Annotated in this window: 178 protein-coding genes, 1 pseudogene and 1 riboswitch (1 of these 180 only partly in view); of the genes and pseudogenes, 93 read left to right on the forward strand and 86 right to left on the reverse strand. The window is 71.8% G+C overall.

Features of this window, described 5'->3' with window-relative positions; translation table 11 throughout:
• Positions 1–54 carry the 3' portion of an NUDIX hydrolase gene (locus AB0J69_RS02665; RefSeq protein ID WP_364112082.1) on the forward strand. 405 nt of this gene lie to the left of the window's left edge, so 54 of the gene's 459 nt are visible here — the last part of the coding sequence; its start codon lies beyond the left edge, outside the window; the stop codon is at positions 52–54.
• A gap of 96 nt (positions 55–150) precedes the next feature.
• Here the strand turns inward: AB0J69_RS02665 and AB0J69_RS02670 are convergent, their stop codons facing one another.
• Complete coding sequence (locus AB0J69_RS02670) at positions 151–909, reverse strand: trypsin-like serine protease (protein ID WP_364112084.1); 759 nt, start codon at positions 907–909, stop codon at positions 151–153.
• A gap of 131 nt (positions 910–1,040) precedes the next feature.
• Between AB0J69_RS02670 and AB0J69_RS02675 the strand changes: the two genes are divergently transcribed.
• A complete protein-coding gene (locus AB0J69_RS02675; RefSeq protein ID WP_364112086.1) occupies positions 1,041–2,294 on the forward strand; it encodes a hypothetical protein in 1,254 nt (417 codons plus the stop codon).
• A 101-nt stretch (positions 2,295–2,395) separates the two neighbouring features.
• On the opposite strand, the gene AB0J69_RS02680 is transcribed toward AB0J69_RS02675, so the two are convergent.
• On the reverse strand, positions 2,396–3,295 hold the full coding sequence (locus tag AB0J69_RS02680) for a TIGR03620 family F420-dependent LLM class oxidoreductase (protein WP_364112088.1): 900 nt from the start codon (positions 3,293–3,295) through the stop codon (positions 2,396–2,398).
• 100 nt (positions 3,296–3,395) lie between these two features.
• Entirely contained in the window at positions 3,396–3,803 is a 408-nt protein-coding gene (gene arfB, locus AB0J69_RS02685) for an alternative ribosome rescue aminoacyl-tRNA hydrolase ArfB (RefSeq protein WP_364112436.1), read from the reverse strand.
• A gap of 179 nt (positions 3,804–3,982) precedes the next feature.
• On the opposite strand from arfB, the gene AB0J69_RS02690 reads away from it, so the two are divergent.
• From AB0J69_RS02690 to AB0J69_RS02700, 3 genes are all read left to right on the forward strand, one after another.
• Positions 3,983–4,816 (forward strand): hypothetical protein, encoded by an 834-nt coding sequence (locus AB0J69_RS02690; protein ID WP_364112090.1) that lies wholly within the window; start codon positions 3,983–3,985, stop codon positions 4,814–4,816.
• The gene (locus AB0J69_RS02695) at positions 4,813–5,406 is read left to right on the forward strand and encodes an HAD family phosphatase (protein WP_364112092.1); all 594 of its coding nucleotides are present in this window, start codon (positions 4,813–4,815) and stop codon (positions 5,404–5,406) included. The genes AB0J69_RS02690 and AB0J69_RS02695 overlap by 4 nt, the downstream gene beginning before the upstream one ends.
• A gap of 99 nt (positions 5,407–5,505) precedes the next feature.
• Positions 5,506–7,062: an alkaline phosphatase D family protein gene (locus AB0J69_RS02700; protein WP_364112094.1), complete on the forward strand. Its 1,557-nt coding sequence runs from the start codon at positions 5,506–5,508 to the stop codon at positions 7,060–7,062.
• A 390-nt stretch (positions 7,063–7,452) separates the two neighbouring features.
• Here AB0J69_RS02700 and AB0J69_RS02705 read toward each other — a convergent pair whose 3' ends face one another.
• Entirely contained in the window at positions 7,453–9,267 is a 1,815-nt protein-coding gene (locus AB0J69_RS02705; RefSeq protein ID WP_364112096.1) for an efflux RND transporter periplasmic adaptor subunit, read from the reverse strand.
• Between the two features lie 146 nt (positions 9,268–9,413).
• On the opposite strand from AB0J69_RS02705, the gene AB0J69_RS02710 reads away from it, so the two are divergent.
• The 6 genes from AB0J69_RS02710 to AB0J69_RS02735 are packed head-to-tail and all read left to right on the forward strand — an operon-like array spanning position 9,414 to position 15,362.
• Entirely contained in the window at positions 9,414–10,601 is a 1,188-nt protein-coding gene (locus AB0J69_RS02710) for a biotin/lipoyl-binding protein (RefSeq protein WP_364112098.1), read from the forward strand.
• Entirely contained in the window at positions 10,598–11,380 is a 783-nt protein-coding gene (locus AB0J69_RS02715; protein WP_364112100.1) for an ABC transporter ATP-binding protein, read from the forward strand. Before AB0J69_RS02710 ends, AB0J69_RS02715 begins: the two co-directional genes overlap by 4 nt.
• Positions 11,377–12,633 (forward strand): ABC transporter permease, encoded by a 1,257-nt coding sequence (locus tag AB0J69_RS02720; protein WP_364112102.1) that lies wholly within the window; start codon positions 11,377–11,379, stop codon positions 12,631–12,633. The genes AB0J69_RS02715 and AB0J69_RS02720 overlap by 4 nt, the downstream gene beginning before the upstream one ends.
• Before the next feature lie 10 nt (positions 12,634–12,643).
• Positions 12,644–13,198 (forward strand): hypothetical protein, encoded by a 555-nt coding sequence (locus tag AB0J69_RS02725; RefSeq protein ID WP_364112104.1) that lies wholly within the window; start codon positions 12,644–12,646, stop codon positions 13,196–13,198.
• On the forward strand, positions 13,195–13,887 hold the full coding sequence (locus tag AB0J69_RS02730) for a response regulator transcription factor (RefSeq protein WP_364112106.1): 693 nt from the start codon (positions 13,195–13,197) through the stop codon (positions 13,885–13,887). Before AB0J69_RS02725 ends, AB0J69_RS02730 begins: the two co-directional genes overlap by 4 nt.
• Positions 13,884–15,362 carry a HAMP domain-containing sensor histidine kinase gene (locus AB0J69_RS02735; protein ID WP_364112108.1) on the forward strand — a complete coding sequence of 493 codons (1,479 nt, stop codon included), beginning with the start codon at positions 13,884–13,886 and terminating at the stop codon, positions 15,360–15,362. Before AB0J69_RS02730 ends, AB0J69_RS02735 begins: the two co-directional genes overlap by 4 nt.
• Here AB0J69_RS02735 and AB0J69_RS02740 read toward each other — a convergent pair.
• Positions 15,347–16,735 carry an FG-GAP and VCBS repeat-containing protein gene (locus AB0J69_RS02740; protein ID WP_364112110.1) on the reverse strand — a complete coding sequence of 463 codons (1,389 nt, stop codon included), beginning with the start codon at positions 16,733–16,735 and terminating at the stop codon, positions 15,347–15,349. The genes AB0J69_RS02735 and AB0J69_RS02740 overlap by 16 nt on opposite strands.
• 146 nt (positions 16,736–16,881) lie before the next feature.
• Here AB0J69_RS02740 and AB0J69_RS02745 point away from each other — a divergent pair, with 146 nt between their 5' ends.
• Entirely contained in the window at positions 16,882–18,111 is a 1,230-nt protein-coding gene (locus tag AB0J69_RS02745; protein ID WP_364112112.1) for a cytochrome P450, read from the forward strand.
• Here AB0J69_RS02745 and AB0J69_RS02750 read toward each other — a convergent pair.
• Entirely contained in the window at positions 18,108–19,532 is a 1,425-nt protein-coding gene (locus AB0J69_RS02750) for an MFS transporter (protein ID WP_364112114.1), read from the reverse strand. The two genes, AB0J69_RS02745 and AB0J69_RS02750, sit on opposite strands and share 4 nt — an antisense overlap.
• 45 nt (positions 19,533–19,577) lie before the next feature.
• A complete protein-coding gene (locus AB0J69_RS02755) occupies positions 19,578–20,174 on the reverse strand; it encodes a TetR/AcrR family transcriptional regulator (RefSeq protein ID WP_364112116.1) in 597 nt (198 codons plus the stop codon).
• A 97-nt stretch (positions 20,175–20,271) separates the two neighbouring features.
• Between AB0J69_RS02755 and AB0J69_RS02760 the strand changes: the two genes are divergently transcribed.
• The 6 genes from AB0J69_RS02760 (at position 20,272) to AB0J69_RS02785 (ending at position 28,887) form a co-directional block, all read left to right on the forward strand.
• A complete protein-coding gene (locus AB0J69_RS02760; protein WP_364112118.1) occupies positions 20,272–21,312 on the forward strand; it encodes a LacI family DNA-binding transcriptional regulator in 1,041 nt (346 codons plus the stop codon).
• 196 nt (positions 21,313–21,508) lie between these two features.
• Positions 21,509–22,867 (forward strand): extracellular solute-binding protein, encoded by a 1,359-nt coding sequence (locus AB0J69_RS02765; protein WP_364112120.1) that lies wholly within the window; start codon positions 21,509–21,511, stop codon positions 22,865–22,867.
• Positions 22,864–23,760, forward strand: a complete 897-nt coding sequence (locus tag AB0J69_RS02770; RefSeq protein ID WP_364112122.1) for a sugar ABC transporter permease — start codon at positions 22,864–22,866, stop codon at positions 23,758–23,760. The genes AB0J69_RS02765 and AB0J69_RS02770 overlap by 4 nt, the downstream gene beginning before the upstream one ends.
• A 1-nt stretch (position 23,761) precedes the next feature.
• Complete coding sequence (locus tag AB0J69_RS02775) at positions 23,762–24,721, forward strand: carbohydrate ABC transporter permease (RefSeq protein ID WP_364112124.1); 960 nt, start codon at positions 23,762–23,764, stop codon at positions 24,719–24,721.
• A 21-nt stretch (positions 24,722–24,742) separates the two neighbouring features.
• Positions 24,743–27,193, forward strand: a complete 2,451-nt coding sequence (locus AB0J69_RS02780; RefSeq protein WP_364112126.1) for a glycosyl hydrolase family 28-related protein — start codon at positions 24,743–24,745, stop codon at positions 27,191–27,193.
• Positions 27,194–27,249: 56 nt separating this feature from the next.
• The gene (locus tag AB0J69_RS02785; RefSeq protein WP_364112438.1) at positions 27,250–28,887 is read left to right on the forward strand and encodes a glycoside hydrolase family 13 protein; all 1,638 of its coding nucleotides are present in this window, start codon (positions 27,250–27,252) and stop codon (positions 28,885–28,887) included.
• Here the strand turns inward: AB0J69_RS02785 and AB0J69_RS02790 are convergent.
• Positions 28,871–29,521 carry a biliverdin-producing heme oxygenase gene (locus AB0J69_RS02790; protein WP_364112128.1) on the reverse strand — a complete coding sequence of 217 codons (651 nt, stop codon included), beginning with the start codon at positions 29,519–29,521 and terminating at the stop codon, positions 28,871–28,873. The genes AB0J69_RS02785 and AB0J69_RS02790 overlap by 17 nt on opposite strands.
• Positions 29,522–29,694: 173 nt before the next feature.
• On the opposite strand from AB0J69_RS02790, the gene AB0J69_RS02795 reads away from it, so the two are divergent.
• Positions 29,695–30,585, forward strand: coding sequence for an ATP-binding protein (locus tag AB0J69_RS02795; protein ID WP_364112130.1), 891 nt, complete (start codon positions 29,695–29,697; stop codon positions 30,583–30,585).
• A gap of 99 nt (positions 30,586–30,684) precedes the next feature.
• Here AB0J69_RS02795 and AB0J69_RS02800 read toward each other — a convergent pair whose 3' ends face one another.
• Entirely contained in the window at positions 30,685–31,680 is a 996-nt protein-coding gene (locus AB0J69_RS02800) for an oligopeptide/dipeptide ABC transporter ATP-binding protein (RefSeq protein ID WP_364112132.1), read from the reverse strand.
• Positions 31,664–32,665, reverse strand: a complete 1,002-nt coding sequence (locus AB0J69_RS02805; RefSeq protein ID WP_364112134.1) for an ABC transporter ATP-binding protein — start codon at positions 32,663–32,665, stop codon at positions 31,664–31,666. Before AB0J69_RS02805 ends, AB0J69_RS02800 begins: the two co-directional genes overlap by 17 nt.
• Before the next feature lie 129 nt (positions 32,666–32,794).
• Between AB0J69_RS02805 and AB0J69_RS02810 the strand changes: the two genes are divergently transcribed.
• From AB0J69_RS02810 to AB0J69_RS02840, 7 genes are read left to right on the forward strand one after another with little or no spacing between them, the layout of a single operon-like run.
• A complete protein-coding gene (locus tag AB0J69_RS02810) occupies positions 32,795–34,003 on the forward strand; it encodes a membrane dipeptidase (RefSeq protein WP_364112136.1) in 1,209 nt (402 codons plus the stop codon).
• Positions 34,003–35,592 (forward strand): ABC transporter substrate-binding protein, encoded by a 1,590-nt coding sequence (locus AB0J69_RS02815; protein ID WP_364112138.1) that lies wholly within the window; start codon positions 34,003–34,005, stop codon positions 35,590–35,592. The genes AB0J69_RS02810 and AB0J69_RS02815 overlap by 1 nt, the downstream gene beginning before the upstream one ends.
• Before the next feature lie 5 nt (positions 35,593–35,597).
• Positions 35,598–36,551, forward strand: a complete 954-nt coding sequence (locus AB0J69_RS02820; protein ID WP_364112140.1) for an ABC transporter permease — start codon at positions 35,598–35,600, stop codon at positions 36,549–36,551.
• Complete coding sequence (locus AB0J69_RS02825; protein WP_364112142.1) at positions 36,548–37,402, forward strand: ABC transporter permease; 855 nt, start codon at positions 36,548–36,550, stop codon at positions 37,400–37,402. Before AB0J69_RS02820 ends, AB0J69_RS02825 begins: the two co-directional genes overlap by 4 nt.
• Positions 37,399–38,568, forward strand: coding sequence for a Xaa-Pro peptidase family protein (locus tag AB0J69_RS02830; RefSeq protein WP_364112144.1), 1,170 nt, complete (start codon positions 37,399–37,401; stop codon positions 38,566–38,568). The genes AB0J69_RS02825 and AB0J69_RS02830 overlap by 4 nt, the downstream gene beginning before the upstream one ends.
• Positions 38,569–38,580: 12 nt before the next feature.
• The gene (locus AB0J69_RS02835; protein WP_364112146.1) at positions 38,581–39,432 is read left to right on the forward strand and encodes an alpha/beta hydrolase; all 852 of its coding nucleotides are present in this window, start codon (positions 38,581–38,583) and stop codon (positions 39,430–39,432) included.
• Positions 39,433–39,451: 19 nt separating this feature from the next.
• Positions 39,452–40,444, forward strand: coding sequence for an Lrp/AsnC family transcriptional regulator (locus AB0J69_RS02840; RefSeq protein WP_364112148.1), 993 nt, complete (start codon positions 39,452–39,454; stop codon positions 40,442–40,444).
• A gap of 4 nt (positions 40,445–40,448) precedes the next feature.
• Here the strand turns inward: AB0J69_RS02840 and AB0J69_RS02845 are convergent, their stop codons facing one another.
• The 5 genes from AB0J69_RS02845 to AB0J69_RS02865 form a co-directional block, all read right to left on the reverse strand.
• The gene (locus AB0J69_RS02845) at positions 40,449–42,566 is read right to left on the reverse strand and encodes a hypothetical protein (RefSeq protein WP_364112150.1); all 2,118 of its coding nucleotides are present in this window, start codon (positions 42,564–42,566) and stop codon (positions 40,449–40,451) included.
• A 184-nt stretch (positions 42,567–42,750) separates the two neighbouring features.
• The gene (locus AB0J69_RS02850) at positions 42,751–44,112 is read right to left on the reverse strand and encodes a phenylacetate--CoA ligase family protein (protein WP_364112152.1); all 1,362 of its coding nucleotides are present in this window, start codon (positions 44,110–44,112) and stop codon (positions 42,751–42,753) included.
• 249 nt (positions 44,113–44,361) lie between these two features.
• Positions 44,362–45,018 carry a response regulator transcription factor gene (locus tag AB0J69_RS02855; RefSeq protein WP_364112154.1) on the reverse strand — a complete coding sequence of 219 codons (657 nt, stop codon included), beginning with the start codon at positions 45,016–45,018 and terminating at the stop codon, positions 44,362–44,364.
• Positions 45,015–46,313 (reverse strand): sensor histidine kinase, encoded by a 1,299-nt coding sequence (locus AB0J69_RS02860; protein ID WP_364112156.1) that lies wholly within the window; start codon positions 46,311–46,313, stop codon positions 45,015–45,017. Before AB0J69_RS02860 ends, AB0J69_RS02855 begins: the two co-directional genes overlap by 4 nt.
• Positions 46,310–46,561: a hypothetical protein gene (locus AB0J69_RS02865; RefSeq protein ID WP_364112158.1), complete on the reverse strand. Its 252-nt coding sequence runs from the start codon at positions 46,559–46,561 to the stop codon at positions 46,310–46,312. Before AB0J69_RS02865 ends, AB0J69_RS02860 begins: the two co-directional genes overlap by 4 nt.
• Before the next feature lie 254 nt (positions 46,562–46,815).
• On the opposite strand from AB0J69_RS02865, the gene lon reads away from it, so the two are divergent.
• The 8 genes from lon (at position 46,816) to AB0J69_RS02905 (ending at position 56,136) form a co-directional block, all read left to right on the forward strand.
• Entirely contained in the window at positions 46,816–49,179 is a 2,364-nt protein-coding gene (gene lon, locus AB0J69_RS02870; protein WP_364112160.1) for an endopeptidase La, read from the forward strand.
• Positions 49,180–49,778: 599 nt separating this feature from the next.
• On the forward strand, positions 49,779–50,741 hold the full coding sequence (locus AB0J69_RS02875) for an ATP-binding cassette domain-containing protein (protein WP_364112162.1): 963 nt from the start codon (positions 49,779–49,781) through the stop codon (positions 50,739–50,741).
• Positions 50,738–51,394, forward strand: coding sequence for a methionine ABC transporter permease (locus AB0J69_RS02880; RefSeq protein ID WP_364112164.1), 657 nt, complete (start codon positions 50,738–50,740; stop codon positions 51,392–51,394). The genes AB0J69_RS02875 and AB0J69_RS02880 overlap by 4 nt, the downstream gene beginning before the upstream one ends.
• 8 nt (positions 51,395–51,402) lie before the next feature.
• Entirely contained in the window at positions 51,403–52,236 is an 834-nt protein-coding gene (locus AB0J69_RS02885; RefSeq protein ID WP_364112166.1) for a MetQ/NlpA family ABC transporter substrate-binding protein, read from the forward strand.
• Between the two features lie 147 nt (positions 52,237–52,383).
• Positions 52,384–52,959: a hypothetical protein gene (locus AB0J69_RS02890; RefSeq protein ID WP_364112168.1), complete on the forward strand. Its 576-nt coding sequence runs from the start codon at positions 52,384–52,386 to the stop codon at positions 52,957–52,959.
• A 100-nt stretch (positions 52,960–53,059) separates the two neighbouring features.
• The gene (locus AB0J69_RS02895) at positions 53,060–54,595 is read left to right on the forward strand and encodes an AMP-binding protein (protein WP_364112170.1); all 1,536 of its coding nucleotides are present in this window, start codon (positions 53,060–53,062) and stop codon (positions 54,593–54,595) included.
• Positions 54,596–55,500: 905 nt separating this feature from the next.
• A complete protein-coding gene (locus AB0J69_RS02900) occupies positions 55,501–55,713 on the forward strand; it encodes a hypothetical protein (RefSeq protein WP_364112172.1) in 213 nt (70 codons plus the stop codon).
• Between the two features lie 123 nt (positions 55,714–55,836).
• A complete protein-coding gene (locus AB0J69_RS02905) occupies positions 55,837–56,136 on the forward strand; it encodes a hypothetical protein (RefSeq protein ID WP_364112174.1) in 300 nt (99 codons plus the stop codon).
• 99 nt (positions 56,137–56,235) lie between these two features.
• On the opposite strand, the gene AB0J69_RS02910 is transcribed toward AB0J69_RS02905, so the two are convergent.
• A complete protein-coding gene (locus tag AB0J69_RS02910; RefSeq protein WP_364112176.1) occupies positions 56,236–56,505 on the reverse strand; it encodes a hypothetical protein in 270 nt (89 codons plus the stop codon).
• Positions 56,506–56,770: 265 nt separating this feature from the next.
• On the opposite strand from AB0J69_RS02910, the gene AB0J69_RS02915 reads away from it, so the two are divergent.
• A complete protein-coding gene (locus AB0J69_RS02915) occupies positions 56,771–58,006 on the forward strand; it encodes a trypsin-like peptidase domain-containing protein (RefSeq protein WP_364112178.1) in 1,236 nt (411 codons plus the stop codon).
• A 91-nt stretch (positions 58,007–58,097) separates the two neighbouring features.
• Here AB0J69_RS02915 and AB0J69_RS02920 read toward each other — a convergent pair whose 3' ends face one another.
• From AB0J69_RS02920 to AB0J69_RS02955, 8 genes are all read right to left on the reverse strand, one after another.
• Positions 58,098–58,838, reverse strand: a complete 741-nt coding sequence (locus AB0J69_RS02920) for an ABC transporter permease (RefSeq protein WP_364112180.1) — start codon at positions 58,836–58,838, stop codon at positions 58,098–58,100.
• Positions 58,831–59,712 (reverse strand): ABC transporter ATP-binding protein, encoded by an 882-nt coding sequence (locus AB0J69_RS02925; RefSeq protein WP_364112182.1) that lies wholly within the window; start codon positions 59,710–59,712, stop codon positions 58,831–58,833. The genes AB0J69_RS02920 and AB0J69_RS02925 overlap by 8 nt, the downstream gene beginning before the upstream one ends.
• The gene (locus AB0J69_RS02930; RefSeq protein ID WP_364112184.1) at positions 59,712–60,032 is read right to left on the reverse strand and encodes a transcriptional regulator; all 321 of its coding nucleotides are present in this window, start codon (positions 60,030–60,032) and stop codon (positions 59,712–59,714) included. Before AB0J69_RS02930 ends, AB0J69_RS02925 begins: the two co-directional genes overlap by 1 nt.
• Positions 60,029–60,643 carry a hypothetical protein gene (locus AB0J69_RS02935; protein ID WP_364112186.1) on the reverse strand — a complete coding sequence of 205 codons (615 nt, stop codon included), beginning with the start codon at positions 60,641–60,643 and terminating at the stop codon, positions 60,029–60,031. Before AB0J69_RS02935 ends, AB0J69_RS02930 begins: the two co-directional genes overlap by 4 nt.
• A gap of 83 nt (positions 60,644–60,726) precedes the next feature.
• Positions 60,727–62,412, reverse strand: a complete 1,686-nt coding sequence (cydC, locus tag AB0J69_RS02940) for a thiol reductant ABC exporter subunit CydC (protein ID WP_364112188.1) — start codon at positions 62,410–62,412, stop codon at positions 60,727–60,729.
• Positions 62,409–64,370 (reverse strand): thiol reductant ABC exporter subunit CydD, encoded by a 1,962-nt coding sequence (cydD, locus tag AB0J69_RS02945; protein ID WP_364112190.1) that lies wholly within the window; start codon positions 64,368–64,370, stop codon positions 62,409–62,411. The genes cydC and cydD overlap by 4 nt, the downstream gene beginning before the upstream one ends.
• Positions 64,371–64,376: 6 nt before the next feature.
• Positions 64,377–65,141, reverse strand: a complete 765-nt coding sequence (locus tag AB0J69_RS02950; RefSeq protein WP_364112192.1) for a cytochrome d ubiquinol oxidase subunit II — start codon at positions 65,139–65,141, stop codon at positions 64,377–64,379.
• A gap of 24 nt (positions 65,142–65,165) precedes the next feature.
• Positions 65,166–66,335 carry a cytochrome ubiquinol oxidase subunit I gene (locus tag AB0J69_RS02955; protein WP_364112194.1) on the reverse strand — a complete coding sequence of 390 codons (1,170 nt, stop codon included), beginning with the start codon at positions 66,333–66,335 and terminating at the stop codon, positions 65,166–65,168.
• An 87-nt stretch (positions 66,336–66,422) separates the two neighbouring features.
• Here AB0J69_RS02955 and AB0J69_RS02960 point away from each other — a divergent pair, with 87 nt between their 5' ends.
• Complete coding sequence (locus AB0J69_RS02960) at positions 66,423–66,758, forward strand: helix-turn-helix transcriptional regulator (RefSeq protein WP_364112196.1); 336 nt, start codon at positions 66,423–66,425, stop codon at positions 66,756–66,758.
• Here the strand turns inward: AB0J69_RS02960 and AB0J69_RS02965 are convergent.
• Entirely contained in the window at positions 66,748–67,422 is a 675-nt protein-coding gene (locus tag AB0J69_RS02965) for a permease prefix domain 1-containing protein (RefSeq protein ID WP_364112198.1), read from the reverse strand. The two genes, AB0J69_RS02960 and AB0J69_RS02965, sit on opposite strands and share 11 nt — an antisense overlap.
• 105 nt (positions 67,423–67,527) lie before the next feature.
• On the opposite strand from AB0J69_RS02965, the gene AB0J69_RS02970 reads away from it, so the two are divergent.
• From AB0J69_RS02970 to AB0J69_RS02980, 3 genes are read left to right on the forward strand one after another with little or no spacing between them, the layout of a single operon-like run.
• Positions 67,528–67,881: a VOC family protein gene (locus AB0J69_RS02970; RefSeq protein WP_364112200.1), complete on the forward strand. Its 354-nt coding sequence runs from the start codon at positions 67,528–67,530 to the stop codon at positions 67,879–67,881.
• Positions 67,878–68,219, forward strand: a complete 342-nt coding sequence (locus AB0J69_RS02975) for a metalloregulator ArsR/SmtB family transcription factor (RefSeq protein ID WP_364112202.1) — start codon at positions 67,878–67,880, stop codon at positions 68,217–68,219. The genes AB0J69_RS02970 and AB0J69_RS02975 overlap by 4 nt, the downstream gene beginning before the upstream one ends.
• Complete coding sequence (locus AB0J69_RS02980; protein WP_364112204.1) at positions 68,197–68,643, forward strand: SRPBCC domain-containing protein; 447 nt, start codon at positions 68,197–68,199, stop codon at positions 68,641–68,643. Before AB0J69_RS02975 ends, AB0J69_RS02980 begins: the two co-directional genes overlap by 23 nt.
• Before the next feature lie 226 nt (positions 68,644–68,869).
• Here AB0J69_RS02980 and AB0J69_RS02985 read toward each other — a convergent pair whose 3' ends face one another.
• Positions 68,870–70,234, reverse strand: coding sequence for a pentapeptide repeat-containing protein (locus AB0J69_RS02985; protein ID WP_364112206.1), 1,365 nt, complete (start codon positions 70,232–70,234; stop codon positions 68,870–68,872).
• Between the two features lie 362 nt (positions 70,235–70,596).
• Here AB0J69_RS02985 and AB0J69_RS02990 point away from each other — a divergent pair, with 362 nt between their 5' ends.
• Positions 70,597–70,971 carry a thioredoxin domain-containing protein gene (locus AB0J69_RS02990; protein ID WP_364112208.1) on the forward strand — a complete coding sequence of 125 codons (375 nt, stop codon included), beginning with the start codon at positions 70,597–70,599 and terminating at the stop codon, positions 70,969–70,971.
• Between the two features lie 69 nt (positions 70,972–71,040).
• Here AB0J69_RS02990 and AB0J69_RS02995 read toward each other — a convergent pair whose 3' ends face one another.
• The 3 genes from AB0J69_RS02995 to AB0J69_RS03005 all read right to left on the reverse strand — a co-directional run bounded on the left by AB0J69_RS02995 (position 71,041) and on the right by AB0J69_RS03005 (position 74,584).
• On the reverse strand, positions 71,041–71,850 hold the full coding sequence (locus tag AB0J69_RS02995) for an SAM-dependent methyltransferase (protein ID WP_364112210.1): 810 nt from the start codon (positions 71,848–71,850) through the stop codon (positions 71,041–71,043).
• 108 nt (positions 71,851–71,958) lie between these two features.
• Positions 71,959–73,296, reverse strand: coding sequence for a class II 3-deoxy-7-phosphoheptulonate synthase (locus tag AB0J69_RS03000; protein ID WP_364112212.1), 1,338 nt, complete (start codon positions 73,294–73,296; stop codon positions 71,959–71,961).
• Positions 73,297–73,387: 91 nt separating this feature from the next.
• Positions 73,388–74,584, reverse strand: a complete 1,197-nt coding sequence (locus tag AB0J69_RS03005) for an FAD-dependent oxidoreductase (protein ID WP_364112214.1) — start codon at positions 74,582–74,584, stop codon at positions 73,388–73,390.
• Positions 74,585–74,704: 120 nt separating this feature from the next.
• Between AB0J69_RS03005 and AB0J69_RS03010 the strand changes: the two genes are divergently transcribed.
• A complete protein-coding gene (locus AB0J69_RS03010; RefSeq protein ID WP_364112216.1) occupies positions 74,705–75,751 on the forward strand; it encodes an anti-sigma factor in 1,047 nt (348 codons plus the stop codon).
• Positions 75,752–75,798: 47 nt separating this feature from the next.
• A complete protein-coding gene (locus AB0J69_RS03015) occupies positions 75,799–78,027 on the forward strand; it encodes a M64 family metallopeptidase (protein ID WP_364112218.1) in 2,229 nt (742 codons plus the stop codon).
• Here the strand turns inward: AB0J69_RS03015 and AB0J69_RS03020 are convergent.
• From AB0J69_RS03020 to AB0J69_RS03045, 6 genes are all read right to left on the reverse strand, one after another.
• The gene (locus AB0J69_RS03020; RefSeq protein ID WP_364112220.1) at positions 77,971–78,966 is read right to left on the reverse strand and encodes an aminoglycoside phosphotransferase family protein; all 996 of its coding nucleotides are present in this window, start codon (positions 78,964–78,966) and stop codon (positions 77,971–77,973) included. The two genes, AB0J69_RS03015 and AB0J69_RS03020, sit on opposite strands and share 57 nt — an antisense overlap.
• Before the next feature lie 74 nt (positions 78,967–79,040).
• Positions 79,041–80,039: a LacI family DNA-binding transcriptional regulator gene (locus tag AB0J69_RS03025; protein WP_364112222.1), complete on the reverse strand. Its 999-nt coding sequence runs from the start codon at positions 80,037–80,039 to the stop codon at positions 79,041–79,043.
• Positions 80,020–81,429, reverse strand: a complete 1,410-nt coding sequence (locus AB0J69_RS03030) for a GH1 family beta-glucosidase (protein ID WP_364112224.1) — start codon at positions 81,427–81,429, stop codon at positions 80,020–80,022. Before AB0J69_RS03030 ends, AB0J69_RS03025 begins: the two co-directional genes overlap by 20 nt.
• Complete coding sequence (locus AB0J69_RS03035) at positions 81,426–82,256, reverse strand: carbohydrate ABC transporter permease (protein ID WP_364112226.1); 831 nt, start codon at positions 82,254–82,256, stop codon at positions 81,426–81,428. The genes AB0J69_RS03030 and AB0J69_RS03035 overlap by 4 nt, the downstream gene beginning before the upstream one ends.
• Positions 82,253–83,128 (reverse strand): sugar ABC transporter permease, encoded by an 876-nt coding sequence (locus tag AB0J69_RS03040; protein WP_364112228.1) that lies wholly within the window; start codon positions 83,126–83,128, stop codon positions 82,253–82,255. The genes AB0J69_RS03035 and AB0J69_RS03040 overlap by 4 nt, the downstream gene beginning before the upstream one ends.
• Positions 83,129–83,266: 138 nt before the next feature.
• Positions 83,267–84,604, reverse strand: a complete 1,338-nt coding sequence (locus AB0J69_RS03045; protein WP_364112230.1) for an extracellular solute-binding protein — start codon at positions 84,602–84,604, stop codon at positions 83,267–83,269.
• Between the two features lie 356 nt (positions 84,605–84,960).
• Between AB0J69_RS03045 and AB0J69_RS03050 the strand changes: the two are divergent.
• Positions 84,961–85,338: pseudogene (locus AB0J69_RS03050) on the forward strand (MFS transporter); the annotation flags it as partial.
• A 115-nt stretch (positions 85,339–85,453) separates the two neighbouring features.
• Positions 85,454–85,585, forward strand: a complete 132-nt coding sequence (locus AB0J69_RS03055) for a hypothetical protein (protein WP_364112446.1) — start codon at positions 85,454–85,456, stop codon at positions 85,583–85,585.
• A 24-nt stretch (positions 85,586–85,609) separates the two neighbouring features.
• On the opposite strand, the gene AB0J69_RS03060 is transcribed toward AB0J69_RS03055, so the two are convergent.
• From AB0J69_RS03060 to AB0J69_RS03080, 5 genes are all read right to left on the reverse strand, one after another.
• Positions 85,610–86,452, reverse strand: a complete 843-nt coding sequence (locus tag AB0J69_RS03060; RefSeq protein WP_364112232.1) for a PHP domain-containing protein — start codon at positions 86,450–86,452, stop codon at positions 85,610–85,612.
• A gap of 34 nt (positions 86,453–86,486) precedes the next feature.
• Positions 86,487–86,936 carry a GNAT family N-acetyltransferase gene (locus AB0J69_RS03065; protein ID WP_364112234.1) on the reverse strand — a complete coding sequence of 150 codons (450 nt, stop codon included), beginning with the start codon at positions 86,934–86,936 and terminating at the stop codon, positions 86,487–86,489.
• A gap of 8 nt (positions 86,937–86,944) precedes the next feature.
• Positions 86,945–88,195 (reverse strand): RNA polymerase sigma factor, encoded by a 1,251-nt coding sequence (locus AB0J69_RS03070; RefSeq protein WP_364112236.1) that lies wholly within the window; start codon positions 88,193–88,195, stop codon positions 86,945–86,947.
• A 55-nt stretch (positions 88,196–88,250) separates the two neighbouring features.
• Positions 88,251–88,682, reverse strand: coding sequence for a YciI family protein (locus AB0J69_RS03075; protein WP_364112440.1), 432 nt, complete (start codon positions 88,680–88,682; stop codon positions 88,251–88,253).
• A 206-nt stretch (positions 88,683–88,888) separates the two neighbouring features.
• Complete coding sequence (locus AB0J69_RS03080) at positions 88,889–89,752, reverse strand: LysR family transcriptional regulator (protein ID WP_364112238.1); 864 nt, start codon at positions 89,750–89,752, stop codon at positions 88,889–88,891.
• 58 nt (positions 89,753–89,810) lie between these two features.
• Between AB0J69_RS03080 and AB0J69_RS03085 the strand changes: the two genes are divergently transcribed.
• The 3 genes from AB0J69_RS03085 (at position 89,811) to AB0J69_RS03095 (ending at position 94,358) form a co-directional block, all read left to right on the forward strand.
• Positions 89,811–90,629 (forward strand): alpha/beta hydrolase, encoded by an 819-nt coding sequence (locus AB0J69_RS03085; protein ID WP_364112240.1) that lies wholly within the window; start codon positions 89,811–89,813, stop codon positions 90,627–90,629.
• Between the two features lie 100 nt (positions 90,630–90,729).
• Complete coding sequence (locus tag AB0J69_RS03090) at positions 90,730–92,427, forward strand: ABC transporter ATP-binding protein (protein ID WP_364112242.1); 1,698 nt, start codon at positions 90,730–90,732, stop codon at positions 92,425–92,427.
• On the forward strand, positions 92,424–94,358 hold the full coding sequence (locus AB0J69_RS03095) for an ABC transporter ATP-binding protein (protein WP_364112244.1): 1,935 nt from the start codon (positions 92,424–92,426) through the stop codon (positions 94,356–94,358). The genes AB0J69_RS03090 and AB0J69_RS03095 overlap by 4 nt, the downstream gene beginning before the upstream one ends.
• Before the next feature lie 225 nt (positions 94,359–94,583).
• Here AB0J69_RS03095 and AB0J69_RS03100 read toward each other — a convergent pair whose 3' ends face one another.
• From AB0J69_RS03100 to AB0J69_RS03110, 3 genes are all read right to left on the reverse strand, one after another.
• Positions 94,584–95,288: a CHAP domain-containing protein gene (locus AB0J69_RS03100; protein ID WP_364112246.1), complete on the reverse strand. Its 705-nt coding sequence runs from the start codon at positions 95,286–95,288 to the stop codon at positions 94,584–94,586.
• A 12-nt stretch (positions 95,289–95,300) separates the two neighbouring features.
• A riboswitch (cyclic di-AMP (ydaO/yuaA leader) is annotated at positions 95,301–95,438 on the reverse strand.
• A gap of 117 nt (positions 95,439–95,555) precedes the next feature.
• Positions 95,556–96,509, reverse strand: a complete 954-nt coding sequence (locus AB0J69_RS03105; RefSeq protein WP_364112248.1) for a Gfo/Idh/MocA family oxidoreductase — start codon at positions 96,507–96,509, stop codon at positions 95,556–95,558.
• A 90-nt stretch (positions 96,510–96,599) separates the two neighbouring features.
• Positions 96,600–97,421: an aldo/keto reductase gene (locus AB0J69_RS03110; protein ID WP_364112250.1), complete on the reverse strand. Its 822-nt coding sequence runs from the start codon at positions 97,419–97,421 to the stop codon at positions 96,600–96,602.
• Positions 97,422–97,519: 98 nt separating this feature from the next.
• Between AB0J69_RS03110 and AB0J69_RS03115 the strand changes: the two genes are divergently transcribed.
• Entirely contained in the window at positions 97,520–98,464 is a 945-nt protein-coding gene (locus tag AB0J69_RS03115) for a hypothetical protein (protein ID WP_364112252.1), read from the forward strand.
• Positions 98,461–99,627 carry a DUF6716 putative glycosyltransferase gene (locus AB0J69_RS03120; protein ID WP_364112254.1) on the forward strand — a complete coding sequence of 389 codons (1,167 nt, stop codon included), beginning with the start codon at positions 98,461–98,463 and terminating at the stop codon, positions 99,625–99,627. Before AB0J69_RS03115 ends, AB0J69_RS03120 begins: the two co-directional genes overlap by 4 nt.
• On the opposite strand, the gene AB0J69_RS03125 is transcribed toward AB0J69_RS03120, so the two are convergent.
• The 5 genes from AB0J69_RS03125 to AB0J69_RS03145 all read right to left on the reverse strand — a co-directional run bounded on the left by AB0J69_RS03125 (position 99,611) and on the right by AB0J69_RS03145 (position 106,157).
• Positions 99,611–100,846: a polysialyltransferase family glycosyltransferase gene (locus tag AB0J69_RS03125; protein WP_364112256.1), complete on the reverse strand. Its 1,236-nt coding sequence runs from the start codon at positions 100,844–100,846 to the stop codon at positions 99,611–99,613. The two genes, AB0J69_RS03120 and AB0J69_RS03125, sit on opposite strands and share 17 nt — an antisense overlap.
• Positions 100,847–101,827, reverse strand: coding sequence for a glycosyltransferase family 2 protein (locus tag AB0J69_RS03130; RefSeq protein ID WP_364112258.1), 981 nt, complete (start codon positions 101,825–101,827; stop codon positions 100,847–100,849). It lies immediately after the preceding gene.
• A gap of 25 nt (positions 101,828–101,852) precedes the next feature.
• Positions 101,853–103,898: an N-acetylneuraminate synthase family protein gene (locus tag AB0J69_RS03135; protein ID WP_364112260.1), complete on the reverse strand. Its 2,046-nt coding sequence runs from the start codon at positions 103,896–103,898 to the stop codon at positions 101,853–101,855.
• Between the two features lie 73 nt (positions 103,899–103,971).
• Entirely contained in the window at positions 103,972–104,679 is a 708-nt protein-coding gene (locus AB0J69_RS03140; RefSeq protein ID WP_364112262.1) for a response regulator, read from the reverse strand.
• Positions 104,676–106,157, reverse strand: coding sequence for a sensor histidine kinase (locus tag AB0J69_RS03145; protein ID WP_364112264.1), 1,482 nt, complete (start codon positions 106,155–106,157; stop codon positions 104,676–104,678). The genes AB0J69_RS03140 and AB0J69_RS03145 overlap by 4 nt, the downstream gene beginning before the upstream one ends.
• Positions 106,158–106,266: 109 nt before the next feature.
• Between AB0J69_RS03145 and AB0J69_RS03150 the strand changes: the two genes are divergently transcribed.
• Positions 106,267–107,622 (forward strand): cation:dicarboxylase symporter family transporter, encoded by a 1,356-nt coding sequence (locus tag AB0J69_RS03150; RefSeq protein WP_364112266.1) that lies wholly within the window; start codon positions 106,267–106,269, stop codon positions 107,620–107,622.
• A 404-nt stretch (positions 107,623–108,026) separates the two neighbouring features.
• Here AB0J69_RS03150 and AB0J69_RS03155 read toward each other — a convergent pair whose 3' ends face one another.
• Complete coding sequence (locus AB0J69_RS03155; protein WP_364112268.1) at positions 108,027–109,466, reverse strand: HAMP domain-containing sensor histidine kinase; 1,440 nt, start codon at positions 109,464–109,466, stop codon at positions 108,027–108,029.
• A gap of 75 nt (positions 109,467–109,541) precedes the next feature.
• Positions 109,542–111,035, reverse strand: coding sequence for a glycoside hydrolase family 13 protein (locus tag AB0J69_RS03160; RefSeq protein WP_364112270.1), 1,494 nt, complete (start codon positions 111,033–111,035; stop codon positions 109,542–109,544).
• Between the two features lie 294 nt (positions 111,036–111,329).
• On the opposite strand from AB0J69_RS03160, the gene AB0J69_RS03165 reads away from it, so the two are divergent.
• The 7 genes from AB0J69_RS03165 (at position 111,330) to AB0J69_RS03195 (ending at position 118,953) form a co-directional block, all read left to right on the forward strand.
• Positions 111,330–112,601 (forward strand): maltose ABC transporter substrate-binding protein, encoded by a 1,272-nt coding sequence (locus AB0J69_RS03165; RefSeq protein ID WP_364112272.1) that lies wholly within the window; start codon positions 111,330–111,332, stop codon positions 112,599–112,601.
• Between the two features lie 4 nt (positions 112,602–112,605).
• Positions 112,606–114,189, forward strand: a complete 1,584-nt coding sequence (locus tag AB0J69_RS03170) for an ABC transporter permease subunit (protein ID WP_364112274.1) — start codon at positions 112,606–112,608, stop codon at positions 114,187–114,189.
• Between the two features lie 2 nt (positions 114,190–114,191).
• Positions 114,192–115,025 (forward strand): sugar ABC transporter permease, encoded by an 834-nt coding sequence (locus AB0J69_RS03175; protein WP_364112442.1) that lies wholly within the window; start codon positions 114,192–114,194, stop codon positions 115,023–115,025.
• A gap of 4 nt (positions 115,026–115,029) precedes the next feature.
• Positions 115,030–116,811, forward strand: coding sequence for a glycoside hydrolase family 13 protein (locus AB0J69_RS03180; protein ID WP_364112276.1), 1,782 nt, complete (start codon positions 115,030–115,032; stop codon positions 116,809–116,811).
• 81 nt (positions 116,812–116,892) lie between these two features.
• Positions 116,893–118,131, forward strand: coding sequence for a right-handed parallel beta-helix repeat-containing protein (locus tag AB0J69_RS03185; RefSeq protein ID WP_364112278.1), 1,239 nt, complete (start codon positions 116,893–116,895; stop codon positions 118,129–118,131).
• Between the two features lie 21 nt (positions 118,132–118,152).
• Entirely contained in the window at positions 118,153–118,464 is a 312-nt protein-coding gene (locus AB0J69_RS03190) for a hypothetical protein (protein WP_364112280.1), read from the forward strand.
• 93 nt (positions 118,465–118,557) lie between these two features.
• Positions 118,558–118,953, forward strand: coding sequence for a VOC family protein (locus tag AB0J69_RS03195; protein WP_364112282.1), 396 nt, complete (start codon positions 118,558–118,560; stop codon positions 118,951–118,953).
• Here the strand turns inward: AB0J69_RS03195 and AB0J69_RS03200 are convergent.
• The 3 genes from AB0J69_RS03200 to AB0J69_RS03210 form a co-directional block, all read right to left on the reverse strand.
• Positions 118,940–119,638 carry an SDR family oxidoreductase gene (locus tag AB0J69_RS03200; RefSeq protein ID WP_364112284.1) on the reverse strand — a complete coding sequence of 233 codons (699 nt, stop codon included), beginning with the start codon at positions 119,636–119,638 and terminating at the stop codon, positions 118,940–118,942. The two genes, AB0J69_RS03195 and AB0J69_RS03200, sit on opposite strands and share 14 nt — an antisense overlap.
• On the reverse strand, positions 119,635–120,795 hold the full coding sequence (locus tag AB0J69_RS03205; protein ID WP_364112286.1) for a thiolase family protein: 1,161 nt from the start codon (positions 120,793–120,795) through the stop codon (positions 119,635–119,637). Before AB0J69_RS03205 ends, AB0J69_RS03200 begins: the two co-directional genes overlap by 4 nt.
• A gap of 68 nt (positions 120,796–120,863) precedes the next feature.
• The gene (locus tag AB0J69_RS03210) at positions 120,864–121,427 is read right to left on the reverse strand and encodes a TetR/AcrR family transcriptional regulator C-terminal domain-containing protein (RefSeq protein WP_364112288.1); all 564 of its coding nucleotides are present in this window, start codon (positions 121,425–121,427) and stop codon (positions 120,864–120,866) included.
• 53 nt (positions 121,428–121,480) lie between these two features.
• Here AB0J69_RS03210 and AB0J69_RS03215 point away from each other — a divergent pair, with 53 nt between their 5' ends.
• From AB0J69_RS03215 to AB0J69_RS03230, 4 genes are all read left to right on the forward strand, one after another.
• Positions 121,481–124,603 carry a cytochrome P450 gene (locus AB0J69_RS03215; protein WP_364112290.1) on the forward strand — a complete coding sequence of 1,041 codons (3,123 nt, stop codon included), beginning with the start codon at positions 121,481–121,483 and terminating at the stop codon, positions 124,601–124,603.
• Positions 124,604–124,797: 194 nt separating this feature from the next.
• Positions 124,798–125,412, forward strand: a complete 615-nt coding sequence (locus AB0J69_RS03220) for an ACT domain-containing protein (protein ID WP_364112292.1) — start codon at positions 124,798–124,800, stop codon at positions 125,410–125,412.
• A 61-nt stretch (positions 125,413–125,473) separates the two neighbouring features.
• Entirely contained in the window at positions 125,474–125,986 is a 513-nt protein-coding gene (locus AB0J69_RS03225; RefSeq protein ID WP_364112294.1) for a MaoC family dehydratase, read from the forward strand.
• A gap of 13 nt (positions 125,987–125,999) precedes the next feature.
• Positions 126,000–127,163, forward strand: a complete 1,164-nt coding sequence (locus AB0J69_RS03230) for an acyl-CoA dehydrogenase family protein (RefSeq protein WP_364112296.1) — start codon at positions 126,000–126,002, stop codon at positions 127,161–127,163.
• A gap of 11 nt (positions 127,164–127,174) precedes the next feature.
• Here the strand turns inward: AB0J69_RS03230 and AB0J69_RS03235 are convergent, their stop codons facing one another.
• Complete coding sequence (locus tag AB0J69_RS03235; protein WP_364112298.1) at positions 127,175–127,528, reverse strand: metalloregulator ArsR/SmtB family transcription factor; 354 nt, start codon at positions 127,526–127,528, stop codon at positions 127,175–127,177.
• A 49-nt stretch (positions 127,529–127,577) separates the two neighbouring features.
• Between AB0J69_RS03235 and AB0J69_RS03240 the strand changes: the two genes are divergently transcribed.
• The 4 genes from AB0J69_RS03240 to AB0J69_RS03255 all read left to right on the forward strand — a co-directional run bounded on the left by AB0J69_RS03240 (position 127,578) and on the right by AB0J69_RS03255 (position 132,624).
• Entirely contained in the window at positions 127,578–128,681 is a 1,104-nt protein-coding gene (locus AB0J69_RS03240; protein WP_364112300.1) for a cation diffusion facilitator family transporter, read from the forward strand.
• Between the two features lie 232 nt (positions 128,682–128,913).
• Entirely contained in the window at positions 128,914–130,233 is a 1,320-nt protein-coding gene (locus AB0J69_RS03245) for an acyltransferase (RefSeq protein ID WP_364112302.1), read from the forward strand.
• A 426-nt stretch (positions 130,234–130,659) separates the two neighbouring features.
• Positions 130,660–131,850 carry a hypothetical protein gene (locus tag AB0J69_RS03250; protein WP_364112304.1) on the forward strand — a complete coding sequence of 397 codons (1,191 nt, stop codon included), beginning with the start codon at positions 130,660–130,662 and terminating at the stop codon, positions 131,848–131,850.
• A gap of 126 nt (positions 131,851–131,976) precedes the next feature.
• On the forward strand, positions 131,977–132,624 hold the full coding sequence (locus AB0J69_RS03255) for a Uma2 family endonuclease (RefSeq protein ID WP_364112306.1): 648 nt from the start codon (positions 131,977–131,979) through the stop codon (positions 132,622–132,624).
• Here AB0J69_RS03255 and AB0J69_RS03260 read toward each other — a convergent pair.
• Both AB0J69_RS03260 and AB0J69_RS03265 read right to left on the reverse strand, forming a co-directional pair.
• Positions 132,621–133,244: an NAD(P)H-dependent oxidoreductase gene (locus AB0J69_RS03260; RefSeq protein ID WP_364112308.1), complete on the reverse strand. Its 624-nt coding sequence runs from the start codon at positions 133,242–133,244 to the stop codon at positions 132,621–132,623. The genes AB0J69_RS03255 and AB0J69_RS03260 overlap by 4 nt on opposite strands.
• 140 nt (positions 133,245–133,384) lie before the next feature.
• The gene (locus AB0J69_RS03265) at positions 133,385–134,677 is read right to left on the reverse strand and encodes an ATP-binding cassette domain-containing protein (RefSeq protein ID WP_364112310.1); all 1,293 of its coding nucleotides are present in this window, start codon (positions 134,675–134,677) and stop codon (positions 133,385–133,387) included.
• Between the two features lie 235 nt (positions 134,678–134,912).
• On the opposite strand from AB0J69_RS03265, the gene AB0J69_RS03270 reads away from it, so the two are divergent.
• Genes AB0J69_RS03270 through AB0J69_RS03280 form a run of 3 tightly spaced genes read left to right on the forward strand, consistent with a single transcriptional unit; the run spans position 134,913 to position 138,297 of the window.
• A complete protein-coding gene (locus tag AB0J69_RS03270; protein WP_364112312.1) occupies positions 134,913–136,406 on the forward strand; it encodes a glycoside hydrolase family 13 protein in 1,494 nt (497 codons plus the stop codon).
• Positions 136,403–137,428, forward strand: a complete 1,026-nt coding sequence (locus AB0J69_RS03275; protein ID WP_364112314.1) for a LacI family DNA-binding transcriptional regulator — start codon at positions 136,403–136,405, stop codon at positions 137,426–137,428. Before AB0J69_RS03270 ends, AB0J69_RS03275 begins: the two co-directional genes overlap by 4 nt.
• Positions 137,425–138,297, forward strand: coding sequence for a PfkB family carbohydrate kinase (locus AB0J69_RS03280; RefSeq protein WP_364112316.1), 873 nt, complete (start codon positions 137,425–137,427; stop codon positions 138,295–138,297). Before AB0J69_RS03275 ends, AB0J69_RS03280 begins: the two co-directional genes overlap by 4 nt.
• 5 nt (positions 138,298–138,302) lie before the next feature.
• Here the strand turns inward: AB0J69_RS03280 and AB0J69_RS03285 are convergent, their stop codons facing one another.
• Positions 138,303–139,514 carry an MFS transporter gene (locus tag AB0J69_RS03285; RefSeq protein WP_364112318.1) on the reverse strand — a complete coding sequence of 404 codons (1,212 nt, stop codon included), beginning with the start codon at positions 139,512–139,514 and terminating at the stop codon, positions 138,303–138,305.
• 140 nt (positions 139,515–139,654) lie between these two features.
• On the opposite strand from AB0J69_RS03285, the gene AB0J69_RS03290 reads away from it, so the two are divergent.
• The 4 genes from AB0J69_RS03290 to AB0J69_RS03305 all read left to right on the forward strand — a co-directional run bounded on the left by AB0J69_RS03290 (position 139,655) and on the right by AB0J69_RS03305 (position 143,267).
• Entirely contained in the window at positions 139,655–140,581 is a 927-nt protein-coding gene (locus AB0J69_RS03290) for a sugar kinase (RefSeq protein WP_364112320.1), read from the forward strand.
• Positions 140,582–140,604: 23 nt separating this feature from the next.
• Positions 140,605–141,225, forward strand: coding sequence for a bifunctional 4-hydroxy-2-oxoglutarate aldolase/2-dehydro-3-deoxy-phosphogluconate aldolase (locus tag AB0J69_RS03295; protein WP_364112322.1), 621 nt, complete (start codon positions 140,605–140,607; stop codon positions 141,223–141,225).
• A 5-nt stretch (positions 141,226–141,230) separates the two neighbouring features.
• Entirely contained in the window at positions 141,231–141,950 is a 720-nt protein-coding gene (locus AB0J69_RS03300) for an FCD domain-containing protein (RefSeq protein ID WP_364112324.1), read from the forward strand.
• A gap of 411 nt (positions 141,951–142,361) precedes the next feature.
• Entirely contained in the window at positions 142,362–143,267 is a 906-nt protein-coding gene (locus AB0J69_RS03305) for a D-isomer specific 2-hydroxyacid dehydrogenase family protein (RefSeq protein WP_364112326.1), read from the forward strand.
• A gap of 47 nt (positions 143,268–143,314) precedes the next feature.
• On the opposite strand, the gene AB0J69_RS03310 is transcribed toward AB0J69_RS03305, so the two are convergent.
• The 7 genes from AB0J69_RS03310 to AB0J69_RS03340 all read right to left on the reverse strand — a co-directional run bounded on the left by AB0J69_RS03310 (position 143,315) and on the right by AB0J69_RS03340 (position 152,074).
• A complete protein-coding gene (locus tag AB0J69_RS03310) occupies positions 143,315–145,300 on the reverse strand; it encodes a protein kinase (RefSeq protein WP_364112328.1) in 1,986 nt (661 codons plus the stop codon).
• A gap of 100 nt (positions 145,301–145,400) precedes the next feature.
• A complete protein-coding gene (locus AB0J69_RS03315) occupies positions 145,401–146,540 on the reverse strand; it encodes a cytochrome P450 (RefSeq protein ID WP_364112330.1) in 1,140 nt (379 codons plus the stop codon).
• A 155-nt stretch (positions 146,541–146,695) separates the two neighbouring features.
• Entirely contained in the window at positions 146,696–147,496 is an 801-nt protein-coding gene (locus AB0J69_RS03320; protein ID WP_364112332.1) for an IclR family transcriptional regulator, read from the reverse strand.
• Between the two features lie 97 nt (positions 147,497–147,593).
• Positions 147,594–148,367 carry an XdhC family protein gene (locus tag AB0J69_RS03325; RefSeq protein ID WP_364112334.1) on the reverse strand — a complete coding sequence of 258 codons (774 nt, stop codon included), beginning with the start codon at positions 148,365–148,367 and terminating at the stop codon, positions 147,594–147,596.
• Positions 148,364–150,712 carry an aerobic carbon-monoxide dehydrogenase large subunit gene (locus AB0J69_RS03330; RefSeq protein ID WP_364112336.1) on the reverse strand — a complete coding sequence of 783 codons (2,349 nt, stop codon included), beginning with the start codon at positions 150,710–150,712 and terminating at the stop codon, positions 148,364–148,366. Before AB0J69_RS03330 ends, AB0J69_RS03325 begins: the two co-directional genes overlap by 4 nt.
• Entirely contained in the window at positions 150,709–151,209 is a 501-nt protein-coding gene (locus tag AB0J69_RS03335) for a (2Fe-2S)-binding protein (protein ID WP_364112338.1), read from the reverse strand. Before AB0J69_RS03335 ends, AB0J69_RS03330 begins: the two co-directional genes overlap by 4 nt.
• 1 nt (position 151,210) lies before the next feature.
• The gene (locus AB0J69_RS03340; RefSeq protein WP_364112340.1) at positions 151,211–152,074 is read right to left on the reverse strand and encodes a xanthine dehydrogenase family protein subunit M; all 864 of its coding nucleotides are present in this window, start codon (positions 152,072–152,074) and stop codon (positions 151,211–151,213) included.
• An 85-nt stretch (positions 152,075–152,159) separates the two neighbouring features.
• Between AB0J69_RS03340 and AB0J69_RS03345 the strand changes: the two genes are divergently transcribed.
• On the forward strand, positions 152,160–153,068 hold the full coding sequence (locus AB0J69_RS03345) for a LysR family transcriptional regulator (RefSeq protein ID WP_364112342.1): 909 nt from the start codon (positions 152,160–152,162) through the stop codon (positions 153,066–153,068).
• 179 nt (positions 153,069–153,247) lie between these two features.
• Here the strand turns inward: AB0J69_RS03345 and eda are convergent, their stop codons facing one another.
• From eda to zwf, 4 genes are all read right to left on the reverse strand, one after another.
• Positions 153,248–153,859: a bifunctional 4-hydroxy-2-oxoglutarate aldolase/2-dehydro-3-deoxy-phosphogluconate aldolase gene (eda, locus tag AB0J69_RS03350; RefSeq protein WP_364112344.1), complete on the reverse strand. Its 612-nt coding sequence runs from the start codon at positions 153,857–153,859 to the stop codon at positions 153,248–153,250.
• A gap of 63 nt (positions 153,860–153,922) precedes the next feature.
• Entirely contained in the window at positions 153,923–154,888 is a 966-nt protein-coding gene (gene glk, locus AB0J69_RS03355; RefSeq protein WP_364112346.1) for a glucokinase, read from the reverse strand.
• A 75-nt stretch (positions 154,889–154,963) separates the two neighbouring features.
• On the reverse strand, positions 154,964–156,907 hold the full coding sequence (gene edd / locus AB0J69_RS03360) for a phosphogluconate dehydratase (protein ID WP_364112348.1): 1,944 nt from the start codon (positions 156,905–156,907) through the stop codon (positions 154,964–154,966).
• A complete protein-coding gene (gene zwf, locus AB0J69_RS03365) occupies positions 156,904–158,379 on the reverse strand; it encodes a glucose-6-phosphate dehydrogenase (RefSeq protein ID WP_364112350.1) in 1,476 nt (491 codons plus the stop codon). The genes edd and zwf overlap by 4 nt, the downstream gene beginning before the upstream one ends.
• Before the next feature lie 142 nt (positions 158,380–158,521).
• On the opposite strand from zwf, the gene AB0J69_RS03370 reads away from it, so the two are divergent.
• Complete coding sequence (locus tag AB0J69_RS03370; RefSeq protein ID WP_364112352.1) at positions 158,522–159,733, forward strand: ROK family transcriptional regulator; 1,212 nt, start codon at positions 158,522–158,524, stop codon at positions 159,731–159,733.
• Between the two features lie 40 nt (positions 159,734–159,773).
• Here AB0J69_RS03370 and AB0J69_RS03375 read toward each other — a convergent pair whose 3' ends face one another.
• Positions 159,774–161,348: an ATP-binding cassette domain-containing protein gene (locus AB0J69_RS03375; RefSeq protein ID WP_364112354.1), complete on the reverse strand. Its 1,575-nt coding sequence runs from the start codon at positions 161,346–161,348 to the stop codon at positions 159,774–159,776.
• Between the two features lie 75 nt (positions 161,349–161,423).
• On the opposite strand from AB0J69_RS03375, the gene AB0J69_RS03380 reads away from it, so the two are divergent.
• Complete coding sequence (locus tag AB0J69_RS03380; protein WP_364112356.1) at positions 161,424–162,176, forward strand: TetR/AcrR family transcriptional regulator; 753 nt, start codon at positions 161,424–161,426, stop codon at positions 162,174–162,176.
• Between the two features lie 214 nt (positions 162,177–162,390).
• Here AB0J69_RS03380 and AB0J69_RS03385 read toward each other — a convergent pair whose 3' ends face one another.
• The 4 genes from AB0J69_RS03385 to AB0J69_RS03400 all read right to left on the reverse strand — a co-directional run bounded on the left by AB0J69_RS03385 (position 162,391) and on the right by AB0J69_RS03400 (position 167,497).
• Positions 162,391–163,872 (reverse strand): MFS transporter, encoded by a 1,482-nt coding sequence (locus AB0J69_RS03385; protein ID WP_364112358.1) that lies wholly within the window; start codon positions 163,870–163,872, stop codon positions 162,391–162,393.
• Positions 163,873–163,983: 111 nt separating this feature from the next.
• Positions 163,984–166,143 (reverse strand): bifunctional polysaccharide deacetylase/glycosyltransferase family 2 protein, encoded by a 2,160-nt coding sequence (locus AB0J69_RS03390; protein ID WP_364112360.1) that lies wholly within the window; start codon positions 166,141–166,143, stop codon positions 163,984–163,986.
• On the reverse strand, positions 166,140–166,682 hold the full coding sequence (locus AB0J69_RS03395) for a hypothetical protein (RefSeq protein ID WP_364112362.1): 543 nt from the start codon (positions 166,680–166,682) through the stop codon (positions 166,140–166,142). The genes AB0J69_RS03390 and AB0J69_RS03395 overlap by 4 nt, the downstream gene beginning before the upstream one ends.
• A gap of 113 nt (positions 166,683–166,795) precedes the next feature.
• Positions 166,796–167,497 carry a DUF2470 domain-containing protein gene (locus AB0J69_RS03400; RefSeq protein ID WP_364112364.1) on the reverse strand — a complete coding sequence of 234 codons (702 nt, stop codon included), beginning with the start codon at positions 167,495–167,497 and terminating at the stop codon, positions 166,796–166,798.
• A 75-nt stretch (positions 167,498–167,572) separates the two neighbouring features.
• Here AB0J69_RS03400 and rpsD point away from each other — a divergent pair, with 75 nt between their 5' ends.
• Positions 167,573–168,187, forward strand: coding sequence for a 30S ribosomal protein S4 (gene rpsD, locus AB0J69_RS03405; protein WP_364112444.1), 615 nt, complete (start codon positions 167,573–167,575; stop codon positions 168,185–168,187).
• A gap of 75 nt (positions 168,188–168,262) precedes the next feature.
• Here rpsD and AB0J69_RS03410 read toward each other — a convergent pair whose 3' ends face one another.
• Positions 168,263–169,048, reverse strand: coding sequence for an ion transporter (locus tag AB0J69_RS03410; RefSeq protein WP_364112366.1), 786 nt, complete (start codon positions 169,046–169,048; stop codon positions 168,263–168,265).
• Positions 169,049–169,163: 115 nt separating this feature from the next.
• Here AB0J69_RS03410 and AB0J69_RS03415 point away from each other — a divergent pair, with 115 nt between their 5' ends.
• A complete protein-coding gene (locus AB0J69_RS03415) occupies positions 169,164–169,484 on the forward strand; it encodes a DUF4190 domain-containing protein (RefSeq protein ID WP_364112370.1) in 321 nt (106 codons plus the stop codon).
• Here AB0J69_RS03415 and AB0J69_RS03420 read toward each other — a convergent pair.
• Entirely contained in the window at positions 169,392–170,117 is a 726-nt protein-coding gene (locus tag AB0J69_RS03420) for a TetR/AcrR family transcriptional regulator (RefSeq protein WP_364112372.1), read from the reverse strand. The two genes, AB0J69_RS03415 and AB0J69_RS03420, sit on opposite strands and share 93 nt — an antisense overlap.
• Before the next feature lie 66 nt (positions 170,118–170,183).
• On the opposite strand from AB0J69_RS03420, the gene AB0J69_RS03425 reads away from it, so the two are divergent.
• Positions 170,184–170,939 (forward strand): ATP-binding cassette domain-containing protein, encoded by a 756-nt coding sequence (locus tag AB0J69_RS03425; RefSeq protein WP_364112374.1) that lies wholly within the window; start codon positions 170,184–170,186, stop codon positions 170,937–170,939.
• On the forward strand, positions 170,939–171,664 hold the full coding sequence (locus tag AB0J69_RS03430) for an ABC transporter permease (protein WP_364112376.1): 726 nt from the start codon (positions 170,939–170,941) through the stop codon (positions 171,662–171,664). The genes AB0J69_RS03425 and AB0J69_RS03430 overlap by 1 nt, the downstream gene beginning before the upstream one ends.
• 43 nt (positions 171,665–171,707) lie before the next feature.
• Here AB0J69_RS03430 and AB0J69_RS03435 read toward each other — a convergent pair whose 3' ends face one another.
• Complete coding sequence (locus tag AB0J69_RS03435; protein ID WP_364112378.1) at positions 171,708–173,066, reverse strand: S8 family serine peptidase; 1,359 nt, start codon at positions 173,064–173,066, stop codon at positions 171,708–171,710.
• Between the two features lie 185 nt (positions 173,067–173,251).
• On the opposite strand from AB0J69_RS03435, the gene AB0J69_RS03440 reads away from it, so the two are divergent.
• The 3 genes from AB0J69_RS03440 (at position 173,252) to AB0J69_RS03450 (ending at position 178,130) form a co-directional block, all read left to right on the forward strand.
• On the forward strand, positions 173,252–175,291 hold the full coding sequence (locus AB0J69_RS03440) for a spermidine synthase (RefSeq protein WP_364112380.1): 2,040 nt from the start codon (positions 173,252–173,254) through the stop codon (positions 175,289–175,291).
• A gap of 245 nt (positions 175,292–175,536) precedes the next feature.
• On the forward strand, positions 175,537–176,877 hold the full coding sequence (locus AB0J69_RS03445) for a hypothetical protein (protein WP_364112382.1): 1,341 nt from the start codon (positions 175,537–175,539) through the stop codon (positions 176,875–176,877).
• A 53-nt stretch (positions 176,878–176,930) separates the two neighbouring features.
• The gene (locus AB0J69_RS03450; protein ID WP_364112384.1) at positions 176,931–178,130 is read left to right on the forward strand and encodes a cytochrome P450; all 1,200 of its coding nucleotides are present in this window, start codon (positions 176,931–176,933) and stop codon (positions 178,128–178,130) included.
• Between the two features lie 30 nt (positions 178,131–178,160).
• On the opposite strand, the gene AB0J69_RS03455 is transcribed toward AB0J69_RS03450, so the two are convergent.
• Both AB0J69_RS03455 and AB0J69_RS03460 read right to left on the reverse strand, forming a co-directional pair.
• A complete protein-coding gene (locus tag AB0J69_RS03455; protein WP_364112386.1) occupies positions 178,161–179,753 on the reverse strand; it encodes an LCP family protein in 1,593 nt (530 codons plus the stop codon).
• Positions 179,754–179,885: 132 nt separating this feature from the next.
• On the reverse strand, positions 179,886–180,896 hold the full coding sequence (locus AB0J69_RS03460) for a neutral zinc metallopeptidase (protein WP_364112388.1): 1,011 nt from the start codon (positions 180,894–180,896) through the stop codon (positions 179,886–179,888).
• A 618-nt stretch (positions 180,897–181,514) separates the two neighbouring features.
• Here AB0J69_RS03460 and AB0J69_RS03465 point away from each other — a divergent pair.
• Positions 181,515–182,384, forward strand: coding sequence for a LysR family transcriptional regulator (locus AB0J69_RS03465; protein ID WP_364112390.1), 870 nt, complete (start codon positions 181,515–181,517; stop codon positions 182,382–182,384).
• A 140-nt stretch (positions 182,385–182,524) separates the two neighbouring features.
• Here the strand turns inward: AB0J69_RS03465 and AB0J69_RS03470 are convergent, their stop codons facing one another.
• From AB0J69_RS03470 to AB0J69_RS03480, 3 genes are all read right to left on the reverse strand, one after another.
• Complete coding sequence (locus AB0J69_RS03470) at positions 182,525–183,652, reverse strand: ScyD/ScyE family protein (RefSeq protein ID WP_364112392.1); 1,128 nt, start codon at positions 183,650–183,652, stop codon at positions 182,525–182,527.
• Between the two features lie 85 nt (positions 183,653–183,737).
• Complete coding sequence (locus AB0J69_RS03475) at positions 183,738–185,084, reverse strand: ATP-binding protein (protein ID WP_364112394.1); 1,347 nt, start codon at positions 185,082–185,084, stop codon at positions 183,738–183,740.
• Positions 185,077–185,751: a response regulator transcription factor gene (locus tag AB0J69_RS03480; protein ID WP_364112396.1), complete on the reverse strand. Its 675-nt coding sequence runs from the start codon at positions 185,749–185,751 to the stop codon at positions 185,077–185,079. Before AB0J69_RS03480 ends, AB0J69_RS03475 begins: the two co-directional genes overlap by 8 nt.
• A gap of 127 nt (positions 185,752–185,878) precedes the next feature.
• Between AB0J69_RS03480 and AB0J69_RS03485 the strand changes: the two genes are divergently transcribed.
• Genes AB0J69_RS03485 through AB0J69_RS03495 form a run of 3 tightly spaced genes read left to right on the forward strand, consistent with a single transcriptional unit; the run spans position 185,879 to position 188,974 of the window.
• Positions 185,879–187,045, forward strand: a complete 1,167-nt coding sequence (locus AB0J69_RS03485) for a DUF2092 domain-containing protein (protein ID WP_364112398.1) — start codon at positions 185,879–185,881, stop codon at positions 187,043–187,045.
• Positions 187,042–188,016: an ABC transporter ATP-binding protein gene (locus AB0J69_RS03490; RefSeq protein ID WP_364112400.1), complete on the forward strand. Its 975-nt coding sequence runs from the start codon at positions 187,042–187,044 to the stop codon at positions 188,014–188,016. Before AB0J69_RS03485 ends, AB0J69_RS03490 begins: the two co-directional genes overlap by 4 nt.
• A complete protein-coding gene (locus AB0J69_RS03495) occupies positions 188,003–188,974 on the forward strand; it encodes an ABC transporter permease (RefSeq protein ID WP_364112402.1) in 972 nt (323 codons plus the stop codon). The genes AB0J69_RS03490 and AB0J69_RS03495 overlap by 14 nt, the downstream gene beginning before the upstream one ends.
• Before the next feature lie 256 nt (positions 188,975–189,230).
• Here AB0J69_RS03495 and AB0J69_RS03500 read toward each other — a convergent pair whose 3' ends face one another.
• Both AB0J69_RS03500 and AB0J69_RS03505 read right to left on the reverse strand, forming a co-directional pair.
• Entirely contained in the window at positions 189,231–189,965 is a 735-nt protein-coding gene (locus tag AB0J69_RS03500; RefSeq protein ID WP_364112404.1) for a YcnI family protein, read from the reverse strand.
• A 51-nt stretch (positions 189,966–190,016) separates the two neighbouring features.
• A complete protein-coding gene (locus AB0J69_RS03505; RefSeq protein WP_364112406.1) occupies positions 190,017–190,553 on the reverse strand; it encodes an MFS transporter in 537 nt (178 codons plus the stop codon).
• Between the two features lie 147 nt (positions 190,554–190,700).
• Here AB0J69_RS03505 and AB0J69_RS03510 point away from each other — a divergent pair, with 147 nt between their 5' ends.
• Complete coding sequence (locus AB0J69_RS03510) at positions 190,701–191,156, forward strand: hypothetical protein (RefSeq protein WP_364112408.1); 456 nt, start codon at positions 190,701–190,703, stop codon at positions 191,154–191,156.
• A gap of 110 nt (positions 191,157–191,266) precedes the next feature.
• Here the strand turns inward: AB0J69_RS03510 and AB0J69_RS03515 are convergent, their stop codons facing one another.
• Genes AB0J69_RS03515 through AB0J69_RS03525 form a run of 3 tightly spaced genes read right to left on the reverse strand, consistent with a single transcriptional unit; the run spans position 191,267 to position 193,495 of the window.
• Positions 191,267–192,016 carry an ATP-binding cassette domain-containing protein gene (locus tag AB0J69_RS03515; RefSeq protein WP_364112410.1) on the reverse strand — a complete coding sequence of 250 codons (750 nt, stop codon included), beginning with the start codon at positions 192,014–192,016 and terminating at the stop codon, positions 191,267–191,269.
• Between the two features lie 2 nt (positions 192,017–192,018).
• On the reverse strand, positions 192,019–192,807 hold the full coding sequence (locus tag AB0J69_RS03520; RefSeq protein WP_364112412.1) for an ABC-2 family transporter protein: 789 nt from the start codon (positions 192,805–192,807) through the stop codon (positions 192,019–192,021).
• Positions 192,800–193,495 (reverse strand): ABC-2 family transporter protein, encoded by a 696-nt coding sequence (locus AB0J69_RS03525; protein WP_364112414.1) that lies wholly within the window; start codon positions 193,493–193,495, stop codon positions 192,800–192,802. The genes AB0J69_RS03520 and AB0J69_RS03525 overlap by 8 nt, the downstream gene beginning before the upstream one ends.
• A gap of 413 nt (positions 193,496–193,908) precedes the next feature.
• Here AB0J69_RS03525 and AB0J69_RS03530 point away from each other — a divergent pair, with 413 nt between their 5' ends.
• The 6 genes from AB0J69_RS03530 to AB0J69_RS03555 all read left to right on the forward strand — a co-directional run bounded on the left by AB0J69_RS03530 (position 193,909) and on the right by AB0J69_RS03555 (position 205,268).
• Entirely contained in the window at positions 193,909–194,886 is a 978-nt protein-coding gene (locus AB0J69_RS03530) for an alpha/beta hydrolase (RefSeq protein WP_364112416.1), read from the forward strand.
• 95 nt (positions 194,887–194,981) lie between these two features.
• Positions 194,982–195,818: a siderophore-interacting protein gene (locus tag AB0J69_RS03535; protein WP_364112418.1), complete on the forward strand. Its 837-nt coding sequence runs from the start codon at positions 194,982–194,984 to the stop codon at positions 195,816–195,818.
• A 502-nt stretch (positions 195,819–196,320) separates the two neighbouring features.
• The gene (locus AB0J69_RS03540; RefSeq protein WP_364112420.1) at positions 196,321–197,835 is read left to right on the forward strand and encodes a serine/threonine-protein kinase; all 1,515 of its coding nucleotides are present in this window, start codon (positions 196,321–196,323) and stop codon (positions 197,833–197,835) included.
• Between the two features lie 256 nt (positions 197,836–198,091).
• Positions 198,092–198,331: a zinc-binding dehydrogenase gene (locus AB0J69_RS03545; RefSeq protein ID WP_364112422.1), complete on the forward strand. Its 240-nt coding sequence runs from the start codon at positions 198,092–198,094 to the stop codon at positions 198,329–198,331.
• 106 nt (positions 198,332–198,437) lie between these two features.
• Positions 198,438–199,301 (forward strand): hypothetical protein, encoded by an 864-nt coding sequence (locus AB0J69_RS03550; protein ID WP_364112424.1) that lies wholly within the window; start codon positions 198,438–198,440, stop codon positions 199,299–199,301.
• Between the two features lie 345 nt (positions 199,302–199,646).
• The gene (locus tag AB0J69_RS03555) at positions 199,647–205,268 is read left to right on the forward strand and encodes a biotin carboxylase N-terminal domain-containing protein (protein WP_364112426.1); all 5,622 of its coding nucleotides are present in this window, start codon (positions 199,647–199,649) and stop codon (positions 205,266–205,268) included.
• Positions 205,269–205,362: the final 94 nt, after the last annotated feature.

Here is a 205,362-nt window from a genome sequence, read left to right on the forward strand (position 1 = left end):
GCCAACATCACCGCCCTGCCCCACCTCATCCGCCCTGCCCCTCATCCGCCATGACCCGCCCGCAACGGAGCCGGCCCCGCCCCTCGCGTGACCGCCTCGTGGGCGGACCGTGCGAAGAGCGGGGCCGGTGGGGAGCGGTGGACGTGGCCGTCAGCGGGTGGCCGCCGGCAGCGTGACGTACTTGCCCAGGAAGCGGCGGGCCGTCGGCGTGTCCAGGCGGTAGTCGTAGTTGACCTGCTTGCAGGCGTCGTCGGCGCCGCTGACCGACGTGGCGACCAGGAGGTGCGAGGTGGGGCCGCCCATGAAGTTCGGGCCGCCGGAGTCGCCGAAGCAGGTGCTGCCGTCGCCCTTGGCCTTCGGCATCAGGTCCAGCCACTTGCCGGACAGGTCGTCGAAGGAGATGGGCGCCTGGTGGCGGGTGTCGGTGTAGCGGTAGCTGTACTGGTGGGCGCTCTTCTTGGTCGAGTTCCTGGTCGAGGAGACCGAGCCGTACCCGACCGAGGTGAACCGCGTCGCCTTCATCTTGCCAGCGGCCTCCATCCGGTCGAGCAGGCCGGGCTCGGGCAGCTGCGCGGGCACGATGCCCTTGACGGGCGTGTCGAAGACCACGACGGCCATGTCGTGCAGCTCCGAGGAGTCCTTGTAGCGCGGGTCCGGTACGTAACGTCCGGTGTAGAGCGTGTCTCCCGGTTCGTAGCTGGCGTCGAAGGACACGTGGGCACGCTTCTGGCCGGGCTCCCCGCAGTGGGCGGCGGTGAGGAAGACCGTGGGCGAGACCAGCGTGCCGGTGCAGTAGCTCCAGGTGCCGTCCGGGTTGGGCCGCTCGTCGATGAGCGCGCCTACCTCGGGGTGTGCGTTCGCATCGGCGGAGCCGTTGGTGATGGCGGACGCGGGGGTGGTAGCAGCCACCGCCCATCCGGCGATAATCACGACAAAGGCGACAAAACGCATTGGAAAAGGTTATGTTCTCCCAGGTCAAAAGGGGTAATTCTCGGCAAAAGATCTACCGACCCGTCCATTCTGGCGAAATCGGAGGCATCATGACGACCGACGCGAAGCCCCACACCGGCGGACTGCCGTACGCGCCCGGGGCCGTCCTCTCCGGCACGGAGGCCCACCTGCGCAAACTGGCCGTGGCCTGGGAGCACATCCGGCACCGCGAGGCGGCCGGCCTCCCGCTGCACAACGTGAGCGGGCTGGAGCGCGGGCTGCCGCTCCCCGAGGTGGACCGGTGGCTCCTGGACGACGAATGGGCCGGCGCTCTGTACTCCGAGCGCGTCCGGGAGCTCGGGCTGGCCCACCTGGGCGGCGACGCGGGCACGCACGACATCGCCGTCGCCAACCGGTTGACGGCTGCCCTGTTCGCGGCCTTCCAGGTGACGGTGCGCCCCGGGTCGACCGTGGTGGGCGTCTCGGCCACGTACAGCCATCCCGCGGTCGTGCGGGGCGTGCGGGACGCGGGCGGCCTCTTCGTGGACACCATCGGGGTGGACGCCTTCGAGCGGGCGTTGGCCGAGCACCCCGACGTCTCGGTGGTGGCGCTGACCCGGCTCGCCGTCAGCTACGAGGCGCTCGCCGAGGAGGACCTGCGGCGCGTGGTCGCCCTGGCGCACGAGCGCGGCGCGACGGTCGTGGTCGACGACGCCGGTGGCGCCCGCGTGGGGCCCGCCGTGCTCGGCCAGCCCCGGACGCTGGAGTTCGGCGCCGACCTCGGCGCGACCGGCCTGGACAAGTACGGGGTCAGCGGGCCCCGGGTGGGCCTGCTCGGCGGCCGGGCGGACCTGGTCGCCCGCGTCCGGGCCAGAACCTTCGAGCTGGGCAGCGAATGCCGTCCGGTGCTCTACCCGGCCGTCGTCCGGACCCTGGAGGCGTACCGGCCGGAACGCGTCCGCGACCTGATCGCCTCGACCCGCCTGGTCGGGGCGGCGCTGCGGGCCCGGCTCGGAGCCGATCTGGTGCAGGAGACGCCGTTCATCACCCGCCTGCCTGGCGAGGCCATCGCCGCCGAGCTCGCCCGCCGGGGCGGCCCCGGCGCGCCGGACCTGGCGGCCATCGACGCCACCGCCCTGCTCGCGATGGTGCTGCTGCGCGACCACGGCCTGCTCACCGTGCACTTCGCCGGCATGCCGCCGGGCACCTCCGCCCTGCTGATCAAGTTCCTGCCCGCCGAGACCGTCGCCGCCGTGGGCGGCCCCGCGGCCTTCGCCGAGACCGTCGACGGGTCCCTGGGGCGGGCCGCCGCCGTCGCCGCGGAAGGCGAGGGAGCGGTGCGCCGGCTGCTGCTCGGCACCTGAGGCGGCGCGCTCGGGCAGGGCGGTCGGGCAGGGCGGTCGGGCAGGGTGCTCGGGCGGCGTGCTCGGGCGGCGCGGTCAGGCAGGGCGCTCGGGCGGGGCGGTCAGGTGGAGCGGTCAGTGGGGCGGGGGAGGAGCGCGTCGGCGAGCAGGCGCCAGTAGGGCATCGCGGAGCCGCCCGGCTCGATCCCGACCACCTGCACCGCGACGTGGTCGGCGCCGGCGGCGACGTGGGTGCGCAGCTTCCCGACGATGGTCTCCGGGTCGCCCCAGAACACGAAGTCGTCGACCAGTCGGTCCGCGCCGCCGCCCGCGATCTCCTCCTCCGAGTAGCCCAGCCGGCGGAACTTCGCCACGTTGTACGGGCTCGCCAGGTAGGGCGCCAGATGCTCGCGCGCCGTCGCCCGCGCCCTGCCGGGGTCGGACTCGAACAGCACCGCGTGCTCGACGCCCAGGAACGCGTTCGGCCCCAGGATCTCCCGCGCCTGCGCGGTGTGCGCCACGTTGACGTGGTAGGTCTGGGCGCCGGCCGCGCGGTCGCGGGCCAGCTCGAGCATCCTGGGCCCGTACGCGGCCAGGATGCGGCGCATCGGCGCCCTCGGGGCCGGGTTCACCGTCTCGGCCGAGTCGAGTTCGTCCAGGTAGGCGGTCATGGCCGCCAGGGGCTTGGTCCCCGGCCGCTGCTCCCCGCCGAACCCCAGCCCGAGCACGTGCCGGCCGGGGTAGGCGTCGGCCAGCAGGAGCGCGGCGCCGTACGTCCACCGGGCCCCGCGCGACCAGATCTGCGCGATGCCGTTGACGACGTTGATGCGCTCGGTGCACGAGAGGAGATAGCCGGCGTGCGTGAGCGCCTCGCGGCCGAGCAACTCGGGCATCCAGAACGCCCGCCAGCCCAGCTCCTCCAGCTCCTGGATCGACTCGCGCATCCACGTGGCCGGCCGGCGCTCGAAGTCGAAGGTGTAGATCCCGAACGTCCCGAGATCCATGCCGTCAATGCCACCCATCGGGTTCCCCTTACACGTCAGGCCCACAAGTCGCATCAATATATCGCATAATGTCGATATGAATGCCCGGCCGGACGGTACGGCGGGCCGTCCGGCCGGGTCAGGGGTCGCGGCGCAGGCGCTTGAGGTCGGAGCGCTGCTTCTTGGTGGCGATGCGGCGCTCGACGGCGCCGCGGCTGGGCTTGGTCTTGCGGCGGTGCTTCGGCGGCGGGGCCATGGCCTCGCGCAGGCGCTGCGCCAGGCGGTGCCGGGCGGCCTCCCGGTTGCGCAGCTGGGAGCGGTATTCGGAGGCGGCGATCGTGATCGTGCCGGAGCCGAGGCGCTCCAGGGCGCGCTCCTTGAGCGGGGGCGGCAGCGCGGTGCTCGCGGCGACGTCGAAGGTCAGCTCCACGCGGCTGTCCGTGGTGTTGACGCCCTGGCCGCCCGGGCCGGACGAACGGGAGAAACGCCAGACGAGCTCGGCGTCGGGGATGACGACCGAGTCGTTGACGACCAGCGGGCCGGGCATGCGCGGGGCTCCCGTTCTCAAACGTGCGTTCCTTTACACCTGTCACCGTATCCGGCTGCCCCGTACCGCCCGCAATGGCATTTTCCCCGCACCGGACGGCCGATCCGGCCGCTTGACGGTCGGCCGCAAGCGGCGTATGCCAATATCGCGCGAGAGGATCACGGGGTTGGGGAGGCGCGGTGGCCGTCATCGTCGGCGTGCACGGGATCGGCAAGTACAACTACTACCTCCAGGCCGGCCGGTCCGCGGCCGGCGCGGCGGAGGTCATGCGGCGCAAATGGGACCGCTACCTGCACGCGGCGCTCGGGGGCGAGGCGCGGGCGTACTTCGCCGAGATCGCCTACTTCTCCCACCTCCTGCACGACGGGGAGGACGACGACGGGCCCGGCACGGGCCGGACGAAGGCCTCCGCCGCCCTGGAGCGCCAGGCCCAGGAGGTCCTCATCGGCTGGGCCCGGAACCTGGGCGTGGGCGAGCACGTCACGGGAGCGCTCAAGTCGTTCACCGGCTGGCTGCTGAACCGGCTGGACACCCGCTCGGCGGCGTTCGCCAAGCTCTTCGCGCCCGAAGTGGCCGCCTACCTCACCGACCAGGCCAGGCGCGAGAAGTCCAGGCAGGCTGTGGCGGAGGTCATCAGGAGGCACCGGCCGCAGGTCGTCATCGCCCACTCGCTGGGCAGCGTGGTCGCGTACGAGGCCCTGTGGGCGAACCCCGACCTCCAGGTCGACCTGCTGATCACCCTCGGCAGCCCCCTGGGCATGCGCAACGTCGTCTTCGAGCGCCTCCTGCCCGCCCCCGTCAACGGCCGCGGCGAGCGGCCCCGCGGCGTCGGACGCTGGGTGAACATCGCCGACAAGGACGACATCGCCGCCATCCCGCCCGCCCTGGCCGCCAGCTTCACCGGGGTCGACGTCGAAGAGCTGGTCAACATCGACTGGATCGACTTCCACACCGTCGAGAAATACCTGGGCTGCCCGGCGCTGGACCCGCATCTGCGACCATTCCTGGCATGACGTGGATTGTTTTCGACTACGGCGGTGTCCTCTCCCTGCCCCAGCCCGAGTCCGACGCCGACGCCATGGCGCGGGCCGTGGGCGCCGAGCCCGAGGAGTTCAAGCGGGGCTACTGGGAGCACCGGCTGGAGTTCGACGGGGGCGGTCTGACGCCGTTCACGTACTGGTCGGCGGTGCTGGGCCGGGCCGTCACCCACTCCGAGGTCGCGCGGCTGGTCGCCATGGACGTCGCGAGCTGGGCCCACCCCAACGAGGACACGGTCGCGCTGCTCGGTGAGCTGATCGAGGGCGGCCGCGACGTGGCGCTGCTGTCCAACGCGCCCGTCTGCGTCGGCGACGGCCTCGACGAGCTGCCCTGGATCGCCGCGATCGGGCACCGCTTCTACAGCGGCAGGATGGGGCTGGTCAAACCCGACAGGGAGATCTACGACGAGATGGCGCGCGGGCTCGGCACCGACCCGTCCGAGATCGTCTTCATCGACGACCGCCAGGAGAACGTGGAGGGCGCCCAGCGCGCGGGCATGACCGGCGTACGCTTCACCGACGCGGTCACGCTCCGCGCGGAACTGCCGGGGACGGTCGCCCGCTGACCCGCAGGGGGCCGGAAGTCGCAGGACGACCGGTGTTGTTCACCCGCGCTTGACTCCACTGTCACGGCTGAGTCAGCGCAGGTGGACATACCTGTGAACGTGGACCGCAGAGCCTTCCTGACAGCGGCGACAGCCGGCCTCCTCCTCCCGCAGCCCGCCGCCCCGGCGGCGGCCGCCTCATCGTCCAGAACCCTCAGATCCGACCCCTTCACGCTGGGCGTGGCCTCCGGCGACCCCTCCGCCGACGGCTTCGTCCTGTGGACCAGGCTGGCCGTCGAACCGCTCGGCGGCGACGGCCGCGGCGGCATGCCCTCCCAGGACGTGGAGGTGGACTGGCAGGTCGCCACGGACGAGCGCTTCGCCAAGGTCGTCAAGTCCGGCACCGCCACCGCCCGGGCGCGCGACGCCCACAGCGTGCACGTCGAGCTGAAGGGGCTGGAGCCGGGGCGCGACTACTTCTACCGGTTCAGGAGCCAGGGCCGCCTGTCACCGGCCGGCCGGACCAGGACGACGCCGACGGGGGAGACGCCGCTCAACTTCGCGGTCGCCGCGTGCGCGCACTACGAGCACGGCTACTACACCGCCTACCGCCGCCTGGCCGAGCAGGAGCCGGACCTGGTGGTGTTCCTCGGTGACTACATGTACGAGTACGGCCCCAGCGGCTACACCGCGCTGGCCGGCCGCGTACGCACCCACACGCCCGGCAAGTGCCAGACCCTCGCCGACTACCGCCTGCGGCACGCCCAGTACAAGAGCGACCCCGACCTGCAGGCCGCGCACGCGGTGGCGCCGTGGCTGGTGGCCTTCGACGACCACGAGGTGGAGAACAACTGGGCCGGGCCCGTCTCCAGCACCGGGGCGGCGGGGTTCGAGCGGCGGCGGGCCGAGGCGTTCAGGGCGTACTACGAGAACATGCCGCTGCGCCGCGCCAGCCTCCAGGGGGCGGTGCTCCGGGTGAACCGGCGGGTCTCCTGGGGCACGCTGGCCCGCTTCCACCTGCTGGACACGCGGCAGTTCCGCGACGACCAGGCATGCCTGGACGGGGTGCGGGCCGGGTGCGACGACCGGCTGGCGGACAAGCGCACGCTGCTCGGGGCCGACCAGTGGCGCTGGCTGGAGAGCGGCCTGAACGGCTCCACCACCCGCTGGAACCTGCTCGGGCAGCAGATCATGATGGCGCACCGCGACTACAAGGTCGGACCGGGGCGCGAGGTGAACCTGGACTCGTGGGACGGCTACGCGGCCGAGCGGACGCGCCTGCTCGGGTCCCTGGCCCGTACGCCGAACCCCGTGGTGCTGACCGGCGACGCGCACATGCACCACCTGGCCGAGCTCAAGACCGACTTCGACGACCCGGACTCCCCGGTGGTGGCCAGGGAGCTGGTGGCCTCGTCGATCGCGAGCGACGGCGACGGGTACCGGGACCGGACGTGGATCTCCGAGGCGCTGCAGGAGAACCCGCACATCTCCTACATCGACCAGCGGCGCGGCTACCTGGTGGCCCGGCTGACCCGCGACGAGCTGGCGGTGGACTTCCGGACGCTGGACTACATCTCCCGCAAGGGCGCCCGCGCCAAGACCGCCCACAGCCTCACGATCCCGGCCGTCACGGGGGCGGCGGCCGCCGGCCGGGCCGCGGCCCCCCGCGTCGGCTGAACGACCGTCCGGACGCCCCGCGGGCCCGGCGCGGGGCGGACCGTCCGGCGCGCTCAGGGTCCGGCGCCGGCATGACCGTCCGGCGCGCCCGGGGTCCGGTGCGGGGAGGACCGTCCGGGCGTCGGGCTCGGCGCGTGTTGAGCGGCCGTCCTGGCGTCGCTGGGGCCTGGCGCGGGCTGGGCGGGAGGCTGCGCGGCGCGCGGCTGTTCGCTGAACGTTGGCTGGGAGCCGGCTGAGGATCCGCTCAACCGGCCGCCGGCCGTTTCACCCGGCCATTCCGCCCGCGACAGGGGGAAGACCCGGCCGGACTCCGGAGTGGCAGGTTCGCCGGAGTCCGGCCGGGAGTGACCGGCCCGGGCGGGCGGGTGGTTTCCGTCCGGACCGGTCGGCTCATGCGCCGGGCCAGGCCCCGTCCGGGAACTCGCCCGACGTGCCGCCCGACATGACCACCTGGTCGCTCTCGCCCAGGCCCGAGGTGACCTCCACGTACTGGTCGCCGCGCACCCCGGTTCGCACCACCTTCGCCGAGTCCCGGCCGCCGGAGCGTACGGTGACCACCTGGGTGCCGTCCGACCGGCTGCGCACCGCCGCGGCGGGCACGTACAGCGCGTTCCTGGCCTCGTCCGTGGTGACCGTCACCGAGGCGGTCTGGCCGAGCATCAGCCCGGCAGGCGGCTCGTCGAAGGCGAGGGTGACCGAGTAGCGGACGAGCCGGCCGTCCACCGTCGCGGTCGGCGCGATCGCCGTCACCGTGCCCCCGTACCGCTCGCCGCTCCGGGTGGCCAGGGTGATCTGCGCCTTCTGGCCGAGCTTGAGCCGGTTCACGTCGGACTCGGTGACCATGGCCTGGACCTGCAGCTCGTTCAGGTCGCCGAGGCTGATGAACGTGCCGGTGCCCGCCGTGTCACCGGTCCCGCCGCCGACCGACAGGACCGTGCCCGCCGCCGGGGCCACGATCCGGGTGGCCCGTACGGCGTCGGCGGCCTCCTCGACGGCGGCCTCGGCGCGGTCCACGTTCGCGGCGGCCTGCTCCTCGCTGACCCCGCCCGTGGCCCCCGTCCCTGCCGGTTGCCCCGTCCCTGCCGGTTGCCCCGTCCCTGCCGGTTGCCCGGTGCCGGTGCTTCCGCTCCGGGCGCAGGAACCCTGGGAGGTGCGGTCGCCGCCGGTGCTGGGCCCGGTCGAGGGCTTGCCGCCGCCCGTGGGCTTGCCGCTCGCCGACGGTTTCGCGGTGGCGGACGGCTTGGCGGTGGTCGAGGGTTTGCCGGTGGTGGATGGTGTGCCGGTGGGGTACGGGGCGGCGGTGGCGGAGGGGTGGCCGCCGGACTGCTCGTTCCCGCCGGTCCCGCCGGTGCCGCCCGTCGGGGTCGCGGTGACGGTCGTGGTGACCCTGGCCGTCACGGTGGCTGTCACGGTGGCCGTCACCGTGGCGGTCGCGGTGACCGTCACCGTGGTCTGGGGCTGGGGATCGGTGGGGCCGGACGTCGGCGTGGTGGTCGGGGGCGGGGTGGGGCCGGGTGTCGGGCTCGTGTCCGGCTTCCCGCCAGCAGGGCCGGGCGGGCCGAAGGCGCCGCCTGCGTCCGCACCGCCCGTCGCGCGAGCGGCCGGAGCACCGGTGCCCGTGCGCGCGGAGGCGCCGGTCCCGGAGCCGGCCGGGACGCCGCTCACCGCGACGGCGGGCGCGGTCGTGCCGCCTGGAGCGGGGGCTGTGCCGGTCGGACTTCCGGAGGGAGCGGGGGTGGCCCGGCCGGACGGGGCCGGACTTGCGCCGGTCGCCGGGGTCGAGGCACCGGGCGTCGCGCCGCCCGGTACGCACGACGAGGGGGTCCCGCCCCCGGTGTCCGTCGAACCCGATGACGCCTCCTCCAGCGCCTCCTCGGCGGCCGCCAGGTCGGCCTTGGCCGCCGCGTACGCCTCCCGCGCCGCCCGCCCGTCGATCCTGGCCAGGACCTGGCCCCGCTTCACCTTGGCCCCGACCTTCACGTACACCTTGGTCAGCGTCCCGGAGGAGCCGAAGGCCAGGTCCCTGCGCGAGCCGTCCACGGTGTTGCCCGCCGCGCTGACCGAGGCCGTGACCGGCCCGCGCTGGGCGGCGGCCAGCCGTACCTGGACGGTGGGCGGGGCGTCGTCGCGCAGCGCCAGTGCCAGGCCGGACCCGGCCACGAGCACGGCCAGGGCGAGCCCGCCCAGCGCGAAAGTCGGTCTCATGGCGGCCCATCCTGGCCGAGCAGGATCGCGGCAGGCTGTGAGGACCCTCAGAGTTACCTGACAACCCGCCCGGCCGGCCGGGTTGTCAGCGAACGTTCAGCTTGCTCGCGGCTGCGGCGCAGCCTGGTGTGCAAGGGTCACCGCTCGTGAAGGTGTCGATCAGGCGCAGAGCGCTGATAACCAACGGGGCGCTCACGGTGCTCCTGCTGGGCGGCGCCGGGCTCGCCTACGCGCAGCTCGGCACGGGACAGGCCGCGGGGGAGACCACCGTGCGCACGGTGACCGCGGGCCGCGGCTCCGTGACCGCCGCGGTGTCCGCCTCGGGCGCGGTCGAGAGCTCCCGGTCCAGGGCGCTGTCGTTCGGGACGAGCGGGACCGTGGAGAAGGTCTACGTCAAGGCCGGGGACAAGGTCGCCAAGGGCGATCTCCTGGCCCGGCTGGACGACGACGCCGCCCAGGAGAGCCTGTCGGCGGCCAAGGCCACGTACGAGAGCGCCCTCGACGACGGCACGGACACGGCCCAGCTCTACGCCGCCTACATCAAGGCCCGCAACGCCTACCGGGAGGCGCAGCGCACGGTCGCGGCCACCGTGCTGAAGGCGCCGTTCAAGGGCACGATCACGGCCGTGAACGGCTCGGTCGGCGGCCCCGCCTCGGGTTCGGGATCCAGCGGCGGGCAGGGCTCCACCGGGACCACGGGCTCCACAGGGGGCACGGGGTCGACTGGGGGCACGGGGTCGACGGGCGGCACGGGCTCCACCGCGAGCTCCGGCTCCGGCTCCGGCGGCTTCATCGAGCTCGCCGACACCACCAGGCTCCAGCTCGTCGGCACCTTCACCGAGTCGGACGTCGGCAAGCTCAAGCAGGGCCAGGAGGCCACGGTCACGTTCGACGCGCTGCCGGGCGTGACGGCCACGGGTGAGGTCACCCAGATCGAGCCGGTCGCCTCCACCAGCAACAACGTCGTGCAGTACCCGGTCACGGTCACCTTCACGAAGGTCCCGAACGAGGTCAGGCTGGGCCAGACCGCCACCGTCGAGGTCGTGGTGGGCCAGGCCGGGAACGTCGTCACCGTCCCCTCCACGGCGGTCTCCACCAGCGGCGGCCAGACCACGGTCACCCTGCTCAAGGACGGCCGCCAGACCAGGACCCCGGTGGAGGTCGGCGTGCGGGGCACCACGCTCACGGAGATCAGGTCGGGCGTGGCCGAGGGCGACCAGATCGTGCCCCCGTCCACCACCACGACCGGCACCACGGGCAACGGCGGCGGCCAGCGGCAGTTCGGCGGGGGCGGGTTCCCCGGCGGCGGCATGCCGGGCGGAGGCGCGCGATGACGACCGCGGAACCGCGGGTCGTGCGGCCCGTGCCCGTCCTGCGCGTGCGGGACCTCGTCAAGGAGTACGGCGAGGGCGACGCCAAGGTACGCGCCCTGCGCGGCATCAGTCTGGACGTCGAGCGGGGGGACTACGTCGCCATCATGGGCGCCTCCGGCTCCGGCAAGTCCACGCTCATGAACATCCTGGGCTGCCTCGACGTCCCGACCTCAGGCACGTACCTCATCGACGGAGCCGACGTGGGCCGGCTGAACGAGCACCAGCTCGCCATCCTGCGCAACCGACGGGTCGGCTTCGTCTTCCAGTCGTTCAACCTGATCCCGCGCATGAGCGCGCTGGCCAACGTCGAGCTGCCGCTCGTGTACGGCGGCGTCGGCCTGGCCGAGCGGCGCGAGCGGGCGCTGGCCGCGCTGGAGCAGGTCGGGCTGACCGACCGGGTGCACCACGAGCCGAACCAGCTCTCCGGCGGCCAGCAGCAGCGCGTGGCCGTGGCCAGGGCGCTGGTCACCGCGCCCGCCCTGCTGCTGGCCGACGAGCCGACCGGCAACCTCGACACCGCCTCCACCGGCGACGTCCTGGAGATCATGGACCGGCTCAGCGCGTCCGGCCGCACGATCGTGCTGATCACGCACGAGGACGACGTGGCCGCGCACGCCAAGCGGGTGATCAGGCTGGTGGACGGCGAGATCGTCGAGGACCGCCGCCGGGCGCCGGTGGACGGCCCGCCGCCGCGCACGCCCGAGAAGGACCCCGAGAGAGACGGCGTGGCCACCCGGTGAACCAGATCGAGATCCTCCGCTTCGCCCTGCGCGGCCTGCTGGCCAACAAGATGCGCAGCGCGCTGACCACGCTCGGCATCCTCATCGGCGTGGCCGCGGTCATCATGCTGGTGGCCGTCGGCGAGGGCTCCTCGCAGAGCATCCAGCAGAACATCCAGCGGCTCGGCGCCAACACGCTCACCATCTCTCCGTCCTTCTCGGGCGGCGGTGGCGGCGGCATGCGCGTGCCGGCCGGCGGCGGCGGTGGCGGCAACACCGGGCCGCGTACCCAGGCCAGGGACCTCAGCCTGGCCGACGCCAAGGCGCTGACCGACAGGACGCTCGCCCCGTCGGTCAAGAGCGTCTCGCCGGTCGTGAACGCCTCCTCCACCACGGCCGCGTACGGCGCCGCCAGCCACGCGATCTCGCAGTTCGTCGGCACGTACCCGAGCTATTTCGAGGCCGTCAACAAGCCCGTCGCCCAGGGCACGTACTTCTTCAACGACGACGTGCTGGCCGCCAGGAAGGTCGTGGTGCTCGGCCGGACCGTGGTGGCGGAGCTGTTCGGCACCGTCGATCCGATCGGCAAGCAGATCAGCGTGTCCGGGGTGCCGTTCACGGTGGTCGGCGTGCTGAAGGAGGCCGGGTCCACCGGCATGCAGGACGCCGACGACGTGGCCGTCGCGCCGCTGCCGGCCGTGCAGCAGAGCCTGAGCGGGTTCGGCTCGCTCGGCCAGATCGTCGTGCAGGCGACCGGGGCCGAGGCCACCACGGCGGCCCAGGCCGAGGTCACGGCTATCCTCAACCAACGACACGGCATCACGAACAACAACCCCGACTACCGCGTACTCAACCAGGCCACGTTGCAGGAGACCGTCAGTGCGGCCACCGGCACCTTCACCGTGCTGCTGGGCGCCGTCGCCGCGATCTCGCTGCTGGTGGGCGGCATCGGCATCACGAACATCATGCTGGTGACGGTCACCGAGCGCACCCGCGAGATCGGCATCCGCAAGGCCATCGGCGCGCCCAGGGGAGCGATCCTGGGCCAGTTCCTGATGGAGGCCACGTTGCTGAGCCTGGTCGGGGGGCTGTCCGGGGTGCTGGTGGCGTTCGTGGGGACCAGGTTCACCGTCGCCGGCATCGAGCCGGTCCTCGTGCCGTCGTCGGTCGTGCTGGCGCTGGGCGTCTCGCTGGGGATCGGGCTGTTCTTCGGCAGTTATCCCGCCAACAGGGCGGCCAAGCTCAGGCCGATCCAGGCCTTGCGCCACGAGTAAGGAGAAGGACATGGACAAGCTGGACTCCTCGCCGTTCCCCGACGACCTGCGGGAGGAGCTCGCCGTCCAGCCCGTCAAGGGCACCTCGAAGGTCACGCTGGCGCTGGGCGCCGGGGTCGTGCTGGTGGCCGGGATCCTCCTCGGCATGCGGGCGCAGAGCATGTTCGGCACCGGCGCTGCGCCCCCGCAGGCCGCCGCGGGCGCGCAGCGCGCCCTGGGCGGCGGGTACGGCCGGCTGCCCGGCGGGGGACAGCTGCCCGGCGGGGGACAGCAGCCCGGGGGTGGGCAGCAGCCGGGCGGCGGGCAGCGGATGGGCGGCGGAACCGTCGGCACGGTCGAGAAGGTCGAGGGCGGCAAGGTCTACGTCAAGACCACGGACGGCGCCACCGTCACGGTCAACGTCACCGACCAGACCTCCGTGCAGATCTCCAAGGCGGGCAAGGTCGCCGACCTCGAGGCCGGCAGCACGATCGTGGTGCGCGGCCGGCCGGGCGCCGACGGCGCGGTCACCGCCGCCTCGATCACCCAGGGCGGCCAGGGATTCCAGGGAGGCGGCCCGCGATGAGCGAACCCGAGGCCAGGCTGCTGGTGGTCGACGACGAACCCAACATCAGGGAGCTGTTCTCGGCCAGCCTGCGCATGGCCGGGTTCGAGGTGCTGACCGCGGCCGACGGCAAGGAGGCCCTGCGGGTGGCCGAGGAGAGCACGCCGGACCTGGTGATGCTCGACGTGATGCTGCCCGACCTCGACGGCCTGGCGGTCGCGGGAAGGCTGCGGTCCCGCGGCCGCCGGGTCCCGGTGCTGTTCGTGACCGCCAAGGACACGCCGGAGGACCGGCTCGCCGGGCTGGGGCTCGGCGAGGACTACGTGACCAAGCCGTTCAGCCTGGAGGAGGTCATCGCCCGGATCCGGGCCGTGCTGCGCAGGACCCGGCGCGGCGCGCCCCCGCCGAACCGGCTGCAGGTGGCCGACCTGGAGCTGGACGAGGAGAGCCACGAGGTCTGGCGCGACGGCGTCCCCGTACGGCTGTCGCCGACGGAGTTCCGGCTGCTGCGGTACTTCATGCTCAACGTGGGCCGGGTGCTGTCGAAGACGCAGATCCTCGACCACGTCTGGAACGGCGACTGGCGCACCGACGTCGGGCTCGTCGAGTCGTACGTCTCCTACCTGCGCCGCAAGGTGGACACCGGCGAGCGCAAATACCTGCACACGCTGCGCGGGGTGGGCTACATCCTGCGCCCGCCCCGCATATGAGAGAGCTCAGGAAACAGCTGTCCAGGGCGCCGCTCTGGCTGCGGCTGGTCTCGGCCACCCTCCTGCTGGTCACCCTCGCCATCACGCTGACCGGCCTGTTCGCCGTGCGGCTGCTGCGCGGCTATCTCGTCGAGCGCGTCGACCAGCAGCTCCGCGCGGCCACCATGCCGTGGCGCGACGCGCCCCCGCCGCCGGACCCGCGCCCGGACGCGCGGCCGCAGCGCTTCTTCGGCCTGTTCCACGGCGTGATCCTGGACTCGGGCGGCGTGCTGGTCAGGACCATCAGCGAGTCGACCGAGGAGCACCGCCCCGACCTGCCCCGGCTGACCCTGGCCGACGTCATCGAGCTCAGGGGGCGCCCCTTCACGGTGGACTCGCGCGAGGCGGGCGGCCCGAGCTGGCGGGTCGTCGCGGTGCCGGGGCGGCTGGGCGAGAGCCGGGTGATGGCCATCAGCCTGGGCGACGTGGACGGCACGGTCTCCCAGCTCGGCCTGATCGTCGCGGTCGGCGGCGGGGGCACGCTGGTGGTGCTCGGTTTCGCCTGCTACTGGCTCGTACGCCGGAGCCTGCGCCCGCTGCGCCAGATCGCGCACACCGCGAACGACATCGCCGACGGCGACCTGTCGCGCCGCGTGCCCCTCTGGGCCGGCACCACCGAGGTCGGCAAGCTGGGCCGCTCGCTCAACACCATGCTCGCCCGGATCGAGGTGGCCGTGCGCGAGCGGGAGGCGGCCGCCGAGTCCGCCCGCGAGTCCGCCACGGCCGCCCGGCGGTCGGAGGAGCTGATGCGCAGGTTCATGGCCGACGCCTCGCACGAGCTGCGCACGCCGCTGACCTCGATCAGGGGGTTCGCGGAGCTGTACCGGCTGGGGGAGGAGAAGGACCTGGCCGAGGCCGTACGCCTGCTGAGCCGCATCGAGGGGCAGGCCGCCCGGATGGGGCTGCTGGTGGAGGACATGCTGCTGCTGGCCCGGCTCGACCAGCGGCGTGAGCTGGCGATGCGGCCCGTGGACCTGCTCAGCCTGGCGGCCACGGTGGTGATCGACGCCCAGACGCTGGCGCCCGACCGGAGGATCGAGCTGGTGCGGCTGTTCGGCGGCGACGGCGACGTGATCGTGACCGGCGACGAGACCCGGCTGGGCCAGGTGCTCAACAACCTCGTGACCAACGCGCTCACCCACACCCCGGCCGGCACCCCGTTCCAGGTGCGGGTGGGTATCGACGGCGACCAGGCCGTCGTGGAGGTGGCCGACGAGGGGCCCGGATTCCCGGCGGAGGTGGCCGAGCGGGTGTTCGAGCGGTTCTACCGGGCCGATCCGGCGCGCAGCACGGGCGGGTCGGGGCTGGGGCTGTCGATCGCGGCCACGCTGGTGGAGGCGCACGGCGGCATCGTGCTGGCGGAGAGCGAGCCCGGCAAGGGCGCCCTGTTCCGGGTGATCCTGCCCGTCGGGGACGAGGGTCAGCCGAAGGTGTAGCCGTACAGGCCGGTGCCCTTGCTGAGCTGGCGGACCTTGCCCAGCTTGAGGCGGGACTCCCGCCGGCCGGGCGCGTACATGACGAGTCCCTGATCCGGCGCCGCCACGACGAGCCCGTACACCGGGGGCCGCTTGGCCAGCGATCGATAGCGCTCCCAGCCCGGCAGTGCGGTCACCGAGGCCCCGAAGTCCTGCCCCTTCCCCTTCACCAGCAGGTTCCCCACCCGGGTCAGCCCGCCCGACGAGCGCCCCTGGAGCACCTGGACGGCCTTCTCACCGGGCACGCCGACGGCCAGCTCGTCGTTGCCGTCGCCGTTGAAGTCCCCGGCGGCCAGCGAGGCCCCGAACCGGTCGTAGTAGCGCGGCCTGCCGTCCAGCGAGTTCTGCGACCAGGCCTCGGTCCTGTCGGTGCGCAGGCCGGCCCGGGAGCCGTAGAGCACGTCCACGGTGCCGTCGCCGTAGTCCATGGCCCGCTGGTTCTCGCTGATCCCCTCGCCGGGCACGCCGATGGCCAGGTCGGACCGGCCGTCGCCGTTGAAGTCCCCGGTGGCCAGCGAGGCCCCGAAGTTGTCCCACTTCTCCGAGGCACCCTTGATCCCCGGAGTGCTCTGCGTGAGCAGCCGGGCCCGCTTCCCGCGTACGTCGATGACGGTCACCGAGCCCTGCCCGTCCACCTTCACGCTGTCCGCGGGCGCTCCCACGGCCAGCTCGTCGCGCCCGTCCCCGTCGAAGTCGCCGGTCGCCAGCGAGGCGCCCCACTGGTCGGTGACGCTCGCCGCCTGACGCACCCACGGCGTCTTCTGCGTGATCTGGTACGGCTTGCGGCCCTTCATCCAGTACACGGTCACCGCACCGCCCGACCGGTGGCTCGGCGCCCCGACCGCCAGCTCGTCCCGGCCGTCCCCGTCGAGGTCCCCCGCCGCCAGCGAGGCCCCGAACCGGTCGCTGGACGGCTTGGCCAGCGCCAGCTCCTTTCCGGCGACCAGCCCTTCCGGGGACCCGTCGAAGATCTGCACGACCCCGTTCCCGTCGCCCCCCGGCACCCGCTTCCCGGCGAACTCCTCCGACACCCCCACGGCCAGGTCGGCGCACCGGTCCCCGTTGAAGTCGCCGACGGCCAGCGCCGAGCCGAACGAGTCGCCGGGCTCGGCGCCGTCCTGGGTGAGCCTGGCCTTCCTGCCGGAGCCGTACATGACGGTCACGGAACCGGCCCTGGAGGCGTCGTAGGGGGCGGCCACGGCGAGGTCGGGACGGCCGTCGGCGTCGAAGTCGAGGGGGTGCCCGCCGCACGCGCGGACGGTGGCGGACCCGATTGCGGGTGTCGTACCGGAAGCGAGGGGGAGAACCAGGCAGGCAGCCAGCAGAACCTTCATACCGGAAGTAATGACCAGGCAGGTCGAACCGGGTCTGAACGGCACGAGAACGGGCCAGGAGGGCGGGATGCACATCACTCTCCCCCTCGGCGGGACAGGGGCTCCGGGCGGCCGCTGAACGCGGCGGAACGTGCCAGGATAGATGGGTGGACATCGACCTCGCGGATCTGGATTTCTGGCGCAAACCCCTCAAAGAGCGGAATGAGGCGTTCGCCCGGCTCCGGCAATTGGAGCTTCCGGTGTTCTTCCCTGAGAAGAAGGTGCCCCTCCTCCGCTCGGGCAAGGGCTTCTACGCCCTCGTACGACACGCGGACGTGGTCGAGGCCAGCCGCAACGCCAAGATCTTCTCCAGCGAGCCGGCCGTCACCAACCCGGAGCCGCCCGGCTGGGTGAAGCAGGTGTTCGGCGAGTCGATGGTCAACATGGACGACCCGCGCCACGCCCGCCTGCGCCGGATCGTCACCCGCTCGTTCAGCCCGAAGATGCTGGCCGGCCTGCAGAGCGACATCGAGGCCGCGTGCGCGCGCATCGTGGACGACGTCGTCGAGGCCGGGCCGCGCGACTTCGTCACCCAGGTGGCCGCCCGGCTGCCCATCCACGTCATCTGCGACATGCTCGACATCCCGCAGGAGCTGCGGGAGAAGGTCCACCAGCACGTCGACATCTCCACCGCATACACCGGCGTGCGCCCCAGCCTGGCCCGCAGCGTCCAGATGGCCGGCCAGAACATGCTGGCCCTGCTCGCCCTGCAGCGCATGGTGATCAAGCTCGGCCACGAGCGCGTCGCCGACCCCAAGGGCGATCTGGTCTCCCTGCTGGTCAACGCCAACCCCGACGGCGAGAAGCTGACCGACAAGGAGCTCGGCTCGTTCTTCTCCCTGCTGCTGGTGGCCGGCAACGAGACGGCCCGCAACACGATGGCCCACGGCATCCGGCTGCTCACCGAGAACCCGGCGCAGCGCGAGCTGCTGATGAGCGACTTCGACGCGCACATCAACGGCGCGATCGAGGAGATGGTCCGCTACGTGTCGCCCATCATGCAGTTCCGGCGCACGGTCACCGAGGACTACTCGCTGCGCGGCCTGGAGCTGAAGCAGGGCGACAAGGTCGTGCTGTTCTACGGCTCCGCCAACCGTGACGAGTCGGTCTTCCCCGACGCCGACACGTTCGACATCACCCGCGACACCAAGCCCCACGTCGGCTTCGGCGGCCCCGGGCCGCACTTCTGCCTGGGCGCCAACCTGGCCAGGCAGGAGACGCGCACGATGTTCCGCGAGCTGCTGACCCGGCTGCCCGGCATCCGCTCGGTCGGCGAGCCCGAGCTGCTCCTGTCGAACTTCGACAACAGCGTCCGCAGCCAGGCGTTCACGTTCTAGCCGCCGCTCTCCCTGTCGTCGTCGACGGCCAGGACGTTCGTCCTGATCGTGAAGAACGTGATCAGCGCCGCCACCACCATCATCCCGGCGCTGAGCAGCATGGCCATCCGGAACCCGGCGTCGAACACCGGCGGGTTCTCGAACGCGTCGCCCACCAGCCCGACCAGCGGCGGCACGGCGGCCACGGCCAGCAGGCTGCCGGTGCGCGCCACCGCGTTGTTCACCCCGCTGGCCGTGCCGGCGTAGCGCTCGTCGGCGGTGGCCAGCACGGTCGCGGTCAGCGGCGCGACGGCCGCCGACAGGCCGAGCCCGAAGACGAACACCGCCGGCAGCACCAGGAGCAGGTAGGACGCGCCGAACCCGATCATGCTCATGAGCAGGAACCCGCCGGCCGCCACCAGGATCCCGATCGTCATGGGCCAGCGCGGGCCCACCCGCTTGGCCACGTCGCCGGCCCGGGCCGACAGCAGCATCATCAGGATCGTCGTCGGCAACATCGACAGCCCGGCGGCGATGGGGGAGAACCCGGAAACCACCTGGAGCTGCACCACCAGCAGGAAGAACACCACTCCCATGGCCGCGTACATGATCAGCGTCACCACGTTCACCGCCGTGAACACGTGGTCGCGGAACATCCCGACCGGCACCAGCGCGTCGGGTGACCTGCGGATCTGGACCACCACGAACGCGACGCCCAACGCCACCCCGGCCAGCAGCGGCGCCGGGGCGCCCTTCTCGATCAGGCCGTAGGTGATGCCGGCCAGCGCCAGCGCCGCCAGCACCGACCCGAGCACGTCGAACCGCCCGGCCGCCCGCTCGTCCTTGCTCTCCGGCACGTGCCGCAGCGTGACGAACACGATGAGCGCCGCGAACGGCAGGTTGATCAGGAACGCCCACCGCCACCCGGCTGTCTGCACCAGCCACCCGCCCAGCAGCGGGCCGATGGCGCTGGCCACGCCGCCGAGCCCCGACCACATCCCGACGGCCCTGGGGCGGTCGTGGCGCACAAACGACGCCTGGATGATCGCCAGCGAGCCCGGCGTCAGCAGCGCGCCGCCGATCCCCTGCAGGGCACGCGCCGCGATGAGGAACTCGATGTTCGGTGACAGCCCGCACAGCGCCGAGGCCACCGCGAACCAGACGGTCCCGATGAGGAAGAGCCTGCGGCGGCCGTAGCGGTCGCCGAGGGAGCCGCCCAGCAGGATCAGCCCGGCCAGGGTGAGCGTGTAGGCGTTGATCGTCCACTGCAGGCCGTCCATGCGGGCGTCGAGCTCCCGCCCGAGGAACGGCAGCGCCACGTTCACCACGGTGCTGTCGAGCAGCGCCAGCCCGGAACCGAGCACGGTCGCCAGCAGGATCCAGCGGCCGCGTGCCGACTTGAGCTCGACATGATCGTGGAGCTCTCCCGGGTGGTATGTCATGGAACGATCCTCCCACCCGCCATCGGTGGTACGTCCCCCGGGTATCTACGCGTTGGCCAAGGCCCGCAGCACGAACTCCGAAACCAGCTCCCCGGCGTGCTCCACCGTCACGTCGCCACTGATCAGCGGCACCCGCTCGGCCCCGATGACGGCGAGGACCATCCGCGCCGTGGCCGCCACGTCGAGCACCCGGAAGTCGCCGGCGTCGATGCCGCTCTCCAGGATCTCCACCAGGATCCGCTGCATGGGCGCGACGTGCTCGGCCAGCCGCTGGTAGGCGTCGGGCCCCAGCGCCGCGCTGAGGTCGGCGGCGCCCGGATGGGGGTGGGCGAGCAGCCCCGCGAGCTGCAGCCGCACGAACACCCGCAACCGGTCGGCGGGGGAGGCCCCGGCGGGCAGCTCCCGCTCGTAGCTGTCGATGAAGTATTGGGTGACGCGCTCGGTGAAGGCCAGAAGCAGGGCCGCCTTGTCGGGGAAGTAGTTGTAGAGCACCGTGCGGGTGATCCCGGCCTCGCCGGCCACGTCGGTCATGGAGATGGCGTCGATGCCCTGCACTCGCGACAGGCGCGAGACGGCCTGGAGGATCCGGTCGCGCGTCTGGGCGCGGTGCTCGCCGATGGTGGCGGCCGAGATGCGGGGCATACGCCCATCGTAGGCCGGACTGGGCGCCAGGTCATGGCTGTCGATTTTTTGCGCGACTCATTTCCATTCTTGCAATCATCCTTGTAACATCGGCTCCATGCCGAGACGACTCTCCGATGTGGCCGCCTTCGCCGGGGTGAGCGTGGCCACCGTCAGCCGGGTGCTGCACGACAAGCCCGGCATCGCCCAGGCCACGCGCGACTCCGTGCTCACCGCGCTCGACGTCTTCGGCTACGAGCGCCCGCAGAAGCTGCGCAACGAGCGGGCGCCGCTCATCGGGCTCGTCCTGCCCGAGCTGCAGAACCCGATCTTCCCCGCCATGGCCGAGCTGGTCGTCACCGAGCTGATCAGGCACAACCTGCTGCCCGTCCTGTGCACCCGCACCGCCGACGGGCTGCCCGAGGCGCACTACGTCGAGATGCTGCTCGCGCAGAACGTGGGCGGCATCGTCTTCATCGGCAGCAGCTACGCCGACGCCGGAGCCGCGCAGGTCAAGGTGCTGCGCGCGCGCAAGCTGCCGATCGTGCTGATCAACGCCGCCGACGAGAACCTCGACGTCCCCCGGGTGTGCGTGGACGACGGGGTCGCCGTGCGGCAGGCGCTGGGCCACCTGCGGGCCCTCGGGCACGAGCGGATCGGGCTGATCCTCGGCCCGGTCGGGCACGTGCCGTCCGCGCGCAAGCTCGCCGCCTACGCGGCGCACGCCGAGGAGCACGCCGAGGAGCAGGGTGGGAAGCAGGGTGGGAAGCAGGGCGGCCTGGGGTGGCGCGCGCTCGTGGCTCACACGATCTTCTCCATGGAAGGCGGCGCCACCGCCGCTATGCGGCTGGTCGGTGAGGGGGCCACCGCCCTGGTGTGCGCCAGCGACGCGCTCGCGCTCGGCGCCATCAGGGCCGTGCGCAAGCTGGGCCTCAAGGTGCCGGCCGACGTGTCGGTGGTCGGGTTCGACGACTCCAGCCTGATGAGTCTGACCGACCCGCCCCTGACCACCGTGCGCCAGCCCATCGCGGCCATGGGCGGCGCGGCGGTCGCCGCCCTGATGTCGCAGATCAACGGCCATGTGGTGCCTGTCGACGAGGTGTTGTTCGATCCGGAGCTGATCGTGCGGGGCTCCACGGGGATGTGCCCCGCCCCCTAGCCGGACGGGATGTTAGTAAATTTCATATCACAGCAAGATTCTTGCGTCACGCTCTGGACATCCGACATGTGCGGTCCTACGGTTCTGGGCAACACCTCGGCGCTCGAAAACCCCACACGACGCGGTGCGCACGCACCGCCGGCGATCCGGGCTGCCCAGGTCCAGGTGTTTCCACCCACGGAAGGGATCGCTAGTGATGAAGCGCGGCAGGGCCCTCGGGCTGTCTCTGGCCGTCTGCGCGACGACGCTGGCCTCCGCGGCCTGCGGCGGCCAGGGGGTCGAGCCCGAAGCGTCCGCGGGCGGCCCCGTGACCATCACGGTCAACGGCCTGCCCCCGGCGACCGACGAGTACAACCGGGCCGTGTTCGAGGAGAACGTCAAGGCGTTCGAGGCCAGGTTCCCCGGCTACCGGATCGACGCCAAGGAGGGTTTCATGGACCCTCAGACGTTCAACGCCAAGATCGCCGGCGGCCAGCTCGAGGACGTCTTCTACGTCTACCTCACCGACGCCCAGAACCTCATCGCCAAGCGGCAGGTCTCCGACGTCGCGCCCTACCTGGCGGAGTTCCCGGTCACCAAGGACTACAAGCCGGGCCTGATGCAGGTCTTCTCGGACGGGCGCGGCAAGGTGTACGGGCTGCCCGACGACAACTACTCCCTGGGCCTGCTCTACAACCGCAAGCTGTACGAGAAGGCCGGCCTCGACCCCGGCAAGCCCCCGCTCACCTGGGCCGAGGTCCGCGAGAACGCCAAGAGGCTGGCCGCGCTCGGAGACGGCGTCGTCGGCTACGGCGACTACAGCAAGTCCAACACCGGCGGCTGGCACTTCACCGCCGAGCTCTACTCCCTCGGCGGCGACGTCGCGGTCAAGGACGCGGCGACCGGAGCCTGGAAGGCGGCCTTCAACGACGACAAGGGCCGCCAGGTGCTGCAGCAGCTCAAGGACATGCGCTGGACCGACGACACGATGGGCAAGCGCCAGCTCCTGGAGTACGACGACCTGGTCAAGCTCATGGCCGCGGGCAAGCTCGGCCAGATGGTGGGCTCCACCGGCGACCTGACCAACACCGTCACCCGGTTCAAGGCCACGTACGACGACTACGGCATGGGCCCGATCCCCGGCGGGCTGGGCACGCTCGGCGGCGGCTCCGGCTACATGTTCAAGGCCGGCCTCAGCGCCGAGAAGATCAGGGCCGGGCTGGCCTGGCTGACGTTCAAGAAGAACCCCGACCGCATCGCCGCCGACAACGAGAAGGCCGCCGCCAAGGGCCTGCCCGTCGGCCTGCCCGAGCCGAACGTGTGGACCGGCGCCTCGGAGCGGAAGCAGCTCGACGCGACGAAGAAGCACGCCAACATCCCCACGGAGAACTTCGCCCCGTTCGCCGAGGCCCTCGGCCGCGTCCCGGTCAAGCTGGAGCCGCCGAACGCCCAGCAGGTCTACGCCGCGCTCGACACCGCCATGCAGCAGGTCCTCACCAACCGCGACGCCGACCCGGCGCGGCTGCTGGCCGACGCCGAGAAGCAGGTCAACCAGATCCTGGCCACGGTCAGGTGACGGCCGTCACCCGGCGCCGTGCCCGGCCGGGCCGCAAGGTCGCCGACAACCTGCACGCCTGGGCGTTCCTGGCGGCCGGCGTCGCATGCTTCGCCCTGTTCTCGTGGTACCCCCTGGTCAGGGGCATCGTCCTGGCCTTCCAGCAGGTCAACTTCGTCACCGACGCGATCTGGGTCGGCTGGGACAACTTCCGCGCCCTGTTCGCCGACCCGCTGTTCTTCACGGCCTGGGGCAACACGCTGGAGTTCACGGGGCTGGCGCTGCTGTTCGGGTACGCGGTGCCGTTCGTGGTGGCCGTCGTGGTCAACGAGTTCCGGCACCTCAAGGGGTTCTTCAGGATCGCGGTCTACATGCCGGTCATGCTGCCGCCGATCGTCAGCGTGCTGCTCTGGCAGTACTTCTACGACCCCGGCAACGGCCTGTTCAACTCGATCCTGACCGGGCTGGGCCTGCCCGGCTCCGACTGGACGCAGTCCCCGAAGCTGGCCATGATCTCCCTGGTCCTCGTCTCGACCTGGGCCAACATGGGCGGGGCCACGATCATGTACCTGGCCGGCCTGGCCACCATCCCGAGCGAGCTGTACGAGGCCGCCGAGCTCGACGGCGCGAGCGTCCGGCAGCGGATCCGGCACGTCGTCCTGCCGCAGATGCGCTTCATCCTGCTGGTCCTGCTCCTGCTGCAGATCGTGGCCACCATGCAGGTCTTCATCGAGCCGTACCAGCTCACCGGCACCACCAACCCGGACACGATCACGGTCATGGTGCTCGTCTACCGCTACGCCTTCACCGTCAACAACGACTTCGGGCTGGCGGCCTCGATGAGCGTGCTGCTGTTCGTGGTGCTGGGCGCGTTCTCGGCCGCGTACCTGCGCCTGACCCGCGACAAGGACTGAGATGACCCTCACCACCGCGCGCCCGGCCCCCGCCGCGGCGCCGCCCGCCCGCGCGAAGGCCCGGCGGGTACGGCGCGAGCCGGCCGCCAGGACGCTGATCTCCGAGGCCGACCTGAACCGCGGCCACCGCCGGATCGTCTACTGGACCGTGCTGGCGGGCCTGGCCGTGCTGTTCGTGCTGATCTTCCTCTTCCCCCTGTACTGGATGGTCACCGGCGCGATGAAGGCGCCCGCCGAGCTGGCAGAGCCGGTGCCCACGCTGGTGCCGCGCGAGTGGCACCCCGAGACGTTCGCCACCGCGTGGGAGCGGCTGGACCTGGGCCGGTTCCTGCTCAACACCACCTTCTACACGGCCGGCGTCTGGCTGTTCACGCTGGTGGTGGACGTGGCGGCGGCGTACGCGCTGTCCCGGCTGCGCCCGGTGCTCGGCAAGCTGGTGCTGGGCCTCATCCTGGCCAGCCTCATGCTGCCGGCCGACGCGCTGCTGGTGCCGAAATACCTGGCCGTCGTGGACGTGCCGATCCTCGGCGTCAACCTCGTCGACTCGCCCTGGGCGCTCTGGCTGCCCGCCGCGGCCAACGCGTTCAACATCTACGTGCTCAAGCGGTTCTTCGACCGGATCCCGGGCGAGCTGCTGGAGGCGGCGGCCATCGACGGCGCCGGCCGCTTCCGGATGTTGTGGAGCATCGTGCTGCCGCTGTCGCGGCCGGTGCTGTCCGTCGTGTCGATCTTCGCGATCATCGGGGCCTGGAAGGACTTCCTCTGGCCGCTGCTGGTGCTGCGCGACCCACAGGCGCAGACGCTCAGCGTGGCGCTGAGCCGGCTGGCGTTCACCGGGTTCGTGCCGCAGAACGAGATGTTCGCCGCGCTCGCGATCGCGTCCTTTCCCGTGATCATCATCTTCATGATCTTCCAGCGCGGCATCCTCAGCGGCCTGTCGGCCGGCGCCCTCAAGGGCTGATCTCGTAGGCAAGGAGCTCGCATGTTACGCAGACTGTCCGTTTCCGTGGTCCTCGCACTCGCCGTCCTCACCGTTCCCGCGCGGGCGGCCACCACCACCTACCAGGCCGAGTCGGCGGCGCTGTCCGGCGGCGCGGCCGTCAGCACCGAGCACGGCGGCTACACCGGCAGCGGTTTCGTGGCCGGCTACACCGACGGCAACAAGGGCAGGGCGGCCACGACCTTCACCGTCTCGGCCCCGGCCGACGGCGCGGCGACGGTCAGCCTGCGCTACGCCAACGGCACCACGGCCACGATGTCCCTGTCCGTCTACGTCAACGGCACGAAGATCCGCCAGACCTCGCTGCCCGCCGTCGGCCCCTGGAACGCCTGGGGCACCAAGGACGAGACCCTCCCGCTCAGGGCCGGCTCGAACACCATCGCCTACCGCTTCGACAGCACGGACCTGGGCAACGTCAACCTGGACAGCATCACGGTCGCCGATCCGGTGGCGGCGCTGCCGTACGAGATGGAGACCGCGTTCCTGGCCGGCGGCGCGGGCGTGGCGACCTCGATCGGCGGTTACGCCGGCACCGGCTACGCCACCGGCTTCACGACCCCCGGCGCCCGCGCGATCCGCACCCTGACCATGCCCGCCGCCGGACCCGCCGCCACCACCCTCAGGTACGCCAACCCCACCGGCACCGCCAGAACGCTCACCGCGTACGCGAACGGGCTGAAGGCCGGCCGCATCACCCTCCCCGCCGGCGCCGGCTGGCTCACCGTCACCCACACGCTGACCCTGCGCGCCGGCCTCAACCTGATCGGTTACCAGTACGACAGCGGCGACACCGGCGGCGTCGCGCTCGACGGCCTCACCGTCGCCGGCGCCGGCACGCTTGAGACCCGCGGCGCCACCGTCCCCTACACCGAGTACGAGGCCGAGCACGGCACCACCAATGCCACCGTCATCGGCCCCGACCGCACGTACCTCACCCAGGCCGCCGAGTCGTCCGGCCGCCGCGCCGTCAAGCTGGCCTCGACCGGCGAGTACGTCCAGTTCACGCTGACCAGGCCGGCGAACTCGATCGTCGTGCGGCACATCGTCCCCGACAACGCGGCCGGGACCGGCACCACCGCGCCCCTGGCCCTCTACGCGAACGGCACCAAGCTCCAGGACCTCACCCTCAGCTCCACCTACAGCTGGGTCTACGGTGCCTACCCGTACGGCAACGACCCCGCCGGCGGGAACCCCCACCACTTCTACGACGAGGCCCGCGCGCGCATCCCCGCCCAGCCCGCAGGCACGGTGCTGAAGCTGCAGAAGGACGCCTCCTCCAGCGCCGCCTACTACGTGATCGACCTCATCGACACCGAGCAGGTCGCCGCGGCGCTCACCATGCCCGCCGACCACCTGCCCGTCACCTCCTACGGCGCGGTCGCCGACGACTCCGGCGACGACACCGCCGCCATCGGCAACGCCGTCGCCGCCGCCCGCGCGCAGGGCAGGGGCGTGTGGATCCCGGCCGGCACGTTCGTCATCAGCGCGCGCGTCAACGTGGCCGGGGTGAGCGTGCGCGGCGCCGGCCAGTGGCACACCACCCTGCGCGGCACGAACGGCAAGGGCGGCTTCTTCGCCACCGGCTCCGGCGTGCAGATCGCCGACCTGACCATCGCCGGCGACGTCCGCTACCGCGACGACGCCGCGTTCGACACCGGCATCGAGGGCAACTTCGGCACCGGCTCGCTGGTGCACAACGTCTGGATGGAGCACGTCAAGGTCGGCATGTGGGTCGACTCGGGCACCGACGGGCTGTACGTCGCCGGCGTACGCATCCGCGACACGTTCGCCGACGGCGTCAACCTGCACGCCGACGTCCGCAACACCCGCTTCGACCAGAGCGTCGTGCGCAACACCGGGGACGACGGGCTGGCCATGTTCTCGCAAGGGGCACCGGTCACGAACTGCGCGTTCACCTTCAACACGGTCACGCTGCCGATGCTGGCCAACGCCGTCGGCGTCTACGGCGGCTCGGGCAACCGGGTCGAGGACAACCTGCTGTCCGACACCGTGACCGGCTCCGCTGGCATCGCGATCAGCACCCGCTTCTCGCCGGTGCCGTTCAGCGGCACGACCTCGGTCCGGCGCAACACGCTCACCAGGACCGGCGGGTACGAGCCCAACTGGGGCGCCCAGCTCGGCGCCCTGTGGATCTACGCGGACACCGCCGACATCACCGCGCCCGTCGTGGTCCAGGACGTCGCCGTCAACGACAGCCTCCACCAGGGGCTGCTGCTGAGCTGGCAGAAGACCATCGCCAACCTCACGCTCGACCGGGTCACCATCTCCGGGGCCGGCACGTACGGCATCGAGGCGAACGCGGCCGGCAGCGCCACGGCGACCGGCGTCAAGGTCACCGGGGCCACGTCCGGCGGCCTGAACAACCTGACCGGCTACACCTTCGTCCGAGGTCAGGGCAACACCGGCTGGTAGCGGCGGCACGTCCGCGCACCGTTCAACGACACTCAGAGATCAGGAGTCACGTGTCCATGCCCCTCACCCCGTCCGCCTGGTGGCGCACTGCCGCGATCTACCAGATCTACGTGCGCAGCTTCGCCGACGGCGACGGAGACGGCGTCGGCGACCTCGCCGGAATCCGGCGGCGCCTGCCGTACCTGCGCGACCTGGGCGTGGACGCCCTCTGGCTCACGCCGTGGTACGTCTCGCCCATGGCCGACGCCGGGTACGACATCGCCGACTACCGGGACATCGACCCCCTCTTCGGCACGCTCGCCGACGCCGAGCGGCTCATCGAGGACGTGCACGCGCACGGCCTGCGCCTCCTCGTCGACCTGGTCCCGAACCACTGCTCCGCCCGGCACCCGTGGTTCGAGGCGGCGCTGGCCGGCGGGGCGGCCAGGGAGCGGTTCTGGTTCCGGCCGGGGCGGGGGCGGGACGGGGAGCTGCCGCCGAACGACTGGCAGTCGTACTTCGGCGGGCCGGCCTGGACGCGGGTGGCGGACGGGCAGTGGTACCTGCACATGTTCGCCCCCGAGCAGCCCGACCTGAACTGGGAGCACCCGGAGGTGCGCGCGGAGTTCACCGACATCCTGCGGTTCTGGCTGGACCGCGGGGTGGACGGGTTCCGGGTGGACGTGGCGCACGGGCTGGTCAAGAAGGACGGGCTGCCGGACGTCGGGGCCGATCCCGACCCGGTGGACCTGCCGTACCAGGACTGTGACGGCGTGCACGAGATCTACCGGTCGTGGCGGCGCGTCACCGACGCCTACGACGGCGAGCGGGTCTTCGTCGGCGAGGTGTGGCTGCCCACGCCCGCCCAGTTCGCCCGCTACCTGCGGCCCGGCGAGCTGCACTCGGCCTTCAACTTCGAGTTCCTCTGCGGCGCGTGGGAGGCCGGCGCCGTCCACGACGTGATCACCGCCACCCTCGACACCCACGAGGCCGTCGGCGCCCCGCCCACCTGGGTGCTGTCCAACCACGACACCATCCGCCACGTCACCCGCTACGGCCGGGCCGAGACCGCCTTCGACATGGGCGACAAGCGGCACGGCGCGCCCAGCGACCTGGAGCTGGGCGTGCGCCGGGCCAGGGCGGCGGCCCTGCTCACGCTGGCGCTGCCCGGCGGCGTGTACGTCTACCAGGGCGACGAGCTCGGGCTGGCCGAGGTGGAGGACCTGCCGGAGGAGCTGCTGCAGGACCCGACCTGGGAACGCTCCAACCGTACCGACCGGGGCCGGGACGGTTGCCGGGTGCCGCTGCCGTGGTCGGGGGAGGAGCCGCCGTTCGGCTTCTCGCCCCCGGGCGCCGCCGCCGGGCCGTGGCTGCCGCAGCCGCCGGCCTGGAAGGACCTGACCGCCGAGGCCCAGTCCGCCGACCCGCACTCGATGCTCTCCCTCTACCGCGCCGCCCTGGCGCTGCGGCGGGACCTGCTCGTCCCGCTGCCGCAGACGCTGACGTGGCTGGACACGGAGCCGGGGGTGCTGGCCTTCGCGCGGGCGGGCGGCGCGTTCGCGTGCGTGGTCAACTTCACGGCCACGCCCGTACGGCTGCCCGCCCACTCCGAGGTCCTGCTCGCCGGCGCGCCCGTCATGGACGGCCTGCTCGGGCCGGACGGGTGCGCCTGGGTGCGGCTCCTGCCCCGGGCGACGGTCAGGCGGCGGCCTTGACCACGTGCCTCAGCTCGGCCAGGACCTCCGCGTTGAGCTGGTAGGCCAGCCGGACCTCGCCGATCATCCGCTGCTGCTCGCGCTCGCCGAGCTCCAGACCGAGCACGTCGAGGCGCGAGCGGTATTCGTTCTTGAAGCGCGGCAGGCTGCCCAGCTCGTCGAAGATGTAGAAGTCGACGCCCCCGCCCCTGGCGTAACCGTAGATCTTCTGCAGCTCCATGCGGATGAACTGGCCGCCCGACAGGTCGCCGAGGTAGCGGGTGTAGTGGTGGGCCACGTAGCCGCCGGGCCAGTCGGCCACCTGGTGGATGCGGGCCATCAGGGTGCGGGTGGACTTGGACGGCGCGATCCGGTCGCGCCAGCCGGGGCCGTAGATCGTGGCGAGGTCGCGCTCCAGCGCCGGCTCCCGGTAGAGCTCCGGGAACACGAACCGGCCGGCCACCGGGTGGTCGCTCAGCTCTCGTGACACGCCGTCGAGGGCGGTGTACGCGAAGTAGTGCTGGGCGACCATCTCGCCGTATTCGTGCTCGCTCAACCGCCCGGCCATCAGCGCTGAGAGATATCCCTCGGACTCGGCCGACTCGTGGTCGGCCCAGGTGGCATTCCTCAGGGTCTCGGAGAACGACGTGGTCACGGCCCACCTTTGCTCGTGCTGGCGTTTCATGACGAAGTGTCACAAACGTCGGCGTCCGGCGTCAAGCTGATGACGACACCATGTCATCAAAGCTTGCCTTCCCTCTCACGTACCCAGGAACGGAGAAGCCAAGAGCCCTCGAGCTCGCCCGGCGACCGCCGTACGGTATGCGTATGGGCTGGGTGCGTGCGGAGGAGGCCGGCGCGGTCGGCGCGGTGCGCCGGAAGGCCGTCGCCCTGGCCGAGGCGGCCGGCTTCGACCAGCTGCTCGTCAGCCGACTGGCGGTGGCCGTCAGCGAGGCCGTGTCCAACCTGGTCAAGCACGCCAGGGAGGGCGCCGCGCTGGTGCGGCCGCATCCCGAGGCGCCCGCCACGGTGGAGCTCATCGCCCTGGACCGCGGGCCGGGCATGGCGGACGTGGCCCGCGCGCTGCGCGACGGCTACTCCACCTCCGGGACGCTGGGCATCGGCCTGGGCGCCATCTCCCGCAGCGCCTCCGGCTACGACGTGCACTCCCTGCCCGGCAAGGGCACCGTGCTGGCGATGTACTTCACCGCCGGCCGGACGGCCCGCCCGCCGCTGCGGGCCAGCGGCGTGACCCGGGCGGGCGGCGACGGGTTCGCCGTCCACCGGGCCGGCCCGGTCACGACCGTGCTGGTCTGCGACGCGGCCGCTCGCCTGCTTCCCGAGGTGGGCGGGCAGGAGCCGCAGGCGGTGGTGGCGCGGCTGGGCGCCGCGACGGCCGGCGCCGGGATCGCGGTCGCCCGCGTCGAACCGGGCCGTGTGTCCTTCGCCGGGCTCGGCGACGTCTCCGGCTGGGTCGTGCACGGCGGGCGGCGGCAGGGGCTGACGCCCCGGGACGGCGCGCGGGCGTACGCGCTGCCCGCCCACGCCACCGTGGTCCTGCACACCGGCGGGCTGGCCGGCCGCTGGGACCCCGCGGCCCTGCCCGGCCTGTTCACCCGCACCCCGGCGGTGATCGCCGCCGCGCTCATGCGCGAGGCGGACGGCAGGGGGGACGACGTGTGCGTGGTGACGGTCCGGCCGGGCCGGGACGGCGCCTGAGTGGCACCCAGGTCGTGTGCCTCAGGCGGTGCGCTCGGGCGGTGCGTTCAGGCGGTGCGCTCGGGCGGTGCGTTCAGGCGGTGCGCTCGGGCGGTGCGTTCAGGCGGTGCGCTCCGCGTAGTGGCAGGCGGCGTAGTGGTCGCCGACCGCTTCCAGCGCCGGCTCCACCTCGGAGCACCGGTCGGTGGCCTTCCAGCAGCGCGTGTGGAAACGGCACCCGGGCGGCGGCGCCACCGGGCTCGGCGGGTCGCCGGCCAGCATGATGCGCGAGCGCCCCCGCAGCCGCGGCTTCGGCACCGGCGCGGCCGACAGCAGTGCCATCGTGTACGGATGCGCCGGCGCCCCGTACACCCCGGCCGCCGGCCCCAGCTCCGCCACCCGCCCCAGGTACATCACCCCCACCCGGTGCGAGACGTGCCGGACCACGGCCAGGTCGTGCGCGATGAACACCAGCGCCACCCCGAGCGTCCGCTGCAGCTCCGCGAACAGGTTGACCACCTGCGCCTGCACCGACATGTCCAGCGCCGACACCGGCTCGTCGCACACGATCACGTCGGGCTCCGTGGCCAGGGCCCTGGCGATCCCGACACGCTGCCGCTGCCCGCCGGAGAACTCGTGCGGGAACCGGTGCATCCGGTCCGGCGACAGGCCCACCAGCTCCAGCAGCTCTCCGACCCGGTCCCGCATGGCCCGGGCGTCCCGCGCCAGCCGGTGCACGCGCAGCGGCTCGGCCACGATGTCGTGCACGGTCATGCGCGGGTTGAGCGAGGTGAGCGGGTCCTGGAAGACCATCTGGACGCGGCGCCGGATGTCGCGCGGCACGCCGCCGCCGGAAAGGCCGCGGCCGAAGAACGGGCGGCCGCGGAAGGCGACCTCGCCCTCGTCGGGGCGTTCGAGGCCGACGAGCATCCGGGCCAGGGTGGACTTACCGCAGCCGGACTCGCCGACGATGCCGAGCGTCTCCCCGGGGTACAGCTCCAGGTCCACGCCGGCCACCGCGCGCACGGCCCCGCCCCGGGAGAGCAGGCCGCCGCGGTAGGTCTTGTGCAGGTTCGAGGCTGTCAACACCGGCTCGTGGTCAGGCGAGGGCGCCATCGAGCATCTCCTCCGAGTGGTGGCAGGCGGCGTACCGGTCGATCCCGGTACGCAGGACGGTCAGCGGTGGCCTGGTGGTGCCGCACACCTCGCTCGCCCGGTCGCAGCGCGGCGCGAACGAGCACCCGGGCGGCGTCTCGGCCGGGCTCGGCGGGGCGCCGGGGATGGCGCGCAGCTCCGAGGCCGGGCTGTCCAGGTCGGGGATGGCGGCCAGCAGGGCCGCGGTGTACGGGTGCGCGGGCAGGTCGTACAGCTCGCCGACCTCCCCGCTCTCCACGATCCGCCCCGCGTACATCACCGCCACCCGGTCGCTGACCTCGGCCGCCACCCCGAGATCGTGCGTGATCAGCAGCACGGCGGTGCCCAGCTCGCGCCGCAGCCGGTCGATGAGCTCCAGGATCTGCGCCTGCACGGTCACGTCGAGCGCGGTCGTCGGCTCGTCGGCGATGATCAGGTCCGGTTCGAGCGCCACGGCCATGGCCACCAGGATCCGCTGCCGCATCCCGCCGGAGAACTGGTGCGGGTAGTCGTCGATCCGCTTGGCCGGGGCCGGGATGCCCACCAGGCCCAGCATCTCGATCGAGCGTGCCCTGGCCTGCTTGCGCGACAGGCCGAGGTGCACCCGGTACAGCTCGCCGATCTGGTCGCCGATGCTGAGCACCGGGTTCAGGGCCGACAGCGCGTCCTGGAAGACGAGCGTCATCTCGCTGCCGCGCAGGGCCCGCCGCTCCTCGGCGCTCATGGCGAGCAGGTCCCGCCCGCCGAGCCGGGCGGCCTCGCAGCCCACCCGGACGTTCGGCTGGTCGAGCAGGCCCATGACGGCCTTGGCGGTGACGGATTTGCCCGAGCCGGACTCGCCGAGCAGCGCGAGCGTCTGGCCGCGTTCGATGGTCAGGTCCACCCCGCGCACGGCCGGGATCTCGCGCCCGTGGGCGGTGAACGTGACGTGCAGGCCGCGTAGCTCCAGGACCGGTGGTTCGCTCACCGCACCCCCTTCTCGATTGTGACGAAAGCTGGCGTAGAGATTGGCTTGGCTGCCGGAAAACAACTTCAATATTGTCTTTCGCGCCCGATCCTGGCAAACTTCCCGCAATTGGACAAGAGGGGTTACCAGATGCTGGAAGCTGCGAAGAGCTACAAGGGCTACCGTTCCTACGAGTACCTGGAGGCAGGTGTCGACTACCGCCGGTTCGACCTGGCGCCGGAGCTCGGCCGGGTCCCGGCGTACGCGGGGCCCGAGCTCACCTCCGAGCAGAGCGGGCGCGTACGCCGCCTGCTCACCGACAGCCTGGTCGTCTCGCTGCACGACCACCCGTCCGTCTTCCCCGACGACATCAGCGAGACCGTCGACTACAACCGCACCGCCCGCCACCACACCGGTTACGAGGGCCTGGCCCGCTCCGGCATGACGGTCGTCTTCGACAACCTCATGGACGGCACCTGCTGCATCACCAGCCAGGCCGGCTGGAAGTGGAACGACGTGGTGGCCGACATCGGCATGCGCCTGTCGGACCTCGCCCACCAGGACTTCCTCATCAAGGTCGAGCGCCTGGCCGACGTGCACCAGGCGCACGCGAGCGGCCGCATCGGCCTCGTGCTCGCGCTGGAGGCGGCCACGATGATCGAGAACGAGGTCGACCGGATCGACATGCTGTACGGCTTCGGCGTGCGCCAGATGGGCATCGCCTACAGCGAGGCCAACACGCTGGGCAGCGGCCTGAAGGAGCGTGGCGACGGCGGGCTGACCCTGTTCGGCGAGAAGGCCGTGCGCCGCATGAACAAGCTGGGCATCGCCATCGACGTCTCCCACTCCGGCGACCAGACCTCGCTCGACACCATCCGCCACTCGACCAGGCCGATCCTCATCACTCACGCGGGCGCCCGCTCGGTCTGGCCGACGAACCGGATGAAGCCGGACTCGGTCATCAAGGCCGCGGCCGAGCGCGGCGGCGTGATCGGCCTGGAGGCGGCCCCGCACACCACCCTGTCGCCCGACCACCCCAGGCACAGCCTGGAGTCGGTGATGGACCACTTCACCTACTGCGTGGACCTGGTCGGCATCGACCACGTGGCCTTCGGCCCGGACACGCTGTTCGGCGACCACGTCGGGCTGCACGACACCTTCGCCGAGCACCTGTCGCTCAACGAGGCGCACGCCGGCGTCGGCTACGAGAAGGTGCCCTACGTGGACGGCCTGGAGAACCCGGCCGAGTGCTTCTGGAACATCATCGCCTGGCTCGTCACCCACGGGTACTCCGACGACGAGATCACCAAGGTCGTGGGCGGCAACGTCATGCGCGTACTGGAAGAGGTCTGGATCTGATGAGACGTGCGGCTCTCCTCACCGCGCTGGCCGTCGCGCTTACGGCCTGCGCCCCCAGCGTCCCCGGCCAGTCCGGCTCGACCGGCTCGACCGGCTCCCAGGACGGCTCGCAGGCGCCGGCCTCGGCCGACCGGCTGACCATCGGCACGACCGCCGACGTGGTCAACTACAACCCCCTGGTCGGCAACAGCCGGACGGACTCGTGGGTCACCAACCTCATGTACCCGCACCTGACCCAGATGGACGGGACCGGCAAGCGCATCCCGTACCTGGCGACCGAGTGGTCGTACGCCGAGGACGGCAAGACGGCCACGGTCAAGCTGCGCGACGACATGAAGTGGTCCGACGGCAAGCCGGTGACCGCCGACGACGTCGTGTTCTCGATCACGGCCGTGCAGAAGGAGAAGTTCGGCGTGGTGGCCGGGCTCATCACGGCGCTGGACGAGGCCGAGGCCGTCTCGCCGACCGAGGTGCGGTTCAAGCTGAGCCGCCCCGACGGGACGTTCCTCGACAACGTGGGCTTCTGGCTGCCCGTCGTGCCCAAGCACGTCTTCGAGAAGGCGCCGAGCGTGCAGAAGTTCGCCAACGACAAGGACTGGGTCAGCGCCGGGCCGTTCAAGCTGACCAAGGTCGAGCGCGGCCAGCGCTACATCATGGAGCGGGTGGACGACTTCGGCCCCGGCACGCCGGCGGTCAAGGAGATCGTGTTCCGCGTCTTCCCCGACGTCAACACCGAAGTCCTGGCGCTGCGCAACGGCGAGATCGACCTGATCGGGAACGTGCTGCCGCCCGCCACCGCGACCGACCTGAAGAACGATCCGAAGGTCAAGCTGCAGCAGATCCCGTCGCTGGGCTGGGCGCACCTGCAGTACAACACCAAGCGCAAGCCGCTGGACGACGTACGCGTCCGCCAGGCCCTGGCGCACGCCGTGGACTACGAGGCCATCAGGAACATCGCGCTCAAGGGCTTCGCCAAGTCCTCCAACTCCAGCGTCCTGACGCCGTCGCTGCCCGCCTGGACGGACCCGGCGTCGAAGGAGTTCGTCTTCGACCCCGAGCAGTCCAAGAGGCTGCTGGCCGAGGCCGGGGCGTCGAACCTCAGCCTGAGCATGATCTACGACCAGGCCGACCCGAACATCGCCCGCTGGGCCCCCATGGTCCGCGACTCGGCGAAGAAGGCCGGGATCACGATCAAGCTGCAGGGCCTGGAGCGCAACACGTACCTGGACAAGACCCTGAAGCGGGACTTCGACATCTACGCCGGATCGTGGGCGGTCATGGACAACCCGCCCGCCAACCTGGGGCTGGCCTTCAAGACCGGCGGGTTCATCAACTACGCCCAGGTCAGCGACCCCAAGCTGGACGAGCTGATCGACCGGGCGCAGCGGGCGCTCACCACGGAGGAGGCCAAGGCGCCGATCCAGGAGGCCGCGCGGATCATCCATGACCAGGTCTACGACAACGTCCTGTACGTGGAGACGTTCAACATCGCGTACTCCACGAAGTGGACCGGGTTCCAGCCGATGCCGAGCGAGCTGCTGTCCGTCCTGAACCCGCTCTCCCTCGCCTCGGCGAAGCCGGCGGGCTGATCGCCATGCGGTTCATCGGCCTCCGGCTGGCCCGCGGCCTGCTCACCCTGTGGTTCGCGGTCACGGTGACGTTCTTCCTGGTCCGCCTGCTGCCCGGCGACCCGGTGCTGGCCGTGGCCGACCCGAACATGACCGAGGAGCTGCGCCAGAAGCTGCTGGCCGACTTCGGCCTGGACAAGCCCCTGGCCGCCCAGTACGTCGACTACCTCGGCCAGCTCCTGCAGGGCAACCTCGGCATGTCGTTCCGCCAGTCGATCCCCGTGACGACTGTGCTCATGGAGCGGCTGCCGTGGACGCTGATCCTGACGATGTCGGCCATGGCGGTGACGATCGTGCTGGGCATCCCGCTCGGCGTGCTCGCCGCCACCAGGGCCAAGGGGTGGGTGGACCGCGTCATCCAGCTCACCGGCGTCACCGCGCAGTCGCTGTTCGTGCCGAGCGTCGGGATCTTCCTCATGTACGTCCTGGGGGTCTGGCTGGGCTGGTTCCCCATCGGCGGGGCGGTCGACCTCGACGCCACCGGCTTCGGCGCGACGCTCAGCATGCTGCACCACCTGGTGCTGCCCTGCCTGTCACTGGTCCTCATCCAGCTCGGCGGCTACGTGCTGACGATGCGGACCACGCTCATCGACGCGCTCGGCGAGGACTACGTCTCGCTGGCCAAGGCGAAGGGCGTGCGCCCGGGGGCGGTCGTGTGGAAGCACGCCCTGCGCAACGCGCTGCTGCCGACCACCACGATCGCCGGGCTCCAGCTCGGCACCCTGGTGGGCGGCGCGGTGCTGACCGAGACGATCTACGCCTACCCGGGCATCGGCCGCGCCATCTACGAGGCGGTGGGCCAGCTCGACTTCCCTGTCCTGCAGGGCGCGTTCGTGCTGCTCGCGGCCGCCGTCGTGGTGGCCAACCTGATCACCGACGTGGCCTACGGAATCCTCGACCCCAGGGTGCGTACCTCATGACGGCAGTCGCTGTGGAGCTCACGCCGCGCCGGAGGACCTGGGCCTCCTTCCGCCGCAACCCCCTCGGCGTGGCCAGCGGGATCCTGCTGATCCTGCTGGCCCTGGTCGCGATCTTCGCGCCGCTCATCGCGCCCTTCCCCGAGGGGTACGGCGCCGACACCTCGCAGCCGCCCTCGGCCGCGCACTGGTTCGGCACCGACGACATCGGCCAGGACGTCTTCGCCCAGGTCATCTGGGGCGCCCGGGTCAGCATGGCGGTCGGCGTCAGCGCCTCCGTGCTGGCCATCGTCATCGGCCTGCTCATCGGCGTCAGCGCCGCCTACTTCCGGCGCCTGGACACGCCGCTCGGCGTGCTGGTGGACCTGTCGCTGTCGCTGCCCGTGCTGCCGCTGATGATCCTGGTGGCGGCGCTGGCCGGGCCCAGCGTGCGCACGCTGGCCGTGGTCATCGCGCTGTTCAGCTGGCCCGAGGTGGCCCGCGTGGTCCGCTCGCAGGCGCTGTCGATCGTGCCCATGCCGTTCGTGTCGGCGGCCAAGGTGGTCGGCGGCTCGTCGTTGTGGATCGTGCGCAAGCACCTGCTGCCCGGCGTGGTGCCCGTCGTCGGCGTGTCGGTGGTGCTCACCACCTCCCGCGCCGTGCTGGCCGAGGCCGGGCTGTCCTTCCTCGGCCTGGGCGATCCGAACAGCTGGTCCTGGGGCACGATCCTGCACAAGGCGCAGCAGTCGGGCGCGCTCGCCTCCGCCTGGTGGACCACGCTGTTCCCGTCGCTGGCCATCCTGCTGCTGGTCCTGTCCACGACCCTGCTGTCCGTCGCCTACAACGACGCTCGCAACCACAGGAACGACACATGACCTTCTCCCAGAGGCTGCCCGACACCTTCTACGCGGGTGCGCTCGACCGGGTCCGGGCTCTCATGGCCGCCGAGGGGCTGTCGGCGCTGCTGCTCGACGACCCGCTCGACGTCGCCTACCTCACCGGCTTCCACCACTTCCCGAACGAGCGGCCGGTCGCCTGCTGGCTGCCGCTCGACGGCGACCCGGTGCTGCTGGTGCCCGACCTGGAGCGGGAGTACGCCCAGGACCAGCGGGCCCGGGCCGAGATCGTGGCCTACCCGGAGTTCCCCGGGATCAGGTCGCCGTTCGCGGTGCTCGCCGGGCACGTACGCGTCCCCGGCACGGCCGGGTACGCGCCCTCCATCAGCGTCGCCCGTACGCGGGCGCTGGCCGAGGCGTTCCCCGCGACCCGATGGAGCGCCTGCGACGCGGTCGGCCGGGTGCGGCTGCGCAAGCAGCCCGAGGAGATCGCGCTGCACGAGGAGGCCGCCCGCATCGCCGACCAGATGATCGAGGCCGGCGTCGAGCTGGTCAGGGCGGCCGTCGAGGCGGGCGGCGAGCTGCCCGCCGAGACGGAGCTGGCCGCGCACGTCATCTCGTACGGCTCCCGCCTCATGCACGCCGGGCACGAGGACGCCGTCGTGGTCCCCATGCTCACCGGCGGCCTGGTCTACGGCGGGCCCAACTCGGCCCAGCCGCACCGCCTGCCCGGCGGCGACCGGCTGCGGGCGGGGGAGACGTTCATGCTGTCGCTGGGCTGCGCGGTCGGCGGCAGGTTCGTGGAGAGCGAGCGCACGTTCGTCATCGGCGAGCCCAGCTCGCGGCAGGCCCGCTACTACGAGGCCGTCCGGGAGGCGCAGGAGGTCGGCACCGAGGCGCTGGTCCCCGGCGTCACCTGCGAGGAGGCCAACCGCCGCTGCCTGGAGGTGATCGAGGAGGCCGGGCTCGCCGAGCACATCCGCCACCGGCAGGGCCACGGCATCGGGCTCGGCTTCCACGAGCCGCCCTGGCTGTCGGACGGCGACGCGACGGAGCTGGCCCCCGGCATGATCCTGTCCAGCGAGCCCGGCGTGTACGTGCCGGGCCACGCCGGCTACCGCATCTCCGACACCGTCCTGGTCACCGAGTCGGGGCCGCGCCGGCTGACGGCGTACCCGCGCGAGCTCACCGACGTCATCATCTGAAAGGGACCCGTTTTGTTCGTCGACATCAACGACAACCCACTGAACGTCGAGATCCTCGGCGAGGGCGAGAACGTGATCATCGCCCACCACGGCGCGCCGGGTCTCGGCTCGCTCGCCGAGCCCAGGAGCAGCTTCGGCCGGCTCGCCGACGCGTACAAGGTGGTCGTCTTCGACGCCAGGGGCTCCGGGGCCAGCGGCCTGACCGGCCCGTTCACGCACGAGCAGTGGGTGGCCGACGTCGAGGGCCTGCGCCAGTGGCTCGGGGCCGAGCGGGTGGTGATCGCCGGCGGCTCGTACGGCGGCTTCATCGCCATGGAGTACGCCGCCCGCCACCCGGACCGGGTGAGCGCCGTGGTGCTGCGCGACACCTCCGCCGACAACGCCAACCAGGAGCTGGCCACGCGCAACGCCGCGGCCTCCGCCCGGGTGCGGATCGACCGGGACAAGCTCGACCGGATCATGTCCGGCACCGTGCGCGACGACGACGACCTGCGCGACTGCTGGCGCGAGATCCTGCCCCTCTACGACCACGACTACGACCCGGCCGCGGTGGAGCGGCGGGTGGCCGCCACCCCCTACCACTACGAGACGCACAACTACGCCTTCGCCGTGAACCAGCCGAACTACGACATCAAGCACCTCCTGCCCGGCATCGAAGCCCCCACCCTGGTGACCGTCGGGCGGCACGACTGGATCACGCCTCCCGAGTGCAGCGAGCTGATCGCCCGCCTCATCCCGCGCGCCGAGCTGCGGATCTTCGAGAAGTCGGGGCACTCGCCGCAGGTCGAGGAGGCCGAGCTGTGGGAGGCAACCGTCCGCGAGTTCCTCGGCACCGCGCTGGGCGAGGTGCGAGCACGGGCCTGATCGCGCGATGATGCCCCCGATGGAAGATCTCGACGAACTGGACCGCAAGATCCTCGCCGCGCTCCACGTGAACGGCCGGGCCAGCTGGACCGACATCGCTCAGCTGCTCGGCATCTCCACCACCACGGTGGCGCGCCGGGCCCAGCACCTGATCGGCGCGGGCCTGGCCCGGGTGGCGGTGCTGCCGCACCTGGAGCACGAGGGGCCCGTCCACGTGTTCATGGTGCGGCTGACCTGCGCGCCCGGCAGCCAGCTCAGGGTCGCGGGACTGCTGGCCAGGAACCCCGACATCCGCTACGTCACCATCGTCACCGGCGGGTACGACATCGTGTTCGAGCTGGTCGCGCCCAAGCACCGCGACCTGTACTCGATGCTGGTCGACTTCGTCCACTCCGTGCCCGGAGCCCAGCAGAGCAACGCCGACCTGGTGCTGCACACGTACAAGGTCAGCTACGACTGGAGCGTTCCGGTGCTGGGAGATCGGGCGGCGCCGTTCGCGCTGCGGCGGCCCGCGCATATGTGCGAGCGCGGGCACCTCGACGACGTCGACCGGGAGGTGCTCGCGGCGATGCGCGAGGACGGCCGGGCCAGCTTCCAGTCCGTCGGCCGCCGCCTGGGCATCAGCGAGAGCACGGCCCGGCGGCGGCTGGAGGCCATGCTGGAGCGCGGCTGCGCCACGATCACCACGTTCATCCCGGCCGCCGCGCTCGGCTACGAGGCGGAGATCCTGTTCTGGCTGTCGGTCGAGCCCAGCATGCAGGACAGCGTGGCCGAGCGGCTGTCGAACGAGCGCGGCGTGCGGATGATCGCCTCCATGCTGGGGCAGGCGTCGCTGATCTGCGAGGTGATCGTGCCGACCACGGCCGACCTGCACCACTTCACCTCCCGCACGCTGGCCTCCGTCCCGGGGATCCAGTCGTGGACGGCGGGCGTGCAGGTGCTGACCGTCAAGCGCGGCTTCCTCATGGTGCCCTGGGCCGAGGACCGGATCGCGGCGGCCCTGGCCGGTTGACCGCTCACAGGGGCGGGAGCGGCAGGCCGCTCGTGTCCAGCTCGAACGAGCCCCGGGCCAGGGCGAGCCGGCGGCCACCGCCGTCGGACGCCTCCGGCAGGAGCTCGACCGGCAGCGTGAAGCCGCGCCTCCGGGACGCCAGGCGGGGCCACTCGTGCACCTCCTCGATCGACCCCCCGCCCTGCTTCCTGAGCTCCGCGACGAGGGCCCGCTCGGCGGCGTCGCCCCACGTGTCCGGGGTGCCGGCGAACGCCGCCGGGTCCTCCTTGGCGGCCGCCTCGTGGACGCCGCGCAGGACGGGCCCCGCCCGGCCGCCCGACACCATGTTGGCCGGGGCCCTGATGTGCCAGCGGTAGACCAGCGCCATGCCGCGCTCGGAGGTGACCACGTCCTTGACGCGGGCCGGGCGGGGCCCGTCCGGCGACGGCACCGTCCACGTGGGCGGGCCGGCGGGCGCGTCCCAGGGGGTCTCGCCGATGTCGCGGATCCGCAGCCGCGCCATGGGCCACATCGCGCGGCGGAAGCCGTCCACGGTACGGGCGGCCATCTGGAAGCGGTAGAACCAGTGCCAGCCGCGGAACATGTCGTACTCCTCGACCGTGGCCAGCGGGCGCCACCCGCCGCCTTCCTGAGGGACCGCGGGCCGGGAGGTGTACTTGCGCTGGTTCTCGTCGAACAGCGCCGCGCCGTTCCCGCCCCAGGCGAGGGCGACGTCGATCCCGAAACGCCCGACGGCCTCCGCGAACGCGACGCGGTCGGCGGCCTTGAGGTAGGCGAGGAAGCCCGGCAGCTCGGCCTCGCCGACGGCGGCCCCCGGTGCGGGGCCCGCCGCCAGTCCCGCCGTCCAGTGGCACGGCCCCAGCGAGACGAACGCCCGGTCGTAGGCGTTGAGGCCGTCGAAGTAGCCGACCGCCTCGACCTCGCTCACCGCGCGCACCACCTTGTACGTGCTGAGGGGCGCGCGGTCGGCCGCGTCGAGCACCTCCCGCAACGTGGGCCCCCGTCCGTCTCCGCCCTCGCTCCCGTCGTGTTCGGGGACGGGCAGGAGGTGCTCGGGCAACATCTCGCCCTCCGGCCGCCACGTGTGCCCGAACTCCGGCCAGGACCGGGGCCCCTGCCAGTCCGGCGGGACGTCCGGGGGCGGGGTGCCGAGGACCCGCCAGTCGCCGGCCACGTCCAGCTCCGGGTGCGCGGGGGCGACGGGCGGGCGGGCGGGGCGCGGCCAGGTCCGGGTCAGGTCGCGGACGTAGAAGCGCGGTCCGTTCGCGGTGACCTCGCGTCCCCAGACGTTGCCCGCCCAGACGTCGCCCGCCTCGACGCTGCCTGCCCCGACATTGCCTGCCCCGTTGTCGCTCGCCTCGACGTTGCTCGCCTCGACGTTGCCTGCCCGGGCACCGGTCACCCGGTGCAGGCGGTCCGGCTGGTTGTCGCGCAGGTCCCACGCCTCCACGACGACCGGGCAGCGCCGCCGCCGGTGCTTCCAGCGGCGCAGCACGAACCGGGTCCACGGGTTCACCACGCCGGTGATCGGCTCCGCGTACCGCTCGTAGAAGCGGGCGGGCACCGGGATGAGCCGGTCCGACCAGCGGATCAGCTCGACATCGGCGCCCGCGGCGTGAGCGACGGTAACCGTGTCCTGCACGCCGCGCGTCACCCCGAACCCGTCGGCGGTGACGCCGCCGACTTCGAGGATCTCGCCGTCCACGCGTACCCGGAACGGCGGGGCGGCGGGGAACGCGGAGCGGGGCCCGGCCTTGAGCACGGGGGAGTCGGCCGCCATCCCCTCGGTGAGCGTCGCCCGGCCGGGCTCGCGCTCGGTGGCGGAGTCGGGCAGCGAGGCGTAGCGCTGGAACTCCATGACCGCCAGCCACGTGGCCGTGGTGAAGGTGGTCGCATCCGGCGGGGCCAGCAGGAAACCCAGCTCGCGCAGGTCCCGATGCAGGTCACGGATGTGCGTGGTGCCCGTCAGCTCCGGCCGCTCCTGGCCGCCGTACCGGGCGGGCGCTTCGGGGGCCGGGTCCCGGTCGCCGGGCCGCAGGTCGTACTCGCCGTACAGGCCGGACGTGGGCCGGATGAGGGCCGCCAGCAGCCAGGCGAGCATCTGGTCGAGGTCTTCCAGCATGAGCCGTCACCTGCCATGGATCGTCGTGGCACTGCCTCCTCGACGGTAGGCCCGCCCGTGCCCTGGCCGCCCCAGGGAGCGCACTAGGGAAACCTCTGGGCGTCCGAGCCACACAGCGTCGGCCCGTCTCCTCCCATCCGGGACCGTCGGCGTCCGCGATAGAGCGGGATGGGCGGAAACGGGGTCAGCGGGTGTAACGGTGCTTGGCCCCCGGTGGGAAGTACTCGGGGTCGCCGGCCTCCCGGAGCCGGATGAACGGCATCTGCTGCTGCTTGGGGACATAAGCCGCGAACTCGCTGTTGAGCCGCAGGAGCTGGGCATGAATGGACGCGCCCACCGCCTGGGCGACCTCGTCGGTCGGCTTCTCGCCGGGCATCAGCTCCACCGTCACCGTCAGGTGCCGATCCCGGCGCTCGTCCTCGGCCACCTCCACCACGAACCTGCCGGTCACCGCCCCGCTCACCTCCGGCTGCTCCAGGCCGACCGCGATGTTCTCCGGGTAGACGTTCGCGCCGTAGTAGGACACGGTGAAGTGGCTGCGGCCGAAGACGTACACGAACGGGCGCTCGGGGCCCCGGGCGCGCGGCTCGAAGCCGCGCTCGCGGACGAAGCTCAGCAGGTCCCGGTACGGGAGGACACCGCCCTCGTCGGCGATGTGGTAGCGGATGAGCGGGACGCCGTTGTCGCCCGAGAACAGCAGCGTGCCCTCGTGCTCCTCGAAGAAGCGGACCCCGGGGTCGTACTGGACGAGGGTCGGCAGCCGCGACTCGCCGAACAGGTCCCTGGCCGTGCGCGGGCGGCCGGCCAGGAAGCGGCGCAGCTCGACCGACAGCGGGGTCTCGTTGCCAAGGACGCCGGCGTCGGCGGTGCCGTACAGGGAGGCGATGCCGCGTACGGGGTCGGCGATCCCGGCCCGCTCGGCGACCAGCGCGCGCCACTCCTCGCTGAACACCTCGCCCGCCGTGACCAGCTTGACGTTCCAGTCCGCCCAGGGCAGGTCCTCGGTGTCGATGACGTTCTTCAGGAACGGCGGGTAGCCCAGCAGCACGACCTGGTCGAAGTGCGGGGCCAGCTCGGGGAGCACCCGCAGGATCTCCCGCCGGTCGGTGCCCGGGGCGACCACGGTGATCGGGTAACCGCGTTCGGCCAGGTGGCGGCAGCAGGCGACGGTGAACAGGCCGCCCACCCAGGTGCCGAGGGCGAAGCAGACCACGGCCAGGGTGCGGCGCTCGCCGGCGTCGAAGGAGTCCCTGAAGACCTCCTCGAAGCGGTCGGCGATCACCCGCTCGTCGCCGACCGAGCGCGGCCAGAACGACGGCACCCCGGTGGACCCCGAGGAGACGGCGATCATGTCCCCGATCACACCGTCCCTGCACAGATCGGGGAGGGGGTGGCGGCTGGTGTAGTTCTCCTTGGTGGTCATGGGCAGGCTCGCGAAGTCGGCCAGGGTCACGATCTTCGACGGCTCCACGCCGTGCTCCGCGAGGAACCTGCCGTAGGCGGGGACGGTGGCCGCCACCTGATGGAAGAGCTCAACCGGGTCCATCCGCCGACTGTACGACGAGGGGACAGGGAGCGGAACGCTCATATGATCGTTATCTGTAACGAAACGAACGAAAGTGATGACCTGTGAATTCACGGGGGTGACTCACCACATGAGGATGGGCCTGACCGCCACCGGGCTGATCCTTGCGGCGGTGGCGCAAGGGGCAGCTTCGGTCAACACGATCTTGATCTTGCTCCTCATCGCGTTCGGCCCGCCCCGCCTCACCTGCCCCGCCTCACCTGCCCCGCCTCACTCGCCTGGCCGCACCAGCCCGCTCTCGTACGCGAACACGATCGCCTGGGCCCGGTCGCGCAGCCCGAGCTTCATCAGCACCCGCCCCACGTGCGTCTTGACCGTCTGTTCGGCCACGAACAGCTTCCCGGCGATCTCCTGGTTGGACAGCGCCTGGGCGACCAGCGTGAGCACCTCGGTCTCCCGCTCGGTCAGCTCCTCCACCCGCCTCCCGGTCGCCGGCCGGGGCGTCCCGAGCCGGGCGAACTCCGTGATCAGCCGCTTGGTGATCGCCGGGGCGATGAGCGCCTCCCCGGCCGCGACCACGCGTACGGCCTCGGCGAGCTGCGCCGCCGACGCGTCCTTCAGCAGGAACCCGCTCGCCCCCGCCCGCAACGCCTCGTAGACGTAGTCGTCGAGGTCGAACGTCGTCAGGATGAGCACCCTCGTCGAATCCTGGCGCGCCAGCAGCTCCCTGGTCGCCTCCAGGCCGTTCATGACCGGCATCCGCACGTCCATGAGCACGACGTCCGGCCGCAGCTCGGCGGCCCGCTCCACGGCCTCCCGCCCGTCGGCCGCCTCTCCGACGACCTCGATGTCCGGCTGGCCGCTCAGGAACACGGTGAACCCCGTGCGCACCATCCCCTGGTCATCGGCGATCAGAACCCGTATCAAGCGCTCTCCCTCTCCGCGATCGGCAACGTCGCGCGTACCTCGAACCCTCCGCTGGGAAGGGGCCCGGCGTCGAGCGTGCCACCGAGCAACGCCGCCCGCTCCCGCATGCCCACCAGCCCCTGCCCCGCCCCGCGCCCGGACCTCTCCCCTGGGGCGGTGCCCGGCCCGTTGGTGATGCGCAGCCGCAGCTCGCCGCCCTTGCGGGCGACGTCCACCGCCACCGTGGCGCCGGGCGCGTGCCGCATCGCGTTGGACAGCGACTCCTGCACGATCCGGTACGCCGACAGCTGCACGGCCGGCGGCAGCCCGTCGAGCGTGCCGCTCCGCTTGACCAGCACGGCCAGACCGGCCGCACGTGCGTTGGCGACCAGCTCCTCCACCCGGTCGAGCCCAGGTTGTGGCGCGGTGTCGGTACGGCCCTCCTGGTCGCGCAGGACGCCGAGCACCTGACGCAGCTCCGCAATGGCCTCCAGCGACAGCCCCCGGATCTCGGCCAGCCCCGCCTCCAGCTGCGCCGGATCGCCCGCCGCCTTGAGCGGCACCGCCTCCGCCTGGATCGCGATCACCGACATGTGGTGCGCGACCACGTCGTGCAGCTCGCGCGCGATGCGGGCCCGCTCCTCCAGCACGGCCTGCGCGCTCTCGGCCTGCCGGGTGCGCTGCTCCTCCTTCACCAGCTTCGCCGTGGCGGTGCGCCGGACGCGGACGTTGTAGCCGAACAGCACCGCGACCGACACGATGACGGCGATGAGCGGCATCGAGTTGGGATGGATCATCCAGGCGGCGAGCACCGTGATCACCCAGACGCCCACGGAGATCCGCCGCTCGCAGCGGACGGCTACGGAATAGAGCACCATCAGGTAGGTGATGATCGCCGATACGGGATAGGGCGGATCGCCCTGGACCAGCGTGATGTCGACCCACACGACGACCGGCATCCCGGCGATCGCCACCCGCCAGGCGGCCAGCGGCCACCGGTGGCGCAGCGCCATGGGGAGAGAGACACCGATCGCGGTCAGGTAGGCGAAGAGCTCGGACACCGGTCCGGGCGCCTTCCCGCCGAGCGCGAGCGTCCGGGCGGCCTCGGTGTTCCAGTCGAGCACCATGGAGAGGGTGAGCCCGTAGAGGACGATCGCCAGGACGAGATCGGCGGCCTGGACCAGGTTGTAGGTCCGGAACGGCACCAGGATGCCGAGCAGGCGCGGCACCGGATAGGTCAGCCGGGGCGTGGCGGCCGGCGGATCGGCGTCCCCCTGGAACAGCGCCAGCCCGAACGGCCGCACGACCGCCGTCACCGCCCGCCGCACCCGCCCGCCCGATTCCGCCTGGCCCCCGGCCCCATCGCCGCGTCCGCCCGGCTCGATCCGGTCTGCAGCCCCATCGTCACGGCCCTCGACGTCAGGCCGGCCCCCGGCCCCATCGTCACGACCTTCGACGTCAGGCCGGTCCCCGCCCCAATCACCCCGGCCCCCGGTGTCGGGACGGTCGCGGGCCCCATCGCCAGGACCGCCCGCGTCAGGCCGGTCCTCGGCCCGATCGCCACGATGGCCCCTTCCCGCGCTCCGCAGGCGGCCGTGCGCGAGCGCCTGGCCGAGTTCGCGCACGCGCCGGACGAGAATCACCCGGTCAAGCTTAGGAGCCGCCCCGGCGGGAGGCGTCACACCCAGGTTTGATTCTTCCTCACCCTCAGGTATCGCTTACATGATTACGATCGCCCTGAGCGAACATCAGCAATGAAGGGAACAGCACCAGGCTCCGATGAGTTGAGCCGGTATAACTCAACCCTTTGGAGTTCGCATGAGTGAGAGCTTGATCCTCCCGGTCCTGCCGCTGGACGACGAGGTCGTCCTGCCGGGAATGGTGGTTCCGCTGGACCTGTCCGACTCCGAGGTGCGCGCTGCCATAGAGGCGGCCCGTGCATCCGGTGGCAACAAGCCACGGGTCCTCCTCGTTCCCCGGATTGACGGTCGTTACGGCGCGATCGGCGTCCAGGCCGTGATCGAGCAGGTCGGGAGGCTCCCGGGCGGTGAGCCGGCGGCCGTGGTGCGTGGCGTGAACCGCGTGCGCGTGGGCACCGGCACGACCGGACCGGGCGCCGCGCTGTGGGTCGAGGCCGACACGATCGACACCGTCGCGGCCGGCGAGCGCGCCCATGAGCTGGCCAAGGAATACAAGGCGCTGGCCACCACCATCCTGCAGAAGCGCGGCGCCTGGCAGGTGGTCGACCAGGTCAACCAGATCGACGACCCCTCGGTGCTGGCCGACAGCTCCGGCTACACCCCGTGGCTGACCACGGCGCAGAAGGTCGAGCTGCTCGAGGCCGCCGACCCGGCCGAGCGGCTGGCCAAGCTGATCGAGTGGTCCCGCGAGCACCTCGCCGAGCTCGACGTCGCCGAGACGATCCGCAAGGACGTCCAGGAGGGCATGGAGAAGCAGCAGCGCGAGTTCCTGCTGCGCCAGCAGCTCGCCGCCGTGCGCAAGGAGCTCAAGGAGCTCAACGGCGACTCCACGGAGACCGAGGAAGAGGACTACCGGGCCCGGGTGGAGGCCGCCGACCTGCCGGAGAAGGTGCGCGAGGCCGCCCTCAAGGAGGTCGACAAGCTGGAGCGGACCCCCGACCAGTCCCCTGAGATCGGCTGGATCCGCACCTGGCTCGACACCGTGCTCGACATCCCGTGGAACGAGCGCACCGAGGACAACTACGACATCACCGGCGCCAGGGCCGTGCTCGACGCCGACCACACCGGCCTCGACGACGTCAAGGACCGCATCATCGAGCACCTGGCCGTGCGCAAGCGCCGCCAGGAGAAGGGTCTCGGCGTGGTGGGCGGCCGCCGCAGCGGCGCCGTGCTGGCCCTGGCCGGCCCTCCCGGAGTCGGCAAGACCTCGCTGGGCGAGTCAGTGGCCCGCGCGATGGGCCGCAAGTTCGTCCGCGTCGCGCTCGGCGGCGTACGCGACGAGGCCGAGATCCGCGGCCACCGGCGCACCTACGTCGGCGCGCTGCCCGGCCGCGTCGTGCGCGCCATCCGCGAGGCCGGCTCGATGAACCCGGTCGTCCTGCTCGACGAGGTCGACAAGGTCGGCGCCGACTACCGCGGCGACCCCACGGCCGCCCTGCTGGAGGTGCTCGACCCGGCGCAGAACCACACGTTCCGCGACCACTACCTCGAGGTCGAGCTCGACCTGTCCGACGTGCTGTTCCTGGCCACGGCCAACGTCCTGGAGGCCATCCCCGGGCCGCTGCTCGACCGGATGGAGGTCGTCACGCTCGACGGCTACACCGAGGACGAGAAGGTCGCGATCGCCCGCGACCACCTGTTGCCCCGGCAGCTGGAGCTGGCCGGGCTGACCGCCGAGGAGGTCACGGTCGAGGACGCGGCGCTGCGCAGGCTGGCCGCCGAATACACCCGTGAGGCCGGCGTCCGCTCGCTGGAGCGCTCGGTCGCCAGGATCCTGCGCAAGGTCACGGCCAGGGACGAGCTGCCCGTCACCGTGCGGGAGGACGACCTGGTCGACTACATCGGGCGGCCCAGGTTCGTGCCGGAGTCGTCGCTGCCCGAGGCCAAGCAGCGCACCTCGGTGCCGGGCGTGGCCACCGGCCTGGCGGTCACCGGGGCGGGCGGCGACGTGCTCTACGTGGAGGCGTCGCTGGCCGACCCGGAGACGGGCGAGACGGGGCTCACGCTCACCGGCCAGCTCGGCGACGTGATGAAGGAGTCGGCCCGGATCGCGCTGTCCTACCTGCGCTCGCACGGCGCGGAGCTGGAGCTGCCGGTCACCGCGCTGAAGGACCGCTCGGTGCACGTGCACTTCCCGGCGGGCGCCGTGCCGAAGGACGGGCCGTCGGCCGGTGTGACGCTGACGACGGCGCTGGCCTCGCTGCTGTCCGGGCGGCTGGTCCGCGGTGACGTGGCCATGACCGGCGAGATCTCGCTGACCGGGCGGGTGCTGCCGATCGGCGGCGTTAAGCAGAAGCTGCTGGCCGCGCACCGGGCGGGCATCACCACGGTCCTCATCCCGGCCCGCAACGAGCCGGACCTGGACGACGTGCCCGAGGAGGTGCGCAAGGAGCTGACCATCCACCCGGTCAGCGACGTGCGCGAGGTCCTGGACATCGCGCTCGCCCCGGCTCAGGTCGCCTCGTCCACCGTGGCGGCCTGACTCGCGAGACCACTGCCCCGCCGCACCCGGCCTCCTGGGGTGCGGCGGGGCAGTCGCCTGTCCGCCCGCACCCCCCGGGACCGCCGGGACCGCCGAGGCTGCCGAGACCGCCGGGATCCTCGGGACCGCCGGGACCGCCGGGATCGCCTGCACGCACTCCCTGCACCGCCCGCCCTCCGGGTGCGGCGCGGTCTGCGAGAGGTCGCCAAGGGCCGCCGCGGGGACGGCCTCCGGATGGCGTAGCGCGAGGCCGCCTGGCTGACCTGCGGCGGAGCGTGACGCGGATCACGAAACAGACGGGGAATACAGGGATCTCACCACGTCGTTAGCAACGGCGTGAACGAGGCATACGTGACCGACCGCGGCGCCCCCAGGGACGCGGCGTGTCGCTGCATGCGTATGGGGCGAATGCCGGCCCGTTAGAGCACTCCGTCCGCCCGTTCTCCTCGAAGGTCGTCATGATCACACCTGGTTTCGTGCTGCGCAGGCTGAGCCACCTGCCGTTCCACCCGGGCACCCGCTGACCCCGAGCCCTCTCTTCCGGTGATGTACGTTCCCGCGGCCCCGCTGGCGGCCGCGCTCAGTCGTGGGGATTTTCCGTGATCCAGGCTTCAGGCCTGCGCAAGCAGTACGGCACCACCGTCGCCCTCGACGGCGTCGACCTGCACGTGCGCGAAGGCGAGATCTACGGCGTGCTCGGTCAGAGCGGCGCCGGCAAGAGCACCCTCCTGCGCTGCGTCAACCTGCTCGAACGCCCCACCGCGGGCACCGTCACCGTCGCGGGCCAGGACCTGACGGCACTCGGCAGCGGCGAGCTGAACCGCGCCCGCCAGCGCATCGGCATGATCCACCAGCACTTCGCCCTGCTCTCCTCCCGCACGGTCGCCGGGAACGTCGCCTTCCCCCTGGAGGTCATGGGCGTGCCCAGGGCCGAGCGCGAGCGCCGCGTCGCCGAGCTGCTCGAACTGGTCGGCCTGGACGGGCGCGGCAAGGACCGCCCCCACCAGCTCTCCGGCGGCCAGAAGCAGCGCGTCGGCATCGCCAGGGCGCTGGCCGGCAACCCGGCCGTGCTGCTGTCCGACGAGGCCACCTCGGCGCTCGACCCGGCCACCACGCAGTCGATCCTCGCGCTGCTCAAGCGCCTCAACGCCGAGCTCGGCCTGACGATCCTGCTCATCACCCACGAGATGAACGTCGTCAAGAGCGTCTGCGACTCGGTCGCCATCATGTCCCGCGGCCGCATCGAGGAGTCGGGCGTCATCGCCGACCTCATCAGGACCCCCGGATCCCGCCTGACCAGGGAGATCTTCCCGCTGCCCGAGCCCGCGCCCGCCGGGTCCGTGACGCTCACGTTCACGGGCGACCCCCGGCAGCCGGTGGTGTCGGAGGTGGTCAGGAAGTTCGACGTGGACCTCAGCATCCTGGGCGGCTCCATCGAGGAGCTGGCCGGGGGCTCGGTCGGCCGCCTGCGGGTCGCGCTCGACGGCGCCGACTCGGCCGCCGCGCTGGCGTACCTGCGGGACTCCGGACTGATCGTCGAAGTGGCTGGGGAGGCCGCGTGACCTGGGAAGAGATGCTGCCGCTGCTGTGGCCCGCCACGCTGGAGACGGCGCAGATGGTCGGCTGGTCCACGCTGTTCACCGCGCTGCTCGGGCTGCCGCTGGGCGTGGCGCTCGTGGCGTTCGACCGGGGCGGGCTGCGGCCGGCGCCGGCGTTCAAGTCGGCGCTCGGATTCGTGGTCAACGTCGGGCGGTCGCTGCCGTTCATCGTGCTGATGATCGCGATCATCCCGTTCACCAGGCTGGTGGTCGGGACCACCATCGGGACCGCCGCGTTCGTGGTGCCGCTGACCGTGGGCGCGGTGCCGTTCTTCGCCCGGCTGGTCGAGACGGCGCTGCGCGAGGTCGGCGCGGACGTCGTGCAGGCGGCCCAGGCCATGGGCGCGAGCCGGACCACGATCGTGCGCAAGGTCCTGCTGCCCGAGGCGCTGCCCGGCCTGGTGGCGGGCCTGACCGTGACCGTGGTCGCGCTCATCGGCTACTCCGCGATGGCCGGCACGCTCGGCGGCGGCGGCCTGGGCGACCTCGCCGTCCGGTACGGCTACCAGCGCTTCGAGACGCTGCTCATGATCGTGACGGTCGTGCTGCTGCTCGTCATCGTGCAACTCCTGCAGAGCCTGGGCGACTGGGTCGCTCGGCGCCTATCGCATAAGTAAGGAAAATCATGAAAATTCACCGCCTTGTGGGTGCCGTCGCGCTGGCTCTGTCGCTCGCCGCATGCGGTACGTCGCAGTCGGCGACGGAGGCGGGCACCAAGACCGCCGAGTCGGCCGACACCGTGCTGAAGATCGGCGCCAGCCCCGTGCCGCACGCCGAGATCCTGAACTTCGTCAAGCAGAACCTGGCCCCGGCCGCCGGGCTGAAGCTGGAGATCGTGGAGTTCACCGACTACGTCCAGCCCAACGTGCAGCTCGACGAGGGCCAGCTCACGGCCAACTTCTTCCAGCACAAGCCGTACCTCGACGACTTCAACGCCACCAAGGGCACCAAGCTGAGCTTCGTCGCGCCGGTCCACCTGGAGCCGCTGGGCCTGTACTCCAAGAAGATCACGAACGTCTCGGCGCTGGCCAGTGGCGCGACCGTGGCCCTGCCGAACGACGCCACGAACCTGGGCCGCGCGCTCAAGCTGCTCGCCGACAACGGCGTGATCACGCTCAAGGCCGGCGCCGGCACCGCCGCCACCGAGCGCGACGTGACCGGGAACCCGAAGAACCTGCAGTTCAAGCCGCTGGAGGCGGCGCAGCTCCCGCGCTCGCTGGAGGACGTCGACGCTGCGGTGATCAACGGCAACTACGCCATCGAGGCCGGGCTCAAGCCCGCCACGCAGGCCCTGGTGCTGGAGAAGACCGCGGGCAACCCGTACGTCAACGGCCTCGTCGTCCCGGCCGGCCACGAGAAGGACGCGAACATCGTGACCCTCGGCAAGCTCCTTCAGGACCAGAAGGTCAAGGACTTCATCCAGCAGAAGTACGAGGGCTCGGTCATTCCCGCGGAATGATTTCGAGAACGCCAGGGGAAAGATCGGGAATATCGCCTTGTCGATCCTTTTATGGCGTCAAGCGAATTGAAAGCGGCGCGCAATGCGGCGGGCGTACCAAGACAGGGTCAGCACAACCTCTCCCGAGGAGGCCCTGAAGTGCGATTCGTGTCACGAATCATGCTGGGTGTCACGGCCGCCGCATTGGTGGCGATAGGCGCTCCGGTCGCCGCGAACGCGACGACCACTTCCGCAACAACCGCCACATCCGCCTATGTCGTCGACTGGGGATCCTATTTCTCCGGCGACCACAAGGCCAAGGCCGGCGGGCATGTGGCCATCGAGAAGAAGCGCTTCAAGCACTGGTCCTGGAAGTGGGAGCCGGTCAAGAAGTGGGTCTGCAAGAAAGATCACAAGGGCGAGCGCCACTGCAAGTGGGTCGTCAAGAAGGTCAAGAAGTGGACGTGGGAGTGGCGGTTCAACCACTTCTACACCGTTCACAGCACGCTCACCAACTACAAGTGGTGGGGCAAGAAGAAGTGCGCGTGGGAGACGTTCAAGGTCGTGAACAAGGACGGCTCCTCGTACTTCAAGAGCTTCTCCTTCTGCGGGAAGCACTCGGCGCACTTCTCCTTCTCCGGTAAGAACGCCGCCCACATCTACGTGGACGTGAGCAGGGGCGACCGGCACCGCCCGGCCGGCTACCACTCCGGCTGGAAGGACGTCTACCACGCGGCTGCCTGACCGCCCATGAGCCGCGGCCTCAACGGCGAGGCCGCGGCTCTCGGCGTGCCGGGAAACGGGTTCTGGCGCGGCGGGCGATCAACCGAATAGTGTTCTGTTCATGTATCCGGGAGCCATCGCAGCAGTCACCCCAGACAAGCCCGCTGTGATCATGGCGGGCTCCGGGCAGGTCGTCACCTACCGCGAGCTGGACGAGGAGTCGAACCGGCTGGCCCACCTGTTCCGCGCGGCCGGGCTGCGGCCGGGTGACCACATCGCCTTCATGCTCGCCAACCACCCCCTCTTCCTGGCCGTCGCCTGGGCGGCGCACCGCTCGGGCCTGTACTACACGCCGATCAGCTCACGGCTGCAGACCGACGAGCTGGCCTACATCGTCAACAACTGCGGCGCCCGCGTGTTCCTCTCGAGCGCGGACCTGGCCGGCGTCGCCACCTCCGTCACCGCCACCACGCCGGACGTCGAGCTGCGGCTCATGCTGGACGGCGTGGCCGAGGGCTTCGAGTCGTACGAGGAGGCGGTGGCCAAGCAGCCGGTCACCCCGATCGAGGACGAGTGCATGGGCATGGACATGCTCTACTCCTCGGGCACCACGGGCCGGCCCAAAGGCGTCAAGCTGGCCTCCACGCACGGCCCGCTCGACGAGCCCGGCATGCTGCTGCAGCTCATCAAGGGCCTGTTCGCGCCGTCGGAGGACAGCGTCTACCTGTCGCCCGCGCCGCTCTACCACGCCGCGCCGCTGCGCTACAGCCTGACGTTCCAGCGGCTCGGGGCCACGGTCGTGGTGATGGAGCGCTTCGACCCGGAGCAGTACCTGGCGCTGGTGGAGCGGTACAAGGTGACGCACTCGCAGGTCGTCCCCACGATGTTCATCAAGATGCTCAAGCTGCCCGAAGAAACCCGGACAAAATACGATCTTTCTTCCCTCCAGTACGCCATCCACGCCGCCGCCCCCTGCCCCGTCCCCGTCAAGGAGCAGATGATCGGCTGGTGGGGCCCGATCGTCCACGAGTACTACGCGGGCACCGAGGGCAACGGCTTCCTCTACGTCGGCCCCCAGGACTGGCTCCAGCACAAGGGCACGGTCGGCCGCTCGCTGCTCGGCGTCGTGCACATCTGCGACGAGGACGGCAACGACCTGCCGCCGGGCGAGCACGGCACGATCTACTTCGAGAACGGCGGCCGCTTCGAGTACCACGGCGACCCCGCCAAGACCCGCTCCTCCCAGGACCCCCTCGGCCGGGGCTGGACCACGCTGGGGGACATCGGCTACCTGGACGAGGAGGGCTTCCTCTACCTCACCGACCGCCGCTCGTACATGATCATCTCCGGCGGGGTGAACATCTACCCGCAGGAGGCCGAGAACGTGCTGTCGGTGCACCCGAAGGTGGCCGACGTGGCGGTGTTCGGGGTGCCGGACGAGGAGATGGGGGAGCAGGTCAAGGCCGTGGTCGAGCCGGTGTCCATGGACGAGGCGGGGCCGGGTCTGGAGGCGGAGCTGATCGCGTACTGCCGGGAGCACCTGGCCCACTACAAGTGCCCCAAGACGGTGGACTTCCGGCCCGAGCTGCCCCGCCATCCGACAGGCAAGCTCTACAAGCGGCTGCTGAGGGACGAGTACTGGCCCGCGGAAAAGTAGAACCCTGCATCGTGTCCGACCGATATTCCCAGGCGCCGTGGCGTCTCCATACGCTCCCGAAACCATGACCGCACGAGCGCGCGGCGGCCGGGGCTGCCTCCTGTGAGGACCAGGGCGAGGGGGATCTTGGACACGGGAGCTCCATGGGGCTCGGGAACATGAAAAAGCTCAGCCATGAAGGCTGGGACGATGGGCCCCAGAGCTGCCCTTCCTAGGGCCGGATCGGCATGAGATGATCTCCGGCGTGACACGCTTCAGATCGGCCGTGAACTGGTACGGGCAGCAGGTCAGTGTTCGCCCTGTCGCTACGTTGACCACCAGCGGTGTGGTTTCGGGGGGTGCCTGCTCATCGTCGGAGTCGTGTTCTCCTTGGCGGTGGGCGATGACCCGATTCCGTGGGATTGGTACGCCAAGGTAGCGGCCGTCCAGGCAGCGCTCTGGTTGGGGACGGGGTTGCTTATTCGGGGCCGCGGCTAGGCGAGGGCAGCCATCCAGCAGCCCTCGCCCCACACGCCGTCGTCGGTGAGCGCGAACTCGCGGCAGAGTTTCCGGCACAGGCGTTGGTGGCGAGCACTGCACGACGGGCCACGCCTGCCGTCCGTTGTTCTCGGCCTCGATGCCGATCGAGCTGCCACCCCGCCTCTCGTCTTCCACCGGGCCACCTCGACGACGGGGAGGCCGGTCCGCTTGGTGACGGTGGCCCGCCCGGTCAACCAGGGCATGTCACCCTCCCCTGGTGGCGATGAACGAGATGACCTCGCCGCGGACGCCGTCCACGCGGTCGGTGGCCAGGAGCTGGTCGTGGATCTCCCGGGCTCCGATGACGATGGGACCGAGCGGGTCGAGCTGGATCGCCAGCGCTCCGTTCGTAGGCGCGGCGTGCGCCGTTTGGGCAGAATCAGGTCATGAAGCGCCAGGAGATTGACCGAAGCCGGTTGAAGGTGACGAGCCGGCACCAGATCGCCCAGTTACGCGCCCAGCGGGCCCGGGAGCGGCAACTGCGTGAGGTGCGCAAGATGGTTCGCCTGCACAGGAACGTGCGCACTGCCGCGGTCGTGACAGGCGTGACGGCGACGCTGGTGGCGGGGTTGCTGCGCGCGTGGGGCGTACTCCCGTAGCGGGCCGCCCGCGCTCCCTTCGCCGACGCACAGCGCATCCCGGGGACGACGGCTGGAGTCGATACGCGGGCGGCCACGATCATGGGAGTGGCAGGTCAAGGACAGTTGTTGGATAATGAGCGGGTGACGTCCGACTTAGTGTGGGTGCTGCTGTCGCTGGCTGTCCTGAACGTCGCCCTAGGCACCTACACCGTGATCACCGGTCATCCGCCGGCATGGTTTCCCCAGCTGGGAAAACACCGCCTCGGCCGCATCAGCGGATGGGCGAATCTCCTGATCGCCGCGTTCATCCCGCTGAGCGTGATAGCCGTGACCGGCGATCTCCCCATAGGACTTGAGCGGGCGTTGACGGCAGCTCAACTGATCTGCTGCCTCGGAGCGGCAGCGCTGTGGATCGCCGACGCTGCCCGCCGGCGCGCCTGAATCTCCGGCCGCTGCATCAGAAGCCGACAGATCGTGGTGGACCGGTCGTGCATCCCGTGGTGGAGGCGAAGCGCCGCCTCCGCGCGGGCACCCCACGATTCAGGTGTCGATGATGCCGGTGGTGCGCAGGGTGGCCAGGAGCCCGTGGTCGCGTTGGCGTGCGACAGGAAGATCGCCTGCGGCCACGTGATTCTGCGCCCACGTCCGGGCGTAGGTCGCGGGGGCGTTGGCAAGGTTCACGGCTCGGGCGCCGACTGCAGCGCCCTGGGCGGGAATCTGTTCGAAGTAGGCGACGCAGCACCCGGCGACGCGAAGGTACATCGTGATGGTGCTGCCGCCTTCCTGGCCGACCGGAGCGCGAGCTTCCACGAGTCGATGAGCGACGCCAGCGGGACACCTGCCCGGGCGGGGATGGCGGCATTTCGCTCAAGCTCTGCCGGGCAGATTGAACGGGCGATCACCCATGTGCAAACCATTCGAAGATCTTTTAAGGTCCTGCGGAGATGGTGACGTTCCTCCGACCAGCAGTAATAAGCCGTGTGTGAGTCGTCTCAGACAGTACAGATCACCGGCTTAACCAGCTCTTACGCGACTCTTGACACCCTTGAATCATCGGGATTTGAGGAGATGACAGATGAACGCGAACGAGCCTCGCGAGCAGGGCACCGGTGGGTGGAGCCAGTTCGGCGCCACCCCGCCGGCCGCCGGGGGCTTTCCCCGGCGGGACACGATCGCCATGGAGGTGCCTCCGCCTCCGCCTCCCGCGCCGCCCAAGAAGCTGCGCTTCACCGTAGGTCAGAAGGCCATCGCCGGGCTCGCCCTGGCCGCCATGGCGGTCGGCGGCGGAGCCGTGGGGGCCGTCGTCGCCACCTCGTTCCAGCCCGAGACGGTCGCCAGCAGTAACACCGGCGCCCCCAGCCCCGTCTTCAAGTCTGCTTCGGCGCAGCTCACGGTCGCCGAGGTAGCGGCGAAGGTGCAGCCCTCCGTCGTGATGATCCAGGGGCAGACGGGAGAGGGCTCCGGCGTGGTGCTGTCGGAGGACGGGCTCATCCTCACCAACAACCACGTGGCCGTGGGCGCGGGGCAGGGCGGGCAGATGACCGTCAAGTTCAGCGACGGCAAGACCGCCAAGGCCACCGTCGTCGGCACCGACCCCGCCACCGACCTCGCCGTCATCAGGGCGGAGGACGTCTCGGGGCTGACCAAGGCCACGCTCGGCGACAGCGACCAGCTCAAGGTCGGCGACGCCGTGCTCGCCATCGGCAGCCCGCTCGGCCTCGACGGATCCGTCACGGCGGGCATCGTCAGCGCCCTTGACCGCACGCTCAACCTCGGCAACGACCAGCGTCAGCAGATCCCGCCCGGCTGGGGCCAGGAGCAGCAGAGCCAGGCCGCGCCCACCACGATCGGCGGCGCCATCCAGACCGACGCCTCGATCAACCCGGGCAACTCCGGTGGCGCGCTGGTGAACGCCGCGGGCGAGCTCATCGGCATCAACACCGCGATCGCCTCGGACGCCGCGGGCGGCGGCGTCGGCTTCGCCATCCCGGTCAACACCGCCAAGCAGGTCTCCGAGCAGCTCATCAGCAGCGGCAAGGTCAGCCACGCCTTCCTCGGCGTGAGCGTCACCGACGCGACGGGCGACGTCCCCGGCGCCCTCGTCAGGCAGGTCACCGACGGGAGCCCCGCCGAGAAGGCCGGGCTGCAGCAGGGCGACCTGATCACGAGGATCGGCGACAAGGCGGTTGACGGAGGCGATACGGTTGTCGGGCAGGTCAGAGGTTTCAAACCAGGGCAACAGGTCAAGATCACTTATATGAGGGACGGCGCGACCAGCGAGGTCACCGTCACTCTCGCGGAGAACAAATAACAGGACCCCCTCATGGACGGGTGTGCCGTCGAGATCGCTGCGGACTCGGCGGCACACCCCCCCAATCCAGACCCATCCGGTGTCGGGAGGGTCAGGAGAAGCGCCGGCCCTCGTCGCGGCGATAGGCCCAGGCGGCCCCCGCCGCCGCGACCACGGTCCACACGGCCAGCGCCACCAGCGCCACCGGGTCCGGCGTGGTGCCCGCGGTGATCGCCCACAGCAGCTCCGCCACGCCTCTGGTCGGCACGTACGGCGAGACGACCGCGATGAAGTCCGGCAGCATCGCCGGGGGCAGCAACAGCCCGCCCACGATGGCCATCGGGAAGAACAGGGCCTGCGACATCGCGATCGCGCCCTTGGCCGTCATCACGAAGCCGATGAACAGGGCCATCAGCATGAACGGGACGACCCCCACGACCAGCACGCCCAGCCCCAGCAGCAGCCGCACCGGCGTGGTCGTCGCCTCGGTGAGGAACACCGCGACCAGCAGCACCGGCACCACCGACACCAGTGTGACGGCGAGCGTGGCCAGGATCCGGCCGGTGAAGCGGGGGAGCGGACCGGCGGGGAGCGTGCGCAGGTACGGGTTCCACGGCTGCTCGCGGTCCTGGGCCACGGTGATGCTCAGCCCGATGAGGGCCCCGGCCATCGCGCCGAAGAACATCAGCGAGCCCGTCGCCATGGTGGCCGGCCGGGGATCGCCACCCGCCAGCGGCACCACGAACGCCACCATCGAGATGGCCGGGAACAGCGCGCCGGCCAGCAGGCCGATGGGCACCCTGAGCTGTTCCAGCAGGAGATAACGCGTGTGCGCGGCGACCAGGCTAGACATGCTCTGTCTCCTTCGAGGTGAGGGCGAGGAAGGCCTCCTCCAGGGTGGTCGGCCTGACCTCCAGGCCGGAGAACGGCGTGCCGCTCCGTACGAGCTCGACGACCAGCCGGTCGGGGTCGGTGGTCACCAGGTCGACCCGGCCGTCGTGGCGCTCCGTGCCGATCACGCCGGGCAGCTCCGGCAGTTCCGCGGCGACCAGCGAGACGCGGCGCACGCCCACGAGGTCGCGTACGGCGCGCACCGTGTCGTCGGCCAGCACGCGGCCCTGGCCGACCACCACCACCCGCTCGGCCAGCGCCTCGATCTCCTCCAGGTAGTGGCTGGTCAGCAGCACCGTGCCGCCGTCCTCGTGGAACGACCTGATGCCCGCCCACAACGAGCGGCGCGCCTCGACGTCCAGGCCGGTCGTCGGCTCGTCGAGGAACACCAGCCGCGGCCTGCCCGCGAACGCCAGCGCCACGGCCAGCCGCCGCTTCTGCCCGCCGGACAGCCCGCCGACCTGCCGACAGGCCAGATCGAGCAGTCCGAAGCGGGCCAGCAGCTCGCCCCTGTCCGCCCTGTCGGGGAAGTGCGCCGACACGAAGTCGACGACCTCCCCGACGCGCAGCGTCTCCGGCAGCCCCGTCTCCTGCGGCGTCATGCCGATCCCGCGCCGAACGACCGGGTCCTGGGGCGAGCCGCCGAACAGCTCGACGGTGCCGGAGGTCGGCCGGCGCAGCCCCACGAACAGGTTGATCAGGGTGGACTTGCCCGCGCCGTTGGGGCCGAGCAGGCCGACCAGCTCGCCGGCCCGGATGTCGAGCGAGACGCGGTCGAGGGCCAGCACGTCGCCGTAGCGGCGGGTGGCCTCGATCGCCCGGGCGAGGACCGTCATCACATGCCTCCAGCGTTGTCGAGCAGGGCGCGGATCGCCTTGGTGTAGTCCTCGAAGGCCAGCCGGCCGCGCTTGGTGAGCGCCACGTATGTGACGGGGGTGCGGCCCTTGTGGGTCTTGTTGATCCGGACGTATCCGGCCTCTTCCAGCTTGGTCAGGTGCACCGACAGGTTCCCGGCGGTCATGCCCAGCAGCTCCTTCATCGAGTTGAAGGCCATCTCGTCCCCGTCGCCGAGGACGTTGAGCGAGGCGACCACGCGCAGCCGCGCCTGCGCGTGGATCACCGGGTCGAGCTCGGGCAACGCCTTGTCCGCCGTCACAGGCAGCGCCTCAGCCACAGCCCCGCGACCATGAAACCGCCGCCCAGCAGCACGGCCGCCAGGAGCGCGTGCCAGCCGGCGCCGAGCAGCACGCCCAGTGCGTCGACGCCGGCGGTCCAGGCGCCGACGAAGAACATCGGCCAGTTGAGCCAGACCGCGCCGCCGGCCATGTAGAGGACGGCCACCACCATGAGCGCGCTGCCTCCCCACAGCAGGCCGCTCTCATGGTCCGGCAGCAGCGGGCCCATCCGGGCGGCGATGACCGACATGAGCAGCATCCCGGCGAACCACGCGTAGCCGTACATCATGCCCCTGGCGGCCGAGTCGCCGCGGACCAGCATGTTCATCCGCACGATCCCGTACGCGGCCACCGCCCCCGCGACGAGCTGGGCGCCCATCAGCACGGCCACGGCCTGCATCTGCGTGATGGGCGCGTAGGACTGCCCGTACAGCCCGTAGTGCAGGAACAGCGCGCCGAAGCCGAGCAGCCAGGCGGCGCCCCATGGGACGTAGAGCAGCAGCGGATCGCCGTAGAGGCGTTTGACCGTGGCCACGCTCTGCTCGTCGATGATGCGGAGCGTCTCCTCGGGACTGCGCTCTTCGTCCACCATGCAAACTCCTCGGAATGACAAACTGGTTTGCATCGTAAACCTGATGGCGCCGCCAACTCAATCCCCGGACGGGGCCGGGAGGGTTACCGCCGGGTGAGGACCTCGGACTCCCACAGGTCGCGGTAGTAGCCGGGCACGGAGACGAGCTCGTCGTGCCGCCCCCGCTGGACGGCCCGGCCCTCCTCCAGCACGACCACCTCGTCGACCAGCTCCAGCCCCTTGAGGCGGTGCGTGACGAGCAGCGTCGTGCGGTCCCTGGTCACGTCGAGCAGGTCGCTCATCAGCCGGTCGGCCGTCTCCTCGTCGAGCGCCTCGGCGGGCTCGTCGAGCAGGAGCACCGGCGGGTCGTACAGGAGCGCCCTGGCCAGCGCCAGCCGCTGCAACTGGCCGCCGGACACGGTCCTGCCGTCCTCGCCCAGCTCGGCGTCCCACCCGGTCCGCTCGACCCACTCGTCGAGCCTGGCGTCGCGCACGGCCCGCCGCAGCCTCTCGTCGTCGGCGCCGGGGCCGGCCAGGCGCAGGTTGTCGCGGAGGCTGGCGCGGAAGATGTAGGGATCCTGGGTGAGGCCGGTCATCAGCGCGCGTACGTCGTCGCCGGACAGGTCCCGCAGGTCGGCGCCGTTGACCCTGATGCCGCCGGACTCGGGCTCGACCAGGCGCATGAGCGCCGCCAGCAGGGTGCTCTTTCCGGCCCCGCTGGGACCGACGATCGCGACCCGCTTGCCGGGGGTGAGCCGCAGCGACACGCCGTCGAGGGCGGGGCGGGCGGCGTCGGAGGCGGCGTGGCGGACCACGAGGTCGTCGATCTCGACGGTCAGCGGGGCCTCGGGGCGGGGCGCGGGCGCGGCGGGCTCGGTGACCGCCGGGGTGGCCGAGCGCACCTCGCGCAGCCGCCCGAGCGCGGCCATGATGCCCGCCATCCGCTCGCCCGCCGCCGCCAGCGGCAGCACCGGCTCGAAGGCGACCAGCGAGGTCAGCGCGAGCACGGCCGTGCCCACCGAATCAGCCCCCGCCGCCTGGGCGAGCAGGACGACGGCCGCCACGGTAAGCCCCTGCACGAGGGTGCCGCCGGCCAGCGCGGCCGCGTGCACGCGGGCCTGGCGGCGCTCCAGCGCGGCCAGCGACTCGTCGGCCGACAGGGCCTTGCTCAGGGCCTCGCCGTCGGCGCCGTACGCGGCCAGGTCGGCGGAGCCGTGCACCAGGTCGGCCACCCGGCCCGCCAGCGCCGCCCGCGCGGGGGCGATCCTGGCCGACCAGCGGCGGGCCGCGGCGGCCGTACCGGCGGGCAGCAGCACCCCGGCCACCACCAGCCCCGCCACCAGCACCAGCGCCGCCACCGGCAGGATCGTGAGCCCGATCACGACGGCGGCCAGCCCCGCGATCGCCGCCGCGGCGGCCGGCAGGAGGCAGCGGACGAGCAGGTCCTGTACGGCCTCGGTGTCGTCCACCATGCGGCTCAGCAGGTCGGCGCCGCCGTGGCGGGGCTGCTGGGGCGGGATGAGGGCCTGGTAGAGCCGCTCCCGGGTGCCGGCCTGGGCACGCAGGGCGACGTCGTGGCCGGTGAGGCGCTCGGCGTACCGGAAGACGCCCTTGCCGGTGGCGAACGCCCTGGTGGCCACGATCGCCACGCTGAGGGCGGCCAGGGGCGGCTGCTCGGCGGCCCGGGTGATCAGCCAGGCCGCGGCGGCGATCAGCCCCAGCCCGGCCAGGTCGGCCGCCGCCCCCGCCAGCACGGCCCAGCCGAGCCGCGTGCCCATACGCCGGTTCACCGCCCGCTCCCCTCACGCCGCGCCTCAGCCCGCTCCTGTCCCCGCCGATCGCCTCCGGCGCGCGGAGGCGGATCGACGCCACCCGCCGCGTCGGCCGCGGGCGCCGGGCCGTCGTGCGCGAGCCCGCCGTGCGCCGGGCCGTCGTGCACCGGGGCCGCGCCCGCGTCGGCGATCCGCGCTTCGGCGGAGGCCGGGCGAGAGGCGGCGGCTGGTCGGGCGGCCGGTTGGGCGGCCGATCGCGGCGCCGGCCGGGTGGCCGAATGAGCGGTCGGTCGGGCGTCGGCACCAGCCGGCCGGGTGGCGGGGGACCGGGTGGTGTCGGAGGTGATGCGGCCCTCGTGGACGCGGATGACGCGGTCGGCGAGGTCGATCATGGCGGGCCTGTGGGCCACGATGACGGCCGTGCGGTCCCGGGCCAGGTCCGAGGTGGCCGCGACCACCGCCGCCTCGCTACGCCCGTCCAGCCGCGCCGTGGGCTCGTCAAGGAGCAGCGCCGTGGCGTCGGCCCGGCAGAAGGCGCGCGCCAGCGCGATCCGCTGCCGCTGCCCCGCCGAGAAGTTGGTCCCCCGCTCGCCCACCACCGTGTCGAACCCCTGGGGCAGCGCCGCCACGAAGTCCACGTGGGCCGCCGCGGCCGCCCGGCGGACCTCCTCCAGGGACGCCGCGGGCGCCCCGAGCCGGATGTTGTCGGCCACCGACGCCGCGAACAGGTGCGGCCGCTGCGCCACGAACGCCAGCCGCGCCCGCCAGCTCGCCAGGTCGAGGTCCCGCAGGTCCGTGCCGTCGACCAGGACCCGCCCCGCGGACGGCTCGACAAAGCCGAGGATGAGGTGGAGCAGCGTGCTCTTGCCCCCGCCGCTCTCGCCCACCAGGGCGACCCGCTCGCGCGGGCCGATGGAGAGCGAGACGTTCTCCAGCGCGGGGGTGTCCCGGCCCGGATAGCGTACGGTCACGTTCTCGAGGCGGATCTCCGGAGCCCCGGCGCCGGGGGTCTCCCGGCGCCCCTCGCGCTCCCGCGGCTCCTCCGCCGACCGGTCCAGTACGGCGAAGGCCGCGTCGGCGGCGGCCACCCCCTCCATCGAGGCGTGGAAGCGCGTCCCCATCGCCCGCAGCGGCAGGTACGCCTCCGGCGCCAGCAACAGCACCAGCAGCGCCGTCGTCAGATCCAGCGACCCCCCGAGCAGCCGCAGCCCGATCGGCACCGCCACCAGCGCCAGCGACAGCGACGCGCACAGCTCCAGCACCAGCGACGACAGGAACGCCACCCGCAACGTCCGCATGGTGGCGCCGCGGTGGGCGTCGGCGATCTGCTCGATGACCGTGGCCTGGTAGCGGGCCCGCCCGAACGCCCGCAGCGTGGGCAGGCCGCGCACCACGTCCAGGAAGTGGCCGCCGAGCCGTGACAGCGCCAGGAACTGCCGTTCGGTGACGGCCTTCGTCGTCATCCCGACCAGCGCGCCGAAGACGGGGATCAGCGGCAGCGTGACGAGCACGATCACCGCGCTCGCGAGGTCGGCCGCGAACAGCCGGATCAGCACGGCCAGCGGCACCACCGCGGCCACCGCGATCGACGGCAGGTAGCCGGTCAGGTAGGCGTCGAGCCGGTCCAGGCCGCGCCCCGCCAGCGTGACGAGCTCGCCGGAGCGGTGCGCGGCGAGCCGGCCGGGGCCCAGCTCGCGCAGCCGTTCCAGCAGCCGGTACCGCAGGGCGGACTTCACGCCCGTCGCGGTCCGCCCGGCGAAGACGCCCTGGGTCCAGGCCAGCAGCGCCCGTACGCCGACCACCGCCGCCAGCAGCGCCAGCGCGGCAGCGGTGAACCGGCCGGACAGCACCCCGGCCAGCAGCTCGGCCTGGACCAGCACGAGCAGCCCGGCCAGCAGCGCGGCGGCCATGGTGACACCGAGGTGGCGGCGGACCGAGCGCTCGGCCCGCATGAGTGCGAGGAGATCCTTGTGCACGTTCCCTCAGAAGAACGACGGGAGCCGGGGGACGTCCTTCCCTGGGCGGAAAGTGCGCCACACCCATACTTGCGCGCCCAGCATGATGGGTGCGAACGGCAGCACCATGACACTGAGCACATTCAACGTAGCCGGGGGCGCGCTGTGCTCCAGCAGGTACGGCATCGCGCCCGCGAGCACCCCCACCGCGGGCAGCGCGGCCACCAGGCCCGAGACCAGCAGCACCCGCCCCGACCTGGTGGCGCCGAACACGCCCGGCGTCCGCCAGCCCAGGAACGTCCACCCGTGGAAGGCGAAGAGCAACGTCACCACCACGCCCAGCAGCAGCCCGACCGGGTGCACGGGGGAGGACTCGAACCCGGTGGCGGCCGCGTACAGCGCCATCCCCCAGCCCACGGACAGCCCCAGCGACCCGAACGCGATCGCCCCGTCCCACAGCCCGCGCCACGCGGAGCCGTCCAGCCTGCGCCGGAACCACAGCCCGGCGTCCCGCAGCACCCAGCACAGCAGCATGGCCACCACCAGCGGGTACAGCCCGAACAGCACCTCGCCCTCCAGCAGCGGGTAGACGCCGAACATCGTCCCGGCCACCGCCACCAGCCACACCTCGTTGGCCAGCACGTACGGGGCCATGGCGGCCACCATCCGGTCCCGGTTGGCGCGCGTCCTGCCCAGCACCGGCAGCAGCAGCCCGACGCCCAGGTCGAACCCTTCGAGCGCGAAGTAGCCGGCCAGCAGCGCCGCGAAGAAGACGAACCAGATCACTTCCATTGTCAGCACTCCTCAGTAGCCGGCTCAGTAACTCAGCGCGGGGGTCCGTGGCTCATCGGCGGCGGCCCCGAGGTCGAGGGCCCGCGGCCCGCGCCGGATCAGCCGGGCGATGAGGACGTAGTCGACGATCGCCAGCAGCCCCAGTACGGCCGAGAACCCGATGAGCGAGGCGGTCACCATGCCCGGCGTCAGGCCGGGCGACATGGCGTCGGCCACGGTGAGCTTCTCCCAGATCATCCAGGGCTGCCGCCCGATCTCCCGGGCCATCCAGCCCATGATCGACAGGGCGAACGGCAGCGGCGTCATCGCGATGAGGATCGGGTGCGTCCACCGCGCCCTCGGCAGGATGGAGATCATCGGCAGCATCACCAGCAGCACGACGAGCCCCAGCAACTGGCCGAACTCGATCATGAACCCGAGCCCGACGGCCGCCGCCACGTTGTGGTCGCCGAACTTGCCCTCCGGCACCCCGGCGAACTGCGCGTACCCGAAGACCATCGTCAGGAAGATCCCGATGGCCGCCGTGACCACGCCCATGCGCAGCGAGCGGGTGAAGAACTCCACCTCGGGGGCGCGCCGCCACAGCCGCCACGCGCCGGCCCCCACCAGCACCATGCCACCGGTGAACAGCCCGGCGCCGATCACGTGCGGGAAGGAGAAGATCAGGGCCTTGTTCGTGAGCAGGGCGCCGAAGTCGGTCAGCTCCATCCGCCCGCCGGTGACCACGGCGCCGGCCGGGTTCTGCAGGAAGGAGTTGGCGACCATGATGTAGAACGCGCTCGCGTACGCCGTCAGCGTCACGACCCAGATGCAGGCCACGTGCGCCCACTTGGGCAGCCGCCCCCAGCCGAAGATCCACAGGCCCAGGAACGTGGACTCCAGGAAGAAGGCCACCAGCGTCTCCATGGCCAGCGGCGCGCCGAAGACGTCGCCCGCGTAGTGCGAGAGCCCGCTCCACGCCAGGCCGAACTGGAACTCCATCACCAGCCCGGTCACGATGCCCAGCGCGTAGTTGATGACGTAGACCTGCCCCCAGAAACGCGTCATGCCTTCATGCAGCGGCTTGCCCGACCTCGCCCACCGGGTGTGCATGATCGCCACCAGCGGGGCCAGTCCCAGGGTGAGCACCACGAACAGGAAGTGCAGGCTGCCCGTCACCGCGAACTGCGTGCGTGCCAGATCCAGTACGTCCATACATCGCTCCGTTGTCGTGCCTCTCTATATGTAGAAAGCCTACATGTAGACTGCCTACATGAAGCACGGGTGTCTAGGATCGATGTCATGAATCCCGATGCGCTGCGCGGGCACATGGACGCGCTGCTGCTCTCAGTGCTGGAGCGAGAGCCGCTGCACGGCTACGCGATCATCGAGGCGCTCCAGGAGCGCAGCGGTGGTGCCCTCAACGTGCCCACGGGCACCGTCTATCCGGCCCTGCGCAGGCTGGAGCGCATCGGCTACCTGTCCAGCGAGTGGGCCACGGTGGGCGGGCGCAAGCGCCGCACCTACCGGCTGACCGACTCGGGCAGGAAGCAGCTCCAGGGGGAGCGATCGGCCTGGCGGGAGTTCACCAACGTGATCGGCAGCGTCCTGCGGGCCGAGGCCAGGGTCATCGGGTGAGGTCGGTGGCGGGCACCCGGGTGATGCGTACGCAGCGCGTGGCACAGTAGATCTGCATGCCCCACATGGCGGCGGTCACCAGGTTGGCCAGCACGCCCGGCAGGAAGCCGAGCGTGTTCGGCGCGTCCGTGCCGTATGTCAGCAACAGCCCCAGCCCGGCCGTCACCGGTAGCGCCGTCCACACCAGCACGCCCAGCGACCTGGTCGCCACCCGCGGCCGGCGGATCCACCGTGCGCCCCGGCTCAGCGCGAACAGCACGAGCCCGCCGTAGAGCCCGGTGGCGAGCTGGACGATGTCCAGCAGCCGCGCGACGGTCGTGTACCACGCCGGCCGGTTGATCCAGATGTCGTCGTCGGCCGGGTAGATCCGCCACAGCACCGACCACATGGCCACGGTGATCGGCACGCTGACGAACATCAGCACGCCCAGCCGCCGGCCGGAGGAGGCGGTCAGCTCGGACTGGTAGCCGGCCGCGATCTCGGAGACCTGCCCGAACTCCGCCACCGCCAGCCGCTCGGCCTCCGCCCGGTCGAGCCCGTCGGCCTCGAGCCCGTCGGCGGTGTCGGTCAGGCTGTCGCGCGCCTCGACGACCATGTCGCGCTTGGGTCCCCGGGGCCCGGACAGGGCGTCCTCGAGTTCTGCCACGTAGTCGTCGATGAGCATGGCTCCCAGTGTACGGACGGTGATCCCCGGTCCCCATCGGGGAATTCCCTGATTTTCCGCCTGAGCGGTTGTCATGTAGGAAAAATCCTACATATAGTGGCTGACATGCCAATCTCCTCCATCCTCACCGTCACCGTGCCCGTCGCCGACCAGGCGAGGGCGCTCGACTTCTACACCGGCGTGCTCGGCTTCGAGGTCCGCACCGACAACCCGTTCCCCATGGGCCGCTGGCTCACCGTCGCCCCCAAGGGCGCCGAGACCACGCTGCTGCTGGCCTCCTGGTTCCCGGACATGGCGCCCATCGGCGGCCTGGTCGTGGCCGCGCCCGACCTCGACGCGCTGGCCGACCGGCTGCGCGAGCACGAGGTCGCCTTCGAGGGGCCGAGCGAGCAGGCGTGGGGCCGCCAGCTGCTCTTCCACGACCCGTTCGGCAACGGATTCGTGGTCAGCCAGGCGTGACGGCCGACCACGTCTTCGCCGCGCTGGCCAGCCCGGCCCGGCGCGAGCTGTTGCGACTGCTGCTCGACGAGGGCGCCCAGCCCGCCGGCCGGCTGGCCGAGCGGTTCGACATGAGCAGGCCCAGCGTGTCGGAGCATCTCAAGGTGCTCAGGGACGCGGGGCTGGTGGCCGAGACCCGCAGGGGCAGGGAACGCCACTACCGCCTGGAGGCGGAACCGCTCATGGAGCTCCGCGACTGGCTCACCCCGTACGAACGGTTCTGGCGGGAGAGGCTCACCGCCCTCACCACTCTGCTCGACGACATGGAGGACGACGATGTCCCACGAGAAGACCGCTGAAGATCTGCGCGCCATCCGGCTCGACCAGTTCATCGCGCACCCGCCCGCCAAGGTGTGGCGCGCGCTCACCGAACCCGAGCTGGTCGCCCGCTGGCTCATGCCCAACGACTTCAAGGCGGAGGTGGGGCACCGGTTCACCTTCACCACGCAGCCCAAGAAGCAGGTCGGGTTCGACGGGGTGGTCCACTGCGAGGTGCTGCGGATCGAACCGGAGAAGCTGCTGAAGATCAGCTGGAGCGACGGCAAGCGGGCCGACTGGACGGTCACCTGGCGGCTGGAGCCCGAGGGCAGGGGCACCCGGCTGTTCCTCGACCACGAGGGCTTCGACCCGGACGACGAGGTGCAGCAGCTGTCCCGGCGCATCATGGGCGGCGGCTGGCCCCGCCACTTCGGCGCCATCGAAGCCATCGCCGCCGACCTCTGACCCACCCACCCACCCGGCGCGCCCACCTCGGGCCCGTCCCGCCACTGCCCGTCCGGTGGAGGCGGCGGGTGGCAGCACGCTCGGGCGGCTTTCCCCGGTTCGGCGGAGGCCGCGGGTGGGAGCACGCTCGGGCGGCTACCGCCGGTTCGGCCGGAGCCGCGAGTGAGAGCACGCTCAGGCGTTCCCGCCCGTCCGGTGGAAGCGGCGGGTGGGAGGGCATGCGGGGTCAGCGGTGGACGGTGGGGTTCGGGGGAGCGGGGCGGCTGGTGGCGTGGGAGGCCGAGCCCCAGAGGACGACGGCGGCCGTGATCGCCGCCAGCAGGGCGAACCAGGCCGCCGCCCGCCCCATGCGCATGCCGTACCCGCACAGGAGCCACGACACCGACAACCACCACCCGTGGCCGGCCTGGCGCCGCATCTCCATGGCCGCGAACGCGAAGTCGGCCGAGGTGGCACGGTCGCTGGGCCGCAGCCCCGCGTAGAGGGCGGCCAGCCGGTCCGGTGAGGTGCCCGGGTCGTCCGCGTCCGTCCGGCCGCGCACGCTGGACTCGTCGGCCAGCGCCCGCCTCCGGGAGAACCAGCGCAGCATCGGCCAGCGCAGGCTCAGCCGCACCCCGCGCGGCGTCAGCGCGAACGTGCAGTCCTTGACCCGCACGCCCGAGGGATGGGACAGCCCCGCGAACCGGCACGCCGACAGGTCCAGCCCGGACAGCCCCAGGTTGGTGGCCTCGACCTGCCGCAGCGACGTCAGCATGGACGTGCCCCGGCCCGTCACGGTGGCCGGGCCGCGCAGCACCGCGCCCTCCAGGTCGGCCTGCGAGTCGGTGAGCCGCACCGTCGTGGCGCCGGTCACCTTCACGCCGCGCAGGTCCACGCCGCAGCGCGCGACCGCCACGTCCAACGACCCGTCGGCGCGGGCCCGGGTCGCCGAGAGCCGGCCGGTGGCCGACAGGTACGCGTCCGCGGCGAAGTGCGCCGCCTCGAACCCCGCGTGTCCGCTGACCTTGCGGAACGACAGGGTACGGCCGAAGCGCGCCCCCCTGAAGGCCGCTCCGTCGCCGAGCCGGGCCCCGTCGAAGGTGGCGTACCCGTCGAACCTGGCCCGCTCGCACGACAGCCCGTGACCGAACACGGCCTGGCTGAACAGCGCGTCGCGGGACATCACGGCCCGGTCGAGCGAGACGTGCCCGCGTACGGTGACGCCGTGGAAGGACAGCTCGCGGATGAACCGGACGCCGGCCAGCGACACGTTGCCCTCGAACCGGGCGCCGAAGAACGAGGCCAGCCGGTCGAACCTGGCGTTGTCCAGCGACACGTCACCGGCGAACGTCACCCCGGGCAGCCGGACGTCGCCGGTGAACCTGGCCCGGTCGAGCCGGGTGCGCCCGGGTCTGCCCCCGGTGGCCTCCAGGATCCTGGTCAGCAGGTCGCTGGTGACGGTGGTGCCGCGCAGGTCGAGCAGGCGTCCGGGGGACATCTCGCCGAGCGCCGCGCCGAGCTGTTCCGGGGTGAGGTGGGCGAGGCAGAGGCCGGACGGCCGGCTTGCGACTCCGGTGCAGGCAGCCGAATACGCGCAGGTGACCCAGTCCATGCATGGGTGATACCCGCCGCCGCCCATGTCAAGGTTCGACGATTTTATGTTCTAACCACATTTATGGGGAAATATGCGGTCTAAATTCCCCGTAATGTGCCCGACATGCGTGCTACATCCCGAGCGTCCCCGGCCGCCCCGGGTGCGGTGGCCGGTGCCGCCGGCCCGCCGGACCGTGTGTGTCAAGGGGGGTCTTGACAGCCGGCCGTCACCCGCCGTTCGTGGACGACGCCCCGACGGGGGAGAACGCCTGCCGCCTCCGATCACACCGCCGCGCCCTGGGCCGGAGCATGGAATGCTGGTGATGGGTACGTGGTTGAAACCGGATGCATTTGCAGCTACGAACAAGCGAGGAGCCACTTGTGGCGACCATCGAAGTAACCGAGAAGAACTTCAACGACATCGCCGACAAGGGGATCGTGCTGCTCGACTTCTGGGCCGAGTGGTGCCCGCCGTGCAAGAAGTTCGGCCCGATCTTCGAGCAGGCGTCGGACAAGCACGACGACATCACCTTTGGCAAGATCGACACGGACGCGGAGCAGGGGCTCGCGCAGGGGTTCGACATCACCTCGATCCCCACGCTGATGGCCATCCGTGACGGCATCGTGGTCTTCGCCCAGGCAGGCGCCATCCCGGCGCCCGCGCTGGACGACCTGATCCGGCAGGTCAGGGCGCTCGACATGGACGCCATCCGGGCCGAGCTCAGCGAGGAGCTGAAGAACGCCCAGCAGAACTGACCCCGTCCCCGCGACCTGCCCCGCCCGTACGGCGGGGCTTTCGCGTTCCCGGGGCCGGTTCCATCCGGGTCAGGGCTTGCGCCCGACCCCCACGTAGCCGAAGTCGATGCCGTTGCCCGGGGCGGAGGGGTCGTCCGGACGCCAGCCGTTCGGGAACGTCAGCCCCGGCTCGGCCAGCTCGTAACCGTCGAAGAACCGCAGGATCTCCTCGCGGGTCCGGAGGTTCAGCGAGGCCGTGGCCTTCTTGTAGATCTCCAGGGCCTGCGGGGTGGTGTCCGGCGTGGGGTCCACCGCGTGGCTGATCACCAGGTGGCTGCCCGGCGCGCTCGTCTCGCGCAGCTTGGTCACCACGTCGTAGGCGATGTCGTCCGGGATGAAGTGCAGGATCGCCAGCATCAGGAACGCCACCGGCTGGTCGAAGTCCACCAGCGAGCCCAGCTTGTTCAGCAGTTCGTCCGGCTCGCGCACGTCGGCCTGCAGGAAGTCGACGTTCTCCTTCCTGGCCAGCAGCGCCCTGCCGTGCACGCACACCACGGAGTCGTAGTCCACGTAGACCACGCGGGCCTCGGGCGCGATCTCGTGCGTGTTGCCCTGGGTCGGCAGGCCGGCGCCCAGGTCGACGATCTGCCGAACGCCCGAGTCCACCAGGTGCCGCACCGCGCGGCGCAGGAAGGCCCGGTTCGCCCGGGCGCCCTCCTTGGTGTGCGGAAAGTTCTTGAGGATCTGCTCCGCCGCTGCCCGATCGGCCGCGAAGTTGTCCTTGCCGTCGAGGTAATAGTCGTACATGCGCGCGACGTTGGGGACGTTTGGGTCGACCCCCTCCGGAGCACTATCCACGTCGTTATCTCCCGAAATATTGATATCTTTCGGGGCGATCATAGTCGTGGGACCCGTCAATTCACCGGAATTCGCTTACGTCCGGCAATGAGACCTAAATCACTCTGGCCCCATGCGGCGGGCCGGAGGGTGGCCGGCCCGCGCGCCAGGTCAGCCGCGGTAGAGCTCGGCCACCCGGAAGGCCAGGTCGAGCGACTGGCTGCGGTTGAGTCGGGGGTCGCACGCCGTCTCGTAGCGCGTCGCGAGGTCGGTCTCGCCGATCTCGTGCCCGCCGCCCACGCACTCCGTCACGTCGTCGCCGGTGAACTCGATGTGGATGCCGCCGGGGTGCGTGCCGAGCGACCGGTGCACCTCGAAGAAGCCCGCCACCTCGTCCAGCACGTCGTCGAGGCGGCGCGTCTTGTGCCCGCTCGGCGCCTCGAACGTGTTGCCGTGCATCGGGTCGCAGATCCACGCCACCCGTGCCCCGGTGGCGGTGACCTCCTTGACCAGCGCCGGCAGGTGCTCGCGGATCTTGGAGGCGCCCATCCGGGTGATGAACGTGAGCCGCCCCGCCTCGTTGGCCGGGTTGAGCTTGTCGATGAGCGCCAGCGCCTCGTCCGGCGTGGTCGTGGGGCCGAGCTTGACGCCGATCGGGTTGCGGATCTTGGCGAAGAAGTCGACGTGGGCCCCGTCGAGCTGGCGGGTGCGCTCGCCGATCCAGACCATGTGCGCCGACACGTCATAGGGCAGCCCGGTGCGCGAGTCGATCCGCGTGAGCGCGCGGTCGTAGTCGAGGATGAGCGCCTCGTGTGAGGAGTAGAACTCGACCGTGTGGAACTCCTCGGGGTCGGCCCCGCAGGCCCGCATGAACGCCAGCGCCTGGTCGATCTCCCTGGCCAGCTGCTCGTAGCGGCGCCCGGCCGGCGACTCGCCCACGAAGTCCTGGTTCCACGCGTGCACCTGCCGCAGGTCGGCGTAGCCGCCCTTGGTGAACGCCCGCGCCAGGTTGAGGGTCACGGCCGAGGAGTGGTAGGCCTTGAGCAGCCGCCACGGGTCCGGCTGGCGCGACTCGGCGGTGAAGTCGAAGCCGTTGACCATGTCGCCCCGGTAAGCGGGCAGCTCGACGCCGTCGCGGACCTCGGTGCCCTTGGAGCGCGGCTTGGCGAACTGCCCGGCCACCCGGCCGATCTTCACGACCGGCACCCGGCCGGCGTAGGTCAGCACGATGGCCATCTGCAGCAGCGTCTTCAGCTTTTGGCGCACGTTGTCGGCGGTCGCGCCGGAGAAGGTCTCGGCGCAGTCACCGCCCTGCAGGACGAACGCCTCGCCGCGGGCGACGGCGGCCAGCTGCTCCTTGAGCTGGTCACACTCGCCGGCGAAGACCAACGGGGGCAGGCCGCCGAGCTCGGCGACAACCTTGTCGAGCTCGCCGCGGTCCGGCCAGTCAGGCTGCTGCGCCGCGGGGAGGGCTCGCCAGGAATCGAGATCCACGAGATTGCTGCTCACGAGATACGAGGGTATTCCACTGGCTCGACCCCACCGACCCCCTTGTCCACGTTGTGAGAATGCGGTTATACGCGTACGAACCCAGAGGAAGTCAAAGTTCCTTTACTGTCACGTGCTCGGGTCTGACACCGTGGCCGATGAAGCGCGCCGCCACCCGGTTGATCACCGGGATCCTTGTCAGGTCGCGCGGCATCCTGGAGGGGTCGAAGCGCCGCGACAGCGCCGGGCTGATCACCCGGTTCTGCACCAGCCGCTGGGCCGCCTGCGTGATCCGGGTCGGCAGCATGCGCCGCCGCTGCAACCGGTGGAGCGTGGACTCGGGGATCGGCGCGCCCGCCCTGAGCGGCCCGGCCAGCAGGTTGGCCGTGGCGACCGCGTCCTGCACGGCCAGGTTGACGCCCACCCCGAACACCGGCGACATGGCGTGCGCGGCGTCCCCGATGCACAGGAAGCCGGGCCGGTGCCAGCGGCGCAGCCGGTTGAGCGCGACCGTGAGCACGCTGACGTCGTCGAAGCCGGCGATCTGCCCGGCCCGGTCCGCCAGCCACGGCAGCAGCTCGGCCACCGGGCCGCGCAGGGCGTCGATGCCGCTCTCGCGCAGCGTGTCGTAGCCGCCCTTGGGGATCAGGTACGCCAGCTGCCAGTACGTCTCCCGGTTGATCGCGACCATCATGTGCCCCGGCGACAAGCGCAGGAACGTGTCGTCCCGGTCACCGGCGTGTCTGGGCAGCCGGAACCACACCACGTCCATCGGCGCGCCGAGGCTCTCGGGCACCAGCCCGGCCCGGCCGCGCAGCACCGAGTGCCGCCCGTCGGCGGCGACCGTCAGGTCCGCCCTGATCTCGTGCTCGCCGGACCCGTCCCGGTAGCGCAGCCCGCGCACGGCCCCGCCCTCGCGGATCAGGTCATGGGCCTCGGCGTTCATCAGCAGCCGGAACCCGGGGTAGCGCCCGGCGGCCGAGGTGATGAGCTTGAGGAGGTCCCACTGCGGCACGAACGCGATGTAGCCGTACCTGCCGGGCAGCCTGCGCAGGTCCGCCAGCCTGATGTCGCCGCCGTCGGAGACCATCTTGAGCCCGTACGCCTTGCGGTGCGGGAGCTCCAGGAATTCCTGGGCCAGCCCGAGCTCGTCGAGCACCTGCAGCGTCGAGGGGTGGATGGTGTCACCCCGGAAATCCCGCAGGAAGTCGCCGTGTTTCTCCAGCAGCGTCACCTCGACGCCCGCCCTGGCCAGCAGCAGGGCGAGCATCGCTCCGGCGGGTCCGCCGCCCGCTATTACGCAGCCCACAATTCATCACCCCATGAAATTCTTCCACGTCATGTGAAAAGAGCAAGCATCAGAGCCATCCGGCGTGCCCGAACAGCCGAAGTACATGCGTGAGCCGCCTCTCACACCAGGGAGTGGACGATGAAGGACGAACTCCACACCCTCTCTGGCGCCTACGCCGTGCACGCACTGCCGTACGCCGAGTGGGTGCTGTTCGAGGAGCACCTGCATGCTTGTCAGGGATGCGCGGCCGAGGTGCGACGCCTGCGGGAGACGGCCGCGAGGCTGGCGGAGGCGGTGGCCGAGCCGCCGCCCGCCAGAGTCCGGGTCCGCCTCCTCGACGCCGCACACCGGTCACGGCCTCCCGATGCCCGATTCGACACCCGACCCGATAGCCAGTCCGATGCCCGGCCCGATGCCCGGCCCGACGGCCGGTCCGCTGACTGGCCCGATGACTGGCCTGGCCACTGGCCCGAGCAGGTGACCGACGACAGCCCGACCGTCTGGAGACCGCCGAGGAAGCGCGCCCCCGCGCCCCTGCCGCCCGACGCCCCCACGATGGGTCTCCCGGGCGGCCTCCCGGGCGGCCTCCCGGGCGGCCTCCCGGGCGGGCGGCAGGTCACCGACCCGCCGACACTCAGCCTGCCGCCGGAGCCCGCGTCCCGGATGGCGCCGGAGATCCCCGTGACCCCGGAGGGAGGGCAGGTGGTCCCGCTGCGGCGCAGGCGTACGAAGGTGCTGGCAGCGCTGTCGGCGGTGTCCGCGGCGGCCGCTGTCGCGCTCGGCGCGGTCGCCATCGACGCCCGCCGCGACCTGGGCGACCTGACCACCAGGAACGAGGAGATGATCGCCGTGCTGGCCGCCCCGGACGCCGAGACGATGCGGCAGCCCGTCACCACCGGCGGCACCGGCACGCTCGTCATCTCCCGAGCCGAGGGACGCATGGTGTTCACCTCGTCCGGCCTGGCCGACCTGCCGGACACGCAGGTGTACGAGCTGTGGCTGATGGGCCCGGACGGGCCGCGCCCCGCCGGCCTGCTCGACCGGAGCCGGGACGGGGTGAGCCCGCCCGTGGTGGTCACGCCGCTGGACCGCGACGAGCGCGTGGCGCTCACCGTCGAGCCCGCGCGGGGCTCGGACAAGCCCACCACCCAGCCCGTCATGCTGGCCGAGCTGCCCGAGGCGTGATCGAATCGGGATGGACTGTCGGGCCTGACGGACCGATAGTGCATCTCATGCGTACCTTCGCGGCCCTGGTGCTGGCCGCCGCCATGTTATGCGTGTCACCGGCCACCCCGGCGAGCGCCACCGCCGAACCGGGCTCCGCCACGGTCGTGCCCGTGCAGGTCACCGGCACGACGGCCAAACGATTCAACCTGATCATCATGGGCGACGGCTACACCGACGCCGAGCAGGCCCGGTTCCGGGCCGACGCCGACCGGCACCTCAACGTGATGTGGTCGATCGAGCCGTTCAAGTCGTACCGGAACTACATCAACGTCTACCGGATCGACATCGTCTCGGGGGAGTCGGGCATCAGCTGCGACCCCGGCCTGGACGCGCCGCGCCGTACGACGCCGCTGAGCATGGGCTTCTGGGGCCGGTGCAACCCGAACAGCGTCCAGCGCCTGATCACCATGGACAACGCCGCCGCCACCCGCTACGCCGACCTGGTCACCGGCACCTCCTCCGGCAACCGGCAGATCCTCGCCCTCGGCAACAGCGGCACGTACGGCGGCGCGGGCGGCTCGTACGCCACCGCCTCCGGCAGCAACAGCATGTCCGCCCTGATCAGCCCGCACGAGCTGGGCCACTCCCTGGGCGGCCTGCAGGACGAGTACGACTACTACCAGCGCGGCGTCCCCGGCGGCGCCTACACCGGCCCCGAGCCGTCCAGCGCCCACCACACGCTGCTCACCGAGCAGGAGCTGCGCGACCAGCGCAGGAAGTGGTGGCGCTGGCTGGGCGAGCCCAGCGAGTCGGGCGGCCCGATCGGCCGCTACGAGGGCGGCCTGTACTACACCAGCGGCGTCTGGCGGCCGAGCGCCCACTCGATGATGAAGACCCTCGGCTACTACTTCGACCAGGTCAGCCGCGAGGTCATGGTGCAGCGCATCACCGCCAAGACCATGGTGATCCAGGACTCCACGCCGACGGGCGCGCCGGTCGGCGCCGACCGGGTGCTCTGGGTCGAGCCGATGCGCCCCGTCAGCCACTCCCTGACGACTGCCTGGAACGTGGACGGCAAGGATCTCCCCGGCGACCGCGACACCCTCGACCTGCGCACGCTCGGCCTGGCCCCGGGCACGCACACGGTCACCGCCACCGTCTCCGACCCGACCGAGTTCGTCCGCGACCCGGCGATCAGGACGGCCATCACCAGGACCCGCACCTGGACGGTGGACACCGCCCTCAGCACCCCGCCGGACAGCGTCGAGCCCGCGTTCGTCTCCTCCACCCCCACCGACCGGCCGCTCGGCCGCGACGACGTCGTGTACGTCGAGACCACCCACCCCGCCGCTGCCGTGCCCGAGGTCACCTGGACGCTGAACGGCGACCGGTTCACGGGCACCGACCTGGACCTGGGCGAGCGCGACCTGAAGCCGGGCACGCACACGCTCACCGCGAGCCTCGGCGGCCGGACGCTGACGTGGACGGTCGACGCCACCGCGCCGGGCACCGGGTACGAGCTGTCCCGGCCGCTGGCCAAGTCCGGCCACACCTACGTCTACAACGGCCCCTTCACCATGCGGCTCACCGGCTCCGACGACCGCGACGGGTACGTGGTGTCGGAGTCGCGGGTGGACGGGGACGGCTGGTTCAACTACTTCGGCTGGCCCACGTCCTCGGAACTGCCGTGGACGTTCTCCGAACAGGGCACGGTGATCGACTCCCTCGTGTACGGCAAGCTGCCGCGCGGCCGGCACACGATCGAGTACCGCTCCATCGACGCCGCCGGGAACTACGGCGAGCCGGAGGACTTCACCGTCACCACCATCGCCCCGCCGCCGGCGTGCACCCGCACGGTCACCGGCGCGCACCGGGGCGCGCTCACCGTCGCCGACGGCGTCACCTGCCTGGACGACGCCCAGGTCACGGGGGCGGTCACGGTCCGGCCGGGTGCCTCGCTGGTGGTGACCGGCGGCCGGATCACCGGCGCGCTCACCGCGGCCGGGCCCGCCGAGGTGCACCTGCTCGGCGCCCGCGTCAGCGGCGCGCTCGCCGTGAGCGGGGCCGGGAACCTGACGATCGTGGGCGCCGACCTGCGCGGCGCCGCGCTGCTGAGCGGCAACACGGCACCGATCCTGTCGGGCACCACGGTCAGGGGCGCGCTCGCCTGCCCGGGGAACACGCCCGTGGACCTCGGCGTGCCGAACACGGTCAAAGGCGGCGGCCGGTGCGCCGACCTAGCGGACGGCCCCCGGGGCCGCTCGTACGAGGCGGTCCAGCACCTCGCCCAGTGAGGCGGTCGCGAGATTGCGGACCCTGGCGTACTCGTCCTCCGGGTACTGCCGGGGTCCGTTCTCGACCAGCAGGATCAGGTACAGGTAGGCCCGGTAGAGGTCGATCCGGATGCGCGCCGCCGGGGTGAGCTCCAGCGGCGTCACCTCGCGGTAGCCCGCCAGCAGCGGGTCGTCCTCCTTCAGCTCGCCGAAGATCGTCGGCGTGACGAACTCGGCGAGCGGGTCGCCCCAGAAGGCCCGCTCGTGGTCGATGATGGCCTGGATCCGCGGCGGGCCGCTCAGGTCGAGGAAGACGTTGCCCGCCCACACGTCGAAGTGCACCAGCCGCGGCGTCGTCACCTCGTCCAGCGCCGGCGCCGCGGCCTCGCACACGGCCATGATCTCCGCGGCCGGGCGCGGCAGCGGCGTCGGGTAGCGCTCGGTGTCGCCCAGCAGCGCCGCCACCATCGCCAGGAACGCCTCCCGCCACGTGGCGCCCACGATCCCGGCGTGCGGGTAGCCGAATACCTCGCCCGTCACCGTGTTGAACCGGGCCAGGTGCCCGCCCAGCTCCCGGCGCAGCGCGGCCTCGCCCTCGGGCTTGACGTCGTTCCACGACACCCCGTCGAGCGCGGCCAGCAGCAGGTAGTCGCCGCCCAGCACCGGGTCGTCGAACCCGGCCCGCAGCAGCCCGGCGACCGGCACGCCGGCCTCCAGCGCCAGGCCGATCGCGGCGGCCTCCATGCGCAGCAGGTTGCGCTCGTAGCTGAGCTGCTCCAAGTCGGGCGAGGGAGCCAGCTTGAGCACCGCCTCGCGCCCGTCGCCCAGCTTCAGCCGCCAGACGGCGTTGGCGTAGCCGTCGGTCAGCTCGGTGGCGGCGGTGACGCCCGTGCCCACCGCCCGCCGGACCAGCGCGTCCAGCTCTGCCTCCGATAACCGGCGCTTCGTCCTGCTGTCCACGGCACCTCCCTCTCGATGTCACACGGCGCCCCGCCCCCCCGCCCGGGACCGCGGCGGGCCGGGGCACTTCCCCGTCAGGCGGACTCGCGGCGCACCAGGTGCGTGTCGAGGATCACGACGGGCTGGCGCAGCTCCCGGCCGTTGATGCGGGCCACCAGCAGCTGGGCCATCTGCCGGCCCATGGCCTCGGTCGGCTGGTGGACGGTGGTCAGCGGCGGGTCGGCGTGCAGCGCGGCCTTGGAGTCGTCGAAGCCGATCACCGCCACGTCGCCGGGGATCGCCCGGCCCGCGGCCTTGAGCACGCGCATCGCGCCCAGCGCCATCGGGTCGGACGCGGCGAAGACCGCGTCGAGCTCGGGATGCGTCCGCAGCAGCTCGGTCATCGCCGCCGCGCCGCTGTGCTCGGAGAAGTCACCGTAGGCCACCAGCTCCGGCAGCCCCGAGGGCAGCAGCGCGTCGCGGTAGCCCGAGAGGCGGTCGACGCCCACGCCCATGTCCTGGGAGCCGGCGATCGTGGCGATGCCGGTGCGGCCGAGGCCCAGCAGGTGCTTGACCGCCTGCCGGGCTCCTGCCCTGTTGTCCATGTCCACGTAGCTGTAGGGGTCGAGGCCGACGGGCCGGCCGCCGAGCACGGTCGGCACGCCCATCGCCTCGAGCCTGCCCGGCAGCGGGTCGGCGCCGTGCAGCGACAGGAGCAGCACGCCGTCGACGTGCTGCCCCGTCAGGTAGTGCTCCAGCCGCGCGTGCTCCTCCGGGGTGCGTGCCATCGCCAGGATGAGCTGCAACCCGGTCTCGGCCAGCGCCGAGCCGATGCCGCGGATGGTGCCCGCGAAGTACGGCTCGTCGAAGACCCGGAACTGGGACTCGGACACCACCAGCGCCACCGTGTCCGTGCGGCGCGTGACCAGGGCCCGCGCCGCACGGTTGGGCACGTAGCCCAGCTCGCGGATGGCCAGCTCAACGGCCTCGCGGGCCTTGGCGCTGACGTTCGGCGAGCCATTGATGACTCTCGACACCGTGCCCCGGCCTACCCCGGCCCGAGCCGCGACTGCCTCAAGAGTCGGTCGGTTCATGGCGCCTATTCTGCCGGATGATCTCCGAGTACCAGAGCGCGCTGTCCTTGAGCAGCCGTTCCTGGGTCTCGAAGTCCACATGTACCAGGCCGAAGCGCTTGCCGTAACCCCAGGCCCACTCGAAGTTGTCCATCAGTGACCAGGCGAAATAGCCCTCCAGGGGCACGCCCGCCTCGATGGCCTCCTTGCAGGCGCCCAGGTGCGCCTCCACGTACGCCTGCCGCTCCCGGTCGTGGATCCGGCCGTCCACGAGCACGTCGTCGAAGGCGGCGCCGTTCTCCGAGACCACCATCGGGATCGGCGGGTAGTCCCGCGCCACCCGGGTGAGGATCTCCACCAGGCCGCCCTCGTCGATCTCCCAGCCCATCGCGGTGACGGGCCGGCCGCCGTTGACGAAGGACACGTGCTCGCTGCCCACCCACGGAGAAGCCGAGTCCGTGGGGGCCGCCGCCGCCGACGCCCTGCCGCCTGGTGCTCCCGAGACCGTGAAGCGGCTGTAGTAGTTGACGAGCAGCACGTCGATGGGCGAACCGATGGTCTTCATGTCGCCCGGCTGGATGACCTCCGGGTCCATCCCCAGGTCGTCGAGCACGTCCTGCGGGTACTGGCCGGTCAGCAGGGCGTCGAGGAAGAACCGGTTCTGTAGCCCGTCGATGCGCCGGGCCGCGTCCAGGTCCGCCTCGCTGTCGGTGGCGGGGGTGACCGCGTACAGGTTCACGCAGCCGCCGACCCGCCGGGCGCCCATCGCCTGGACGGCCAGCCCGTGCGCGAGGTTGAGGTGGTGCGCGCCCCTGATCGCGTTCTGCGGCTCGCGCCTGCCCGGGGCGTGTTCGCCCGAGGCGTAGCCGAGGAACGCGGCGCACCACGGCTCGTTGACGGTGCTGAAGGTGTGTACGTGGTCCTTCAGCGCTTCGTGCACCGCCGAGGCGTACTCGGCGAAGCGGTAGGCCGTGTCACGGTTGGGCCAGCCGCCCTGGTCCTCCAGCGCCTGGGGCAGGTCCCAGTGGTAGAGGGTCAGCCAGGGGTCGATGCCGTGCCGGAGGAGCTCGTCGGTGAGCCGCCGGTAGAAGTCCAGGCCCTTCTGGTTGACCGCGCCGGAGCCGGTCGGCTGGATGCGCGGCCAGGAGACCGAGAAGCGGTAGGCCGTCAGGCCCAGGTCCGCCATGATCGCGACGTCTTCCTTGAACCGGTGGTAGTGGTCCATGGCGACGTCACCATGGTGGCCGTTGAGCACCCTGCCCGGGGTCTTGGTGAAGGTGTCCCAGATGGAGGTGCCGCGGCCGTCCTCGGCGACGGCGCCCTCGATCTGGTACGCCGACGTCGCCGCGCCGAACGCGAAGCCAGTGGGGAAGCGCAGGCCGGAACGCGTCTGTTCCTCTTGAGTCGTCACGCCTTGACCGCACCTTCCATGAGTCCGCCGACGATCTGGCGGCCGAATGCGATGAATACCGCGATGAGCGGAATGATGGACAGCGCCGTGCCTGCGAAGATCAACGTGTAGTTCGTGGAGAACCGCTCGTTGAGGTTCGTGATCGCGGTCTGCACCGTCGGGTTGTCCGGGGTCAGCACGATCAGCGGCCACATGTAGTCGTTCCAGATGAGCATGAACGTGTTGATGCCGAGCACGGCCATGCCCGGACGCACGGCCGGCAGCACGACGTTCCACCAGATGCGCAGCGTGGCCGCGCCGTCGACCCGGGCGGCCTCGACCAGCTCCATCGGCACGGCCTGCCGGGTGTACTGCGTCATCAGGAACACGCCGAACCCGTTGAGCAGGTAGGGCAGGATCACCGCCGTGAGCGTGCCCGTCCACTCCAGGCTCACCATGAGCCGGTAGAGCGGCACCACGCCCATCTGCTGCAGCGGCACCGCCATCGTCAGCAGCACGAGCAGCAGCAGCAGGTTACGGCCCTTGAAGCTGAGGTTGGCGAAGGCGAAGCCGGCCAGCGTGGAGATGATGACCACGGAGACGGTGACGACGCTCGCCACGATGAACGAGTTCGTCAGGCCGGTCAGGAATTTGGCGTCCTCGTTGTTGAGCACCGCGACGATGTTCTCGCCCAGGTTCCCGCCCGGCAGGAACACGGGCGGCACTGCGATCGCGTCGGCGTTGGTGCGCGAGGCGATGACCAGCATCCAGTACAGCGGGAACGCCGACAGGACGATGGCCACGGCCAGCATGACCCTGGTGATGACGGTCGGTGACCAGTTGGTCATTTCGTGCCCCCGATCCTGCGCACGACCAGGAAGTTGATGAGCGCGCCAACGAGAATGAGCAGGAACAGCAGCCAGGCGGCCGCGGAGGCGTAGCCGTAGTCGTACTCACGGAAGCCCTGCTTGTAGATGAACATGGCCACCGTCTGGAACTGTCCCTGCGACCCGCCGTCGGGGTTGCCGTTGTAGAACGTGATCGGCTCGGCGAACAACATCAGCCCGCCGATCGTGGAGTTGAGCACCACGAAGATCATGGTCGGGCGCAGCATCGGCAGCGTGATCTGCCAGAACTGCCTGCGCCGCGAGGCACCGTCGATCGCCGCGGCCTCGTACAGGTCGCGCGGGATCGTCTGCATGCCGGCCAGGAAGATGATCGCGTTGTAGCCGGTCCAGCGCCAGTCGACCATGGTGGCGATGGCGATCCACGACGGGATCCGCTCGGCCCGCCAGTTGGTGCTCTCCATGCCGAACTGGCCCAGGATCCAGTTGACCAGGCCCCAGTCGCGGGCGTACAGCTGCGTGAACACCACCGAGACGGCGACCACCGACGTCACGAGCGGCAGCAGCACGCTCATGCGGATCGCCAGGCGGAACCGGAAGCGCTTGTTCAGCGCGTTGGCCAGGAACAGCGCGAGCAGCATCTGCGGGACGGTGGCGAGCACGAACATGCCCACCGTGTTCACCACGGCCCGCCAGAAGTCGTCGTCCCCCAGCAGCGCGGTGTAGTTGCCCAGCCCGGCCCACTCCGTGGTCCCGGCCAGGTCGTAGTCGTAGAGCGAGTAGTAGAGCGTGAAGACCAACGGGAAAAGCCCGAAGGCGGCGAACAGCAGGAAGTAGGGAGACACCAGGGCGTACGGCATCGCCTTGACGTCCATTCTGGAACGCCAGCGGCGGCCGGGCGGGCGGTCACGGCGGTGGGTGTTCCGTGCCGCCCGCGGAAGGGTGTCGAGGCTCATAACAGACCTTTCAGCGGCAACATGCCCGGCCCGCTCCTGGCGGGCCGGGCGGGGAGATCAGCCCGCGGCCTTGACCGCGTCGTCGACCAGCTGCTGCCAGGCCTTGTCGTAGGGGACGGAGCCGTCGTCCATGCCCTGGATGACGGACTCGATGGCGTTCTTGACCTGGGCGTGCTTCACGCCGAGGAAGACCGGCTGGAGGCTCGACGCCGACTTGGCGAAGATCTCACCGATGGGGGCGTCGTTGAAGAACTCGTTCTTCGCGCCCTGCACGGCCGGGTCCTGCTGAGCCTTGGTGTTGCTCGGCATGTTCCCGAAGTCGGTGAAGATGCTCGCCTGCGTCGTCGCCTGCGTCAGGTAGTCGGCCACCTGGGCCGCTTCCTTCGGGTGCTTCGACTGCTTCGGCACGGCCAGCCAGGAGCCGCCCCAGTTGCCGCCGCCACCGGGCACCGCGGCCACGTCCCACTGGCCCTTGCCGGCGTCGCCCGCGTTGCCGCTGACCACGCCGAGCATCCACGACGGGCAACCGACCGTGGCGAACGCGCCCTTCTGGGTGCCCGCCGCCCACTCGTCGGTGAAGTTGCGCAGCTTGGCGGTCAGGCCCTGCTGGCTCATCTTCTGGGCGAAGTCGAAGCCCGTCTTCACCGCCGGGTTCTTGTCGACGATGAGGTTGTTGCTCGTGTCGAAGTAGCTGACGTTGCCGTTCTTGGCCGCCTCCTGGTAGAGCACCACCTGGTAGAGCGTGTTGGTGCCGTCAGCCCACTTGGTGTCCTTGACCTTCGACTGGAACTGCTGGCCGACCTTCATGAACTCGTCCCACGTGGGCCACAGCGCGCTGACCTTGTCGCGGTCCGTGGGCAGCCCGGCCTTCTTGAACAGGTCGGTGCGGTAGCAGATGCTCATGCCGCCGATGTCGGTGCCCAGACCGAACACCTTGCCGTCGGCCGCGACGCCGTTCTCCCACTTCCACGCGGGGAAGTCGGCCTTGCGCGACTCCAGGCCGTACTCCTTCAGGTCGGCCCACCACTCGCTGCGCGCCTTGGCCAGGCCCATGCCGCCCTCGTCGATGCCGACCACGTCGCCCGCGCCGCTGCCGGCCTGGAGCCACTGGATCATCTGCGGCCAGTACTGCTGCTCGAACTGGTCGGTCAGGTTCTCGTACTTGATCTGGATGTCCTTGTGCTCGGCGTTCCACTTGTCGACGGCGTTCTTGTAGCCGAAGTTGGAGCCGCCGCCGAACGTCTGGACGCGAATCGTGACCGGCTCAGCCGCCGCTGAGGACGCTGGAGCGCTGGACTCCGGCGTGCTGCCGGAACCACAGGACGCGACGGCCAGCGCCGCCGCGGCCAGGGCCGAGGCCGCGGCAAGACCGCCGCGACGCTTGCTGATCATCATGGTGGACCCCTTCTCGGGTGAATGGTGGGGAGGTGCACCGCGGCACGCGCTCCGCCGCGGTGGGAGACTTTGGGAGCGCTCCCACAAAGGGTGCACTTGCGGGGTCTGGACGTCAATCCCGCGAAACGCAACCGTTACCTATGGTGCGGTTTACAACTGTGAAACAGGATTTTTCACGATAAACAGCCCAAAGAGCTGATTGGGAGCGCTCCCACCACAAGAGACATCTTTTGTGTCGCATCAAGGGCATGTCACCCGCACAGCCTGCCCTTGCCCCCGCTGACAACCGCCAGTCACGCCGCCGGGGGAGTGCGGCGGCGGGGCCGTCGCGCCCCGGCGTCTGTCCATTTAATGAGATGATTTGTCTTGTTATCGCCGATCCGCCGCGGGCCACGGCCGGAGCGGTGCGGCGTGCGGGCACGCCGTACCGGGACCCGGCGCTGTGGCGGGTGCACGGGGCCAGCATGTTGCTGGTGGTCCCGCAGTTCACCACCTCGGCGTTCGCGTTGACGTACCTGATGGTCGCGCAGGGCTGGGCCGCCGCCCGCGCGGGCACGCTGATCGCCGCCGCCCAGTTGCTCGGGGCGGGCGGTCGGCTGGTGTGCGGCTTCTGGTCGGACCGGGTCGGCAGCCGCGTACGTCCCATGCGCCGGCTCGCCGCGATCAACGCCACCGCCATGGCGCTGCCGGCCCTGGCCGCCGCCACGCCGTGGGGGACACCCCTGGTGATCGCCGCGCTGGTCGTCTCGATGAGCGGGGAACGGGCTGGCCTTCACCGCCGTCTCCGAGCTGGCCGGCGCCTCCTGGGCGGGGCGGGCGCTGGGCGCGCAGAACACCGGCCAGAACCTGGTGGCCGCCGCGACCCCCGCGGCCGTCGGCGTGCTGGTCACCGGCGCGGGCTTCGCCACCGCCTTCGCCCTGGCCGGAGCCCTCGCGCTGGCCGCCGCCTGCGTGACTCCCCCCGACCCGCCGACCGCCTGACGTCGCCGGCCAGACGTGGGGAGCCTATCGCCGCCCCCAGAAGTCGTACGGGTGCCGCCCCGGCCGGAACCCGTGGGCCGCCGCCATGTCCGCCGCCTTCCGGAACCCGTGGGCCACGGACGAGGGGTCGTGGGCGTCGCTGCCGAAGGTGACCGCGTCCCCGCCTTCCTCGTGCCACCACCGCACGATCGCCGGGTCCAGCGGCAGGCGCGTGTTGATCTCCAGAGCCCGGCCCGACCCGGCGGTCGCCCGCAGCGCGTGCCGGAACTCCTCCTCGAACGCCGCCAGGTCGAACGGGCCCGCCGTCCGCTCCGGCCAGTACCGGATCGGATAGTCGATGTGGGCCAGCACCGAGAACATGTCGCTCCCGGCGACGAGCCCGGCGACCTCGGCCAGGTAGTCCCGGACGACCTCGGCCGCGGCCCGGCGCTCGTAGTGGCCCGGCGGTTCGGCGAAGCCGTCGCCGATCGGGAGGCAGTGCAGGGAGCCGAGCACCAGGTCGAACCGGCCGGCGCCGAGCACCTTCGCGACGGCCGCGGCGTGCCGGTGGGGCTCCCCGAGCTCCAGGCCGGTCAGGATCCGCAGGTCCGGGAACAGGCCCCGGCACCTGTCGATCTCCTCCAGGTATCCGAGCGCGTCGAACGCCGGAGGAGTCAGCCGCCCCTCCGGCGTGGTCAGCGTCGCGAGGTGGTCGTCGGGGTCGAGGGCGCCGGGGACGACCGTCCAGACCGTGTGGTCGACGTGCTCGGTGAAGGCGATCGCCGGCAGGCCGAGGTCCACCGCCCGCGCGCAGGAGCGTTCCATCGAGCCCGCCGGGGCGTCCCAGGACCACTCGCTGTGCACGTGGCCGTCCAGTGATGGCGTCAAGGGTTCCACTACTTCCGACACATCGATCCAAGGGTCACAGGAGCAGCTCGCCCACCGTCTCGCCGTACAGCACCTCACCCGTCGGCTTGAAACCGAGCCGCAGGTAGAACCGCTCCGGCCCGCCGGTGCCGCGCTCCCACAGGACCGTGACGCGCCGATGGCCGCGCCGCCGGGCCTCCTCGCACACGGCCCGTACGGCGAAGCGTCCGTAGCCCTTGCCCTGCTCCCCGGCGGCCACGTTGAGGCGCCAGATGCCGCAGCGGAAGGCGCCGATCTCGTTGCCGGGATCGAAGTTGCCCATGACGAACGCCACGGCCCGCTCCCCGTCGCGGACCAGGCGGGGCCAGGCGGTGTGGCGGGCGGCGTACGCCTCGGCGAGCGAGGCCATCACCGGGGCGACGAACGCCTCCTGCTCCGGGCTCACCTTGATGCCGAGGGTGGCGGAGAGGTTGCCTGGGGTGATCTCTTCGAGTCGTGGTGGCACGGGTCTCCTCACAGCTCCGGGGGTTTCGCCGCCGCGGCGCGCTCCTCCAGGAGGGCGCGTTCGCGGGCGTTGCGGGTCATGCCCGCCGCCCGCTCGAACTCCGACCTGGCCTCCTCCATCCGCCCCAGCTTGAACAGCAGGTCACCGCGCACGCTGGGCAGCAGGTGATAGTCCTTGAGCGTCGGCTCGTCCACGATCTGGTCGAGGAGCTCCAGCCCGGTCGCCGGCCCGTACGCCATCGACAGGGCCACCGCCCGGTTGAGCTCCACGACCGGGGAGCGGGACATCCGGGCCAGCGACTCGTACAGGCTCGCGATCCGTACCCAGTCGGTGTCCTCCGCGTTGACGGCGCGGGCGTGGCAGGCGGCGATGGCCGCCTGCAGGGTGTACGGGCCGGGCGTGCCGGCCAGTTCCTCGGCCCGGTCGAGCGCGGCCAGCCCGCGGCCGATGAGCAGCCGGTCCCAGCGGGCGCGGTTCTGCTCCAGCAGGAGGATGGGCTCGCCCGACGGGCCCACGCGGGCGGCCGAGCGCGACGCCTGGATCTCCATGAGCGAGACCAGGCCGTGCACCTCGGGCTCCTTGGGCATCAGGCCGGCCAGCACGCGGCCCAGCCGGAGCGCGTCCTCGCACAGCGCGGGGCGCATCCAGTCGTCACCGGCGGTCACCGAGTAGCCCTCGTTGAAGATGAGGTAGATGACCTCCAGCACGGACGACAGGCGGCCGGCCAGCTCCGCGCCCTGCGGCACCTCGAACGGGATCCGCTGGTCGGCCAGGGTGCGCTTGGCGCGGACGATGCGCTGGGCCACGGTGGACTCCGAGACCAGGAACGCCCGCGCGATCTCGTCGGTGGTCAGGCCGCCGAGCACGCGTAGCGTCAGCGCCACCCGCGCCTCCACCGACAGCGCGGGGTGGCAGGCGGTGAACACCAGCCGCAGCAGGTCGTCCTCGATCTCGTCGACCTCGGGCAGCTCCTCCTCCAGGTCGAGGCGGTGGCCGAGCTCGGCGAGATTGCGCTGGAGGCGCTCGTTCCTGCGGATCAGGTCGATGGCGCGGCGCTTGGACACGGTCATCAGCCAGGCGCCGGGGTTGCGCGGCACGCCGGACTCGGGCCACTGCTCCAGGGCGGCGACCAGCGCGTCCTGCGCCAGCTCCTCGGCCAGGCCGACGTCGCGCACCATCCCGGCGAGCCCGGCGATGAGCCGGGCCGCCTCGATGCGCCAGACCGCTTCGATCGCGCGATGGGTGTCGGAAGCCGTCACGGGCCCATGAGACCAGCCCGGCGCCCGCCGTCGCAACCCGGTCCGGTCAAGGGGATCAGGCGCCGGGGTCGTCCACGCCGAGCCGCTCGCGCAGCGCCTTCTCGCGCTCGCGCTCCTCGGCGGGCATCGAGTCGTCCGGTACGTCCGAGGCGTCGAACACCCGCCACACGTCCAGTCCGATCCCGTCGTGCCCCGGCGGCACCGGAACCCGCAGGGCCCACTCGATGGCCTCCTCGCGCGACTTGACCTGGATCAGCCAGAAACCCGCGATCAACTCCTTGGCCTCGGTGAACGGCCCGTCGATCACGCTCGCCCGGCCGCCGCTGTAGGCGATCTGCGCCCCCTGCGAGCTGGGGTAGAGGCCCTCGCCGGCCAGCAGCACCCCGGCCTTGGCCAGGGACTCGTTGTAGGCGTGCATGTTGTCCACGAGCTCCTGGCTGGGCAGGCCCCCGGCCTCGGTCTCCGCGCTGCCCTTGCCCACGATCATGAATTTCACCGCTGTGCTCTCCTCCGCTTTCGTGGCGGCCCCGGGAGCCGCCCTCACCCGACGCGTCGAACGGCCGCGCCGCGGATCGACACGCTCCCGCCGCGTTGTTCTGCGTTGTTCCGCACTGCTTCCCGCTGAGCCGGGCCGCGATGCCGTCCAGAACGTACTGGAGTCCGGTCTCGAGCGGCTCCCCGCAAGTAGAAAATCTACAATGTAAAGGCGGCCAGCTCGTCCAGGAAGGCGCGCGCCGTGGGCGCGCAGTCCTCCGGCGACGGGACGGCGAGGGCCAGCGTTCGGGTCATCGCCGGCTCCAGGGGCCGGGTGACCACCGAGCCGAGGTCGGCGGGCAGGCCCAGCGTGGGCACGATGCTGACCCCCAGGCCGGCGCCGACCATCTCCAGGATGGCGGCGGGCCCGCTCGCCTCGAGGGCGATGTCCAGCCGCACCCCCTCGCCCATCGCGGCGCCGGTGATCAGCGGCCGGCAGCCGGCGGTGGTCAGGATGAACGGCCGGCCGGCCAGGTCGGGCAGGCGCACGACCGGGTGGGCGGCCAGCGGATGCCCGGCCGGCAGCACGGCCACCATGTCGTGGGTGCTGAGGTGCGTGGTGTGCAGGCCGGGGGCGGGCAGGGTGACGACGCCGACCTCGGCGGCGCCGCGGTGCAGCCAGTCGCGGATGTCGTCGTCCACGCCCTCGAACAGGCGCACCCGGACCTGCGGGTAGCGGTCGGTGAAGGCGCGCAGCAGCTTCGCCACGATCGTGCCGGTGGCACTGGGGAGGCTGGCCAGGCGCAGCTCGCCGGTGACCTGGCCGTTGGCGGCGGCCACGTCGGCGCGGATGAGGTCGAAGTGCCGCAGCGCCTCGCGGGCCCGGGCGAGCGCGCGGCGGCCGGCCTCGGTGAGGGCGATGCCGTCGCGGTGGCGGACGAACAGGGTCGCCCCGAGCTCGCGCTCCAGCGTGGCGACGGCGCGGCTGACGGCGGGCTGGGACATGCCGAGGTGGTCGGCGGCGGTGGTGAAGCCGGCGTGGTCGGCGACCGCGACGAGCACTCTGAGCTGCGCCAATGTCATACCGACATACCCTAGTTGGTATTTGACCGGGGCTGGAGCAGAACACGATGGTTATGCCATGACCACGCGAGAGACGATTGACGTAGACGGGCGGCGGGCCAGCTATCTGACGGCCGGGGAGCGGGGCCCGATGGTGCTGCTGCTGCACGGCACGTACTGGAGCCGGGTCTGGGCGCCGGTGATCGACCGGCTGGCCGGGGCCGGGCTGCGGCCGGTCGCGGTCGACCTGCCCGGTCTGGGGCGCTCCGAGGGGGAGCTGACGGTCGAGACGGCGGCCGTTCCGGCGCTGGCGGAGTGGGTGGCCCGCTTCGCGGCGGCGGTGGGGGCGGACGAGCCGGTGGCCGTGGCCGGGCACGACATCGGGGGCGCGGTCGCGCAGCACCTGCTGGCCGCGGGGCCGGTGCGGGTGCGCAGGCTGGCGCTGGTCAACTCGGTCACGTACGACTCCTGGCCGGTGGCCGCGGTGGCCCGCTACCGCGACCCGGCGGTGGCCGCCGCGACGACCGCCGAGGAGGTGCTGGCCGCGCGCCGCATCGCCGTCGCCGCCGCGCTGGCCCGTCCGGCGACGGAGGAGGAACTGGCCGACTACCTCGACCCCTGGACCGAGCCGCGGGTCTGCCGGTCGTGGCTGGCCCTGGCGGGCGCGGCCGACAGCCGTTACACGCTCGACCTGGTCCCGGCGCTGCGGGCCGACCGTACGCCGAAGCTGCTGGTCTGGGGTGAGGACGACCGGTTCCAGCAGGTGCGGCAGGCCGAGCAGTTCGCCGCCGAGATGCCCGCCACCAGGCTCGTGCGCATCCCGAAGGCGGGTCACATTCCGATGGAGAACGACCCGGACGGGGTCGCCGGGGCGCTGGCCGCGTTCTTCCTGGAGTGAGCCGGAGGTTTCCCGATGTGCTCGCATCGGTTTGACGTGCCGAGCGCGGCGGGGTTACCGTCAGGCACATGGCAAACCAATGTGATCGCATCGGGTTGACGTGAGGGCCGTCCGTCTCGCCGGGCTGCTGCCGCTGGCCGGGCCTCGCCGCCTGGTGCCGTTCGGCCTGTTCGGTGCGGGCGCGGCGACGCTGGGCCCGCTCGGCACGGTGCCGCTCGGCCGACTGGTCTCCCACGGCGGCGCCGCGCCGCTGATCGCGTTGCTGCTGGTGCTGCTGGCGCAGGAGCTCTGCACGGCGCTGCGGGACCCGGCCGGGACGGCGGCCGCGCGCCGGATCGACGGCGTGCTGCGCGGGCGGGTGCGGGCCGCCGCGGCGGCGATGCCGATGCTCCGCCTGGAGAGCCCGCAGGTGCAGGCCGACATGCGCCTGGCTCTGCACGGCTATCGGGGCGGGACGCCCGGCTCGGCGGCGGTGGCCGCGGCGGGGGAAGCGGGCCGCCTGGCCTCCGCCGTGCTGGGGGCGGTGATCCTGGCCGTGCACGTGTGGTGGCTGGCCGCCGCCGCGCTCGCGCTCTCCCTCGTCCAGAACCGGCGCATCACCGCCATGCTGGTCGGCCCCGGTGGAGCGGAGTTCCTGGCCGACAGTCCCGGGCAGGTCCTGCTGCGGCGCCGGGCCGACTACCTGGCCGAGGTCGCGGGCGGTCCGGCCGCCGCCAAGGAGCTGCGCGTCTTCGCCCTCCAGTCCTTCTTCGTGGGCCGGTACGCGGCGGCGATGCGCGAGTTCCTCGCCCTTGAGGTGCGCGGGCGGCGGGCCGTGGTCCGTGGTTACGGCGGGGTGCTGGCCGTGCAGCTGGTCGCCGCGGCCGGGACGTTCGCCACGCTGGCCTGGCAGGCGGGCACGGGCGGGCTGGATCCGGGGGCGCTGGCTCAGTGCGTGCTGGCGTCCCTGCTGGTCTTCGCCTACGGAGCGGGCAGTTACCAGATGTTCGAGATGGTCCACGGCGCCGAGCCGTACGAGGCGGTCCTGCGCCTGCTGGCCGTCGTGCCCGCGTCCCCGGCCCGCGCGGCGGGCGACGGCGTCATCTCCCTGAACAGGGTGACCTTCGCCTATCCCGGCGCCGCCGCCCCGCTGATCCGGGACCTCGACCTCGAGGTGCGCCCGGGGGAGCGGCTGGCCGTGGTCGGCCTGAACGGCGCCGGCAAGACCACCCTGGTCAAGCTGCTCACCGGCCTGTACACCCCGCACCGCGGCACCGTCGCCCCCGCCCCCGGCGCCGCCGTCGTGTTCCAGGACTTCACCCGCTATCCCCTGTCGCTGCGCGACAACATCCGCCTGGGGGACCCCGCCCACCACGGCACGGACGCCGACGTGCTGGCCGCCCTGGAGTCCGTCGACGCCCTGGACCTGCTGCACGGCCTCCCGGACGGTCTGGACACTCCGCTGTCGCGGGCCTTCACCGGCGGGCGCGACCTGTCCGGCGGCCAGTGGCAGAAGGTCGCGCTGGCCCGGGCCACGTACGCGCTCGACGCGGGTCGCCGGGTCCTCGTCGTGGACGAGCCCACCGCCCACCTGGACGCCCGCGCTGAGCGCGAGGTCTTCGAACGGCTCCTGGACCGTACGCGGGGCCGCACGCTGGTGCTCGTCTCCCACCGCTTCGCCACGGTACGGCGGGCGGACCGCATCGCCGTCCTCGACGGCGGCGCCGTCGCCGAGCAGGGCACCCACGCCGACCTCATGGCCGCGTCCGGCCGGTACGCCCGCTGGTACCGGCTCCAGGCGGACCTGGCGACGCGATGATCGCGACCCTGCGCACGCTGCTGCTCCTGGCCTGGCGCATCGATTGCCGGGCCGCTCTCGTCCTGGCCGCCTTCCTGCTCTCGGGCGCGGTCAGCCAGGGCCTGGTGGGCGTCTTCCTGCGCGAGCTGACCGATGCCTCGACCACCGGCCAGGCGGTCCGGGGCGTTCTGTGGGCGCTGGCGGCCGGGACGGCCCTGGCGGCGGGGGTCGCGTTCGGCCGCGCCGAGCTGGCTTTGATGCAGGAGCTGGCCGAGCGGATGGGCCTGGCCGTGCAGGAGGAGATCCTCACCCTCACCGCGGGCATCCCGGCGGTGGAGCACCTGGAGCGGCCGGCGTACCTGGACCGGCTGCAGACGTTGCGGGCGGAGAGCCGGCAGCTGTACTTCGCGGTGTGGGCGCTCGCGCTGGTGGTGGAGCACACCGCCCAGATCGGGCTGGGCGTGGCGCTGATGGCCGCCGTGCACCCGCTCCTGCCGCTGCTCATGGGCGGGGCCGTGCTGCCCTCCCTGCTCGTACGGGGCCGCGCGGCCCGTCACGCCGACCTCGCCGCCGTGCGCACCGCCGAGGCCACCCGCCTGGAGCGGCAGCTGTCCGAGACGGTCACGGGGGCGGAGCCGGCCAAGGAGGTCCGCCTCGGTGGCGCCGCGCCCGTCCTGGAGGCGATGGCCGGGCGGCACTGGGAGGAGGTGTCGGCCGCCCTGTCGCGGGCCGGGACCCGGGCCGGGCTGCTCACGTTCGCCGGCTCCGCGGCGTTCCTGGCCGGGTACGTGTCCGCGCTCGGGTGCACGGCCTGGCTGGCCGGGCGGCACCAGGCCACGGCCGGGGACATCGTCCTGGTGGCCACGGTCGGCGTGCAGTTCGTCACCCAGGCCTCCCGGCTGGCCTTCCACTTCGGCTCGGTCACCGCCGGCCTGCGCGCCGCCACCCGCCTGACCTGGCTCCGCCACTACGCCCACGCCGCCCGTAGCCCGCGCGCAGCCCACGACGCGCGCGCAGCCCATGACGCACGCGACGCGCATGACGCCCGCGACGCCCGTGACCCGTGCGATGCCCGCGAGCGCGTACCCGTCGTTCCCGCTCGCGCGGAGCGGACCGGCCCCGCGCACGGGGCGCCGCCCGAGCGCGTTCGTGAGGCGCTGCCCGAGCGGCTCGCCCGCGGCATCACCCTGCGCCGGGTGTCCTTCGCCTACCCCGGCACCACCCGCCGGGTCTTGCACGACCTCGACCTGCACCTGCCCGCCGGAGCCACCGTGGCCGTGGTCGGCTCGCACGGGTCGGGCAAGACGACCCTGGCCAAGCTCCTGTGCGGCCTGTACCGCCCGGACGGGGGCGAGATCCTGGTGGACGGCGTCCCCCTCGGCGGCCTGGACCCCGAGGTCTGGCGGCATCGCATCAGCGCCGTCTTCCAGGACCTGGCCCGGTTCGAGCTGACCGCCGGCGAGACGGTCGGCGTGGGCGACCTGCCCCGCCTGCACGATCGCCGGGCCGTGGCGGCGGCGCTGGCGCGGGCGGGTGCCGGCGGCCTGGTCGCGGACCTGCCTCAAGGCCTGTCCAGCGAACTGGGTGACACCTTCGAGCACGGCCTGCGGCCGTCCGGCGGGCAGTGGCAGAAGCTGGCCCTGGCTCGCGCCTCGATGCGGGAGGCCCCGCTCCTGCTGGTGCTGGACGAGCCGACCGCCTCCCTCGACGCCCCGGCCGAGAGCGCCGTCTTCGCCCGCTACGCCGAGGCCGCCCGCCGCCACCCCGGGACCGTCACGCTGCTGATCACCCACCGCTTCCCCACGGTGCGGGCGGCGGACCTGATCGTCGTGCTCGACGGCGGCCGGGTCGTCCAGCGCGGCACCCACGAGGACCTGGTCGCCCGTCCCGGCCCGTACGCCGAGCTGCACGCCATCCAGCGCGACGCCTTCACGGCGGCCGGCGGGCTGTGACGCGGGGCGCCGCGGGTCGTCACGGGGTCGTCGCGAGGTCCGCCGTAGCCTGAGCAGGGAGGCTGGTGAGCATACCTCCACGCCGAGGACCGATGGCCGACACGCTCATGACGGACATCGGCCTCGCCGGGGGAAGCCGGGAAACGCGACGAGCGCGCGTCCCGTTCGGGGACGCGCGCTCGTCGCGTTCAGGGAAGGCGGGGGAACCCCCTCAGCCGGAGTCCGTCAGGCGCGGTACTGCGGGTAGCCGTAGCCGACGACCTGGGACTTCGGACGGATGCGCTCCTCGACCCGGCCGTTGCCGGTGTTGCCCTCGATCGTGGAGATGGTGCCGTTCTGGTTGTCCTTCACGACGAACCCGACGTGCTGGATGTCGCTGAGGCTCTTGCCGCCGTCCCAGGAGAAGAAGACCACGGCGCCGGGCTTGGCGACGGTGCCGAAGCGGTGGTTGGCGGCGAACCACTTGGCGTGGGCGACGGTGTAGGCGTCCCAGCCGACCTGCGGGCGGGCGCCGGTCTGCTCGCCGACCCAGGAGACGAACATCGAGCACCAGGCGGCGTTCAGGTACGCGGCGCGGTTGCCGCCGTCACGGGCGACGGTCTCGGCGGCGCGCTTCGAGGCGGCGTACCACTGCTGGTACTTGGTGCCGCCGCCGTAGGAGTTCTCGGAGGTGCCGACCTGGGCCCTGGCCAGGGCGAGGACCTGGTCCGCGGTGACGTTGACCTTGGTCTCCTCCACCCTGTCGCCGGCCTTGTGGGCGGCGATGGCGGTGTCCGGGTGCCTGGCGGCGGTGGCCGCGGCGACGCCGGTGGCGGTGTCGGCATTGGCGGCTACGGCGTTGGCGCCGAGGGCCGAGGCGATGACGGTGGCGCCGAGGACGGCGCGGGCGATGGTGGTCTTCGAGGCAGCGGAAATACGGTGCTTGGCCATCGAGGGGGTTACTCCTTGCTTCCATGCCGCTTACCGGGTTAGCTGACGGGTTCGGGCGTGGAAGCTGCCCTACGGCACCGGAGTGCCGATTCACCCCAAAGGACATGGGTCCCCGGTTCCGCGCGGACGCGGATTCAGCGGTCACAGGACGATCCTGTGATGTGTCGTGCGATGGTCAGACATAGCCGGACAAACCGGACGTATGCCTCAAGTTGCCCCATAAGGTAATACATGAGGCAAGAGGATTACAAATCCATAAAAGCGCGGCTAGGCAAGTTGCCTGCGTGCGTCGGCCAGAAGCCCCATCATGGCAAGGGATTCGTCAAGCGGCATGATCGAGGATTCGGTCCTGCCTTCGGCCGTGGCGGCGCGGACTTCGCGGAGCTCTCCGGCGTATCCGTTGTCCGCCGGATCGAGCACGTGCTCTTCCGGCTCCATGGAGGGCCCGGTGAGCAGGATCCGCTGCGGGGCCCAGAACGGCGCCTGGATGTCCGCCCGCATCTGAGTACCCACAACACTGGCCTGGTTGGGGTAATTCCCCAGCAATGAGGTGGCCACGAGAGCGTGTCTGCCACCGGGGTAGAGCAATACGCCGGCCGCCTCCGCGTCCACCCCGTTCGGGGCCAGGGAGCCGGTGATGCGCAGGTCAGCGGGCATGCCCAGGAGGAGCTGGGCCAGGCCGAACGGGTAGATCCCCAGGTCGAGCAGCGCGCCGCCGCCCAGCTCCGGCGCCCACAGCCGGTGCGCCGGGTCGTACGGCAGGGCGAAGCCGAAACTGGCCTGCACGGAGCGGATCTCGCCGAAGCGCGGGTCGGTCGCGATCCGCCGGATGAGGGGGTTGAACCTCATCCACATGGCCTCCATCAGGAACACGCCCGCCTCGCGCGCCAGGCGCACCATCTTCTCCGCGTCGTCCACGGTCGCCGCCAGCGGCTTCTCGCAGAGCACGGCCTTGCCTGCGGCGATGGCGGCCTCGGCCACCTGCAGGTGCTGCGCGTGCGGCGTCGCGACGTAGATCGCGTCCACCGCCGGGTCGGCGCACAGCTGCTCATAGGAGCCGTACGCCGACTCCGCCCCCAACGTCGTGGCCAGAGCCTGCGCCCTGGCGAGGTTCCTGGATCCGACGGCGGCCACCCGCATCCCGGGCTCCGCCACGATGGCGGCCCCCACGGTACGCGCGATGCCGCCGGTTGCCGCAATTCCCCATGTGAAATCTTGCACGCGGCAGATCGTATACGGATGGTAAAAGGCGACTTATGGCGGCGTCATGTAACGGTAATTCCTTTACGTCACATGAGCCACTCGGGTCACTCATGTCATGTTGAAAGTTTCGGGATCGGGGCCGATGCGCATGCTTCTGTTCATCGCGCCGATGGCCGCCATGTCCTCGGCGTCGAGGATGAAGCCGAACACGTCGATGTTCTCGGCGATCCGCGCGGGCGTCACGGACTTGGGGATGACCACGTTGCCGAGCTGCAGGTGCCACCGGAGCACGATCTGCGCGGGCGTCTTGCCGTACTTCTCCGACAGCACCGCCAGCGCCGGGTCCGCGAGCAGTCCCTTGCCCTGCCCGAGCGGGCTCCACGCCTCGGTGAGGATGCCGTTGGCCTCGTGGAAGGCCCGCATCTCCCGCTGCTGCAGGTAGGGGTGGAGCTCGATCTGGTTGATGGACGGGGTGATGTCGGTCTCGTCCATGAGCCGGGTGAGCGTGTCGACGGTGAAGTTGGACGTGCCGATGGCCCTGGCCCGGCCGTCACGGTAGATCTTCTCCATCGCCTTCCACGCCTGCACGTACTTGTCCTGCTTCGGCACCGGCCAGTGGATGAGGAAAAGATCTACGTGGTCGAGGCCCAGCCGGGTCAGGCACTCGTCGAAGGCCGCCTCCGCGCGGGCGTGGTCGCCGTTCCACAGCTTCGTGGTCACGAATATCTTCTCGCGGGGCAGCCCGCTCGCGAGCACGGCCCGCCCCACGCCCTCCTCGTTGCCGTAGGCCGCGGCGGTGTCGACGTGCCGGTAGCCCGCTTTGAGTGCGGTCGCGACCGCGTGCTCGGCCTCGTCGGCCGGTACCTGCCAGACGCCGTACCCGAGCTGCGGGATCTGCACGCCGTCGCTGTTGAGCATGAGCGAATTCATACCCTCCATTGTTCACGTCGCGTTTCTGAGGGCTTAAGCCGGTGGGGCTAGCTTGAAGCGGTCGTGAACGGGCCATCACCCCGCTGGGAGGGCAAGGAGTGGTCGAACAGGCGTCGGCCTGGGTGGAGTCTCCGCTCCAGATGCTGTGCGCCGTCGAGGCCCACCACGCCGGGCTCCTCGGACCCGCGACGGCCATCGTGCCACGTGCGGGCCTGCGGCCCCTGAAGGCCACGCGGCGCGAGCTGCGCGCGCTGGGGCTCCCGGAGGGCCTCGAGCTGGCCGAGCCGCGCGAGCGCATGCCCAGGCGCGTGCAGGCGGTCGGAGACGCCTTCTCCGGCAAGGTCCAGCTGCGCTGGCTCACCTCCAGGCCCGGCCACATCGTCATCGTGGACGACGGTCTGGCCACGCTCCGGCTGCTGGAGCTGCTCGCGGCCGGCCCGTTCCGCCCGCTGCTGCGCGCCCGCGCCCAGCCCACCCGGCTGCGCGCCACGCTGGGCGTGGCGGCCGCGCTGCGGCTGCGCATGAGCAAGGTGTCGGTCTTCACCGCCCTGTCCGTGGACGACAAGCTCGAGGAGGCCGTCCGCCGCGCCGGGGTCGACCTCGTCCGCCACGACTTCGCCTGGTTGCGCGCCCAGCCGCTCAGCGCCGAGGGCCCCGCCGAGCGCACGGTCGTGCTCGGCACCTCGCTCGTCCGCAACGGCCTGGTGCACCGCGACCACTACCTGCGCTGGCTGACGGACCTGGCCGCGCGCGAGCCGCTGGCCTACTACCCGCACCGCCGCGAGGACCCCGTGGACGTCGCGCTGATCCGGGAGCGCCCCGGCATCACCGTCCACGACGCCGGCGTGCCCGCCGAGCTGACGCTGCGCGGGCTGGACGCCGGGCAGCGCGTGCTCAGCCTTCCCTCGACCGCGATCACCTCGCTGCGGGTGCTGCTCAGCCCGCGCGGTGTCGCCGTCGAGCCCGTGGACGTTCCCGATGACTGGTGGACCAGCAGGGCGGCCCCCGCCCTGCGATCACATTTGACTGGAGTGTCCGGGTGAGAGTGTTGGCGGTCGCCGACTCCGACTCATATCTGAAATGGGCGGCCTGCCTGCTCGGTGACCTGCCTTCGGGCTGCGTGACAGAGCTGGTCGTGGTGCGCACCCCGATCGCCCCCTCGGCGGAGCAGATCGCCGCCGCCGTGGGCGGGCGGGAGGCGCCACCGGTGCTGTCCGCGCGCTCCGTGCGGCGGCTGGCCGAGCGGACGCAGCCGGACGTCATCCTGGTGGCCTGTACGGGCCCGGTGGTGGACGTGCTGGTGGCCGAGGTGCTCAACGGGCTGCGCCCGCGGCCGGTGTTCGCCAGCGGGCTGCCGGGCATCTCGGTGCCGGCGACGGAGAAGGCGTGGTTGTTCCGCAGCGGCTGCGACCTGTTCGTGGTGCACAGCGAGCGGGAGGTGGCCGAGTTCTCCGAGATCGCCGCCCGGCTCGGCGGGGGAGGGGCGGTGGGCCTGGCCCGGCTGCCGTTCCTGCGGCCCGAGCTGACCTCGCGGGGCGGCAACCGGGTGGTCTTCGCCACCCAGGCCAAGGTGCCGCGCGAGCGGGAGCAGCGCGAGCGGATCCTGCTGTCGCTGGCCGAGCTGGCCGGGCGGCGGCCGGACCTGGACGTGGTGGTCAAGCTGCGCGCGCTGGAGGACGAGCGGCAGACGCACAACGAGCGCCACCACTACCAGCGGCTGTGGCGGGAGATGGGCGAGCCGGGCCGGCTGGCGTTCGAGGCCGGATCGATGCACGACCAGCTGGAGCGGGCGGCCGGGTTCGTCACGGTGAGCTCGACGGCGGCGCTGGAGGCCATCGCCATGGGCGTGCCGTCCCTGGTGCTGAGCGACTTCGGCGTGAGCGCCGAGATGATCAACCTGGTGTTCGAGGGCAGCGACCTGCTGGGCACGCTCGACGAGCTGGCCGCGGGCGGCTTCCACGACGCCTCGCCGGCCTGGTGCGCGGCCAACTACTTCCACCCGGCCGAGCGCAACGACTGGGCGGGGCTGCTGACCGGGCTGGTGATCGCCAGGCCGCGGGTGCCCGCCAGGTCGCTGCTCGACGGGCCGGAGCACGCGGCGGGGCGGCGCAGGGCCCGCCTCCGGGTGGAGGTGCCGCCCAAGATGCTCCGGGCGGGATACAAGGCCAAGCGCCGCATGCGCCGCTACCTCAGATCGCTGACCTGATCTTCCTGCGGATCCTGGTGAGGGCGCTGGGCTTGTCGGCGAAGCCCAGCGTCTCCAGGCGCTTGCGCTTGAAGTAGCGCGGATCGAAGTCGATGCTCTCCGGCCGCAGGTCCGGGTAGGTGTCGGCCTGCATGCAGTAGCCCACCGCCCGCACCAGCGCCGGCAGGTCCGTGACCGGCGGGCGGTCGACGCCGCCCTCCGCCGTCAGCCGGGGCAGCAGCGCGTCCACGATCGTGGCCGGGATCCGGTTGCTGTTCTCGTACGGGGTCAGCCGCTCCAGCACCAGCTCCGCGCCGTACGACGCCACCGGCAGCCCGAAGTAGCGCTGCGCGGTCACCAGCCCGGTGGAGAAGCAGCCCACGACCAGCTCGGGCCGCAGCGCCGCGAAGCACACCTCGGCCGGCACGCTCTCCCCGGCCACCGACAGGCGCACCCCTAACGAGCCGGCGGCGGCGCGCAGGAGCTGGGCGTGCCGCCGCCCGGCGGCCGGGTGCGGCTTGAAGACGACGTTGGTGCAGCCGCGGGCGGCCAGGGCCTTGAGCATCGTCTCGTGCAGCCCCGCCTCCTCCTCCGGCGTGACGATCTCCAGCGCCGACAGGTACTGGCCGAGGATGATCGCCTGCCCGGCCAGCATGTCGGGGGCGGTGGCGGTGACCTCGTGCACGATCGACAGGAACCGCTCGTCGGGCAGGATCTCGGGCGCGACGCCGTACTCGCTGAGCAGCAGCGGCTTCAGTCCCGGCACCAGGTCCAGGTGGATCAGGCGGCCGATGCGGCGGAAGATCTCGGCGGGCAGCGGGTCGCGGGTGGGGCCGTAGCTCATCAGCCCGTCGGAGTAGACCGTGATCGGGCAGTCGCGCACCAGCCCCGCGATCGTGCGGGCCGGCGGCACCGCGATCGACTCCAGCACCAGCTCCTCGACGCCCTCCAGGCCCCAGTGGGAGCTGATGAGGCGCTCCATCATCGGCACCTCGATGACGCGCGCCCGCCAGTCAGACGGGTGCAGCGGCGCGATGAGCTCGTTCCACGAGTGCACCTCGTCGAAGCGCGAGCGCAGCACGGCGAAGCCGGGCGTCTTGTCCAGCGGCGTGGCCACCTCGGGGATGGCCGCGTTGTTGGACACGACGAGCACGCGGCGGCCATCGCCGAAGCGGCCGTCGTCGATGGCGGCCGCCAGCGACATCGCCCCGAACAGGGTTGAGGCGTAGAAGAGCTTCACCTAGGACTCCTCCCGGTCACGGCGGACCCGGACGTGCTGGCTTGGGGGCAGGTCGGGCACCAGGGCCCGCAACGTGGCCTCGCGTTCGACGGACATCCGCGCCACCGACTCGGCCACCAGCTCCGGCGGCAGCGCCCGCACCATCTGCGCGCCGCGCTCCTCGAAGCGGGCCCGCAGCGCCGGGGTGAACCGGTCGCCGATCTCCAGGTGGTGGGCGAGCAGGGCGCAGAAGTTGCGGGCCGCCTTGGGCAGGAACTCCGGCTCCAGGTCCTTCAGGACCAGCTCGAACGCGTCGAAGAAGTGCAGCTGGCGCTCGTCGCCCACCTGCGTCAGCGAGCCGGACACCAGCCGCCGGTAGAACACCCCGGCCAGCGACACCACCGCGAACGAGGCCGCCTCCCGGTGCAGCCGCCAGATCCACGGCCGGTCCTCCGCGGTGTGCAGGGAGCCGGGGAAGTGCAGCAGGTCGCCCAGGGAGCGGCGGTAGATCCCAGCCCACGCGTACGGGTAGTCCACCATGGTCCGCACGCTCGCGGGCAGGATGGCGTCGCGGGGATCGAGCACCACGCCCCGCCGCGCCAGCGGAGCGCGGTGCACGACCCGTTTACGGCCCTCGACCTGCACGTGGTCGGCGCGTACGAAGTCGCAGCCGAGCCCGTCGATCGCCTCGACGAGCCGTGTCAGGTAGCCGGGGGCGAGCCAGTCGTCACCGTCCATGAACGTGACGTACCGGCCCGTCGCGGCCGACAGGCCCGTGTTGCGCGCGTCCGCCAGCCCCACCGGAGCGGGGTTGCGGACCACGGTCAGCCCGGGGAGGTCACCGGCGAAGTCGTCGATGATGTCCCCCGTGGCGTCCACGGACCCGTCGTTCACGACGATGAACTCGAAGTCGTGGCGCGCGTTGCGGGACAGAGAGGTGAGCGCGTCGGCGATGAAGCGCTCGCCGTCCCGTACGGGCACGACGACCGAGAGCGTGATCAATGTGCGTTTCTCCTGATGGGAACGGTCAGACGGTCACCCGGCGCAGGCGGGCCTTCGGAGCCTCCTCGCCGGGGAAGACGCGCTTGACGCCGTCGCCCATGGCCTGCTCGATGATGCGGATGTCGCGGACCAGGTGCTCCAGCCCGGACGGCTCCAGCGAGGCGGCGTGGTCGGAGCCCCACATCGTCCGGTCGAGGGTGATGTGCCGCTCCACGCAGACCGCTCCGAGCGTGACGGCGGCCAGGGAGATCTGCAGACCGCGCTCGTGCCCGGAATAGCCTACGGGGACACCGTACCGCTCCTTGAGCGTGGTGATCGTCCGCAGGTTCGCCTCCTCGGGAGGCAGCGGGTACGTGGACGTCGCGTGCATCATGATCAGCTTCTCGGTGCCGAGGATCTCGACGGCCGCGTCGATCTCCGACAGCGTGGACATGCCGGTCGAGAGCATGATCGGCTTGCCGGTGGCGGCCAGGGCGCGCAGCAGCTCGTGGTCGGCCACGCTGGCCGAGGCCACCTTGTGCACCAGGACGTCCATCTCCTCCAGGAACTCCACCGACGGCACGTCCCACGGCGAGGCGAACCAGTGCAGCCCGCGCTCGTCGCAGTATTTGGCGATCTGCCGGTACTCGTCCCGGCCGAACTCGGTGCGCTCCTTGTACTCCAGGTACGTCATCTCGCCCCACGGCGTCTGCCGGATCTGGCCCTTCTGCTCCTCGGGCACGCAGATCGCGGGGGTGCGCTTCTGGAACTTGACCGCCTGGCAGCCGGCGTCGGCCGCCACGTCGATGAGCTGCCTGGCCAGGTCGAGGTCGCCGTTGTGGTTGATGCCGATCTCGCCGATGACGTACACCGGCTCGCCGTGGCCCACCATCACCTCGCCGATCGCCACGGGTCCGAGGCGGGGCCGCGTGCGGACCTCCGAGGCGGGCGGGGCGGGCAGCTCGGGCCGGGCGGCCACCACCCGGTCGCACAGCTCGCGCACCGCGCCGGAACCGCCGGGCCTGGTCAGCACCACGCGGGCGGCGGCGCGCACCCGCGGGTGCGCGTCGGGGGTGGCGACCGGCCAGCCGACCTCCGCCATCGGGCCCAGGTCGTTGACGTCGTTGCCGACGTAGGCCACGCGGGCCGGGTCGAGGCCCTCGATGCTCAGCCAGTCGCGCAGCACGGTCCGCTTGTCGGCCAGCCCCTGCAGCACGGGCACGCCGAGCTTGCGGGCGCGGGCGGCCACCACCGGGTTCTGCTCGGTGGACATGACCAGCACCTTCACGCCGGACCGCTTGAGCAGCGCGACGCCCATGCCGTCGGAGCGGTTGACCAGCACCATCTCGCGGCCGTCGGAGTCGACGTAGGCGCGGTCGTCGGTGTGCACGCCGTCGAAGTCGGTGATGACGGCGTCCACGTCGATCGGCTCGGGCGTGTCGATGAACGGGGCGAGCGCGCGCACGAGCTCCAGGTCCTCCGGGTTGTCGATCTCGATGGCGTGCTTGGTGGGCACCGGCTGGACGGCGATCTCGCCGAAGAAGCGGTGGCCGTGCTCGCGCAGGCCGGCGGTGCGCATGACGTAGAAGGCGCCGTTCTCGCGGAACTCCGGCGCGCGGTCCTGACGGCGCTGCCGGACGGCCGGGTCGTGGTTGATGCCGCCGCCGGTCGCCGTCCACAGGAACTCGTGCGTGGGCAGCCCGGACACGACGGAGTCGGCCTCGCCGTCGAGCACCTTGCGCACCGCCGCCGACAGGTCGTCGGGGTCGATGAACGCGCTGGTGGCCTGCACCAGCACGACGACCTCAGGGTCCTCGCCCAGGGCGTCGAGCGCGTGCAGCACCGCGGACTCGCTGGAGGCGGTCGCGCCGCTCAGCTCCGTCGGGCGCTCCACCACGATCGCGCCCGCCTCCCTGGCGGTCTCGGCGATCCCGTCGTGGTCGGTGCTGACCACGACCTGGTCCACCAGCTCGGCGCGCAGGCAGGCGCGCACCGCCCGGCTGACCAAGGGGACGCCCCCCACCAGGGCGAGGTTCTTCAGGGGTACGCCCGCCGAACCTCCGCGGGCGGGAACTACGGCCAGGACTCGCAAGGTGTGTCTCCTCAGTGCATCGGATTGCACCCAGAAGCTAGAGGGCTGGATTGAACGGCCAGCGTCACCGTCATTAACTTTCCATGGGGATCCGGTAGAGCAACTCTGGCCGGCCCACTCCGCCGTACTGCGGGATGCGGGCCGCCACACCCAGCTCGACCAGGTATTCCAGGTAGCGGCGGGCCGTCACACGGGACACCCCGATCGCGTCCGCCACGGCCTGCGCGCCCATCCCGTGGGGGTGCTGCCGCAACCGTGCCACCACGGTGTCCAGGGTGTCCCGTGCCATGCCTTTGGGCAGCTCCGAGGGGCCCCGCAGGGCGCCCAGCACCCGGTCCACGTCGCCCTGCCCGACCGCCAGGCCGGCCTCCTCCTTGAACCGGGCGTAACGCGTGAGCTTCTCGGCGAGTGTCGCGTACGTGAACGGCTTGAGCAGGTACTGGGAGATCCCCAGCGACACCGCTGAACGCACCATGGCCAGATCGCGCGCGGAGGTGACGGCGATCACGTCGCACATCAGGCCGGCCGCGCGCACCGCCCGGCACACCTCCAGCCCGTGCATGTCGGGCAGGTACAGGTCGAGCAGGATGAGGTCCACGGGCCGATCCCTGGGCCGCCCGCGCAGGAAGCGCAGCGCCTCCTGGCCCGACCGGACCACCCCGGCCACCTCGAACCCGGGCACCCGCTGCACGTAGATGCGGTTGGCCTCGGCGGTGATCTCCTCGTCCTCGACCACCAGTACGGAGATGACCGGGCCCGAGCCCGGCACCGGGACGGTCATGATCGGGGCAGCCTCACCGTGAACGTCGAGCCCGCCACCTCGATCGTGCCGCCCAGCCGCCGCACCGCCTGCCCCACCAGCGCCAGGCCCAGCCCGTGCCCGTCGCCCTTGGTGGTCCAGCCCTTCTCGAAGGCCGCGGGGCCGGTCAGGCCGGGCCCGTCGTCGGACACCCTGATCACCACGCCCCGCTCGTCCCCGCTCAGGTGCACCTCCGCCCGGGAGGCCGCATCGATCGCGTTGTCGATCAGGTTGCCCACGATCGTGACCAGCTCGCGCGGGTCGAGGCCCGGGTCGTCCAGCTCGCTGTCCTGGCTGATGACCAGCTCGCTCCCGCGCTCGGCGGCCTCGGCGCTCTTGCCCAGCAGCAGCGCCGCCAGCACCGGCTCGCGTACCGAGCCCACCACGCGGTCGGTCAGCTCCTGCGCGGCCCGCAGCTCCGCGGTGCCCAGGGCCACCGCCTGCTCGGTGCGGCCCAGCTCCACCAGCGTGATGACGGTGTGCAGCCGGTTGGCCGACTCGTGCGCGGCCGAGCGCAGCGAGTCGGCGAAGCCGCGTTCGGCGTCGAGCTCGCCGGTCAGCGCCTGCAGCTCGGTGTGGTCGCGTACGGTGACGACCGTGCCGAGCCTGCTGGCGGCGCTGTTGACGGCCAGGACCCGGTCGCCGACCAGATGGACCCGCTCCTCGCCGGCGGTGAGCACCTCGGCCAGGCCCAGCTCGCGCACGTGCCGGCCCTCGGCGTCGGCGGGCAGGCCGAGCAGCAGCCGGGCCGCGTCGTTGCACAGCGTCAGCGTGCCGTCCCGGCCCACCAGCAGCAGGCCCTCCCTGACGGCGTGCAGGACCGCGTCGTGGTGCTCGTGGATGCGGCCCAGCTCCACCGGGCCCAGGCCGTGCGTCTGGCGGCGCAGCCGCGCCGTGACCAGCCAGGTCCCGGCCGCGCCCAGGGACAGCGCGAGCGCGACGATGAGCGCGCCCCAGGCGAGCTGGTCGCGCAACCTGCCGCTGATCCTGTCGATCGTGATGCCGGCGCTGACCAGCGCGCGCACCCGCCCGTCCGCCATGACCGGCGTGACCGCCCGCCTGGAGGCGCCGAGCGTGCCGGTGTAGGTCTCGGTGAACGTCTCGCCCGCCAGGGCCCGCCCGGTGTGCCCGAGGAACCGCTTGCCGATCTCGGCCCGGTTCGGGTGGGTGTAGCGGGTGCCGTCGGGCTGCATGATGGTGACGAAGTCGACCCCGGTCGCCGTGCGCACGCGCTCCGCGTACGGCTGCAGCCGCGTGCTCGGGTCCGCCTCGTCCAGGGCCTCCAGCACGTCCGGGGAGGCCGCCACGCTGACCGCGACGGCGCTCGCCGTGCGGCCCGCCTCCTCGGTGAGCAGCTCGCGGGCCTGCACCAGGGCGAGCGCCGCGCCGCCCGCCACGGTGACGGCGACCACGAGCAGTTGCAGGACGAGCATCTGCCCCGCCAGGCTCCAGCGCCGCATCTGACATCTCTTTCGTGAACGAAACTTACTCAATAGTGACCTGCATCACTGGTGAGCCGCATAGTCGCACATCAAGAAGGTCCCTCCCAAAAAGCCGGAGAACCCCCCTATGCGCGATCGCACTCGCTATCTCTACCTGGCCGTCATCGCGGCGGTCCTGCTCGGGATCCTGGTCGGCTTCATCTGGCCGGACGTGGGCAAGGAGCTCAAACCCCTCGGCACCGGTTTCGTCGCGCTGATCCAGATGGTGATCGGTCCCATCATCTTCTGCACGATCGTGCTCGGGATCGGCTCGGTGCGCCAGGCCGCCAAGGTCGGCAAGGTCGGCGGCCTCGCCCTCGGCTACTTCATCGTCATGTCCACAGTAGCGCTGGTCATCGGCCTGGTCGTGGGCAACCTCATCGACCCCGGCTCCGGGCTGCAGCTCACCGACACCGCCCGGCAGGCCGCCGAGGCGGAGGCGGCCAAGGGGGCGGACGCCAGCACGGTCGACTTCCTGCTCGGCATCATCCCCGAGACGGTGGTGTCGGCGCTGACCGACGGCTCCGTGCTGCAGGCGCTGCTGGTCGCGCTGCTGACCGGGTTCGCGCTGCAGGCCATGGGGCCCAAGGGCGCGCCGATCCTGCGCGGGGTGGAGCACTTCCAGCGGCTCGTGTTCCGCATCCTCGCCATGATCATGTGGGCGGCGCCGGTGGGCGCGTTCGGGGCGATCGCGGCCGTCGTGGGCGCCACCGGCATCGAGGCGCTCAAGAGCCTGGCCATCATCATGGTCGCCTTCTACGTGACCTGCGTGCTGTTCGTCGGCGTGGTGCTGGGCACGATCCTGTGGCTGGTCGCCCGGATCAACCTGTGGTCGCTGCTGCGCTACCTGGGCCGCGAGTTCCTGCTCATCCTGTCCACGTCGTCGTCGGAGACGGCCCTGCCCAGGCTCATCGCCAAGATGGAGCACCTGGGCGTGAGCAAGACCGTGGCGGGCATCACCGTGCCGACCGGCTACTCCTTCAACCTCGACGGCACCGCGATCTACCTGACCATGGCCACGCTGTTCATCGCCACCGCCACGGGGTCGCCGCTGGAGTTCGGGGAGCAGGTGGCGCTGCTGCTGTTCATGATGATCGCGTCCAAGGGCGCGGCGGGCGTGACCGGGGCGGGGCTGGCCACGCTGGCCGGCGGCCTGCAGGCGCACCGGCCCGAGCTGGTGGACGGCGTGGGCCTCATCGTGGGCATCGACCGGTTCATGTCCGAGGCCAGGGCGCTGACGAACTTCGCCGGCAACGCCGTGGCCACCGTACTCGTCGGCACCTGGACCGGGGAGTTCGACCGGGAGCGGGCCGACCGCGTGCTGGCCGGGCAGGCGCCGTTCGACGAGGCCACGCTGCTGGACGACGACGACGCCGGGACCGGGACCGGCGGGGACACGGGCGACGAACCGCGCGAACCCGCCGAGCAGATGTCCCCCGCCTGACGCCCCGCAACCGCCGCCCGGCCCTCTTCCTGACGCCCCCGCAACGGCGGCCCGGCCCCTTCGGCCCGGCCCCTTCCTAAAGCCCCCGCAACGGCCGCCCGGCCCCCTGCCTGACGGCCCCCGTTACCGCCACCCGGCCCCCTGCCCGACGGCCGCCCCAGGACCGGCTGCGACGGGCCTCCCCTGCTGGAGGCCCCATCGCCGCCGCTCCGGCTCTCCCCGCCGAGAGGCGGCCCGCTCCTCATCAAGACCCCAGCCGAAGTGCGGTGGGAGAGAGCCTGTGGTTGGGGCGATGGGCCGAAGCGGTGGGGAGAGGACCGTGTGGGGCGGGTCAGAGGGCGTGCGGCCGATCAGCGCCCGGTTCGCCCTGGGACGGCGAAATGCCGGAAGCTGGAAATGGCCGGTCAGACGGCCGGAAGGCGCAGGACGAACCTGGCGCCTCCCCTGAAGTCCTCCACGCAGATCTGGCCGCGGTGCGCCATCGCCACGTCCCGCGCGATGGCCAGGCCCAGCCCGGTGCCGCCGGCGTCGCGGCTGCGGGCGGCGTCCAGGCGGGTGAAGCGCTCGAAGATGCGCTCGCGGTCCTCCTCGGCGATCTCCATGCCGTCGTTCTCGACCGCCAGCACCGCCGTGCCGCCGCCGGCCCTGTGGCCGTCCCTGTGGCCGTCCCTGTGGCCGTCTCTGTGGCCGTCTCTGGGGGTCTCTCTGTGCCCATCCCTGGTGCCCTCCTTGGAGACTTCCCGGGAGACCGTGACCCGGACCGTGTGCTCGGCGTGCCGCTGGGCGTTGTCCAGCAGGTTCGTCAGGACCCGGGCCAGCTGCAGGCGTACGCCCTCGACCACCACCCCCTGGGCCAGGTCCACGCGCACGGGGATCTTGTCGCTGCGCACCGCGAGTTCCTGGCGCACCAGATCGGCCAGGTCGATGCGCTCCTTGGCCATGTCCACCCGGGAGCCGATCCTGGCCAGCAGCAGCAGGTCCGTGATGATCGCCTCCAGCCGGTCGGTGTCCCGCAGCGCGCTCTCGACCAGCGCCTCCATGTCGGTGTCGTCCGGGTAGAGCTGGGCGCTCTCCAGCTGGGCCCGCAGGCCGGCGATCGGGGTGCGCAGCTCGTGCGAGGCGTCGGAGGCGAACTGGCGCTGCTGCTGGGCGGAACGTTCCAGCCGGGCCAGCGTGCCGTTGACGGCGCGGGCCAGCTGGGCCACCTCGTCGTCGCCCGGCGGCTGCGAGACGCGGTGGCTGAGGTCGCCGGCGTGCACGGCGTCCAGCTCGGCGCGCATGGTCGCCACCGGTCTCAGCGCCCGGCCGGTGACCAGCCACGTCGCCCACGCGGCCAGCGCGATGAGCAGGGCGACCTCGGCGAGCACGATGGCCTCGAGGGTCCGGCCGGCCAGCGCGTCGGGCGTGCTGCGGCCGGCGTAGACGATGGGGGAGTCGGAGTACATGGACACCCGCACCGCCGACAGGTGCACGCACTCGGTGGGCAGGCAGCTGGTGGTGTTGACCACCCGGTTCTCCGTGGTGGGGCGCACGTCGCTGAGCGGAGGCAGGTTCCTGGCCGCGTCACTGGTGGCCAGGAACCGCCCGTCGGGCCCGACGATCTGGATCAGGTCCACCGAGGGGTCGGGCAGCGGGATGGAGGCGCCCATGGGCAGGGCGCCCCCGCGCATCTCGTACGCGATCCGCTCGGCCGTGTCCCTGGTGGCGTTGTAGACGCTGGCGGCGATCAGGGCCCGCGCGGTGAGGATGCCGCCGATGGCCACGGGGATCAGCACGAGGGCCGCTACAGCCGTCGCGATGAGGGTGACGCGTCCGCGCAGGGACCTGGCCCACCAGGGTGCCACTCCCCGAGGTTACCGAGCGTGATTGCTGCCGTTTGTCGGGTATTTGCCGGGTAGAGGGAAAGATTCCGCCAATCGTCAGCGCTGCAGCCAGATCGTGGTGTCGGGCGGGAGGGTGCCGTCGGCCGCCGGCGGGCCGCTGGACAGCAGCACCTCGCCGGCCACGTCGAGCCGCACCGGCTCCTCACCGGTGTTCAGCACCACGACCAGCCCGGGGTCGCGCTCGATGGCCAGCACGTCCTTGGGGGAGTCGAGCCACGTCAGCGTGCCGCCGCCGAGCGCCGGGTGCCGCTTGCGCAGCTTCAGCGCGGCCCGGTAGAGGTTCAGCGTGGAGGCGGGGTCGTCCTCCTGGGCCTCGGCCGACAGCGCCGACCACTCGGCCGGGATCGGCAGCCACGGGTCGCGCCAGCCCAGGCCCTCGGCGGAGATCCACGGGAGCGGCACCCGGCAGCCGTCGCGGCTGTCGCCCCGGCGCCGGAACGCCGGGTCCTGGCGCAGCTCGTCGGGCAGGTCGAGCACCTCGGGCAGGCCGAGCTCCTCTCCGTTGTAGAGGTAGGCCGAGCCGGGCAGGGCCAGCATGAGCAGGGTGGCCGCCCGGGCGCGGGCCAGGCCGCCGTGCCGGGTGACGTGGCGCGGCTTGTCGTGGTTGGACAGCACCCACGTGGTGGGCGCGCCGACCAGCTCGGCCTCCTTCAGGGACTTCTCGATCACGTTGCGGAACGACTTGGCGTGGAAGTCCGCCATCATGAACTCGAAGTTGAACGCCTGGTGCAGCTCGTCCGGGCCAACATAGCGGGCCAGGCGCTCGGGCGAGGACACCCACGCCTCGGCCACCGCCATCCGCCCGCCCGGGTAGGAGTCGAGGATCGGCCGCCACTCGCGGTAGATGTCGTGCACGCCGTCCTGGTCGAAGTAGGGCACCTGCTCGTCGCCCAGCATCTCGGCCTGGGGGCCGTCCTTCTGCCCCACGTCGGGCAGGCCCGCGGCCTTGATCATGCCGTGCGCCACGTCGATCCGGAAGCCGTCCACGCCCCGGTCGAGCCAGAAGCGCAGGATGTCGCGGAACTCGGCGCGCACCTCCGGGTTGTCCCAGTTGAGGTCCGGCTGCTCGGGGGCGAACAGGTGCAGGTACCACTGCCCGTCCTCGACCTGCGTCCACGCCGGGCCGCCGAAGATCGACTCCCAGTCGTTGGGCCGGTCGCGGAAGACGTAACGGTCGCGCAGGCCGGCCTTGAACCAGGGGTGCTGGTCGGAGGAGTGGTTCGGCACCAGGTCCACGATGACCCTGATGCCCTTGGCGTGCGCGTCGGCGACGAGCGCGTCGAAGTCGGGGAGCGAGCCGAACATCGGGTCCACGTCCCGGTAGTCGGCCACGTCGTAGCCGCCGTCGGCCATGGGGGAGGTGTAGAAGGGGCTCAGCCAGATGGCGTCCACGCCCAGCTCGGACAGATAGTCCAGGCGCTCGCGCACGCCTGCGAGGTCGCCAACGCCGTCGCCGTTGGCGTCGGCGAAGCTTCGCGGGTAGACCTGGTACACAACGGCGTCGCGCCACCAGTCGTCGTTGCCGAGCATGGTTGTCCTTCCCCCGGATGACCCGAGATGTCGGGTGATGTTCTGTGAAGGATGTCGCGATCGCCCGCCCATGGTCAAGTGCAAGTTTCGGAAAGTTGCAGATCCCTCCGCAACCGCCGGGATGGGTTGCCCGCCAGGTCAGGCAAGCTGGGCAGGGTGTGGATCAGGTAACGCTCTTTCGCAAGTTCTTCCAATTCTTGCAAAGAGCCGCTAACGTCCCGGAAACGTTCAAGCTTTCCTCTGACGGCGGCGCGTGTCGCGCCGCCGTTCCTCCGTGACCTCAGGAGGTCCCCCATGCGCATGCGGGCTCTGGGTGTGGCAGCCCTCGCCACCCTCGCGGTCGCCGCGACGGCGTGCGGCAGTTCCCAGTCGGCGGCACCGGCGGCACCCAGTGCGTCAGCCTCCGCCCCCACCGCGGCGGCCGGCGGCGGCACGCTCGTGATCTGGGCGGACCCCAGCCGGGTCCAGCCGCTCAAACCCTTCGCGGACCAGTTCGGCACCGAGAACGGCGTGACCGTGGAGGTGAAGGAGATCAGCAAGGACAACCAGATGACCTTCCTGACCGCCTCCCAGCAGGGCAGCGGGCCGGACATCATGATCGGCGCGCACGACTGGATCGGCAACCTGGTGCAGAACGGCGCCATCGACCCGGTCACGCTGACCGAGGAGCAGAAGGCGGCTTTTTCCCCGAAGGCGATCCAGGCGGTGACGTTCAACGGCCAGATCTACGGGGCCCCGTACGCGGTCGAGAACATCGCCCTGATCCGCAACACCGAGCTCGCCCCCGACGCGCCCGCCACGATCGAGGACATGATCGAGAAGGGCACGGAGCTCAAGAAGGACGGCAAGGTCAAGGAGGTGCTCTGCATCCCCGTCGGCCAGAAGGGCGACGCCTTCCACGTCTATCCGATGTTCGCCTCCGGCGGCGGCGCGCTGTTCGGCGCCACGGCCACCGGCGACCCCGACCCGAAGCAGGTGCTGCTCGGCTCGCCGGACTCGGTCAAGGCGTTCGAGAAGCTCAAGGCGCTCGGCGAGAAGGGTGACGGCGCCCTGCGCACCTCGCTGACCAACGAGAACTACATCGTCAACTTCGCCGGCGGCAAGTGCGCCTACCTCGTCTCCGGCCCGTGGGCGATCAGCGAGGTCAAGAAGGGCGGCATCACGTACGACATCACGGCCGTCCCGTCGTTCAAGGACGGCAAGCCCGCCACCCCCTTCGTCGGCGTGCAGAGCTTCTTCGTCGCCTCCAAGGGCAAGAACAAGGCCCTGGCCCAGGAGTTCGTCGCCAACTACGTGACCGACAAGGACGTCGCCAAGGCGCTCTACGACGCCGACCCGCGGCCTCCGGCGCTGACCGCCGCCCTCCAGGAGGTCCAGGCGAGCGACCCTGACGCGGCCAAGTTCATGGAGGCCGGCAAGGACGGCATGCCCATGCCCGCCATCCCCGAGATGGCCGCCATCTGGGAGCCGTTCGGCATCGCGGAGACGGCCGTGGTCAAGGGCGGCGACGCGGCCAAGGCCGCCGCGGCGGCGCAGAAGGCCATCGACGGCTCGCTCAAGAACTGACGTCATGGCTCTGGACGTGCGTGAGGCACCCAGAGAGGGCGCGGGGCCGGCCGAGCCGGCTCCGCGGCCCCGCCGGGAGATCACCACGGCGTTCGTGGTGAGCAGGATCGCGGTGCTGGCCGTGGCCGCCGCGATCCTGCTCTACGCCGTGCCGCCGCTGGCCGCCGCCGGGTCGTGGGTCTCGCTGGGGCTGCTGTGCGCGGTGAGCGCGCTCATCGCCTACCTCTACCTGACCCGGCGTTTCATCCCGGTCAAGTACCTCGTTCCCGGCACCGTCTTCCTGCTCGCCTTCCAGGTGTTCCCGGTCGTCTACACGGTGACCACCGCGTTCACGAACTTCGGCGACGGGCACCGCGGCGACAAGGCCGCCGCGATCACCGCCATCGAGACCGGCTCGGTCCGGCAGGCGCCCGGCTCGCCCGAGTACTCCCTGACCGTGGCGCTGCGCGGTGAGGAGCTGGTGTTCCTGCTGGTGGACCCGGCGACCAAGCAGGTTTCGCTGGGGACCGCCGACGGGCTCTCGCGGCTGGACGGCGCGCAGGTCGGCGTCACGGGCAAGGTGCTGAGCGCGCCCGGGCTGACCGTGCTCAAGGCGCCCCAGGCGGCCGCCCGCGGGCCGGAGGTCTCCGCGCTGGCCGTCCCGACCGGCGACGGCCTGATCAAGGCGAACGGGCTCAGCCGGGCCGTCGAGGGCAAGGCGGCCCTGGTGTACGACGCCGGCTGCGACTGCGTACGCGGCGAGGGCGACACCTGGACGGCCGACGAGGGGCAGGGCTACTTCGTCAACGCCAAGGGCGAGCACCTGGCACAGGGCTGGCAGGTCAACGTCGGCCTGGACAACTTCTCCCGCGTGCTGACAAATCCCACTATTTCGGGATACTTCGCGGGGGTGCTGGGCTGGAACATCTTCTTCGCCCTGGTCTCCGTGCTCGGCACGTTCGGGCTCGGCATGTCGGTGGCCCTGGCGCTGCACCATCCGCGCATGCGCGGCACCCGGTTCTACCGGATCGCGCTGATCCTGCCGTACGCGATGCCCGCCTTCGCCATGCTGCTGGTCTGGCGCGACATGTTCAACCGCGACTTCGGCCTGATCAACCAGCTGCTCGGCGTCAACATCGACTGGCTCGGCGAGCTGGGCACCGCCCGGTTCGGGGTCATCCTGGTCAACCTGTGGCTCGGCTTCCCGTACATGTTCCTGGTCACCACCGGCGCGCTGCAGGCCATCCCGCGCGAGCTGACCGAGGCGGCCGCCATCGACGGGGCCACGCCGTGGCGGGCGTTCCGCCGGGTGACGCTGCCGCTGCTGCTCGTCGCCCTCACACCGCTGCTGATCTCGTCGTTCGCCTACAACTTCAACAACTTCAACGCCATCGCGCTCACCACCGACGGCGGCCCGTTCCCCGCGGAGAACCCGCAGGTGGGCGGCACCGACCTGCTCATCACCTACACGTTCAGGCTGGCGTTCGGTGCGGGCGGCGCGCAGTTCGGCTTCGCGGCGGCGATCTCGGTGTTCATCTTCACCATCGTGGCCGTCATCTCGGCCGTGGCGTTCCGGCGCACCCGCAAGCAGGAGGAGATCTACGCGTGAGGATGACGCTACGGCACGTCTACGTGCTCATCGTGTGCGCGTTCGCGGTGTTCCCGATCCTGTTCGTGCTCTCCGCCGCGATCAACCCGATGGGCACGCTGGCCTCCACGGACCTGCTGCCCACCGGCGCGAGCCTGAACAACTTCGCCAACCTGCTGACCTCCGACACCTACCCGTTCGCCCGCTGGTTCTTCAACTCGGTCTTCATCGCCCTGGTGTCGTCGTTCGCCAGCCTGCTGCTGTCGATGCTGGCCGCGTACGCCTTCAGCCGCATGCGCTTCGCCGGGCGGCGCGTCGGCCTGCTGGCGCTGCTGCTCATCCAGATGTTCCCGCAGTTCCTCGCCATCGTGACGATCTTCATGATCTTCACCGAGGTGACCGAGCTCTACCCGGCCTTCGGCTTCAACACCGTCTGGGGGCTCCTGCTGCTCTACCTCGGCGGCGCGCTCGGCGTGAACACCTGGCTGATGAAGGGCTTCCTCGACACGGTGCCCAAGGAGCTGGACGAGGCCGCCACCGTGGACGGCGCCACCCACGCCCAGATCTTCTGGCGCGTCATCATGCCGCTGGTCACGCCCATCCTCGCGGTCACCGCGCTGCTGGCGTTCATCGGCACGATGAGCGAGTTCCTCATGGCCAACGTGTTCCTGCGCGACCCGGAGAGCAAGACGCTCGCCGTCGGCATGTACGGCATGATCGCCGGCGACCACCGCAACGCGAACTTCGGCATGTTCGCCGCGGCCACGCTGATCACCGCCGTTCCCACGGTCGGTGTGTTCCTCTGGTTGCAGAAGTACATCGTCTCCGGGCTCACCGCCGGAGCTGTCAAGGGATAGGTGCATGCGCTATCTGGGGGAGCCGCATCACGACGGCTCAGCTCTGTATGTCTCCGACCAGCGGCCCGAGCTCGGCTCGCGGGTGACGCTCTGGCTGCGGGCGCCGCTGGCCGCGGGGGTCACCGGCGTGCACGTGCGCGCGGTGCACGACGGGGAGCCGCGCTACTTCGAGGCGTCCCCGGACCCCACGCGCCGGGACGCGGGCGGGTACGGCCGCACCGACGTCTGGTGGCGGGCCGAGATCACCGCGGTCAACCCCGTCACCCCGTACCGCTTCCTGCTGCGCACCGGGAACGGGCACTCCTGGCTGACCGCGGCCGGGCTGTCCAGCCACGACCTCACCGACGCCGGCGACTTCCGCCTGGTCTGCCACCAGGCGCCGCCGTCGTGGATGCCGGACGCGATCGTCTACCAGATCTTCCCCGACCGCTTCGACCGCTCCGGGCCCATGCCCGACGTGCCCGACTGGGCGATGCCGCGCGACTGGGACCGCGACCCGGTGATCGCCACCGGGCACGGCACCTCGCAGCAGTTCTACGGCGGCGACCTCGACGGCATCGTGCGGCGGCTGGACCACGTCCAGAGCCTCGGCGTCGACACCGTCTACCTGACGCCGTTCTTCCCCGCCCGCTCCAACCACCGCTACGACGCCTCGAACTTCGGGCACGTGGACCCGCTGCTCGGCGGCGACGACGCCCTGCACCGCCTGTCCGGCGCGCTGCGCGACCGGGGCATGCGGCTGCTCGGCGACATCACCACCAACCACTGCGGCGACGCGCACGAATGGTTCACCGCGGCCGTCTCCGACGTGAACGCCCCCGAGCGCGAGATGTTCTACTTCGACCCCGAGACCGGTGACTACGAGTCCTGGTGGGGGTTCAAGACGCTGCCCAAGCTCAACTGGGGCAGCGAGCTGGTGCGCTCCAGCATGACGGCGGTGCTGAAGAGGTGGCTCGGCCCGCTGGACGGCTGGCGGGTGGACGTGGCCAACATGACCGGCAGGCGCGGGGGCGACGACTACGCCCACGAGGTCGCCGCCCTGCTGCGGGCCCAGCTCGGCCCCGAGGCCGCCTTCATCGCCGAGCACAACCACGACGCCACCCGCGACCTCGACCGCGACGGCTGGCACGGCACCATGAACTACGGCGGCTTCACCCGGCCCGTCTGGGCCTGGTTGCGCGACCCCGACCTGGACCTGGAGCACTTCCTCGGTGCCCCGGGCGGCGTGCCGGAGCGCGACGGCCGGGCCACGCTGGCCGCGTTCCGGTCGTTCGCCTCGCAGATGTCGTGGCGCTCGCTCGTGCACTCCTGGCAGCTCCTCGACTCGCACGACTCGCCCCGCATCCGCACGGTGACCGGCTCGCGCGAGCGCCACCTGCTCGCGCTCGGCCTGCAGGCCACGCTGCCGGGCACGCCCATGGTCTTCGCCGGCAGCGAGTTCGGCCTGACCGGCGTGAACGGCGAGCACTCCCGCACCCCGATGCCCTGGAACCGGCCGCACGACCAGGACCTGGAGACGCTGGCCGGCTACCGGGAGCTGCTCGGGCTGCGCCGGGCCGAGCCCGCCCTGCGGCACGGCGGCCTGCGCTGGCTGCACGCCGACGCCGACTGCCTGGTCTTCGCGCGCGAGACGTACGAGGAGTCGATCCTGGTGTGCGCGCGCCGCGCGCCGGGCGAGCCGCTCGCCCTCGGCACGCACGCCACCGGCCTGTACGACGCGCCGGACGGTGACGTCATCCCCGGCGAAGGACCTTCGCTACGTGTGTGGCGCCTCACGCGTCGATGACGCTACGGTTGCCTCTGCTGATTCTCCGTCTCCCCAACTAGATAGTGGTGTGCTCGCATGAGGTTGCTCTCCGTAGCCGTTATGGCCTCGCTCCTGCCTGCCGTACCGTCCGCGGCCGCAGCCCAGACAAGCGCACAGGCGGGCACCACCTACTACGTCGACTCCAGGTCGGGCGACGACTCGGCGGCCGGCACCAGCGCGGCCGCCGCGTGGAAGTCGCTGGCCAACGTCAACGCCGCCGAGCTCAAGCCGGGCGACAGCGTCTCCTTCAAGCGGGGCAGCTCCTTCACCGGGCCGCTCACGCTGGAGGCCAACGGCACCGCCGCCCGGCCCATCGTCGTCCGGGCCTACGGCAGCGGCGCGCTCGCCAAGATCAGCGGTGGCGAGGCCGACTGCGTGGTCGTCAAGGGCAACCACTGGCGCATCAGCGGCCTGCGCGCCTCCGGCTGCCGCTGGTCCGGCTTCGAGGTCGGCGGCGACTCCAACGAGCTGGCCGGCGTGCAGGCCGACCGCAACATCGCCGGCGTGTTCGTCACGCCGTCCGGCTCGCGCAACACCATCCGCGACAGCGTCCTGACCGACAACAACCGGATGAGCGTCAACGACGACGGCGGCGACAACGACTCCGGCGCCTTCGGCGTGCTCCTCAACGGCGACGACAACGTGGTGACCGGCAACACCATCACCGGCAGCTTCGCCAAGAGCGAGGACTACGGCACCGACGGCGCCGCCGTGGAGATCTTCAACGGCGACCGCAACCGGGTCACCCACAACACCTCCCGGAACAACGAGACGTTCACCGAGCTCGGCGCCCAGAAGGGCAAGACCGCGACCGGCAACCTCTTCGCCTTCAACGTCGTCACCTCCTCGCGCAGCCGCGGCTCCTTCCTCATCACCCGCGGCCCGCGCCACATCGTCGGCCCGGTCAAGGGCACCGTCGCCGTGCACAACTCGGTCTATCTGCCGGCCGCCGACACCATCGGCTGGTCCTGCCACGACGGGTGCTCGCCGTCGATCCTGAGACTGCGCAACAACGTGATCCTGGTGGGCGGGGAGGCGGGCTGGGAGGACGGCGCGGGCGCCGACGAGGCCGGCAGCGTGTACAAGGGCCGCACGGCCAGGTTCAAGCTCGGGCCCAAGTCGGTCATGGCCGACCCGAAGTTCGTCTCCCGCACGGACCTGCGCCTGCGCCCCGGCTCCCCGGCGCTGGGTCGCGGCGTGTCCCTCACCGCCCGGTGGTACGGCGGCAAGGCCTTCGCCAAGGACCTCGCGGGCAAGCCCCTGGCCGGTTCCCCGGACGCCGGGGCGTACCAGCACTGAGACGTGTCTAGAGTGGTCAGCGTGGTTCCAGAGGTTCCTGAAGATCTTCGCCGGCCGCTGGTGCGGCAGCTCGCCGAGTCCGACGCCCCCCGCCACTACTGGCACATGGGCGACGACGACGGGCGCGCCTGGCTGTTCGAGAGCGTCGAGGGCGACGGCGAGCACTGGGCCGTCCGGCAGGTCGAGGTGGGCGCCGACCGCGCCGCCCGCCGCTACTGGTGGCGGCACCTGCACGACGGGCAGGGCTTCCTCACCGACCAGCCGCTGGAGATCTGGGAGCTGACCGAGATCACCCCGGCTGCGTTCGAGGCCGTCTGGGAGGCGGCGGGCTGAGGCGATCCGCCGGGAGAGCCGGTCGAATCCGGGGCCGCCTGTTCGACGCGTTGGTGACAGACCAGCGCAGAGCACCGGAAAGGAAGGGACCCAGTGGACTGGAAGCTCGAGGTGGTGTCGATCCCGGTGGCCGACGTGGAGAAGGCGAAGCAGTTCTACAGTGAGCAGCTCGGGTTCGTGGTGGACCACGACACCCGGATCAGCCCCGGCGCGCGGATCGTGCAGCTCACCCCGCGCGGGTCGGCCTGCTCGATCGTCATCGGCGCGCCCGCAGGGGGCGCCGTGCGGGGGCTGCAGCTCGTGGTGCCCGACATCGACGCCGCGCGGGCCGAGCTGGCCGGGCGCGGCGTCGAGGTCAGCGACGTCAAGCACTACGAGAAGGACGGCACCCTGGCCGACGGCAAGGGCGGCCGGTGGAACTCGTTCGTGTTCTTCAACGATCTCGACGGGAACGGATGGGTGCTGCAGGAACGCCCTAGCGGGGAGTGAGCGCGGGGTAGAGGAGCTCAAGGCCGCCCGACAGGGCGGCCTTGACGTCCCGGCTGACGCCGTCGGCCAGGACCTCGTACGCGCCCTGCTCCAGGCCGTCGAGCGCCTGCGCGACCACGTCGTCCGGGCTGACCTTGGGGTCGGTGACGCCGGCGGCCATGTCGGTGTCGATGTAGCCGGCGTGCACGCCGAGCACGTGGGTGCCCTGCTCGCGCAGCTCCACCCGCAGCGCGTTCGTCAGCGACCAGGCCGCCGCCTTGGCCGCCGAGTACGTGCGCACGTGCGGGAACGTCACCCACGACAGCACCGACAGCACGTTCACCAGGGCCCCGCCACCGTTGCGGGCCAGCACGGGCGCGAACGCGTCGCTCATGGCGAGCGTGCCGAAGTAGTTGACCTCCATCTCCGCGCGGGCCGATTCCTGGCCGGGGCCGTACGGCAGGAGGACGCCCGCGTTGTTGATCAGGAGGTCCACGTCGGTGCAGCGCCCGGCCGCGGCCGTCACGGCGGCCGGGTCGGTGATGTCGAGCGCGATGGGCGTGAGGTCCGGGTCGGTGACGGTGTCCGGGTTCCTGGCGGCGGCGTACACGGTGCGGGCGCCGCGCTCCAGGAGGGCGCGGGCGAAGACGGCGCCGAGGCCGCGGTTCGCGCCGGTGACGAGGGCGGTGCTGCCGGAGATCTTCATGAGGTGTGCTCCAGGATGAGGGCGTTGGCCAGGCCGCCCGCCTCGCACATGGTCTGCAGTGCGTAGCGGGCGCCGTGCTCGCGCATGGCGTGGACGAGGGTGGTGGTGATGCGGGCGCCGCTGGCGCCCAGGGGGTGGCCGAGGGCGATGGCGCCGCCCTTGACGTTGACCTTGGCGGGGTCGGCGCCGGTCTCCTGCTGCCAGGCTAGTACGACGCTGGCGAACGCCTCGTTGACCTCGAACAGGTCGATGTCGGCCAGCCGGAGCCCGGCGCGGCGCAGGACCTTCTCCGTGGCCGGGATCACGCCGGTGAGCATGAGGACCGGGTCGGAGCCCGTGACGGCGAAGCTGTGCAGCCGGGCCAGCGGCTTCAGGCCGAGGCGGGCCGCCGTCTCCGAGGTGGTGACGAGCACCGCCGCGGCCCCGTCGTTGATCGGGCTGGAGTTGCCCGCCGTGACGGACCAGGAGATCTGCGGGAACCGCTCGGCGTAGCCGGGGTCGGCGAAGGCGGGCCGGAGCCCGGCGAGGATCTCCCCGGTGGTGGACGGCCGTACCGACTCGTCGTGGTCGAGGCCCGCCAGGGGCGCGAGCTCTGCGGCGAAGGACGCGGCGGCGGCCTTGGCGTGCGAGCGCGCGGAGAACGCGTCGAGCTGCTCGCGGCCGAGCGACCACTTGGCGGCGATCAGCTCGGCGCTGATGCCCTGCGGCACCAGGCCCTCCGGGTAGCGGGCGGCCAGGGCGGGGCCGAACGGGTCGGCTCCGGCGGGCACGTTCGACCACATGGGCACGCGGCTCATCGACTCCACGCCACATGCCACGACCAGGTCGTACGCGCCGGATAAGACCCCCTGGGCGGCGAAGTGCACGGCCTGCTGGGACGAGCCGCACTGCCGGTCGACGGTGACCGCGGGCACCGAGTCCGGCAGGCCGGCCGCCAGCCAGGCGTAGCGGGTGGTGTTCATGGCCTGCTCGCCCACCTGGTCGACGCAGCCGCCGATCACGTCGTCCACCAGGGACGGGTCGATCCCGCTGCGCTCGACCAGCGTGCTCAGGGCGTGGGCGAGCAGGTCGACCGGGTGGACCCCGGACAGGGCCCCGCCGGGCTTGCCCTTGCCGATCGGGGTGCGTACGGCCTCCACGATGACGGCGTCACGCATCGCGGCCCCTCCTTGTCAGTTGGAAAACCAAACCCACTCTAGGTGAGTTGGATTTTCCAACGCAACTCTCAGCTGGAGAAACCCGCCAATCCATGGATGATCAGCCGGATGGCCGTGTCGAAGTCGCGGCTGATCTCGTCCGGGTCGTCCGGGAGGTGGCCGCGCGTCTCGGCGACGACGAAGCCTGTCACGAACGCGTGCAGCACGTCGCTCGTGCGCCGCAGCTCCGACTCCGGCACCCCCGCCAGCCGCAGGATGCGATAGAGCGCCTGCCAGATGGACATCTGCCGATCCGCGACGGCCTCCGGATGGTTCTGCAGGTAGGTCCACAGGCTCTGGTGCGCCCGCACGTGCCGGTAGTAGGCCAGGGCCAGCTCCCTGAGCTGCTCCTGCCAGGGCGAGCCGTCGTCCGGCGGCAGCTGGACGTGGTGGGCCGCCGTGGCGCAGATCAGGCCGATCAGCGCCTCCTTGCTCGCGACGTGGTGATAGAGCGACATCGGGTTGACGTTCAGCTCGGCCGCCAGCTTGCGCATGGACAGCCCCTCCATGCCGCCCTCGTCTATCAGGCGCAATGCCACGGAGCTGATCTCTTCGAGAGTCAGGGGTGCGCCCCTGCGCGCGCTCACTGCCATACACCGTATGGTAGCGTCAGCCATACGGTGTATGGCTATGGAAGGGAGCACTCATGGCGCGGATCCCCGCCCCGCAAGGTCTGCCGATCGTGGGCAACACGCTGCAGATCCCGTCGCACTCGCCGGTGGAGCACTTCGTGAAGGTGGCCGCCGAGCACGAGGAGGGCATCTTCCAGCTGGAGATCGCCGGGCGCCGGGTCGTGCTGGCGTACGACCCGGACCTGGTCGTCCAGCTGTGCGACGAGAGCCGGTTCGTCAAGCGGATCAACCCGCCGCTGTCGATCGTGCGCGACTTCGGCGGCGACGGCCTGTTCACGGCCGAGCTGCACGAGCCGGTGTGGGGCCAGGCGCATCGCATCCTCATGCCCGCCTTCAGCCAGCGCTCGATGAAGGCCTACTATCCCCAGATGCTCGAGGTCGCCGAGCAGCTCGTCGAGTCGTGGGCAGGTCGCCAGGGGGAGGACCTGCCCGTCGCCGACGACATGACCCGGCTGACGCTCGACACGATCTCGCTCACCGGGTTCGGCTACCGGTTCCACTCGTTCGACTCGCCCGAGCTGCACCCGTTCCTGAAGGCCATGGGCGGCGCGCTGACCGAGGCCATGCTGCGCAACCAGCAGTTGCCGTTCGTCACCCGGCTCAAGAAGAAGCACGAGGAGACCTACCGGCGCGACATCGCCACCATGCAGGCGCTCGTCGACGACGTGATCAGGCAGCGCCGGGCCGAGGGCGGCGGGGGCGCCAAGGACCTGCTGGGGCTCATGCTGGAGGCGTCCGACCCGCAGAGCGGCGCCCGCCTGTCCGACGAGAACATCCGCAACCAGGTCCTCACGTTCCTGATCGCCGGCCACGAGACGACCAGCGGCCTGCTCGCCTTCGCCCTGTACAACCTGCTGCGCGAGCCGCACACCCTGGCCCGCGCGTACGACGAGGTGGACCGGCTGCTGCCGGGCGACGAGCCGCCGACGTACGAGACGATCATGAAGCTCGACGTCATCCCCCGCATCCTGGAGGAGACGCTGCGGGTCTGGTCGCCGATCCCCGTCTTCGCCGTGAGCGCCGTCCAGGACACCATGCTCGGCGACTACCTCATCCCGCGTGGCCAGGGCGTCGGCGTGCTGCTGCCGCCGCTGCACCGCAGCGCAAAGGCGTGGGAGCGGCCCGACGAGTTCGACATCGACCGCTGGCTGCCGGAGCACAAGAAGCACCACCACCCCGGCGCGTACAAGCCGTTCGGCAACGGCGAGCGGGCCTGCATCGGCCGCCAGTTCGCCCTCACCGAGGCCCGGCTCGCGCTGGCGATGATCCTGCGGCGCTTCGCCCTGTCCGACCCCGGCGCCTACCGGATGAAGATCAAGCAGACGCTCACCCTCAAGCCCGACGGGTTCACGCTCCGGGTCCGCGAGCGGCGCGCGCACGAGCGCACCGTCGTGGCCGAGCAGCGGGCGCAGGAGAGCGAGCAGCAGGACATCGCCGTGACGGGCGGGCCCCTCACCGTCGCGTACGGCTCCAACCTCGGCACCAGCGCCGACCTGGCCGAGCGGCTGGCCGAGCGGGCCGGGCGGGCCGGGTTCGCCACCACGCTGACCACGCTGGACGAGCTGACGCCGCCCGCCGAGGGCCTGCTCGTCGTGGTCGCCTCCTCCTACAACGGCAAGGCCCCCGACAACGCCCAGCGCTTCGACGCCCTGGAGTCCCTGCCCGACCTGTCCGGAGTGCGGCTGGCCGTGCTGGGCTGCGGCAACACGCAGTGGCCGACGTACCAGGACTTCCCCCGGCGCGCGTTCGAGAAGCTGACCGCCGCCGGGGCCGTGCCGCTGGTCGAGCGCGGCGAGGCCGACACCGACGGCGACTTCGACGGCGACGTGTCGGCCTGGACCGCCCGGCTGTGGGCGGCGCTGGCCGCGGAGTACAGCGCGGCCACGGATCTGGGGGCGGGCGCCGCCGGGCCGCGCTACGCCATGGAGGTGCTCACCGAGGCCGAGGTCAGGCCCTCGGTGGTCTCCGAGCGCGCCGTCCCGCTGACCGTCGTTTCCAACGAGGAGCTCACCGGCGACCCCGAGGGGCTCTGGGACTTCTCGGTCGAGGCGCCGCGCCCCGGCGTACGCTCCGTCGTGGCCCGGCTGCCCGAGGGCGTGACGTACTCGGCCGGCGACCACGTGGCCGTCTTCGCCAAGAACGACCCCGAGCTGGTGGAGTGGGCGCTGCGCTGCCTGCGCGTCCCGCGCGAGCAGGTCGTGCGCCTGCGCACGGCCGCCGCGACCCACCTGCCCGTGGACACGCCGGTCACGGCCGGGTTGCTGCTGACCGAGTTCGCCGAGCTGCAGGAGGTGGCCACCAGGTCCGACCTGCGGGCACTGGCGGCCCACACCGCCTGCCCGTGGACCACGGGCCAGCTCGCCGAGCTGACCGAGAGCTACGCCGACGAGATCCTCGCCAAGCGCGTCTCCCCGCTGGCCCTGCTGGAGCGCTTCCCGGCGATCGAGCTGCCGCTGCCGGTGTTCCTGGAGCTGGCCGGGCCGATCAAGCCGCGCTACTACTCGGTCTCCTCCTCGCCGCTGGCCGACCCCGCCCTGGTACGCCTCACGGTCGGCCTCGTCGAGGGCCCCGCCTGGTCCGGCACCGGCACCTACCAGGGCATGTGCTCGGCCTACCTGGCGGGGCTGAAGGAGGGCGAGGTGTTCTACGGCTACGTCCGGGTGCCCGCGCCGCCGTTCCGCCTGCCGGACGACCCGGCCACGCCGGTGATCCTGGTGGGCCCCGGAACCGGGTTCGCGCCGCTGCGCGGCTTCCTGGAGGAGCGCGCGCTGACCGGGGCCACCGGGCGGGCCGAGGTGTTCACCGGGTGCCGCCACCCCGAGCACGATCTGCTCTACGCCGCCGAACTGGCCGCCTGGGACGAGGCCGAGGGGGTGACGGTGCACCGCGCGTACTCGGCCGTGGCGGGGCATCCGTACCGGTTCGTCCAGGACGCGGTCGCCGCCCGCGCGGACGAGGTGTGGAAGCTGCTCTCGCGGGGCGCCCACGTCTACGTCTGCGGCGACGGCCTGCGGATGGCGCCCGCCGTGCGGCAGGCCCTCCTGGACATCCACCGCGACAGGACCGGCGCGGACGGGGCCGCCTGGCTGGCCGGGCTGGAGGCGGCGGGCCGCTACCAGCAGGACGTGTTCGCCTAGCGGCAGGTAATGGGGGAATTGTCAGAAATTGGCAGCAACAACACGATGACCTGCGGAAACCCCAACTCCCTTTTATCGACAATCCGGACTTAACACTGCATCCTGGGATATAACCGCAGCATGTGCGACATATCCGTGGAACATGCTGGAAACCTTTCCACGGCACTGTGAGAGCCTCTGGAAAGGGGGCGGCAATGCTGCTGCGACTGAGGGTGTCGTTGCCCGACCGGCCGGGCGGTCTTGGGCAGGTCGCGAAGGCGCTGGGCGCGCTGGGAGCGGACATCCTGCAGGTCACCGTGCTCGAGCGGGAGGCCGGTCGGGCCGTGGACGACTTCACGGTGTCCTGGCCTGGCCCGGTGACCGCCGCCGAGGCGCGCGAGCGGCTGTCCGCCATGCCTGGCGTACGCGTTGAAGGGGTTTGGCCCACCAAGGAGGTGCCCGGCTCGGCCCTCGACTACGACCTGCTCATGCACGTGGCCGCCGAGCCCGCCAGGGGTTTCGCCACGCTGGTGGACGCGCTGCCGGGGCTGTGCGGCGCGGAGTGGTCGGTGGCGGTGGTCGACGGGGCGGTGCGGCACGCCTCGCTGGCCGCCCCCACCGAGTTCGAGCTGCCCGAGCCGCCTCCCCGGGCCATCACCATGGACGCCAAGGAGCTGCGGCTGATGCTGCTGCCGGTCGTCGCGGCCGGGCTGCACCTGGTGGTCGCCCGCGCCGAGGGGCCGGTCTTCCACCGCGCCGAGGTCGAGCGCGCCGCCCGCATCGTGGACGTGGTCTCGAAGATGGCCGCCCGTTCGTACGTGGCTGATTGACCGAACAATCATCTGGTCACTAACGTGAGCGGTCTGATCGTTGTCAACAGGAGCAGAGCCCTTGACCGTTCACGAGCCCGCCATCGGCCGCTACTACGAGGACTTCACCGTCGGGGACGTCTACCAGCACCCCATGGGCCGCACGATCAGCGAGGCCGACAACACCTGGTTCACGCTCCTGACCATGAACACGAACCAGAACCACTTCAACGCCCACCTCGCCGCCAGGTCCCCCACCGGGAAGATCATCGTGAACTCCGGGCTGACCGTGGCGATCGTGCTCGGCATCTCCGTCATCGACGTGAGCCAGACGGCGATCGTGAACCTGGGCTGGGAGGACATCAAGCTCACCCACCCGGTGTTCGTGGGCGACACCCTCTACGCCGAATCCAAGGTGACCGCGAAGCGCGAGTCGAAGTCGCGCCCGTACGCCGGGATCGTCACCTGCTACACGCGCGGGCTCAACCAGGACGGTGACGAGATCATGTCCTGGACGCGGACCGTCATGGTCTACAAGCGCGACGCCCCGCACGACAAGGGCTACTTCCCCCAGGCCAGGACCGGCCCGCTCTGAGGAATTGAGGCACATGGACTTCGAGCTGACCGACGAGCAGAAGGCCTTCCGCGAGACCCTGCGCGCGTTCGTGGAGAAGGAGATCCTGCCGGTGGCCACCGAGTGGGAGCACTCCGGCCGCTATCCCACCGAGATCGTCGACAAGATGAAGCAGATGGGGCTGTTCGGCCTGTCCGTGCCGGAGGAGTACGGCGGCATGGAGGCCGACATGGTCTCGTTCGCGCTGGTCTTCGAGGAGATCGCGCGGGGCTGGATGGGCGTGGCGGGCACCATCGGGTCCCACTCGCTGGCCTGCTGGATGATCGCCCGTCACGGCACCGAGGAGCAGAAGCGGCTGCACCTCGCCGACCTGGCCAGCGGCGCGCGCCGCACCGCGATCGCGCTGACCGAGCCCGGCGCGGGCACCGACCTGCAGGGCATCCAGACCCGGGCGGTACGCGACGGCGACCACTACGTCGTGACCGGCACCAAGACGTGGATCACCAACGCCCGGCACGCCGACCCGCTGCCGGTGCTGGTCAAGACCTCCATCGCCGAGCCGGCGCACAAGGGCATGTCGGTGCTGCTCGTGGACCCGTCGTCGGCGGGCTTCAGCGTCAGCCGCGACCTGCCCAAGCTCGGCTACAAGGGCACCGAGACGTGCGAGGTGGTGCTCGACGAGGTGCGTGTGCCGGTGTCCGGCCTGCTCGGCGGCGTCGAGGGGCGCGGGATGCAGCAGGTGCTCGGCGGGCTGGAGATGGGGCGGATCAACATCGCCGCCCGTGCCGTCGGCGTCGCCCAGGCCGCGTACGACGCCGCACTGAACTACTCGCGCGAGCGCACGGCCTTCGGGCAGCCGATCGCCGAATTCCAGGCCATCCAGCTCAAGCTCGCCGACCTGGCCACGGAGATCCAGGCCGCCCGGCTGCTCACGTACTGGGCCGCGTCCCAGGCCGACGGGGGCAAGCGGGTCGACATGGAGGCGGGGATGGCGAAGTACTTCGCCTCGGAGGTGGCGCTGAAGGCGTCGCTGGAGGCGATGCGGATCCACGGCGGGTACGGCTACTCGCAGGAGTTCGTGGTCGAGCGGCTCTACCGGGACGCGCCGCTGATGGCGATCGGCGAGGGCACCAACGACGTCCAGCGCATGGTGATCGCCCGCGCGCTCATCTCGGGCAAGGGCAAGGTGGGCTGGTGACCCTCCCCGGATCAGTCGTGCCGGGGCAGGCCCGACACCTCGTGGTCGGCGTGGAACAGGGCTTCCGCGATCAGCGCCCGTACGTGTGAGTCCCTGGCCCGGTAGAGCACCCGGCGGCCGTCCCGGCGGGTGTTCACCAGTCCGGCCAGCCTGAGCTTGGCCAGGTGCTGGGACACCGACGGGCGGGGCACGCCGATGGCCCCGGCAAGTGAGTTCACATCGCGCTCCCCGGACGACAGGAGCCACATCAGGCGGAGCCGGGTGCCGTCGCTGAGCATCCTGAACGCCTCGATGGCCGCGTCCACCTGGGCGGGGGTGGGTTCTTGCGACGGTTCCGCACCTGAGGTGTTGTCGCGTGCGTACATGACTACATATCCTGGTCAAAAGGGATGAATTGCGCAAGTGAGGGATGCCATGTCTGACCAGCGCGACCCGGCTTCGACACCACACCAGCACGATCATGGGGACGAGCAAGGTCATGGGCACGGTCATGGGCACGACCACGGGCACGGTGAGGAGCGGGGCGGGGGGATCAAGGCGGTGCTGGGCCGGATCGTCCACGCGCTCGCCCCCCACAGCCACGACACCTCGGACAAGACCGACTCCGCCCTGGAGAGCAGCAGTCGCGGCATGCGCGTGCTGGGCATCTCGTTCGCCGTCCTCATGGTCACCGCCGCCGTCCAGGCGGTCATCGTCGTGGCCTCGGGTTCCGTCGCGCTGCTCGGCGACACCCTGCACAACCTGGCCGACGCGCTCACCGCCGTGCCGCTGGCCATCGCGTTCTCGCTCGGCCGCCGCGCCGCCACCCGCCGCTTCACCTACGGGTACGGCCGGGCCGAGGACCTGGCGGGCATCGTGATCGTCGCGCTCATCACCGCCTCGGCCGCCCTGGCCGGCTACGAGGCCTTCCGGCGGCTGCTGGATCCCCAGGAGATCACGGCCGTGGGCTGGGTGGCCGTGGCGGCGCTGATCGGGTTCGCGGGGAACGAGTGGGTGGCCCGCTACCGGATCAAGGTGGGCAAGGAGATCGGCTCGGCCGCCCTGGTGGCCGACGGCCTGCACGCCAGGACGGACGGCTTCACCTCGCTGGCCGTCCTGCTGGGCGCGGGGGGCGCCGCGCTCGGCTTCCCGATCGCCGACCCGATCGTCGGGCTGCTGATCACGGTCGCCATCTGCTTCGTGCTGCGCGACGCCGCCCGCGAGATCTACCACCGGCTCATGGACGCCGTGGACCCCGCCCTGGTGGACGACGCCGAACGCATCCTGGCCGGGGTCGACGGGGTGCGGCAGGTGGGATCCGTACGGCTGCGGTGGATCGGGCACGCGCTGCACGCCGAGGTGGAGATCCTCGTCGATCACGACATGTCGGTCGTGGCGGCGCACAAGGTGGCGGTGGAGGCGGAGCACCGGCTCATCCACGAGCTGCCCCGGCTGCGGGCCGCCACGGTCCACACGGACCCGCACGGCCCGGCCGGCGCCGACCACCACGCCTCCCTGACCGCCCACCGCACCCGCTGACCCTCCTTTTCGCCCACCGACGTCTCATCCGCCCCGTCTCATCCGCCCCGACCCTTTTCGGCCGCCCTGACCGGCTGCCCTGACCGTTCGCGTTCCGGGCCGGGGCCGCACGCCGCACGTCCTCGCCGCCGTGCCGCACCCTCCTGACGGACTGCCGCAACCCCATGGGAGGTGGGGTCCGAAAGGCGCCAACCCCAGCATCACCCCCTGCGGAACGGGTAAGTTGGGGCGGGTGTCCGCCACCGCCGCCGCCCTGCCCGCGCCCACCCCCGTCGCGAGGCTCGCCTGGCTGGACGCCCTGCGCGGCATCGGCGCCCTCGCGGTGGTGGCCGAGCACCTGCTGCCCTGGTTCCTGCCGGCTCTCCGGCCTTACTGGTTCAACCTGGGCGTCTACGGCATCCTGGTGTTCTTCCTGGTCAGCGGCTACATCATCCCGACCTCCCTGGAACGCCACGGCGACGTGCGCGCCTTCTGGATCAGCCGCTTCTTCCGCCTCTACCCCCTCTACCTCGCCGTCATCGTCCTCGTCCTGGCCCTGGCCTGGTGGGTGCCGGTGCGGGAGGCCGTGCCGCGCGACGGGAGCGCGGTGGCGGCGCACGCGACCATGCTGCTCGACGTCGTCAGCGTCGGCGGGGTGGCCGACACCATGTGGACGCTCTCGTACGAGATGGTGTTCTACCTGCTGGTCACGGCGCTGTTCCTGACGGGCGGGCACGGGCGCAGCGGGCTGCTGGCGATGTTGTTCGCGGCCGGGGCTGTAGTGGTCGGGCTGGTCGCGCCGGGGGCGGTGCTGGGCGGCGGGTGGCCGGCGTACGTGTCGTGCGCGGTGTTCGTCGTGGGGCTGACGGGCGTGCTGCTGGGCAGGCTCCGAACGGCCGCGGCCTGCGTGCTCGGGGTCATGGCGGTGGTGCTGCTCGTGCTGAGCAGCCGGGTGCCGTGGCTGGGGACGGCGGTGCTGGCGGTGATGTTCGCGGGCACGGCCATCCACCGGTGGGAGCGGGGCAACGGCGGCCTGTGGCCGGTGGCGGTCACCGCGGCGCTGGTCGGGATCTCGCCGCTGTGGGCCATCGAGAGCGGCTGGTGGTGGGTGCAGGCCGACGTGTGGTTCACGACGATCGCGCTGGCCGGAGCCACGTTCGCGGGCGGGATGGCGCTGCGCGGGCGGCGGGTGCCCCGGCTGCTCGTGTGGTTCGGGCTGATCAGCTACTCGCTCTACCTGGTGCACCATCCGCTGCTGAAATACTTCGTGGAGGTCACCGGTGACCTGCGGCGGGCGGAGGTGCCCCACCAGGTCGCCATGGCGGTCCTGGCCGTCGCCCTGGTCGTGGGCACCAGCGCGCTGACCTACCGCTACGTCGAGCGTCCCATGCAGGCGATGGGCCGCCGCGTGTCACGCCGGTGCCGTGGCGGGCGCCAGGACGGGCTCCAGAGCGGGGGCGATGCCCGGGTGGCGGGACAGGGCGCGGGAGACCACGGGGTCCTCGGCCATGAGGAAGGCCAGGTGCCTGACCGCGTGCGCGACCACGTTGGCCAGGGCGAGCCGCTCAGGTGACGGCGTCGCCGGGGCCCGGCCCCGGGCGATCTCCAGCACGGGCACCTCGACCGCGGGCAACCAGGGCGACGGATCGGGGCAGACCGCGTACGTCAGCACGACCTTCCCGTCCGGCTCATATCGCCAGCTCGTGGAGTGCACGACGACGTCCGGGTCGCCGGCGGCGACCCCGCTGAGCCGCCGCGCCGCCTCATCAGGGCTTTCCCCGCGTAGCGGCTGGGTAATGGCATGCCGGTAGGACCAGCGATTGTCGGTGCCCACCCGTAGCATGAGCGTCTCAACCGAGACCACGTGTCTTCCCGTCACCGCCAACAACTTACTGCCCATCATATGCAAGTGCGTTCCATACGCATATTGTCTCCCGCTCTTGAACACCACGGCGGACCGGGCTGTAGTCGAGGGCGTGCGAGAGAGAGGCCGACAGCCATGCCCGGTTTGCTGGTGCTGATGGGGTCGGGCGAGACGAGCCCGACCATGGTCGAGATCCACCGTGCCGCGGCGCGGACGCTCCGCCCGGGGGCGCGAGCCGTGCTGCTCGACACTCCCTACGCCTTCCAGGAAAACAGCGCCGACATCTCCGCCCGCGCCTGCCGATACTTCGCCCACAGCGTCGGGCTGGATGTCGAGGTGGCGCCCGCGATCACGGGCGCCGACTGGGTGTTCTCGGGGCCCGGCAGCCCGACATACGCGCTGGACCGGTGGGCGGGCTCCGGGGTCGCGGGCGACCTGCGGGCCCGGATCCGCGCCCGTGAGGGGGTGACCGTGCTCGCCTCGGCGGCGGCCTGCACGGCGGGGCTGGCCACCGTGCCGGTCTACGAGATCTACAAGGTGGGCGCGGAGCCCCACTGGCGCGAGGGCATCGACCTGCTGGAGCCGCTGGGGCTGCAGGCCGTGCTGATCCCGCACTTCGACAACGCCGAGGGCGGCACCCACGACACCCGCTACTGCTACCTCGGCGAGCGCCGCCTGTCGCGCATGGAGCGCGAGCTGCCGGTCGGCACGGCGGTCCTCGGGCTCGACGAGCACACGGCGCTGGTCGTCGACCTGGAGAGCGAGTCGGTGCGGGTGGCGGGCCGGGGCGGCCTGACCGTGCGCCGGCCGGGGTCGCTGACGGTGCTGCCGTCGGGGAGCCGTACGCACCTGGCCGAGCTGCGCCGCCTGGCCGAGGGCCGCGCCGGCACCCCGGCCCCGCCCCCGCCCGGCCCCGTCGAGACCGTTCCCGCCGAGGTGACGCTGGAGGAGTCCATCCAGTCGTGCGAGGAGCTGTTCAAGTCCGCCGCCGCCCGCCCCGACATGGTGGCCGCCGCGCAGGCCGTGCTCGACCTGGAGGCGGAGATCGTCAAGTGGGCCGCCGACACGGAGGAGGACGCGGGCGGGGTGGAGCAGGCCAGGGAGCTGATGCGGCTGCTCATCGCCCGGCTCGGCGAGCTCGCCTCGACGGCGACCCAGCGCTCCCAGGGCCTGCCCGCCCTGGTGGAGCCGCTGCTGGTGCTGCGGGCGGAGCTTCGGGAAAAGGGGTGCTACGACGTGGCGGACGCGCTGCGGGCGGCGATGGCCCGCGGCGGCGTCCTGGTCGAGGACACCCCGGACGGCCCCCGCTGGTCCCCGCCCTCCTGACCACGGACGAACATCCGGCGGATCACTGACCGCTCCGGTAAGGCGCAGGTAATCTGATCACGTCACTCGACGTGCTCGCTCGGTTACGCCTGGCTCCTGGCTGGTGTCCATGCGAGACTCTCATTCATGGAAGGCGATGAGGCGATGACTGCTCTGCCGGATCACGGCTGGCTGGATGCGCATCCGCCGCCTGGCCGCGCGAGGCTTTTCTCCGTGCCACATGCCAAGGGTGACTACACCGTCGAGGACTGGCTCAGGCTGCCCGAAACCGGGGAGCGCATAGAGTTGATCGACGGGAGTTTCCTGGTGAGTCCCATGCTCGGCTACGATCACGCGATCGCTGCCAAGCGCCTGCTCCGGATTCTTGACGACGCCCGTCCCGAGGACTACGAGGTGGTGGAGACGGGCAACCTCGAGGTCGGTGAGGACGGCCTGATCCCCGACATCGTGGTGGGGCATGTCGAGGCGATGCTCTCGGGGGTGCCCAAGCTCTCATCGAGCGCCGTCGTCTGCGTTGTCGAAATCGTCAGCCCCGGCAAGAGCAGCCACCGACGCGACTACGAGATCAAGCCGCCGAAATATGCCGCCGGTGGCATACCGGTCTTCGTCAGGGTCGAGCTGCAGGGTGACGGTGCTCCGCGGGTCGAGGTCTTCAAGCTGGCTGCCCGCGGTTACGAGCTGGTGGCCGAGGCCAAGGCGGGGGACACGCTGACGGTCGGCATCCCCTACCCGGTCTCCTTCGATCCGGCCGCGCTCACCGGGCTCCGCCGCTAGAAGGTCCTGGCGACTTCCCTGGCCCGCTCGCCCGCCTGCTTGCGCTCGTTCTCGTACGACCCCGTCAGCGTCGGATGGTGCCGGATCTCCTGGACGTCGGCGATGCCGGCCCACGTCAGCCACCCTCCGAAGAACGTGGACTGGAAGTCGCTGCCGAACTCCGGCCCCAGCGCCGGGCCCCAGACGGAGCTGGTGTAGACGACGGCCGCGCGCTTGCCGGTCAGCAGGGCGCGGTAGCCGGTCTCCGGGTGCACGTCGAAGATCATCGCCGGCTGGCTGACGACGTCGATGAACTGCTTCAGCTTGTACGGCACCCCCGAGTTCCACATCGGCACGCTGAACAGGTAACGGTCATAGGCGTCGAATCGCTCGAAGGTCCGCACGGCGGCCGCCCACGCCTCCGCCTGCTCGCCCACCGGCGTGCCGCCCCCGAACACGGTCATCTTGGCGCCCGCGGCGGCGGGGCCGAACTCCGGGAGCGTTCCGTCCCACAGGTCGAAGTGGTCCACGCGGGAGCCCGGGTGGGTGGCCAGGTACTCGTCGGTGAAGGTCCGCGCGAGGTCGAGCGAGATCGACTCGCTGCCGCGCGGGGAGGCGGAGATGTGCAGCAGGTGGCTCATGAGGTCAGGTCCCTTCAATTTTCCGGACTGCGGTCCGGTTACTGCTCCCGAAGATACGGACTGTGGTCCGGTTGGTCAAGGGCAAAAGAAACGGCCGGTCGCCCTGGTGGCGTCCGGCCTGGAAGGGGGAGAGGGAAGGGTTAGCGGCGCGGGGGGTCGATGCGGGCGCCGTCCGAGGTGAAGATCATGATGCGGGAGAGGTCCACCGCCACCTTGGCGGCGTCGCCGGCGCGCCAGACGGGGCGGTTCCCGAGCCGGATGATCAGGTCCGACCGGCGATGGATGCCGCTGTTCGGGTGCTGGCCCACCTGCTCCTGGTCCTGCGGCTCCTCCCTGGGGTGCGAGAACAGCCGCCGTACCAGGTTGGACACCATGCCGGTCCCGTTCTTCTCGCCGTTGACGCGGCTCCCGCGCCCGCGCGGGTCCGGCGGCTCGGGCACCGGTACGGCCGGCATCCCGCACTCCAGGTACGCCAGCCACTCGTGCCCGTGATACTCCAGGGCCCGCACCCGCCCGAAGAACGACGGCCCGTCGTACGACTCCGGCACCGGGGCCAGCCCGTCCGGCCGCAGCCCGATGAGGACCTGCCCGCCCGTGTGCTGCGAGATGGCGTACGCCCTGGGATCGCTCCACGGCATCGTCAGCCTGTGCGGGCCGAAGTCGAGCATCACATATTGGTTCTGCGGAGTCCTGACACCCGCCGCCAACAGGTTCAACTGCTGGGAGTTGAGAAAAGCCGCCACGAAGGCCGTCGCTGGATCGTTGTAAATCTGGGCCGGAGTGCCGACGTCCTGCAGGACGCCGCGATTCAGGATCGCGATCCGGTCCGCCAGCGTCAGGGCCTCCACCTGGTCGTGCGTGACGTAGATCGTGGTGACGCCGAGCGACCTGACCAGCGACGAGATCTCCATCCGCAGCTCGGTGCGCATGCCGGCGTCCAGGTTCGACAGCGGCTCGTCCATGAGGAACAGCTTGGGCTGGCGGACGATCGCCCGGCCCATCGCCACCCGCTGCCGCTGGCCGCCGGAGAGCGTGCCGGGACGGCGGTCGAGCGTCTCGTCGATGTGTAACGCCTTGGACAGCTCGGTGACGCGCTCGCGCACCAGGCCGGGGTCGGACTTGGCGATCTCCAGGGGGAAGGCGATGTTCCCGCGTACCGTCCGGTGCGGGTAGAGCGCGCCGTTCTGGAACACCATCGCCACGTCGCGGTCACGCGGGGCCAGGTGGTTGGCCATCTGCCCGTCCAGCCAGAGGTCCCCTTCGGTTATCTCCTCCAAGCCCGCGATCATGCGGAGCAACGTGGACTTGCCGCATCCGGAGGGGCCGAGGAGGACGAGGAACTCGCCGTCTTCCGCCCGCAGGCTCAGCCGGTCGACTGCGAGGTAGTCGCCCGGATACACCTTGGTCACTTTGTCGAGAACGACCGAGCTCATGGGCCCACACCTTGCGTGTCACCTGTGACGAGGCTGATTGAAGAGGTAGTACATCGCGCCTTAACGCTACATGTCCACCCTTGACATAAAGATTCTCGTTCGTGGGGGTTTCGGTCGGGGGTTTTGGGTGTCCGTACACCGAAATTTCCGGTTCTGGGCTGTGTGGAAGGGCTTGCGTAAAGTTGCGGAAAGAGCTTTCATAGTCGGAACGTTCTGGGGAGACTCGGGGGAAACCATGACCGCTTGGTGGCGGAACGCCGCGATCTACCAGGTCTACGTGCGCAGTTTCGCTGATGGCAACGGAGACGGGATCGGGGACCTGATCGGCGTTCGCGATCGCCTGCCGTATCTCGCGGAGCTGGGCGTGGACGCCATCTGGCTGACGCCGTTCTACACCTCGCCCATGGCGGACTTCGGCTACGACGTGGCGGACTACAGGGACGTTGACCCGCTGTTCGGATCTCTTGCGGACGCCAAGGCGCTCATCGACGAGGCGCACGGCCACGGGCTGCGGGTCATCGTGGACGTGGTCCCGAACCACACCTCCTCCGCCCACCCCTGGTTCCAGGAGGCGCTGCGCGGCGAGCACCGCGACCGCTACATCTTCCGTGACCGGCCCAACGACTGGGAGTCGATCTTCGGCGGCCCGGCGTGGACGCAGGTCGAGGACGGGCAGTGGTACCTGCACCTGTTCGACTCCGCGCAGCCGGACCTGAACTGGGACAACCAGGAGGTGCGCGGGGAGTTCGAGTCGATCCTGCGCTTCTGGCTCGACCTGGGCGTGGACGGCTTCCGCGTGGACGTGGCGCACGGCATGGTCAAGCCGCGCGGCCTGCCCGACATCGGCCGCGGCAACCAGGCCAGGATGGTCGGCAGGGAGCCGGTGCCGTTCTTCGACAACGACGGCGTGCACGAGATCCACCGCGCCTGGCGGCGCGTGCTCGACTCCTACCCGGGCGAGCGCATCGGCGTGGCCGAGGCGTGGGCGCCGACGGCCGAGCGGCTGGCCATGTACGTCCGCCCGGACGAGCTGCACCAGGCGTTCAACTTCCACTACCTGTTCACCCCGTGGGACGCCGCCGACCTGCGCGCGGTGATCGACTCCTCGCTGGCCACGGCCGCCTCCGTGGGCGCGCCGACCACGTGGGTGCTGTCGAACCACGACGTCAAGCGGCACGTGACCCGCTACGGCAGCCTCGCCAGAGCCCGCGCCGCCGCGCTGCTGACGCTCGCCCTGCCCGGCTCCGCCTACGTCTACCAGGGCGACGAGCTCGGCCTGCCCGAGGTGCTCGACCTGCCGGCGGAGCTGTGCCAGGACCCCCAGCGGCTGCGCGACCCCGACAGCGGCCGCGACGGCTGCCGCGTGCCGCTGCCCTGGACCCGGGAGTCCGGCTGGACCGACCCCTGGCTGCCCGTCCCGGCGCACTGGGCCGAGCTGAGCGTGCAGGCCCAGCAGGGCGTGCCCGGCTCGACGCTCGAGCTGTACCGGGAGGCGCTGCGGCTGCGGCGCGACCTGGAAGGGGAGCTCGTCTGGCACGACTCGCCGGAGGGCACGCTCGTGTTCTCCCGGGTTGAGTTCGTCTGCGCCGTCAACCTGACCGCGGCACCCGTGGACTTCGGGCTCGATGAGTTGTTCGGCGGGGAGTTCGGCGGGGAGCTCCTGCTCGCCTCCGATGTCCCTGGAGCAGCGGATTCGGCGGCCTGGTGGAAAGTAAAGTGTGTGCCATGAACGGTCACGCTCGCCTAGCCGACATCGCCGCCCAGGCCGGGGTGAGTGAGGCCACGGTCAGCCGGGTGCTCAACGGCAAACCCGGTGTCTCGGCCGCCACCCGACAGGCGGTCATGACCGCGCTCGACCTCATGGGCTACGAGCGCCCGCCCCGCCTGCGGCAACGCAGCAACGGGCTGATCGGCCTGGTGACGCCCGAGCTGGACAACCCGATCTTCCCCGCGTTCGCGCAGGCCATCGAGAAGGCGCTGACCCAACACGGCTACACGCCCGTGCTGTGCACCCAGCTGCCCGGCGGCGCGCCCGAGGACGAGTTCACCGAGCTGCTCGTCGATCGCGGCGTGAGCGGGATCGTGTTCGTCTCCGGCCTGCACGCCGACACCACCGCCCGGATGGACCGCTACACCCGCCTGACCGACCGCGGGCTGCCGATCGTGCTGGTCGACGGCTACAGCGAGCACATCGACGCCCCCTTCATCTCGCCCGACGACCGCCTGGCCGCGCGGCTGGCCGTGCAGCACCTGGTCGACCTCGGCCACGAGCGGATCGGGATCGCGCTGGGGCCGCGCCGCTTCGTGCCGGTGATCAGGAAGATCGAGGGCTACAAGCAAGCCATGGCCCAGCTGCTCGGCGCGGCCGACGTCGACGACCTGATCTCGCACTCGTTGTTCTCGGTCGAGGGCGGGCAGGCGGCCGCCGCGCAGCTGCTCGCCCGCGGCTGCACCGGCATCGTGTGCGCGAGCGACCTGATGGCGCTGGGCGCGATCCGCGCCTGCAGGCAGAAGGGGCTGTCGGTGCCGGGAGAGGTGTCCGTGGTCGGGTTCGACGACTCGCCGCTGATCGCGTTCACCGATCCGCCGCTGACCACCGTGCGCAAGCCGATCGGCGCGATGGCCTCGGCGGCCGTGCAGACGTTGCTCGAAGAGGTCAACGGCGCCCCCTCCAAGCACGTCGAGCTGATCTTCCAGCCCGAGCTGGTCGTGCGCGGCTCCACCGGCTCCGGCCCGCTGGTCAACCGATGACGCGGGACGTCCTCGTCCTGGGCGGCGCCGGGGTGGACACGACGGTCTACGTGCCCGAGCTGCCGCTGCCGTACAAGGACACCTATCTGGTCCCCCCGGTCGTCGACCGGATCGGCAGCACCGGCGCCGGCGTGGCGCTGGGCTGCCACGCGCTCGGGCTCGGCGTCGCGTTCGCCGACCTCATCGGCGACGACCCGCAGGGCGCGCTGATCCGCCACGCCCTGCGCGACCTCGACTGCCGCTGGGGCCCGGCCGAGGCGGGCACCCGGCGCAGCGTCCTGCTCGTGGGGCCCGACGGGCGGCGCACCTCGCTCCACGACCCGAAGTTCACGCCCGGCGAGCGGCTACCCCGGGAGCTGTACTCCGACGTGCGGCCCCGCCACGTACACGTGTCGATCATGAACTTCTGCCGCCACGTCTACCCCGACCTGGACGGCGTGCCCGTCTCCACCGACCTGCACGACTGGGACGGCGCCGCCGACTACCAGAAGGACTTCGCCTACGGCTCCGACCTGGTCTTCCTGTCGGCCGCCGCCCTGCCCGACCCCGCCGCCACGATGCGTGACATCCTGGAGCGCGGGCGCGCTCACACGGTCGTGTGCACCCGCGGCGCCGGCGGCTGCCTCGTCCTGACGCGCGGCTCCGAGGTGCGCGCCTTCCCGGCCGCGCCGCTGCCCGGACCGGTGGCCGACAGCAACGGCGCCGGCGACGCGTTCGTCTCCGGATTCCTGTACGGCACCCTGCGCGGCAGGCCGCTGGAGGAGTGCGTGCGCCTGGGGGCGGTCGCCGGCGCGCACGCCTGCACGGTCGCCGGCACCCACGAGTCCCCGATCACCGAGCGGCTGCTGCTCGACAGGGCCTCGGCGTAGCCCCGTCACATCCTGGCCGCCTGCCGCCGGTCCAGCTCCCGCCAGGTCCGGCAGACGAAGGGCGGGACGGAGATCACCACGTAGACGCAGGTGAAGGCCAGGAGGGTGGCGTCGAGGCCGGTGAGGGTGGTGAGCGAGCCGGCCAGCAATCCGCCCACCGGCATGCCCGCGTACGCGGCCGCCGTCATGGTGCCGATCACCCGGGCCCGCATCGGGGCGGGGATCCGGTCGTACTGGAGGATGCCCAGGATGGGGTTGATCGCGCCCGCCGCGAACCCCGACACCGCAGTGACGGCGAGCACGGCGGGGAAGGGCGCGCCCACGGCCAGCACCAGCACGCGCGGGACCCCGGCCATGAGGAAGCACAGCCCGTAGGTCAGCCTCATGGGTAATCGGTCGCCCGCCGTGCCGTACACGATCGTGCCGGCCACCGCGCCCGCGCCCAGCACGCCGGTGAGCAGCCCGAACGCCCGCGGGTCGCCAGCCACGTCGCGCGCGTACAGCACCAGCAGCACCTGCGTCACGCCCGTGTCGAGCAGGTTGACCACCACGATCATCGCGGTGGCGCTCAGCTGCAGCCGGTCGTGCCGGAGGAAGGTCAGCCCGGCCCGCAGGTCGCTCACGTACCCGCCGGATTCGCCCCGCTGCCGCCTGACGCGCGGGACCCCGACGGCGATGAACAGCGCGGACAGCAGGAACGTGACCCCGTCCACGAGCAGCAGCAGGCTCGGCCCGAGCCACAGGATCAGCACCCCGGCCAGCGGCGCGCCCACCATCGCGGCCCCTCGGTACACGCCGTCGTACGCGGCCGTGGCCCGCTCGATCCGCACCCCGGCGATCCCGGCGAGGTCGGGCAGCATGGCCTTGCGGGCGGTCTCCCCGGGAGTGGCCGCCAGCCAGCGGACGAACAGGAGCAGCAGCAGGAGCGGGTAGCTCAGGCCGGTGGTCAGGTAGAGCGCGGGAACGGCCAGCACGATCAGGCCGCTGGCCAGGTCGGACAGCACGCTCGTGACGCGGAACCCGAGCCGGTCCACCAGCGCGCTGCCGAAGGCGGCGGAGATGACGATGGGGAAGGTGGTGGCGAACGAGGCCACGCCCGTCAGCACGGCGCTGCCGGTGATCTCCAGGACGAACCACGGAATGGCGAGGATGGAGAGCATGCTCCCGGTCACGGAAAGGGCGTTGGCGGCCATCAGGGTGATGAATGGACGCCTCACGCGTTGAGCCCCCGGCATCGGTCTCCGGATTCAGCGTTCCTCATGGGCGGCTTGTGGTCAAGGGAGCCCGTTTGAGGGGATAAGTCGCTATATAAGGTCATTTGATAGTACTATTCCGCCGTGATCGAGAGGTACGAGCTGTGAGCGTCGTGGTCTGTGGCGAGGCGATGCTGCTGATGCTGGCCGAGCCGGGCATCCCCCTGGAGCGCGCCACCGCGTTCCGCCGCTCCGTGGCCGGCGCGGAGAGCAACGTGGCCGCCGGCCTGGTCAGGCTGGGCCACGAGGTGCGCTGGCTGGGCCGGGTCGGCGCGGACCCGGCGGGCAAGTCCGTGCTGGCCATGCTGCGGGCCGAGGGCATCGACACCCGCCACGCCGTCACCGACCCGCACGCGCCGACCGGGCTGCTGCTGCGCGACAGCCACCCGGCCAGGGCCATCGACGTCCAGTACTACCGCGCCGGCTCGGCCGCCTCCAGGCTGGCCCCGGAGGAGCTTGCGCCCGGGATGCTGAGCGGCGCCCGGCTCGTGCACGTCACCGGCATCACGCCGATGTTGTCCGACTCTGCGCACCGGGCCACGCTCCGGCTGCTCGACCTGGCCGCCGAGGCGGGCGCGCTGATCTCGTTCGATCCGAACATCCGGCTCAAGCTGGGGGCGCCCGCGCAGTGGCGCGAGCGGGTCGCGCCGCTGCTCGGCCGCGCCGACGTGGTGCTGGCGGGGGAGGACGAGCTGGAGCTGCTCGGCGTGGACCCGGCCGGGCTGCGCGGTCTCGTCGTGGTCAAGCACCGCGACAAGTCGGCCACGTGCGGCGGGCTGCGGCAGGAGGCGTTCCCGGTGCCCGTGACAGATCCGGTGGGAGCGGGGGACGCCTTCGCCGCCGGGTTCCTGTCCGGGCTGCTGCGCGGGGCGCCGTACGAGGTGTGCCTGCGCGAGGCGGCGGCCGTCGCGGCGCTCGTGGTGCAGTGTGCCAACGACACCGACGGGCTGCCCGACCGGGCCGGCCTGGACCGCGCGCTGGCCTCGTTCACCGCCCCGAACACCGGGGCCGGCGAGACCGTGCACCGCTGATGAGAACGCCTGGAAGGGAAGTCATGTACCGCTGGGAAATCGTCGAGGCCGTCACCGCGCAGCGGGTGTTCGGGATCGTCAGGAGCGCGGGGCCGCAGGAGGCGGTGGCCGCCGCCGAGGCCGTGCTGGACGCCGGGCTGAAGGCCGTGGAGGTGGCGCTCACCACGCCGCGCGCGCTGACCGCCGTCGCGCGGCTCACCGAGCAGCGTCCCGAGGCGCTGGTCGGGGCCGGCACCGTGCTCGACGCCGCCGCCGCCCGCGCCGCCGTGGAGGCCGGCGCGCGCTTCCTGGTCTCGCCGAACCTGCATCCCGAGGTGATCCGCGCCGGGCACCGCTACGGCGTGCCCGTGTTCCCCGGTGTGGCCACGCCGACCGAGATCGTGCGGGCACTGGAGGAGGGCGCGGACGCGGTGAAGCTCTTCCCGGCCTCCGCCGTGTCGCCGTCGTGGCTGCGCGACGTACGGGCCGCGCTGCCGCAGCTGCCCGCGATCCCCACCGGCGGCGTGACCATCGACAACGCGCCTGACTGGATCGCGGCCGGCGCCGTGGCCTGCGGCATGGGCTCGGCGCTGACCTCGGGCGGCGCGCAGGCGGCGGGGGAGCGGGTCACCGCGCTGCTGGCCCGGCTCGCCAGGGCGCGCTGACCGTCATGGGGCTCCAGGGCCTGCACGGGCAGGTGGTCGACGGGATCGGGTGCTCGCTCGCGGGCGGGGAGATCCGCGCGGGCGAGGTGCTGCGGCTGGAGGACGTCCAGGAGCGGTACGGGGTCTCGCGCACGGTCGCCCGCGAGGCCGTACGCGTGCTGGAGTCCAAGCGCATGGTCACCAGCCGCCCCCGCGTCGGCGTCACCGTGCGCCCGGAGTCCGCGTGGAACCTCTACGACCCCCAGGTGATCCGCTGGCGGCTCGCCTCGCCTCGGCGCGAGGCGCAACTGCGCGAGCTGGCCGAGCTGCGGGCCGCGGTCGAGCCCGCCGCGGCGGCGCTGGCGGCCGGGCACGCCGGGCCCGGCGAGCGGCAGGAGCTCATCGCGCAGGCGCGGGCGCTGATCGGCGCGGCGCGGGCCCGCGACAGCGAGGCGTTCGTGACCGCCGACGCCGCCTTCCACCGGGTCCTGCTCGGCGCCTCGGGCAACGGCATGTTCGCCCAGCTCGCCGAGGTGACCGAGGAGCTGCTCGTGGGCCGGCGCGACCTGCTGCTTTTGCCCGAGCGGCTGGACAACCCGGCCGTCCGCCGCCACCTCGACGTGGCCGAGGCGATCGCCGCCGGCCGCGGCGCGGAGGCGGCCCAGGCGGTCGGCTCGATCGTGGCGGCGGCCCGCAACGAGGTCGAACGCATCCTGGACGGCACCGCCTGCCCCCTCCCCACCTGACACCCCCGCACCCGCCCGTCCGCCCTACGCCCCGAACCCCCGCCCGTCCGCCCCCGCCCGTCCGCCCCCCGCCCGTCCGCCCCGCGCCCGTGCGCGCTGCGCCCCGCGCCCGTCCGCCGTGCGTCCGCGCCCGTGCGTCCCGCGCCAGTCAGCCCGCCCCCGCCGTCCCGCCCCCGCCGACCCGGGCCCGTCGGCCCGCCCCCGTTCCGTCCGCGCTCCCTTCAGCGCCGGTGAGCCTTGCCTCACGCCACACCACTCTCAAAAGGACGCCCGCCAACTGCGGGGGAAAGCCGTGTGGGGGTTCAGGGACGGCGGACGGCTGGCCGGAGCGTCAGGGGCGCGTAGCATCCGGACATCCTGGGCGATATATGCTCACACGTGATCAACATCATCTGACCGGGAGGCCGCCCGATGACCGTCGCCGTTCACGTCGGCCCGGAACCCGTGCCCGTGCTCATCGACGCCGTACGCCGAGCAGGAGGCCGCGTCGTGCCGCTGGCGGAGGCCGAGGCGATCGTCTACTACGGCAGCGACGACCCCGCCGAGGTGCGGTCGATGCTGCACGAGGGCATCCGCTGGGTGCAGCTCCCGCATGCGGGCGTCGAGCGCTGGGCCGACGCCGGGGTCATCACCGAGCACCCCGTTTTCACCGCCGCCACCGGCTCCTACGGCCCGGCGGTGGCCGAGCACGCGCTGGCCCTGATGCTGGCCGCCGCCCGCGGGCTGCACCGGGCGGCCCGGGCCACGACGTGGGGACCCAACACCTCCAGGGTGTTCGCCGGCTCGACGGTCGCGATCGTCGGCTGCGGCGGCATCGGCCGGGCGCTGATCCGGATGCTGGAGCCGTTCGGCTGCACGGTGGTGGCGGTCAGCGACAGCGGCGGCGTGCCCGGCGCGGCGAAGGTGCTCCCGCGTGCCCGCTACCGCGAGGCGCTGCCGGGGGCCGACTACGTGGTCGTCTCGGCGCCCGCCACCCCGGGCACGCGGGGCATGTTCGGAACGCGCGAGTTCGAGCTCATGAGCCCGGACGCGTGGCTGGTGAACGTGGCCAGAGGCGGCCTCGTCGTCACCGGCGACCTGGTGGCGGCGCTGCGCGCGGGCGACATCGGCGGGGCGGCGCTCGACGTCACCGACCCCGAGCCGCTGCCGGCCGGCCACCCGCTGTGGGAGCTGGACAACGTGCTGATCACGCCGCACAGCGCGAACCCCCGTCCCGCCTACTGGCGCGGCCTGGCCGAGCGCGTCACCGCGAACGTGCACCGCTTCCGGGACGGCCTCCCGCTGGAGGGCGTGGTCACCCCGGCCCGCGGCTTCTAGGCCCGGCCGGATCCGGGCCTTCCGGCGTGGCCGGGTCGGGGCCGCCGCTAGTCGAGGTTGAGCCGGGCTCCGGCGCTCAGCCCGGAGTCGTGCACTTCGATCCCCGTCGGGTCGAGGTTCTTCGGCAGCTCGAACACCAGCGCACCGGTGAACGTCTGGCCCGCCTCGATGCGGATCGGGGTGATCTCCTTGCCGCCCTTGTCGAGCAGCTTGGTGCCGCCGTGCAGCGTGTCGTCCTCGTCGATCAGCTTCTGCTGGCCCGGGTAGAGCACCCTGGCCTCCGCGCCGACGTTCCTGACCTGCACGCCGACCTGGCACGTGCGCTTCGTCGCCGCCTTGGCGGGCTTGGGGCACTCGGAGCCGGTCACGGCGAAGCGCAGCTTGCCGTCCTGCACCGGCCCGTCCTCCCCGGCTGCCGACGAGCGGAAGAACCAGGCCAGCACGGCCAGCAGCACCACCATCACCACGACCGCGATCACCAGCGCGGTCAGGCAGCCCGCGAACACGCCGCGCTTGGGCCGGGCGGGCCGGTAGCCCGGCAGCCGTCCCTGACCGGTGGTCGCGTGGTGCGGCAGCGGTACCTGGCCCGTCTGGTGGGGGAGCGGCACCTGCCCGGTCTGGTGCGGCAACGGCCCGCGCGCCGGCGGCCCCTGCGGCACGCGCGCGCCACCCGGCCTGGGCCCCGTGCGCTCGGCCGGTGACGGCTGCTGCGGCAGGCGGGACGAGCCGGGGGTCGGGCCCGGCGTCGGGCCCGTGCGCTCGGCGAGCGGCGGCTGCTGCGGCACCCGGGACGAGCCGGGGGTCGGTCCGGTGCGCTCGGCGGGCGAGGGCTGTCGCGGCCCGTGGGACGACCCGGGCGTCGGCCCGGTACGCTCCGCGGGCGGTGGCTGCTGCGGCACCCGGGACGAGCCCGGCGTGGGGCCCGTGCGCTCGGCGGGGGCAGGCGGCTGCGGGGCCCGGGACGAACCGGGCGTCGGGCCGGTGCGCTCGGCCGGGGGCGCCTGGCGCGGCCCGTGGGCCTCGGGGGGCCGCGGCGACTGGGGCGGCTGGGCGAGATGGCCGGGGACGGGGCCGGTGCGGTCGGGCGGCATCGGGTGCGGCATCAGCGGCCCGAACTCCGACGGGTTCCACGCGCTGGTCAGGTGTTTGCTGGCGGCGAGCTGCGCGGCCGGCTCGTCGGCCGCGCCCACGAGCTCCAGCAGCAACTGCTTGGCCGGGGGCCGGCGCGCCGGGTCGGGGTGGATAGCCGCCGCGACCAGCCGGTCGAGCGGCGCGGGCAGCCCGCGCAGGTCCGGCGGCGCGCTGCGGGCCCTGGCCGCCATCACGTAGGCGTCGCCCTCGCCGAACGGATGCCCGCCCAGCCCCGCGTACGCGATCAGCGACCCCCACGCGAACACGTCGCCCGCCGGGCTCGTGCGCCCCTCGAAGACCTGCTCGGGAGCGATCCAGCCGGGCGTGCCCATCACCATGCCGGCGTTGGTGTGCCGGGAGTCCACGTGGGTCGAGCGCGCCAGCCCGAAGTCGATCACCCGCGGCCCCGCCAGCGTCAGCATCACGTTGGCCGGTTTGAGGTCGCGGTGCACCAGCCCCACCGCGTGGATCGCGGTCAGCGCGGCGGCCACGCCCACGGCCGCCGCGTGCAGCACCGACGGCGACAGCGCGCCGTGCTCGATGAGGTGGTCCTCGAGGGAGATGCCGTCGATGTACTCGGTGACGAGGTAGAGGACGCCGCGGTCCTCGCCGTGGTCGAGCACGCGGGCCGTGCAGAACGAGGCCACCTTGCGGGCGTTGGACACCTCTTCGTGGAAGCGCGCCCGGTAGACGGGGTCGGCGGTGTAGTCGCGGCGGATCGCCTTGAGCGCCACGCGCGGGCCGTCGGCGGCCTTGGCGAGGTAGACCACGCCCATCCCGCCGGAGCCGAGACGGCTGATCAGCTCATAGGGGCCGATCGCCGGCGGATCTTCCGGCTGCAGAGGAGTGCCTGCCGAGCGCCCCAACGTCGCCGTCCTCTCGCCGTCGTCATCGCGTCTCAACCCGAACCGATCCTCCCGCCGGCTCGTTCTCTGGCAACCCGAACCGTTCCGCCCGTTTGTACCCCAGACTCTAACGGAGGAAGGGCCTGCCCGTTGGCCACTAGTCCTGAGCAGGGTCGCGCCGCAGGGGGCGCATCGACACCCGCAGCCGCGACAGGTCGATCGTGTGGGGCAGCGGCCGGTGCGGCGACAGCAGCCGCCCGACCGGCTTGGGGCGGGCGGTGCGCAGGACGGCCCCGAGGAAGGCCGTGCCGACCGCGAGGGTCAGGTGCACGCCGTCGCAGCCCGGCCGGGCCCACCACTCGTCCGCGGCGGTGCCGTCCAGCCAGATCTCGGGCGCGAACGTGTTCGCGTACGGCAGGCGCGGGCTGCGCTGGTGCGCCGCGATCGGCACGAGCACGGTGGTGCCGGCGGGCAGGGCGGTGCCGTACCACTCGGTCTCGGCGGTCGTGACCCGCGACAGCGCGGGGACCGGCGGCCACAGGCGCAGCCCCTCGCGCAGGCAGGCCCGCAGGCGGTCGGGGTCGTTGCGGGCCGCCTTGCGGTGGGCCGGGTGGGTGGCCAGCAGCGCCAGGGTCTGCGTCAGCCCCGCCGCGGTCGAGCCCAGCCCCATCAGCCAGTACGCCGCCTGCATGAGCCCGCGCGACTCGGCCTCCGGCGTGTCGGCGATCAGCCCGGCCAGGCTGCCGGGCTCGGCACGGCGCAGGTGGTCGATGATGCGCGCGTCGTAGCGGCCCGAGAGGATCTCCCGGCGCCGCCGGGCCCGCCACCGCCCGGCCCGGGTGACGCCCGCCAGCAGCCGGGTGAGCTCCTCGTCCCGGGCCGCGCCGTCGCCGTAGACGCAGCGCCTGGCCACCCGCTGCCAGCAGGCGTTCACCCGCGCGTGGTCCACCACGCCGCTGGTCAGCTCCTTGGCCTCCTGCGCGGCGATCTCGATGAACCGCGGGCGCAGCACGTCGGTGGGCAGGCCGAACGGGCGTTCCTCCAGCGCGGGGGCGTAGGCGTCGCCGTCGTCGGACAGCACGCGCAGGGCGTCGCGCTTGGACAGGACGAGCAGGACGGAGCGGCGCAGGCCGCGCACCAGCACGGGACGCCCGCCGTAGCGGGCCTCGAAGGTGGCCAGGAGCGCGCGGGAGCGCAGCGGGTCGCGGCCGTGCGCCACGTGCGGGGTGCCCGGTGGCACCAGGGTGGCCAGGCGCAGGCTCTCCAGCAGGGTGGCCCTGGGCAGACCCCTAGGCACGCTCGGCCTCCCGCAGGGCTCGGTCCCGCGGGGCGGGTGGGAAGGTCATGCGTCGATGTGATCGCCCCGGGGGCCGCGTTCGCAATCACGGGTTTCGGTCACTGGAACACTTTCGGCCTCAAGATCTGCCGACGTTCCGGTGACCGGAACAAGGGTCACAGGCGGAGGAGCATGGCCGAGATGGCCTGGGCGGCGCCGCGTACGGAGATGCTCAGCTTGGCCAGCGGCGCGAGATGGGCGGGCGCCGCCACGCCGAGGGACATGCAGATCCGCCCGCCGGGACCGAACACCGGCGCGGCCACGCAGGCCACGCCCTCGGTGTACTCCTCCTGGGAGTAGGCGATGCCGTGCCTGCGGACCTGGGCCAGCTCACGTTCGAGCCCGGCCAGGGTGGTGATCGTGCGGCGGGTCATCCGCTCGAACGAGCCGCGCGCCAGCAGCTCCTGGCGCAGCTTCGGGTCGAAGGCCAGCAGCGCCTTGCCGGTCGCCGTGCAGTGCAGCGGCGCCCGGTCGAGGCTGTCGGAGCGCGAGCAGACCCGGTTGTGGCCGTACAGGCGCTCGACGTAGCGGGCCTCCAGGCCCGAGGGAACGGCCAGGTTCACCGTCTGCCTGGTGGTCTCGTACAGGTAGAGCAGGTAGGGGAGCACCACCTGGCGCGTGCCGGGGACACGCGCGCGGGTGATGCCCGCCATCGACTCCAGCAGCTCGCCGGGCAGGTAGGCGTTGCCCACCCGCCGGGCCAGCTCCCGCGAGCAGAGCACGCCCAGGATCCGGTGCGCGGTGGACTTGGGCAGGCCCGTGCTCCGGCAGAGCTGCGACAGCGTGACCGGGCGGGAGGCCGCGCTGAGCGCGAGCAGGATGTCGATCCCCCTCTCCAGGCTGCCCGGCTGGGACGCGGGGCGCTCGTCCGTCACCGTGTGCACGTGCGGTAGGTGGCTGGCCGTTTCCGTCGGCATCAAGTTCCCTTTCGCTCTCCGAGTAGCGGAAGGGGCTTCCCGGGGCTGCGTTTTTCCATTTCTTGGCGTACCCGGCTGCCGCCCGCTGATACCCGGCTCAGCGAAGTGCGATGATCTCCGCGTACACGGAAACTGCCACCTCACCAGGCGTTCTGGCCCCAATGTCCAGACCCGCCGGGACATGCACCCGTTCCCCTCCCTTCACCCGCGCCAGCACCGCCGCGCCGCGCTTGCGGCTGGCGATCAGCCCGATGTACGGCACGCCCTTGGCCAGCGCCTCCGCCAGGACCGCCTCCTCGCCCACCCCGTGCGAGGCGACCAGCACTGCCGTGGTGTCGGCGGCGATGGGCGTCATGCCCGATTCGACCGTGTAACCGAGCGCCCTGCCGACCTCGGCGAAGGCCCGCGCGATGGGGCTGTCGCCGTGCACGTGGACGAGCGTGGGCGGCAGCACGGCCTCCAGGAAGATCTCCAGCGTGCCGCCCGACAGGCAGGGCTGGCCCACCGCGACCAGGCCCTCCTCCTCGTGCGGCTGCTCCGCCTCGGGGGTGATCCGCAGCAGCGTGGCCTGCCCGGTGCGCATCAGGCGCAGGCCCTGCGCGCGTACGGTGTCGGTGGCGCAGGTGCCGCCGATGAACCCCTCGATCGTCCCGTCGGGCAGCACCAGTGCGCGGTCGCCCGCCTTCGCGCTGGTCGGCCGCTGCGCCCGCACGACGGTGGCCAGCACGTACGGCTCCCGCCCCGACCGCAGCCGCGCGGCCCGGTCGTCCAGATCGGCCCCCGGCGGCGGGGCCAGTGGGACCGGCGGGGCCGGCGGGGCCGGCGGCCCGCCGCGGGGGCGGGGCGCCGGCATGCCGATGAACTCGCTCACGGGATCGCCAGGTCCGTGCGGAACGGGTCGCCGTTGATGACGCGCCACACGTTCGCCGGGGTGAGCGGCATGTCCGCGTGCCGCACACCGTACGTCGAGAGCGCGTCCACCACGGCGTTGACCACGGCCGGGGGCGACCCGACGGTGGCCGACTCGCCGACGCCCTTGGCCCCGATCGGATGCGTCGGCGAGGGCGTCACGGTCTCGCCCAGCTCCCACGACGGGCACTCCATCGCGGTCGGCAGCAGGTAGTCCATGAACGAGGCCCCCAGGTGGTTGCCGTCCTCGTCGAACGCCATCACCTGCATGAGCGCCATGCCCACCCCGTCGGCCAGCCCGCCGTGGATCTGCCCCTCGACGATCATCGGGTTGATCCGCACCCCGCAGTCGTCCACGGCCACGAACCTGCGCACCTTGACCTGACCGGTGCCGGGATCGACGTCCACGACGCAGATGTAGGCGCCGAAGGGGTAGGTGAGGTTGGGCGGGTTGTAGACGGTGACGGCGTCCAGGTGGCCCTCGACGCCCTCGGGCAGCTCCAGGTTGGAGTGCGCGGCCAGCGCGATCTCCGCCAGCGACCGGCCGGTGCCCGGGTCGCCCACCACCGACCACTTGCCGTCGGCCCACTCCAGGTCGTCCGGGGACGCCTCCAGCATGGCCGCGGCCACGATCTTGGCCCGGTCGCGCACCTTCCTGGCCACCAGCGCCGTGGCGGCGCCGGAGACGGGGGTGGAGCGGGAGCCGTACGTGCCCAGGCCGAACGGCGTCTGGTCGGTGTCGCCGTGCACCACCTCCACGTCGTCGGCCGGGATGCCCAGCTCCTGCCCGACGATCTGCGCGAACGTGGTCTCGTGCCCCTGCCCCTGCGACTGGCACGACACCCGCAGCACCGCCTTGCCCGTCGGGTGCACGCGCAGCTCGGCGCCGTCGGCCATGCCGAGGCCGAGGATGTCCATGTGCTTGCGCGGGCCCGCGCCGACGGCCTCGGTGAAGAAGCTGATGCCGATGCCCATCAGCTCGCCCCTGGCCCGCTTGTCGGCCTGCTCGGCCCGCAGCTTGTCGTAGCCGATCATGTCCATGGCCAGGCGCAGCGCCTTCGGGTAGTCGCCCGAGTCGTACTCCCAGCCGGTGGGGGAGTGGTACGGGAACTGCTCGGGGCGCAGCAGGTTGCGCATGCGCACCTCGGCCGCGTCCAGGCGCAGCTCGGCGGCCAGCACGTCCACCATGCGCTCGACCAGGTACACGGCCTCGGTGACGCGGAAGGAGCAGGCATAGGCGACGCCGCCGGGGGCCTTGTTCGTGTAGACGCCGGTGACCTCGCAGTGGGCGGCCTCGATGTCGTACGAGCCGGAGAAGACGTGGAAGAACCCGGCCGGGAACTTGGTCGGCTGCGCGGTGCCGTTGAAGGCCCCGTGGTCGGCCAGCACCTTCACCCTGATCGCCTGGATCTTGCCGTCGCGCGTCGCGGCCACCTCGCCGCGCATGTGGTAGTCGCGGGCGAAGGCGGTGCTCATGAGGTTCTCGGAGCGGTCCTCCATCCACTTGACCGGCTTGCCGGTGACGATCGAGCCGACGATCGCGCAGACATATCCCGGATAAATCCCGACCTTTCCGCCGAAGCCCCCGCCGATGTCCGGCGAGATCACCCGGATCTTGTGCTCGGGCAGCCCGGCCACCATCGCGTAGAGCGTGCGGTGCGCGTGCGGCGCCTGCGTCGGGCACCAGACGGTGAGCTTGCCGGTGACCTTGTCGAAGTCGGCGACCGCGCCGCACGTCTCCAGCGGGGCCGGGTGCACGCGCGGGTAGATCAGGTCCTGCTCGACCCGGACCTCGGCCTGCTCGAAGATCGCGTCCGTCCGCGCCCGGTCCCCGGCCTCCCAGTCGAAGATGTGGTTGTCGGTACGGCCCTCGAGATCGTCCCTGATGACCGGGGCGCCCGGGTCGAGGGCCTTCCTGGCGTCGACGACCGCGTCGATGGGGTCGTACTCGACGTCGATCAGCTCCAGCGCGTCGCGCGCCGAGTAGGCGTCCTCGGCCACCACGAACGCGACCTCCTGCCCCTGGAAGCGCACCTTGTCCGTGGCCAGCACGGCCTGCGTGTCCTGCGACAGGGTGGGCATCCAGGCCAGGTTCAGCCCCGCCAGGGTCTGGCCGGTGATGACGGCCTTGACCTTCGGGTGCGCCTCGGCGGCGCTGGTGTCGATGGAGACGATCCTGGCGTGGGCGTGCGGGCTGCGCAGGACGGCGCCGTACAACATGCCGGGCAGCCGCACGTCGTCGGTGTAGTTGCCGCGCCCCCTGATGAAGCGGGCGTCCTCCTTGCGCTGCATGCGGCCGTAGCTCATGACGTGGCCTCCACGCTGGTCGCGGACCCGGACCCGGCGGCATCAGAAGCCGCGGCCCACTGGATCGAGCGGACGATGTTCTCGTAGCCGGTGCACCGGCACAGCTGTCCCGAGATGGCCTCGCGGATCTGGCCCTCGTCGGGATCGGGGTGGCGGTCCAGCAGCCAGCGCGCGGTCAGCAGCATGCCCGGCGTGCAGAACCCGCACTGCAGCCCGTGGCACTCCACGAACCCCTTCTGCACCGCGTCCAGCTCGCCGTCGCGCTCCAGGCCCTCCACGGTGGTCACCTCGTGCCCGTCGGCCATGACGGCCAGCACGGTGCACGACTTGACCGGCACGCCGTCGAGCTGCACCATGCACACGCCGCAGTTGGAGGTGTCGCAGCCCCAGTGGGTGCCGGTCAGGCCCAGCTCGTCGCGCAGGAAGTGCACGAGCAGCAGCCTCGGCTCGACGTCCCTGGTGTACGGCTGCCCGTTCACGGAGACCGTGATCCGCATGTCAGATCCTTCCCGCGGCAGTGGTCAGGGCGCGCCGGGTCAGCTCGGCGGCCAGGTGTCGCTTGTAGTCGGCGGGGCCGCGCTGGTCGGCGTGCGGCGCGCAGTTCGCGGCCGCGATCCGGCCCGCCTCCGCGAACGCCTCCTCGCCCGGCGCCCGGCCCTCCAGGTACGCCTCCGCCTCCGCGGCGCAGAAGTGCTCGGCCCCGACCGCGGTCAGCCCGATGCCCGCCTGCGCGATCACGCCGTCCTCGATCCTGAGGACCGCGCCGGCCGCCGCGACGGGCCAGTCGCCGACGCGCCGCTCGACCTTCACGTACGCGCTGCCCGTGCCGGGCGTGACGGGCACGCGGAGCTGGATCAGCAGCTCGCCGTCCGCGACCGCGGTCTCGTAAGGACCCTGGTGGAATTGTCTGACCGGAACGGTACGAGTACCGCCACGCCCCTGGATGACCGCGGTCGCCCGCAATGCCGAGAACACCGCCGACAAATCCTCAGAAGGATCGCCTTGGCACAAGGAACCTCCAACGGTCCCCCGATTTCGCACTATTGGGTCGGCAATAACGCGCTCCGCATCCCGAAATATCGGGAAAAAGTCGGTGGCGATGGTGCTCTCCAGCAACTCCGCGTGCCGCACCAGCGCCCCGATGGCCAGCTCGTCGCCCTCGACCCCGATCCGCCCCAGCTCAGGGGCCAGGCCGTTGATGTCGATCAGCGCCTCGGGCTGGGCCAGGCGCAGCTTCATCATGGGGATGAGGCTGTGCCCGCCGGCCACGACCCGGGCCTCGGGACCGTACCGCTCCAGGAGCTCGAGCGCGTGCGGAACGCTCTCGGCTCTCTCGTATTCGAACCTCGCGGGAACCTGCATGAGAGCACAGTGCTGTTACCGATTTGTCGCGACAATCCGCAAATAAGGCTTTCCTTAATGGGGTCCGGAGAACTATGAAGGGTGCGTGACACTCAGCCAGCTCGGCGCGTTCGTTTTCGTCGCCCGCCTCGGCTCCGTCAAGGCCGCCGCGCGGGCGCTCGGCGTCAGCGAGCCCGCCGTCTCCCAGTCGCTGGCCCAGCTGCGCCGGCACCTCGGCGACCCGCTGGTGACCCGCTCCGGCGACCGGATGGTGCTCACGGAGGGCGGCCGGCGGCTGCTCGGCATCGCCTCCCAGATGGTCGCCCTCGGCGCGGAGGCGGTCGCCGCCGTGCAGTCCGGCCACGTGGCTCGCCTGCACGTGGTCATGGACGCCGGGCTGGCCGAGTACGTCGCCGGGCCCCTGATCTGCCTGTTCACCCAGCGCAAGTCCGTGGACGCGACGACCGGCGTGGCGGCCACGACGGAGGTGCCGCTGCTGCTGACCAGCCGCCTGGCCGACGTCGCGCTCGGCGCCCAGGCGCCGGGGGAGGGCCTGGCCAGCCGGCCCGTCCTGCGCTGCCGCCTCATCGTGGTCGGGGCGCCGCGCGGCCGCCGGGACCACTGGCTGGTCGGCCCGTCCGGCACCGACCCGGCCAGCGACACCAGCCGCCTGCTGCGGTTGTTACGGGTGCCGGAGTCGCAGGTGCGCGTCTTCGCGAACCAGACTGCGGCCTGGAAGGCGGCGGCCGAGGGCGCCGGGGTCGCGCCCGCCACCGCCCACCTGGTGGCCTCCCAGGTCCGCAGGGGCGAGCTCGTGCCCATCGACACCCCGGCCACCCCGCTGCCCGCCTACTGGTACGCCACCACCCTGGAACCCGCCAGCCGCCCGGCCGCCGCCGGCACGTTCCTGGACTTCCTGACGACCCCGGCGGCCACCCAGATCATGCGCACCCCGGACGACGGCATCCCCCGCAGCCGCTTCCGCCCTCCGGTGCACGTGTCGATCTGGAGCTGAACGTCCACCTCGAAGATCGCTTGATCGATGTCCTCCTCGAGCTCGTCCGTGCGACGTCGAACCCAGAAGGACAGGTCGACACGATCCTTCTCCACCCGGACCGCCACGGCGAGCACGTCTGGAGAGATGAGGCCCAGGAGCGCCTGAACGGCGTCCAGCTGGGTCACCCAGAACGCGAGTTACTTGAGGGCCGCCGCCTCCGAGGCCAGCTTCTCCACGCGCCCCCAGTCGCCGGCCGCCAGCGCGTCGGCGGGGGTCAGCCAGGTGCCGCCGACGCAGCCCACGTTCGGCAGCGCGAGGTAGTCGGGAGCGGTGTTCACCCGGATGCCGCCGGTCGGGCAGAAGCGGACGTCCGGCAGCGGCCCGCCCATCGCCTTCAGGTAGGGGACGCCGCCCGCGGCCTCGGCCGGGAAGAACTTCAGCTCCTTGATCCCCCGCTCGACCAGCGCCATCGCCTCGGACACGGTGGCCGCACCCGGCAGGTACGGGACGCCGCTCGAGTCCATCGCCTCCACCAGCGACAGGGTCGTGCCGGGCGAGACCAGGAACTTCGCCCCCGCCGCCACGGACGCCGCGATGTCGTCGGTCGTCCGGATCGTCCCCGCGCCCACGGTCGCCTCGGGCACCTCGTCGGCGATCCTGGCGATGGCCTCGCGCGCGGCGGGCGTGCGCAGGGTCACCTCGATGACCGGCAGGCCACCGGCGACCAGCGCCCGGGCCAGCGGGACGGCGGTCTCGACGTCCTCGATCACCACGACGGGGATCACTGGGGCGAGATCGAGCAGGCTCATGGATTCCTTCTCCTCATCGGCCGGTCGACGGCCGTCCAATGCCGGGAACGGCTGGTGCCGCTCTCAGCTCACGAGCTCCCTGCGGGCACGCTGGCTCAGCCAGGCGGCCGCGCCCGTCATCCCCGGCTGGGATGCGACGATCAGCACGGTCCCGATGCCCGCCAGGTAGGCGGCCATGTCGGGATTGGCCTCGAACCGCGTACGGAAGCCACTGGTACGCACGCGTTCCACGATACGTGGCAGCACTCCGCCGGCCAGGTAGACCCCACCCCGGGCCCCCAGCGTCAGCGCCACGTTCCCGGCGAAGCTGCCCAGCATCTCGCAGAACACCTCGATCGTCTCGGCGCACAGCGAGTCGTCCTGCCGCGCCACGATGTCCGAGGACGTCAGGTCCGCCGCGCTGACGCCGTTGACCAGGGCCAGCGCCCGGTACAGCCGCACCAGCCCGGGCCCGGACAGCACGTGCTCGGCCACCACGTGCGGCAGTCCCATCGTCTCCAGCGCGCGGACGATCTCGAACTCCCGCTGCTCCACCACCGGCACGGTGACGTGCCCGCCCTCGCCGGGGACCGCCGTCCAGCCGTGCTCGGTCGGCACCAGCCCGCCCACGCCGAGCCCGGTCCCCGGGCCCAGCACCGCCTTGACCCCGTGAGCCGGCTCGGGCCCGCCCAGGGACACCAGCTCGTCACCCGCCAGGTGCGGCAGCGACACGGCCAGCGCCTCGAAGTCGTTGAGCAGCCGGGCGTACGGCACGCCGAGGTCGCGTACGGAACCGGCCCACTTCGAGTTCGTGAGCCGGTAGCGGTCGCCGTCGATCGGTCCCGCCAGGGCCAGGCACGCCGCCCCCGGTCGCACTCCGCCCGCGTGTTCCGCGAGATAGGCGGCTACGGCTTCGGGGAGGGTGTCGTAGTCGGCACCGGCCAGGACCGCGACGTTCGACGGGCGCGCTCCGGGCGAGGTGACCAGGCCGAACCTGGCGTTGGTCCCCCCGATGTCGGCGACGAGCCAGGGAAGGTCAAAGGCACTCACACATACCTCCGGCGTTCAGGGCGGCATCAAGATCGCTCGCCGTACACCGAAGAATGCCACGACCGCCCACGCCGGTCACCGCATCAGCCCGGCGGGGCGCGCACCTATCGGCGCGCCTGTCTCCAGGTGAGAGGAGCCGGCCTCGGCCGGGAAGCCCAGACCGGGGCCGTGGTGCGGCGACTCGGCGCCGCTCACCCCGAAGATGCCGGCGCCCTGCTCGGCGTGCCCGGCCATTCGGCGGAAGGCGGCGAACAGCTCGCGGCCCGTGCCGACCCACTGCGCGTCGCTCAGCGGCCGGCCCTCGGGCACGCGCCGGGCCAGCTCCTCGACCGGCACCAGCAGCTCCAGCGTGCCGTCCGCCGAGTCCAGCCTGATTACGTCGCCGTCGCGCACGAGCGCGATCGGCCCGCCGTCGGCGGCCTCGGGCGACAGGTGGATGGCCGCGGGCACCTTGCCGGAGGCGCCCGACATGCGGCCGTCGGTGACGATCGCCACCCGCTGCCCCCGGTCGAGCAGCACGGCCAGCGGCGAGGTGAGCTTGTGCAGCTCGGGCATGCCGTTCGCGCTCGGGCCCTGGTAGCGGATGACGGCCACGAAGTCCTGCCCGTCCAGCTCGCCCGCCTCGAACGCCTTCATCAGGTCGAGCTGGTCGTGGAAGACCTTGGCCGGCGCCTCGATCACCAGGTGCTCGGGCTTGACCGCGGAGACCTTGCTGACGGCGCGGCCGAGGTTGCCCTCCACCATGTGGATGCCGCCGTCCGCCGAGAACGGCTTCGCGACCGGCCGCAGCACGTCCAGGTCCTTGCTGCCCCCGGTGACCGGGGACCAGACCAGCTCGCCGTCCACCAGCTCCGGTGCCTCGCGGTAGCGGTCGAGGCCGGGGCCGGCCACGGTGAGCACGTCGCCGTGCAGCAGCCCCTCGTCGAGCAGGTCGCCGATGAGCACCTGCATGCCGCCGGCGTCGCGGAAGTGGTTCACGTCCGCCTGGCCGTTCGGGTAGATCTTGGTGAGCGACGGCACGACCTGCGACAGCTGCGCCAGGTCGTCCCAGGTCAGCACGATGCCCGCGGCCGCGGCCATGGCCACCAGGTGCAGGGTGTGGTTCGTGGAGCCGCCGGTGGCCAGCAGGGCGACGCAGGCGTTCACGATGGACTTCTCGTCGACCAGCTCGCCGATCGGCGTGTACTCCGAGCCGTGCGCGGTGATCTCCACCGCGCGCCGACCGGCGGCCCGGGTGAGGGCGTGGCGCAGCTCGGTGTGCGGGTTGACGAACGTCGAGCCCGGCAGGTGCAGGCCCATGACCTCCATCAACGCCTGGTTGGAGTTCGCGGTGCCGTAGAAGGTGCAGGTGCCGGGGGAGTGGTACGACTTCGCCTCGGCGTCGAGCAGCTCGTCCCTGCCGACCTTGCCCTCGGCGAAGAGCTGCCGGGTGCGGGCCTTGACCTTGTTCGGCAGGCCGGAGGCCATGGGGCCGGCGGGCACGAACAGCGCGGGCAGGTGCCCGAAGTGCAGCGCCCCGATGAACAGGCCGGGCACGATCTTGTCGCACACGCCCAGCAGCAGCGTGGCGTCGAACATGTCGTGCGACAGCGCGATCGCGGTCGCCATGGCGATCACGTCGCGGCTGTAGAGGGACAGCTCCATGCCGGCCCGCCCCTGCGTGATGCCGTCGCACATCGCCGGCACGCCGCCCGCCACCTGCGCCACGCCGCCCGCCGCGCGCACGGCCGCCTTCAGCTCCGGCGGGTACGTCTCGTACGGCTGGTGCGCGGACAGCATGTCGTTGTAGCTGGTCACGATGGCCACGCCGGGCTTGGCCGCGGCGCGCAGGGCCGGCTTGTCCTCGGCCGGGGCGCCCGCGAAGCCGTGCGCCAGGTTCGCGCACCCGAGGTGCGCCCGTGCCGGGCCCTTCGCCCTGGCGGCCTCGCCGTCCTGGCGGATCCGCTCCAGGTACGTCCTCCGGCTGGCGGAGCTGCGCTCGGCGATGCGGTCGGTGATGTCCTGGATGATGCGGTTCACAGTTCCTCCTCGTGCCAAGCGCGACCGCTGCGGCCGAGCAGTTCGTGGGCTCCGGCGGGGCCGGTCGTACCGGCGGGGTAGGGCTCGGGCAGGGCGGGGTCGGCCTTCCAGGCGTCCAGGATCGGGTCGATCCAGCGCCAGGCCGCCTCCACCTCGTCACGCCGCATGAACAACGTCGGGTTCCCGGCCAGCACGTCGGTCAGCAGCCGCTCGTACGCCTCCGGCACCCGGGTGGTGAACGTCTTGCCGAAGCTGAGCGACATCGGCACCGGCTTCAGCGTCACCTCGCCCGCGCCCGGCTCCTTGGCCATGATCTGCAGCTCGATGCCCTCCTCCGGCTGCAGCCGCAGCACCAGGCGGTTGGGCGCGCCCCCGGGGAAGATGGAGTGCGGCACGTCCTTGAACTGCACCACGATCTCCGAGCGCCGGTACGGCATCCGCTTGCCGGTACGCAGGTAGAACGGCACCCCCGCCCACCGCCAGTTCTTGACCTCGGCCCGGATCGCGGTGAACGTCTCCACCCGCTCCGACGCCTCCGTCGGCGGCGTGGAGGCGGGCTCGTCGAGGTAGCCCGGCATGCCGTCGGCCTCGGTGTACTGGCCGCGCACCGTGAACCGGTCCACCTCGCCGCCGGTGATCGGCCGCAGCGACTGCAGCACCTTGACCTTCTCGTCGCGGATGGACTCGCGGTCGTTGCGGGCCGGCGGCTCCATCGCGGTCAGCGTGAGCAGCTGGAGCAGGTGGTTCTGCACCATGTCGCGCAGCGCGCCCGCGTGGTCGTAGTAGCCGCGCCGGCCGGGCGTGCCGACGGTCTCGGCGGCGGTGATCTGGACGTGGTCGATCCACAGGGAGTTCCAGATCGGCTCCAGGAAGGCGTTGGCGAAGCGCAGCACCAGGAGGTTCTGGACCGTCTCCTTGCCCAGGTAGTGGTCGATGCGGAAGATCTGGCGCTCGTCGAAGATGGCGCCGACCTCGTCGTTGATGCGCTGCGCGCTCGGCAGGTCGTGACCGAGCGGCTTCTCCAGCACCACGCGCGAGCGCGGGGTCACCAGGCCGACCTCTTCCAGCTCGCGGCAGAAGGGGCCGAACGTCCTGGGCGGGCTGGCCAGGTAGAAGACCCGGTCGCGCTGCTCGTACCCGGCGAGGAGCCTGGTCAGCGCGCTCCACCCCGACCTGTTCTCGCCCCCGACGTCCACCGACACGTGCTGCAGGCGGCCCAGGAAGCGCTGCCACATGGCGGGATCGTCGACCGGCACCTGATCGCGTACCTCGGCGTCCACCTTGCCGCGGAAGTCGGCGTCGGTCAGTCCACCCCTGGACATGGCGATGATGCGGGTCTCCGGGGCGAGCCGGCCGTCCCTGTCGCAGTGGTACAGCGCCGGGAGCAGCTTGCGCATGGCGAGGTCGCCGGTTCCGCCGAAGACGACGAGGTCGGCGATGTGGGCAGGGCTGGTTGCCGGGTGGGTGGACACGGTAAAAGGCTCCGATGATCTACCAAGCAGGGACAGAACGGACACTAACGAGAGTTTGGGTCACACACAAGCGGAGTTTTGGTATTTGAGATAAAAAAGTTCTGACTTTTCATGACACAACCCCATGTGGTTCACTTAGCCGATGCCACGACGTACCGCCGCGACCCTTGCCACAAGTGGTGAGGTGCTCCGCCTCATCCGCACCGGTGAGGCCGTGACGCGGGCCGACCTCGGCCGGGTGACCGGCCTGTCGCGCCCCGCGGTGCAGCTGCGCGTCGGTGAGCTGCTGGAACGCGGCCTGGTCGTGGAGCGCGACGACGCCCCGTCCACGGGCGGGCGGCCGCCGGTCCGGCTGGAGTTCAACGCCGCGGGCGGCGTGGTCCTGGTGGCGGCGCTCGGCGCCAGCCGCACCCGCGTGGCCGTGTGCGACCTGGCCGGGCAGGAGCTGGCCGGGCGCGAGTTCACCATGGACGTGGAGCAGGGGCCCGACATCGTGCTGCCGCTGCTCATGGACACCTGGGACGAGCTGCTCGGCGACCGGCCGCGCGCGATGATCAGGGGCGTCGGGATGGGCGTGCCGGCCACGGTCGAGTTCGCGCAGGGCCGTACGGAGAGTGCCCGCGTCATGGCCTCCTGGACCGGCGTGGTGATCCCGCCGATCATCCGCGAGCGCTTCCCCGTGCCCGTGCTCGTGGACAACGACGTGAACGTGCTGGCCATCGGCGAGCACCGCGGCACCTACCCCGAGCTGGACGACCTGATGTTCGTGAAGATCTCCACGCGCATCGGCGCGGGCGTGATCGCGGGCGGCGGCATCCTGCGCGGGGCGCTCGGCGCGGCGGGCGAGATCGGGCACATCCCCGTGCTCGACGGCGGCGGCGTGCTGTGCCGCTGCGGCAACTACGACTGCGTCGACTCCGTGGCCAGCGGCACCGCGCTGCTGCGGGAGCTGCGCGGGCGCGGCAAGGACGTCAAGACGATCTCGGACGTGACGGCGCTGGTGCGCGCGGGCGACGCCGAGACGATGGCCACCGTCCGCGAGGCCGGCCGCCGGATCGGCGAGGTGCTGGCCGGGGCGGTCAACATCCTCAACCCGTCGGTGGTCGTGCTCGGCGGGGACGTGGCGGAGGCGTTCGGGCCGCTGGTGTCGAGCATCCGGGAGGTCGTCTACCGCCGCTCCACGGCCCTGGCGACCAGGCGGCTGCGCATCGAGCCGAGCCGGCTGGGGGCGGGGGCGGGCATCAGCGGCTGCGCGGTGATGGTGCTGGACCACGTACTGTCGCCCGAGGCCGTGGACGAGACCATGACCCTCACGACACTGCGCCGCGACCGCGCGACCCCGACCCCGGCGTAGCGTCGGCGCGACCCCGGCCACGGTTTCCCGCGCGCCGGCTTCAGAGATCCCAGCGGGGCTCGTCGCTTTCCCGCACGAGGCCGTCCGCCCCGAAGATCAGATACCGGTCGAGGTCGTCGGCGAACCACCGGTCGTGCGTCACGGCCAGCACCGTCCCCTCGAACCCGCCCAGCCCCCGCTGCAACGCCTCCGCGCTGGCCAGGTCGAGGTTGTCGGTCGGCTCGTCGAGCAGCAGCAGCGTCGCGCCCGACAGCTCCAGCAGCAGGATCTGCAGCCTGGCCTGCTGCCCGCCCGACAGCGTCTCGAACGGCTGCCCGCCCGCCGGCGCCAGCTCGTACCGGGCCAGCGCGGCCATCGCCTCGTTGCGGGTCATCGCGTGCTCGCGCATCACCACCTCGGCCGCGGGCCGCCCGTGCAGGTCGGGCCGGAGGTGGGTCTGGGCGAAGTGGCCGGGGGACACCCTGGCGCCCAGCCGTGCGACGCCGCTGTGCGCGATCGGCTCGCCCGCCAGCAGGCGCAGGAAGTGGGACTTGCCGGTGCCGTTCATGCCGAGCACGCCGACGCGCTCGCCGTACCAGATCTCGGTGGAGAACGGGCGCAGCAGGCCGCTCAGCTCCAGCTCCTCACAGACGACGGCGCGCTTGCCGGTGCGGCCGCCGCGCAGCCGCATCCGTACGTTCTGCTCCTTGGGCGCGCGCTCCGGCGGCCCCGCCCGCTCGAACCGCTCCAGCCGCGTCACCGCCGACTGGTACGCCCCCGCCAGCGCGTCGTTGTTGGCCGAGCGCTGCCGCAGCGTGTGCACCAGGCGCCGCAACCGGCCCCGCTCGTCCTCCCACCGCTGCCGCCGCTCCTCCAGCCGCTCCTTGCGCTGCCTGCGGGCCTCGGCGTAGCCGGCGAACCCGCCGCCGTGCACCCACACCCCGCGCGCCTCGACGGTGACGATCCGGTCGGCGGCCTCGGCCAGCAGCCGCCGGTCGTGCGAGACGAGCAGCACGGTTTTCCCCGACGCACGGATCGCCCGCTCCAGCCATTGCTTGCCCCGTACGTCCAGATAATTGTCGGGTTCGTCGAGGAGCAGCACCTCGTCGGGCCCGCGCAGCAGCGCCTCCAGCATGAGCCGCTTCTGCTCGCCGCCGGACAGCGTGGTCAGGCTCCGATCCCTGATCTCCTCGTACGGCACCCCCATCGCCTCGGTGGCGCACACGTCCCACACCACTTCGAGCTCGTAACCGCCGGCGTCGGCGTAGTCGGCGATGGCCTGGGCGTAGCCGAGCTGGTGTTCCTCGTCGTCGCGCGCCGACATGGCCGCCTCGGCGCCTTCGAGCGCCGCCCACGCCTCCTGGATCCGCCGGGGCGCCACGTTGAGCAGCAGGTCGCGCACGGTCCCCGCACCCAGGAACTGCCGCATCACCCCGACCCCGCCGCTCGCCACGATCCTGCCCTCCACGGGCGCCACCTCCCCGGCGATCAGCCGCAGCAGCGTGCTCTTACCGGCCCCGTTGGGCCCGACGAGCGCCGCCTTGGCACCGTCGCCCACCTTGAACGACACCTCCAGCAGCAACGGCCGCCCGTCGGGCAGCAGGTACGTCACCTCGCTCACGTCGATGTGCCCCATGGCCACCCTCCTCTGGATCAACGTTCCATCCACTAGACCATCGATCCGGTCACTCGTACAACGTATTATCGCCGGATGGACAACGTGTGGTCGCGCCCCCGCAGGACACCCCGGCAGACGCTGACGCTGGACCGGATCGTGGAGGAGGCGATGGCACTGCTGGACGAGGAGGGCGTCGGCCGCCTGACCATGCGCCGCCTCGCCGAACGCCTGAACACCGGCTCGACCACCCTCTACTGGCACGTCAAGACCAAGGACGACGTCCTGGACCTGACCCTGGACGCCATCTTCCGCGAGGTCCGCCTGCCGGCGCCCCCTCCTGCCGGCCTCGCCCGGGGAGAGGCGGGCCTGGCAGGCACCGCTTCCCGGGATGTCGAGCGGGCAAGAGGCGGCCTGCCCCGCGCTGGTTCCGGGGATGCTGACTGGCAGGCGCGGGTGCGCGGACTGATGCGCGGATGGCGTGCGGCCCTGCTCCGCCACCCGTGGTCGGCCACCATCCTCGACCGCCCGCTCATGGGCCCGAACGCGCTGGAGCGCACGGAGTTCCTCTACGAGACCCTCACCGCCGCCGGTTTCACCGCACCGAACGCGGCGGCGTACAGCCTGTCCAACTACGTCATGGGCTCGGTCATCATGCAGGTGACCTGGGAGGGCCGGAACGGCACGGACACCGGCGGATTCCTCCGCGACCGCGCCGACCGCTACCCGGCCCTCGCCGAACACGGCCTGGACCTCGACTGGGACGCCACGTTCGACGAGGGCCTGGGCTACCTGCTGAGCGGAATGGAGCAGTCCCGCACCCACCCCTCCCAAGACGCCCGCCCGTAGCTTCTCCACATCCACCGCCTCTCCCGGGCGGCTGCACATAGCCTTCGCCTTGTTCCCGCCAGCCGGCCAGCCAGCCCCGCTTGGCAGCCCCGCCGCCGGCCCCCGTTGGTCCCGCGCTGGTCCACGTGGGGGTCCTCTCCATGTGAGGGGGTCATGTCTTCCCAGCCCCCCGGAGTCGGAGGGCGTGGGACGCGTCTCCCTCGAGGCGGGCAGGTCAGTGGGTGGTGTGGGGAGGCGTTTCGTCGCGGGTCTGGCGGGGGAGCATCAGACCCGCCACGAACGTCGCGGCGATCATCCCCGCCGCCACCCCCAACGCGACCTGCACGCTCCCCGTCCCGAAGTACACGGTCCCCAGCAGTGCCAGCCCCAGCGCCCCGCCCACCTGCTGCAGCGCCGAGAGGGTGCCGGAGGCCGAGCCGGTCTCCGAGGGATCGACGGCGGCCATCACGATCCCGAAGTACGGCGTCATGATCAGCCCGCTGCCCAGCCCCGCGACGGCGAGCGCCGGAGCGAGCTGCCACGGCGAGACGCCGGGCCCGGAGACGACGATCATGGCGAGCACCCCGAGCCCCATGACGAGCGCCCCCGCCAGCAGCACCTTGCGCCCGTGCCTCCGGGCGGCCTGCGCGACGCCCATGCCCGCGATCATGCCGAGCGAGGACGGCACGCCGGTCAGCGCCGCCTTGAGCGGGGAGTAGTGCAGCCCGAGCTGGGTGTAGAGGCCGACGATCAGGAGGAACCCGGCGAAGGCGGCGAAGTAGATCGCCCCCGTCAGCATGCCGGACACGAACGCGGGCTTGCCGAACAGGCTCGGCGCCACCAGCGGGTCGCCGCCCCGCGCGGCCTTCCTCCTCTGGTGGGCGGCGAAGAGCGCGAACACCGCGACGGAGGCGGCCATCATCGCGAACGACCAGGCGGGCCAGCCGTGCTCCCGCCCCTGCACCAGCGGGAAGACCAGCAGCACCACGCCGGCCGAGGCCAGGACCGCGCCGGGCAGATCGAGTCGCGTCCCCTTGCCGGGGCGGGAGGCGGGCAGGAAGCGTACGGCGGCCAGCGCGGCACCGGCCCCGATGGGCAGGTTGATCAGGAAGATCAGCCGCCAGTCGACAGCGGTCAGCGCGCCCGCCAGGATGGGCCCGCCCACCGCCGACAGCCCCATGACCGGCCCGAACAGCCCCATCGCGGTCGCCAGTTCCTTGGGCGGGAACATCTCCTTCATCAGCCCCATGCCCTGCGGGATCATGGCCGCCCCGAACAGCCCCTGCACGATCCTGGCCGCGATGATCGTCTCCGGGGAGAAGGCCAGGGCGCACAGCAGCGAGCCCACCGTGAACCCGGCCACGCCGATGAGGAACATCCGCCTGCGGCCCACGATGTCGCCGAGCCGCCCGCCGGTCAGTAGGCCGGCGGTCATGGCCAGGATGTACGCCGCCCCCAGCCACTGGATCAGCGAGGTGCCGCCGCCGAGGTCCGCCCGCATGGTGGGGCCCGCGATGTTGGTGACGGTGGCGTCGAGGAGCTCCATCACGGAACCGGCGAGGATCACGGCGAGCGCCGGCCACCGCCACCGGTAGGGCGCCGCCGCTGAGGATGCCGGGGGTCGGAGTGTGGTGGCCCCTGCGGTCCCGACGGGGTCGGGGGAGGCGGGCGTGGGGTCCGTGGGTGATTGTGCCGGGCGGGTGTCCAGTGCGGTCATCGCTGGCCTCCAAGAGTGGAACGGCTTGTTCTGTTCCAAGAATAACAGAACGGAACGCTTCATTCCACAGGGAGAGCATGATCATTCCCACGGCCACCCCGGGGCCGGGGCTCAGGAGGAGGAAGAAGAGGCGAAGGTGCCTTCGCGGCGGATCGTCTGCCAGGGCAGCCGCACCCCGAGCAGCGCCGTGGCCAGCGACTGAATGACCACCAGGTACATGAGCTGCCGGTACACGAACTGCTGCAGCGGCAGCACCCAGAGCACCCGGGCCCGCTCCCGGTCGAGCCGCAGCGCGTACCAGCCCGTCAGCGCCTGTACGGCCACGAACCCGGCCCACACCGCCACCACCGGCAGCGGATCGCCCATCAGCACGCTGTAGACGGCCATCACGTCCACCACCGGCGCGAACAGCGGCAGCACCACCTGGAAGAGCGCCAGATAGCCGAGCCCGCGCCGCCCGAACGTCCCCCGCTCGGTCACCGCCCGCCGGTGCTTCCACATGGCCTGCAAGGTCCCGTAACACCACCGGTAGCGTTGCCGCCAGAGCTGCCGCAGCGAGGTCGGCGCCTCCGTCCAGGCCAGCGCCTTCTCCTCGTAGACCACCCGCCACCCGTTGCGGCAGATGGCCATCGTCAGGTCGGTGTCCTCGGCCAGCGTGTCCACGCTGAGCCCGCCGGCGGAGTCCAGGGCGGCCCTGCGGAAGGCGCCGATCGCCCCGGGCACGGTGGGCATGCAGCCGAGCAGGTCGAACGCGCGGCGGTCCAGGTTGAAGCCGATCACGTACTCGATGTGCTGCCAGCGGCCGAGCATGCCGCGCCGGTTGCCGACCTTGGTGTTGCCGCTGACGGCGCCCACTCCCGGGTCGCTGAGCGGTGCCACCAGGTGGCCGATCGTGTCCGGCTGGAACACGGTGTCGCCGTCCACCATGATCAGGATGTCGTGCGCCGCGTACGCGATGCCGGTGTTGAGCGCCGACGGCTTGCCGCCGTTGCGCTGCCTGATCACCCGTACGCCGGGCAGCCCGAGTGCGGCGGCCTTGGCGGCGGTGTCGTCGGTGGACCCGTCGTCCACGACGATCACCTCGACCTCGCCCCGATAGCCGGTGGTGACCAGCGACAGCACCGTCGCCTCGATCCCCGCCGTCTCGTTGTACGCCGGGACGATCACGCTGACCGGCGGGGGCGAGGGCCACGGCGCCGCCCGCCCGGCCCGCCTCTTCCCGCCGCGCACCCGCCGCACGTGCACCCACGCGAGGACCAGGAAGAACAGCAGCCGGGCCAGCGTGAGCACGCCCGCCCCGGCCAGCACCCACGCCAGCGTCTCCACGAAGGCCGCCGAGCCCCGTTGCGCCAGGCTCAGCCCCTGGCCGATGAGGACGTCCGTGCTGCCGGCCGGCACGTACGCCGAGCTCAGCCCGAGCCCCTCGGTCAGCGTCGTGGCCCGGTACCCCCGCTCGCCCAGCCGCGTGAGCAGCCGGTCCACGGCCTCGACCGTCTGGCTCCGGTCACCGCCGGAGTCGTGCAGCATGACGATCGCGCCGCGTCCGCGGGCGGGCGTGCCGGCCCGGACGATCCGGTCGGTGCCGGGCCGGCTCCAGTCCTTGGTGTCCAGGTCGGCCAGCGCCACGAGGTACCCCTCGCGTCCCAGCTCGCGCATCGCCTGCCACTGCGGGCCGGTGACGGAGCCGGGCGTGGAGGAGTACGGGGGCCGCAGCAGGCGGGTGTGCACCCCGGTCGCCCCCGCGATGGCCTTCTGCGTGAGCGACGCCTCCAGCCTGAGCCGCCAGGCCGGGACGCCCGAGATGTCGGCGTGCGCGTAGGTGTGGTTGCCCAGCTCGTGGCCCTCGTCCACGATCCGCCTGGCCAGGGCGGGGTTCTCGGCGACGCGGGCGCCCACGGCGAAGAACGTGGCCCTGGCGCCGTGCCGCTTCAGCACGTCGAGCAGGCGCGGCGTCCACACCGGGTCGGGCCCGTCGTCGAACGTGAGCGCCACGGTACGCGCGGGCAGGCGCAGGCTCGCCGGCCCCTGACCGGTCGTGTTCACCACGGGGCCGCCCTCGCGCACGCCCTCCGGGGCCGGGGGCGCGGCGCTCGGGGCGCGGGTCTCGCCGACCTCGTTGGTCGCGTACCCGTGCAGCACGAGCGCGACCGACATCAGCAGCACCGCGACGACCATCAGGAACCAGTGACCGCGCGGGTCGGCCTGGCGGGGACGGTGGGTCGCGGGGGAGGCGGGTTCGACGGGCCAGACGTGGGTGTCGGCCTGGGTCACGTCTTGGGGCCCTGCGTCTTGTTCGGGTCCAGGCCCGGGGGCTCCTTGGTCCGGCCCGGCGGCGTGTGCCCGGTGCCGCCCGTCGGCTCGGTCGTGGGCGCGTCCGGCGTCGAGGACGCGGAGGAGGAGGGGCCCCGCGTGGCGCTGGGTGTGGCGCCGCGTGTGGCGGGGGCCGTCGTGCCCGGCCGGGCGGTGGGCTCGGTGCTCCCCTCGGGAGTGCGGCGCACGGCCCTGCTGCGGGTGGGCGTCGAGGTGACCTCGGCGCTCGGCGGGGGAGCGACCGACCGGCTGGGCCGCGGGGTCGGCGACTCGGACGGCCGCGACTCTGCGGTGGCGGGCGCGGACGTCTCAGGGCCGCCGTCGCCCGGCCAGTCCACGGCGTCGAGCCTGGTCGTGCTGAACGCGCCGCCGATCAGGATCGCGGCCGTGGCCAGCATCAACGTGCCGAGCAGGATCCCGGCGACCATGAGCACCCGCCTGCGCCGGCCGCTCTGATCGACGAACACCGCTGTGCTCGGCGTCCGATCCGTTCCACTCACGCGTCAAATGGTAGGGAGGAGAGGGCACTCCTATGACCGATGTAAAGGTTTGTCCGAATAATTCACAGTTAACCGTGATCAACTCCGCCGCTGACCAGCAAAACAATGATCTGTCAGCACGAGCACAGCAGTCCGCGCAGCGCCGTCTCCAGGCACAGGTCGGTGCCGGCGGGCGTCGGCCACTGGAAGCGCACGAGCGACTCGTCCACCCGTACGGTCGCCCCGAAGCGGTCCAGCTCCCACAGCCACACCTCCCCGGCCGGCTCGCCGAGCTGCCTGGTCACGCCCGCCGTGAGCTGCGGCCGGTGCGAGGCGTTGACGTGCGCGAGCACCCGCTCCGCCGTCTCGGTCAGCGGGTCGGGCGCCGCCCCCAGGTAGTCGTCGGCGTCCAGCAGCCCGGACTCCTGCCCGGTCAGGTAGACGACCTGCCCGACGTCCAGCCGCAGCAGCCGCGGCGCGTCCCGCTGCCCGAACCGCTCCAGCGCGTCGAACAGGCTCTCGTCCGCGGTGTGCGCGGCCACCGCCACGGCCGCGGCGCGCGCCTCGGCCTCCGGTACGGCCTCCGCCCAGCCCTGCACCTCGATCAGCCCGCGCGGGTGGGTGACCGTGCCCAGTTGCCGCATCGACGTGAGGTTCACCGCCACGACGGCGTCCTCACGCAGGCCGTGCAGCGACTCGCCGGGCAGGACGAGCAGGATGGGCCGCCCGCGCTCGTCCACCCCGCCGCGCGCGGGCGAGGGGGCGCCGTCGACGGACAGCTTGGCGACGCCGGCGGTCGCGGCGAGGGTGCGGACCCGCTCGGGGATCGGCAACATGGCGACTCCTTGAGCAAACAATGGTGTAGGTTAGCCTTGCCTAAGTAAGGATTACCTAATCACATTGAGGTGAACGTGCGCTACACCGGCCCCAAGGTGCGACTGTCGCGTCGCGCGGGCGTCCCGCTGACCAGGAAAGCCGTCCGCTACTTCGAGCAGCGCCCCTACCCGCCGGGCGAGCACGGCCGCAAGACCAACCGCCGCACCACCGGCGACTACGGGCTGCGGCTGATGGAGAAGCAGAAGCTGCGCTGGTACTACGACGTGTCGGAGCGGCAGCTCCGCCGCTACTGGGACCTCGCCGTGCGCAAGCCGGGCGCCTCGGGCGCCGAGCTGGTCACGTTGCTGGAGAGCCGCCTGGCCTCCCTCGTGCTGCGTTCCGGGCTGGCCCCGTCGATCTACGCGGCCAGGCAGTACATCAGCCACGGGCACATCGCCGTGGACGGCCGCAAGGTGGACATCCCCAGCTACCTGGTCAAGCCAGGACAGGTCATCACGGTCCGGGAGCGGTCCCGCATGATGCAGCCCTTCGTGGCGGCCGCCGAGGGCGTGCACGCCGACGAGCGCATCGCGCCGTACCTGTCGGTCGACCTGAAGGAGCTGCGCTTCACGCTGGTGAGCCGGCCCGAGCGCGAGCAGATCGTCGTCCCCGTGGACGAGCAGCTCGTGGTGGAGTTCTACTCCCGTTAGGCGCGGCGGAAGCGGGAGAGCGCCACGTGGCCGGACGTGGCGCTCTTTCATGTCGCCTTTCGTGCCGCCGGGGGCTCAGCCGCTGCGCACCCCGCGCAGCTCGGCGATCTCCTTGCGCAGCTCGGCCAGCTCGTCGAGGATCTGCTGGGTGTGCGCCGTGGTGTCCTCCAGCGCGGCCCGCTCCTCGGCGTTCTCCTCGTCCATCGCGCTCACCACCACCGCGAGGAAGAGGTTCAGCACCACGAAGGTGCACACGAGGATGAAGATGGTGAAGAAGATCCAGGCCGTGGGGTGGCGGCTCATGACCTCGCGGGCGATGTTGCCCCAGTCGTCGCCCGTCATCGTCTGGTAGAGGGTGAACAACGAGGTCGGCAGGCTGCCGAAGCGGTCGGGCGCGGTCTGCCCGTAGAGCTTGGTGGCCATGACGGCGGCCACGTACAGGACGAGCGAGAGCAGCACCACGATCGAGCTCATCCCCGGCATCGCGCGCAGCAGCGCCGAGACCACGCGGCGCAGGCTCGGCACGACCGACAGCAGCCGCAGCACCCGCAGGATGCGCAGCGCACGCAGCACCGACAGGCCGCCGGTCGTGGAGGCGAAGGCGACGCCGATGATGAGGGTGTCGAAGATGTTCCAGGGGTCGCGGACGAAGGCGGTGCGCTCGACGTACAGCTTGGCGATCAGCTCGGCGGTGAAGATGTAGAGCGCGATGTGGTCGATCACGGTGAGCAGGGCGCCGTGGCGCTCGACGACGGCCGGGAAGGTCTCGAGGCCGAGGGTGACCGCGTTGAGCAGGATGACGCCGATGACGAACCGCTGGAAATGCCGGTGGGTGAGGAAGGCACGGGTGCGTTCACGCACGGGGGCAGGCTCCTAAAGGGTGGATCATGTGCCACACCATGATGACGCAACATGATCAAAGCGGGATCGTGGTATAAATGCCGACCTGACCGCAGAGACGAGGGGGCGAGCGAGCGTGTCTTATCCCGATTACGGTCCTGGCTATTACGGCCCGCCGCCGCAGAGCCACCCCAGCGGCACCACGATCCTCGTGCTGGGCATCCTCAGCCTGGTGGTCTGCACCTTCATCGGCCCCTTCGCGTGGTCGATGGGCACCAAGGCGCTACGCGAGATCGACGCCAGCGGCTATGTCTACGAGAACCGCGGTCACGTCCAGGCCGGGCGCATCTGCGGCATCATCAGCTCAATCATGCTGATGGTCACGCTCGGCTTCGTGGCCCTGGGGCTCGCCGTCGCCCTCATCGGCGGCGCCTTCTCCTCCACCAGCTCCTACTAGAGCCCGCCCGCCGAAGCCGCCCAGGCCGGCTTCCAGCAGGTCGAACGCCTTCTCCGCCTGCGCCCTGAGCAGCGGCGCGATCCTCTCCCACGGCTCGCCCGCCAGCATCATGGCGACCGCGTGCTCGCTCAGGATCCGGGTGGTGTTGAGGATGTGCGCCGCCGCCAGCTCCGGGGTGAGGTCGTCGGGGTCGGTGTCGAGCTCGTCGGCCAGCGCCCCCGCCAGGCCCCGCACCCGCTCGACGTGGATCTCGCGCAGCCGGGCCACCAGCGCCGGGCTGGCGTTGACGATCCCGGTGAACACGTCGTTGCCCGCGTTGAGCCCGTAGCGCCAGTCGCGCGTGTCGATCGCGTCGAGGAAGTCGCGCCGGAACGCGCGCACCACGCCCTCCCCGGGCCCGCGCTCCCGCAGCACCTGCTGCGGCAGGTCCACCACCAGCTCCTGCCGGTCGGCGAACAGGTCTTCCTTGGTGCTGAAGTAGTTGAAGACCGTGTTGACCGACACGTCCGCAGCCTGCGCGACCTCGGCCACCGTCACGTTGTCGAACCCCCGGGCCATGAACAGGCCCATCGCGATGTCCGAGATGCGCTCCCTGGTCTCGCGCTTCTTCCGCTCCCGCAGCCCCTCTCGCATGCCTCCATCCTACCGAATTTGCAGTGACACCAAAATTGTTGTTACTCTAATTTTGGAGGCGATTAAATGATCAAGACATCGGGTCTGAGCAAGACCTTCGACGGCGGCGTGGAGGCCGTCAGGAGCGTCGACCTGTCGGTGGAGCCCGGCCAGATCGTCGGCTTCCTCGGTCCGAACGGCGCGGGGAAGACCACGACCATGCGCATGCTGACCACGCTGCTGCGCCCCACCGCCGGCACCGCCACGGTGGCCGGCCACGACCTGATCGGCGCGGCGAAGGAGGTGCGCAGGCACATCGGATACGTCGCCCAGGGCAGCGGGATGCCGCCCGTCACGCCGGTGAAGGGCGAGCTAGAGCTCCAGGGCCTGCTGTACGGCCTGAGCCGCCGCGAGGTCGCCGCCAGGACGGCGGAGGTCCTGGCCAGGCTGGAGCTCACAGGGCTCGAGACCACGTTCCCCGCCGCGCTCTCCGGCGGCCAGCGCCGCCGCTTCGACATCGCGTTCGCCCTGCTGCACGAGCCGGCGCTGCTCTTCCTCGACGAGCCGACGACCGGTCTCGATCCGCAGAGCCGGGCCAACCTGTGGGACCACATCCGCTCGCTGCGCGCGGAGAAGGGAATGACGGTGTTCCTGACCACCCACTACCTGGACGAGGCCGACGCGCTCTGTGACCGGCTGCTGATCATCGACCACGGCCGCATCGTGGCCGAGGGCGCCCCGGCCGAGCTCAAGAGCGGCGGGCGCACGCTCGACGACGTGTTCCTCGACATCACCGGCAGGTCGCTGCGCGAGGAGAACGCGCTGTCCGGACAGGGGGCCTGATGCTGCGCGACACCTGGGTGCTCTTCCGCCACGGCGTGAGCGTCACGCTCCAGCAGAAGGTCGGCATCGCCTTCGGCGTGATCCAGCCGCTGCTCTTCCTGGTGCTGTTCGGGCCCATCTTCGCCACGATCGGCACGTGGGAGACGCTGGTCCCGGGGCTGATCGTCCAGCTCGGGCTGATGAGCACGGGCATGGCCGGGTTCGGGGTGGTCTTCGAGAAGCGGCTCGGCGTGCTGGAGCGCATGCGCGTCACCCCGGCCAGCCGCCTGGCGCTGCTGCTCGGGCGGGTGCTGAACAACGTCGTCACGCTGATCGTCCAGACGCTGCTGCTGCTCGCGGTGGCCTTCGCCTTCGGCCTGCGCGCCCCGGCGCCGGGACTGGCCGCCGGGTTCGTGCTGATCGTCGTGCTCGGGGCCGGCCTGGCCGCGCTGTCGTACGCGGTGGCGCTCAGCCTGAACGAGCAGCTCTTCGCGCCGGTGATGTCCACGGCGGTGGTCCCGCTGGTCCTGCTGTCCGGGGCCTTCCTGCCGATGTCGATGGCGCCGGGCTGGCTCGACGCGATCTCGCACATCAGCCCGTTCAGGTACGTCCTGGAGGCGATGCGCGACCTGTTCCAGGGCCGGTACGCGACCGGCACTGTCGGCGCCGGCGTGGCCGTGACCGCGGTGTTCGCCGTGGTCTGCCTCACGATCGGGACGCGCGTGTTCAACCGGGAGCAGGCGTAGGAGAGCCGGGCCGGGAGGGCGGCCCGGTCCTCGCCGGAAGGGGTCAGGGCACGCTCTTGGCCCGCCGCTGGAGGGCGGCCATGAGCCCGGCCGGGTCCACGGTCCCGTAGCCGTAGTCGTAGTCGAACCCGACCTCGCTGCGGTCCTCCGCCGTACGCCGCAGCAGCGCCCGCAACTGGGCCGGCGACAACTTCGTGGCCGGCCACCGGGTACGCACCGCCGCCACGAGCCCGGCCGCCACCGGCGCCGCCGCGGACGTGCCCGTGTCCGGCTGGTCCGCGCCGAACGCCTTCGACCCGGAGAAATGCGTGTACGCGCACACGTCGGGCTTGCGGGCGGTCAGCCGGCCCGGCCCCTGCGAGGAGTAGCCCACCCGCTCGCCGTTGACGTCGACGCCGCCCACCGACAGGGCCTTGGGATGGGAGTTGGCGCCCACGATGGGCCTGCTGGAGTAGGCGCAGCGGCCGTCCGCGCACTCCCGCCCGCAGTTGCCCGCCGCGAACAGCACGTCGGCGCCCGCCTTGTCGAGGGCGGCCACCATCAGGTTGAACGGATGGGCGGCGTTGTCGGAGTAGTTGCCCGGATGCCCCACGGGGAAGTCCCACTCGGGCGAGAACGAGCCCCACGAGTTGTTCACCACCAGCGCCCTGGTCCCGGCCGGCTGGGCGTCGAGCACGTTGCGCAGGTGCGCGAAGGCGGCCACCGCGTCCGACAGCAGCCCGTCCAGCGCCGAGCCGCCCGGCCGGGTGGACAGCAGCACCGGGATGTCGATCAGCGTGGCCTGCGGGGCCGCGATGAGCGTGTCGAACGCGCACATCGTCCCGTGGTCGACCTCGAACTCGCCCGGCCGGCCCGGCACGCCCGACGGGCTCCAGCACCGCTCGGCGTCCAGCGTGACGCCCCTGCCGAGGTGCCGGGCCGTGTGGGCCGCGTTGATCCCGGTGTCCAGCACCGCCACCGCGACGCCGGTGCCGTCGAGCCCCTGCGCGTGCAGGCCGGGCACGTTCAGCAGCCGCTCGACGTCGTGCCAGTCGCCGACCGGCGGGTCGCCCCCGCAGGCGGGCGTGGACTCGATGACGGGGTCGGCGAAGATGCCCACCACGTCGGGCCTGAGCGCGGGCAGCAGCGTGATCCTGGCGGCCAGCTCGTCGTCCGAGATCGTGCCCCTGACCAGCACCGACGCGTCCTCCGCGGCCAGGGAGTAGTCAAGCGGCTGGTTGAGCGAGAGGGGATCGCCGCCCGCGGAGGGAACGGGCCTCGGCACGGCCACGGGGATGAAGGCCGGGTCGAGCTCCACCCCGGGCAGACCATCGGCGACGTCGGCCGTGCTGGCGCTCTGGCCTGGGTCGACGACGGCCGCGACCAGGTCGGGGGAGGGACGGAGCTGGATCAGTATCCGCATGTGTCACCACCGGACAGTTCTTGGAGGGAACGAACCTCCCAACATTCCTTCATCCGTCCCGGCACGTCCAGCACATCTCGGGGGTTTTGACCTGCGCGAACACCCCAATCGACGCGAAGCGGACGACATTTGTTCTGGGCTGTCAGACTTCCTTGTTTTCGGTCTGTTCACTACGGTGAGGCATCATGACGCTCCAGGCGCAAAAGCCGGTAGACGACGGGGAAAAGGCACACTGGCTGGCGGTGCGGCCGCGGCTCATCCTCGCCAGTGCCTTCATGCTCTTCCTCGAGTTGGCGCTGATCCGGTGGACCGGGTCCAACATCGTCCATCTCAGCTATTTCACCAATTTCGTGCTGCTCGGCTCTTTCCTCGGCATCGGGCTCGGCTTCCTGCGCGTGGGGCGCTCGCGGCGGCAGCCGTACTACTCGCCCGTCGTGCTGGCCGTCCTGGTCATTGTCGTGCTGACCTTCCCGGTCACCGTCGACCGCAACACCGAGGGCGTCCTGTACTGGACGAGCCTGTCCACCAGCGGGCCGCCCGCGTGGGCGATCCTGCCGGTGATCTTCTGCGCCGCGGCGGTGGTGCTCATGGGGCCAGCCGAGCTCGTCGGGCGGTGCTTCCCCGAGCTGCCGCGCCTGGAGGCCTACCGCTACGACCTGATCGGCAGCCTCACCGGCATCGCGGCGTTCACGGCGCTGTCGTTCCTGAGCGCGCCGCCGGTGTTCTGGGGGCTGATCGCGGCGATCTGCTACGGCTTGCTGCTGGTGCCCCGGCCGCGCGCGCTCTACCTGGGGCTCGTGACCGTGCCGTCCCTGGCCGTGGTCGGGCTGCTGCTGGCCGAGACGCTCACCGCCGGGGCGATCTGGTCGCCCTACTACAAGGTCACCACCAAGCAGCTCCAGCAGCTCGGCATCCCCGTCACCGACATCGCGGTCAACGGCATCCCGCACCAGCAGGCCGTGCCCGCCGCCGCCCGGCTGCAGTGGGAGGCCCAGTACGGCCTGCCGTACGAGCGGACCAGCAAGCCGCCCAAGGACGTGCTCGTCGTCGGCGCGGGCAGCGGCACCGACGTGGCGATCGCGCTGTCCAAGGGTGCCACCCGCGTCGACGCCGTCGAGATCGACCCCAAGCTGCGCGAGCTGGGCGGCTCGGTCCACCCCGACCGGCCCTACGACGACCCGCGCGTCACCACCCACGTCACCGACGGCCGCGCCTTCCTCGAGCGCACCGGTGACAAGTACGACCTGATCCTCTTCGCCCTGCCCGACTCGCTCACCCTGGTCTCCGGCGCCAGCTCGCTGCGGCTGGAGAGTTACCTGTTCACCGAGGAGGCCATGCGGGCGGCCCGCGACCACCTCAAGCCGGGCGGCACGTTCTCGATGTACAACTACTACCGCGAGAGCTGGCTCGTCGACCGCCTGGCCTCGACCATGCAGGGCGCCTTCGGCCACAAGCCGTGCGTGGACGTGGTCAGCACCGCGGGCCAGCAGGCCGTGATCACCGCCGGCCTGGCCCCCGCCGACCAGCGCTGCGCCACGGAATGGCCGGGCGCCGCGGCGGGCACCCCACAGCCCGCCGGCGACGACCGGCCCTTCCTCTACCTCAAGGACGCCACGATCCCGCCGATCTACGTCATCACGCTCGCCCTGATCCTCATCGTCAGCCTGCTCGCCGTCCGCGTCGTGGCCGGCCCGTACCGGCGGATGCGGCCGTACGCCGACCTGTTCCTGCTCGGCGTGGCCTTCATGCTGCTGGAGACGAAGAGCGTGACCGGGTTCGCGCTGCTGTTCGGCACCACGTGGGTGGTCAACGCGATCGTCTTCGCGGGCGTGCTCGTGGCGGTGCTCGCCGCCGTCGAGGTGACCCGCCGCTTCCGCACCCCACCGCTGCCGGTCATGTACGGCGTGCTGCTCGCGGGCCTGCTGCTGGCCTGGCTCGTGCCGAACGAATGGCTGCTGTCGCTCCCGCTGCCGCTGCGCGCGGTGGCGGCCGTGACGGTGGCGTTCCTGCCGATCTTCGCCGCGAACGTGGTCTTCGCCAAACGCTTCGCCGAGACGGCCGACGCGACCACGTCCTTCGGCGCGAACCTGCTGGGCGCCATGGTCGGCGGCTGCCTGGAATACGTCGCGCTGGTGATCGGCTACAAGGGCCTGCTCATCGTGGCGGCCCTGCTCTACCTCGGCGCCCTGGCCCTGCTGCCGAGGAAGAACTCCGCACTGGTGTGACACTCCGCCGAATTACCGAGGTCATTCCTGAAATGGCCTCGGTATTTTCTTGACCGATGGTCAGATGGATTGTTTCCGATGTGGGTTGATTTGTCGGAGACTGCGAGGTGAGGTAGACGGTAGGGGTACCAGCCATGCCTTGATCGCGATGTTCGTTGAATGTGGAAAGGGAAATTCTTCTTCCCGGAAATGGAGGTACGGGATCGGGGGTGACGTCCGGTAAACCCACGAGAAAAGGTGTAATCATGGCGACACAAGGGGCAGCAAGGATAGATGTCGAGCTCGCCCTGCGGCAGGAGTCCGACCCCGTGCCCGCCGGTCGCGCCGAGCAGATCGCCGGAGTGCTGCCGAAAGGAGTGCTGTTCGCGACCCCGGCGCCGCCGCCCACCGGAGAGCAGCGGACGCCGCAGGAGGAATGGACCCTCACCTCCGCCTGGCCCTACCTGGGCCGTACCGCCACCGGGACCGCCGCCGTCCACTACGGCGCCGGCCACGACCGCCTCGTCCGGCCGATGATCCTCGCCGACGGCTTCAACCACGGACCCAGCGACCTGCCGGGGCTGTGGCGCCACCTCAACGCGCCCTACCCGCCCCACCAGCATCGCCTGCTCGACCAGCTCCTCGCCCAGGGCATCGACGTCGTGCTGCTCGGCTTCGGCGCCCGGCACACCCACATCCAGGCCAACGCCGGGGTCGTGGCCACCTGCGTCCGCCGGGCCATCAGCGGGCGGGCCGGTGACGCGCCGCTGATCGTCGGCGGCATCGGCATGGGTGGGCTGGCCACCCGCTACGCGCTGGCGGAGATGGAGAACCGCGGCGAGGACCACCAGACCATGACGTACCTGTCCTACGACTCGCCGCACAACGGCGCGTGGATCCCGCTGATCCTCCAGCAGCTCGCGTACTTCGCCGCGAAGCTCTCCCCGGCCGTGCCCGGCCAGGCCGACCTGATCAGGAGCCCCGCCGCGCAGCAGCTCCTGTGGGCGTGGGTCGAGAGCGGCCGCTACTCCGGCCCGGTCGCCACCGCCAGCCCGCTGCGCGTCGAGTTCCTGGAGGACCTGCGCCGCGTCGGGTGGTTCCCGGTCCGGCCGCGCAAGCTCGGGGTGGCCAACGGCGCCGCCGACGGCACCGGCAGGAACGTGCCACCCGACGAGCTGGTGTTCGAGTGGAGCGCGCTGGCCGGCCTCGTCGGGGCGAACGCGCGTACCCAGCCCGATCGCGGCCGCAAGCGGCACGTCGGCGGCATGCGGGCGGTGCCGATGTGGGCCAGCAAGAGCTACACCAGCGACGTCGCGCCGTTCGACGGCGCGCCGGGCGGGACGCTGGCCGTGTACGGCATGCTCGCCGACAAGCTGGGCACGCCGATCGCGACGCGCCTGCGCTCGGCCTGCTTCGTCCCGACGGTCAGCGCCGTCGCGCTCCACTACGACCCGCTGGAGTGGACGGTCGATCTCTATACCGACATCACGTCGCTGTCGCCGGAGCACAGCCAGCTCGACGACTTCCAGTGCGATTCCCAGAACTCCGAGCACGGCCAGGTGACCGGTCCGCTGGCAGAGTGGATCCTGGGACAGCTCGGCAAGTAGGCGAAGAGCGGTCCGGCGGGGCACCCCGCCGGACCGCGTCGGGGGAGGAAACGTTGCTGGAGGAGATGCTGCCGGGGGACGACGGGCTGCTCGCCGAACCCTACCCGGCCTACGCCCGGCTCCGGGAGGCGGGCGTGCCCCACCTGGTGACCCTGCGCAGCGGCCTGTACGGCTGGCTGGTGACCCGCTACGACGACGCCCGCGCCGCGCTCGCCGACCCGCGGCTCAGCAAGGACCCGCGGCACGCGCCGCCCGACTGGCAGGCGGCGGGGCGCGGCCGGCCGCTGGAGGACCGCTCCGGCCTGGGCACCCACCTGCTCACCACGGACCCGCCCGAGCACACCCGGCTGCGCCGCCTGGTGTCCGGGTTCTTCACCCTGCGGCGACTGGAGCGACTGCGGCCCCGGATCGAGGAGCGGGCGCGCGAGCTGGCCGCCGGGCTCCGCCCCGGCGACGACCTGGTCGGCGACTTCGCCTCGCCGCTGCAGTTCGCCACGATCTGCGACGTCCTGGGCGTGCCCGAGGGGGACCGTACGGACTTCCAGCGGTGGACGACGGCCGTGGTGTCCTCCGACTCGAGCAAGGAGGCCCGGCCGCAGGCGCTGCGGCGGCTGGCCGCGTACGTGGGGGAGCTGGTCGAGGGCAGGCGGCGGGCACCGGGCGACGACCTGATCAGCGTGATCACGGCCGCCGCGGACGACGGCGAGCGGCTGTCCGAGGACGAGCTGCTGTCGATGATCTTCCTGCTGCTCGTCGCCGGCTACGAGACGACCGTCGGGCTCATCGGGCTGGGCGCCCACACGCTGCTGCGCCACCCCGGCGCGCTGGAGCAGCTGCGCGCCCGCCCCGAGCTGATCGACCGGGCGGTGGAGGAGCTGCTGCGCCACGACAGCCCGGTCGAGCTGGCCACGTGGCGCTTCGCCCTGGAGCCGGTCGAGTACGGCGGGGCCCGCGTCGAGGCCGGGCAGCCGATCCTGGTGGCGCTGGGCGCCGCCAACCGCGACCCCAGGCGCTTCCCCGGGGCGGACCGGCCCGACCTGACCCGGGAGGACAACGCCCACCTGAGCTTCGGGCACGGGCCGCACTACTGCCTGGGCGCCCTGCTCGCCCGCATCGTGGGCCGGGCCGCCCTGGGCGAGGTGGCCCGCCTGCCCGGGCTGGCCCTCGCGGTGCCGCCGGAGCGGCTGCGCTGGCGGGCCAGCCTCACCGTCCGGGGGCCGGTGAGCCTGCCCGTGACGTTCGCCGCCGGCTAGCCGGTCAGAGGCCGAAGACCGGCCGGCCGGTCAGAGGCCGCAGAGGTCGTCGATCGACTGGGCGCTCTTCTGGCTGTTCTTCGTGGGCGTCTGGGTGGGCGCGGCCAGCCGGGTCTTCGTGGGGCTCGGGGTCGAGCCGGTCGCGCTCGGGGAGGCGGTCACTCCGGCGGTCTGCGCCTGGCGGGCCGGGCGCATCGAGTCGCTGATGGCCTTTCTCGTGGCCTGGCGGATCTTCGCCCAGTCGGGGCGGCCGGAGTAGAACTCCGGCGGCACGAACTGCAGGCTGGTGATCTTGGCGTCCTTGACCTTGACGGCCAGCTCGACCAGCGGCTTGACGAGGTCACGAGGGATGTTCGTCTGGGCCAGCCGCTTGGCCGCGCCGGCGATGCGCTCGAACCTGGTGAGGATCACCGAGGGCGTGGCCTGCTGCGCGAAGGCGGCGATGACGCAGCGCTGGCGGGCCATGCGGGAGAAGTCGTCGCTGCCGACGCGGGAGCGGCCGTACCACAGGGCCTGCTCGCCGGTCAGCTTCCGGTCGCCCGCCTTGATGGTGCCCGCCGTGCCGTACAGACCGCCCCACTTGACGTCCTGCTCCACCCTGATCCTCAGGCCGCCGATGGCGTCCACGAGGTCGGCGAAGCCGTACATGTTCATCAGCATGTAGTAGTCGATCTTCAGGTTCAGCGTGTAGCCGATGGCGTCCATCAGCGCCCGCGGGCCCTTGTCCTTGCCGCCCATGAGCTGCGGGTTGTCGTTGGCGTACTGCCAGACCTCGTTGAGCAGGCCGCCGTTGGGCAGCTCGGCCATGAAGCCGTTCGGGAACTGCTTGTGCAGCGGCGAGGACGGCGGGAAGCGGACGTGCTGGAGGTTGCGCGGGAGGCTGAACAGGACCGTGGCGCCGGTCTTGAGGTCGACGCTGGCCACGTTCATGCTGTCGGTGCGCACGCCGGTCCGGTTGCCCGCCGCGTCACCGCCGACCAGCAGGAAGTTCACCCGGTCCTTGCCGTTCCACGGGTCCTCGGGGTTCTGGGCCGCGTGGGGGGTGTCGGGGTCGGGCCGGGACTGGAAGACGTCCCCGATCGCGTTGCGGGCGGTCAGCACGTAGTTGGAGGCGAGGGCGAACGGCGACATGACCGCCACGCACAGCACGCCCACCACGATGCCGGTCACCACCTGGCCCTGCTGGTGCAGCTTGTTCGGGCCGAGCGCCACGTAGGACGTCACCAGCAGCGCGAACCAGGCCAGCGCGAGTGCCGAGGCCACGACGACGACCGTGAGCATCATCCCGTCGTCGGCGAACGTGGCGATGTTCGACAGGTCGCCGATCACGATCAGGCCGTAGGCCAGGAGCCCCAGCAGCAGCACCGCGTACACGCTGACCAGCACCAGCCCGGTACGGCGGTGCCCGGCCCGCAGGTGAGCGGCGCCCGGCACGACGGCCGACAGCGCGGTCCAGCCCAGGACGGCGGCGGGCGTCAGCGGTTTGGCGAAGCGCGGCCCTTTGGAGGGCGCCTTCTCGCGAGGGGCGGATCCGGCGGTGGCTGCGGAGGCCGGGCCGGACCGTCGCATGGGGCGGCGTTTCCTGCCTCCTGGCACGGTCTCCACCCCATCGCGATTGCTCACACCCGGCTCCTTACACGCCTACCAGGCAAAATTGGCGTATGCCCCCGATGGGCACAAGATTGCCAGGATTCTAGTGCCCTTATATGGACATCAGAGACATGTGCTCAACATGAGATGAACGCCACGGGGACATCAGGAGACCGTTGAAGAGGGCGCCAGCCACGTGTTGCACTGGTATGTCTTACTCTTCTCCCACCCCTGACGGAACCAGCGGTTGTTGTTGGCCGGCGTGCCGTGGTCGCGCGGCCAGCCCGGATAGTCGCCCACCTGACCGTAGAACCAGTACAGCCGGCTCCGGTTGGAGGTGTTCACCGGGTACGACGCCGCCACCGACCGCATCCACATGCCGCCGAAGCAGGTGGCCTGCAGCTCCAGCCGCCGGCTGAGCGCCAGCTTGCCGCTCTGGCTGGTCGAGTCCAGGGTCGAGCGCCACCACGAGTCCATCAGCCCCGTGATGTTCTGGACGTGGTGGCCGTACTCGTGGGCCATCATGCTGATGATGCCGCCGTGCCAGTTGATGATCTGGCCGTACCCGCGGGCGTTGCCGTTGCCCCTGGCCATGGCCGAGGTGGAGGCGTAGATGGTGTTGTTGCGCGGGCAGTAGTACGGCACCATGCTGCCCGCCGACGGATAGTCGCCGCAGGCGCCCCTGCCGCGCTTGGCCGCGATGGCGTAGCCGGGCGGGCTGAACCGGATGCCCTGCTTCTCCAGGATCGGCTGCCAGGCCCGGTCCATGCACCTGCCGGTCTTCAGGATGAGCGCCTTGAGCTGGCCGTGGTTGTAGATGTTGGCGTTGCCGGCCCGGCAGTTGAGCCTGGGCAGCGTGCCGGCCCGGTACATGGTGTTGTTCTTCAGGCTCGTGTTGAGCGTGACCTTCGCGGGCGGGGTGACGGTGGTGTCCGGCTCCTCGTCCTCGGTCGGCCGCTGCGTGGGCTCCTGGTCACGGGTCCGCGTGGGGGCGGGCTCGGGGTCGCCGTCGGAGCGCCGGGTGGGCTCCTCCGACGCCTCGTACGTCGGGTTCGCGATCGGCGTGGACGTGTCCGAGCTCTTCGAGCCGCCGAGCATCACCGCCCCGATGACGATCAGCACGAACAGCGCCGCCATCGACCCGAACACGGTGCCGAGCACCGCGACGACCCCCATCCCCGACTTCCTGCGCGGCGGGGGGTGCGGCCACCGCAGCGTCGGCGCGACCGGCGGTGGTGGCGGAGGAGGCGGCGGCTGCCGGTACGGTGGCCCGTGCGGCGGCTGCCCATAGGGCGGCCCCTGCGGTGGCCCGTGCTGAGGCAGCCCATAAGGCTGTCCCTGCGGCTGCCCGTACGGTGGTTGCTGGTAGGGCGGCCGAGGGTGTGGCGGCCCCTGCGGCGGGGGCGGCCCCTGCTGGTAGGGATTCCCCTGCGGCGGCGGTGGGGGAGGGGGCGGCGGCTGCGGGTACGGGTTCTGCTGACCGCCCTGCGGCTGCGGTTGCCGGTGACCCGGCGGCGGCCAGGGCAACGAGGGAGGCCGCTGTGGCTGGCCTGGCCCCTGTGGCGGGGGTGGATACTGCCCGTTCCCTGTCACCGTGTCTCCCCGTTCACCCGGTTGTCTGCAATGCCAGATTTGCGCCGCGACTTGGCGGACCCTTGTCAAATTTGGGGCAAAAGCATACTGATTTATCACCCGTCACGGATGTAGCGGTGCTCGGTTACAGTCCGAAATCATTCGAGGTGATCTCCGCTATCTTTCGGTCCCGGCGGCGGGCGGTGTCCTAGCTTCATTGACATGAATCTCCAGCAGCTCCGCTATGTGGTCGCGACTGCGGAGCACCGCACCATGACCGACGCGGCCAGATCGCTCTACATCGCGCAGCCTGCGCTGTCCCGCGCGATCCGCGATCTCGAGCGCGAGCTCGGCATGACGCTCTTCGCTCGTTCCGGCCGCGGGGTGGTCGTCACCGCGCAGGGACGCCGGGTGGTCAAGCTGGCGAGGGAGGCACTCGACGCGGTTCACGAGATCGAGGGCCTGGCCAACCAGGGCACGGTCACCGAGGCGGAACTTCGCATCGCCGCCACGCCCAGCCTCGAACCCGGCCTCGCGGGGCGGCTGCTGCCCGCCTACGCGGCTGAGCACCCGGGAGTACGCGTGCACATCGTGCGCTGCGACGGCCGAGACGGTGTCGTCAGCGCCATCAGAGATCAGCGGGCCGACCTGGGTCTCACGGACCTGCCGGTGCCCACCGATCTCATCACCCATCCACTCGAACGCCAGGAGATCGTCCTGATCTCCCCGCCCGCGCTCGATCTCCCCAACCCCGTGCCGATGGGCAAGCTGCACGGCATGCGCCTGGCGCTGCCCGCCCGTGGCAGCATGCGGCGCAGGGAGCTCGACGCGATGTTCGGCAAGTACGCGGTCACCCCGGTGGTCGTGCTCGAAACCGACGAGCGCAACGGCTGGCTGAACGCCGTACGCGCCGGGCAGGCATCGTTGCTGTGGTACCGCGGCATGGCCGAGCAGGCCGGACGCGCGGGCCTGGTGGTGCGTTCACTCGAACCCGCGGTGCGTCGCGTCATAGCCGTCGTGCACGCCCGCCGCCGCCTGCCACTCATCGCCCAGGACTTCCTGGCCACCGCAGAAAAGGGGACAGCCGCCTGACCACTTTCGGAACGATCCATGTCCATCCACGAGCCGACCGGCGAACCATCAGACGAGTCATGTGATCGGGCCCGGAACAACGGAGCCCGGGGGGCCCGGCGACGCGGCCGTGCCCCTGAGGGCCGTCGAAATCCCGCCCGTCAGCTCCTGATACGCAGTACCTCCCCGGAACCCGCCAGCGTGCCTCTGTTGGACACGTAGTAGGCGCCGTCCGGCCCGGCCGCCACCCCCGTCGGGGTGAACAGGCCGTCCCTGGCGACAAGTGTCCTGGTGCCGTCCCGTTCGACGCGGTGCAGGGCTCCCGCCGGGTCGCCGGACAGCAGCCCGCCGGCGGCGATCTCCAGCACCAGCAGCCGGCCGCGCCGGTCGAAGGCGATGTCCACGATGTTGGTGAAGCCGGAGGCGTACACCGCCGGCGCCTTTCCCGGCGCCAGGCGCCACACACTGGCTCCCCCCACGGGGAAGGGGAAGCCGGTGAGCTGGCCGACGTACAACGCGCCGTCGGGCCCGCGGGCCACGCTCGTGGGCACCGGGTGCATCGGAATGTCTGCCCCGCCCGGCCCGGGGACCATGCGGACGTCGAACACGGCGACCGTCGAGATCCGGCCGCCGGGGCGCACGCGCAGCACGTCGTTGGCGCCCGCGTCCACGACCAGCGCGCCCGCGCCCTCGGGCAGCACCGCGTAGGGCTGGCTGTCCGGGCCGGTGCCGGGCTGGCCCTGGTCGGGGTCGCTGGCGCTCTCGTACGCGCCCAGGTCGGCGACGGTCCGCCACCGCGCGCCCGAAGCCTTGACGAGCGTGGCGACGGCGGCGCCGTCCGGGCCGAGCTGCGCCCGCCTGGCCGGGTCCGTGCCCAGCCCGATCGGGACGAGCAGCCCGCCACGGGTCACGGCCACGTCGTGCGCGCCGAGCACCTCGCTCAGGTCCGGCGTGCCCAGGGACGGCAGGCCGGTCACCACCCGGCGCTGCCCGCCGCGGGCGACGGCCGTCACGGCGCCGCTGGGGCCGAGGCAGAACGTCTGGTTCTGGGCCCCGGTGATGCACGGGCCCGGGCCGCCCCGGCCCGCCTCGGCCACGTACAGGGTCCCGTCGGGGCCGAAGCCGAGCCCTCTGGGGTTGTCCAGCCCCGAGGCGATCACCGTCACAGCGGCCTGATCAGCGGCCTGATCAGCGGCCGCCGCCGGGAAGGCGCTCGCGGCGACCGCGAGGACCGCCGCGAGGGCGGCCGACGTGAGGCGGCCGGCGGGCCGCTCGCGTGCTGCACGCATGGCCCGTGCCTAACACGTCGCGCGCCCGGTGAACAGGGTCCCCGTCCTCATCCGGCCACAGATGGCCGCAAAAGGTATTGACGGGTCAGCGGGTCACCGGCAGGGCGACCACGGCGCGCAGGCCCGGTGCCGCGTCCTCCAGGTGCACCGTGCCGCCGTGCGCCCGCACGGTCTCCCGCACGATGGCCAGCCCCAGCCCCGCGCCCCCCTCGTCCCGGCTGCGGCCGGAGTCCAGCCGGGTGAAGCGGTTGAAGGCGCGCTCGCGGTCCTGCTCGGGAATGCCGGGGCCGTCGTCGGTGACCGTCAGCACGCCGTCGGCGGTCAGCGTCACCTCGACCTTGGAGGCGGTGTGGCGGACCGCGTTGTCCATCAGGTTCGTCAGCACCCGGCTCAGGTCGAGGGCGTCGCCGCGGACCACGACGGGGTCGCACACCGTCAGGCGGGCCTCGGCGTACCGGTCGACGGTCTGGCGTACCACCTCGTCGAGGTCGACGGGCTCGCGCCGGGCCGGTACGCCGCCGCGCTCGTCCAGCCTGGCCAGCGCGAGCAGGTCCTCGGCCAGCCGGGACAGCCGCATCGTGTCCTCCAGCACGCCCTCGGCGGTCTCCTGCCAGTCCTGCCCGTCGGGATGCCCGAGCGCCACCTCCAGCTGCAGCCGGATGCTGGCCAGCGGGCTGCGCAGCTCGTGCGCGGCGTCGGAGACCAGCGCCCGCTGGCGCTGCTCGGCCTCCTCCAGCCGGGCCAGCATGCTGTTGAGCGTGGTGGCCAGCGAGTGCACCTCGTCGCGCGACTGCGGCACCGGCAGCCGGCGCGACCTCGCCGTGTGCGTGATCTCCGCCGCGCCCCTGCGCAGCGCCGCGATCGGCCGCAGGGTACGGCCGATCATCAGCCAGCTCGCCACCGCCAGCAGCACGACCAGCGCCGGCGTGCCGACCAGCAGCACCCGGCCGGCCGTGCCCAGGCTGGTCTGGATCTCGCCGATGGGCCGGGCCGCCACCACCGTCACCCCCCGGTCCGCGCTGAGCACGACGACCCGCAGGAACCCCGGGATGGCGTACGGCCGGCCGTCCAGCAGCGTCGCCTGCCCCTGCCGGAGCACCTTCGCCCGGCCCGCGGCGTCCAGCAGCGGCACCAGCCGGTCGGTGCCGTACGTGACGTGCGTGATCCGCCCCTGGGCGTCGATCACCTGCACGATCGTGCCGTCGTGGGTGGTGATCGGGCTGGTGAGCGTGCCGGCGTCGGCCGCCACCCGCACGGCCTGCGCCTGCTGCACGGTGGACTCGTCCACCGTGTCCATCAGGGCCCGATCCAGCACGCTGAGCAGCACCGACGCCGACAGGGCCAGCGCCAGCGCGAGCACCGCGGCCGCCGCCACCGTCAGCCGGAACCGCAGCCCCTGCCGCCGCCACCAGACCAGCGGCGACTCAGCCACCGTCGCCCGCCAGCCGGTAGCCCGCACCGCGCACGGTCTGCAGCGAGTTCCTGCCGTAAGGGACGTCGATCTTGCGGCGCAGGTAGCCGACGTAGACCTCGACCACGTTGGGGTCGGTGTCGAAGGTGTCCCACACGTGCTCCAGGATCTCCGACTTCGACACCACCTCGTCCCGCCGCCGCATCAGGTATTCCAGCAGGGCGAACTCCCGCGGCGTCAGCTCGATCGGGCTCTGCCCCCGCTCCACCTTCCGCCTGGCCGGATCCAGCGACAGGTCGCCCGCGACCAGCACCGACGGCCGCCGCCCCGCGTCGCGCCGCATCAGCGCCCGCAACCGGGCTACCAGCACCACGTACGAGAACGGCTTGGTCAGGTAGTCGTCGGCCCCGAGGTCCAGCCCGTCGGCCATGTCGTACTCGCCGTCCTTGGCGGACAACATCAGGATCGGCACCCAGTTCTCCTCGGCGCGCAACTGCTTGCACACGTTGTAGCCCGACAGCCTGGGCAGCATGATGTCGAGCACCACGACGTCGTAGTCGCCCTGCCTGGCCGCGTGCAGCCCCTCCTCGCCGTCGTGGGCGAGGTCCACGGCGAAGCCCTCGGCCTGGAGCCCTCGCTGGAGCGCAGCCGCCATGCGCCGCTCGTCCTCGACGACAAGTACTCTCATGTGGCGATTCTCCCGTTCGCGCGCTGAGACGACGCTGAGAAGGCTGAGAGCCGTCTCAGACTGTCTCAGGTCTCCCACAGGATGCATGACGCAGGCTCTGGGCATCGACATACGGTTAAGGAGTGAGATGCGTAGAGGCACGTTCGTGAGGTGGGGAGTCCCGATCGCGGCGGCAGCCGTGATCGGAGCCGCGATCGGCGCCGGTCCCGTGATCGCCGCGGTGAGCGGCGAACCCGTGCTGCCGGAGCGCTCGGCCCAGCAACTGCTGGCCGACGCCGTGGCGGCCACCGGTAAGGACGGCGGGATCCCGCCGATGTCCGGCACCGTTCAGCAGACGGCCTCGCTCGGCCTGCCGGCGCTGCCGCAGACCGGCTCGGCCTCGCCGCTGAGCCTGCTGTCCGGCTCGCACGAGGTGAAGGTCTGGTACGGCGCGGCCGACAAGCTGCGCGTGGCCTTCCCGACCCAGCTCAACGAGACCAACCTGATCCTGAACGGCGGCCACGCCTGGTACTGGGACAGCGCCACCAACACCGCCACCAAGCTGACCATCAAGCCGGAGACCGGCCCGGGCCATGCCACGCCCGTGCCGCGCCCGACCGAGCTGACGCCGCCGCAACTGGCCGAGCGGCTGCTGGCCGGCGCCGACGAGCACACGGCGGTCCGGGTGATCAACACGGCGGAGGTGGCGGGCCGCCCGGTCTACCAGCTCGTGCTGTCGCCCAAGGACGAGAGCTCCCTGGTGCAGGAGGTGCGCATCGCCCTCGACGGCGAGACGTACGTCCCGCTCCAGGTGCAGGTGTACGCCAAGGGTTCGGCCGAGCCGGCGTTCCAGCTCGGGTTCACCCAGGTGACGTTCACGCCGCCGGCGGCCGAGAACTTCACCTTCACCCCGCCCGCGGGCGCCAAGGTGGAGGAGCAGACGATCGGCGCGGACCAGGGCTTCGGCGAGCACGCGGAGGAGCGGGCCGAGAAGGCCCACGACGTCGCGGGCGACCTGAAGGTCGTCGGTGAGGGCTGGTCGGCCGTCGCGGTCGTCCCGTTCTCCATGGCGGACCTGGCCGCCAAGCCCGCCGAGACGCCCGAGGGCTCCGGCGAGCGGTTCGGCGGTGGCGGGGGCGACCCGGCCGCGCTGCTGGACAGCGTGCTCAAGTCCGCCACCCCGGTCAGCGGCACGTGGGGCTCCGGCAAGCTGATCAAGACCAAGCTCGTCACGGCCCTGCTGACCGACGACGGCCGCCTGCTGGTCGGCGCGGTCACGCCGGAGGAGATCACCAAGGCGGCGGGCACCAAGTGACCGCCGTCACGTACGAAGCGGGGGCGCCCTTCGGGGCGGCCCCGCCCTCCGGGGACGCCGCGATCGTCACCCAGGGGCTGACCAAGCGCTTCCGCGGCGGCCAGGTCGCGGTGGACACGCTGGACCTGGCGGTGCCGCGCGGCTCGGTGTTCGGCTTCCTCGGGCCCAACGGCTCGGGCAAGACCACCACGATCCGCATGCTGCTCGGCCTGGTGACGCCCACGGCGGGCGAATACTCCGTGCTCGGGCTGCCGCAGGCGCAGGCCCTGCCCAAGGTGGGGGCGCTGGTCGAAGGGCCGGCCTTCTACCCGTACCTGTCGGGCGCGGCCAACCTGATGCGCTTCGACGCGGCCGACCCGACGGCGCCGGGCGGCACCGCCCGGCGGCGCGTCGCGGACGCGCTCGACCGCGTGGGGCTGTCGGCCGCCGCGGGCAAGCGTTACCGCAACTACTCGCTCGGCATGCGCCAGCGTCTGGCCATCGCGGCCGCCCTGCTGGGGCCGCGCGAGCTGCTCGTCCTGGACGAGCCCACCAACGGGCTCGACCCGCAGGGCACCCGCGAGGTGCGCGCGCTGGTCAAGGAGATCGCCGCCGACGGCACCACGGTGTTCGTCTCCTCGCACCTGCTGGCCGAGGTCGAGCAGATGTGCACGCACGCCGCGATCATGCGGACCGGCAAGCTCGTCGCGCAGGGCACGATCGCCTCGCTCAACGGCGGCCTGGTCACCCGGATCAGGGTGGAGACGCCGGACACGGGCGCCGCCGCGCGGGTGCTCGCCGGTCTCGGCCTGGCCGACGTGCGGCCGGAGGGCGGGCAGGTCCTGGCGGAGCTGGGCGGCCACGCGCCGGAGCAGGTCAACGCCGCGCTCGTGGGGGAGGGCGTGGCCGTACGCGGGCTGGCCGTGGTGCGGCCGAGCCTCGAGGACGTGTTCGTGGGACTCACAGGGGAGGGCTTCGATGTCGACGGCTGAGAGCCGGGCCACGACGGCCACGCGGCGGATGCCCGGGCTCGTGCCGGTGACCGAGACCATGCGCACCACCGAACGGCACGCGCCCGAGCCACCGCCCCCCGCACCCGCCTCACCCCCGCCCGGGCCGTCGGCCAGAACGACGTGGGCGTTCTGGCGGCTGCTCGGCTCGGAGCTGGGCCTGACCTTCCGCCGCCCGCGCAACCTGGCGATGCTGGCCGTGCTCGCCGTCGTGCCGGTGATCATCGGCATCTCCCTGCGTGCCTTCGGCTCCTCCGGCGACGACGACATGGGCGGGATCATCCAGGCCGTCGCGGGCAACAGTCTCATGCTGACGTTCGTGTCGTTCTCGTTCCTGGTGCTGCTGCTGATGCCGGTGGCCGTGAGCGTGGTGGCGGGCGACTCGATCGCCGGCGAGGCCGGGGGTGGGACGCTGCGCTACCTGCTGGCCGCGCCGGCCGGGCGGACCCGGCTGCTGGCCGTCAAATATCTCAACGCGGCCGTCTACGCCTACGCGGCCACGGCGGTGGTGGCGCTGTCGGCGCTGGTGACGGGGCTGGTGCTGTTCCCGGTCGGTGACGTGACGCTGCTGTCGGGGACCACGATCTCGATGGCGGACGGGCTGGTGCGGATCGCCATCAGCGTCGGGTACGTCGGGGCCGGCATGGCGGCGCTGGCCGCGATCGGGCTGGCGCTGTCCACGTTCACCGAGGTGTCGATCGGGGCCGTCGCCGGCACCATGGTGCTGGTCATCATCTGCCAGGTGCTGCGGGCCATCCCCGAGCTGGAGGCGATCACGCCCTACCTGCTGCCGACCAGGTTCACGGACTTCGACGCGGTGCTGCGCAGCCCGATCGACACGGGGGCGCTGGGGGAGGGGCTGCTGGCGTTCGGGGCGTACATCCTGCTGTTCGGGTCGATCGCTTGGGCGCGCTTCTCGGGCAAGGACATCACGTCCTGACGGCGCCCGTCCTCCCTGGGCCCGTCCTCCCTGGGCCCGTCCTGCCCGCGCTCGTCTTGATGGCGCCGGCCCTGCGCCTTGACGGCCTCCCTTCCTGCGGGCCGCTGCGGGACGTGCCGGAGGTGGGCGACGGCCGGGTTCGGGGTCGTGCGCTGCGGGACGTGCCGGAGATGGGCGGCGGCCGCAGTATGGGGGTTCGTGCGCTCCGGGACGCCGTCGGTGGGCGTCCCGGAGCATGGGCGTTCGGGTCCCGCTGTCAGGCGGAGGGGCGGCGGCGCAGGCCCAGGGCGCCGATCACGACGCCGATGACGCCCACCGCCAGGCCGGCCCCGCCGAGCAGCCGGGCCGTGCCGTCGGAGGTGGACGCGGCCGCCATCGGCGTGACCGACGGCGCGGCGGCCGCCGGGGCGGCACTGGGACTTGCACTGGCCGAAGCGCCGGGTGAGCTGCCGCCGTCGCCGGCGGCCGGCACCAGCTTGAGCAGCGGCGCCGGGTGCTCGGGCTCGGTCCCATCCGTCTTCGGGGCCTCCGACCAGTCCACGACCTCGCCTCCCGAATAGGTCTGCTTCGTCGGGAACATCAGCGAGTCGACGTCCTTAGGCAGCTGGCCCATGGACACCTCGAACTCCTGGAACTCGCCAGGATTGATCTTCCCGCCCTCCCAGACGACCTTGGTGACGGCCTCCTCCAGGTCGCCGTACTCGGTCTTGACCGGGGCGGGCAGCTTGCCCTCGGTCACCTTGACCTTCCACCCGGGCACGGGCTTGACGGACACGAAGGCCAGCGGGTGGTCGGCGGGGAAACTGACTTCGATCTTGGTGGTCGAGGCGTTGTCGCGCTCGTTGGGCACCCGGAAGGCGACCTTGGTGAACCCGCCCTGCTCGGCGGTGCCTGGCTGGATGGTGACGTGGGCCAGCGCGGGCAGGGCGAGGCCGGCGGTGAGGGCGGTGGTGGCGGCGAGCACGGTCGCCGCACGGCGTACGAAGGACATACGAGAGCTCCACTTGGTGAATCGGGGGGATGAAGAAGGGGTGTCAGACGGTCAGGCGGGAAGTGGAGGACCACGCCTGGCCACGCTGTGCCGGAAACCCGGCTGGAGCGGGACGACCCTCGTGTGGACGATCGGTGTGCGGAACCACAGCACGGGCGCGGCGGCCGGTGCGAGGAGGACGAGACGGCGGCCGAGGCGGCGCAGCAGCGACCAGAGCGCGGCCTCGCCGCGCGACAGCCACAGACCGGTGATCACCGTGGCCGTCAGGTGCGTGAGCAGCATGCCGGCGTTGACCGCCAGGCCGCCCTGGGCGTGCCCGTGCACCGAGACGTAGGCGGCGCCGTCGCCCGCGAACAGCTCGTGCAGCCCGAGCTGCGCCCCGACCAGCACCAGGTTGATGGTGCCCGCCGAGCGCTCCCTTCCGCAGAACGCCAGCCCCAGCACGGCTACGCCCGCGAGCCCGAGGGCGGCGACCCCCGGCTCGGGCGCCGAGCCGCCGCCGAGAACGTGGGCGAGCGCGGCGAGCGTCACGCAGACGGCGGCGAAGGCGGCCGTCCGCGCGAGGCGGAAGGGGAGATGCGCGCGCATGGGTGTGCCCCATGCTCTCACGGGGCAGGGAGTCTTGAGACCTCGAGTTCCAAGCTGTGCAATGCCTGGTCCGAAAATGGCTTTTGTCGCTAGGGTCGTGCCGACCGCGTTGACATAGAGGTGAGAACGTTGCGGCACTTAGGTGGTTTGCTCATCGGGCTTGTGGTGACGGTGGCCGTGCTCGGAGGCGGCGGTTGGGCCGTACAACAGGCAGTCGGCAATGCGGCCGCGAATCCGCCGGACAGTCAGAAGATGTGGATCGCGCTCGGCGCGATGGCCGCCGTCGGACTGGTTGTCGGGCTCGTTACGGCCGGCCGGATCTCGCCGCTGGCGACGTTCGTGCCGTCCATGGTGTTGCTGGCGTGGACAGTCGTGTACGCGCTCGACATGAACCGGGCGCTTTCCCTCATACCGACGGAGCCGTCGGTCAACCAGATCATCAGAGACGCCGGATTCGGCGACAGGACCATGCTCACCACGGGCATATTCGCCCTGCTCGGCGTGGCTCTGTTCATCCCCGTGCTGATGCCGTCGCGCTGGTCCCGCCAGCGCGACGAACTTGACGAGGACTACGAGACCACGCCGGAGGGCAGCTACTACTGACACTCACCGCGGCCTGGCCGGAGCCGCCCTGTGGCTGCCGGGCTGCTTGGGGAAAGGAAGCGGCGAGAGGCGGCTGATGGCGTCGCCGTGGCCGTGGTCCGTGGGAGGGGCTACGTGGTGGCGGTGCCGGTGTAGAGGCGGGTTACCACGTCCTCGATCGAGGACTGGTCGGGGGCCGTGGCCATCAGGTCGTCGAGGGTGCCGTCGAACGCCAGGTGCCCGTGGTCGATCAGCATGACCCGGCGGCACAGCCGTTCGATGTCGCCGAGGTCGTGCGTGGTCAGCAGGACGGTGGTGCCGCGCTCGGAGTTCACCCGCCGCAGGAAGTCCCGGATGCTGGCCTTGCTGACCACGTCGAGCCCGATCGTCGGCTCGTCGAGCACCAGCACGTCGGGCGCGTGCAGCAGCGCGGCCGCCAGGTCGCCCCGCATGCGCTGCCCGAGGCTGAGCTGGCGCACCGGCGTGCGCAGGAACCCGGCCAGGTCGAGCGTCCCGGTCAGCTCGTCGAGCCGGGACCTGAAGGTGGCGCGGTCCACCTTGTAGAGGTGCCGGATCAGCTCGAAGCTGTCGACGAGCGGCAGGTCCCACCACAGCGTCGTGCGCTGCCCGAACACCACCCCGATGTGCCGCGCCAGCGTGGTGCGCCGGCGCGACGGGTCCAGCCCGGCCACCCGGACCTTCCCGGCGGTGGGGGTGAGGATGCCGCACAACATCTTGATCGTGGTGGACTTGCCGGCCCCGTTGGGCCCGAGGTAGCCGACGAACTCGCCGGCGGAGACGGTGAACGACAGGTCGCGTACGGCGTGGACGACGCTTCTCTTCACCTTGAACGAGCGTCCGGCCCGGTCAAGTTCGATCATGGTCAACTCCCCGTGGATCGGTAGTGCCGGATGCCCTGCCGCCAGGCCAGCGCGGCCAGCAGGGCGAGGACCAGCGCGGCGGCCGGTCCGAGGAACCGCATGAACTCGGGCGTGCCGAAGGGGTCGTCCCGGCCCAGGACGTACAGGCCCGGCTGCCAGTTGACGTAGGCCAGCGGCAGCACGTACGTCACGCCCCTGACCAGGTCGCGGGCGTAGATGCTGAGGGGATACTGGTTGAGCTGGTGGCTGCCGTAGGTGAAGGCGCTGACCACCTCGGGCGCGTCGGTCAGCAGGAACTGCACCGCCCCGGCCATCGTCCACAACGCGGAGAAGATGACGATCCCGGTGAGGACCATGACGGGGATCATCCAGGCGCGCCGCCAGTCGATGCCGAGCGCGGAGATCGCGTAGCCGAGCACGAGGGCGGCCTGCAGGATGCGCCCGACCCGGGTGGCGTTGAACCGGTCGGCGGCCAGCTGGATCCAGGCGCTGACGGGCCGGATCAGGACGGTGTCGAGGGTCCCGGCCTTGATGTGCTGGCTGATGCGGTCGAGGTTGCTGACGAACGTGTCGCAGACGGTGAAGGACAGGCCGGCGGCGCCGTACAGCAGCAGCACCTCCTCGCGGGAGAACCCGGCGAGGGCGGTGGTGTTGGCGAAGATGACCAGGATCACCGCGACGTCGAGCGCGGCGGTGACGAAGCCGAGCACGGTCATCAGCACGAACGAGGCGGGGTACGCGGCCGCGGCGCGGGTCCAGGTCCACAGCAGCAGGAAGTACGTCCTAACCACCCTGGATCACCACCTTGTGGCGGATCGCCCTGGTGCCGAGCGCGCCGAGGCCGAGCAGCACCACGGCCCAGAACGCCTGGAAGGCCAGCGACTCCAGCACCGGGGCCTTGCCGAGGTAGAGGTCGGTGGGCACCTGGACCATGGCCGCCCAGGGCAGGGCCCTGGCCAGCTCGCCGAACCAGCCGGGGAAGATGTGCAGCGGCAGCATCATCCCGCTGAAGAAGGTCATCAGGACCATCGACAGGATCGCGATGCCGCGGTCGTCGAGCAGCCAGCAGACCGACAGCGCGGTCAGGTAGCGCCAGCCGAAGCTGACGACGACGGCGATCGCGAAGCCGGCCAGGAACGCCAGCCACCGGCCCGGGTCGGTGGGGAAGAGGATGCCGAACATGACGGCGCCGACCAGCATGGGCGGGGCGCCGCGGACCACGAACAGGTAGGCGGCCCGGCCCACGTCCTCGGCCAGCGTCCACAGCTGCAGCGACGCGGGGCGGACCAGGTCGAGCGCGATGTCGCCGCTGCGGATGCGCTCGGGGATGCTCAGGCCGCCGCCGAAGAGCTGCATCGGCCCGATGAACGCCTGCGTGATGAAACAGAAGGTGACGGCGTCGGTCATGTCGTAGCCGGCCAGCCCGGGGCGGGCCTGCCACAGCGCGATCAGGATGTAGGCGCGCAGGACGCCGAACACGCTGTTGGTGAACGCGCCGGCCAGCGCCGCCCAGACGTAGGTGGCGTGCTTGCGGAATCCGTACCGGACGAGCCGGGCATAGAGCGGTATGGTTTTGCACCTCCGGGGGGTGATGGCACGGTGACGGACCGTGCCTGGACCCGCGCACGGGCCTGCCGTTGGGAAACACGGAATTATCCGTTGCGGGGTCGGCGGTCCGCAACGCGATAAACGAAGCGCGGGCCCGGCCGGGGCGGGTCGATGGCGAGCACCTGGTGGCCCGGCTCGACGCCGAGCGCGGGAGAGGCGTGCCCGAATACCTGGCCATTGGGCCCCCGGCGTCACGATGCCGAAATATCCGTGTAAGAGATGAGTTACTTACTGGCCGGTAGGACGATGTTGGGCGGGGAAGAACAATCTTCGGAGGGTCGAAGATGCGAATCGACAGGGATGTGATCCCCGAGTACCCCTTGAGCTGGCAGGCTCGCGCTCTCACCGGTCTCATGCGCGGGACCGTGAAGCCGGCCTCCATTCTCCTGCTGCGACATCCGCTCGCCCTGGTCGGCGCCGCCCACCTCGGCGATCTCGCGCGGCTGTTCCGGGTGCCCCATCCCGCGCACGTCGCGATCGTCCCGGCGGCCTTCTCCTCGTGCGGTGGCGAGTGGGTGCGCGGCGGGCAGGGGCTCGACGAGCGCAAGGTGGTGCTCTATTTCCACGGCGGCGGCTACTTCTCGTGCTCGCCGCGTACGCACCGGTCCATCACGTGGCGGTTGTCCGTGGTGGCCAGGCGGCCGGTGCTGGCGCTGGACTACCGCCAGGGGCCGGTGCACAAGCTGGCCGACTCGCTGGCCGACGCGATGGACGCGTACGACTGCCTGCTGCGGCGCGGGTACGCGCCCGAGGACATCGTGCTGGCGGGCGACTCCGCCGGCGGCCACCTGACGCTGGCGACCCTGCTGGCGCTGCGCGACGCGGGACGGCCGCTGCCCGCCGCGGCGATCTGCCTTTCCCCGTGGGCCGACCTGACGGACGTCCCGCGCCGGGCGAACCGCTGGCAGGACCCCATGCTGCCGGCCGGCCGGGTGCGCTGGCTGGCGCGCCGCTGGACCTCCGGCCTGGACCCGTGGGACCCGCTGGTCTCGCCGGTGCACGGGGACTTCACGGGGCTGCCCCCGCTCATGATCGTGACGGGCTCGACGGAGGTGCTGAGGGACGAGGGCCGCCGGGTGGCCGAGCGGGCGCGGCTGGCGGGGGTGCCGGTCCGGTACGAGGAGTGGCCGCGGATGCCGCACGTCTTCCCGATCCTGGCGGACGTCGTGCCCGAGGCGCGGCTGGCGTTCCGGCACATGGCGCAGTTCGTGAAGGCGGTGAGCGAAAGGCCCGCGTCGATGGGGGACGCGACGGCAGCATGAATTTTTACCTGTCCTGTTTGGGATAATTAACATCCGCCAACGGTAAGAACAGTGTAAGGTTAGGTATACCTAACTTGCATCAGGGGGCTAGTCCGATGGCTGAGCAGCGAGCGGATCACCACCGGGGGGTCGTCCAGCGGACCGAACGCATCTCGCGCCACATGGTGCGTGTCGTGGTCGGCGGTGACGGGCTCGCGGACTTCGCCTGCACGGGGCTCACCGACCACTACGTGAAGCTGGTCTTCCCGTACGAGGGTGTCGAATACCCCGAGCCGTTCAGCGTGAAGACCTGTCGCGAGACCATGCCGCGCGAGTTGTGGCCGCGCCTGCGCACCTACACCGTGCGCGCCTGGGACCCCGACTCCCGCGAGCTGACCCTCGACTTCGTGGTCCACGGCGACGAGGGCCTGGCCGGCCCCTGGGCCGAGCGCGCCGAGCCGGGCGACGAGCTGCTCATGCTGGGCCCCGGAGGGGGCTACGCGCCCGACCCCGAGGCCGGCTGGCACCTCCTGGTGGGCGACGAGAGCGCGCTGCCGGCCATCGCCGCCTCGCTGGAGGCACTCCCGGACGGCGTGCGGGCGCACGTGTTCGTGGAGGTGGACGCGCCCGAGGACGAGCAGAAGCTCGAAACGGCCGCCGACGCGCGGATCAGGTGGATCTACCGGGGCGACCGGCCCGTGGGCGAGAGGCTCGTGGCGGCGGTGCGGGCGCTGGAGTTCCCGGAGGGCGACGTGCACGCGTTCGTGCACGGGGAGGCCGGGTTCGTGAAGGAGCTCCGCCGTCACTTGCGCGTCGAGCGGGGAGTCGGGATGGACCAGCTGTCCATTTCCGGATATTGGCGGATCGGCGTGGACGACGAGACGTGGCGGGCGGTCAAGCGCGACTGGAACCGCCAGGTCGAGGCCGAGGAGCAGGCCGCGATCGCCTCTTGAGCACCCGATCGTCCGCGGCTCGGGGCGCGACCGCACCCTGAGTCTCGGATCGGGTAGGCCGGGGCCTATTCGTGCGTCGAGCGCGGCCCGGTCACCCCGTACATCCTCCCGGCGTGCGCGTCGAACGCCCACCAGCGCGTTCGCCGCACCCCCGCCTCCAGGAACGCGGGGGCGAACCCGGGCGCGGCGGCCGGCAGGACACCGAGGTGGCGCCCTTGAAGGCGGCGGCCGGGGAGGTGGGGTCGGCCAGGACGATCGAGCGGCCGACGGGGGCGGTGACGACGATCATTCCCCGCCCGGCACCCCAGGCGCAAAAGTCCACTTCAGACCGCCAAGTCACACCATTTACTTACTTGGGAGGAACGACAGCCTTACCTCCAATACCCCTTATGTAAGACATGCGGAAAGCCCCGCCGGATGCCGCCACAGTGTGCTTTGCCATGACACTGATCAGGAGAGGCGAACCCGGATGGCGCGTGGTGCAAGCGACATGCCTCCTGGCGTGCGACCGCTTACGGTGGGGGACCCGGTCATCATCGGGCGATACCTGCTCCTCGGCCGCCTCGGAACGGGCGGGATGGGAGTGGTGTATCTGGCCGAACACCCTCAGGGTGGCCTGGTGGCGCTCAAGACGCCGCATGCGGTGCATCTCAACGATGCCACGTTGCGGGCGCGTTTCGCCGAGGAAGTGGCTTTCTCGCGAAGATTGGTGCCTTTCTGTACGGCCGCGGTCGTGGAGGACGGCACCGACCGGGACCGCCCGTACCTGGTCACCGAGTACATCCCCGGCCCCGCTCTCTCCCAGGTCGTCCTGGCCAGGGGACCGCTCACGCCCGACCTCGCGTACGGGGTGGCGCTCGGCGTCGCGGCGGCGCTGGTGGCGGTGCACGAGGCCGGACTCGTGCACCGGGACCTCAAGCCGGGCAACGTGCTGCTGTCCACGCGGGGGCCGCGCGTCATCGACTTCGGCATCGCCCGCGACGTGGACACGCTGTCCGCGCACACGCAGGCCGGGCAGGTCATGGGCAGCCCGGGCTGGGTGGCGCCGGAGCGGCTGACGGGCGGCCCGGCGCTGCCCGCCTCCGACGTCTTCGCCTGGGGGTGCCTGGTGGCCTTCGCCGCGAGCGGGCATCACCCGTTCGGCGGCGGGGAGGCCGACGTGCTGACCCGGCGCATCCTGTTCGAGGCGCCGCGCGTCGAGGGCGTACCGGCCATGCTCAGGCCCGCCGTCGAGGCCGCGCTGGCCAAGGAACTGGCCGACCGGCCGGGGGCCGCCGATCTGCTGCGGGCGCTGCTGGCCGCCGGGGGCGTGGGGGATCCGTGGGATCTGCGCCAGGCGGTGGCGAGCGTGCTGGAGGAGATCTGGACGCCCGTGCCGTACCCGCCGGGGGGCGGGCTGGTCCGCCTGGCGCCGGCTCCCGACCCCGAGATGGAGCGTTCCGGGGCGACCCGGCGCAGGAGCCGGGCGAAGTCGGGGGCGCAGCTCTCGCACGCCAGCTTCGCGGCCCTGGCCACGGTCACGATCGCGGCGATCACGGTCATCGCGGCCTCGGGCACCGACGGGCTGAGCATCGGGGGCGGCTCGCTGCTGCCCGGCACCCTGCCGACCGTGCAGCCCCACGGCACCGCGGACTCCACGGTCCGGCCCACGGCCACGACGGTCAGGGGCCTGCCGACCGTCCGCCCGGCGACGACGGCTCCGCCGCCGGGCACGCCCACGGTGTTCGTCACCCAGACCCGTACCAAGGGCCCGGTCGTGATCCTCACCCCCGAGCCCCGCCGCCGGAGCACGTTCCCGCCCCCGCACACCAGCGGCCCCGGCGACCAGGGCGGGGACGATCCGGGCCAGTGCGCGAGCCCGGCCGGGCGGCGCCGCGGCAACGCGGCGGCCCGGCGCGACTGCCCGCAGCCGTCGGGCTCGATCACCACGATCCCGCAGGACGGGCCGGGGGAGTCGCCGGGCCCGTCGACGTCGGTCTCGGACACCCCGACACCGACGGCCACCGCGACCCCCTGACGTCACAAGGTGAGGACGATCAGCTCGTGATCCCTCCGGCACGACCCGCCGCACCCCGTGTCGTCCATGAGGGACAGCGCCTGCCGAGCCGCGCCGAGGGCGGCGTGCAGCACGACGGTCACCGCCGTCGGTCCCCCGCAGTGGGACACGGTGGCGTAGGAGCCATCACCGCTGATCCAGCTCGCCCGGGGCCAGAGGCAGGCGGCCAGCGTCGTATACTTCCGGTGGCGGCGCTCGCAGTTGTGCCGCGAGATGGGTGCCGCCCGGCCGGGTCAACACGATCGCGGACTTCCCGGCGGCGGAGAAGCACGGCGTGCACGCCGTGGGCGGGAGCGCCGCGTCCACCGCCGAGGTCCTCGCCGCGCTGGCGGAGCTGCTCGGCACCGGCCGCCTCGAGCTCCCGATCGCCGCCACCTACCCGCTGACCCGGGTCCGCGACGCCTACCGCGAGCTGGAACGCCGTCACACCCGGGGCAAGATCGTCCTGATCCCCTGATTCGGGCCGCGCCGCGCGGTCCGGTTTGGCGATACGTCCGGTTTGTCGGCACGCGAACGGCTACCGTGATCGCCCGACAGGTGAAGTCGGCGGCGGAGGATGTCTCGTGCGTAGGACGATCGCGTGCCTGTCCCTGGCGCTCCTGCTGCTGTCCGCCTGCGGCTGGTCCCATCGCGTCTCCCGCGGCGAGTTCGAGACCCGGGCCCGGGAGGTGACGGCGCGCTGGCAAGGGTCGGCCGACGACCGCGCCTGGCGCGAGGGGTTCGTGCCGCTGGAACCGCTGCACCAGCGGGGATGGGCGCGCGCGGACCGGGTTCCGGCCTGGGCGCGCCTGAGCGCGCACAACGGCGTGTGGCAGCAGGCCACCGAGCTGCCCGCGGACGCCCCGGCCCCCGTGGACGTGCGCTGGCCGGACGGGTCGGTCTCGCAGGTGCCGCTCGTCACGGCGGCGAGCGCGTACGCGGCGTTCAGCGAACCCGAGGACTTCATCGAGGAGGAGTGCCCGGCCAAGGGCTGCCGCCCCCTCCGGGTGACCGGCGCCGAGCTGGGCGAGGTGCCGCTGGAGACCAGCCGGGGCCGGATCGGGGTGCCCGCCTGGATGTTCACCGTCAAAGGGGTCGAGCAGAAGTACGTCCACGTGGCGGTGGACCCCTCCGCCGTCACCGCCCGCCCCGAGCCGCGGCCGGGGGGCAGTGAAGAGGTGATGGGGTTCGAGCCTGTCGCCGGTCGGCCTGCCGAGTTGCTGCTCCAGTACGGCCACGGCGCCTGCGACACCGTCCACGGGGCGCGCGCGTACGAGACCGGCCAGGTGGTGGTGGTCGACGTGGACGAGGAGGGCTCCGGCGGGATGTGCCCGTTGATCCTCAAGATCGACACGATCACCGTCACGCTCGCGCGACCGCTCGGCGGCCGCCTCGTGCTCGACTCGGGCACGGGGCTGCCGTTGGTGCGCGGGGTGCAGCGCGGCTGACGGCGACCGGCCGGGGCGAGTGCGCGGCACCGTCCGGCTGCGTACGGCAGGCCGCCTACCAGGGCAGGTTCACCATCGGCACCCGGGGCCCGCCGCAGCCCGGGAGTCCGCACGGGCTCTCCGTGGCCCTGTGAGCGTGTTTGTGGCAGACCTCACATGAGACGGCGGCCGGTCGCCATGGCCGGAAAGCCTTTTGTGGGGTCTCCACAAACCGGCGGGTCCGGCATGCGCCATGCGGGACATTGGTGTACCAGGTGGTAATCAAGCAGGGTAGAGAAAGCTACGGGCGACGATCCGAGATCCGGACGTCGCCTTCTGCGCATGCGTATTTGGGAGGCTCTGCCGGTGTTCAGTCGTGTCGCCATCGTCAACCGTGGAGAGGCCGCGATGCGGCTCATCCACGCCGTCCGTGATCTTTCCGCGGAAACCGGGACACGGATCGAGACGGTCGCCCTTTACACCGACGCCGACCGCAACGCGACCTTCGTCCGTGAAGCCGACGCCGCCTATTTACTGGGACCCGCCTCGGCCCGGCCCTACCTCGACCACGCCGTCCTGGAGCGGGCGCTGATGGAGACGGGGGCCGACGCCGCCTGGGTCGGCTGGGGTTTCATCGCCGAGGACCCGGCGTTCGCCGAGTTGTGCGAGAAGATCGGCGTCACCTTCATCGGGCCGAGCGCGGAGGCGATGCGCCGGCTCGGTGACAAGATCGGCGCCAAGCTCATCGCCGAGGAGGTCGGTGTACCCGTCGCGCCGTGGAGCCGGGGCGAGGTCGCCACCCTCGAGGAGGCGCTGCGCGCCGGCGACGAGATCGGCTACCCGCTGATGCTCAAGGCGACCGCGGGCGGCGGCGGGCGCGGCATCCGCATGGTCGCCTCGAAGGAGGACCTGACCGACGCCTACGAGCGCACCAGCCAGGAGGCGCTGCGCGCGTTCGGCTCCGGCGTGGTCTTCCTGGAGCGCCTGGTCACCGGCGCCCGCCACGTCGAGGTCCAGGTCATCGCCGACGGGCAGGGCACCGCGTGGGCGCTGGGGGTGCGCGACTGCTCGGTGCAGCGGCGCAACCAGAAGATCATCGAAGAGTCCGCCTCGCCTGTCCTGTCGGCCGAGCAGACCGCCGAGCTGAAGGCCTCCGCCGAGCGGCTCGCCGTGGCCGTCGGCTACCAGGGCGCCTGCACCGTGGAGTTCCTCTACCACCCCGGCGACAAGCTGTTCGCCTTCCTCGAGGTCAACACCCGGCTGCAGGTCGAGCACCCGATCACCGAGATCACCACCGGCACCGACCTGGTCCGGCTGCAGCTGCACGTGGCCGGCGGCGGCAGGCTGGAGGGCCCGCAGCCGGCCGAGGCCGGCCACGCCGTCGAGGCCCGGCTCAACGCGGAGGACCCCGACCGCGACTTCGCACCCGCCCCGGGCCGCATCGCGCGCCTGGTGCTGCCCTCCGGGCCCGGCATCCGCGTGGACACCGGCGTCAGCGAGGGCGACACCATCCCGGCCGACTTCGACTCGATGATCGCGAAGATCATCGCCTACGGCCGCGACCGCGAGCAGGCGCTGGGCCGGCTGCGCCGCGCGATGGCCGAGACCACGGTGATCATCGAGGGCGGCGCCACCAACAAGAGCTTCGTGCTCGACCTGCTCGACCAGCCGGAGGTCATCGACGCGAGCGCCGACACCGGGTGGATCGACCGCGTGCGCGCCGAGGGCCGCCTGGTCAGCCACCGGCACTCCGCGATCGCCCTGGCCGCCGCCGCGATCGAGGCGTACCAGGACGAGGAGGAGGTCAGCCGCCGGCGGCTGCTGGCCACCGCGCACGGCGGGCGCCCGCAGGTGCAGCACGAGCCCGGCCGCCCGCTCGACCTCAAGCTCCGCGGCGCCGGCTACCGGCTGAGCGTTGCGCGGGTCGGGCAGCAGCGCTTCCGCGTCGGCATCTCCGGCGGCGGCGAGCCGCACCCGGTCGACGTCGAGGTCGAGCGCTTCGACGAGCACAGCGGCCGGATCGTGGTCAACGGCCGCCGGTTCCGGCTGGTGTCGGCCACCCACGGGCCGATCCACCTGGTCGAGGTCGACGGTGTCACCCACCGCATCAGCCGTGACGAGGGCGGCGTCGTACGCTCCCCCGCCCCCGCGCTGGTCGTGGCGACGCCGTTGTCGGTCGGCGACGAGGTCGAGGCCGGTGCGCCGATCCTGGTGCTGGAGAGCATGAAGATGGAGACGGTGCTGCGCGCGCCGTTCCGCGCCCGGGTCCGCGAGTGCCCGGTGTCGGTGGGCAGCCAGGTCGAGACCGGCGCGCCGCTGATGCGCCTGGAGCCCCTCGCCGACGAAGGTGCCGACGAGGGTGTGGCGGGCGAGACCGTGGAGATCGACCTGCCCGCCGAGCCGTCCGGCGTGCCCGCGGCCGACCGGGCCGCGCGCGACCTGCAGGACCTGCGCAGCCTGCTGCTCGGCTTCGACGCCGACCCCTACGACCGCGAGCGCGCGCTGTCCGGCTACCTGGCCGCGCGGGCCGAGCTGGGGCACCGGCCGCTGGAGGGCGAGCTCGACCTGCTCACCGTGTTCGCCGACCTGTGCGAGCTGAGCCGCAACAAGCCGGGCGGCGAGATCGACGTCGAGCCGCACAGCCCGGTGCACAGCCCGCGCGAATACTTCCACAGCTACCTGCAGAGCCTCGACGTCGAGCGCGCCGGCGTCACCGAGGGGTTCCAGACGAAGCTGCGGAAGGTGCTCGGTCACTACGGCGTCGACGACCTCGACCGCACACCGGAGCTGGAGGCCGCGGTCTTCCGGATCTTCCTGGCCCAGCAGCGGATGAGCACTGGCGTCGGGATCGTGTCGGAGCTGCTGCGCCGGTGGCTGGCCGGCGCGCAGCCGGTCGAGGAGCTCAGCGAGCGCTCCGGGCTCGCCCTGGAGCACCTGGTCGAGGCCACGCAGGTGCGCTTCCCCGCGGTGTCCGACCTGGCCCGCGGCGTGGTGTTCCGCTGGTTCGCCCAGCCGCTGCTGCGCCGCAACCGCGCCAAGGTGTACGCCGCCGTCCGCGGCGAGCTGCGTCACCTTGACCGCAACCCGGACGCGCCGGACCGCGCCGAGCGGATCCAGGCCATGGTGGCCAGCTCCGAGCCGCTGGTCCGGCTGATCGGCCAGCGGATCGGCCATTCGGGGCGCGACCACGCGCCGCTGCTGGAGGTGCTGACCCGCCGCTACTACGGCAACCGCGGCCTGTCCGAGGTCACCGTACGCGAGATCGCGGGGTGCCGGTTCGTCACCGCCGAGCACACCGGCGCGGGCGGCGTGACGCGCGTGATCACCACCGCGGTCGACATCGCCGCCCTGCCCGACGCCATCGGCGCCGTCGCCACCTTCGCCACCGAGGCCGGCTCGAACGCAGCCGACGCGACCGAGCCCGACGCCACCGAGTCCGACGCGACCGAGTCCGACGCCACCGAGTCCGACGCCACTGGGTCCGACGCCACTGAGGCCGAGCACGGGCTGGTCGCCGACCTCTACGTCACGTGGGAGGACCAGCCGGACGCCGACGCGATGGCGGTACGGCTCGGGCAGCTCCTCGCCGAGCACCCGCATCCCGCGGGCGTCCGCCGGATCACCACCACCGTCGCCGGCACCGGCGGCGCCGTGATGCACCACCACTTCACGTTCCGCCCCGACGGCACGGGCTTCGCCGAGGACCGGCTGATCCGCGGCCTGCACCCGCAGATCGCGGAGCGCCTGCAGCTGCAGCGGTGGCGCGAGTTCGACCTCACCCGGCTGCCGTCCGCGGACGAGGAGATCTACCTGTTCAAGGCCGTGGCGAAGAGCAACCCGGCCGACGAGCGGCTCATCGCCATGGGCCAGGTCCGAGACCTGACGCCGCTGCGCGAGGCCGACGGCAGGCTGGTCGCGCTGCCTTCGGTGGAGGACGCGATCACCGCGGGCCTGGACGCGATCCGCAACATCCAGGCGCAGCGGCCGCAGAACAAGCGGTTCGACACCAACCGGATGATGATGTACGTCTGGCCGTCGACCGAGCTGTCCACCGAAGAGCTCAACATGCTCCTCCAGCGCATCCTGCCGACCACCGCCGGTGCGGGGCTGGAGGAGGTGCAGTTCGTGGCCCGCCAGCGCACCGCCTCCGGTGAGCTGACCGAGGTCGCCGTGACGATCACCCTCGACCCGGGCCACGGGGCGCACCTGCACGTCGGCGAGCCGCCGACGGAGCCGGTGCAGCCGCTGGACGACTACCGGCAGAAGGTGCTGCGCGCGGCCCGGCGCGGGAACGTCTACCCGTACGAGCTGACCGGCCTGCTCGCCGGCCCGCAGGGCAGCTTCGCCGAGCACGACCTCGACGAGCACGGCGCGCTCGTGCCGGTGGACCGGCCGAAGGGGAAGAACTCCGCGGCGCTCGTGGCGGGCGTCGTCACGACGCCGACCGAGCGGCACCCCGAGGGGGTCACCCGGGTGGTGCTGCTCGGCGACCCGACCAAGGCGCTGGGCGCGCTGTCGGAGCCGGAGTGCTCGCGGGTGATCGCGGCACTCGACCTGGCGCAGCGGATGCGGGTGCCGCTGGAGTGGTTCGCGCTGTCGGCGGGCGCGCGGATCTCGATGAGCTCGGGCACCGAGAACATGGACTGGGTGGCCGCCGCGCTCAAGCGGATCGTCGAGTTCACCCAGGACGGCGGCGAGATCAACATCGTGGTCGCCGGGATCACCGTCGGCGCCCAGCCGTACTGGAACGCCGAGGCGACGATGCTCATGCACACCAAGGGCATCCTGGTGATGACGCCGGACTCGGCGATGGTGCTCACCGGCAAGCAGTCGCTGGACTTCTCCGGCGGGGTGTCGGCCGAGGACAACTTCGGCATCGGCGGCTACGACCGCGTCATGGGGCCGAACGGCCAGGCGCAATACTGGGCGCCGAACCTGGCGGCGGCCCGCGACGTGCTGATGGCCCACTACGACCACACCTACGTCGTGCCCGGCGAGGCGGCGCCCCGGCGGGCCGGCACCTCCGACCCGGCCGACCGCGACGTCACCGAGTTCCCGCACAAGATCGCGGGCAGTGACTTCACCACCGTCGGCGAGATCTTCTCCGCGCGGCACAACCCGGACCGCAAGAAGCCGTTCGACATCCGCACGGTGATGCGGGCGCTGTCCGACCAGGACCACCCGGTGCTGGAGCGCTGGGCGGGCATGGCGGACGCGGAGACGTCCGCGGTGCAGGACGCGCACATCGGCGGCTGGCCGGTCTGCTTGGTCGGCATCGAGTCGCGGTCGGTGCCGCGGCGCGGTTTCCCGCCCACCGATGGGCCCGACACCTACACCGCGGGCACGCTGTTCCCGCGGTCGTCGAAGAAGACCGCGCGGGCGATCAACGCGGCGTCCGGCAACCGGCCGCTGGTGGTGCTGGCGAACCTGTCCGGGTTCGACGGCTCGCCGGAGTCGATGCGCAAGCTGCAGCTGGAGTACGGCGCGGAGATCGGCCGGGCGATCGTCAACTTCGACGGCCCGATCGTGTTCTGCGTGATCTCCCGTTACCACGGGGGCGCGTTCGTGGTGTTCTCCAAGGCGCTCAACCCGAACATGACCGTGCTGGCGCTGGAGGGCTCGTTCGCCTCGGTGCTGGGCGGCGCGCCGGCGGCGGCCGTGGTGTTCTCCGGCGAGGTGAACAACCGCACGGCGACCGACCCGCGGGTGACGGAGCTGCAGACGCGGATCTCGGCGGCCAGCGGTGCCGAGCGGGCGGCGCTGAACGCCCGGCTCGCCGAGGTGCAGTCGGCCGTCCGGGCGGAGAAGCTGGGCGAGGTCGCGGCGGAGTTCGACCGGGTGCACAGCATCCAGCGCGCGGTGGAGGTCGGCTCGGTGGACGCGATCATCAGCGCCGCCGAGCTGCGGCCGCGCATCATCGAGGCCATCGAGCGCGGCATGGCGCTGACCCTCGGCGAGACCGGCCCGGCCGCCCAGGCCCTGGTCTGACGCGCAAGTCCGTCGCCCAGCTCGAGATCATGCCGCAGCCGCCGGCCTCGCGGCCCGGCAGCCAGCCGTGGCCGACGTTCCCCATCCTGTTCAA

This window comes from Nonomuraea sp. NPDC049709, from assembly GCF_040674815.1.
Classification (GTDB): Bacteria; Actinomycetota; Actinomycetes; order Streptosporangiales; family Streptosporangiaceae; genus Nonomuraea.

Bases quoted from the DNA above. Each gene is read 5' to 3' on its own strand.
- AB0J69_RS02675 (WP_364112086.1), top strand. From the start codon at position 1,041: ATGACGACCGACGCGAAGCCCCACACCGGCGGACTGCCGTACGCGCCC.
- AB0J69_RS02680 (WP_364112088.1), bottom strand. From the start codon at position 3,295: ATGGGTGGCATTGACGGCATGGATCTCGGGACGTTCGGGATCTACACC.
- arfB (WP_364112436.1), bottom strand. From the start codon at position 3,803: ATGCCCGGCCCGCTGGTCGTCAACGACTCGGTCGTCATCCCCGACGCC.
- AB0J69_RS02695 (WP_364112092.1), top strand. From the start codon at position 4,813: ATGACGTGGATTGTTTTCGACTACGGCGGTGTCCTCTCCCTGCCCCAG.
- AB0J69_RS02705 (WP_364112096.1), bottom strand. From the start codon at position 9,267: ATGAGACCGACTTTCGCGCTGGGCGGGCTCGCCCTGGCCGTGCTCGTG.
- AB0J69_RS02715 (WP_364112100.1), top strand. From the start codon at position 10,598: ATGACGACCGCGGAACCGCGGGTCGTGCGGCCCGTGCCCGTCCTGCGC.
- AB0J69_RS02725 (WP_364112104.1), top strand. From the start codon at position 12,644: ATGGACAAGCTGGACTCCTCGCCGTTCCCCGACGACCTGCGGGAGGAG.
- AB0J69_RS02730 (WP_364112106.1), top strand. From the start codon at position 13,195: ATGAGCGAACCCGAGGCCAGGCTGCTGGTGGTCGACGACGAACCCAAC.
- AB0J69_RS02735 (WP_364112108.1), top strand. From the start codon at position 13,884: ATGAGAGAGCTCAGGAAACAGCTGTCCAGGGCGCCGCTCTGGCTGCGG.
- AB0J69_RS02740 (WP_364112110.1), bottom strand. From the start codon at position 16,735: ATGAAGGTTCTGCTGGCTGCCTGCCTGGTTCTCCCCCTCGCTTCCGGT.
- AB0J69_RS02750 (WP_364112114.1), bottom strand. From the start codon at position 19,532: ATGACATACCACCCGGGAGAGCTCCACGATCATGTCGAGCTCAAGTCG.
- AB0J69_RS02755 (WP_364112116.1), bottom strand. From the start codon at position 20,174: ATGCCCCGCATCTCGGCCGCCACCATCGGCGAGCACCGCGCCCAGACG.
- AB0J69_RS02760 (WP_364112118.1), top strand. From the start codon at position 20,272: ATGCCGAGACGACTCTCCGATGTGGCCGCCTTCGCCGGGGTGAGCGTG.
- AB0J69_RS02765 (WP_364112120.1), top strand. From the start codon at position 21,509: ATGAAGCGCGGCAGGGCCCTCGGGCTGTCTCTGGCCGTCTGCGCGACG.
- AB0J69_RS02775 (WP_364112124.1), top strand. From the start codon at position 23,762: ATGACCCTCACCACCGCGCGCCCGGCCCCCGCCGCGGCGCCGCCCGCC.
- AB0J69_RS02780 (WP_364112126.1), top strand. From the start codon at position 24,743: ATGTTACGCAGACTGTCCGTTTCCGTGGTCCTCGCACTCGCCGTCCTC.
- AB0J69_RS02785 (WP_364112438.1), top strand. From the start codon at position 27,250: ATGCCCCTCACCCCGTCCGCCTGGTGGCGCACTGCCGCGATCTACCAG.
- AB0J69_RS02795 (WP_364112130.1), top strand. From the start codon at position 29,695: ATGGGCTGGGTGCGTGCGGAGGAGGCCGGCGCGGTCGGCGCGGTGCGC.
- AB0J69_RS02800 (WP_364112132.1), bottom strand. From the start codon at position 31,680: ATGGCGCCCTCGCCTGACCACGAGCCGGTGTTGACAGCCTCGAACCTG.
- AB0J69_RS02810 (WP_364112136.1), top strand. From the start codon at position 32,795: ATGCTGGAAGCTGCGAAGAGCTACAAGGGCTACCGTTCCTACGAGTAC.
- AB0J69_RS02815 (WP_364112138.1), top strand. From the start codon at position 34,003: ATGAGACGTGCGGCTCTCCTCACCGCGCTGGCCGTCGCGCTTACGGCC.
- AB0J69_RS02820 (WP_364112140.1), top strand. From the start codon at position 35,598: ATGCGGTTCATCGGCCTCCGGCTGGCCCGCGGCCTGCTCACCCTGTGG.
- AB0J69_RS02825 (WP_364112142.1), top strand. From the start codon at position 36,548: ATGACGGCAGTCGCTGTGGAGCTCACGCCGCGCCGGAGGACCTGGGCC.
- AB0J69_RS02830 (WP_364112144.1), top strand. From the start codon at position 37,399: ATGACCTTCTCCCAGAGGCTGCCCGACACCTTCTACGCGGGTGCGCTC.
- AB0J69_RS02840 (WP_364112148.1), top strand. From the start codon at position 39,452: ATGGAAGATCTCGACGAACTGGACCGCAAGATCCTCGCCGCGCTCCAC.
- AB0J69_RS02845 (WP_364112150.1), bottom strand. From the start codon at position 42,566: ATGCTGGAAGACCTCGACCAGATGCTCGCCTGGCTGCTGGCGGCCCTC.
- AB0J69_RS02850 (WP_364112152.1), bottom strand. From the start codon at position 44,112: ATGGACCCGGTTGAGCTCTTCCATCAGGTGGCGGCCACCGTCCCCGCC.
- lon (WP_364112160.1), top strand. From the start codon at position 46,816: ATGAGTGAGAGCTTGATCCTCCCGGTCCTGCCGCTGGACGACGAGGTC.
- AB0J69_RS02885 (WP_364112166.1), top strand. From the start codon at position 51,403: ATGAAAATTCACCGCCTTGTGGGTGCCGTCGCGCTGGCTCTGTCGCTC.
- AB0J69_RS02895 (WP_364112170.1), top strand. From the start codon at position 53,060: ATGTATCCGGGAGCCATCGCAGCAGTCACCCCAGACAAGCCCGCTGTG.
- AB0J69_RS02900 (WP_364112172.1), top strand. From the start codon at position 55,501: ATGAAGCGCCAGGAGATTGACCGAAGCCGGTTGAAGGTGACGAGCCGG.
- AB0J69_RS02915 (WP_364112178.1), top strand. From the start codon at position 56,771: ATGAACGCGAACGAGCCTCGCGAGCAGGGCACCGGTGGGTGGAGCCAG.
- AB0J69_RS02920 (WP_364112180.1), bottom strand. From the start codon at position 58,838: ATGTCTAGCCTGGTCGCCGCGCACACGCGTTATCTCCTGCTGGAACAG.
- AB0J69_RS02925 (WP_364112182.1), bottom strand. From the start codon at position 59,712: ATGACGGTCCTCGCCCGGGCGATCGAGGCCACCCGCCGCTACGGCGAC.
- AB0J69_RS02935 (WP_364112186.1), bottom strand. From the start codon at position 60,643: ATGGTGGACGAAGAGCGCAGTCCCGAGGAGACGCTCCGCATCATCGAC.
- AB0J69_RS02950 (WP_364112192.1), bottom strand. From the start codon at position 65,141: ATGGAAGTGATCTGGTTCGTCTTCTTCGCGGCGCTGCTGGCCGGCTAC.
- AB0J69_RS02955 (WP_364112194.1), bottom strand. From the start codon at position 66,335: ATGGACGTACTGGATCTGGCACGCACGCAGTTCGCGGTGACGGGCAGC.
- AB0J69_RS02960 (WP_364112196.1), top strand. From the start codon at position 66,423: ATGAATCCCGATGCGCTGCGCGGGCACATGGACGCGCTGCTGCTCTCA.
- AB0J69_RS02965 (WP_364112198.1), bottom strand. From the start codon at position 67,422: ATGCTCATCGACGACTACGTGGCAGAACTCGAGGACGCCCTGTCCGGG.
- AB0J69_RS02970 (WP_364112200.1), top strand. From the start codon at position 67,528: ATGCCAATCTCCTCCATCCTCACCGTCACCGTGCCCGTCGCCGACCAG.
- AB0J69_RS02980 (WP_364112204.1), top strand. From the start codon at position 68,197: ATGTCCCACGAGAAGACCGCTGAAGATCTGCGCGCCATCCGGCTCGAC.
- AB0J69_RS02985 (WP_364112206.1), bottom strand. From the start codon at position 70,234: ATGGACTGGGTCACCTGCGCGTATTCGGCTGCCTGCACCGGAGTCGCA.
- AB0J69_RS02995 (WP_364112210.1), bottom strand. From the start codon at position 71,850: ATGATCGCCCCGAAAGATATCAATATTTCGGGAGATAACGACGTGGAT.
- AB0J69_RS03010 (WP_364112216.1), top strand. From the start codon at position 74,705: ATGAAGGACGAACTCCACACCCTCTCTGGCGCCTACGCCGTGCACGCA.
- AB0J69_RS03015 (WP_364112218.1), top strand. From the start codon at position 75,799: ATGCGTACCTTCGCGGCCCTGGTGCTGGCCGCCGCCATGTTATGCGTG.
- AB0J69_RS03025 (WP_364112222.1), bottom strand. From the start codon at position 80,039: ATGAACCGACCGACTCTTGAGGCAGTCGCGGCTCGGGCCGGGGTAGGC.
- AB0J69_RS03035 (WP_364112226.1), bottom strand. From the start codon at position 82,256: ATGACCAACTGGTCACCGACCGTCATCACCAGGGTCATGCTGGCCGTG.
- AB0J69_RS03040 (WP_364112228.1), bottom strand. From the start codon at position 83,128: ATGGACGTCAAGGCGATGCCGTACGCCCTGGTGTCTCCCTACTTCCTG.
- AB0J69_RS03045 (WP_364112230.1), bottom strand. From the start codon at position 84,604: ATGATGATCAGCAAGCGTCGCGGCGGTCTTGCCGCGGCCTCGGCCCTG.
- AB0J69_RS03075 (WP_364112440.1), bottom strand. From the start codon at position 88,682: ATGATCGTGGGCAAGGGCAGCGCGGAGACCGAGGCCGGGGGCCTGCCC.
- AB0J69_RS03080 (WP_364112238.1), bottom strand. From the start codon at position 89,752: ATGACATTGGCGCAGCTCAGAGTGCTCGTCGCGGTCGCCGACCACGCC.
- AB0J69_RS03085 (WP_364112240.1), top strand. From the start codon at position 89,811: ATGACCACGCGAGAGACGATTGACGTAGACGGGCGGCGGGCCAGCTAT.
- AB0J69_RS03095 (WP_364112244.1), top strand. From the start codon at position 92,424: ATGATCGCGACCCTGCGCACGCTGCTGCTCCTGGCCTGGCGCATCGAT.
- AB0J69_RS03100 (WP_364112246.1), bottom strand. From the start codon at position 95,288: ATGGCCAAGCACCGTATTTCCGCTGCCTCGAAGACCACCATCGCCCGC.
- AB0J69_RS03110 (WP_364112250.1), bottom strand. From the start codon at position 97,421: ATGAATTCGCTCATGCTCAACAGCGACGGCGTGCAGATCCCGCAGCTC.
- AB0J69_RS03140 (WP_364112262.1), bottom strand. From the start codon at position 104,679: ATGACCGTCCCGGTGCCGGGCTCGGGCCCGGTCATCTCCGTACTGGTG.
- AB0J69_RS03145 (WP_364112264.1), bottom strand. From the start codon at position 106,157: ATGCGGCGCTGGAGCCTGGCGGGGCAGATGCTCGTCCTGCAACTGCTC.
- AB0J69_RS03150 (WP_364112266.1), top strand. From the start codon at position 106,267: ATGCGCGATCGCACTCGCTATCTCTACCTGGCCGTCATCGCGGCGGTC.
- AB0J69_RS03160 (WP_364112270.1), bottom strand. From the start codon at position 111,035: ATGCTCGGCAACGACGACTGGTGGCGCGACGCCGTTGTGTACCAGGTC.
- AB0J69_RS03165 (WP_364112272.1), top strand. From the start codon at position 111,330: ATGCGCATGCGGGCTCTGGGTGTGGCAGCCCTCGCCACCCTCGCGGTC.
- AB0J69_RS03170 (WP_364112274.1), top strand. From the start codon at position 112,606: ATGGCTCTGGACGTGCGTGAGGCACCCAGAGAGGGCGCGGGGCCGGCC.
- AB0J69_RS03175 (WP_364112442.1), top strand. From the start codon at position 114,192: ATGACGCTACGGCACGTCTACGTGCTCATCGTGTGCGCGTTCGCGGTG.
- AB0J69_RS03180 (WP_364112276.1), top strand. From the start codon at position 115,030: ATGCGCTATCTGGGGGAGCCGCATCACGACGGCTCAGCTCTGTATGTC.
- AB0J69_RS03185 (WP_364112278.1), top strand. From the start codon at position 116,893: ATGGCCTCGCTCCTGCCTGCCGTACCGTCCGCGGCCGCAGCCCAGACA.
- AB0J69_RS03200 (WP_364112284.1), bottom strand. From the start codon at position 119,638: ATGAAGATCTCCGGCAGCACCGCCCTCGTCACCGGCGCGAACCGCGGC.
- AB0J69_RS03205 (WP_364112286.1), bottom strand. From the start codon at position 120,795: ATGCGTGACGCCGTCATCGTGGAGGCCGTACGCACCCCGATCGGCAAG.
- AB0J69_RS03210 (WP_364112288.1), bottom strand. From the start codon at position 121,427: ATGGCAGTGAGCGCGCGCAGGGGCGCACCCCTGACTCTCGAAGAGATC.
- AB0J69_RS03215 (WP_364112290.1), top strand. From the start codon at position 121,481: ATGGCGCGGATCCCCGCCCCGCAAGGTCTGCCGATCGTGGGCAACACG.
- AB0J69_RS03220 (WP_364112292.1), top strand. From the start codon at position 124,798: ATGCTGCTGCGACTGAGGGTGTCGTTGCCCGACCGGCCGGGCGGTCTT.
- AB0J69_RS03230 (WP_364112296.1), top strand. From the start codon at position 126,000: ATGGACTTCGAGCTGACCGACGAGCAGAAGGCCTTCCGCGAGACCCTG.
- AB0J69_RS03235 (WP_364112298.1), bottom strand. From the start codon at position 127,528: ATGTACGCACGCGACAACACCTCAGGTGCGGAACCGTCGCAAGAACCC.
- AB0J69_RS03240 (WP_364112300.1), top strand. From the start codon at position 127,578: ATGTCTGACCAGCGCGACCCGGCTTCGACACCACACCAGCACGATCAT.
- AB0J69_RS03250 (WP_364112304.1), top strand. From the start codon at position 130,660: ATGCCCGGTTTGCTGGTGCTGATGGGGTCGGGCGAGACGAGCCCGACC.
- AB0J69_RS03255 (WP_364112306.1), top strand. From the start codon at position 131,977: ATGGAAGGCGATGAGGCGATGACTGCTCTGCCGGATCACGGCTGGCTG.
- AB0J69_RS03260 (WP_364112308.1), bottom strand. From the start codon at position 133,244: ATGAGCCACCTGCTGCACATCTCCGCCTCCCCGCGCGGCAGCGAGTCG.
- AB0J69_RS03265 (WP_364112310.1), bottom strand. From the start codon at position 134,677: ATGAGCTCGGTCGTTCTCGACAAAGTGACCAAGGTGTATCCGGGCGAC.
- AB0J69_RS03270 (WP_364112312.1), top strand. From the start codon at position 134,913: ATGACCGCTTGGTGGCGGAACGCCGCGATCTACCAGGTCTACGTGCGC.
- AB0J69_RS03275 (WP_364112314.1), top strand. From the start codon at position 136,403: ATGAACGGTCACGCTCGCCTAGCCGACATCGCCGCCCAGGCCGGGGTG.
- AB0J69_RS03280 (WP_364112316.1), top strand. From the start codon at position 137,425: ATGACGCGGGACGTCCTCGTCCTGGGCGGCGCCGGGGTGGACACGACG.
- AB0J69_RS03295 (WP_364112322.1), top strand. From the start codon at position 140,605: ATGTACCGCTGGGAAATCGTCGAGGCCGTCACCGCGCAGCGGGTGTTC.
- AB0J69_RS03300 (WP_364112324.1), top strand. From the start codon at position 141,231: ATGGGGCTCCAGGGCCTGCACGGGCAGGTGGTCGACGGGATCGGGTGC.
- AB0J69_RS03305 (WP_364112326.1), top strand. From the start codon at position 142,362: ATGACCGTCGCCGTTCACGTCGGCCCGGAACCCGTGCCCGTGCTCATC.
- AB0J69_RS03320 (WP_364112332.1), bottom strand. From the start codon at position 147,496: ATGCCGACGGAAACGGCCAGCCACCTACCGCACGTGCACACGGTGACG.
- AB0J69_RS03330 (WP_364112336.1), bottom strand. From the start codon at position 150,712: ATGAGCTACGGCCGCATGCAGCGCAAGGAGGACGCCCGCTTCATCAGG.
- AB0J69_RS03335 (WP_364112338.1), bottom strand. From the start codon at position 151,209: ATGCGGATCACGGTCTCCGTGAACGGGCAGCCGTACACCAGGGACGTC.
- AB0J69_RS03340 (WP_364112340.1), bottom strand. From the start codon at position 152,074: ATGCAGGTTCCCGCGAGGTTCGAATACGAGAGAGCCGAGAGCGTTCCG.
- eda (WP_364112344.1), bottom strand. From the start codon at position 153,859: ATGAGCCTGCTCGATCTCGCCCCAGTGATCCCCGTCGTGGTGATCGAG.
- AB0J69_RS03370 (WP_364112352.1), top strand. From the start codon at position 158,522: ATGCCACGACGTACCGCCGCGACCCTTGCCACAAGTGGTGAGGTGCTC.
- AB0J69_RS03375 (WP_364112354.1), bottom strand. From the start codon at position 161,348: ATGGGGCACATCGACGTGAGCGAGGTGACGTACCTGCTGCCCGACGGG.
- AB0J69_RS03380 (WP_364112356.1), top strand. From the start codon at position 161,424: ATGGACAACGTGTGGTCGCGCCCCCGCAGGACACCCCGGCAGACGCTG.
- AB0J69_RS03385 (WP_364112358.1), bottom strand. From the start codon at position 163,872: ATGACCGCACTGGACACCCGCCCGGCACAATCACCCACGGACCCCACG.
- AB0J69_RS03400 (WP_364112364.1), bottom strand. From the start codon at position 167,497: ATGTTGCCGATCCCCGAGCGGGTCCGCACCCTCGCCGCGACCGCCGGC.
- AB0J69_RS03420 (WP_364112372.1), bottom strand. From the start codon at position 170,117: ATGCGAGAGGGGCTGCGGGAGCGGAAGAAGCGCGAGACCAGGGAGCGC.
- AB0J69_RS03425 (WP_364112374.1), top strand. From the start codon at position 170,184: ATGATCAAGACATCGGGTCTGAGCAAGACCTTCGACGGCGGCGTGGAG.
- AB0J69_RS03430 (WP_364112376.1), top strand. From the start codon at position 170,939: ATGCTGCGCGACACCTGGGTGCTCTTCCGCCACGGCGTGAGCGTCACG.
- AB0J69_RS03435 (WP_364112378.1), bottom strand. From the start codon at position 173,066: ATGCGGATACTGATCCAGCTCCGTCCCTCCCCCGACCTGGTCGCGGCC.
- AB0J69_RS03440 (WP_364112380.1), top strand. From the start codon at position 173,252: ATGACGCTCCAGGCGCAAAAGCCGGTAGACGACGGGGAAAAGGCACAC.
- AB0J69_RS03445 (WP_364112382.1), top strand. From the start codon at position 175,537: ATGGCGACACAAGGGGCAGCAAGGATAGATGTCGAGCTCGCCCTGCGG.
- AB0J69_RS03460 (WP_364112388.1), bottom strand. From the start codon at position 180,896: ATGGGGGTCGTCGCGGTGCTCGGCACCGTGTTCGGGTCGATGGCGGCG.
- AB0J69_RS03465 (WP_364112390.1), top strand. From the start codon at position 181,515: ATGAATCTCCAGCAGCTCCGCTATGTGGTCGCGACTGCGGAGCACCGC.
- AB0J69_RS03470 (WP_364112392.1), bottom strand. From the start codon at position 183,652: ATGCGTGCAGCACGCGAGCGGCCCGCCGGCCGCCTCACGTCGGCCGCC.
- AB0J69_RS03480 (WP_364112396.1), bottom strand. From the start codon at position 185,751: ATGAGAGTACTTGTCGTCGAGGACGAGCGGCGCATGGCGGCTGCGCTC.
- AB0J69_RS03485 (WP_364112398.1), top strand. From the start codon at position 185,879: ATGCGTAGAGGCACGTTCGTGAGGTGGGGAGTCCCGATCGCGGCGGCA.
- AB0J69_RS03495 (WP_364112402.1), top strand. From the start codon at position 188,003: ATGTCGACGGCTGAGAGCCGGGCCACGACGGCCACGCGGCGGATGCCC.
- AB0J69_RS03500 (WP_364112404.1), bottom strand. From the start codon at position 189,965: ATGTCCTTCGTACGCCGTGCGGCGACCGTGCTCGCCGCCACCACCGCC.
- AB0J69_RS03505 (WP_364112406.1), bottom strand. From the start codon at position 190,553: ATGCGCGCGCATCTCCCCTTCCGCCTCGCGCGGACGGCCGCCTTCGCC.
- AB0J69_RS03515 (WP_364112410.1), bottom strand. From the start codon at position 192,016: ATGATCGAACTTGACCGGGCCGGACGCTCGTTCAAGGTGAAGAGAAGC.
- AB0J69_RS03530 (WP_364112416.1), top strand. From the start codon at position 193,909: ATGCGAATCGACAGGGATGTGATCCCCGAGTACCCCTTGAGCTGGCAG.
- AB0J69_RS03535 (WP_364112418.1), top strand. From the start codon at position 194,982: ATGGCTGAGCAGCGAGCGGATCACCACCGGGGGGTCGTCCAGCGGACC.